214 protein-coding genes, 1 tRNA gene and 3 pseudogenes (2 of these 218 only partly in view) are annotated in these 226,963 nt (G+C 62.5%); 108 read left to right on the forward strand and 110 right to left on the reverse strand.

Annotation, left to right across the window (positions count from 1 at the left end):
• Both rpoH and JQ553_RS19225 read right to left on the reverse strand, forming a co-directional pair.
• Positions 1-102: the start of an RNA polymerase sigma factor RpoH gene (gene rpoH, locus JQ553_RS19220; protein ID WP_212501581.1), read on the reverse strand. Its footprint begins 831 nt before the window's first position; 102 of the gene's 933 nt are visible here — the first part of the coding sequence; its start codon is at positions 100-102; the stop codon falls past the left edge of the window.
• Positions 103-324: 222 nt separating this feature from the next.
• A complete protein-coding gene (locus tag JQ553_RS19225) occupies positions 325-1,158 on the reverse strand; it encodes an NADH dehydrogenase ubiquinone Fe-S protein 4 (protein ID WP_249144423.1) in 834 nt (277 codons plus the stop codon).
• Between the two features lie 629 nt (positions 1,159-1,787).
• Between JQ553_RS19225 and JQ553_RS19230 the strand changes: the two genes are divergently transcribed.
• From JQ553_RS19230 to JQ553_RS35290, 8 genes and pseudogenes are all read left to right on the forward strand, one after another.
• On the forward strand, positions 1,788-2,240 hold the full coding sequence (locus JQ553_RS19230; RefSeq protein WP_212501582.1) for an Hsp20 family protein: 453 nt from the start codon (positions 1,788-1,790) through the stop codon (positions 2,238-2,240).
• Between the two features lie 98 nt (positions 2,241-2,338).
• Positions 2,339-2,824 carry an Hsp20/alpha crystallin family protein gene (locus tag JQ553_RS19235; RefSeq protein WP_212501583.1) on the forward strand — a complete coding sequence of 162 codons (486 nt, stop codon included), beginning with the start codon at positions 2,339-2,341 and terminating at the stop codon, positions 2,822-2,824.
• A gap of 135 nt (positions 2,825-2,959) precedes the next feature.
• A complete protein-coding gene (locus JQ553_RS19240; RefSeq protein ID WP_212501584.1) occupies positions 2,960-3,322 on the forward strand; it encodes an SPW repeat protein in 363 nt (120 codons plus the stop codon).
• A gap of 119 nt (positions 3,323-3,441) precedes the next feature.
• On the forward strand, positions 3,442-4,080 hold the full coding sequence (locus JQ553_RS19245; RefSeq protein ID WP_212501585.1) for a MarC family protein: 639 nt from the start codon (positions 3,442-3,444) through the stop codon (positions 4,078-4,080).
• A 1,053-nt stretch (positions 4,081-5,133) separates the two neighbouring features.
• On the forward strand, positions 5,134-5,589 hold the full coding sequence (gene hspD / locus JQ553_RS19250) for a small heat shock protein HspD (RefSeq protein WP_212501586.1): 456 nt from the start codon (positions 5,134-5,136) through the stop codon (positions 5,587-5,589).
• A 74-nt stretch (positions 5,590-5,663) separates the two neighbouring features.
• On the forward strand, positions 5,664-5,984 hold the full coding sequence (locus tag JQ553_RS19255; protein ID WP_212501962.1) for a hypothetical protein: 321 nt from the start codon (positions 5,664-5,666) through the stop codon (positions 5,982-5,984).
• Between the two features lie 234 nt (positions 5,985-6,218).
• A complete protein-coding gene (locus JQ553_RS19260; RefSeq protein WP_200875137.1) occupies positions 6,219-6,371 on the forward strand; it encodes a hypothetical protein in 153 nt (50 codons plus the stop codon).
• A gap of 77 nt (positions 6,372-6,448) precedes the next feature.
• A pseudogene (locus tag JQ553_RS35290) lies at positions 6,449-6,529 on the forward strand (DUF3606 domain-containing protein); the annotation flags it as partial.
• Between the two features lie 33 nt (positions 6,530-6,562).
• Here JQ553_RS35290 and JQ553_RS19265 read toward each other — a convergent pair.
• Positions 6,563-7,450 (reverse strand): 3'-5' exonuclease, encoded by an 888-nt coding sequence (locus JQ553_RS19265; RefSeq protein WP_409363084.1) that lies wholly within the window; start codon positions 7,448-7,450, stop codon positions 6,563-6,565.
• Positions 7,451-7,708: 258 nt separating this feature from the next.
• Between JQ553_RS19265 and JQ553_RS19270 the strand changes: the two genes are divergently transcribed.
• Genes JQ553_RS19270 through JQ553_RS19280 form a run of 3 tightly spaced genes read left to right on the forward strand, consistent with a single transcriptional unit; the run spans position 7,709 to position 9,495 of the window.
• Positions 7,709-8,641 carry a Ku protein gene (locus JQ553_RS19270; protein ID WP_212501587.1) on the forward strand — a complete coding sequence of 311 codons (933 nt, stop codon included), beginning with the start codon at positions 7,709-7,711 and terminating at the stop codon, positions 8,639-8,641.
• 20 nt (positions 8,642-8,661) lie between these two features.
• Positions 8,662-8,865: a hypothetical protein gene (locus tag JQ553_RS19275; protein ID WP_039146918.1), complete on the forward strand. Its 204-nt coding sequence runs from the start codon at positions 8,662-8,664 to the stop codon at positions 8,863-8,865.
• A 24-nt stretch (positions 8,866-8,889) separates the two neighbouring features.
• Positions 8,890-9,495: a cell envelope biogenesis protein TolA gene (locus tag JQ553_RS19280; protein WP_212501588.1), complete on the forward strand. Its 606-nt coding sequence runs from the start codon at positions 8,890-8,892 to the stop codon at positions 9,493-9,495.
• A 63-nt stretch (positions 9,496-9,558) separates the two neighbouring features.
• Here the strand turns inward: JQ553_RS19280 and JQ553_RS19285 are convergent, their stop codons facing one another.
• The 4 genes and pseudogenes from JQ553_RS19285 to JQ553_RS19300 form a co-directional block, all read right to left on the reverse strand.
• On the reverse strand, positions 9,559-9,828 hold the full coding sequence (locus tag JQ553_RS19285) for a hypothetical protein (protein ID WP_212501589.1): 270 nt from the start codon (positions 9,826-9,828) through the stop codon (positions 9,559-9,561).
• 128 nt (positions 9,829-9,956) lie between these two features.
• Positions 9,957-10,685 (reverse strand): SOS response-associated peptidase, encoded by a 729-nt coding sequence (locus JQ553_RS19290; RefSeq protein ID WP_212501590.1) that lies wholly within the window; start codon positions 10,683-10,685, stop codon positions 9,957-9,959.
• Between the two features lie 3 nt (positions 10,686-10,688).
• Positions 10,689-11,136, reverse strand: a pseudogene (locus tag JQ553_RS19295) (hypothetical protein).
• Positions 11,137-11,167: 31 nt separating this feature from the next.
• Positions 11,168-11,536 (reverse strand): hypothetical protein, encoded by a 369-nt coding sequence (locus JQ553_RS19300; protein WP_312015169.1) that lies wholly within the window; start codon positions 11,534-11,536, stop codon positions 11,168-11,170.
• Between the two features lie 307 nt (positions 11,537-11,843).
• On the opposite strand from JQ553_RS19300, the gene JQ553_RS19305 reads away from it, so the two are divergent.
• Entirely contained in the window at positions 11,844-12,311 is a 468-nt protein-coding gene (locus tag JQ553_RS19305; protein ID WP_212501592.1) for a metallophosphoesterase family protein, read from the forward strand.
• A 70-nt stretch (positions 12,312-12,381) separates the two neighbouring features.
• Here JQ553_RS19305 and dinB read toward each other — a convergent pair whose 3' ends face one another.
• Positions 12,382-13,491 carry a DNA polymerase IV gene (gene dinB, locus JQ553_RS19310; protein ID WP_212501593.1) on the reverse strand — a complete coding sequence of 370 codons (1,110 nt, stop codon included), beginning with the start codon at positions 13,489-13,491 and terminating at the stop codon, positions 12,382-12,384.
• A 51-nt stretch (positions 13,492-13,542) separates the two neighbouring features.
• Positions 13,543-13,803, reverse strand: coding sequence for a hypothetical protein (locus tag JQ553_RS19315; RefSeq protein ID WP_212501594.1), 261 nt, complete (start codon positions 13,801-13,803; stop codon positions 13,543-13,545).
• Positions 13,804-14,650: 847 nt separating this feature from the next.
• Here JQ553_RS19315 and JQ553_RS19320 point away from each other — a divergent pair.
• Positions 14,651-15,865, forward strand: a complete 1,215-nt coding sequence (locus tag JQ553_RS19320) for a Fic family protein (RefSeq protein WP_212501595.1) — start codon at positions 14,651-14,653, stop codon at positions 15,863-15,865.
• A 193-nt stretch (positions 15,866-16,058) separates the two neighbouring features.
• Here the strand turns inward: JQ553_RS19320 and JQ553_RS19325 are convergent, their stop codons facing one another.
• The 5 genes from JQ553_RS19325 to JQ553_RS19345 form a co-directional block, all read right to left on the reverse strand.
• Positions 16,059-16,844 carry a succinate dehydrogenase iron-sulfur subunit gene (locus JQ553_RS19325; protein WP_212501596.1) on the reverse strand — a complete coding sequence of 262 codons (786 nt, stop codon included), beginning with the start codon at positions 16,842-16,844 and terminating at the stop codon, positions 16,059-16,061.
• 19 nt (positions 16,845-16,863) lie between these two features.
• A complete protein-coding gene (gene sdhA / locus JQ553_RS19330; protein ID WP_212501597.1) occupies positions 16,864-18,705 on the reverse strand; it encodes a succinate dehydrogenase flavoprotein subunit in 1,842 nt (613 codons plus the stop codon).
• A gap of 3 nt (positions 18,706-18,708) precedes the next feature.
• Positions 18,709-19,083: a succinate dehydrogenase, hydrophobic membrane anchor protein gene (gene sdhD / locus JQ553_RS19335; protein ID WP_212501964.1), complete on the reverse strand. Its 375-nt coding sequence runs from the start codon at positions 19,081-19,083 to the stop codon at positions 18,709-18,711.
• A gap of 14 nt (positions 19,084-19,097) precedes the next feature.
• Positions 19,098-19,496, reverse strand: a complete 399-nt coding sequence (gene sdhC / locus JQ553_RS19340; RefSeq protein WP_212501598.1) for a succinate dehydrogenase, cytochrome b556 subunit — start codon at positions 19,494-19,496, stop codon at positions 19,098-19,100.
• Between the two features lie 223 nt (positions 19,497-19,719).
• A complete protein-coding gene (locus JQ553_RS19345) occupies positions 19,720-20,652 on the reverse strand; it encodes a LysR substrate-binding domain-containing protein (protein WP_212501599.1) in 933 nt (310 codons plus the stop codon).
• Positions 20,653-20,787: 135 nt separating this feature from the next.
• Here JQ553_RS19345 and JQ553_RS19350 point away from each other — a divergent pair, with 135 nt between their 5' ends.
• Positions 20,788-21,648 (forward strand): sulfite exporter TauE/SafE family protein, encoded by an 861-nt coding sequence (locus JQ553_RS19350; protein WP_212501600.1) that lies wholly within the window; start codon positions 20,788-20,790, stop codon positions 21,646-21,648.
• 39 nt (positions 21,649-21,687) lie between these two features.
• Here the strand turns inward: JQ553_RS19350 and JQ553_RS19355 are convergent, their stop codons facing one another.
• Positions 21,688-22,098, reverse strand: a complete 411-nt coding sequence (locus JQ553_RS19355; RefSeq protein ID WP_212501601.1) for a DUF3658 domain-containing protein — start codon at positions 22,096-22,098, stop codon at positions 21,688-21,690.
• Between the two features lie 111 nt (positions 22,099-22,209).
• On the reverse strand, positions 22,210-23,739 hold the full coding sequence (locus JQ553_RS19360; RefSeq protein WP_212501602.1) for a malonyl-CoA synthase: 1,530 nt from the start codon (positions 23,737-23,739) through the stop codon (positions 22,210-22,212).
• Positions 23,740-23,989: 250 nt separating this feature from the next.
• On the opposite strand from JQ553_RS19360, the gene JQ553_RS19365 reads away from it, so the two are divergent.
• From JQ553_RS19365 to JQ553_RS19380, 4 genes are all read left to right on the forward strand, one after another.
• Positions 23,990-24,751: an SDR family oxidoreductase gene (locus JQ553_RS19365; RefSeq protein ID WP_212501603.1), complete on the forward strand. Its 762-nt coding sequence runs from the start codon at positions 23,990-23,992 to the stop codon at positions 24,749-24,751.
• A 298-nt stretch (positions 24,752-25,049) separates the two neighbouring features.
• Positions 25,050-25,604 (forward strand): fasciclin domain-containing protein, encoded by a 555-nt coding sequence (locus JQ553_RS19370; protein WP_212501604.1) that lies wholly within the window; start codon positions 25,050-25,052, stop codon positions 25,602-25,604.
• 176 nt (positions 25,605-25,780) lie between these two features.
• The gene (locus JQ553_RS19375) at positions 25,781-26,431 is read left to right on the forward strand and encodes a cytochrome b/b6 domain-containing protein (protein WP_212501605.1); all 651 of its coding nucleotides are present in this window, start codon (positions 25,781-25,783) and stop codon (positions 26,429-26,431) included.
• Positions 26,432-26,443: 12 nt separating this feature from the next.
• Entirely contained in the window at positions 26,444-27,229 is a 786-nt protein-coding gene (locus tag JQ553_RS19380; RefSeq protein WP_212501606.1) for a molybdopterin-dependent oxidoreductase, read from the forward strand.
• Positions 27,230-27,294: 65 nt separating this feature from the next.
• Here the strand turns inward: JQ553_RS19380 and JQ553_RS19385 are convergent, their stop codons facing one another.
• The gene (locus tag JQ553_RS19385; protein WP_212501607.1) at positions 27,295-28,488 is read right to left on the reverse strand and encodes a YbfB/YjiJ family MFS transporter; all 1,194 of its coding nucleotides are present in this window, start codon (positions 28,486-28,488) and stop codon (positions 27,295-27,297) included.
• A 273-nt stretch (positions 28,489-28,761) separates the two neighbouring features.
• Between JQ553_RS19385 and leuB the strand changes: the two genes are divergently transcribed.
• Positions 28,762-29,874, forward strand: coding sequence for a 3-isopropylmalate dehydrogenase (gene leuB, locus JQ553_RS19390; RefSeq protein ID WP_212501965.1), 1,113 nt, complete (start codon positions 28,762-28,764; stop codon positions 29,872-29,874).
• Positions 29,875-29,988: 114 nt separating this feature from the next.
• Here leuB and JQ553_RS19395 read toward each other — a convergent pair whose 3' ends face one another.
• On the reverse strand, positions 29,989-30,408 hold the full coding sequence (locus JQ553_RS19395) for a hypothetical protein (protein WP_212501608.1): 420 nt from the start codon (positions 30,406-30,408) through the stop codon (positions 29,989-29,991).
• Positions 30,409-31,102: 694 nt separating this feature from the next.
• Between JQ553_RS19395 and JQ553_RS19400 the strand changes: the two genes are divergently transcribed.
• On the forward strand, positions 31,103-32,137 hold the full coding sequence (locus JQ553_RS19400) for an aspartate-semialdehyde dehydrogenase (protein WP_212501609.1): 1,035 nt from the start codon (positions 31,103-31,105) through the stop codon (positions 32,135-32,137).
• Positions 32,138-32,177: 40 nt separating this feature from the next.
• Complete coding sequence (locus JQ553_RS19405) at positions 32,178-32,732, forward strand: TIGR00645 family protein (protein ID WP_212501610.1); 555 nt, start codon at positions 32,178-32,180, stop codon at positions 32,730-32,732.
• 30 nt (positions 32,733-32,762) lie between these two features.
• Here JQ553_RS19405 and JQ553_RS19410 read toward each other — a convergent pair whose 3' ends face one another.
• Positions 32,763-33,419: a carbonic anhydrase gene (locus JQ553_RS19410; protein ID WP_212501611.1), complete on the reverse strand. Its 657-nt coding sequence runs from the start codon at positions 33,417-33,419 to the stop codon at positions 32,763-32,765.
• 138 nt (positions 33,420-33,557) lie between these two features.
• On the opposite strand from JQ553_RS19410, the gene JQ553_RS19415 reads away from it, so the two are divergent.
• Positions 33,558-34,439 carry a CoA ester lyase gene (locus JQ553_RS19415; RefSeq protein ID WP_212501612.1) on the forward strand — a complete coding sequence of 294 codons (882 nt, stop codon included), beginning with the start codon at positions 33,558-33,560 and terminating at the stop codon, positions 34,437-34,439.
• A gap of 32 nt (positions 34,440-34,471) precedes the next feature.
• Here the strand turns inward: JQ553_RS19415 and JQ553_RS19420 are convergent, their stop codons facing one another.
• The 4 genes from JQ553_RS19420 to JQ553_RS19435 form a co-directional block, all read right to left on the reverse strand.
• Positions 34,472-34,885, reverse strand: a complete 414-nt coding sequence (locus tag JQ553_RS19420) for a helix-turn-helix transcriptional regulator (protein ID WP_212501613.1) — start codon at positions 34,883-34,885, stop codon at positions 34,472-34,474.
• A gap of 75 nt (positions 34,886-34,960) precedes the next feature.
• On the reverse strand, positions 34,961-35,752 hold the full coding sequence (locus JQ553_RS19425) for a hypothetical protein (RefSeq protein WP_212501614.1): 792 nt from the start codon (positions 35,750-35,752) through the stop codon (positions 34,961-34,963).
• A gap of 92 nt (positions 35,753-35,844) precedes the next feature.
• Complete coding sequence (gene leuD, locus JQ553_RS19430) at positions 35,845-36,447, reverse strand: 3-isopropylmalate dehydratase small subunit (protein ID WP_212501615.1); 603 nt, start codon at positions 36,445-36,447, stop codon at positions 35,845-35,847.
• Between the two features lie 181 nt (positions 36,448-36,628).
• Positions 36,629-37,027 (reverse strand): metallopeptidase family protein, encoded by a 399-nt coding sequence (locus tag JQ553_RS19435; RefSeq protein ID WP_212501616.1) that lies wholly within the window; start codon positions 37,025-37,027, stop codon positions 36,629-36,631.
• Between the two features lie 124 nt (positions 37,028-37,151).
• On the opposite strand from JQ553_RS19435, the gene JQ553_RS19440 reads away from it, so the two are divergent.
• From JQ553_RS19440 to JQ553_RS19450, 3 genes are all read left to right on the forward strand, one after another.
• Positions 37,152-37,472 carry a hypothetical protein gene (locus JQ553_RS19440; protein WP_212501617.1) on the forward strand — a complete coding sequence of 107 codons (321 nt, stop codon included), beginning with the start codon at positions 37,152-37,154 and terminating at the stop codon, positions 37,470-37,472.
• A gap of 387 nt (positions 37,473-37,859) precedes the next feature.
• Positions 37,860-38,072: a hypothetical protein gene (locus JQ553_RS19445; RefSeq protein ID WP_212501618.1), complete on the forward strand. Its 213-nt coding sequence runs from the start codon at positions 37,860-37,862 to the stop codon at positions 38,070-38,072.
• 139 nt (positions 38,073-38,211) lie between these two features.
• Positions 38,212-38,466 (forward strand): hypothetical protein, encoded by a 255-nt coding sequence (locus JQ553_RS19450; RefSeq protein ID WP_212501619.1) that lies wholly within the window; start codon positions 38,212-38,214, stop codon positions 38,464-38,466.
• Between the two features lie 24 nt (positions 38,467-38,490).
• Here the strand turns inward: JQ553_RS19450 and JQ553_RS19455 are convergent, their stop codons facing one another.
• From JQ553_RS19455 to ffh, 8 genes are all read right to left on the reverse strand, one after another.
• Entirely contained in the window at positions 38,491-40,167 is a 1,677-nt protein-coding gene (locus tag JQ553_RS19455) for a methyl-accepting chemotaxis protein (RefSeq protein WP_212501620.1), read from the reverse strand.
• A gap of 365 nt (positions 40,168-40,532) precedes the next feature.
• Complete coding sequence (locus JQ553_RS19460; protein WP_212501621.1) at positions 40,533-40,742, reverse strand: hypothetical protein; 210 nt, start codon at positions 40,740-40,742, stop codon at positions 40,533-40,535.
• Positions 40,743-40,946: 204 nt separating this feature from the next.
• A complete protein-coding gene (gene leuC / locus JQ553_RS19465) occupies positions 40,947-42,353 on the reverse strand; it encodes a 3-isopropylmalate dehydratase large subunit (protein ID WP_212501622.1) in 1,407 nt (468 codons plus the stop codon).
• A 343-nt stretch (positions 42,354-42,696) separates the two neighbouring features.
• Positions 42,697-43,077: a 50S ribosomal protein L19 gene (gene rplS, locus JQ553_RS19470; RefSeq protein ID WP_212501623.1), complete on the reverse strand. Its 381-nt coding sequence runs from the start codon at positions 43,075-43,077 to the stop codon at positions 42,697-42,699.
• Between the two features lie 108 nt (positions 43,078-43,185).
• Positions 43,186-43,914: a tRNA (guanosine(37)-N1)-methyltransferase TrmD gene (gene trmD / locus JQ553_RS19475; RefSeq protein ID WP_212501624.1), complete on the reverse strand. Its 729-nt coding sequence runs from the start codon at positions 43,912-43,914 to the stop codon at positions 43,186-43,188.
• A gap of 48 nt (positions 43,915-43,962) precedes the next feature.
• Positions 43,963-44,484: a ribosome maturation factor RimM gene (rimM, locus tag JQ553_RS19480; protein ID WP_212501625.1), complete on the reverse strand. Its 522-nt coding sequence runs from the start codon at positions 44,482-44,484 to the stop codon at positions 43,963-43,965.
• A gap of 17 nt (positions 44,485-44,501) precedes the next feature.
• Positions 44,502-44,834: a 30S ribosomal protein S16 gene (rpsP, locus tag JQ553_RS19485; RefSeq protein ID WP_212501626.1), complete on the reverse strand. Its 333-nt coding sequence runs from the start codon at positions 44,832-44,834 to the stop codon at positions 44,502-44,504.
• Positions 44,835-44,918: 84 nt separating this feature from the next.
• Positions 44,919-46,466 (reverse strand): signal recognition particle protein, encoded by a 1,548-nt coding sequence (gene ffh, locus JQ553_RS19490; protein ID WP_212501627.1) that lies wholly within the window; start codon positions 46,464-46,466, stop codon positions 44,919-44,921.
• A gap of 432 nt (positions 46,467-46,898) precedes the next feature.
• Between ffh and JQ553_RS19495 the strand changes: the two genes are divergently transcribed.
• Entirely contained in the window at positions 46,899-47,966 is a 1,068-nt protein-coding gene (locus JQ553_RS19495; protein ID WP_212501628.1) for an MBL fold metallo-hydrolase, read from the forward strand.
• A 159-nt stretch (positions 47,967-48,125) separates the two neighbouring features.
• On the opposite strand, the gene JQ553_RS19500 is transcribed toward JQ553_RS19495, so the two are convergent.
• Together JQ553_RS19500 and JQ553_RS19505 are read right to left on the reverse strand one after the other, a co-directional pair.
• Complete coding sequence (locus JQ553_RS19500) at positions 48,126-48,827, reverse strand: SIMPL domain-containing protein (protein ID WP_212501629.1); 702 nt, start codon at positions 48,825-48,827, stop codon at positions 48,126-48,128.
• Positions 48,828-48,832: 5 nt separating this feature from the next.
• Complete coding sequence (locus JQ553_RS19505) at positions 48,833-49,537, reverse strand: GyrI-like domain-containing protein (protein ID WP_212501630.1); 705 nt, start codon at positions 49,535-49,537, stop codon at positions 48,833-48,835.
• Positions 49,538-49,738: 201 nt separating this feature from the next.
• On the opposite strand from JQ553_RS19505, the gene dapF reads away from it, so the two are divergent.
• Both dapF and mtaB read left to right on the forward strand, forming a co-directional pair.
• Positions 49,739-50,611, forward strand: a complete 873-nt coding sequence (dapF, locus tag JQ553_RS19510) for a diaminopimelate epimerase (RefSeq protein ID WP_212501631.1) — start codon at positions 49,739-49,741, stop codon at positions 50,609-50,611.
• A gap of 5 nt (positions 50,612-50,616) precedes the next feature.
• A complete protein-coding gene (gene mtaB / locus JQ553_RS19515) occupies positions 50,617-51,882 on the forward strand; it encodes a tRNA (N(6)-L-threonylcarbamoyladenosine(37)-C(2))-methylthiotransferase MtaB (RefSeq protein ID WP_212501632.1) in 1,266 nt (421 codons plus the stop codon).
• A gap of 113 nt (positions 51,883-51,995) precedes the next feature.
• Here the strand turns inward: mtaB and JQ553_RS19520 are convergent, their stop codons facing one another.
• Both JQ553_RS19520 and JQ553_RS19525 read right to left on the reverse strand, forming a co-directional pair.
• A complete protein-coding gene (locus JQ553_RS19520) occupies positions 51,996-53,132 on the reverse strand; it encodes a DUF2336 domain-containing protein (protein ID WP_409363080.1) in 1,137 nt (378 codons plus the stop codon).
• A gap of 126 nt (positions 53,133-53,258) precedes the next feature.
• Positions 53,259-53,960 carry an RluA family pseudouridine synthase gene (locus JQ553_RS19525; RefSeq protein WP_212501633.1) on the reverse strand — a complete coding sequence of 234 codons (702 nt, stop codon included), beginning with the start codon at positions 53,958-53,960 and terminating at the stop codon, positions 53,259-53,261.
• Between the two features lie 49 nt (positions 53,961-54,009).
• Between JQ553_RS19525 and ftsY the strand changes: the two genes are divergently transcribed.
• Both ftsY and JQ553_RS19535 read left to right on the forward strand, forming a co-directional pair.
• Positions 54,010-54,954, forward strand: a complete 945-nt coding sequence (ftsY, locus tag JQ553_RS19530) for a signal recognition particle-docking protein FtsY (RefSeq protein WP_212501634.1) — start codon at positions 54,010-54,012, stop codon at positions 54,952-54,954.
• 132 nt (positions 54,955-55,086) lie between these two features.
• Positions 55,087-55,689: a septation protein A gene (locus tag JQ553_RS19535; protein WP_212501635.1), complete on the forward strand. Its 603-nt coding sequence runs from the start codon at positions 55,087-55,089 to the stop codon at positions 55,687-55,689.
• A 645-nt stretch (positions 55,690-56,334) separates the two neighbouring features.
• On the opposite strand, the gene JQ553_RS19540 is transcribed toward JQ553_RS19535, so the two are convergent.
• From JQ553_RS19540 to ccmA, 5 genes are all read right to left on the reverse strand, one after another.
• Positions 56,335-56,928, reverse strand: a complete 594-nt coding sequence (locus JQ553_RS19540) for a DsbE family thiol:disulfide interchange protein (protein ID WP_212501636.1) — start codon at positions 56,926-56,928, stop codon at positions 56,335-56,337.
• Positions 56,925-57,104, reverse strand: coding sequence for a heme exporter protein CcmD (gene ccmD, locus JQ553_RS19545; RefSeq protein WP_212501637.1), 180 nt, complete (start codon positions 57,102-57,104; stop codon positions 56,925-56,927). Before ccmD ends, JQ553_RS19540 begins: the two co-directional genes overlap by 4 nt.
• A gap of 4 nt (positions 57,105-57,108) precedes the next feature.
• Positions 57,109-57,900, reverse strand: a complete 792-nt coding sequence (locus JQ553_RS19550; protein WP_212501967.1) for a heme ABC transporter permease — start codon at positions 57,898-57,900, stop codon at positions 57,109-57,111.
• Between the two features lie 75 nt (positions 57,901-57,975).
• Positions 57,976-58,644: a heme exporter protein CcmB gene (gene ccmB, locus JQ553_RS19555; RefSeq protein WP_212501638.1), complete on the reverse strand. Its 669-nt coding sequence runs from the start codon at positions 58,642-58,644 to the stop codon at positions 57,976-57,978.
• Positions 58,641-59,243: a heme ABC exporter ATP-binding protein CcmA gene (gene ccmA / locus JQ553_RS19560; protein ID WP_212501639.1), complete on the reverse strand. Its 603-nt coding sequence runs from the start codon at positions 59,241-59,243 to the stop codon at positions 58,641-58,643. The genes ccmB and ccmA overlap by 4 nt, the downstream gene beginning before the upstream one ends.
• A gap of 218 nt (positions 59,244-59,461) precedes the next feature.
• Between ccmA and acnA the strand changes: the two genes are divergently transcribed.
• The 3 genes from acnA (at position 59,462) to JQ553_RS19575 (ending at position 64,001) form a co-directional block, all read left to right on the forward strand.
• Positions 59,462-62,182: an aconitate hydratase AcnA gene (acnA, locus tag JQ553_RS19565; protein WP_212501640.1), complete on the forward strand. Its 2,721-nt coding sequence runs from the start codon at positions 59,462-59,464 to the stop codon at positions 62,180-62,182.
• Between the two features lie 159 nt (positions 62,183-62,341).
• Positions 62,342-63,103 (forward strand): thioredoxin family protein, encoded by a 762-nt coding sequence (locus JQ553_RS19570; protein ID WP_212501641.1) that lies wholly within the window; start codon positions 62,342-62,344, stop codon positions 63,101-63,103.
• A gap of 526 nt (positions 63,104-63,629) precedes the next feature.
• On the forward strand, positions 63,630-64,001 hold the full coding sequence (locus tag JQ553_RS19575; RefSeq protein ID WP_212501642.1) for a DUF2794 domain-containing protein: 372 nt from the start codon (positions 63,630-63,632) through the stop codon (positions 63,999-64,001).
• Between the two features lie 44 nt (positions 64,002-64,045).
• Here the strand turns inward: JQ553_RS19575 and JQ553_RS19580 are convergent, their stop codons facing one another.
• The 4 genes from JQ553_RS19580 to JQ553_RS19595 all read right to left on the reverse strand — a co-directional run bounded on the left by JQ553_RS19580 (position 64,046) and on the right by JQ553_RS19595 (position 68,971).
• Positions 64,046-64,576, reverse strand: a complete 531-nt coding sequence (locus JQ553_RS19580; RefSeq protein WP_212501643.1) for a GNAT family N-acetyltransferase — start codon at positions 64,574-64,576, stop codon at positions 64,046-64,048.
• An 82-nt stretch (positions 64,577-64,658) separates the two neighbouring features.
• Positions 64,659-65,450: a Bax inhibitor-1/YccA family protein gene (locus tag JQ553_RS19585; RefSeq protein ID WP_212501644.1), complete on the reverse strand. Its 792-nt coding sequence runs from the start codon at positions 65,448-65,450 to the stop codon at positions 64,659-64,661.
• Between the two features lie 234 nt (positions 65,451-65,684).
• Positions 65,685-68,255 (reverse strand): ABC transporter permease, encoded by a 2,571-nt coding sequence (locus JQ553_RS19590; RefSeq protein ID WP_212501645.1) that lies wholly within the window; start codon positions 68,253-68,255, stop codon positions 65,685-65,687.
• Entirely contained in the window at positions 68,252-68,971 is a 720-nt protein-coding gene (locus JQ553_RS19595; protein WP_212501646.1) for an ABC transporter ATP-binding protein, read from the reverse strand. The genes JQ553_RS19590 and JQ553_RS19595 overlap by 4 nt, the downstream gene beginning before the upstream one ends.
• A gap of 55 nt (positions 68,972-69,026) precedes the next feature.
• On the opposite strand from JQ553_RS19595, the gene JQ553_RS19600 reads away from it, so the two are divergent.
• From JQ553_RS19600 to JQ553_RS19655, 12 genes are all read left to right on the forward strand, one after another.
• Complete coding sequence (locus tag JQ553_RS19600; protein WP_212501968.1) at positions 69,027-69,671, forward strand: arylesterase; 645 nt, start codon at positions 69,027-69,029, stop codon at positions 69,669-69,671.
• Positions 69,672-69,828: 157 nt separating this feature from the next.
• The gene (gene thpR / locus JQ553_RS19605; protein WP_212501647.1) at positions 69,829-70,365 is read left to right on the forward strand and encodes an RNA 2',3'-cyclic phosphodiesterase; all 537 of its coding nucleotides are present in this window, start codon (positions 69,829-69,831) and stop codon (positions 70,363-70,365) included.
• A 133-nt stretch (positions 70,366-70,498) separates the two neighbouring features.
• Positions 70,499-71,683, forward strand: coding sequence for a cell division protein ZapE (gene zapE / locus JQ553_RS19610; protein ID WP_212501648.1), 1,185 nt, complete (start codon positions 70,499-70,501; stop codon positions 71,681-71,683).
• A 191-nt stretch (positions 71,684-71,874) separates the two neighbouring features.
• Positions 71,875-72,843 (forward strand): malate dehydrogenase, encoded by a 969-nt coding sequence (gene mdh, locus JQ553_RS19615; RefSeq protein ID WP_212501649.1) that lies wholly within the window; start codon positions 71,875-71,877, stop codon positions 72,841-72,843.
• A gap of 167 nt (positions 72,844-73,010) precedes the next feature.
• Positions 73,011-74,207, forward strand: a complete 1,197-nt coding sequence (gene sucC / locus JQ553_RS19620) for an ADP-forming succinate--CoA ligase subunit beta (protein ID WP_212501650.1) — start codon at positions 73,011-73,013, stop codon at positions 74,205-74,207.
• 2 nt (positions 74,208-74,209) lie between these two features.
• A complete protein-coding gene (locus JQ553_RS19625; RefSeq protein WP_212501651.1) occupies positions 74,210-74,686 on the forward strand; it encodes a DUF1579 family protein in 477 nt (158 codons plus the stop codon).
• Between the two features lie 99 nt (positions 74,687-74,785).
• Positions 74,786-75,670: a succinate--CoA ligase subunit alpha gene (sucD, locus tag JQ553_RS19630; protein ID WP_212501652.1), complete on the forward strand. Its 885-nt coding sequence runs from the start codon at positions 74,786-74,788 to the stop codon at positions 75,668-75,670.
• A 135-nt stretch (positions 75,671-75,805) separates the two neighbouring features.
• Positions 75,806-78,766, forward strand: coding sequence for a 2-oxoglutarate dehydrogenase E1 component (locus JQ553_RS19635; protein ID WP_212501653.1), 2,961 nt, complete (start codon positions 75,806-75,808; stop codon positions 78,764-78,766).
• Positions 78,767-78,921: 155 nt separating this feature from the next.
• The gene (gene odhB, locus JQ553_RS19640; RefSeq protein ID WP_212501654.1) at positions 78,922-80,157 is read left to right on the forward strand and encodes a 2-oxoglutarate dehydrogenase complex dihydrolipoyllysine-residue succinyltransferase; all 1,236 of its coding nucleotides are present in this window, start codon (positions 78,922-78,924) and stop codon (positions 80,155-80,157) included.
• 106 nt (positions 80,158-80,263) lie between these two features.
• The gene (locus tag JQ553_RS19645) at positions 80,264-81,010 is read left to right on the forward strand and encodes an SDR family oxidoreductase (RefSeq protein WP_212501655.1); all 747 of its coding nucleotides are present in this window, start codon (positions 80,264-80,266) and stop codon (positions 81,008-81,010) included.
• Positions 81,011-81,096: 86 nt separating this feature from the next.
• Positions 81,097-82,497, forward strand: coding sequence for a dihydrolipoyl dehydrogenase (gene lpdA, locus JQ553_RS19650; RefSeq protein WP_212501656.1), 1,401 nt, complete (start codon positions 81,097-81,099; stop codon positions 82,495-82,497).
• Between the two features lie 36 nt (positions 82,498-82,533).
• A complete protein-coding gene (locus JQ553_RS19655) occupies positions 82,534-83,064 on the forward strand; it encodes a hypothetical protein (protein WP_212501657.1) in 531 nt (176 codons plus the stop codon).
• A 10-nt stretch (positions 83,065-83,074) separates the two neighbouring features.
• Here the strand turns inward: JQ553_RS19655 and JQ553_RS19660 are convergent, their stop codons facing one another.
• From JQ553_RS19660 to JQ553_RS19680, 5 genes are all read right to left on the reverse strand, one after another.
• Positions 83,075-83,665: a DUF4337 domain-containing protein gene (locus tag JQ553_RS19660; RefSeq protein ID WP_212501658.1), complete on the reverse strand. Its 591-nt coding sequence runs from the start codon at positions 83,663-83,665 to the stop codon at positions 83,075-83,077.
• A gap of 123 nt (positions 83,666-83,788) precedes the next feature.
• Entirely contained in the window at positions 83,789-85,111 is a 1,323-nt protein-coding gene (locus tag JQ553_RS19665) for a sulfatase-like hydrolase/transferase (RefSeq protein ID WP_249144426.1), read from the reverse strand.
• Positions 85,112-85,356: 245 nt separating this feature from the next.
• Positions 85,357-86,739 (reverse strand): class I SAM-dependent methyltransferase, encoded by a 1,383-nt coding sequence (locus JQ553_RS19670; protein WP_249144427.1) that lies wholly within the window; start codon positions 86,737-86,739, stop codon positions 85,357-85,359.
• Complete coding sequence (locus tag JQ553_RS19675) at positions 86,732-86,980, reverse strand: hypothetical protein (RefSeq protein WP_212501661.1); 249 nt, start codon at positions 86,978-86,980, stop codon at positions 86,732-86,734. Before JQ553_RS19675 ends, JQ553_RS19670 begins: the two co-directional genes overlap by 8 nt.
• A 199-nt stretch (positions 86,981-87,179) precedes the next feature.
• A complete protein-coding gene (locus JQ553_RS19680; protein WP_212501662.1) occupies positions 87,180-88,166 on the reverse strand; it encodes a tyrosine recombinase XerC in 987 nt (328 codons plus the stop codon).
• 107 nt (positions 88,167-88,273) lie between these two features.
• Between JQ553_RS19680 and JQ553_RS19685 the strand changes: the two genes are divergently transcribed.
• The gene (locus JQ553_RS19685) at positions 88,274-90,484 is read left to right on the forward strand and encodes a primosomal protein N' (protein WP_212501663.1); all 2,211 of its coding nucleotides are present in this window, start codon (positions 88,274-88,276) and stop codon (positions 90,482-90,484) included.
• Between the two features lie 124 nt (positions 90,485-90,608).
• Here the strand turns inward: JQ553_RS19685 and JQ553_RS19690 are convergent, their stop codons facing one another.
• On the reverse strand, positions 90,609-91,106 hold the full coding sequence (locus JQ553_RS19690) for a septal ring lytic transglycosylase RlpA family protein (protein ID WP_212501664.1): 498 nt from the start codon (positions 91,104-91,106) through the stop codon (positions 90,609-90,611).
• Positions 91,107-91,722: 616 nt separating this feature from the next.
• Between JQ553_RS19690 and JQ553_RS19695 the strand changes: the two genes are divergently transcribed.
• The 7 genes from JQ553_RS19695 to JQ553_RS19725 all read left to right on the forward strand — a co-directional run bounded on the left by JQ553_RS19695 (position 91,723) and on the right by JQ553_RS19725 (position 98,941).
• Positions 91,723-92,283 carry a F0F1 ATP synthase subunit delta gene (locus JQ553_RS19695; protein WP_212501665.1) on the forward strand — a complete coding sequence of 187 codons (561 nt, stop codon included), beginning with the start codon at positions 91,723-91,725 and terminating at the stop codon, positions 92,281-92,283.
• Complete coding sequence (gene atpA, locus JQ553_RS19700; RefSeq protein WP_212501666.1) at positions 92,283-93,812, forward strand: F0F1 ATP synthase subunit alpha; 1,530 nt, start codon at positions 92,283-92,285, stop codon at positions 93,810-93,812. The genes JQ553_RS19695 and atpA overlap by 1 nt, the downstream gene beginning before the upstream one ends.
• 93 nt (positions 93,813-93,905) lie before the next feature.
• Positions 93,906-94,784, forward strand: coding sequence for a F0F1 ATP synthase subunit gamma (locus JQ553_RS19705; RefSeq protein ID WP_212501667.1), 879 nt, complete (start codon positions 93,906-93,908; stop codon positions 94,782-94,784).
• 16 nt (positions 94,785-94,800) lie between these two features.
• On the forward strand, positions 94,801-95,202 hold the full coding sequence (locus JQ553_RS19710; RefSeq protein ID WP_212501668.1) for an organic hydroperoxide resistance protein: 402 nt from the start codon (positions 94,801-94,803) through the stop codon (positions 95,200-95,202).
• A gap of 28 nt (positions 95,203-95,230) precedes the next feature.
• Entirely contained in the window at positions 95,231-96,673 is a 1,443-nt protein-coding gene (gene atpD, locus JQ553_RS19715; RefSeq protein ID WP_212501669.1) for a F0F1 ATP synthase subunit beta, read from the forward strand.
• A gap of 93 nt (positions 96,674-96,766) precedes the next feature.
• The gene (locus JQ553_RS19720; protein WP_212501670.1) at positions 96,767-97,174 is read left to right on the forward strand and encodes a F0F1 ATP synthase subunit epsilon; all 408 of its coding nucleotides are present in this window, start codon (positions 96,767-96,769) and stop codon (positions 97,172-97,174) included.
• A 132-nt stretch (positions 97,175-97,306) separates the two neighbouring features.
• A complete protein-coding gene (locus JQ553_RS19725; protein WP_212501671.1) occupies positions 97,307-98,941 on the forward strand; it encodes an adenylate/guanylate cyclase domain-containing protein in 1,635 nt (544 codons plus the stop codon).
• Between the two features lie 74 nt (positions 98,942-99,015).
• Here JQ553_RS19725 and JQ553_RS19730 read toward each other — a convergent pair whose 3' ends face one another.
• The 3 genes from JQ553_RS19730 to JQ553_RS19740 form a co-directional block, all read right to left on the reverse strand.
• Complete coding sequence (locus JQ553_RS19730) at positions 99,016-99,717, reverse strand: hypothetical protein (protein ID WP_212501672.1); 702 nt, start codon at positions 99,715-99,717, stop codon at positions 99,016-99,018.
• A 499-nt stretch (positions 99,718-100,216) separates the two neighbouring features.
• Positions 100,217-100,801, reverse strand: coding sequence for a protein-S-isoprenylcysteine O-methyltransferase (locus tag JQ553_RS19735; protein WP_212501673.1), 585 nt, complete (start codon positions 100,799-100,801; stop codon positions 100,217-100,219).
• On the reverse strand, positions 100,798-102,204 hold the full coding sequence (locus JQ553_RS19740) for a hypothetical protein (protein ID WP_212501674.1): 1,407 nt from the start codon (positions 102,202-102,204) through the stop codon (positions 100,798-100,800). Before JQ553_RS19740 ends, JQ553_RS19735 begins: the two co-directional genes overlap by 4 nt.
• Here JQ553_RS19740 and JQ553_RS19745 point away from each other — a divergent pair.
• A complete protein-coding gene (locus tag JQ553_RS19745; RefSeq protein ID WP_249144430.1) occupies positions 102,191-103,000 on the forward strand; it encodes an SGNH/GDSL hydrolase family protein in 810 nt (269 codons plus the stop codon). The genes JQ553_RS19740 and JQ553_RS19745 overlap by 14 nt on opposite strands.
• A gap of 70 nt (positions 103,001-103,070) precedes the next feature.
• Here JQ553_RS19745 and JQ553_RS19750 read toward each other — a convergent pair whose 3' ends face one another.
• The 12 genes from JQ553_RS19750 to JQ553_RS19805 all read right to left on the reverse strand — a co-directional run bounded on the left by JQ553_RS19750 (position 103,071) and on the right by JQ553_RS19805 (position 114,308).
• Positions 103,071-103,571: an RNA pyrophosphohydrolase gene (locus JQ553_RS19750; RefSeq protein WP_212501675.1), complete on the reverse strand. Its 501-nt coding sequence runs from the start codon at positions 103,569-103,571 to the stop codon at positions 103,071-103,073.
• A gap of 20 nt (positions 103,572-103,591) precedes the next feature.
• Positions 103,592-104,095: an RNA pyrophosphohydrolase gene (locus JQ553_RS19755; protein WP_212501676.1), complete on the reverse strand. Its 504-nt coding sequence runs from the start codon at positions 104,093-104,095 to the stop codon at positions 103,592-103,594.
• A gap of 73 nt (positions 104,096-104,168) precedes the next feature.
• Positions 104,169-105,374 carry a divergent polysaccharide deacetylase family protein gene (locus JQ553_RS19760; RefSeq protein WP_212501677.1) on the reverse strand — a complete coding sequence of 402 codons (1,206 nt, stop codon included), beginning with the start codon at positions 105,372-105,374 and terminating at the stop codon, positions 104,169-104,171.
• Positions 105,375-105,531: 157 nt separating this feature from the next.
• A complete protein-coding gene (locus tag JQ553_RS19765) occupies positions 105,532-106,899 on the reverse strand; it encodes a S41 family peptidase (protein ID WP_212501678.1) in 1,368 nt (455 codons plus the stop codon).
• The gene (locus JQ553_RS19770; RefSeq protein WP_212501679.1) at positions 106,896-108,251 is read right to left on the reverse strand and encodes a murein hydrolase activator EnvC; all 1,356 of its coding nucleotides are present in this window, start codon (positions 108,249-108,251) and stop codon (positions 106,896-106,898) included. Before JQ553_RS19770 ends, JQ553_RS19765 begins: the two co-directional genes overlap by 4 nt.
• Before the next feature lie 52 nt (positions 108,252-108,303).
• The gene (gene rlmH, locus JQ553_RS19775; RefSeq protein WP_212501680.1) at positions 108,304-108,786 is read right to left on the reverse strand and encodes a 23S rRNA (pseudouridine(1915)-N(3))-methyltransferase RlmH; all 483 of its coding nucleotides are present in this window, start codon (positions 108,784-108,786) and stop codon (positions 108,304-108,306) included.
• 50 nt (positions 108,787-108,836) lie between these two features.
• On the reverse strand, positions 108,837-109,190 hold the full coding sequence (gene rsfS / locus JQ553_RS19780; RefSeq protein WP_212501681.1) for a ribosome silencing factor: 354 nt from the start codon (positions 109,188-109,190) through the stop codon (positions 108,837-108,839).
• A 187-nt stretch (positions 109,191-109,377) separates the two neighbouring features.
• The gene (locus JQ553_RS19785) at positions 109,378-110,040 is read right to left on the reverse strand and encodes a nicotinate-nucleotide adenylyltransferase (protein WP_283817268.1); all 663 of its coding nucleotides are present in this window, start codon (positions 110,038-110,040) and stop codon (positions 109,378-109,380) included.
• Between the two features lie 7 nt (positions 110,041-110,047).
• Positions 110,048-111,340, reverse strand: a complete 1,293-nt coding sequence (locus JQ553_RS19790) for a glutamate-5-semialdehyde dehydrogenase (RefSeq protein ID WP_212501682.1) — start codon at positions 111,338-111,340, stop codon at positions 110,048-110,050.
• Positions 111,341-111,454: 114 nt separating this feature from the next.
• Positions 111,455-112,597 (reverse strand): glutamate 5-kinase, encoded by a 1,143-nt coding sequence (gene proB, locus JQ553_RS19795; protein ID WP_212501683.1) that lies wholly within the window; start codon positions 112,595-112,597, stop codon positions 111,455-111,457.
• 79 nt (positions 112,598-112,676) lie between these two features.
• Positions 112,677-113,726 carry a GTPase ObgE gene (gene obgE, locus JQ553_RS19800; protein WP_212501684.1) on the reverse strand — a complete coding sequence of 350 codons (1,050 nt, stop codon included), beginning with the start codon at positions 113,724-113,726 and terminating at the stop codon, positions 112,677-112,679.
• Between the two features lie 102 nt (positions 113,727-113,828).
• Entirely contained in the window at positions 113,829-114,308 is a 480-nt protein-coding gene (locus JQ553_RS19805; RefSeq protein WP_212501685.1) for a MaoC family dehydratase, read from the reverse strand.
• A 187-nt stretch (positions 114,309-114,495) separates the two neighbouring features.
• On the opposite strand from JQ553_RS19805, the gene JQ553_RS19810 reads away from it, so the two are divergent.
• The gene (locus tag JQ553_RS19810) at positions 114,496-115,410 is read left to right on the forward strand and encodes a DMT family transporter (RefSeq protein WP_212501686.1); all 915 of its coding nucleotides are present in this window, start codon (positions 114,496-114,498) and stop codon (positions 115,408-115,410) included.
• Positions 115,411-115,569: 159 nt separating this feature from the next.
• On the opposite strand, the gene JQ553_RS19815 is transcribed toward JQ553_RS19810, so the two are convergent.
• From JQ553_RS19815 to rplU, 3 genes are all read right to left on the reverse strand, one after another.
• Positions 115,570-116,166, reverse strand: coding sequence for a GNAT family N-acetyltransferase (locus JQ553_RS19815; protein ID WP_212501687.1), 597 nt, complete (start codon positions 116,164-116,166; stop codon positions 115,570-115,572).
• 170 nt (positions 116,167-116,336) lie between these two features.
• Complete coding sequence (gene rpmA / locus JQ553_RS19820; RefSeq protein ID WP_212501688.1) at positions 116,337-116,606, reverse strand: 50S ribosomal protein L27; 270 nt, start codon at positions 116,604-116,606, stop codon at positions 116,337-116,339.
• A 106-nt stretch (positions 116,607-116,712) separates the two neighbouring features.
• The gene (gene rplU / locus JQ553_RS19825; protein ID WP_212501689.1) at positions 116,713-117,093 is read right to left on the reverse strand and encodes a 50S ribosomal protein L21; all 381 of its coding nucleotides are present in this window, start codon (positions 117,091-117,093) and stop codon (positions 116,713-116,715) included.
• Between the two features lie 337 nt (positions 117,094-117,430).
• On the opposite strand from rplU, the gene JQ553_RS19830 reads away from it, so the two are divergent.
• On the forward strand, positions 117,431-118,561 hold the full coding sequence (locus tag JQ553_RS19830; protein WP_212501690.1) for an ROK family protein: 1,131 nt from the start codon (positions 117,431-117,433) through the stop codon (positions 118,559-118,561).
• A gap of 212 nt (positions 118,562-118,773) precedes the next feature.
• Here JQ553_RS19830 and JQ553_RS19835 read toward each other — a convergent pair whose 3' ends face one another.
• The gene (locus JQ553_RS19835; RefSeq protein WP_212501691.1) at positions 118,774-119,637 is read right to left on the reverse strand and encodes an alpha/beta fold hydrolase; all 864 of its coding nucleotides are present in this window, start codon (positions 119,635-119,637) and stop codon (positions 118,774-118,776) included.
• A gap of 214 nt (positions 119,638-119,851) precedes the next feature.
• Between JQ553_RS19835 and JQ553_RS19840 the strand changes: the two genes are divergently transcribed.
• Positions 119,852-119,941 (forward strand) — tRNA-Ser (locus JQ553_RS19840).
• A 374-nt stretch (positions 119,942-120,315) separates the two neighbouring features.
• Here the strand turns inward: JQ553_RS19840 and JQ553_RS19845 are convergent.
• On the reverse strand, positions 120,316-120,579 hold the full coding sequence (locus tag JQ553_RS19845) for a hypothetical protein (RefSeq protein ID WP_212501692.1): 264 nt from the start codon (positions 120,577-120,579) through the stop codon (positions 120,316-120,318).
• A gap of 172 nt (positions 120,580-120,751) precedes the next feature.
• Between JQ553_RS19845 and JQ553_RS19850 the strand changes: the two genes are divergently transcribed.
• Both JQ553_RS19850 and JQ553_RS19855 read left to right on the forward strand, forming a co-directional pair.
• A complete protein-coding gene (locus tag JQ553_RS19850; protein WP_249144431.1) occupies positions 120,752-121,036 on the forward strand; it encodes an HdeA/HdeB family chaperone in 285 nt (94 codons plus the stop codon).
• Between the two features lie 25 nt (positions 121,037-121,061).
• Positions 121,062-121,352: an HdeA/HdeB family chaperone gene (locus JQ553_RS19855; protein WP_249144432.1), complete on the forward strand. Its 291-nt coding sequence runs from the start codon at positions 121,062-121,064 to the stop codon at positions 121,350-121,352.
• 221 nt (positions 121,353-121,573) lie between these two features.
• Here the strand turns inward: JQ553_RS19855 and JQ553_RS19860 are convergent, their stop codons facing one another.
• Entirely contained in the window at positions 121,574-123,316 is a 1,743-nt protein-coding gene (locus JQ553_RS19860) for an acyl CoA:acetate/3-ketoacid CoA transferase (RefSeq protein WP_249144433.1), read from the reverse strand.
• Here JQ553_RS19860 and JQ553_RS19865 point away from each other — a divergent pair.
• The 3 genes from JQ553_RS19865 (at position 123,299) to JQ553_RS19875 (ending at position 126,077) form a co-directional block, all read left to right on the forward strand.
• Positions 123,299-124,021 carry a DUF4286 family protein gene (locus tag JQ553_RS19865; RefSeq protein ID WP_212501695.1) on the forward strand — a complete coding sequence of 241 codons (723 nt, stop codon included), beginning with the start codon at positions 123,299-123,301 and terminating at the stop codon, positions 124,019-124,021. The two genes, JQ553_RS19860 and JQ553_RS19865, sit on opposite strands and share 18 nt — an antisense overlap.
• Positions 124,022-124,113: 92 nt before the next feature.
• Complete coding sequence (locus JQ553_RS19870) at positions 124,114-125,229, forward strand: LacI family DNA-binding transcriptional regulator (RefSeq protein ID WP_249144434.1); 1,116 nt, start codon at positions 124,114-124,116, stop codon at positions 125,227-125,229.
• On the forward strand, positions 125,226-126,077 hold the full coding sequence (locus tag JQ553_RS19875) for a shikimate dehydrogenase (RefSeq protein ID WP_212501696.1): 852 nt from the start codon (positions 125,226-125,228) through the stop codon (positions 126,075-126,077). The genes JQ553_RS19870 and JQ553_RS19875 overlap by 4 nt, the downstream gene beginning before the upstream one ends.
• A 5-nt stretch (positions 126,078-126,082) precedes the next feature.
• Here the strand turns inward: JQ553_RS19875 and JQ553_RS19880 are convergent, their stop codons facing one another.
• The 10 genes from JQ553_RS19880 to JQ553_RS19925 all read right to left on the reverse strand — a co-directional run bounded on the left by JQ553_RS19880 (position 126,083) and on the right by JQ553_RS19925 (position 137,492).
• Positions 126,083-126,928: a fumarylacetoacetate hydrolase family protein gene (locus JQ553_RS19880; protein ID WP_212501697.1), complete on the reverse strand. Its 846-nt coding sequence runs from the start codon at positions 126,926-126,928 to the stop codon at positions 126,083-126,085.
• A gap of 63 nt (positions 126,929-126,991) precedes the next feature.
• Positions 126,992-127,765, reverse strand: coding sequence for an IclR family transcriptional regulator (locus JQ553_RS19885; protein WP_212501698.1), 774 nt, complete (start codon positions 127,763-127,765; stop codon positions 126,992-126,994).
• A 289-nt stretch (positions 127,766-128,054) separates the two neighbouring features.
• Positions 128,055-128,891, reverse strand: a complete 837-nt coding sequence (locus JQ553_RS19890) for an ABC transporter ATP-binding protein (protein WP_212501699.1) — start codon at positions 128,889-128,891, stop codon at positions 128,055-128,057.
• Between the two features lie 12 nt (positions 128,892-128,903).
• Positions 128,904-129,416 (reverse strand): MaoC/PaaZ C-terminal domain-containing protein, encoded by a 513-nt coding sequence (locus JQ553_RS19895; RefSeq protein ID WP_249144436.1) that lies wholly within the window; start codon positions 129,414-129,416, stop codon positions 128,904-128,906.
• Between the two features lie 38 nt (positions 129,417-129,454).
• A complete protein-coding gene (locus tag JQ553_RS19900) occupies positions 129,455-130,453 on the reverse strand; it encodes an ABC transporter substrate-binding protein (RefSeq protein ID WP_212501700.1) in 999 nt (332 codons plus the stop codon).
• Positions 130,454-130,517: 64 nt separating this feature from the next.
• Complete coding sequence (locus JQ553_RS19905) at positions 130,518-131,105, reverse strand: ABC transporter permease subunit (RefSeq protein WP_212501701.1); 588 nt, start codon at positions 131,103-131,105, stop codon at positions 130,518-130,520.
• Between the two features lie 404 nt (positions 131,106-131,509).
• Complete coding sequence (locus JQ553_RS19910) at positions 131,510-132,802, reverse strand: HlyD family secretion protein (RefSeq protein ID WP_249144437.1); 1,293 nt, start codon at positions 132,800-132,802, stop codon at positions 131,510-131,512.
• Positions 132,789-135,119, reverse strand: coding sequence for an ABC transporter permease (locus JQ553_RS19915; RefSeq protein WP_212501702.1), 2,331 nt, complete (start codon positions 135,117-135,119; stop codon positions 132,789-132,791). The genes JQ553_RS19910 and JQ553_RS19915 overlap by 14 nt, the downstream gene beginning before the upstream one ends.
• Positions 135,116-136,177: an HlyD family secretion protein gene (locus tag JQ553_RS19920; RefSeq protein ID WP_212501703.1), complete on the reverse strand. Its 1,062-nt coding sequence runs from the start codon at positions 136,175-136,177 to the stop codon at positions 135,116-135,118. The genes JQ553_RS19915 and JQ553_RS19920 overlap by 4 nt, the downstream gene beginning before the upstream one ends.
• A 202-nt stretch (positions 136,178-136,379) precedes the next feature.
• A complete protein-coding gene (locus JQ553_RS19925; RefSeq protein ID WP_312015170.1) occupies positions 136,380-137,492 on the reverse strand; it encodes an AraC family transcriptional regulator in 1,113 nt (370 codons plus the stop codon).
• 304 nt (positions 137,493-137,796) lie between these two features.
• On the opposite strand from JQ553_RS19925, the gene JQ553_RS19930 reads away from it, so the two are divergent.
• From JQ553_RS19930 to JQ553_RS19955, 6 genes are all read left to right on the forward strand, one after another.
• The gene (locus JQ553_RS19930) at positions 137,797-139,449 is read left to right on the forward strand and encodes a fatty acid--CoA ligase (protein WP_212501705.1); all 1,653 of its coding nucleotides are present in this window, start codon (positions 137,797-137,799) and stop codon (positions 139,447-139,449) included.
• A 34-nt stretch (positions 139,450-139,483) separates the two neighbouring features.
• Entirely contained in the window at positions 139,484-139,954 is a 471-nt protein-coding gene (locus tag JQ553_RS19935) for a MaoC family dehydratase (RefSeq protein WP_312015171.1), read from the forward strand.
• Positions 139,955-139,959: 5 nt separating this feature from the next.
• Positions 139,960-141,657, forward strand: a complete 1,698-nt coding sequence (locus tag JQ553_RS19940; RefSeq protein ID WP_212501707.1) for an alpha/beta fold hydrolase — start codon at positions 139,960-139,962, stop codon at positions 141,655-141,657.
• Positions 141,650-142,621 (forward strand): poly(3-hydroxyalkanoate) depolymerase, encoded by a 972-nt coding sequence (gene phaZ, locus JQ553_RS19945; RefSeq protein ID WP_249144438.1) that lies wholly within the window; start codon positions 141,650-141,652, stop codon positions 142,619-142,621. The genes JQ553_RS19940 and phaZ overlap by 8 nt, the downstream gene beginning before the upstream one ends.
• A complete protein-coding gene (locus JQ553_RS19950; protein WP_212501709.1) occupies positions 142,621-143,838 on the forward strand; it encodes an acyl-CoA dehydrogenase family protein in 1,218 nt (405 codons plus the stop codon). Before phaZ ends, JQ553_RS19950 begins: the two co-directional genes overlap by 1 nt.
• A gap of 1,246 nt (positions 143,839-145,084) precedes the next feature.
• Positions 145,085-145,558 (forward strand): nucleoside deaminase, encoded by a 474-nt coding sequence (locus JQ553_RS19955; RefSeq protein ID WP_212501710.1) that lies wholly within the window; start codon positions 145,085-145,087, stop codon positions 145,556-145,558.
• 623 nt (positions 145,559-146,181) lie between these two features.
• On the opposite strand, the gene JQ553_RS19960 is transcribed toward JQ553_RS19955, so the two are convergent.
• From JQ553_RS19960 to JQ553_RS19980, 5 genes are all read right to left on the reverse strand, one after another.
• A complete protein-coding gene (locus JQ553_RS19960; protein WP_212501711.1) occupies positions 146,182-146,877 on the reverse strand; it encodes an ABC transporter ATP-binding protein in 696 nt (231 codons plus the stop codon).
• The gene (locus JQ553_RS19965; protein WP_212501712.1) at positions 146,877-147,629 is read right to left on the reverse strand and encodes an ABC transporter ATP-binding protein; all 753 of its coding nucleotides are present in this window, start codon (positions 147,627-147,629) and stop codon (positions 146,877-146,879) included. The genes JQ553_RS19960 and JQ553_RS19965 overlap by 1 nt, the downstream gene beginning before the upstream one ends.
• The gene (locus JQ553_RS19970) at positions 147,626-148,927 is read right to left on the reverse strand and encodes a branched-chain amino acid ABC transporter permease (protein WP_212501713.1); all 1,302 of its coding nucleotides are present in this window, start codon (positions 148,925-148,927) and stop codon (positions 147,626-147,628) included. Before JQ553_RS19970 ends, JQ553_RS19965 begins: the two co-directional genes overlap by 4 nt.
• Complete coding sequence (locus tag JQ553_RS19975; RefSeq protein ID WP_212501714.1) at positions 148,924-149,871, reverse strand: branched-chain amino acid ABC transporter permease; 948 nt, start codon at positions 149,869-149,871, stop codon at positions 148,924-148,926. Before JQ553_RS19975 ends, JQ553_RS19970 begins: the two co-directional genes overlap by 4 nt.
• A gap of 79 nt (positions 149,872-149,950) precedes the next feature.
• Positions 149,951-151,183 (reverse strand): branched-chain amino acid ABC transporter substrate-binding protein, encoded by a 1,233-nt coding sequence (locus JQ553_RS19980; RefSeq protein WP_212501715.1) that lies wholly within the window; start codon positions 151,181-151,183, stop codon positions 149,951-149,953.
• A 619-nt stretch (positions 151,184-151,802) separates the two neighbouring features.
• On the opposite strand from JQ553_RS19980, the gene JQ553_RS19985 reads away from it, so the two are divergent.
• The 19 genes and pseudogenes from JQ553_RS19985 to JQ553_RS20075 all read left to right on the forward strand — a co-directional run bounded on the left by JQ553_RS19985 (position 151,803) and on the right by JQ553_RS20075 (position 171,075).
• Positions 151,803-153,470, forward strand: a complete 1,668-nt coding sequence (locus tag JQ553_RS19985) for an alpha/beta hydrolase (protein ID WP_212501716.1) — start codon at positions 151,803-151,805, stop codon at positions 153,468-153,470.
• A 139-nt stretch (positions 153,471-153,609) separates the two neighbouring features.
• A complete protein-coding gene (locus JQ553_RS19990; protein ID WP_212501717.1) occupies positions 153,610-156,324 on the forward strand; it encodes an ATP-binding protein in 2,715 nt (904 codons plus the stop codon).
• Positions 156,321-156,610 (forward strand): annotated as a pseudogene (locus JQ553_RS19995) (response regulator); the annotation flags it as partial. The gene JQ553_RS19990 and the pseudogene JQ553_RS19995, both read left to right, overlap by 4 nt.
• An 88-nt stretch (positions 156,611-156,698) precedes the next feature.
• A complete protein-coding gene (locus JQ553_RS20000; protein WP_212501718.1) occupies positions 156,699-157,679 on the forward strand; it encodes an ABC transporter substrate-binding protein in 981 nt (326 codons plus the stop codon).
• A gap of 363 nt (positions 157,680-158,042) precedes the next feature.
• The gene (locus tag JQ553_RS20005) at positions 158,043-159,347 is read left to right on the forward strand and encodes an ABC transporter substrate-binding protein (protein WP_212501719.1); all 1,305 of its coding nucleotides are present in this window, start codon (positions 158,043-158,045) and stop codon (positions 159,345-159,347) included.
• 58 nt (positions 159,348-159,405) lie between these two features.
• Complete coding sequence (locus JQ553_RS20010; protein ID WP_212501720.1) at positions 159,406-160,305, forward strand: branched-chain amino acid ABC transporter permease; 900 nt, start codon at positions 159,406-159,408, stop codon at positions 160,303-160,305.
• The gene (locus JQ553_RS20015) at positions 160,305-161,261 is read left to right on the forward strand and encodes a branched-chain amino acid ABC transporter permease (RefSeq protein ID WP_212501721.1); all 957 of its coding nucleotides are present in this window, start codon (positions 160,305-160,307) and stop codon (positions 161,259-161,261) included. The genes JQ553_RS20010 and JQ553_RS20015 overlap by 1 nt, the downstream gene beginning before the upstream one ends.
• Entirely contained in the window at positions 161,261-162,004 is a 744-nt protein-coding gene (locus tag JQ553_RS20020) for an ABC transporter ATP-binding protein (protein ID WP_212501722.1), read from the forward strand. The genes JQ553_RS20015 and JQ553_RS20020 overlap by 1 nt, the downstream gene beginning before the upstream one ends.
• 5 nt (positions 162,005-162,009) lie before the next feature.
• On the forward strand, positions 162,010-162,672 hold the full coding sequence (locus JQ553_RS20025) for an ABC transporter ATP-binding protein (protein ID WP_249144439.1): 663 nt from the start codon (positions 162,010-162,012) through the stop codon (positions 162,670-162,672).
• 76 nt (positions 162,673-162,748) lie between these two features.
• Positions 162,749-163,711: a dihydrodipicolinate synthase family protein gene (locus tag JQ553_RS20030; RefSeq protein WP_212501724.1), complete on the forward strand. Its 963-nt coding sequence runs from the start codon at positions 162,749-162,751 to the stop codon at positions 163,709-163,711.
• Positions 163,712-163,920: 209 nt separating this feature from the next.
• Complete coding sequence (locus JQ553_RS20035) at positions 163,921-164,160, forward strand: hypothetical protein (RefSeq protein ID WP_212501725.1); 240 nt, start codon at positions 163,921-163,923, stop codon at positions 164,158-164,160.
• Positions 164,161-164,526: 366 nt separating this feature from the next.
• Positions 164,527-165,378 carry an amino acid ABC transporter substrate-binding protein gene (locus JQ553_RS20040; RefSeq protein WP_212501726.1) on the forward strand — a complete coding sequence of 284 codons (852 nt, stop codon included), beginning with the start codon at positions 164,527-164,529 and terminating at the stop codon, positions 165,376-165,378.
• A 202-nt stretch (positions 165,379-165,580) separates the two neighbouring features.
• Positions 165,581-166,120: a Na+/H+ antiporter subunit E gene (locus tag JQ553_RS20045; RefSeq protein WP_212501727.1), complete on the forward strand. Its 540-nt coding sequence runs from the start codon at positions 165,581-165,583 to the stop codon at positions 166,118-166,120.
• Entirely contained in the window at positions 166,113-166,385 is a 273-nt protein-coding gene (locus JQ553_RS20050; protein WP_212501728.1) for a monovalent cation/H+ antiporter complex subunit F, read from the forward strand. Before JQ553_RS20045 ends, JQ553_RS20050 begins: the two co-directional genes overlap by 8 nt.
• Positions 166,382-166,669: a monovalent cation/H(+) antiporter subunit G gene (locus JQ553_RS20055; RefSeq protein WP_212501729.1), complete on the forward strand. Its 288-nt coding sequence runs from the start codon at positions 166,382-166,384 to the stop codon at positions 166,667-166,669. Before JQ553_RS20050 ends, JQ553_RS20055 begins: the two co-directional genes overlap by 4 nt.
• A 35-nt stretch (positions 166,670-166,704) precedes the next feature.
• Positions 166,705-167,619 carry a hydrogenase subunit MbhD domain-containing protein gene (locus JQ553_RS20060; RefSeq protein ID WP_249144440.1) on the forward strand — a complete coding sequence of 305 codons (915 nt, stop codon included), beginning with the start codon at positions 166,705-166,707 and terminating at the stop codon, positions 167,617-167,619.
• A 20-nt stretch (positions 167,620-167,639) separates the two neighbouring features.
• Entirely contained in the window at positions 167,640-167,954 is a 315-nt protein-coding gene (locus JQ553_RS20065; protein ID WP_249144441.1) for an NADH-quinone oxidoreductase subunit K, read from the forward strand.
• A 212-nt stretch (positions 167,955-168,166) separates the two neighbouring features.
• On the forward strand, positions 168,167-169,456 hold the full coding sequence (locus JQ553_RS20070) for a complex I subunit 5 family protein (protein ID WP_249144442.1): 1,290 nt from the start codon (positions 168,167-168,169) through the stop codon (positions 169,454-169,456).
• Positions 169,453-171,075 carry a complex I subunit 5 family protein gene (locus JQ553_RS20075; RefSeq protein ID WP_212501732.1) on the forward strand — a complete coding sequence of 541 codons (1,623 nt, stop codon included), beginning with the start codon at positions 169,453-169,455 and terminating at the stop codon, positions 171,073-171,075. The genes JQ553_RS20070 and JQ553_RS20075 overlap by 4 nt, the downstream gene beginning before the upstream one ends.
• Here the strand turns inward: JQ553_RS20075 and JQ553_RS20080 are convergent.
• The 4 genes from JQ553_RS20080 to JQ553_RS20095 all read right to left on the reverse strand — a co-directional run bounded on the left by JQ553_RS20080 (position 171,064) and on the right by JQ553_RS20095 (position 177,896).
• Entirely contained in the window at positions 171,064-174,117 is a 3,054-nt protein-coding gene (locus JQ553_RS20080; RefSeq protein ID WP_212501733.1) for an efflux RND transporter permease subunit, read from the reverse strand. The genes JQ553_RS20075 and JQ553_RS20080 overlap by 12 nt on opposite strands.
• Entirely contained in the window at positions 174,114-175,223 is a 1,110-nt protein-coding gene (locus JQ553_RS20085; RefSeq protein ID WP_212501734.1) for an efflux RND transporter periplasmic adaptor subunit, read from the reverse strand. The genes JQ553_RS20080 and JQ553_RS20085 overlap by 4 nt, the downstream gene beginning before the upstream one ends.
• A 2-nt stretch (positions 175,224-175,225) precedes the next feature.
• Entirely contained in the window at positions 175,226-176,263 is a 1,038-nt protein-coding gene (locus tag JQ553_RS20090; protein ID WP_212501975.1) for a patatin-like phospholipase family protein, read from the reverse strand.
• Positions 176,264-176,510: 247 nt separating this feature from the next.
• Positions 176,511-177,896: a M20/M25/M40 family metallo-hydrolase gene (locus JQ553_RS20095; protein WP_212501735.1), complete on the reverse strand. Its 1,386-nt coding sequence runs from the start codon at positions 177,894-177,896 to the stop codon at positions 176,511-176,513.
• Positions 177,897-178,330: 434 nt separating this feature from the next.
• Between JQ553_RS20095 and JQ553_RS20100 the strand changes: the two genes are divergently transcribed.
• From JQ553_RS20100 to JQ553_RS20145, 10 genes are all read left to right on the forward strand, one after another.
• Complete coding sequence (locus JQ553_RS20100) at positions 178,331-179,191, forward strand: transglutaminase family protein (protein WP_212501736.1); 861 nt, start codon at positions 178,331-178,333, stop codon at positions 179,189-179,191.
• A 352-nt stretch (positions 179,192-179,543) separates the two neighbouring features.
• Positions 179,544-181,367 (forward strand): SLC13 family permease, encoded by a 1,824-nt coding sequence (locus JQ553_RS20105; protein ID WP_212501737.1) that lies wholly within the window; start codon positions 179,544-179,546, stop codon positions 181,365-181,367.
• Positions 181,368-181,406: 39 nt separating this feature from the next.
• Complete coding sequence (locus JQ553_RS20110) at positions 181,407-182,972, forward strand: AbgT family transporter (RefSeq protein WP_249144443.1); 1,566 nt, start codon at positions 181,407-181,409, stop codon at positions 182,970-182,972.
• Positions 182,973-183,079: 107 nt separating this feature from the next.
• On the forward strand, positions 183,080-184,642 hold the full coding sequence (locus JQ553_RS20115; RefSeq protein WP_212501738.1) for a carboxylesterase: 1,563 nt from the start codon (positions 183,080-183,082) through the stop codon (positions 184,640-184,642).
• A gap of 306 nt (positions 184,643-184,948) precedes the next feature.
• Complete coding sequence (locus JQ553_RS20120; protein WP_212501739.1) at positions 184,949-186,535, forward strand: DcaP family trimeric outer membrane transporter; 1,587 nt, start codon at positions 184,949-184,951, stop codon at positions 186,533-186,535.
• A gap of 157 nt (positions 186,536-186,692) precedes the next feature.
• Positions 186,693-187,355 (forward strand): MarC family protein, encoded by a 663-nt coding sequence (locus JQ553_RS20125; protein WP_212501740.1) that lies wholly within the window; start codon positions 186,693-186,695, stop codon positions 187,353-187,355.
• Positions 187,356-187,465: 110 nt separating this feature from the next.
• Complete coding sequence (locus JQ553_RS20130; RefSeq protein WP_212501741.1) at positions 187,466-187,621, forward strand: hypothetical protein; 156 nt, start codon at positions 187,466-187,468, stop codon at positions 187,619-187,621.
• Positions 187,618-187,872, forward strand: coding sequence for a hypothetical protein (locus JQ553_RS20135; protein WP_212501742.1), 255 nt, complete (start codon positions 187,618-187,620; stop codon positions 187,870-187,872). The genes JQ553_RS20130 and JQ553_RS20135 overlap by 4 nt, the downstream gene beginning before the upstream one ends.
• Complete coding sequence (locus JQ553_RS20140) at positions 187,872-188,906, forward strand: AI-2E family transporter (RefSeq protein WP_212501743.1); 1,035 nt, start codon at positions 187,872-187,874, stop codon at positions 188,904-188,906. The genes JQ553_RS20135 and JQ553_RS20140 overlap by 1 nt, the downstream gene beginning before the upstream one ends.
• Before the next feature lie 196 nt (positions 188,907-189,102).
• Positions 189,103-189,558, forward strand: a complete 456-nt coding sequence (locus JQ553_RS20145) for a VOC family protein (protein WP_212501744.1) — start codon at positions 189,103-189,105, stop codon at positions 189,556-189,558.
• A gap of 52 nt (positions 189,559-189,610) precedes the next feature.
• Here the strand turns inward: JQ553_RS20145 and JQ553_RS20150 are convergent, their stop codons facing one another.
• On the reverse strand, positions 189,611-190,741 hold the full coding sequence (locus tag JQ553_RS20150; RefSeq protein WP_212501745.1) for a threonine synthase: 1,131 nt from the start codon (positions 190,739-190,741) through the stop codon (positions 189,611-189,613).
• Between the two features lie 43 nt (positions 190,742-190,784).
• The gene (locus tag JQ553_RS20155; RefSeq protein ID WP_212501746.1) at positions 190,785-192,833 is read right to left on the reverse strand and encodes an acetoacetate--CoA ligase; all 2,049 of its coding nucleotides are present in this window, start codon (positions 192,831-192,833) and stop codon (positions 190,785-190,787) included.
• A gap of 335 nt (positions 192,834-193,168) precedes the next feature.
• Between JQ553_RS20155 and JQ553_RS20160 the strand changes: the two genes are divergently transcribed.
• A complete protein-coding gene (locus tag JQ553_RS20160; RefSeq protein WP_212501747.1) occupies positions 193,169-193,351 on the forward strand; it encodes a hypothetical protein in 183 nt (60 codons plus the stop codon).
• Positions 193,352-193,454: 103 nt separating this feature from the next.
• Here the strand turns inward: JQ553_RS20160 and JQ553_RS20165 are convergent, their stop codons facing one another.
• Positions 193,455-193,877: a hypothetical protein gene (locus tag JQ553_RS20165; protein ID WP_212501748.1), complete on the reverse strand. Its 423-nt coding sequence runs from the start codon at positions 193,875-193,877 to the stop codon at positions 193,455-193,457.
• 542 nt (positions 193,878-194,419) lie between these two features.
• Here JQ553_RS20165 and JQ553_RS20170 point away from each other — a divergent pair.
• Positions 194,420-195,016, forward strand: a complete 597-nt coding sequence (locus JQ553_RS20170) for a helix-turn-helix transcriptional regulator (protein WP_212501749.1) — start codon at positions 194,420-194,422, stop codon at positions 195,014-195,016.
• Positions 195,017-195,075: 59 nt separating this feature from the next.
• Here the strand turns inward: JQ553_RS20170 and JQ553_RS20175 are convergent, their stop codons facing one another.
• From JQ553_RS20175 to JQ553_RS20185, 3 genes are all read right to left on the reverse strand, one after another.
• On the reverse strand, positions 195,076-195,321 hold the full coding sequence (locus JQ553_RS20175; protein WP_212501750.1) for a hypothetical protein: 246 nt from the start codon (positions 195,319-195,321) through the stop codon (positions 195,076-195,078).
• A gap of 120 nt (positions 195,322-195,441) precedes the next feature.
• A complete protein-coding gene (locus JQ553_RS20180; RefSeq protein WP_212501751.1) occupies positions 195,442-196,230 on the reverse strand; it encodes a Crp/Fnr family transcriptional regulator in 789 nt (262 codons plus the stop codon).
• Between the two features lie 99 nt (positions 196,231-196,329).
• Complete coding sequence (locus JQ553_RS20185) at positions 196,330-197,040, reverse strand: Crp/Fnr family transcriptional regulator (protein ID WP_212501752.1); 711 nt, start codon at positions 197,038-197,040, stop codon at positions 196,330-196,332.
• A gap of 701 nt (positions 197,041-197,741) precedes the next feature.
• On the opposite strand from JQ553_RS20185, the gene JQ553_RS20190 reads away from it, so the two are divergent.
• The 3 genes from JQ553_RS20190 (at position 197,742) to JQ553_RS20200 (ending at position 201,393) form a co-directional block, all read left to right on the forward strand.
• Entirely contained in the window at positions 197,742-199,451 is a 1,710-nt protein-coding gene (locus JQ553_RS20190; RefSeq protein WP_212501753.1) for a DUF1522 domain-containing protein, read from the forward strand.
• A gap of 745 nt (positions 199,452-200,196) precedes the next feature.
• Positions 200,197-201,069, forward strand: a complete 873-nt coding sequence (locus tag JQ553_RS20195; protein ID WP_212501754.1) for a protein-glutamate O-methyltransferase CheR — start codon at positions 200,197-200,199, stop codon at positions 201,067-201,069.
• 3 nt (positions 201,070-201,072) lie between these two features.
• A complete protein-coding gene (locus tag JQ553_RS20200; protein WP_212501755.1) occupies positions 201,073-201,393 on the forward strand; it encodes a PilZ domain-containing protein in 321 nt (106 codons plus the stop codon).
• A gap of 107 nt (positions 201,394-201,500) precedes the next feature.
• Here JQ553_RS20200 and JQ553_RS20205 read toward each other — a convergent pair whose 3' ends face one another.
• Positions 201,501-201,806 (reverse strand): hypothetical protein, encoded by a 306-nt coding sequence (locus JQ553_RS20205; RefSeq protein ID WP_212501756.1) that lies wholly within the window; start codon positions 201,804-201,806, stop codon positions 201,501-201,503.
• A 167-nt stretch (positions 201,807-201,973) separates the two neighbouring features.
• Here JQ553_RS20205 and JQ553_RS20210 point away from each other — a divergent pair, with 167 nt between their 5' ends.
• Both JQ553_RS20210 and JQ553_RS20215 read left to right on the forward strand, forming a co-directional pair.
• Positions 201,974-202,609 (forward strand): response regulator transcription factor, encoded by a 636-nt coding sequence (locus JQ553_RS20210; RefSeq protein ID WP_212501757.1) that lies wholly within the window; start codon positions 201,974-201,976, stop codon positions 202,607-202,609.
• 67 nt (positions 202,610-202,676) lie between these two features.
• Positions 202,677-203,570, forward strand: coding sequence for a LysR family transcriptional regulator (locus tag JQ553_RS20215; RefSeq protein WP_212501758.1), 894 nt, complete (start codon positions 202,677-202,679; stop codon positions 203,568-203,570).
• Between the two features lie 42 nt (positions 203,571-203,612).
• Here the strand turns inward: JQ553_RS20215 and JQ553_RS35105 are convergent, their stop codons facing one another.
• Positions 203,613-204,962, reverse strand: a complete 1,350-nt coding sequence (locus JQ553_RS35105; RefSeq protein WP_312015175.1) for an FAD-binding protein — start codon at positions 204,960-204,962, stop codon at positions 203,613-203,615.
• On the opposite strand from JQ553_RS35105, the gene JQ553_RS34530 reads away from it, so the two are divergent.
• Positions 204,922-205,077: a hypothetical protein gene (locus tag JQ553_RS34530; RefSeq protein ID WP_249144498.1), complete on the forward strand. Its 156-nt coding sequence runs from the start codon at positions 204,922-204,924 to the stop codon at positions 205,075-205,077. The genes JQ553_RS35105 and JQ553_RS34530 overlap by 41 nt on opposite strands.
• Positions 205,078-205,298: 221 nt before the next feature.
• Here the strand turns inward: JQ553_RS34530 and JQ553_RS20225 are convergent, their stop codons facing one another.
• On the reverse strand, positions 205,299-208,802 hold the full coding sequence (locus JQ553_RS20225) for a PAS domain S-box protein (RefSeq protein WP_212501760.1): 3,504 nt from the start codon (positions 208,800-208,802) through the stop codon (positions 205,299-205,301).
• Between the two features lie 294 nt (positions 208,803-209,096).
• Here JQ553_RS20225 and araD point away from each other — a divergent pair, with 294 nt between their 5' ends.
• Both araD and JQ553_RS20235 read left to right on the forward strand, forming a co-directional pair.
• Positions 209,097-210,836 (forward strand): L-arabinonate dehydratase, encoded by a 1,740-nt coding sequence (araD, locus tag JQ553_RS20230; RefSeq protein ID WP_212501761.1) that lies wholly within the window; start codon positions 209,097-209,099, stop codon positions 210,834-210,836.
• A 59-nt stretch (positions 210,837-210,895) separates the two neighbouring features.
• Positions 210,896-211,615: a ribonuclease activity regulator RraA gene (locus JQ553_RS20235; RefSeq protein ID WP_212501762.1), complete on the forward strand. Its 720-nt coding sequence runs from the start codon at positions 210,896-210,898 to the stop codon at positions 211,613-211,615.
• Between the two features lie 40 nt (positions 211,616-211,655).
• Here JQ553_RS20235 and JQ553_RS20240 read toward each other — a convergent pair whose 3' ends face one another.
• The 9 genes from JQ553_RS20240 to JQ553_RS20280 form a co-directional block, all read right to left on the reverse strand.
• Entirely contained in the window at positions 211,656-213,764 is a 2,109-nt protein-coding gene (locus JQ553_RS20240) for a S9 family peptidase (RefSeq protein WP_212501763.1), read from the reverse strand.
• Positions 213,765-213,980: 216 nt separating this feature from the next.
• Positions 213,981-215,699, reverse strand: coding sequence for an iron ABC transporter permease (locus tag JQ553_RS20245; RefSeq protein ID WP_212501764.1), 1,719 nt, complete (start codon positions 215,697-215,699; stop codon positions 213,981-213,983).
• Between the two features lie 186 nt (positions 215,700-215,885).
• Complete coding sequence (locus tag JQ553_RS20250; RefSeq protein ID WP_212501765.1) at positions 215,886-216,950, reverse strand: ABC transporter substrate-binding protein; 1,065 nt, start codon at positions 216,948-216,950, stop codon at positions 215,886-215,888.
• 23 nt (positions 216,951-216,973) lie between these two features.
• Positions 216,974-218,035, reverse strand: a complete 1,062-nt coding sequence (locus tag JQ553_RS20255) for an ABC transporter ATP-binding protein (RefSeq protein WP_212501766.1) — start codon at positions 218,033-218,035, stop codon at positions 216,974-216,976.
• Positions 218,036-218,319: 284 nt separating this feature from the next.
• On the reverse strand, positions 218,320-218,616 hold the full coding sequence (locus JQ553_RS20260) for a GIY-YIG nuclease family protein (RefSeq protein ID WP_212501767.1): 297 nt from the start codon (positions 218,614-218,616) through the stop codon (positions 218,320-218,322).
• A 274-nt stretch (positions 218,617-218,890) separates the two neighbouring features.
• Complete coding sequence (locus JQ553_RS20265; protein ID WP_212501768.1) at positions 218,891-220,075, reverse strand: alanine--glyoxylate aminotransferase family protein; 1,185 nt, start codon at positions 220,073-220,075, stop codon at positions 218,891-218,893.
• A 151-nt stretch (positions 220,076-220,226) separates the two neighbouring features.
• Positions 220,227-221,060, reverse strand: a complete 834-nt coding sequence (locus JQ553_RS20270; protein WP_409363081.1) for an LssY C-terminal domain-containing protein — start codon at positions 221,058-221,060, stop codon at positions 220,227-220,229.
• 194 nt (positions 221,061-221,254) lie between these two features.
• Positions 221,255-221,983 (reverse strand): thermonuclease family protein, encoded by a 729-nt coding sequence (locus JQ553_RS20275; RefSeq protein WP_212501769.1) that lies wholly within the window; start codon positions 221,981-221,983, stop codon positions 221,255-221,257.
• Between the two features lie 163 nt (positions 221,984-222,146).
• Positions 222,147-223,886, reverse strand: coding sequence for a hypothetical protein (locus JQ553_RS20280; protein ID WP_212501770.1), 1,740 nt, complete (start codon positions 223,884-223,886; stop codon positions 222,147-222,149).
• Between the two features lie 365 nt (positions 223,887-224,251).
• Here JQ553_RS20280 and JQ553_RS20285 point away from each other — a divergent pair, with 365 nt between their 5' ends.
• Positions 224,252-225,091: a caspase family protein gene (locus JQ553_RS20285; protein WP_212501771.1), complete on the forward strand. Its 840-nt coding sequence runs from the start codon at positions 224,252-224,254 to the stop codon at positions 225,089-225,091.
• Positions 225,092-225,212: 121 nt separating this feature from the next.
• On the opposite strand, the gene JQ553_RS20290 is transcribed toward JQ553_RS20285, so the two are convergent.
• Positions 225,213-226,088, reverse strand: coding sequence for an efflux RND transporter periplasmic adaptor subunit (locus tag JQ553_RS20290; RefSeq protein WP_212501772.1), 876 nt, complete (start codon positions 226,086-226,088; stop codon positions 225,213-225,215).
• Between the two features lie 293 nt (positions 226,089-226,381).
• Positions 226,382-226,963, reverse strand: partial view of a class I SAM-dependent methyltransferase gene (locus JQ553_RS20295; protein WP_212501773.1) — the 3' portion only. The gene runs 270 nt beyond the window's last position; the window shows 582 of its 852 coding nt (coding positions 271-852); the start codon falls outside the window, past its right edge — the gene reads right to left on this strand; it ends in the stop codon at positions 226,382-226,384.

The following is a 226,963-nucleotide window of genomic DNA, read 5'->3' on the forward strand; positions in this document are numbered from 1 at the left end:
CGCACTCAGCAGCGGAAATTTGCGAATGGTGGTCAGGTAGCGGGAGAGCCCGCCGTCCGAGCGGATCGCGGGCAGGTTCGATAGAACTGACAGGGTGCTCATATCCAATTCCTCCTCAGAGCAAAGTGGGTTTGAGCTACCGAGCATGCGCCTGGGCCCGGAAACGGCGCCCATGCGCGTCATGCCGGCGGCGCCCACAAAATGTCTAAGCCGGCGAATTGTTCCTTCGAGATTTGAAAGCCGTCGAACCAGATGACCGGGAGCACGGCCCCTGAGAAAACCCGTCGGGGTCAATAGCCCGGCCGATATCGAGCGGAGTTCGGCCTAGGCCCTCCAAGGCCGCGCGTCAGAGCGGCATCGGGGCAGGACGTCGGAAGCGCTCACGCCGCGACGACTTGAAGTCTGTAATGGCGCAGCGTGTGGCTCCCCGCCGGAGCGTTGCCACGTTCGAGAGCCCGCAGGGCAAGTTCGACCTCCTGAAGGCGCGAACCCCGGCCAATCTCCGGGCTTTCTTCGCTGATTGCCTGATCGATCAGATACCGTCCAGGCCCAGTCGATCAGGATCGCGCGCTTCGCATCCAGCGACAGGCTCCCTTTGCGCACCACCGCCATAAGTCCAACCTTCCTCGCCCCGGCGATCGTGCGGGCTTCCGCACCGGCAACGGCCTTGTCATAGCTCTCCTGAAGGGGACCAAGTCCAAGGCGTTCGAGGGTCTCGTCGGAGAAGGCGCGGGTCATCCTACGGGGCGTCGCCTGTAGCTGGCTTGCGTTCGGTTCCCGACCGGCCTGAACAACGTACGGAAGTCCCTGCCGCTCGGCGTAATCGACCGCCGCCCCCAGCGTCGGAAAGCTGAGCTCGATCGTAGCGAGCGGATCATCGTCGCCGGTCCATCCCATCAGCGGCTCGACATACGGTGCGCTTCGCCGTTCGAAGATGAGCCGCCAATCCTTGCCGCCGGCCTTTCCCGAGGTCATGGCTGATCGTCCCGCCCGGAAGATGCGGGCTACCGCATCCGTTGGGAAGGGGGAGGGGGTCAAGCGCCGGTCCGGCCGATGAGCGTCGCTCGCGGAGAATGCCGCCTCCGGTGGCGTCGATGTCCTTTCGCCGATTGTGACCATATCCATCTTGTCCTTCCCGTTCTGGCGAAGGAGGACCATGCGCGCTCGTCAAGCCGCGCCCGTGTGATTCATCCGTATCTGCGACCAGGCCGCGCCCGGTCAGGAAGAGCACCCGTTGCAGATATCCGGGACAATGTCATCGGTGCGGAAAGTCGGGTCCGTCCTGGTAGCGGGATTGGACCTCTTACCCCGACCGGGCACCATCTGCTTCGGTGCTGCCGTCTGAACGGCCGCGTTCGCACTGCCATGCCGCTTCGGTTTGAGGCGCTCAGCACCGGTCGCTTCCCACGCACCGAGGAGCACGGCGAACACGACCAAAGCTGCGAGTAAGGCACGCATCGCTCTTGACCGTTAGGAGAAAGCCTGTCGGACTCTCAATCGCCTTCGCCTTCCGGATCCCGGGCGAATCCTACGAAGGCTTTGGCAGCGGTCGATCTAGGGAAGCCCCGCGCCGGGTCAAGAGGTGGTGCGCGACGGCGCGCACGGGGAGTGGTTGCGCATGGGAAAATGTGATTCTGATGCGGGTGGCACTCTTGAAAGCGTGCCGGACCCTTCTAGTTCTTGTGGTGCCACCGTGCGTGGCGCCGGACGCCATCCGGGTCCGGCCAAGGCCGCCGGCAATCTCCCGGCGTTGCTCCTATCCATGTTGCTCAAGGGAGGATGTGGTTATGAGAAACTACGAAATGTCACCGTTTTGGCGTTCGAGCGTCGGCTTCGATCGCCTGTTCGACCTCGCCGACGGCACGATGAACGACATCGATAGTTATCCGCCGTACGACATCGCGCGCACCGGCGAGAACCGGTACCAGATCACACTGGCGCTGGCCGGCTTCAGCCCCGAGGAGATCACCATCACCGCGGAGCAATCGATGCTGACCGTCCAGGGCCGCGAGGGCAACAAGGGTGATCTCGACTACCTGTACCAGGGAATCTCCCTGCGGCCGTTCCGCCGCGTTTTCAACCTGGCGGACTATGTCCAGGTCAAGGATGCGACTTTCGAAAACGGCATGCTGAAGATCGCTCTGGTTCGGGAACTGCCGGAGGCGATGAAGCCGCGTCGCATCGCGATCGAAACCGCCGGCAACGACAACCAGCAAATCGAACGGAAACAGACGGCCTGACGGAGCTTCGTCGAGCCGTCGGACCGCTCCCGTGCGCGGCTTGGCCGCGCGCGAGGAGTCCTGTCCAGTGAACATGAAGAACAGAAAGGAGAATAGTCATGGCACTACGCGATCTCATTCCGTGGAACAACGGCTCTCGCGACGTGAGCCTGCACCGCAATCAACCCAGTCCGTTCCTGGCCCTTCATCGCGAGATGAATCGGCTGTTCGACGATGCGTTCCGCTCGTTCGATATCGCCCCGTTCAGCTCCCAGGCGATGGGCTGGCCGAACGTCGAGGTCAACGAGACCGCGAGCGAAGTCAAGGTCATCGCTGAACTCCCCGGTCTCGAAGAAAAGGACGTCCAACTCGAACTGAGAGACGGCTGGTTGACCATCAGCGGGGAGAAGAGGAGCGAGACCGAAGACAAGGAGCGCCGCTTCAGCGATCGCTACTATGGGCGCTTCGAGCGAGCGGTCCCGGTCGAGGATGTCGATCAGGACACGGTCGAGGCGTCGTTCAAGAATGGCGTTCTCACCGTGACGCTGCCGAAGTTACCCGCCGCGCAGCATAAGGTGAAACGGATCGCCATCAACGGCAAGTAACCACGGGGCGGGCGGGAGCCTTGCTCCCGCCTGCGCCGGAGGCGGTGCCGATCAACCGTCGAGGGGTCGATCGACCTGGGGCGGACCGTTTGTGCAGCGAGTGAATGAAAGGAGTCAATGTGAGGAGTTGAAACCATGAACACCGACTGGAAAAAGGACATGATCGCCGATGCGGTCAACCTTGTGATCGGCCTGGGCTTGTTCGCGTCGCCATGGGCCTTCGGGTTCGCCGCCGAAAGCCCCACAAACTGGAATGCCTGGTTGACTGGCATCCTGATCGCTGCGCTTGCGGTAGCAGCGCTGGCGATTTTCGCCGAATGGCATGAATGGATGGCTCTTGCCGCTGGCGTTTGGGTGGCGCTGTCACCGTGGGTGCTGCATTTCTCGGCTACGAGAACCGTTGCATCGCTTCACGTCATCGCCGGAATCCTGGTGGCGGCTGTTGCGGCTTGGCGACTCTGGTATCTGCACCGGAGCTATCCCCGCGTGACGGCCTGATACTCGGCAAGGGAGGCTCCGCTGGCCTCCCTTGTCCCTTGATCCGCTGGACTGCGCTCTCTTTCTCCGCAAGCCCGCTCAATGGCCCGATTCTCCGCAAAAATCGCGGTACGCCCGTCATGCTCTCTGATTTTACCATCACCGCCTTTGCAACTCTATTCGTGGCGATAGGACCAATCGATACGGCAATCGTGTTCGGTGGCCTGACGGCGGGTGTTCACCGGCCGGAGCGGTTTCGGCTGGCCTGGCAGGCCGTGCTGATCGCCGGGATCGTCCTGTTGGGTTTTGCCCTCTTCGGCAACCGGCTGCTGGCCGCGCTTCGGGTTTCTCTGGACGCCTTTCGAGTTGCGGGCGGCATCTTGCTGTTGTTGCAGGCCATCCAGATGATCTTCGCCCATCCCTCGGGCCTATCCTCGCTTACTGCCCTGGAACGGCGCGAGGCCATGGGGCCGGGCGACATCGCGATTTTCCCTCTGGCGTTTCCGGTTATCGCCGGGCCCGCCGGCCTCACGGCGGTTGTTCTACTGATGGGGCAAGCCGCCGGTGATCCGATCGGCTCGACGATAGTGTTGGCAGCTATGCTGTTGTGCCTTTTGCTAACGTATTTCGGGATGATCTTCACCGACGTCTTGCACCAAGTGCTGAAGGCCACCGGCTCCAATGTGCTGGCGAGACTTGCCGGCGTTATCCTGGCGACCCTCGCGGTCCAATTTATCTTTGACGGGATTAGAGGCGCTCGGCTTGTCGCAGGCGATTGAAGACCCCACACCCATCTCGTTGCGGAGATGTGCGGCTCTCCCGCGACTTCACCATGATACGCGCCGAGCGACGGTTGCCGGATTCCGCTGTGCCCCGATAGCCGACGCATCGTTGTAGCCGCAAAACGATGCGATAGGCCGAATGGCTCATGAGAGTTGGCGTTAAAGGAAAAGCGGGATCAATCGGGCTTCGCCCGGTTGCAACTTGAGACCGCTCGGTATTACTTTATGAGCGTCTGTGTCTGATAGGCTGACAGCCCACCCCTCCGGCACGGCCGCGAGCACCAACATTAATGCTTGCTCGGGCGCAGCGGCAGCGACCCAATACTCTCGCCTCGCGATGCCTCGAAAATCGAGGTCGTCGGTTCGCACCTCAACAATCTGAACGTCAGATTTGAACGCTTGACCCATCCGGTGAGCATATCCCAAATCAGGCAACTAGGAAATCCAATTAGGCCACTGCGCGTGAGAAACAGGCCATTGGCGCTATAGGAACAGACCGAAATTTAGAATATTTCCTTTTCCGGAGCGCGTCACGCGGTGTAGCAGCGGCGGCGGTCCGGCCTTGATAAAGGCGGAGAAGAGTTTCTGGGCATCTTCCGTACCGAGCGGCCAAAGTCACTTGTCGTCGAGCGTTCTCCGGCCTCATCCAGAATGAGGATGGGACTGAGAATTAGGGATCGCCGCACTGATCGACATAACCGACAGGGCCCGTGCGGCAGGAGTCACGGCCGTCTCGATAAGGGCGTGCAGCTGATCGTCAAGCCGTCCCGAGAACGGCCGTCGTGCGCTCGCCGCTCCGAAAGCGGACCTCGCCCTGGTCTGGCCGATCTCCGATCTGCGCCTGCGAGGCCGCGCCTGCGAGAGCGGCCGAGCCGATCTGGCCGGCCCGAAATTTTTTCGGCCGGCCCTTGAAACCAAATCCGGCTTTTCTAATTTTCCAATCGCCACCGGAGGGTGGCTTCCGGGCGCCTCATGGGCCCGGGACCAGAGACGGGCACCGGTCGTGTCCGGTGCCGCTCGTAACCATTTTGCTCTTTGGAGGATCTGGCTATGCGCAGTTACGACTTTTCACCGCTTTGGCGTTCGACCATCGGCTTCGACCGCCTTTTCGACCTCGCGGAATCCGCCCAGCGGGCGAGCGAGGACCACTATCCCCCCTACAACATCGAACGGCTCGGCGACGATCGCTACCAGATCTCGCTCGCGGTGGCCGGTTTCTCGCCCGACGAGATCTCGGTGACGGCCGAGCAGAACGTCGTGACGATCGAAGGCAACAAGGCCGAAAAGACCGAACGCGAATACCTCTACCGCGGCATCTCGACCCGAGGGTTCAAGCGTCAGTTCAACCTGGCCGACTACGTCCAGGTCAAGACCGCGTCCTTCGACAACGGACTGCTCAAGATAGAACTGGTCCGCGAGATTCCCGAGGCCATGAAGCCGCGGCGGATCGCGATCAACGGCATCGCGCCGGACAACCTGCACCAGCTCGAAGCCAAGGCGGCTTGAGCGAATACGCCTGCGGCAGCCCGGCCCCCGTTGTGACGGGCTGCCGCTTCACCCGTCTTCGAATGGAGGAAAACATGCGGCCGACGACCGCGACCGACAACGTCTTCGATTTTCAAGCGCTCCTGCATCCTGGCACCGTCTTCGAGCATCCCAAGGACGTGGTGACGCACCCGTCACTTACCCTTGCCGAGAAACGGGCGATCCTCGCCTCCTGGGCATCCGATGCTTCGGCGATCGCTTCATGTCCGGCACTGCGGGCCCCGGAAGGACTAAAGGGACCCGTCAGCATCGACGCCATCCTGGAAGCCTTGTGCGAGCTCGACGGCGGCCCCCGACATCCGCCGGGCGGCAAGCCGAAGCGCCGCTTTTCCGTATCGCGAGCGCTGGCAGCTTGAGGAGGGACGAATGGACGACATCCGTTTACCTCGCCACGTGATCGATCGTTTAGAGCATCGCTGGGCGAACCGACTGCAACAGGACGCTAAAGCATGGACCGGCGAGAAGGGTAGATCTGTCAGCCGGCGCCCTGTACAGTTCTCCGGTCAGAGAGACATACCTGTGATTATCAGACGCGCGCGTCGCACTGCGGATGCCTTTAGGTTCGAATAGAACCTTTCGGATCGAGAGCGATGGATGATCCACACGATCTGGTGCTGGGCATGTTTGCGGCGGCGATCGCTGCTGTCATGCTGGTGGCGGGCGAACTCTATCTTGTGACGCGGCCCGATCCACCGGAAACGTACACGCCTCCGCCCGCGGTTGTAACATCATCCATCAACTAGCGGGGTTCGCATAGGTCTGGAGCTGAAGCGATTGTTGGTCGAGACTTGGAAACAAGATTAGGTGAAAGCCGGCGCCCGGCCACTCGGCGTCGGCCGTGAAGAAGGCCGTCAAGAAGGTCGGCAACGCGCGCAAGCGCGTGGAGAAGCGGCTCGCCCGCGAGGTCGCGGGCCAAGGGCGTCGGCCGACCGCTTCAGGCCCGGACGGAAAAGCGGGTGAAAGCGGTCAAGGTCTGAAGCCGGGGTTCGACGTCTCGAAGATAGATCTCGGTCTTGAGGAACGCGATCTCATCCGCCAGCGCGCTCTCCTCGACGTCGACGTACCAAGACCGGGGTCGGCCGTCGCTTCCGTCCGACCAACGGTAGCCGCGACGCTTCAAAGCGTCCTTCAGATCGAATGGCGATTGCTCCGCCCACACCCTCATCGTCTTTTTCCGCGCTTGCTCAAGCAGCGCGCCGAGCGCCGGCGCCCCCGTCGCCGGTAGGTCTAGCGCCAGTATCTCGAGCAGTGCGTGGCAATCGTCGACGGCCCTGTGGGCCTGGTGGAAGAAGCCGGCACCGTGCAGCAGATAGCCGAGACGCGAGCCCTCGAAGCCGTGCTGGCGCCATTGAACCTCGGTCGCAGAACACCCCCAAGCCTTCCGTTCGAAAATCGGCCAGTACCGTTCCGCGAACTTCCGGTCGAATCCGCTATTGTGCGCGATGATGATCACCGCATCGTCGACGAACGCGCTGACGGCCGCATCGTCGATCCTGTGACCGGCCACCAGGTCGTCGGTGATGCCGGTGAGCGCGGTGATCTCGACCGGGATCGATGGCTCGTTGAAGGCGGAGAACGTGTCCCTGACGCCGGCGATCCGGCCGTCCGGCAGATAATCGAACTTGACCATCCCCAACTCGATGATCTCGTCCTTGCTGTAATCGAGACCGGTCGTCTCGGTGTCAAGCAGGACCCCGGTCTTGGTTGTCTGCCCATTGGTCACGGCGAACTCGGTTCGCGGTACCAGGCGCCGCAGAACTCGGTAGTCTGCCGACCGTCCCAGCGTTTCCGCCATCGCCGCCAGATTCGCCGCGTCCTGAATAATCTGGTCTCGGTGGGGTTGGGGCGCTGAGGTCACGGCGGGACACAGTACCGGCAGTGCTGGCCACGAGGTACTCGAAAAATGAGCGATTCACGGCCTTTTCGGGAAAGTTCGTTCGATTTCGGTCGTGCTGCGATTAGACGCCGCTCCGGGGGCGGCGGCCGGGCCAACTTTTTTGCGGGCGGCGCCCGGCGCCTGTCGGAACTGAGGGGCGTCGTTCGTCTTGAATCCGCATCAACGTTTCGGAGTTCCGCGTACATGGCCCCACGCGCCAATTGGAAAGGCTTCCTTCGGCTGTCCCTCGTCACCTGTCCGGTGGCCTTATACCCGGCGACGTCCGACTCAGAGAAGATCAGCTTCAACCAGCTGAACCGGGCGACTGGCCACCGGATCAAGTATCTGAAGGTCGACGCGGACACTGGCGAGGAGGTGGCCAACGAGGACATCGTCAAGGGCTACAAGGTCGACACGGACACTTTCATAGAGGTCACCAAGGAAGAGCTCGAGAATGTCGCCCTGGAATCCACCCGGACGATCGAGATCGACGAGTTCGTCGACCGCAGCGAGATCGATCCGCGGTACCTTATCCGCCCCTACTATCTGCGTCCGGATGGCAAGGTCGGCCACGACGCCTTCGCGGTGATCCGCGAGACCATCCGCGAGATGGACAAGGTCGCGATCGGGCGCGTCGTGCTGACGAACCGCGAGCACATCATCGCGCTGGAGCCCTTGGATAAGGGGCTGATGGGCACGCTGCTGCGCTATCCGTATGAAGTCCGCGACCCGGCCGAGTACTTCGACGAGATCCAGGACGTAAAGGTCACGAAGGATATGCTGGACCTCGCCCGGCATATCGTCGATCAGAAATCCGGCAACTTCGAGCCCGACAAGTTCGAGGACCAGTACGAAACCGCTCTCGTCGATCTCATCAACCAGAAGCGGGCCGGCAAGCCGATCGTGCCGAAGGAACGCCCGCGCGGCGAGAACGTCGTCGATCTGATGGAAGCGCTGCGCCGCAGTGTCGGCGGCGCGAAGTCCACGGAGGCGTCGTCTGCACCGAAGAAGCCCACGAAAAAGGTGAAGAAGGCCTCCGCCGGTCAGAAGGAGATGCTGATGCCTATCGCGGGCAAGAAACAGGCGAAGGAAACGTCGGCGAAGAAGCCCACGGCCAGGCAGCGGAAGTCGGCCTGACGCGAGAACAGGAGAGCCAGATGGATATGAAAGAAGCCTCAGCGATGACGGAGGCATCCGGACTAATCAGCGAGCAAGCCTCCGATGCGCGACCGATCGAGTCCGCTTCGCAGGACTTCGCGATCCGCTGCGCCGAGCGGCTGCGCAAGGTAACCATTGAGGCGCCGCTGCAGTCGCTCTTCGTCGCCTTCCTGCTCGGCATCTGGGTCGCGCGACGAGGCTAGGAGATCCGCGAGCCGGCGCGCGACATGGCCAGAAAGCTCAAGACCTTTCAGACCTCGCTCGGTTTCTACGATCTCGCGATTGCGGCGCCGTCGATGAAGGCGGCGCTGGAGGCATGGGGTGCCGGCAGCAACCTTTTCCACCAGGGCGCCGCCAGGGAGACCGACGATCCCGAGGTGGTTGCCGCGACCATGTCGAAGCCGGGCATGGTTCTCAAGCGGCCGGCGGGATCGAACGGACGCTTCGCCGAACAGGCCGAGTTGCCGGATCTGAAGGACGAAGCGGGCGGGCGGAAGAAGAGCCGTCGTCCTGAGCCCAAGGTGCACGCCACCCCCAAGATCAGCGACAAGGATGCACGCAAGGCCGCTGCGGAGTTCGAGCGCGAGCAGAAGCGGCGGGAGGCCGAGCGTCGTAGGGAAGAGGCGGCGAGGGAGAAGGAGCGGGCCAAGCGCGCGAAGCTGGTCGCGAAAGCGCAGGCGACGCTGGACGCGGCGCAGCGGGAGCACGAAGAACGGTCGGAGACCCTCCACGCCGAACGGGCCGCGATCGAGAAGCGGGTCCAGGCCGAAGACGAGCGGTGGGAGAAGGAAAGGGAAAGGCTGACGGCCGCGCTGCGCCGCGCTCGGGCCTAAAGCATCCGCGTCTGGCGAAGACGCGTCTCGGCGCAAGAGCGAGTTGCTGGTGAAAGAAGCGACCTAGCGTTCGTCTGGCCGGCACTCCGGGCAGGTGTCGCCGATCGAATCAAGGACGTCGCGGACCTCCGCCACGGCTCCTTCCGCGGAGATGCCGGTCGGCGGGTCCTGCCGGGCGAGATCGATGGCGCGATCGCGGGCGTGCGGGTCGGCCCGGTCCTGCGCCCAACCGTGCTCCTCGCATTCTCGGATGGCGCCGGCCTCGTTCAACACCGAGATGGCCCAGCCGCGCAGCGTGCGGATCGCCGGCCGTCGTTCCTTCGTCATCAGCATCGAGATTACTCCTGCCAAGACGAATCCCTCCGACCGCCGGCGCGTTCCTTGGCGGTTAGCACGGGTCAGGGATTCCGAAATGCCGAGGCTCCGGCTAGTCCACGTGTTCCATCGGGCTGTGCAGAACCCTATGTGGCCGACGCCGGGTCTTCCTTCTCACCGGTCGCGACGATTTGCAGCGCGCCGTCCGGAAGCGGTCGCTGCAGCGTCTTGGCCTCGTCCCAAGGGGCGCGCATCCAGATGTCGCGCTCCTCGGCTGTCGTCAGAATAACGGGCATCGCCTTGGGATGCACGCGCTTCACCTCGGCGTTCGGCTCGGTGGTCAGGAACGCGTAGATGTCGGCGGTGACTTCGCCTTCCTTGGCTTTCCTGACGCTGGTCCAGTTGGTCCAGAGGCCGGCGAACGCGAGCAGCGGCCGGGTCTCACTCGGAGCGAACCACACCGGTGTCTTTTTGCCGTCGATGGTGTCGTATTCGCTGAACGACGTGAACGGCACCAGGCAGCGGTTCTCCGGATCAAGCCAACGCTTCCAATGCGCACTGGACACGTTGCGAATGTTGGTGGTTCCGGAATCCGGCTCCATCCGGAGGAGCTCCTTGAAGTCGATGGTCTTGCCCTTGGCCTGCAGCTTTTCCGCCCGCTTCTTCGTCGCGTCCATCAGCGCGCGCTGCGAGCCCGGCATGCCCCATCGCGCCATCGCGATCTCGCGTCCCTCCGCCGCGTTGCGTACGATCGGCGCCGGATAGTCGGGATAGATGCCGGGCATCGACGGGAGGTTGCCGACGCGGCTGTTGAGCGCACCGAACAAGCGCCGGATCGCATCGACGTTCTTCGTCATCGAGTAGAGATTGCACACAGGTCAAGTCTCCGGAGCGGCCTGGCGGGGTAGGGGCGTCAGTTGCAGGAGCGTGGCGGGCGGCCGGCGTCCGGCCTTAGCACATTTGCTGCAGCGAAGCCGGCTCGCTAGGTCGTGGACGGCAGTCGTCGGCGGGTGGCGCAGCGCTGTGAGATCGACCTCTCGCTTCGTCCGGCAGCGCGAGCATTCGATCTGGAGCCAACGGTGGCCTCCGTTCACGGCCTGATCGACCGTCGGCGAAGGATCGATCGGGCCACCGTTGGCCCACATCTTCTCGTTCCATGACTCGCAGAGCAGCGCGTCGGCTTGGCGGATCAGCGCCTCGCCTTTGGCCCGGGCATCCGCCGCCTGTCCGGCGAGCATCGTCGTCATCGCGCGGGCTTTGCCCAACTCTTTCGAGGGCCTTTCGATCTCCTCCGGAGAGGGGCGTGGGGTGGTAGCGAGGAGCCATCCGAGCCTAGCGTGGTGTGCCGCTCGGCGCGCTATTCGAACGACGGCCAGCAACCGTCTTCCTCATGCCGTCCGGTGCGCTGCGTGCAGGTGTTGTTTAGTAGTTTTTGACCAACGTCCTTCCAGACGACGTGGGGGCCGTAGAGGCGGACGGCGTCGGCCTTCTGAATCTCAACGATCCTGGCGCAGCGGCTGCAGGAGACCCGCAGCACGTGGCGGCCGATCTCGGACAGGCTGCATTCCTGGACCAGTCTTTTGGCGCAAGCGGCGTCGGCGCGGGGGTCCTTGAAGAGCGCTTGCCAGTATGCGGAGGGCAAGTCGTCGGCTGGACCGACGGCCGGCGCCGGCGAGGCGTTTTTGCCGACGACAGGGGCGTTGGCCAGCTTCTGGATCTGTTTCATGGTCGGAAAGCGCCAACTAGCAGGCCGATCGGTCATGACCACGATTATAGAACATAACAAGAACAAGTCGAGCCCGCCCGTTCGAAAATGTCGCCTGTGGGAGGGTGGATGAATCGGTCGTCCTGTTCGCCTCGAGGCCGAGTGCCGAGTATGGATCAGGCCGCCGCGAAGCCATCCGCGGGGGTCCGGAGAACGTCGGCTTAGGTGGACTGATGTCCGGGGGATCGGTGGTGCTTCAAGAAAACGCGAATTTTGCAGATCGCCTTGCTGTGGCTCAACGCGTGATAGAGTACTGGGGGACGCTTCGATGACCTTCACGATCGGCATCATCTCGAATACGCACGGCGTGCTTAGGCCGGAGGCTCTTCGCATGCTGGCTCATGTCGATCACATCATTCACGGCGGCGACATCGGCGATCCCGAGATCATTACCGCGCTACGGAGGATTGCCCCCGTCACGGCGATCAGAGGGAACGTGGACACGGGCGCGTGGGCCACTGCCTTTGCCGATACCGAGTTCGTGCAGCTCGCTGGACGTCTGATCTATGTTCTGCATGACCTGAACACCCTGCAGATCGATCCTGTAGCTGAGGGGATCGATGTCATTGTTTCCGGGCACTCCCACGTGCCGAGGATCAATACCGAAAACGGCTTGCTCTACGTGAATCCCGGAAGCGCCGGGCGCCGACGCTTCAATCTGCCGATCACCCTTGCAAACCTCGAAGTCACGCCCGACGGACTGAACCCGATCATCCACGATCTTGAAGTCGGATAGGTCGAGCGCGTCACAGCCAGGTGGAAATTCCAACGTCTCGCGAAGGAGTGCACGCGCATCATGTGCTGCGTCAGATGGGCAGATCGAGCTGAGGTACGGCTTCGTCGTCAACCTGCGTTTGCAGCGAGGACAGGGACACGCCTAGCAGGCGGACTGACTTGGGGAAGGGCATGTCTGCCTGCAGCAGGGCGACCGCCAAGCTCTCCAAGTCGTGCCGGCTCGACACGATCGTCGGGACTGAGCGGCTCCGCGTGATGATCTCAAAATCGAAGAATTTGATCTTGAGCGTCACGGTCCTACCCCGGTTGCCGGTGCTCTCACAGTGGCGCCAAATTTTGTCGATCAGCGGCCGAAGCTCGGCGACCATGGCGTCGAAAGTCGTGAGGTCGGCCGAGAACGTGTTCTCCGCGCCGATGGACTTGCGAATACGATTGGCGCGGACGGGCCGGTCGTCGACCCCGCGCGAAATCCAGTAGTAGTAGGTGCCCGACTTGCCGAAATTGGCGTTCATGAACTCCAGCGTCTGATTGCGAATGTCCATTCCGGTGAAGATGCCGAGGCCGTTCATCTTCGCGCTCGTGGCTGGACCGATGCCGTGAAATTTGCCGACCGGCAACGCTTCGACGAAGCTCGGTCCCATCTCTGGAGAGATCACGTATTGCCCGTTTGGCTTGCGGTGATCGGAGGCCAGCTTAGCCAGGAATTTGTTGTAGCTGATCCCCGCAGAAGCGTTGAGGCCGGTCTCGGCCTTGATCTTTTCGCGGATCCGCAGCGCAACGTCGCGAGCGAGGGGAATGCCTTGCAGGTTCTCGGTCACATCGAGATAGGCTTCGTCCAGCGACAGCGGCTCGATGATGAGGGTGTGCTCGGCGAAAATCTCGCGGATTTGCCGGCTGATGGCCTTGTAGACTTCGAAACGCGGCTTCACAAAGATCAGGTCTGGACACTGCCGTTTCGCAGTAACCGAAGGCATCGCAGACCGCACGCCGAACTTCCGGGCTTCGTAGCTCGCAGCGGCGACGACGCCGCGCTGCTCAGAGCCGCCGACCGCAACGGGTCTGCCGCGCAGGTCCGGATTGTCCCGCTGCTCGACCGACGCATAGAAGGCGTCCATGTCGATGTGGATGATCTTGCGATGCGGCGCCGTCGAAATGCCTCGCTCTGGACCGGGTGAAGCCATGCGACCATTGTACAGGGAGCCAACTGCCAAGTCGCGGCGGCGTACTGGTCCTCAATCCGAAGGCCGGCACTCCGGGCATGTGTCGCCGATGGAGTCCAGCACCCCGGCGATCTCGATGGCAGCCGCCTCCGGAGAAACCCCGGCCGGCGGATCCCGGCGGGCGATATCGAAGGCGCGGTCGCGAGCGTGCGGGTCGGCTCGATCCTGCTTCCAGCCGTGCTCCTCGCATTCATGGATGGCGCCGGCTTCATCGAGCACCGAGATGGCCCAGCCCCGCAGCGTTCGGATAGCGGGCCGTCTAAACATCAACATTGATAGCTCCTTGCCGGTAGGGAATCCGCCGCGTCCGGCCATCGTTCCGGCCGGTTAGCGCAGGGCAGGGATTCGCAACTGAGGCAGCTGCAGATTGTCCACGTGTTGCGCCTTCCCGTGCACCAATCTAGGCGGCCAGCGCGAGGTCTTCCTTCTTGCTGGTCGCCAAGGCCGGAATGGAAACGGCTACAAGACGAGACGACCGCCTCCTTGGTGGCTATCGAGACAGCGGCGCGGAGTAGTTGGAACGGCGCAGATCGCGCTCCACATCCAAAAGCTAGTCGAAGCCGCACCTGCATTTCGGTTGCGCGCCAAAACCGCGCTCATGCGCCGGCGCGCGCTGGTCGCTCGGATTAGAACCTGCTTATAGGCATGCACTGCCTTCGGCAGGTGTCGACATGTCGACCGCGGTGATGATCATCATCATCGGCAGCACCAGCATCAGCACCACGATCGAGATGATCATGATCAGCATGCCGATAATGATGATCTCATCGACGCCGAAACCGCTGCTGCTGGGGATAGCCGCTCCCGACGGGACGCGCGGCCGATCTCGCAGATCAAGGTGCCGATCGACGATTGTCGATGTCGCCGACAGAGAGGTGCAGAAGCCACTATGGGGTGCTTCAGGGCACTTACGGTTGCCAGAAAGGCCGTCGTACGAGGATTCTTGATCGGGTGCTATATTACCACAAATACTGCCAAGTGGGCAGTTGAAAAGCGGGTGATCTGGCCAAGCTGCGATCTCATGGAACCCTAAGGAGGCCTCCAAAACAGGGTCTGTGTTATGGCTTTATTCAATAAACCTAATTATAAATAGCAAAACAGGCATCAAATTAGGTTTGCCATGAAGCGCAGCGATCTCAGTCACGCGATCCGGGAGACCCTGAAGCGGCTTCCTGCGCCCTATGCCTCCCATTATGGGATCATTCCGCCGCCACCTCCAGAGGATGGCGTCCCGATTGCCCAGGCAGCGAAGGCACTCGACGATGCCCGAGGGGCGCTGGGAAAGATTGACACCATCGCAGCGCAGATGAAGGACCCCTATATCGTCAGTCGGATCCTGACCCGTCGAGAGGCGGTGAGTTCGTCGTCGATCGAGGGCACCCAAAGCACGCTCGACGAGATCCTGTCGGTCGAGGAGACGGGCGGCGACGATGCCGAGGACGCCGCGCGCCAAGTGCGCAATTACGCCGTCGCGCTCGACGATTTCATCCCGATGGCGGCGAAAGACGGAGACCGCATCTTCACGATCGAGCTGGTGAAGGATCTGCATCGCGCGGTCATGAAGGACGATCCCGACTACCAGGACGTTCCGGGCGAATTCCGCACGCGCGTCGTGTGGATCGGTGGAGGCGGCAACATCGCATATTCGAGTATGAATCCGCCACCGCCCGACGACGTGCCGGGCTGTCTCGCCCAGACGGTCGACTACCTCCGTAACGAGGGAATGCAGCAGATGACCCAGGGCCTCATCACCCGGATGGCCATCGCCCATACTCATTTCGAGGCGGTCCACCCGTTTCGCGACGGCAACGGTCGCGTCGGTCGCCTGCTTCTTCCGCTGATGATGGCGGCGGAGAAGCACGTGCCTCTCTACCTGTCGCCGTATATCGAGGCGAAGAAGGGCGCCTACTACTCATCGTTGAAGGACGCGCAGCAGCGGCTCGACTGGCAGCCGATCATTGCCTTCATGGCGGACGCCGTGACCGGAACGGTCGATGAGCTCATGAAGACGCGCACGGCACTGACCGAGCTTTCCGATCGGTGGAGCGATCGTCGCAAGTTCAGAAAGGGGTCGGCCGCCGCGCGTGCGCTCGAAGAACTGCCCCACTATCCGGTCGTTACCGCCAAAAGGCTCGGCGAACTCCTCGGAATAAGTCCTCCTCAGGCGCACCAGGCTATCGCGCAGTTGGAGGAGGCGGGTATCCTCGCGGAGCGCACAGGCTACTCACGCAACCGCATCTACGCTGCAAGCGAGGCGCTGAACATCATCAACCGCCCGTTCGGCGAAGAGCCCATCTTGCCCGCCGAAGGGGCGCCGGACGCGACCGCGGAATGAGTTCCCTGCTGGGTTGGCGCGCACGCAGCCTATCGCGTTGCCAACCTGGTATCTTGGGCGAAAGAGAAAGGCATCGACCTCTCCTAGATCACGCCACCGCTTTGCCAAGACTTAATTGTCGAGCCAAAACTTAATTGTCTAGCCAAGACTTAATTGTCGCCAGACACCTGACGCCCGGCAAGCGAACACCCGCTCAGACCTGGCGTTCGACCAGCTTGAACTTCAGCTCGGCAATCGCCTCGGAGGGGTTGAGGCCCTTCGGGCATGCCTTGGCGCAGTTCATGATCGTGTGACACCGATAGAGGCGGAACGGATCCTCGAGATTGTCGAGCCGCTCGCCGGTCGCCTCGTCGCGCGAGTCGGTGACCCAGCGCGTCGCCTGCAACAGCGCGGCGGGGCCGAGGAAGCGGTCGCTGTTCCACCAGTAGCTCGGGCAGGAGGTCGAGCAGCAGGCGCAGAGGATGCATTCATAGAGGCCGTCGAGCTTCTCGCGGTCCTCGTGACTCTGCCTCCATTCCTTCTGCGGCGTCGGCGTGGTGGTCTTCAGCCACGGCTCGATCGAGGCGTATTGGGCGTAGAAGTTGGTGAGGTCGGGGACGAGGTCCTTCACGACCGGCTGGTGCGGCAGCGGATTGATCTTCACCGCGCCGCCCGAGGCCACGTCGTGCATCGACTTGGTGCAGGCAAGCGTGTTCTGGCCGTCGATGTTCATCGCGCAGGAGCCGCACACCCCCTCGCGGCAGGAGCGGCGGAACGTCAGCGTCGGATCGATGTGGTTCTTGATCCAGATCAGTCCATCGAGCACCATCGGGCCGCAATCATGAACATCGACATAGTAGGTATCGACGCTCGGGTTCTTGCCGTCGTCTGGATTCCAGCGATACACCCTGAATTCGCGGGTTTCCGTCGCGCCTGCCGGCTTCGGCCAGGTCTTGCCGCCGCTGATCCTGGAATTCTTCGGAAGTGCGAATTCAACCATGCCTGCCTAGCTTTCGTTCTCAGTAGACCCGCGCCTTCGGCGGGATGTACTGCACGTCATTGGTCATCGTGTAGCTGTGCACCGGACGGTAGTCGATCGCGGTCTTTCCACTCGGATCGATCCATGCCAGCGTGTGCTTCATCCAGTTCTTGTCGTCGCGCGCGGCGAAATCCTCGCGGGCATGCGCGCCGCGGCTTTCGGTGCGGTTTGCGGCCGAATCCATCGTCACGACCGCCTGCACGATCAGATTGTCGAATTCGAGCGTCTCGATGAGATCGGAGTTCCACACCAGCGAGCGATCCGAGACAGAGACGTCGGTGACGCCGCCATACACCTTGTGGATCAGGTTCTGCCCTTCCTGCAGCAGGTCGCCGGTGCGGAATACCGCGCAATTGTTTTGCATCACATGCTGCATGCTGTCGCGAAGCTTCGCGGTCGGCGTGCCGCCGGATGCATGGCGGAAGTGATCTAGCCGTTCGAGCGCGCGGTCGGCCGAATCCTTCGGCAGTTCCGGCTGCTTGGCGTTCGCGGTCAGCTTCTCGGCGCAGCGCAGCGCCGCCGCGCGGCCGAACACCACGAGATCGATCAGCGAGTTGGAGCCGAGACGGTTGGCGCCGTGCACGGACACGCAGGCCGCTTCGCCGATTGCCATCAGGCCCGGCACCACCGAATTGTCGTCGCCGTTGCGCTTGGTCAATACCTCCGCGTGGTAGTTCGTGGCGATGCCGCCCATGTTGTAGTGCACGGTCGGCAGGATCGGGATCGGCTCGCGGGTGACGTCGACATTGGCGAAGATCTTCGCCGATTCGGAAATGCCGGGCAGCCGCTCGTGCAGCACCTTCGGATCGAGGTGATCGAGGTGCAGGAAGATGTGATCCTTCTTCTTGCCGACGCCGCGGCCTTCGCGGATCTCGATCGTCATCGCGCGCGAAACGACGTCGCGTGAAGCGAGGTCCTTGGCCGAGGGCGCGTAGCGCTCCATGAAGCGCTCGCCCTCGGAATTGACGAGATAACCGCCTTCGCCGCGCGCGCCTTCGGTGACGAGGCAGCCCGACCCGTATATGCCGGTCGGATGGAACTGCACGAACTCCATGTCCTGGAGCGGCAGGCCGGCGCGCAGCACCATGCCGCCACCGTCACCGGTGCAGGTGTGCGCCGAAGTGCAGGAGGCATAGGCGCGGCCATAGCCGCCGGTCGCCAGAATCGTGGTCTGCGCGCGGAAACGATGCAGCGTTCCGTCATCGAGCCTGAGCGCGACCACGCCACGGCAGACACCCTGATCGTCCATGATCAGGTCGATGGCGAAGAACTCGATGAAGAATTCCGCGGCATGGCGCAGCGACTGGCCGTACATCGTGTGCAGCATGGCATGGCCGGTGCGATCGGCGGCGGCGCAGGTGCGCTGCGCCTGGCTCTTGCCGTAGTCGATCGTCATGCCGCCGAACGGGCGCTGATAGATCTTGCCGTCCTCGGTGCGCGAGAACGGCACGCCCCAATGCTCGAGCTCGTAGACCGCATCGGGCGCATTGCGCACCATGTATTCGATCGCGTCCTGATCGCCGAGCCAGTCCGACCCTTTCACGGTGTCGTACATATGCCAGCGCCAGTCGTCCGGATGCATGTTGCCGAGCGAGGCCGAGATGCCGCCCTGCGCCGCGACGGTGTGCGAGCGGGTCGGAAACACCTTGGTGATGCAGGCGGTGCGCAGGCCGGCCTCCGAGCAGCCGACCACCGCGCGCAGGCCCGCGCCGCCGGCGCCGACCACGACGACATCAAAGGTGTGGTCCTGGATTGGGTATGCCTTGCCGTTCGTGGACGGGCCACCGCCGTTTGTGGCCTTGCCGTTACCTTCACCGGCCATGGGTCATACTCCCGACGACAATTTAAGGATTGCGTAGATCGAGGCCGTCGCCACCGCAAAACAGAAGAAATTGTTGGCCATGATGCTGGCGAGTTTCAGCTTCTCATGATGCACATAGTCTTCAATCACGACCTGCATGCCGATCTTCATGTGCCAGGTGCTGGCGACGATGAAAAGCAGGAGAATGATGGCGATCGGCAGTGAGCCGAGGATCTGCGCCGCACCGGCCTGGTTGCGGCCGAGCAGCATGATCACGACGACGATCACAGGCACGATCAGCAGCACCATGGCAGCCGCGGTGAGGCGCTGGCGCCAGAAGTCGGACGTGCCGCTATGCGAGGCGCCGAGACTGCGGACGCGCGCCAGCGGCGTGCGCATCGACGAAGGACCGCTCATCGTCCACCCCCGACCGCGTAGGCGATGATCCAGACCAGCACGGTCAGCGAGATGCCCGCAACCAGCGCACCCCAACTCAACGCTTCGCGCTCGTTGGCCTTGAAGCCGTAGCCGAGGTCCCAGACGAGATGCCTGATCCCGCTGAACAGATGATGCATGAGGGACCATGTGTAGCCGAACACGATCAGCTTGCCGATGAAGCTGCCGGTGAAGGCCTGGACGTTGGCGTAGGCGGTGGGGCCGGATGCGGCCGCGATCAACCACCAGGCGAGCAGAAGCGTACCAAAATAGAGGGCTATCCCTGTGGCGCGGTGGACGATCGACAGCGCCATCGTCAAGGTCCAGCGATAGGTTTGTATATGGGGCGAAAGCGGTCGTTCGATCCTGGCGGTCATTCGGCGGCTTTATGTTGTGTGGGACCGCGGCTGGGCCCATTGGGAACGCGGTAGATTGATTCTATTTACGTAGTCGAATCACTCCGCGCAACGGCCAAATCACGGTCAACCGAACTTGAATTCATTGCTACAACGCTGTGAAGCGCAATCGATCAATAGGTTGGTATACCACAGAGACGCGAGAGGCGCGATGTGCCGAAGAAATGAATAATAAATATTTGCTTTAGGAATCGGTGTCTGATCCGGACGATTGCGCACCGAACGGATTGATGACGCGCCACCGCTCGACGAGATAATCGACAAAAGCCCTGATCTTTGGCGATGCCAGCCGGGAGGGCTGGAAGATCAGATTGAGCGGTGTCGGTGATGGCTCGTAATCCGCGAGGAGACATCGCAGACGTCCAGTGGCGAGATCTCCCTCAACCTGCCATGACGGCACGCGGACGATGCCCGCGCCTTCCTTCGCCGCTCCCACCAGCGCATCGAGGCTATTCATCCAGAGCCGACCGGTTATGCGGATTTTGCGGCCCGCCTTCGTGTCGTCGGCGAAGCGCCATTCGGCGCGGCCGGGCGTGTCCGAGAATACCAAGCAGTCGTGCGCGGCGAGATCATGCGGCGTATCTGGCACGCCGCGACGTGCCAGATAGTCGGGCGATGCACAGACGATCATGCGCAGATCGGCGAGCCTGCGTGCGACCAATTGCGAATCGCGTAAGCGGCCAACGCGAAGCGCCAGATGGATGTCTTCCTCGACCATGTCGACGGGCCGGTCGACCAGCAGCAGTTCGACTGAAAGCGCCGGATAGCGGCGCAGAAATTCGGCGAGCAATGGTGCGATCACGAGCCGTCCCATCAGGCTTGGTGAACTGACCCGGATCCGTCCCGATGGCTGGTGTCGGTCGCGCGACAGTGCTGCTTCGACTTCCTTGACCTCGCCGAGGATCAATTTTGCACGCTCATAGAGCAGCCGGCCGTCGTCGGTCAGCGCAAGCTGACGCGTGGTGCGCAACAGCAGGCGCGTTCCGAAGTGCTCCTCCAGCGCCGAGATCTGGCGGCTGACCGAGGTCAGCGAACTCGAGAGCGATCGTGCCGCCGCCGACAGGCTGCCGGTATCCACCGCCCGGACAAAGGTCGCCATCGCCGCAAGCTGGTCCAAGTTTCATCCTTCCGCGTTTCGCAAGAGAGCCTGCCGAGCAGGCTGGATACTCCCGGATTTCAGGAAGGGCTAGGTTAGCGGCCGTTGGGCTTGCTTTGCGGTGGTTGCAGGCCGTAAACGCTGACACGCAAGGACATGATGGCCGGCCTCGACCCCAAAGAACTTCTTGAACTCGCGCTATTGCTGATCGCGGTCGGCGGCCTGTCCGGATTTCTCGCCGGACTGTTCGGCATTGGCGGCGGTGCGATCCTGGTGCCGGTGTTTTACGAATGCTTCCGTCTCGCCGGCGTGCCGCTCGAGGTGCGGATGCCGCTCTGCATCGGGACCTCGCTCGCCATCATCATCCCGACCTCGTTGAGCTCGTTCCGCGCTCACTATCTGAGGGGCGCAGTCGACATGACCATCCTCAGGCGGTGGTGGCTACCGATCCTGATTGGTGTCGTGGCCGGCAGCGTCACCGCGCGTTTCGCGCCGGAACGGCTGTTCAAGATCGTGTTCGTGATGGTGGCGTGGTCGGCCGCGGCGCGGCTGCTGCTGGCGCGGGACACCTGGAAGCTCGGCGACGACGTGCCGAAAGGCTTCCTGATGCGGATCTACGGCTTCTTCGTCGGCCTCCTGTCGACACTGATGGGGATCGGCGGCGGCCTGTTTGCAAACCTCCTGATGACGTTCTACGGCCGGCCGATCCACCAGGCGGTCGCAACCTCGTCGGCGCTTGCGGTGCTGATCTCGATCCCCGGCGCGCTCGGATATGTCTATGCCGGCTGGCCCGCCGCCGCGCGCTTCCCCGAAGTCGCCGCTCTCCAATTGCCGTTTGCGCTCGGCTACGTCTCGTTGATCGGCGCGCTCCTGGTGATGCCGACGACGCTGGTCACGGCGCCGCTCGGGGTGAGGGTAGCACACGCGCTCTCAAAACGGGCCCTGGAGATGGCGTTCGGCGCCTACCTCTTCATCGTCGGCGGCCGGTTCGTCATAAGTCTGCTTGGCGGACATTAACGGACCCGGAGCCGGGAGACCGACGTGAGAGCCTCGAACCTAGTGCATGGCCTGGATCTTCAATCTGACCTCGCTGTGGCGCCACTTGCGGAGGTCGCCTTGACCTTCGAGTCGGTCGGCTTCAACCAAGGCTTGAATGCGTGCGGCGAAGATTTCGTCAGGATTCTTCAGGCCGAGCTCTTCGCCCCGCTCGATCGCCCCTGAGATGATGAGAGCCATCTTGCGCCATCCAGGCAACATGACCGACAAGATGATCTCATCGATCTGAGCCTCCGATACCGACGGCGGAAGCTGAACCTGATCCCACCGGAGCGAGCTGCTGATTTCCGGAAACTCCTCGAAGGGGACAAGATCGGGAAACCGGTCAAAGATCGTTCGGAGCAGTTTGGAGTTGAGCTTGATGATCATCGCCTTGAGAGAGGCGGCGTCCTTGTCCTGATCCGCAAGCAAATCCAGTGCCGCTCGCGCTTCGTCAAGTTCGACGGCTGCCTCGAGCAGATACTCGAGAATTTCTTCCGATTGGTCTTGGTCCACACATTCCCCCGGACGGCTACGCGCTTGCTACCCCTTCGTGTAAGTATCCCTATACGTATCCCGCAAGATGTTCTTCTGAACCTTGCCCATGGCGTTGCGCGGCAGTTCATCGACAACGAAGACACGCTTGGGCATCTTGAATTTCGCGAGCCGCCCGTCGAGCGCCTTCAGCACCGAAGCCTCGCTGACCTCAGCGCCCTTGTTGCAGACCAGCACGGCAGTGACGCCCTCGCCGAAATCGGCATGCGGCACACCGATCACGGCGGATTCGATCACGCCCGGCATGGCGTCGATCTCGCTTTCGATCTCTTTCGGGTAGACGTTGAAGCCGCCCGAGATCACAAGGTCCTTGCCGCGGCCGAGGATGTGGACGTAGCCCTTGCTGTCGATCTTGCCGAGATCGCCGGTGACGAAGAAGCCGTCACCGCGGAATTCGGCTTTTGTCTTTTCAGGCATCCGCCAATAGCCCTTGAACACGTTGGGGCCCTTCACCTCGATCATGCCGATCGTCTCGGGCGCAAGCTGCTTGCCGGTTTCAGGGTCGGTGACGCGCACTGAGACGCCGGGCAGGGGAAAGCCGACCGCGCCGGGCACCCGTTCGCCGTCGTATGGATTGGAGGTGTTCATGTTGGTTTCGGTCATGCCGTAGCGCTCGAGCACGGCGTGGCCGGTACGCGCCGACCATTCGCGATGGGTGTCGGCGAGTAGCGGCGCCGAGCCCGATATGAACAGTCGCATATGCTTCGTCGCTTCCTTGTTCAGCCCGGGATTCTGCAAGAGGCGCGTGTAGAAGGTCGGCACGCCCATCATCACGGTTGCCCGCGCCATCAGCTTCAGGATCAGATCCGGATCGAATTTCGGCAGGAAGATCATCGAGGCGCGCGCGAACAGCGTGACGTTGCTCGCCACGAACAGGCCATGGGTATGGTAGATCGGCAGCGCGTGGATCAGCACGTCCCTGTCGGTGAAGCGCCAGTATCCGACGAGCGAGAGCGAGTTCGACGCGAGATTGTCATGGGAGAGCATCGCGCCCTTGGAGCGGCCGGTGGTGCCTGATGTGTAGAGGATCGCGGCGAGGTCGTCATTGCCGCGCGGAACCGTCGCGAACTCCTTGCTCGCCTTGCCGGCTGCTTCCGTCAAAGAGCCCCTGCCGCTGGCGTCGAGTGTTGCGACCTTTGCGTTCACCTTGGCGGCGATCGCCTTGATGCCTTCCAGCTTTGAGGGATCGCAGACCACCAGCGACGGCTCTGCGTCGGTGATGAAGTAGTCGAGCTCATTGAGCGTGTAGGCGGTGTTGAGCGGCAGATAGACGGCGCCCGCGCGCACGGTCGCAAGATAGAGCACCAGGCCCTCGACCGATTTCTCCGTCTGCGCCGCGACGCGGTCGCCCGGCTTGACGCCGCGCTCGACCAGCACATTCGCTATCTGTCCGGCACGCGCGATCAGGTCGCCATAGGTAATGCGGCTGCCGTCGGGCTGCTCGATCGCAAGCCGCGAAGGGTCGTCGAGGGCGTCGAACAGGCGGGAAAACAGGTTGGCGTTGGCAGTCGTGTTCATGCAACATCCCCTAAGGGGCGGAAAAGCCGGGAAACACTAGTGCCGCCGATTTGAAGTTCCTAGACCGGGCGCCGCGAGTCCTAGTAGGAACTTCAAATCGATAAGCGGCACTAGAATGATTGAGCTTGCTGGCGCCCCGTAAGCTTCCGAAGTTCGTGTCGGTGTCTGCCGCGGCGGAGCACGAACTTCGGAAGGGCACCAGCTCTGGATTAGCAAAAACGCCCTTCGGAAAGCAACGGAGACAGTTTGCATGACAAATCACGGGAAACGCGTGGCCTGGGTGACCGGCGGGGGCAGCGGAATTGGCGAGTCCGGGGCGGAATTTCTGGCGGCGGACGGCTGGACGGTGGTGGTCTCCGGCCGCCGCAAGGAAGAACTCGATCGCGTGGTGGCCAACATCACGAAGAAGGGCGGCAAGGCGGAAGCGAGGGCGCTCGACGTTAGCAACAAGGTCGATGTCGGCAAGGCCGCCGATGGGATCGTCGCCGGGCACGGCCGGATCGACCTTCTGGTCAACAGCGCCGGCATCAACGTGCCGAAGCGAAGCTGGGCCGACATGGAACTGGAGGGCTGGGACAAGCTCGTCGAGGTCAATCTCAACGGAGTGCTCTATTGCATTCGCGCGGTGCTGCCGACCATGCGCAAGCAGAAGGATGGCTGCATCATCAATGTGGCCTCCTGGGCCGGACGTCATGTGTCGAAAATGCCGGGACCGGCCTACACCACGACCAAGCATGCGGTGCTGGCGCTGACCCATTCCTTCAACATGGATGAATGCGTCAATGGCTTGCGCGCCTGCTGCCTGTCGCCAGGCGAGGTCGCAACGCCGATCCTGAAGCTGCGGCCGGTGGTGCCAAGCGCGGAGGAGCAGGCCAAGATGCTGCAGCCCGAGGATTGCGGTCGCACCATCGCTTTCGTCGCCAGCATGCCGTCGCGGGTCTGCATCAACGAGATCCTGATCAGCCCGACGCACAACCGCGGCTTCATCCAGACACCGGCGAGCCGCGATTAGTTGAAGGCCCTCAAACGGCGGTCCCTGCGAAAGCAGGGGCCGCTCGTCGTTGCCGGGGCTTGGGCCGAGCTTGCTTCAAAACCCATATCGGTGGTCATCGGGTCTCTGCTTTCGCAGGCACGCACGGCCAATTCCAAAAATAGTTTCGCGCATCACGATAAATTATCCGGCGAAACCGCCCGGAAGACCTCCCGTAGTTCGGCCAACGACGACGCACCACCCGCAAATCCGCGCCGTTGTTGCCCCTTCACGACAGGCGAAGTTCCGCCCGTCAACTCACTCATCGGGAGATGAAACCATGTCGAAGCGTATTGCCTATCTCGCCGCCGCTGCGCTCAGCGCGCTTGCCGTCACCGCCACGATTGCCGCGCCTGCCCGCGCCGCAGAGAAGACCGTGATGGTCGGCGGCGCCGCGATGTTCCCGTCCAAGAACATCATTCAGAACGCCGTCAATTCGAAGGATCACACCACCCTGGTTGCCGCGGTGAAGGCCGCGGGTCTGGTCAACACGCTGGAAAGCAAGGGGCCGTTCACGGTGTTCGCGCCGACCAACACCGCGTTCGGCAAGCTGCCGGCCGGAACCGTCGACAGTCTCGTGAAGCCCGAGAACAAGGCGACGCTGACCAAGATCCTCACCTACCATGTGGTGCCCGGCAAGCTGGAGGCATCCGACCTTGCCGACGGCAAGAAACTGAGGACGGTCGAAGGCGAGGAACTTACCGTGAAGAAGCAGGACGGCAAGGTCTGGATCGTCGATGCCAAGGGCGGCGCCTCCATGGTGACGATCTCGAACGTCAACCAATCCAACGGCGTCATCCATGTGATCGATACCGTGCTGATGCCGGCGACGTAACACCGCACCTCCCTGTTTAGTCCCCGACAGGACGTGCAAAACAGCGAGCCGGGGGCTGCCCGGCTCGCATTTTTGTGACCGCAACGGTAATGCAATCGACTGATAGCGTGCCATGCAGTAACGCTTCCGCAGTTCCCCGCGTATATGTCACTAACGACCTAGATGAGAGAAATCCTATGTCGAGCCTTGCCGTCAGCGACGACCGTGCGGACACCAATGACCGTGCCGACACCAAAGTCCCGGCAAAGGTAATCCAGCCGGCCTGGGTGCGCCTGTTGCACTGGATCAATGCAGCCGCCATGATCGTGATGATCATGTCGGGCTGGCAGATCTACAACGCCTCGCCGCTGTTTAATTTCACCTTCTCGCGTAGCATCACACTGGGCGGCTGGCTCGGTGGCGCGCTGCTATGGCACTTCGCGGCGATGTGGTTGTTGATGGTCAACGGCCTGATCTATCTCATTCTCGGGTTTGTCACCGGCCGTTTCCGCAGAAAACTTTTGCCGATTTCTCCTGGCGGCGTGATCTCGGATACCAAGGCGGCGCTGACCTTCAAGCTGTCGCATGACGATCTCAGCAGGTACAATTACGTGCAGAAGCTGCTCTACGCCGGCATCATCATCGTCGGCGTGGTGATCGTGCTATCGGGTCTGTCGATCTGGAAGCCCGTGCAGCTGCAATGGCTGACCGCGCTGTTCGGCGGCTACGACATCGCCCGTTATGTTCACTTCATTTGCATGGCGCTGATCGTCGCTTTCCTGGTGATCCATGTCGCGCTCGCGCTGCTGGTGCCGAAAAGCCTGCGCGCCATGATCATTGGGCGCTAGGAGGAGGTTGTTATGAGTCGCATTCGCAAGCTCCTGATCCCCGGCGTCGACAAGAAGCTGCTGGTGCGGGATGCTACCAAAGTGATGCCTGATCTCACGCGGCGGCGCTTCATCACGACGGGCGCGAGCCTCGGTGCGCTGACGCTCCTGACCGGCTGCGACGTGGTCGACAGTTCGTCTGCGGAGGAGATGCTCAAGAAGGTCTCGAAGTTCAACGACGCGGTACAGGCCTGGATGTTCAATCCCGACGCGCTGGCGCCGACCTTCCCCGAGAGCATGATCACCAAGCCATTCCCGTTCAACGGCTATTACGACGTCGACGACGCGCCCGAGATCGACGGCAAGGATTGGAAACTCGAAGTGCGTGGGCTGGTCGAGAACAAAAAGTCCTGGACGCTGGACGAACTCTATCAGTTGCCGCAGGTCAAACAGGTCACGCGCCACATCTGTGTCGAGGGCTGGAGCGCGATCGGAAGCTGGACCGGCACGCCGCTGCGCGATTTCCTCAAGCTCATCGGTGCCGATACCCGAGCCAACTATGTCTGGTTCCAGTGCGCCGACAGGGACGGCTACAATTCGCCGCTGGACATGCGCACCGCGCTGCATCCGCAAACCCAGATGACATTCAAATTTGCCGACGAGATCCTGCCGCGCGCCTACGGCTACCCGATGAAGATCCGGGTGCCGACCAAGCTCGGCTTCAAGAACCCGAAATACGTGATCTCGATGGAAGTCACCAACGACTACAAAGGCGGGTACTGGGAAGACCAGGGGTATAATTCGTTCAGCGGGAGCTGAGGAAGCGAATAGCGAATGGGGTGTAGCGAGTAGGACAGCCGATCGTGCTCGCGACTCACAATCCGCTACTCGCCATTCGCGGCTTTCGGCCCCACCTTCCTCTGAAACGCCGACAGCGCCGCGCCAAGCGCGAGCATCGCGGCCGAGATGTTCAGCGCGAATGACAGGCTGCCGACCGCATCGGTGATGGCGCCGACCACGATCGGCCCCAGGGTCTGGCCGATGCCGAAGGCGATTGTCATCGCGGCGATCGCGGTCGGCCAGGATGCGGGCGGGTAATTGAAGCGCACGAAGGCAGTGGTCGAGCCGACCACCGCGAAGAAGGCGACGCCAAACACCAGCGCCGAGATCGCGAGCAGGAGCGGAGAGTGCCCGAAGATCGGCAGGCTCGCGCCGAGCGCGTTGACGCCGAGGATAATCGTGGTGGCAAGCCCGCCGCGGTCGAGCTCCAGCACGCGCCGCCAGACCCAGGGGGTTGCGAAGGCGCTGATGCCGATCAGGCTCCAGAACGCGCTCTGCGCCGCGGCACCGCCGCCGCCATCCCGGATATAGGCAATCATGAAGGTCATGTAGGCGATGTAGCCGGCACCGAACAGAAAATAGCCGGTGAGGTAGATCAGCACCGGCATCACCGCGAACTTCGTCCTGATGACGCCAGCCGCGGCGGCGTCGGCATGGAACGGCGCAAACCAAAGCGGCACGGTCATGATCACCGATAGCAGTGTCATTGCCCACCACACGATCCACCACGAGCCTGCGCCAAAGCCCTGCAGCACGAACGGTGCGACCAGGCCCGATGCCAGGATGCCGACCCCCGGCCCGGCATAGAACAGGCTGAGCAGGAAATTTGCGCGCTCGGGCCATGACTGCGCGATGGTTGCCGCAAGCGCCCCGCCGCCGACGAAGCCGACCGCTGCGGCAAGGCCGATCAGCAGGCGGGCGAAGCTCAACACGACAAAATTGCCCGAGACGGCGGAAAGCGCCAGCGAAGCGACGCAGGCCAGCGTCGACCAGCGCACCGACGTCGCGAGCCCAAAACGCTGGATCACCCGAGAGGCGAACAGGGCGCCGACAAGATAGCCGGCGGCGTTGATCGTGTTCATGAAACCGGCCGCCGAGTAGGACCAGGCGAGCGAGTCGCGCATGTCGGGCAGCACCAGTGCATAGGCAAAGCGGCCGATGCCGAGGCCGACGGTCGGCGCCAGTGACAAGATAAGGATCAGCCGCGCGGGATGCGCGTCAGGCGAGGGGGCTCTCACGGGGGACTCCGGCAGTCCCGCATTGTGACAGGCCGCCGCCGTCCTGGACAGCGGTCTGGCGGCAAGGCTGCAAGAACAAGAGCGTGAACGAGGGCATTCCGGGTTCTGACCGCGGCGCCTTGCCAATCCGCCCGCAGCGTTTTAGCACTCCGCCCGCAACGAAATTGGCCGTCATGGCCGGGCTTGTCCGGCCGCCCACGCAGCCTCCATCGAACGTGAGGCATGGAGGCACGGCACAAGGCCGAGCATGACGGATTGGACGAGGTGACGACCATGGCGACCCATAAACTGCTGCTTCTCCCCGGCGACGGCATCGGCCCCGAAGTGATGGCCGAGGTGCAGAGCCTGATCGACTGGCTGAACGCGCAGGGAATCGCGAAATTCGAGACCGAGCAGGGGCTGGTCGGCGGCGCGGCTTATGACGCGCACAAGGTGTCGATCTCGGAAGGCGACATGGCCAAGGCCACGGCGGCCGACGCCATCATCTTCGGCGCGGTCGGCGGTCCCAAATGGGACAGCGTGCCGTACGAGGTGCGCCCGGAAGCCGGCTTGTTGCGGCTGCGCAAGGATCTCGGCCTGTTCGCCAATCTGCGTCCGGCGGTGTGCTATCCGGCGCTGGCCGATGCCTCCAGCCTGAAGCGCGAAGCGGTCGAGGGCCTCGACATCATGATCGTGCGCGAGCTCACCGGCGGCGTCTATTTCGGCGAGCCGAAGACCATTACCGATCTCGGCAACGGCCAGAAGCGGGCGATCGACACCCAGGTCTACGACACCTACGAGATCGAGCGCATCGGCCGCGTCGCCTTCGACCTCGCACGCAAGCGCCGCAACAAGGTGACGTCGATGGAAAAGCGCAACGTCATGAAGTCGGGCGTGCTCTGGAACGAGGTCATGACCCAGGTTCACGCGCGCGAGTACAAGGATGTCACGCTGGAGCATCAACTGGCCGATTCCGGCGGCATGAACCTGGTGAAGGCGCCGAAGCAGTTCGACGTCATCGTGACGGACAATCTGTTCGGCGACATGCTGTCCGACATCGCGGCGATGCTGACCGGCTCGCTCGGCATGCTGCCGTCGGCCTCGCTGGGCGAGATCGATGCCAAGACCAGAAAGCGCCGCTCGCTGTTCGAGCCGGTGCATGGCTCGGCGCCCGACATTGCCGGCAAGGGACTCGCCAACCCGATCGCGATGATCTCGTCGTTCGGCATGGCGCTGCGCTATTCCTTCGACATGGGCGATCTCGCCGACAGGGTCGATGCGGCAATCGCCGCGGTGCTCGCCGGCGGACTCCGCACCGCCGACATCAAGTCGGAAGGCGCGACCGCGACCAGCACACGGCAAATGGGCCAGGCGATCCTGAAGGAATTGCAGAAGCTGCACGCATAAGGGGTCTCGCCGTCATTCCGAGGTGATGCGCCAAGCATCAGCGCGGAATGAAAGCACCAAAAAAATGGCCGGGACGAGCCCGGCCATTTTCGCGTCAGTTGATCGCTGAAAATCTCAATACAGCGGGAACTTGGTCGGCGAGCCGCCAACATCCGCTGGCGTGCTGAGCGGCTGACGGTCGATCGGCCGGTTGTTGTTCTCGCGCGCGAACGTCGGATAGCCGACCGGAGCCGGGAAGGCGTAGTCTTGGAACTTGCGGTCGCCCGGCAGCACCTCGGTCCCGGCATCAAGCCACGAGCGCGTGGTGACGTAGACGCGCGTACGCGGTCCCTGCTGGTAGACGCGGTTCGGCCCCTGCGTGCCGTAATAGACGCGGCCATCCCGGTCATATTGCACTTGTTGCACTTGCGGACGTTGCGCTTGCTTGCGCTTGGTCTGCGCGCTGGCCGAGGTTATGCCGGATGCTGTTGCGACGACGGCGGCCGCGGCAAGCAACACCACGAGCTTGTTCGCGGCAGGGAGTTTCACTGTCATCGCATCCTCGTCCTTGCGGCCCTCAAGCGGGGGGCGCTCGCATTGCCATATAGCCTGGAACCCATTCTAGCCGCCGAAAGCAGGCCATCGCTAGGTCAATTGCGCCACACCACTACACAATAACGTTGGGCATAGCGAAAAAGTTTCTTGAAAACCAGTGTCTTGCCATGACGCTGTGATCACAGCGCGCTGCGCGGCCGAAGGTTTTCACTGCTCATGACCAGGTCGGACGACAGCGCCGGCGGACCATCGCTGGGACTCGGTGCCTTTCACCGCGGCGGGCGAACAGTTCGGCCGTTGCCGACGGGGAGCAGCGTCGGCCGGTCCAGCCGCTCGCGCGGCCGATGCCGCCGTCCAGAGCCATCCGCGCCGCGAGGCCTGTTGGTCCGGCAGGAGACATCCTTGCGGCGACCCTGCAGCTGCCAGAATATCCCGTAAGCCTCTGTTTTTCCGTGCGGATCAACCGCAAGAATACCGAGCAGCGCGAGCGCTGTGGCGTAGGCGAACGGCCCCGACAAGACGGCGCCGGAAATCTCGTATCATGGAGAGGGGCCGGGATCGGCCGAAACAGACGCATCCAAACGCTTGAGGATGACGCCAACGTTGTGTTGACGGCGTTTCTCGCATAGAAGCGCTGCCTCCTCCCTTTCCGCCCGCGGCGCGGCAACGGGGGTTTTTGTTCGGAGAGTGAACGATGGGTTATAAAGTCGCAGTGGTGGGAGCGACCGGCAATGTCGGGCGCGAAATGCTCAACATTCTCGACGAGCGCAAATTCCCCGCCGACGAGGTTGTCGCGCTGGCCTCGCGCCGCAGCGTCGGCGTCGAGGTGTCCTATGGCGACCGCACCCTGAAGGTCAAGGCGCTCGAGCACTACGATTTCGCCGACGTCGACATCTGCCTGATGTCGGCGGGCGGCTCGGTATCGAAGGAATGGTCGCCCAAGATCGGCGCCGCCGGTGCGGTCGTGATCGACAATTCCTCGGCCTGGCGCATGGACCCGGACGTGCCGCTGATCGTCCCCGAAGTGAACGCAAACGCCGCTGCGGGCTTCGCCAAGAAGAACATCATCGCCAATCCGAACTGCTCGACCGCGCAGCTCGTGGTGGCGTTGAAGCCGCTGCACGACAAGGCGACCATCAAGCGCGTCGTGGTCGCGACATATCAATCGGTGTCGGGCGCCGGCAAGGATGCGATGGACGAGTTGTTCTCGCAGACCAAGGCGGTCTACACCAACGACGAACTGGTCAACAAGAAATTCCCCAAGCGCATCGCGTTCAACGTCATCCCCCACATCGACGTCTTCATGGAAGACGGCTACACGAAGGAAGAGTGGAAGATGATGGCGGAGACCAAGAAGATGCTTGATCCCAAGATCAAGCTCACCGCGACCTGCGTGCGCGTGCCGGTCTTTGTCGGCCACTCCGAGGCGGTCAACATCGAATTCGAGAACCCGATCACGCCGGATGAGGCGCGCGACATCCTGCGCAACGCGCCGGGCTGCCTGGTGATCGACAAGCAGGAGCCGGGCGGCTACGTGACGCCGTATGAGGCGGCGGGCGAGGACGCGACCTATATCAGCCGCATCCGCGAGGACGCGACGGTGGAAAACGGGCTTGCCTTCTGGTGCGTGTCGGACAATCTGCGCAAGGGCGCGGCCCTCAACGCCGTCCAGATCGCGGAGGTCCTGATCAATCGCAAGCTGATCAGCGCGAAGAAGAAGGCGGCGTAAGGCGGAGCGCAGTTCAAGACGTCAGGAAGTGGTCGATGCGATGACGGACGAGCCGGCAACCTATCGACCCAACCCGACGCTGAAGCGTGTCGAAGTCGGCCTTGAGAGCTTGATCTTCAACAGCCGCTGGCTGATGGCGCCGTTCTATTTCGGTCTCGTCGTCAGCCTCGCGGTGCTGCTCTACAAGTTCGTCGAGATGCTGTGGGAGTTCATCCTGCATGCGCCGCACGCCAAGGAAGCCGACATCATCCTCGGCGTACTCTCCCTGATCGACGTGTCGCTGACCGGAAATTTGATCCTGATCGTGGTGTTCTCGGGCTACGAGAACTTCGTCTCCAAGATCGATCCCGGCGGCCATCCGGACTGGCCGGACTGGATGACCAAGATCCAATTCGGAGGGCTCAAGCAAAAACTGCTGGCCTCGATCGTCGCGATCTCGGCGATCCAGGTGCTCAAGGCGTTCATGTCGCTCGACACCGTTTTCGATCCGAGCAAGCTTGCCTGGCTGGTCGGCGTGCACCTGGTGTTCGTGGTTTCGGCCTTCATGCTCGCAATCTCCGATCGCTGGAGCGGCGGCGACCACGGCGGAGAGTGATAGCCGATAGCGGGTAGCGAATGGAAAGGGCTACGCGTTATTCGTCAACATCTCGCGGACACTGAGGAATTCCTTCGCGACCTTGTCGAGTACGAACAGCGAACCTTCCGCGACGCCGAAATACGCGCCGTGCAACTGCAGTTCGCCCTCGTGCACGCGCTCGCGCACGAACGGGAATGTCATCAGGTTCTCGAGCGAGCGGAACACTGCGGCCTTTTCGACGCGGACGACGAAGTCCTGCATGCTCTCATGGTCGCGCTGCTCGACCACCTCACCCGGCTTGATGAACATCTGCATCCATTTGCCGATGAAATCGCCCGGCGACAGCGGCTTGATCTTGTCGACGAAGGCGCGGATGCCGCCGCACTGGGCATGCCCCAGCACCACGATGTGCTTCACCCGCAGTACGTTGACGGCATATTCCAGCGCGGCCGAGACGCCGTGGGTTCCGCTGTCCGGTTGATAGACCGGAACCAGATTGGCGACGTTGCGGACGACGAACAATTGCCCGGGCCCGGCGTCGAAGATCACTTCGGGCGATACCCGGGAGTCGCAGCAGCCGATCACCATCGTTTCCGGAGACTGGCCGCGCTCCGACAGCTCGCGGTAGCGTGACTGTTCCGTCGGCAGGCGCAGGGTCGTGAACGTCCGGTAGCCTTCGATCAATTGCTTCGGAAAGGTGTCCATGAGTTCTGCCTAACCATATGCCGGTGACCGGAACAAGGCTTTCGAAGCACGGAGTGAAATGATAGGGGCTTGGGCCTGAAAGGGCACCGGGGCGGTGCCCAAACAATAGCCATGCCGTACCACGCTCAAGGAGGCCCCATGACCCGTCCGCGCCGCAGCCTGTTGTTCATGCCAGGGTCCAACGCACGAGCACTGGAGAAGGCCCGCGCGCTGCCTGCCGACGGAATCATCCTGGATCTCGAGGATTCCGTTGCGCCCGATGCCAAGGCAATGGCGCGCGACCAGATTGCGGCGGCGGTCGCCGCGAAGGGCTTTGGCAAGCGCGAGGTGCTGATCCGCATCAACGCACTCGACACGTCATGGTGGGTTGATGACATCGGCATGGCCGGCAAGGCCCAGCCCGACGGCATCCTGGTTCCCAAAATCTCCACGGTCGACGATCTCAACGCGGTTGGCGATCGCCTGAGCGACATCAATGCTCCTACCTCGATCCGGGTCTGGGCCATGATCGAAACCGCACGCGCGGTACTCGACGCGGACCGACTCGCGGCGGCTTCGAGGGACTCCGAAACGCGGCTCGCCGGTTTCGTATTCGGCCCCAACGACATTGCGCGCGAGACGCGGATCCGGATGAAGCCGGGCCGCGCGGCGATGATCCCGATGATCACGCATTGCATCCTGGCGACGCGCGCGCACGGGCTGGAGATCCTTGACGGCCCCTACAGCGACATCGGCAACATCGACGGCTTCGCCGAGGAATGCGCACAGGGCCGCGATCTTGGCTTTGACGGCAAGACGCTCATCCATCCGAGCCATATCGACGCCTGCAACGCGATCTTCACCCCGCCGGAGGCCGAGGTTGCAGAGGCGCGAAAGATTATCTCGGCGTTCGAGAGGCCGGAGAATGCATCGCGCGGTGCAATCCAGCTCGACGGCCGCATGGTGGAACGCCTGCATGCCGACATGGCGCGCCGGACGATCGCGATCGCAGATGCGATCGCCGCGACGAAGCAGCCTTAGGCCACGTTACCTCGCAAGCTGCCCAACCCTGGTTAGCGCCCGGTCGGTTCGCCGAGACCTTCGATCGTCGGCGCGTTGGGGCAGTATTGAGGATAGCGCGCAGGGGAGGTCCCGTCAGCCAGGTCATGGTCGCACCGGCGCTTGTGGCTGCACAAGGAGCAGACCCGCTCCATGTCGCGCAGCACGAGTGGTTCGGTACGCGCCAGCTTTTCCCCATCGATCCCGAGCGCCTTGAGCAGTCTTGGCAGCTCATCGGCGCTGTGGGGACCCTGGCGCACCAATTGGTTGAGGGCGCCGGGGCTGATCCGCAGGTCGCCTGCGATCTGGTTCAAGCTCGCATCGTCCAACCGGCGCAGTTCGCCGAGTTCGCGCCGATGCTTCAACCATTCGCCGAACACATTGAGCCAATAGGCGACGACGGGGTACGTCCTGGCTTTGGCCGACATGGGACACCTCCGATCGTGAGAGCCTGTCCCATATGAAAGCATCCGCGCAATCCGTCCTTGCGCCAGATCAAATCGTCAAGACTTTCCAAATCGCTCCGTCGCCCACGCATAGAGGCTGCCCGGAATCGGCCGCTCCTTGCCGCGTCCCTTCGGCGAGATGTGCAGCCCGACGATCTCAGGGTCGTTCAGATACTTGGAAAAATCCGAAGGCTCGAAGAACAATTTCGGATGGGCGTGCACGGCATAAAACGACTGCTTCGGCAGCGCGTACTGCAATTCGCCTTCGCGGCGCGCGAGCACGGTGAGGGCGGCCGGGCCGTAGATCGCGACGCGGATGTCGGACAGACGGTTCGAGCCGCCGCGCAGCCGGCGCAGCGCGAAGGTCAGGCGATGGCGCAAGGCGAGCCAGTTCGGCGTGAGCTCGTCCTGCCGCATCAGTTCCTGGAACGCGCGCACGATCGGATCGTCTGGCGGCAAATACAGCACCGAGTTGCCAAGCTGTCGTGGGCGCTCCCAGGCAAAATAGGGTTTTGCCGGATTGATCTCGACGGGCTTCAACAGCAGCACGTCGGCGTCGAGCCAGAGGCCGGCGCGCCGTGCCATCAGCTTCATGCGGAAGAAGTCGCTGAACTGCAGGATGGTCCAGTCGCGCCATGAGCCGTCGGGCTGCGGCGGACGCAGCTTCTCTGAGAAGGAATGCGGCAGCACGGCTTCGGCCTCGGCGTTGCCGACGCCGTCGGGCAGGCCGGGAATTGGATCAAAACTGTAGACCGTGACCTTATGTCCAGCGGACAGCTGCGAGCGCAGGCAGGTCTGGCGCAACGCGTCCATCGGCCCATGCCAGAACGTAACGATGTCGGGCAACATGCGCGTCAGCTATGAGCGGTTTGCAGCGGAGACGAATCGGCAAAGAAAATGCCCCGGCGCGACAGGCACCGGGGCTCGATGAAAAGCCTCTATCAAGCCCAGGCGCGTTCCTTGAGCTTGGACTCATAGGTATCGATCGAGTCCTTCTTCTCCATCGTGAGCCCGATGTCGTCGAGGCCGTTGATCAGGCAATGCTTGCGGAACGGATCGACCTCGAACTTCACCTTGCCGCCGTCGGGACCGCGGATCTCCTGGTTGGGAAGGTCGATGGTGAGCGTCGCGTTGGCGCCTCGCTCGGCGTCATCGAACAGCTTGTCGAGGTCCTCGTGGCTGACACGGATCGGCAGGATGCCGTTCTTGAAGCAGTTGTTATAGAAGATGTCGCCGAACGAGGTCGAGATCACGCAGCGGATGCCGAAGTCGAGCAGCGCCCAGGGTGCATGCTCGCGGCTCGAGCCGCAGCCGAAATTGTCGCCGGCGACCAACACCCTGGCGTTGCGATAAGCGGGCTGGTTGAGGACGAAGTCAGGGTTTTCGCTGCCGTCATCCTTGTAGCGTTGCTCGGAGAAAAGCCCCCTGCCAAGGCCGGTGCGCTTGATGGTCTTGAGGTACTGCTTCGGAATGATCATGTCGGTGTCGACATTGATGATCTTCAACGGCGCCGCGACGCCTTCCAGCGTGGTGAACTTGTCCATCGATGCACTTCCCGGTCGAGTGAGGGATAGGGTTGGCAGCTTTATCGCGAATGCCGCCCCGGCAAAAGTCCAAATTCCGCAATGCTGCCTGTTTCGGACCTGATTGAACCGAAACAGGGTCCGGACTGACGTCTTCGCGCTTTACCCCGGCGAACCGGTCCTCGCTGCGCTGGATAGCGCCTTAGTCCGTGGCGGCCTCGATCTCCCCCATATCCGCGTCCGACAACCCGAAATGGTGGCCGATCTCGTGGATCAGCACGTGGCGGACGACATGGCCGAGGGTCTCGTCGTGCTCGGCCCAATAGTCGAGGATCGGCCGCCGATAGAGCCAGATCAGGTTGGGGAGTCGGGCGACATCGTCCTGGCTCTGCTGTGGCAGGCCGATGCCGTGGAACAGGCCGAGCAGGTCGAATTCGCTTTGCGCCTGCATGTCATCGATCACTTCGTCGGTCGGGAAGTCGTCGACACGGATGATCAGGCCCTCGCAGAGAGCCCGGAACGTCTTAGGCAGGCGCCCGAAAATATCGTGCGCCATGGCCTCCATCTCGGCGAGCGAGGGGGCTTTGGCTGTGGTCCACATGACACGCATTTTGCGCGAGTTCGGCCGGACATGCCAGCGTAGTTGACCTTGGCGGCGCAATGGGTGACCGTGCGGCCGATCATGATGCGATTGCATCGTGATTGGCGGGATTCGGGTGCAGGCAATGAAACGGATCATGGCAGTGGCGCTGATGGCGGGATCGGTCGTTTTCTCGCTGCCAAGCGCGGAGGCGCAGCCGGCGCAAGCAGGCGTGCGCATGGCACAGGCGACGTCACCCGCGCCGAGCGCCGACGCGTCCAGTCAGCGCCGGCGGCCGCGGCGCGTTCCGATCTACCGGACTGATCATTGGGACCCGGACGTCATTCCGCGCTACGACCCCGGTCCCAACGCGGTGCGTGACTGCACGGCGACCTATGTGCAGGAATACCGGCCGAGCGGCACCGTCATCACCCCGCGTCTGAACTGCTACTGGCGGCCGGGCTAGCGCATCGCACCGATCGATCCCGACGCGACGACAATTTCAGACGTTGCCTGACCAAGGAGCGCCATCAGCGCACGGCATTGTGAACCGCGCCATGGCGGAAGGCGCTGTGCGCGTCAGGCCGTCGCAGACGTTCGATCGCGTTACAACGATCGCCTGCAACAAGACATGTCGTGACATTCGACGGTCGTCGACGCATCGGGCGCGCCGAAGTGAAATCTCGCGCTAAGCCGGAACTTCGTTGCGCCTGCGGCATTCATCATCGTGGCGCAGTGGTTCACTCCCCATTCACGTCGACCGCATTCTGCTTGCGATCTGCGTCGCGGCAACGGCCTCGATTCGAGCCCTCGTTGCAAGACGTGACATCAAGGGGAATCAAGGAGACTACAGATGAAGGTGACGAAGGTTCTTGGGCTTGCTGCCGTCGGTGCGATGCTGGCGATGACTGCACCAGCCGAGCGGGCGCTGGCGCTCTCGCTAGCGACGCCAGGCGCGACCGCGACGGTTCAGGACAAATCGATGACCACGCAAGTTCACTGGCAGGATCATCGCGGATGGCCTCGCGGCCGGCATCATCACCACCATCACCATCACCGCTACTGACGCGGATAGACATTGCGCCTATCAAGGCAAACGCGATATGGCAGGCCCGCGAGCAAGCGGGCCTGTTGTCGTTTTGAGTTATGACACCGGCGGATCGGGATAGATGCTATCCTCCTGTTGTCACCTGCGGGAGTTGATCATGACGAGATGGATCGGTGTTGCTGCTGTTGCATCGGCGATTGCGTCGGCAATGCCAGCGCCGGCGTGCTCAGCGACGCCAGCAAGGCCGCAGGCGGCCATGCAGCAAAGGCATGCACACAAGATAAGTGCGGCGTATCACTATCGCCGCTACGAAGAGCCCTATTATTACGCGCGTCCCACCTACTACCGACCGTATCCCTATGCTTCGCCGGCGCCCTTCACCTTCGGCTTCGGGTTCGGCCCGTTCTGGTGAAGTGCGCGTTTCCGCGCGCCGCGATCAGGCGGCGCGGATTTTCTCCAGGAACGTGTTGACGTCGGTGCGCAGCTTGGTCGACTGGTGGCTGAGATCGTCGGCCGCGGTCAGTACCTGCATTGCCGCCGATCCGGTTTCGGTGGCAGCTTCGTTGACGCTGCCGACATTGGCCGACACCTCGCTGGTGCCGCGCGAGACCTCCTGGATGTTCTTGGAGATATCGCGGGTCGCGGCGCTCTGCTGCTCGACGGCGGCGGAGATCGCCGCGGCAATTTCGCTCATTCGTCCGATGGTGCCGCCGATCGTCCTGATCGCAGTAACGGCATCGCCGGTCTCCTGCTGGATTGCCGCGATCTGCGAGGAGATTTCCTCGGTCGCCTTGGCGGTCTGGGTGGCAAGCGCCTTCACCTCGTTGGCGACGACCGCAAAACCCCTGCCGGACTCACCGGCGCGGGCCGCCTCGATCGTTGCGTTCAATGCCAGCAGGTTGGTCTGCGACGCGATGTTCTGGATCAACGACACCACTTCGCCGATCCGCTGCGCCGCCCCGGCGAGGTGTTCCACCTTGGTGTTGGTGCGGCCGGTCTCGTCTACGGCGGCCTTCGCGGTCTCAGCCGCCTGCGTCACCTGGCGGGTAATCTCGCTGATCGAGGCGTGCAGTTCCTCGGTCGCGACCGCGACCGTCTGAACGTTTGCCGACGCCTCGTTGGAGGCGCTCGCGACGCAGGTCGCCTGCCGGCTGGTTTCCTCGGCGATTGCCGACATGCTGCCCGCGGTGGCGTGCATCTCGGTCGACGCTGCGGTCAGGGCGTTCAAGGCCTCGGTAACCTGGCTGTCGAAGATCGCGATGTGCTTCTCGATGACATGCTGGCGCGCCTCCTTGCGCGATTGCCCCTCGCGCTGCTCGGCTTCGAGACGACGCGCGGTGATCGCGTTCTCCTTGAATACAAGCAGCGACTTGGCGAGGCCGCCGACTTCGTCAGTGCGATCGTCGCCGACGATGGCGATGTCGAGATTACCCTCGGCGAGTTTGGCCATCTCCTGCGTCATGCGCGACAGCGGTCGTGCGATCTGGCTGAATGCGATCCAGGCCAGGATATTGAAAGCGCAAAGCAGGCCGGCGGCGGCGCCAAACAGCAGCACCAGGCGGGTCTTGTTTGCGGTCGCGACGCCCTGGTCGCGCGCGGTCTGCATGCCCATTACATTGGCGGCAATCAGGTTGGAGGCCGCTGCTATCGCGATCTGACGGTACTTGGCCGCGACATTGCGCGAATAGGCGAAGGCGTCCTCGAACTTGCCCGCTGTCACCAACTCGAACACTTTCGCGCTGGCCACGCGGCGGTCCTTCACCGCGTTACGTAGCGTATCGATGAGGTGAAGCTGTCCGGCATCGGTGGTGACGGCTGCCAGGCGGTCCACCGCCGCAAGCGTCGCATCGGTCGCCTTGTCGTAGTTCTCGATATTGGAGGCGATTGCCTTGGCATCGGAACCGCTGAGAATGACATTCTTTTCGCTGACCGCCGCGCTGTTGAAATAGCTCTCGGCTTCGAGGCTGTACTGGACACGACGGGCGTTGCCGTCCACGAGGTCCGAGGCCGTCGCGGACAGACGGCTCAACGCGAGCGATGCCTGGACAACGATTGCGATCGCGACCAGGGCGACAATCCCCGCCGGCACCGCGATCTTGGCGAGAATGGGCAAGTTCCGAAATCCGACAGCCATTGTGAGGATTACCATGGGGTTCGCGTTGTGACCGGCTCCGTCGCTTGGCCAGCAGGCAACCTGTGCGGACGCAGCATCGCGACTCAGGCCCGGAGAAATGCTTCACCACGAGGTCTGAAGCAGTCCTGAATTTCTGCGTGATTGTCGGTTGACTCTAGGCAGCAACCCTTAGCAAAGCGTTCATGTTGGAGCTGGCCGCGATCACGTCACGGTGTGAAACCCTCGGCCAGCAACACGACGCCTTCGGCATGTAGGATCTGCCGCCACCGGTACAGCCATCGAGGCGTGATACGACAAACCGACGCCGAATAGCGCCCATTTTCGTTTGCGCCGGCAATGCGGGTCTATTCCCAGTTCCTGAACTTCCAGGATTTCATTTTCCACGGCGTCAGATTTTCGATCCGCCATTGCGTCCAGCGCTCCGGTGGCCAATGGCTGAGGCGTGAAGTCTCCTTCACCTCGGGAAGCGGATCGACGATGCGCGGCACGGCACGGCGACGCTTTTGCTGTGTCGCGTCGCTGATCATATCGACGAATTCGGATTTGTCGGCCACGTCCGGCTCCTCGCGAGGCTGGGTTTCGCAAGGAGCCAGTGTGCGGATCGGCCGTTAACGAGCCGTTTCCGGAACGTGTCGAGCTTGAGACAAGAGCCACAGCGTTTTCGAGCGAAGCGGATCCCCGGTCCGCGTAAAGAAAACGCGTCAAAACAAGGATCTAGAGCTTCGGTTCTGATTCAATCAGAACCGAAGCTCTGGCGCCTATCGCCAGTCGCGAACGTCGACGAAGTGTCCTGCGATTGCGGCTGCGGCCGCCATCGCGGGCGACACCAGATGGGTGCGGCCCTTGAAGCCCTGGCGGCCCTCGAAATTGCGGTTCGAGGTCGAGGCGCAGCGCTCCTCCGGCTTCAGCTTGTCCGGATTCATGGCGAGGCACATCGAGCAGCCCGGTTCACGCCATTCGAAGCCGGCCTTGATGAAGATCTTGTCGAGGCCTTCGGCCTCCGCCTGCTCTTTCACGATGCCCGAGCCCGGCACGATCATCGCATTGACGTTGGCGTTGACGGTCTTGCCTTCGGCGATCTTGGCCGCGGCGCGCAGATCCTCGATGCGGCCGTTGGTGCAGGAGCCGATGAAGACGCGATCGAGCTTGATGTCCGTGATCTTCGTGCCCGCCGTCAGGCCCATGTATTTCAGCGCGCGATGTTTGGAGATGCGCTTGGCCTCGTCCTCGATCTTGTCCGGATCGGGCACATAGCCGTTGATCGAGACTACATCCTCCGGCGAGGTGCCCCAGGTGACGATCGGCGGCAGTTTTGCCGCGTCCAGCCGGATTTCGTGGTCGAAATGCGCGTTGTCGTCGGAACGCAGCGTCTCCCAATAGCGCATCGCGGCGTCCCAGGCAGCGCCCTTCGGAGCCTTCGGCCGGTCGCGCAGGAAGTCGAACGCCTTCTGGTCGGGCGCAACGAGGCCGGCACGCGCCCCACCCTCGATCGACATGTTGCAGACCGTCATGCGGCCTTCCATGCTGAGCGCGCGGATCGCCTCGCCGGCATATTCCAGCACGTAGCCGGTGCCGCCGGCCGTGCCGATCTCGCCGATGATCGCGAGAATGATGTCCTTGCCGGTTACGCCCTCCGGCAGCCTGCCGTCGACGATCGCGCGCATGTTCTTGGCTTTCTTCTGGATCAGCGTCTGCGTCGCCAGCACGTGCTCGACCTCGGAGGTGCCGATGCCGTGCGCGAGCGCGCCGAACGCACCATGCGTCGAAGTGTGGCTGTCGCCGCAGACGACGGTGGTGCCGGGCAGCGTAAAGCCCTGCTCCGGGCCGATGACGTGCACGATGCCCTGACGCTTGTCGAACTCGTTGTAATACTCGATGCCGAATTCCTTGGCGTTCTCCGCCATCACCCGCATCTGCTCGATGCTCTCAGGATCGGGGTTCGGCTTCGAGCGGTCGGTAGTCGGGATATTGTGATCGACGACGGCGAGCGTCTTCTCGGGCGCGCGAACCTTGCGGCCGGCGGCGCGCAAGCCTTCGAATGCCTGCGGCGACGTCACCTCATGCACCAGATGGCGGTCGATGTAGATGAGGCAGGTGCCGTCCTCGGCTTCGTGCACCAGATGGTCATTCCAGATCTTGTCGTACAACGTGGTCGGTTTGGACATGAGCTTGAGCTCCAGAAAAAATTTGGTGGCGAGCGGCTCGAGAGCGGTGACGCGCGAGCAGGCGAAAGCATCGGCGCAGCGTTACGCTGCTCGCGTAAGCTCTGACATCGCCGAAGTCGCAAAGCGTCCGAAGAAGCGGCCCGGCAGCCGCGAGCGATCGTCGATCACGACGCGTCGGCAGGGTTGGCTTGCTTGATCCGGAACCATTCTAAATTTCTATCACAGGGGTTGCGCCCACGACAATCAATCGATGCGCGCGCAATCCAATAGATAAGCATGCTGCAACGAAAAAGCGCGGGGTAAGTAAGCCCCGCGCTTTTGATCACACCCCGAGCAGAATGAATTATTCGCCGACGGCGGCCGCGCGGTCCTGCTTCTCGACGATGCGGGCCGACTTGCCGCGCAGGTTGCGCAGGTAATAGAGCTTGGCGCGACGGACCTTGCCGCGGCGCACCACCTTGATCGAGTCGATCATCGGCGACATCACCGGGAAGACGCGCTCAACGCCCTCGCCATAGGAGATCTTGCGGACCGTGAAGCTCTCGTTGAGGCCATGGCCGGAGCGGCCGATGCAGACGCCTTCATAGGCCTGCACGCGGGTCCGGTCGCCTTCGACCACCTTCACGTTGACAATCATGGTGTCGCCGGGCGCGAACTCCGGAATGTCCTTGGTGGCGGCGAGCTTGTCGAACTGCTCTTTTTCGAGCTGCTGAATAAGGTTCATTCAAATCTCCATCGGCGGCGCGCCCAGCGTGCGCGGGCTGCGCGAACGTCCATCTATCCTGCGCGTGTGCGGATTTGGCGCCCCTAATAAGGCAAAGCGCGGGGTTTGTCACCCGTCTGTCGTGTTTTTTGTCTGACGGGTCCTGATCGCCCAGAGATCGGGCCGCCGGGCCCGCGTTAAGGCCTCGGACTGGGCGAGGCGCCAGGCCGCCACCTTGGCATGGTCGCCGGAAACGAGGATTTCCGGGATTTGGCGGCCTTCGAACTCCTGCGGACGGGTGTATTGGGGGTATTCCAGTAGTCCTGCGGAAAAACTCTCGTCGGTCGCCGAGGCCTGCTTGCCCATCACTCCCGGCAACAGTCGCACGCAGGCGTCCAGCAACGCCATGGCGGCGATCTCGCCGCCGGACAGCACGTAGTCGCCGATCGAGACTTCCTCGAGGCCGCGGGCGTCGATCACCCGCTGGTCCACCCCCTCAAACCTGCCGCAGACGATCATGGGGCCGGGCCCCTCCGCGAGCTCCGTCACCCGCGATTGGGTCAATGGCTGACCTCGCGGGCTCATCAGGAGCCGCGGGCGGCCAGGGGCGATATCAGCGGCGTCGATCGCCGCGGCCAGGATATCGGCCCGCAGCACCATGCCGGGGCCGCCGCCGGCCGGGGTGTCATCGACGCTGCGGTGCTTGTCGGTGGCTGACGCACGGATGTCGCGCGCCTCCAGCGTCCAGAGGCCGGCCGCGAGCGCCTTGCCGGCGAGGCTCACGCCGAGCGGTCCCGGAAACATGTCCGGAAACAAGGTCAGGACGCTGGCGCGCCAGATGGCCGGCTGGGTTGTCATGGCTTCTGGTTACGGCACCACGGCCGCGAGGTCGAGGCTCTGCACTCGTCAGGCCGCTGACGGATCGTCGCCCTCGATCTGGTCCGGAAGATCGATCACCACCCGTCCGCCGGCGATATCGACCTCCGGCACCACGGCGTTGGAGAACGGCAGCAGCATCGTCGCGCCTGCGGGAGGCGCGATCTCGATGATGTCGCCAGCGCCGAAATTATGGATTGCAAGCACGCGTCCGAGCGGCTCGCCGGCCGCGGTGACGGCCGCAAGCCCGATCAGGTCGGCATGGTAATATTCGTCGTCCTCGGTGTCCGGCAGCCTGTCGCGCGGAACATAAAGCTCGATGCCGTTGAGCCGCTCGGCCTCATCGCGGGTGGCGATCCCCTTCAGGGTCGCGACCAGATGGTCCTTGGCTTCGCGCACATGCGTCACCTCGAATTGACGGGAGCCGTCCCTGGTCATCAGCGGGCCGTAGTCCTTTACGGCCCACGGGTCTTCGGTGAACGTCCACAGCCTGACGGCGCCGCGCACGCCATGCGCTGCGCCAATGCGGGCGATACAGACCGGTGCGGCCACTGCGGTCGCCGTTCGGCTTACGCCTTGGCGGCGGCTTCGGCCTGCGCCTTGCGCTCCTTGCGCGGCACGGCCTTCATCGGGTTGTTGCGCGGCGTGCGCTTCATCACACCGGCGTCGTCGAGGAAGCGGGTCACGCGATCCGACGGCTGCGCGCCCTTGGCAAGCCAGGCCTTCACCTTGTCCATGTCGAGCTTCAGGCGCGCCTCGCTGTCCTTCGGCAGCAGCGGGTTGAAGTGGCCGAGACGCTCGATGAAGCGGCCATCCCGCGGGAACCGCGAGTCGGCGACGACGACGTGATAGACCGGCCGCTTCTTGGTGCCTGCACGAGCGAGACGGATAACGACGGACATTTGGTTCTCCTTAAGTGTTGGTTTGACGTCTGTGTTGGTCAGTTACGCCGTCATTGCTTCGCTGCGCTCGCAATGACGAATTCCTCATTTCTTCTTGCCCGGGAGGCCGCCCAGACCGGGCAGCGTCGGCTTGCCGCTGAGGCCGGTCAGTCCGGGCAAATTCGGCAGGCCGCCGCGCAGGCCGACGGGAAGATCCTTCGGCAGGTTGGGCAGGCCGCCGCCGGCGCCGCCCTGCATCTTCTCGGCAAGCGCCTTCATCTCTTCCGCCGAGGGTGGCTTCATGCCGCCGCCGAAACCCATCGCCTGCGCGATGCCGGCGAGCGGGCCACGCTTTCCCGAACCCATGGCCTTCATCATATCCGCCATGTTCCGATGCATCTTCAGGAGCTTGTTGACCTGCTCGACGCTCTGGCCGGAGCCGGCCGCGATGCGCTTCTTGCGGCTCGCTTTCAGGATGTCCGGGTTCTTGCGCTCCTGCCGCGTCATCGAATCGATGACCGCGACCTGGCGCTTGATGATCTTGTCGTCAATGCCGGCCGCCGCGATCTGGTTCTTCATCTTGGCGATGCCGGGCATCATGCCCATCAGTCCGCCGATGCCGCCCATGTTCGCCATCTGCTGCAACTGTTCGCGCATGTCGTTGAGGTCGAACTGACCCTTGCGCATGCGCTCGGCGGTGCGTGCAGCCTTTTCGGCGTCGATATTGGCGGCGGCCTTCTCGACCAGCGAGACAACGTCGCCCATGCCCAGGATGCGACCGGCGATCCGGCTCGGGTGGAAATCTTCCAGCGCATCGGTCTTTTCGCCGGTGCCGATCAGCTTGATCGGCTTGCCGGTGACCGCACGCATCGAGAGTGCGGCGCCGCCGCGGCCATCGCCGTCGACGCGGGTCAGCACGATGCCTGTGAGGCCGACGCGCTGGTCGAATGAGCGCGCGAGGTTGACCGCGTCCTGGCCGGTAAGGGAGTCGGCGACCAGCAGGACCTCATGCGGATTGGCGGCCGATTTTATTTCGGCCGCTTCCTTCATCATCTCTTCGTCGAGTGTGGTGCGGCCGGCGGTATCGAGCAGCACCACGTCGTAGCCGCCGAGCTTGCCTGCCTCGAGCGCGCGCTTTGCGATCTGCGGCGGCATCTGGCCGGCAACGATCGGCAGGGTCGGAATGTCGAGGTCGCGGCCGAGCACCGCGAGTTGCTCCATCGCCGCCGGGCGATAGACGTCGAGGGAAGCCATCAGCACCTTGCGCTTGTCGCGCTGAACCATCCGCCGCGCGAGCTTGGCGGTGGTGGTGGTCTTGCCTGAGCCCTGCAGGCCGACCATCATGATCGGAACTGGCGGGACTGCATTGATGTCGATGGTCTGGCCGTCGGAGCCGAGCGTGGCGACGAGTTCGTCATGGACGATCTTCACCACCATCTGGCCGGGCGTGACCGATTTGACGACAGTGGCTCCGATGGCCTGCTCGCGAACTTTCTCGATGAAGCTGCGCACGACTTCGAGCGCGACGTCGGCTTCGAGCAGCGCCCGGCGCACCTCGCGCATCGCGGCATCGACGTCCTTTTCGGTCAGCGCACCGCGTCCCGTCAGACGATCGAGAATGCCGCCAAGCCTTTCCGACAGATTGTCGAACAATGCCGTTGTCCTTTTTTCACCTCTCCCCGCCTGCGGGGAGAGGTCGGATCGCCCTTGCGATCCGGGTGAGGGGGTACGGGACTATCCACGCGCATCACGCGCGGAGAGAGCCCTCACCCCAGCCCTCTCCCCGCTAGAGCGGGCGAGGGAGGAGTAATCCAAACACTTTCGCGCCCGAGGGCGCATCGCGCTGTCGGGCGTTGGCCTCCGGCCTCCAGGGCCGGTCGGCGGGTCGAAAAGACGGATCTTTCCGAGAAAGTGCGGGGGTTAAACGCCGACTGTGCCGGAAAGTCAAGGAAAGTTTGGCCGGGCCGGCGCGGGTCGGCCATACAAGTATTTGAAAAAGCTGATTTTTTCATTGTCGATTTTGAATCGGGCTGTTCACCCATATAGATGGATGTGTTCCACCTCATCGTTTCGTGGCCGAGCCTCGTGCCTATCGTTACCCGCCGCCGCATTCTCGCATTGCTGACCGGAGCCGCCGCCGCCATCGGCGTTCCGTCGATCTGGATGTCCCTCATGAAGACTTATGACGGCCCCACCTCCGATCATTTCGACGGGCTGCGCTTCTTCGATCCCGACGGCGTGCCGCCGAAATCACTCGCCGAAGTGTTGCGCTGGCAGTATGGCGGCGAGCGGCACAGAGCGAAGTGGCCGGAATGGGCTCCGAGCCCCCACTCCGATATACCGCCGCCGCGCGTCAATGGAGCCGGGGTGCGGCTGTCGTTCGTCGGCCACGCGAGCTGGCTGGTCCAGACCGGCGGGCTCAACATCCTCGTCGATCCCGTGTGGTCGATGCGCGCCTCGCCGTTCAGCTTTGCCGGGCCGAAGCGGCACAACGATCCCGGCATTGCCTTCGAGAAGCTGCCCGGGATTGACGCCGTGCTGGTGTCGCATGGCCACTACGATCATCTTGACCTCGCAACGCTGTCAAAGCTCGCCGCGACATGCGCGCCGCGCGTGATCACGCCACTTGGCAACGACGTCACCATGCGCGATGCGGATGCCGCGATCAGGGCCGAGGCATTCGACTGGCATCACCGCGTCGAACTCGGCAACGGCATTGCCGTGACACTGGTGCCGACCCGGCACTGGTCGGCGCGCGGCCTGTTCGACCGCAACAAGACGCTGTGGGCAAGCTTCGTGCTGGAGACGCCGGCCGGCAAGCTCTACATTGTCTGCGATTCCGGCTATGGCGACGGCCGGCATTTCCGCCGCGTCGCCGACGCGCATGGTCCGCTGCGGCTCGCGATCCTGCCGATTGGCGCCTATGAGCCGCGCTGGTTCATGCGCGACCAGCACATGAACCCGGAAGACGCCGTGAAGGCGCTGGCCGATTGCGGCGCCGCGCAGGCGCTCGCGCATCATCACGGCACGTTCCAACTGACCGACGAAGCGATAGACGCACCCGCGATCGCGCTCGGCGAGGCGCTCGACGCGGCAAACGTGCCGCGTGAAAAGTTCGCCACGTTGAAGCCTGGACAGGTGTTTGAGATTTGACCGTCATGGCGAGGAGCGAATTATGAACACAAACCCTCATGGTGAGGAGGCGCGCGAGCGCCGTCTCGAACCATGAGGCCCGGTCGTACACGCGGCGATCCTTCGAGACGCCGCTTCGCGGCTCCTCGGGATGAGGTCTGTGTATGGGGTTTGAGAGAATTACTGCTCTTTCGCCTTGATTGCCCAGGACACGCGCACGGTCACTGACAACGTCTCCTCGCCCTGCGCAACGGGCGCGCCGGCGGCGGCCATCGGCGCCGCCAGCTTGCTGCGGAAGACCGGCGCGGGCGAACCGCCTTCCTCGGAAATGCTGAGCGGCTCGCCGAGCGTCACGCCGGCCGCCTTGGCATAGATCTCCGCCTTGCGGCGTGCATCGGCGATCGCCTTGTCGCGCGCCTCGTCCAGAACCTTCGATGCCTGCGACACCACGAAATTGATGCCGCCGATCTCGTTCGCGCCCGCACCCACCAGCACGTCGATCACACTGGCGACCTTGGCGACGTCGCGGACCTTGATAGTGACGCGGTTGCTCGCGCGGTAGCCGATCACGGTGGTCGGGCCCGATCGGTCGGGCGCATATTTCGGCTGCAGCGACAGCCGCGAGGTCTGGTAGTCTTTCTCATCGAGGCCGGCGCCCTTCAGCGCCAACAGGACCTTGCCCATGGCCGCGTTGTTGGCGTCAGCCGCTTCGCGCGCGGTCTTGGCGTCCGTGGTCACGCCGCCGTCGACCTGCGCCTGATCAGGCGCGACCGATGTGGTGGCCTCACCGGTGACGGAAACGGCCGGCGGCGGGACCTGCGCGAGGGCCGGCGCCGCGAGCAGCGTCAGGGCCACGGTGGCGACGGGGAGGGCAAGCTTCATGGGCCTCACTTCAGCGGCACGTAGACATTGATCACCAGCTTGTCTTCAGCGGTCTTGAGCGGATCGGTGATGTATTCCTCGATGAACGTGTCCTTGGCTTCCAGCTTCTTGTCGTCGAGATGGTTGGTGATCGCCTCGTAGGTGTTGTCCATATTGTCGTAGGAGCCCCGATGGACGAATTTCAGCGCATTTCCGTCCGGTGAATTTCCCATGCTCATGTTCTTGCCGAGGCCCTTCACATCCTGATCGACCGGGATTTCGGCGACGAAGGTGAAGCCGGTATCGTCGGTCGAGGTGTAGACGATCATCGGATTGCCTGACGCCTTGACACCCTGCTTGTCGAGCAGCGCGGTCAGGGTCTTGAAGGCCTCGATCAAGGTATCGAATGCCGAGTCCCAATTGGCGTTGCCCTTCAGCATGACGACTTTCTTCGGTTCCAGCGTGAAGGGTTCGCCGAAGGGATCGGCGGTCTGCACCGGAGCGGTCGGCGGCGGTGCGGGCGTTTGGGCGGCGGCGGGGCTATCGGCCGGCGACTTGGTTTCGGCCGGCGGCGGGACCGGGGTCGCCGATGGTGCGGGACTGGGCGACGGACTTGCCGCCGGCGCGGGCGAGGCAGCCGGCGACTGGGCATGCGAGGGGCTGGCCAGCGCGATCGCGGCCAAAGGGAGCAGCGCGACCAGGGCCGCGCGGAAAGTGCTGATACGATTCATTCGGTAATCTCCATCCGCGCCCCGAGCCGCTGCGCGATCGTCCCGGCGCACGCCTGCAAGGTGCGATATTTCCTAACACGCAAGTTCCACATTCGTCCCATGATAGATACGTCATGGCCGCCTGCAGACCGGATAGACGTCAGCAGGCTGGCCAATGTGCGGCCACTCGCCATATAAGACGGGCATAAATTGGGAAATTCCATGAGCACGCTCGCCAACCACGCCTTCGCCAAGATGAACGGCATCGGCAACGAGATCGTCGTCGTCGATTTGCGCGATTCCAAGGCGCAGGTCTCGGCGGAGGAGGCGCGCGCGGTGGCCTCGCCCGGAGGCGTCCTCTATGACCAGCTGATGGTATTGCAGCCGCCGCGGCTCGCGGGCACCGAAGCCTTTATCAGGATCTACAACAATGACGGTTCGGAGGCCGGTGCCTGCGGCAACGGCATGCGTTGCGTGGTGCGGCGCATCTTCGAGCGGACCGGGCAGACCAATGCGACTTTCGAGACCCGCGCCGGCCTGCTCAATTGCTGGCAGGGCCCGGCGCCCGATCTCTACACGGTCGACATGGGCGCGCCGAAATTCGGCTGGCGGGACATCCCGCTCGCCGAGGAATTCCGCGACACCCGCTACATCGAGCTGCAGGTCGGGCCGATCGACAATCCGCTGCTGCACTCGCCGTCGGTGGTCAGCATGGGCAATCCGCACGCGATCTTCTGGGTGGAGGATGTCGAGGCCTACGATCTCGGGCGTTTCGGGCCGCTCCTGGAAAATCATCCGATCTTCCCTGAGCGCGCCAACATCACGCTCGCCCACATCGTCGATCGCGACCACATCACGATCCGGACCTGGGAGCGCGGCGCCGGTCTGACCAGGGCCTGCGGCTCGGCGGCCTGCGCGACCGCGGTCGCCGCAGCGCGGCTGAAGCGCGCCAACCGCACGGTCGAGATCGCGCTGCCGGGCGGCAAGCTGATGATCGAGTGGCGCGAGCGCGACGATCATGTGCTGATGACCGGCCCCGCCGAGTTCGAATATGAAGGTCGCTTCGATCCGGCGCTGTTCGCAAGCGTCGTCTGAAGGCCATGGGCGTCGACGTCATCACCTTTGGCTGCCGGCTCAATGCCTTCGAGTCCGAAGTGATCCGTCGTGAGGCAGAGCAGGCGGGTCTCGCCGACACCATCGTGATCAATAGTTGCGCCGTCACCAACGAGGCGGTGGCGCAGGCGCGGCAGGCGATCCGCAGGCTGAAGCGGGATCGTCCCGACGCGCGCATCGTCGTCACCGGTTGCGCAGCGCAGACGCAAGCGGGCGTCTTCGCCGGGATGGCCGAGGTCGATCGCGTCGTCGGCAACGACGAGAAGATGCGCGGCGACGCCTGGCGCGAGGCGCGCGCGGCATTCGATGCGCCCTTTGGCGTCGACAGCAGCGAGAAGGTCGCGGTAGCCGACATCATGGCGGTGACGGAAATGGCGCCGCATCTGCTCGACGGATTCGAGCGTGGCCTGCCGCGGGTGTTCGTGCAGGTGCAGAACGGCTGCGACCATCGCTGCACCTTCTGCATCATCCCCTACGGCCGCGGCAATTCGCGCTCGGTGCCGATGGGGGCGGTGGTCGATCAGGTCCGTGCACTGGTCGAGCGCGGTCACGCAGAGATCGTGCTGACCGGGGTCGATCTCACGAGCTATGGCGCCGACCTGCCGGGCGCGCCGAAGCTCGGCCAGTTGACCCGGCAGATCCTGCGGCATGTGCCCGAATTGAAGCGGCTGCGCATCTCGTCAATCGATTCGATCGAGGCCGACCGCGATCTGCTCGACGTGATCGCCGACGATGCGCGCTTGATGCCGCATCTGCACCTGTCGCTGCAATCCGGCGACGACATGATACTCAAGCGCATGAAACGCCGGCATTCGCGGAAGGACGCGATCGATTTCTGCGTGCAGGTGCGGCGGCTGCGGCCGGATATCGCCTTCGGCGCCGACATCATCGCGGGCTTCCCCACGGAGACCGAGGACATGTTTGCGCGGTCGCTGGATCTGGTCGACGAATGCGATCTCACCTTCCTGCACGTGTTTCCCTACTCGAAGCGGCCGGGAACGCCGGCCGCGCGAATGCCGCAGGTCGCGGGCGGCGCGATCAGGGATCGCGCGAGACGCCTGCGTGCGGCGGGCGTCGTGGCGCTGCAGCGGCGGCTCGCTATGGAGCGCGGCGCAACGCGTAAGGTGCTGATCGAGAGCGGCGCACAGGGGCGCACCGAGCACTTCCTGCCCGTCGCGATCGACGGTGGCGTGCCTGGCGCCGTGCAGGCGCTGACAGTCAGAGGTCACGACGGCGCGCGGTTGACTATCTGAGACCGGCAACGGACCGCTTCACGCGCCCTAGCGGTTTTGAGCGGAGTGGATACCGGTTCGCGTGACGTGAACGCGTCGGTTCTGATTCAATCAGAACCGACGATGCTGTGGATCTAGTGATAGGCGGCCTGCGGCGAATGCGAAGAGCGAACCTGCCAGAACCGCAGCAGGCGATCGGCATTTTCGCGCGTCATCTTGGTGAACTGGCTCCTGGCCTTGGCCAGTTCGGCCGGTCCCATCGCGCCGGTGGAATATCGGCACTCCATCACGGCAGCCGTCGTTTCCCAGCTCAGTCCGGCCGCGCGGCAGGGCACGAGCAGGCCTTCGCTGCGAAGGCTCTGCATCAACGGCCGAATCACATCGACGCTCGACTGCGCGAGATGCGCCAGCGCCACGACGGTCTCTTCGTATTTCCGCTTGCTGGCAAAGCCGAACAGGACGGCTTCGTTCAGCTCGCCACCCTCCTTGAGCTTCGCGATATGACGCTTGGCCGCCGTAAAGTCGCGCACCCGCGACATTTCACGGTCCACGCCCGCAGCGACGGTGGCGACGGCGTGGCGGACCTCCTCGAACAGATGCGGTGGTGCGCGTTCCAGCAGCCGGCCGCGAACCGCCTCCGTGGCTTCATGCACGAGCTTGAGGCGGAGCTCGGAGGGCAGGTCGGCGCGAACACCGGTCTCGACTGCAAGATCGGGATCCGTTTCTGCCTGCGCGAGAATGATGGCGAAGCCGTCTGTCGAAACCCGCGCGCCGGGATTGCTGACGAGCCGGCGGCTGACGCTCGGGAAACGCCGCGCCAGCAGCGCGTCGGTGACCGCTTCCTTCAGCCACCAGCGACCGGAGACGGCGAGCAGATGCTGCTCGCTCTTGGTTTGCGCGATCTCGACGAGGTCATCCGCGCTCAAGCGTGAGGATTCCTGCAGAATCGGCCGCGCGACGCGGATTTCGTCATTCCTGGCAAGGCGGCGCACGATTACCGGCGGGGCTTGCGCGACCGGCGCGAGTTGTTCGCTGATTTCCGTTAGCGCCATCCGGGCGCTGATATCGGCCAGGGCGCGTAGCTCGATGGTCTTGATCAACCTTCCGAGCACGTTGTCGAACAGCTCGACCTGTTCGCTGTTGAAATTGCCGGCGGAAGCGAGAAAGAGGCGGGTGACGCGCTTGGCCGTCGCCAGGCATTTTTCGGCCGAGCCGAGCCGTATCGTCGCCTCGACTTCGTCGATAATGGATTGCTGCCCAGCATTCAGCATGCTCGTCCTGAGCCTTGTCTCGCGTGCGCTTTTTCTAAGCTGGCTTTCAGGTCTACTGGAGTGGACTAAACGTTCAGTAAAGGATAACGGTCCAATTCGGGCCGATTGCGCCGGGGCACGGGGGCCCTACTGACCGTTCCAGCCGCAGGCCCGCAGCCGCTCCCGCATGTGCTCGGGCGCAGGCGCGATGACATGCACCGGCTCCTTGTTCTTCGAGATCGGAATACCGATCGCGCGTGAGTGCAGGTGCAGGCTCGGTTCGCCGAAGCGCGGGCCGTTGCCGTAGATATTGTCGCCGACGATCGGCCAGCCCGCGGTCGCCGAATGCACGCGAAGTTGATGGGTGCGGCCGGTGACCGGCTCCATCGCGAGCCAGGTAAGGCCCGGGCCCCTGCCCAATACCTTCCAGTTGGTGACCGCCCTCTGCCCCTCCGGATCCGGCTTTTGCCACCAGCCGCGCTCTGCGTTGAGACGCCCGAGCGGCAGGTCGATGGTGCCTTCGTCGTCGGCAGGGCCGCCCTCGACCACCGTCCAATAAGTCTTCGAGACCTTGCCGTGCTTGAACAGCAGGCCGAGCGAGGCGGTCGCCTTGCGGTGGCGGCCGAGCACCAGGCAGCCGGAGGTGTCCTTGTCCAGCCGATGCGCAAGCACCGGCGGCCGCGGCAGGCCGAATCGCAGCGCATCGAACGATGCTTCGAGATTGGGACCGCCCTTGGGGCCGCGATGGACCGGCAGTCCGGCCGGCTTATCGATCACCAGCATCAACCCGTCGCGGTGAAGCACCCGCGCCTGGATTTCTTCCGCGGTCAATTGGGGAACATCGATCAATCGGTCGAGACTTTCGTTTGCGCGGCGAAACGGCTAACACACCCGCGCTATGAACGATACCACTGCGGGAACTCCCAAACAGAGCTGGTGGCAGCGGCTGAAGGGCGGCCTGAAGCGCACCTCCGGCGCGCTCGGGACGGCGGTCGCCGATCTCGTCACCAAGCGCAAGCTCGATCGCGCCATGCTCGACGAGATCGAGGATGTGCTGCTGCGCGCCGATCTCGGCACCGGGGTCGCGGTGCGCATCGCGGACGCCGTCGGCCAGGGCCGCTACGACAAGGCGATCTCGGCCGATGAAGTCAAGGCCGTGGTCGCGACCGAGGTCGAGAAGGTGCTGGCGCCGGTGGCGCAGCCGCTTCAGATCGATGCGTCGAAGGCGCCATTCGTCATCCTCGTGGTCGGCGTCAACGGCTCCGGCAAGACCACGACGATCGGCAAGCTCGCCGCCAAGTTTTCCGCCGAGGGCCGCAAGGTCATGCTCGCGGCCGGCGACACCTTTCGCGCGGCGGCGATCGAGCAGCTGAAAGTATGGGGCGAGCGGACCAAATCGCCGGTCATTTCGGGCGCGCAGGGTTCCGATTCCGCAAGCCTAGCCTTCAATGCGCTGACCTCGGCAAAGGTGCAGCAACGCGATGTGCTGCTGATCGATACCGCGGGCCGCCTGCAGAACAAGTCGGAGCTGATGAACGAGCTCGAAAAGATCGTGCGCGTCATCAGGAAGGTCGATGCGTCGGCGCCGCATGCCGTGCTGCTGGTGCTCGACGCCACGGTGGGACAAAACGCGCTGTCGCAGGTCGAGGCGTTTCATCGCACCGCCGGCGTCACCGGCCTCGTGATGACCAAGCTCGACGGCACCGCGCGCGGCGGCATCCTGGTGGCGCTGTCCGAGAAGCACAGGCTGCCGGTGCATTTCATCGGCGTCGGCGAAGGTGTCGAGGATCTCGCACCCTTCACTGCAAAGGATTTTGCCAAGGCGATTGCCGGGATCGAGTAGGCCTCATCCCGAGGAGGCAAGCGCTGGCGCGCCACCCGGGATGAGGAGAGACGGACGGGAAGCGTCATCCTGAGGAGGCGCGAAGCGCCGTCTCGAAGGATGGGAACGACACGAGCTTGATGGACTGAACTGATGGACAAGACCCAGCCGCATCCGCTGTTCAAGCTCGCGACCGAACTCGGGCCGTTGCTCGTGTTCTTCGTCGCCAATGCGAAGTACCACCTGTTCGTCGCGACCGGCGCGTTCATGGTCGCGATCGTCGCGGCGATGATCGCGTCCTATGTTGTGACCAGGCACGTGCCGGTCATGGCGCTGGTGACCGGCGCGATCGTGCTGGTGTTCGGCACGCTGACGCTGGTGCTGCATGACGAGACCTTCATCAAGGTCAAGCCGACCATCATCTACAGCCTGTTCGCGGCCGTGCTCGGCGGCGGGCTGCTGTTCGGCCGCTCCTTCATCGCCATCATGTTCGACCAGATGTTCAATCTGACCGCGCAGGGCTGGCGCATCCTCACCTTGCGCTGGGCGCTGTTCTTTGCCGGCATGGCGGTCCTGAACGAGATCGTGTGGCGGACCCAGTCCACGGATTTCTGGGTAAACTTCAAGGTGTTCGGCGTCACCCCGCTCACCATGGTGTTCGCCATCGCCCAGATGCCGCTCACAAAGCGCTATCACCTCGAACCGGTTTCGCTGGAGACCAGCGAAGCGGAAGCCGGCGACGTGCGGAAGGGGTGAAGGGCTCTCTCCACGAAGAGGCTCTGCGTCTTGCGGGGATTTTTTACGGTGACAGTGCTGGACTTCACCCCCGGGTCGCTGCTCTCGCTGGAATCCTCAATCACTGATTTGCCCGACGCGGCAAGCCTTCGGACGAAAAATATTCCGCTTCCAGATTGACCCAAATCAGCAGTCTAATCCGCCCGTCTCACCCGAATGAGGGGCGCTTCGCCATCGTCACGAGTGTTGGGTTGAGATGCGGTGGACGCTGCGGCACACGAGGCGAACGTGCCAGGGCGGACGGCGAAGTCGTGTGGTTCTGACGCCCCGATGCAGGTGTTAAGTCCGCGAGCAGCACACTGCTCACTGACGACGGTGACAACAAAGCTGGTCTCACCGGGAAGATCACGAGATAAGCCGTAAAACCATCGCGCAGGGAAGCCGGGTTGTTTCCGGTTACACCTGTGGTCCTACCCCCGGTGCTTTTTGTTGCACCGGGCCCATGGGTGCGATCGGCACCCGGCTTTCCCTGCGCCCTCTCTCTGAGGAGAGGGCGCAATGTAGAGCAAAGCTCGGACGCAACGCGCCGCGAGAATGCGAGTTCACATCCTCATCGCTGTCTGACAATTGAATCCAGCTCTCACCCCCTCATTGCGAAGGGGAAGTCTACGTTCCTGCCTTCAATGCCTTCTCGATCTCGGCCTTGAGGACGGAGTTGACGTTATCAGGCGTCACCGGCCCGACCAGCTTGTAGGCGATCTTGCCGTCGCGTCCGACCACGAAGGTCTCCGGCACGCCATAGACGCCCCATTCGATCGAGGCGCGGCCGTTGCCGTCGACGCCGACGATGCCGAACGGATTACCGTAACGGCCGAGGAAGCGGCGCGCATTGTCGGGCGCGTCCTTGTAGTTGATGCCGATGATCTGGAAACGCTTGTCGTGGCCGAGCTCCGTCAGCAGCGGCGCCTCGTCGTGGCACGGCACGCACCAGGACGCCCAAACATTGACGACACTGACCTTGCCCTTGAACACGGCCGGGTCGAGTCCCGGAACGGGTGCGCCGTCCTGCATCAGGCCTTCGAGCGCCGGCAGCGCCGTTTGCGGCGCCGGACGGCCGATCAGCGCCGACGGAATCCTCGAGGGATCACCGCCATAGAGCCGCAGCAGGAACAGGCCCGCGAGCCCGGCGAAGATGATCAGCGGCAGCGCCACCAGCCAGCGTCGTCCTCGCGGCGGAGAACTCATCGCCTGTTCGCTCATCGGATATCCGTTGCGCCACGGCCGGAGCGGCGGGTGACGCCGCTGGCCTCGAGGTCGAGCAGCCGCGCCTGTTGCCGGCGATAATCTGCGATGATCCAGATGATCAACAGCAGCACCACCACGGTGACCAGTGCATAGGACGTCACGATGAAGGAGGCGTAGGGACCGAACGACATGGCGTTACGCCGCCCCAATTGTTTTTGACGCCTTTTCTTCGCGCGAACCGGTGCCCACTTCGCTCGAAAAGGCGATGCGGCTGGCCTGCATCATCTGCAGGCTGCGCACGCGGCGGCGCAGGATTTCGTTGCGCATCGCGGCCAGATGCAGTGTGACGAACAGCAGGGAAAACGCGACCGCCATCACCAGCAGCGGCCACAGGAATGCCTTGTCGAGCGTCGACCCGCCCATCCGGATCACCGAGGCCGGCTGGTGCAGCGTGTTCCACCAGTCGACCGAGAATTTGATGATCGGGATATTGATGGCGCCGACCAGAGTGAGGATCGCCGCCGCCCGCGCCGCGCGCGAGGGATCCTCCACCGCGCGCCACAGCGCCATCAGGCCGAGATACATCAGGAACAGGATCAGAACCGAGGTCAGCCGCGCGTCCCATTCCCAATAGGTTCCCCACATCGGCCGGCCCCACAGCGAGCCGGTGACGAGGGCGAGGAAGGTGAAGGCGGCGCCGATCGGCGCGGCGGCTTTCGCGGCGACGTCGGCAAGCGGATGCCGCCATACCAGCGTGCCGAGCGCGGCCACGCTCATCACGCCCCAGACGAACATCGACAGCCATGCGTTCGGCACGTGGATGAACATGATCTTGACCGTGGCGCCCTGCTGGTAGTCGTCGGGCGCCATCGCCGACTGATAGAGGCCGATCGCGAGCAGAATCGCGGTCGCGCCCGCCAGCCACGGCAGGATACGCGCGGTCAGGGCCAGGAACCTGGTCGGATTGGCGAGGTCGATCAGCGTCATGGCACCCTGATAGTCGTCTGATGCGTCACAGGCAATTGTCCGAGGTCCCATCGTCAAGAATTGATCCGGCACATCTCAGTCGAGCCCATGCCGCAGGCTCGCGGCCGCGGCAAATGGCCCGAGCACGAAGCTGACCAGCGACAGCGCGCAGAGGATCGAGAATGGTGTTCCAAATGACAGCGGGCCGGATATCGCCGCCTGCGATGCCGCGACGCCGAAGATCAGCACCGGGATCGACAGCGGCAGCACCAGCACCGCGAGCAACAGCCCGCCGCGATGCAGAGTCACCGCCAAGGCGGCGCCTATCATCCCGGTGAAGGTCAGCGCCGGGGTTCCCGCGAGCAGGGTCAGCGCCACCGCGAGCGTCGCGGTGCCGTCGAGATTGAGCAGCAGGCCGAGCGCCGGCGTCGCGATGATCAACGGCAGCCCCGCGGCGAGCCAATGTGCCAGCGCCTTGGCCGCGCAGGCCAGTTCCAGCGGCGTCCGGCTCATCACGACCAGGTCGAGCGAGCCGTCGTCATGGTCGGCCGTGAACAGCCGGTCCAGTGTGAGCAGGCTCGCCAGCAGCGCGCCGAGCCAGAGGATGGCGGGCCCGAGCCGTGACAGCAGCGCGAGATCCGGCCCGACCGCGAACGGCATCAGCACGGTGACGGTCAGAAAGAACAGCACGCCGATCAGCGCGCCGCCGCCGACCCGCAGCGCGATGCGGATGTCTCGCCGGATCAATGCGGCGAGCGCGCTCATGCCGGGCCTCGCATCCGCAATTCGCCCGCTTCGATCCCGAGCGGCAGGTGGGTCGCGGCGATGATGATGCCGCCGCGGCCGAGGTGTTGGCGCATCAGGCCGACAAACAGCTCCTGTCCGGCGGCGTCGAGCGCCGAGGTTGGTTCATCCAGGAGCCAGACTGGCCGTCGCACCGCCAGCAGGCGCGCAATCGAAAGGCGCCGGCGCTGGCCGGCCGAGAGATAGGCGGCGGGAAGGTCCGTGGCGTGGTCGAGCGCTACGGCAGCGAGGCATTGCCTTGCGTCCTGCATCTCGCCGCCGAGAAAATCGCGCCAGAAAGACAGGTTCTCAAGGACGCTCAGCGCCGGCTTCAGCGCGTCGCGGTGGCCGAGATAGTGGGCCTGCTCGGACACGCTCAGCTCGGCCTCGCCGCCGTTGAGCGCAATCGCTCCATCCGCAGGCACCAGCAGCCCTGCGATGAGGCGCAACAGCGACGTCTTGCCGGATCCGTTGGGGCCGAGAACCGTCAGCGCCTCGCCGGATGAGACCGAGAAGTCGAGGGCGGAAAACACTTCGCGGCCGCCGCGAACGCATCGCAAGTTTCGTCCCGAGAGCCGCATTTTCGCCTTGTCACAGCCCTCTGAAATCTTTGGCTACCGCGTGAGAATTTTTGGGTCGCGCAACGCTGGCGCACGCTTGTCGCTGTGGCGGTGCTTCTGGAAAGATTCTATAAGCCCGGAACTTGATGCAGCACATGATCGGCGGCCGCAAGCCACCAGGCCAATTCAGCCAACCGACGGTGTCCAAATACCCTCCACTAAGAATTGGGATTCCTCGCATGACCTCGCTCGACAGCTTCAAATGCCGCAAGACCCTGAAAGTCGGTGGCAAGACCTACGTCTATTACAGTCTGCCGCAGGCAGAGAAGAACGGGCTGAAGGGCATTTCGAAGCTGCCATACTCGATGAAGGTCCTGCTGGAGAACCTGTTGCGCAATGAAGACGGCCGCACCGTCAAGAAGGACGATATCCTTGCGGTGTCGAAGTGGCTGAAGAAGCGTCAGCTCGAACACGAGATCGCCTTCCGCCCGGCGCGCGTGCTGATGCAGGATTTCACCGGCGTTCCGGCCGTGGTCGACCTCGCGGCAATGCGCAACGCGATGCAGAGTCTCGGCGGCGATGCCGAGAAGATCAATCCTCTGGTGCCGGTCGATCTCGTCATCGACCATTCGGTGATCGTCAACTTCTTCGGTGACAACAGGGCCTTCGCGAAGAACGTCGTCGAGGAATACAAGCAGAACCAGGAGCGCTACGAGTTCCTGAAGTGGGGCCAGAAGGCATTCTCGAACTTCTCCGTGGTGCCGCCTGGCACCGGCATCTGCCATCAGGTCAACCTCGAATATCTCGCGCAGACGGTTTGGACCAAGAAGGAGAAGATGACGGTCGGCAAGAAGGCCGGCACCTTCGAGGTCGCCTATCCGGACTCCCTGGTCGGCACCGATTCGCACACGACCATGGTCAACGGTCTCGCCGTTCTCGGCTGGGGCGTGGGCGGCATCGAGGCGGAAGCCTGCATGCTCGGCCAGCCGCTGTCGATGCTGCTGCCGGAAGTGGTCGGCTTCAAGCTCAAGGGCCAGCTCAAGGAAGGCGTCACCGCGACCGACCTCGTGCTCACCGTCACGCAGATGCTGCGCAAGCTGGGTGTGGTCGGCAAATTCGTCGAATTCTTCGGGCCCGGCCTCGACTATCTCTCGGTTGCGGACAAGGCGACCATCGGCAACATGGCGCCCGAATATGGTGCGACCTGCGGGTTCTTCCCGGTCGATGCCGCGACCATCGATTACCTGAAGACTTCGGGCCGCAAGGCCGACCGGGTCAAGCTCGTTTCGGCCTACGCCAAGGCGCAAGGCCTGTTCCGTACCGCCAAGTCGGCCGATCCGGTCTTCACCACCACATTGACGCTCGACCTCGGCGACGTCGTGCCGTCAATGGCCGGGCCGAAGCGCCCCGAAGGCCGCGTCGCCCTGCCTGCGGTGTCCTCCGGCTTCGCGACAGCGCTGACCAGTGAATACAAGAAGGTCGATGGCGCGTCGGAGCGTTACGCGGTCGAGGGCCGCGATTTCGATCTCGGCCATGGCGACGTCGTGATCGCCGCGATTACCTCTTGTACCAATACCTCGAACCCGAGCGTGCTGATCGGGGCCGGCCTGCTGGCGCGCAATGCGGCTGCCAAGGGTCTGAAGGCGAAGCCGTGGGTCAAGACCTCGCTCGCGCCCGGCAGCCAGGTGGTGGCGGAATATCTCGCCAATTCCGGCCTGCAGGCCGATCTCGACAAGGTCGGCTTCAATCTGGTCGGCTTCGGCTGCACGACGTGCATCGGCAACTCCGGCCCGCTGCCGGAGGCGATTTCGAAGTCGATCAACGAAAACGGCATCGTTGCCGCTGCCGTGTTGTCGGGCAACCGCAACTTCGAGGGCCGCGTCAGCCCCGACGTGCAGGCGAACTATCTCGCCTCGCCGCCGCTGGTCGTGGCGCATGCGCTCGCCGGTACCGTGACGAAGGACCTCGCGGTCGAGCCGATCGGCACCGGCAAGGACGGCAAGCCGGTGTTCCTGAAGGACATCTGGCCGACCGCGAAGGAGATCAACGCCTTCATGAAGAAGTACGTCACCGCGACGATCTTCAAGAAGAAGTATGCCGACGTGTTCAAGGGCGACACCAACTGGCGCAAGATCAAGACCACCGAGAGCGAGACCTATCGCTGGAACATGAGCTCGACCTATGTGCAGAATCCGCCGTACTTCGATGGCATGAAGAAGCAGCCTGATCCGATCAACGACGTCGTCGATGCGCGGATACTGGCGATGTTCGGGGACAAGATCACCACCGACCACATCTCTCCGGCCGGTTCGATCAAGCTGACCTCGCCCGCCGGCAAATTCCTAAGCGAGCATCAGGTGCGTCCGGCCGACTTCAACCAGTACGGCACGCGGCGCGGTAACCATGAAGTGATGATGCGCGGCACCTTCGCCAACATCCGTATCAAGAACTTCATGTTGAAGGGTGCCGACGGCAACATTCCGGAGGGCGGCTTGACCAGGCATTGGCCCGATGGCGAGCAGATGTCGATCTACGATGCGGCGATGAGGTACCAGCAGGAGGGTGTGCCGCTGGTGGTCTTCGCGGGCGCCGAATACGGCAATGGCTCGTCACGCGATTGGGCCGCGAAAGGCACACGGCTACTCGGCGTGCGCGCGGTGATCTGTCAGAGCTTCGAGCGCATCCACCGCTCCAACCTGGTCGGCATGGGTGTGCTTCCGCTCACCTTCGAGGCAGGCACGTCCTGGTCTTCTCTCGGGCTGAAGGGCGACGAGAAAGTCACGATCCGCGGCCTGCAGGGCGACCTGAAGCCGCGCCAGACCCTGACCGCCGAGATCGTCTCCGGTGATGGGTCGACACAGCGCGTCCCGCTGCTGTGCCGCATCGACACGCTGGACGAGCTCGACTACTACCGCAATGGCGGCATCCTGCATTACGTGCTGCGCAGACTGGCCGCCTGACGCCGACTTGTGATCGGCGCCTCACCGCTTAGTGAATGGCGGCAAAATAGAAGGCGGCCTATGAAAAGGCCGCTTTCTTGCGTTTCGGGGCACGCTGTTAGGGACAAATTTCATGCCCCGTACAAATACGGATGGAAATCATCACGACTGGTTCACACTATGACAGCGATGATGGCCTATAATCGAATATCGCGATGGTCCGGTGCGATCGGCATCTGCGCAATCGTCGCAATCATTCGGCCCGCCTACGCCGAGCCGCGCGCAGTCGTCGAACTCTTCACCTCCCAGGGCTGCTCGTCCTGTCCGCCGGCTGACAAGGTCATCGGAGAACTCGCGAAAGATCCCGAAGTCATCGCGCTGAGCATGCCGATCGACTATTGGGACTATCTCGGCTGGAAGGACACGTTGGCCGACTCGCGCTTCAGTGCGCGTCAGAAGGCCTATTCCCAGATGCGCGGCGACCGCGACGTCTACACACCGCAGGTCGTGGTGAACGGTTCGACGCATCTGATCGGCAGCGACCGTGCCGGCATCGAGAATGCGATCAGAACCACCGAGCGGTCCGGCGATGTGATGTCCGTCCCGGTGACGCTGTCATTGTCCGGCAAGCAGATCAACGTCTCCGTGGCCGCAGCCAAGGCGCCGACTGCGGCGCGTGGCGAAGTCTGGATTTGCTCGATCTCAAAGGCCGTGCCGATCTCGATTGGGCGCGGTGAAAATCGCGGCCGGGAGATCACCTACCACAATGTTGTGCGCAATCTTCTGAAGGTTGGTGACTGGACCGGTTCATCCGGCAGTTGGACCGTGCCGCTTGAGAACATCACGCGCGACGGTGTCGACGCTGCGGTGGTCTATGTCCAGGACGGCAATCGCGAGAAGCCCGGTCCGATGCTGGGCGCGGCGTTCACGTCGCTGCACTAGGTCTAGATTCTCGTTTGACGTGTTTGGTTTACGTGACCCGGCTCCGCTCGAAATGCCATAGCTCGTTGGGTTGCGCCGTGCGCAACGGCGACCGCATCCAGACATGCTTTGAAGCGCGTGCGATCGGGTTTGGGCGTGAGCGTCTGGCTCGCTCGTTGCGGCACGGACTCCAAATGCAAAGCCGATGCCCGCAAAACAAAAAGGACCAACTTTCGTTGGCCCAGTGTTGGGGATCAACTCCCCTGCGCACAGACCCGATCCCAACGGCCCCGGGGGGCTGGGGGCTGAGGAATCCGGAACCGAAAGGACCGGGCCAACGCAGGATTTCCTTCTCGCAGGGCAGCGGGGCGGTCGATTGGCGGAAGTGGGGCAGCAATAAGATTCTACTAACGTTCCCGTGACCCTTTTGCGGCGCCCGGCTGTGTCTCACGGACGTCCCCAAAGCGGCTCACGGCACAACGAATGGACGCTTGCAGCGTCCCTAACTTAGCGCAATCATGTCAGGCGGATGACAGGAGGCTGCTCGATGAGCTTGATCTCGGAGGACACTGATCCAAGCGGGCTTCGCGCCGTGGCGCGCCCCGCCGCCGCGGCCTCCCAACCCAATCGCGTGACGTTCAATCGTCTTGAGCTAAACCGAATTCTCAATCTCTATGGCCGCATGGTCGCCGAAGGCGAATGGCGCGACTATGCGATCGATTTCCTCAAGGACCGCGCAGTGTTCTCGGTGTTTCGCCGCGCCTCCGAGGTGCCGATCTACCGCATCGAGAAAGATCCGCGGCTGGCGCGCAAGCAGGGCATGTACAGCGTCATCTCGGCGACCGGGCTGATTCTGCGCCGCGGCCACGAGCTTGAGCGTGTGCTGCTTGTGATCGATCGTAAGCTGATGCTGGTCTAGGCCGGCGGCTCGACGCGATCTATCCGGGCTACGGGTATTGCCGCTCAATCCGCCGGCACCGTCGTCGCGCCCTCGCCAAGTGCGCGCTGCATCATCACGGTGTCGAGCCAGCGGCCGAACTTCAGGCCGACGCTGGGATGGGTCCCGATCATCTGGAAGCCGGTCTTGCTGTGGACGCCGATCGAACCCGCATTCTCGGAATCGCCGATTACCGCGATCATCTGCCGAAAGCCGCTCGCCTCGCATTCGACGATCAGGCGCTGCATCAGCCGCAAGCCGATGCCGCGGCGATGGATCGCAGGATCCAGATAGATCGAGTTCTCCACGGTGAAGCGATAGGCCGGTCGCGGCCGGTACGGACCGGCATAGGCGTAGCCGACCACGCGGCCATCCAGCACGGCGACCAAATAGGGGAAACCGCCATCCACCAACGCCCGGTAGCGGCGCGTCATTTCGGCGAGGTCGGGCGGCATCAACTCGAAGGTCGCGGTGCCAAAGCGCACTGCGTGCTCATAGATTGCCGTGATCGAAGGGAGGTCGGCCTCGGCGGCTATTCTGATTTCCGGATTTGACATGAAGCGAGAATATTTTTGCTTCGCGCAAAAGAAAAGCCCCGGCCGGAAGGCCGGGGCTTGGATCGATCCGCTGGCTTAGCGCTTAGTCGCGCTGGCCGAGCAGCTGCAACAGCAGCGTGAACAAGTTGATGAAGTTCAGGTAGAGCGAGAGTGCGCCGGTGATCGCCGCACGCTCGGCCATCGCGCCACCTTGCGAGGCGTAGCCGTAGATGTAGTCGTTCTTCAGCCGCTGGGTGTCCCAGGCAGTCAGGCCCGCGAACACTAGCACGCCGACCACCGACACGATGAACTGCAGCGCCGAACTCGCCAGGAACAGATTGACCAGGCTCGCGATGATGATGCCAATCAGGCCCATGAACAGGAACGAGCCCATGCCGCTCATGTCACGCTTTGTGGTGTAGCCGTAGAGGCTCAGCGCGCCGAAGGTCGCCGCGGTGATGAAGAACACCCGCACGATCGAGGTATGCGTGTACACGAGGAAGATCGACGACAGCGATAGGCCCATCAGCGCCGAGAACACCCAGAACAGCAACTGGGCGGTCGCGGGTTGCAGACGGTTGATGCCGGCGGAAATGACGAACACCATCACCAGGGGCGCGAGGATGAACAGCCACTTCAGCGGACTGACGTACATCGCATAACCGAACTGCGTCAGGTAGGCATTGCCAAACCTGGCGACGGCGGCGGACGAATCGCCTGTCACCGCAGCCATGTAGACACCAAGCGCGGCAAAGCCGGTAATGGCCAGGCCGATGCTCATGTAGTTGTAGATGCGCAGCATGTAGGCGCGCAGACCGGCGTCGACGGTCGCAGCGTCAATGCGCCCGGCGGCCCGGCCGAAGGGAGAGGCATAGTTGCGGTCTAGGTCCGACATGGTCGAATTCCCGTGGTTGTCCCGGTGGAGCGCAAGGGATTTGCGGCGCCGGTCGTAAATCTATCTCAGACAGCGCGATTTGCGGAATACAAATTCCGTATATCAAACCGCCCATCTGACCCGCTTGGTATGTGGGAAATTAGCACATTCGACGCAAGCCTCCACGCGCGGCCGAATGTCGCTCTAACGGCTTCTTAATATAGAGAAAGGTGGCGTTAACGCCGCTACAAATTGTCACAAATTCCGTAACACCGAGGCGGGCTTCTGGTTCAGCGCGAGCAGCGTTCCCGCAAGCCCAAGCCCCACGGTGACGACCAGGGCGGTGACCACGACCAGCGCGGCGCTGCCGGCCTGCCAGGAGAAGCTGAGCGTCATCAATCGCGTAACGATCAGCCAGGCGGCGATCGAGCCGGCGACGACGCCGAATACCGCGGTGGCAAAGCCGATCATCAGATATTCGAGAGCGTAGGCCCCGAGGAGCCGCGCCCGCGTCGCGCCAAGCGTCTTGAGGATGACGGCGTCGTAGACGCGGTGGCGGTGGCCCGCCGCAAGCGCGCCGCCCAGCACCAGGATGGCCGAAATCAGCGTCACCGCGCTGGCGCCGCGGATTGCCAGTACGAGATTGCTGACGACGCTGCCGACGGTCTCCAGCGCCTCCCGGACGCGCACGCTCGTCACCATCGGAAAGGCGTCGGCCACCTGCTTGATGATGCGGGCGTCGTCCGTGGAATCCGGTTGGGCCTCGGTCAGGGTCGCGACATGGCTGTGCGGCGCGCCCTTGAAGGCATTCGGCGAGAACACCAGCACGAAGTTGATGCCGAGCCCCTGCCAGTCGATGTTGCGCAAATTGGCGATCCTGGCGGGAATGTCGCGGCCGAGCACGTTGACCGTAATCTCGTCACCGATCTTCAGCCCGAGGCCGTCGGCGATCTTCTTTTCCATCGAGACCAGCGGCGGGCCGCTGTAACCGGGTCCCCACCATTTGCCCTCGACGATCTTTGAGCCCTTGGGGATCTCGCCGGTATAGGTCAGGCCACGGTCGCTCTGTAGCACCCATTCCGAGTCGACGGTCGGGTTGAGCTGGTCGGCTTTCACGCCACGGGCGGCGACGATGCGCCCGCGCAGCATGGGCACGTCCTCGATGGTGGCGCCAGGCGCGGTTTGCTTCAGGAAAGCACCGAAGCGATCGGCTTCGGTGGAGGGGATGTCGATGAAAAAGAACGACGGCGCGTGTTCCGGCAACGCTGCCAGGAATTGCTGTCGCAGATTGCCATCGATCTGGGTGATGGTGACGAGAACGGCGAGTCCGAGGCCCAGGGAAAGCACCACCGAGGGCGTCAGGGCACCCGGCCGGTGGATGTTGGCGATCGCAAGCCGGAGCATGGTCATGCGGCTTCGTGGCAGCCGGCGCGCAGTCGCCATCAGGATTGCAGCGATCCCGCGCAGCAGCAGGAACACCGCGATCGAGGAGACGACGAACACCGAGGCGACGCGCTTGTCGTAGGCCAGCCCGATCGCAACCGCGATCAGGAGCGTGATGACCACACCCATCAGCGCGAGATAGCTCCAGCGCGGGCGGTGCCATTCGCTTGTGACGGTCTCCCGAAACAGGGTAGCCACGGGCACGTCGTGCACCCGACCGAGCGGCCATAGTCCAAAGGCGAGCGCGGTGAGTTGGCCGTAGATGAAGGACAGCGCGAGTTCGTCGGGATGCAGCGCCGGCACCACCGGCAGCGGCAAGAGCTTGCCGAACAGGCCGACAATGGCGAACGGTAGCGCCGCACCGAGCGCGAGCCCGATCACCGAGCCGATGCCGGCCAACACGACGACCTGGGTGAGGTAGATCGTGAAGACGTCGCGGCCGGTGGCGCCAAGCGCTTTAAAGGAGGCGATGACATCGCGGCGGCGGTCGATATGGCTTTTCACGGCATTGGCCACGCCGACGCCGCCAACGAGCAGCGCCGCGAGGCCGACCAGGGTCAGGAACTGCGTGAAACGGTTGATGGTGCGCTCAAGTTGCGGCGAGGCGTTGCTGCGGCTGCGGACTTCCCAGCCCGCTTCCGGTGCCGCGCTGCGTATGCCGTCGATCAACGCCGTCATGGCGCGATCGTCGTTGGCGCCGGCGGGCAATCTCACCCGATAGATCCAGCGCACCAGGCTCCCCGGCTGCAACAGCTCGGTGGCGCGCAGGCCGGCTTCGCTGATCAGGAAGCGCGGGCCGAGGCCGACGCCCCCCGCCAGCTTGTCAGGTTCGGTCGCCACGACGCTGCGAATTTGAAATGTCGCACTGCCGATGCTGACGCGATCGCCCGGCTTCAGGTCGAGCCGCGCCAGCAAGGTTGAATCCGCCGCCGCTCCGTAAGCGCCGTCGCGCTCGGCCAGGAGGTCGGCGAGCGGCATCTTGGGCTCGAGTGCCAATTCGCCTAGCAGCGGGTATTTGTTATCGACCGCCTTGAGCTCAACGAGAGCCAGCCTGCCATCGCCGCTGCGGGCCATGGCGCGAAGCGTCGCTGCGACCGATACGTCGCCGCGGGCGCGCAGCAACGCGACTTCGTCCGGCTTTGCTTCGCGCTGGATCAGCGAGAAGGCAGCGTCGCCGCCGAGCAGCGTGCGTCCCTCGCGCGACAGGCCATCGCCGAGGCTCGCGGCGACCGAACCGACGCCCGCGATTGCCATGACGCCGAGCGCGATGCAGGCGATGAAAACGTAGAAGCCGCGCAGACCGCCACGCAATTCGCGCAGCGCGTAACGAAAGGCGAGCGACGACGTCCGGCCCTGACCCGCGACCTCGGAGGCGATGTTCATGTCGTTGACGGTCCGTCGATCCGACCGGAGCGCAGCCGCACCACGCGGTCGCAACGCTGCGCGAGCGAGGTGTCGTGCGTCACCAGCACGAGTGTCATGCCGCGTTCGGCGTGCTTGGTGAAAAGCAGATCGACGATCTGCTTTCCGGTTGCCTCATCGAGATTGCCGGTCGGCTCATCGGCAACTAGGATGGCCGGATCAGGCGCCAGTGCGCGCGCGAGCGCAACGCGCTGCTGCTCGCCGCCGGAGAGTTGCGTCGGGTAGTGATGCAGACGTTCGCCGAGCCCGACCGATCGCAGTTCCTGCGCGGCACGCGTCGCCGCGTCGGATGCGCCGGCGAGTTCGAGCGGCACCGCGACATTCTCCAGCGCGGTCATCGTCGGGATCAGATGGAACGACTGGAAGACGATGCCGACCTGCCGCCCGCGGAAACGCGCGAGCGCATCCTCGTCGAGGGCATTGAACGAGGTGCCGTTGACAACCACCTCTCCGCCGTCAGGACGTTCCAGCCCCGCCATCACCATCAGCAGGGTCGACTTCCCCGAGCCCGACGGTCCGATCAGACCAATGGCCTCGCCCGCCGCCACACGAAGGCTGATATCCTTGAGGATATGAACCCGTGCCGCGCCGGTGCCGAGCGAAAGATTGACGTCCCTGACAGAAATGGCGTCCGGCTCGACGCCGGTCAGTGAAGAGGATTCGATGAGGCTGTCCATGGTTCGGTCATATGGCACTTCGGCTGCGGCAGTCGAGGGCTGGTTGGAATGGTTCCTGCACATACTCTTATTGACCGTGAGCTTGATGACGGCTGCGAGCGCCTCGGCCCAGACACCGGCAGGTCTGGAGAAGCCGATCAAGATGGTGGTTCTTGGCGACTCCCTGAGCGCCGGGTATGGCCTCCCGGCCGACGCGGCATTCCCGCTCCGTCTGCAAAAAGCCTTGGACGCCAAAGGGATAAGGGTCGATATGATCAATGCGGGAGTCTCCGGCGACACCACCTCGGGCGGCCGTGAGCGGCTCGACTGGTCGGTGCCCGAGGGAACCGACGCAGTCATTCTCGAGCTTGGAGCCAACGATGCCTTGCGCGGCATCGATCCCGCGGTCAGTCGCGTCGCGCTTTCCGACATCATCACAAAGTTGCAGGCGCGCAAGATCGCAGTGCTCTTGTGCGGCATGCTCGCGCCGCCAAATTATGGCAGCGACTATGCTGCGAAATTCAACGCGATCTATCCGGATCTCGCGAAATCCTTCGGTGTGCAGCTCTATCCCTTTTTTCTCGACGGCGTTGCCGCTGATGCCAGGCTCAATCAGGCCGACGGCATGCATCCGACGGCCGCAGGTGTGGATGTCGTCGTGAAGAACATCCTGCCCACGGTGGAGGCATTTCTGGGCTCGATTTCCGGGCAGCGGAGTTGAGCGGACAGTCGGAACGTCCGTAGCTTTACGAGCTGTTAACGCCGTATGCTTCGCAGAGTCACATAACTCGGGTAAAAAGAAGCATCGGTGATTCGTCACCGGGTCGTTAAAGGCGCAGGCTCCCAAACCCCGCGCCTCCGCATCGAGGATTTTAGCGATGCCGCGTTTGTTCACTGGACTGGAAATCCCGGCCGACATCGGCCAAACCCTCTCCAGCTTGCGCGGCGGCCTTCCCGGCGCACGCTGGATCGATCCCGAAAACTATCACGTCACCTTGCGCTTCATCGGCGATATCGACGGCGTCTCCGCCAACGAGATCGCCTCGATGCTGTTTCGGGTGAACCGCAAGCCGTTCGAGGTCAAGCTTCGCGGCCTGTCGAGCTTCGGCGGCCGCAAGCCCCGTGCGGTGGTTGCTTCGGTCGAGCCGAGCCGGCCACTGATCGAGCTGCAGGCTGAGCTCGAGCGGATGATGCAGCGGATCGGTCTCGATCCAGAGGGGCGGAAATTCACGCCGCATGTGACGCTCGCGCGATTGTACGATGCCTCGAGCCGGGACGTTGCGGACTATCTGTCCGTGCGCGGCTACTTCCCGAGCCGCTCCTTCATGGCCTCGCGCTTCGTGCTGTTCTCCTCGCGCGCCTCTACCGGCGGCGGCCCCTACGTGGTCGAGGATTCCTACGCGCTGTGCGCGTGAGGCAACCGGGGCGGCCAGGCGCATGGCATGCCAGGGCTCTTGCCGCTGTGCGAGCACATGCGCGGGGCTGCATACCCCTCGTACCAATTCACGGCTTGCAATTTGTCGCGTACTAGGGCCGTAAGGTGGGCTCATGCTTTCCGCCTCGCCCAGTTCCTTCCTCGCCCATTACAAAGCCCTGGTCGCCTCCGGTGCGATCGAGGCCGATCCCGCGCAGGCGGGCGCAGCCGATGCGTTTGGCTCGCTGGAGGAGCGGCTCGCGAGCTACAAACCGCAGCGCAAGCAAAGCCTGTTGGGGCTGCTGTTCGGCGACAAGGCCGAGGAGCCCCCGCGCGGGCTCTACGTCCATGGCGAGGTCGGTCGCGGCAAGACGATGCTGATGGACCTGTTCTTTCAGCAGAGCCCGGTCGAACACAAACGACGTGCGCATTTCCACGAGTTCATGGCCGAAGCGCACGAACGCATCTACGGCTACCGCCAGCAGATTGCGCGCGGCGAGATCGCGGATGGTGACGTGATCACCCTCACGGCGCAGGCGATCTTCGACGAGGCGTGGCTGCTGTGCTTCGACGAATTCCACGTCACCGACATCGCGGATGCGATGATCCTGGGCCGGCTGTTCGCAAGATTGTTCGAACTCGGCACCGTGGTGGTCGCGACATCGAACGTCGCGCCGGAGGACCTCTACAAGGGCGGCCTCAACCGCGCGTTGTTCCTGCCATTCATTGCACAGATTTCCGATCACATGGATGTGTTGCGCCTCGATGCGCGCACCGACTTCCGGCTGGAAAAGCTGGTCGGCGTGAAGATGTGGCTGGTGCCGGCGGACGCGACTGCCACCGCCGCGCTGGACACAGCCTGGCGAAAGCTGACCGGCAATGCGCCCTGCAAGTCCCGCGATATCGCGATCAAGGGACGCGTGTTGCACGTGCCGTGCTCGTCGCACGGCGTCGCGCGCTTCGGCTTCACGGATATTTGCGAGAAGCCGCTCGCTGCCTCCGACTATCTGCGGCTCGCGCGTGACTACCACACGATTCTGGTCGACCACATTCCGGTGATGGACTACGCCGAGCGCAATGCCGCCAAGCGTTTCATCTCGCTGATCGACACGCTCTATGACAATGGCGTGAAGCTGATGGCGTCGGCTGAAGCCGATCCGGTGTCGCTCTATCTCGCGACCGAGGGCAACGAAGCGATGGAGTTCAAGCGGACCTCGTCGCGCCTGATCGAGATGAGTTCGGAATCCTACCTCGCCCTGCCGCATGGCCGCAAAGACTCGGCAGCAAGCGGCTCGAGCGCGGGCCTTGTCGAAACCTGAGCCTTCAACGACCTCCGCAATCTCGGTCCGGGATTTGCCTCGACACGTCCTGCTGGCATGCCTGATCGAATTGAAGGCAAGCCAGAGCAATTGGACAGGGCCCGCGACTTGAACGGATCATTTGAAAGAGTTAACCACCCCTGCCACCAACCACTCATCATCCCGCTACCAGTTCAAAGGACTGATTTCCCATGGCACGCGACAAGATTGCTTTGATTGGCTCCGGTCAGATCGGCGGAACGCTGGCGCACCTCGTCGGCCTCAAGGAACTCGGCGACGTCGTGCTGTTCGACATCGCCGAGGGCGTGCCGCAGGGCAAAGCACTCGACATCGCGCAGTCGTCGCCGGTCGATGGCTTCGACTCCAATCTCGCGGGCGCCAATTCCTATGAGGCGCTCGACGGCGCCAAGGTCTGCATCGTCACCGCCGGCGTGCCGCGCAAGCCCGGCATGAGCCGCGACGATCTGCTCAGCATCAATCTCAAGGTCATGGAGCAGGTCGGAGCCGGCATCAAGAAGTATGCGCCCGACGCGTTCGTCATCTGCATCACGAATCCGCTCGATGCGATGGTGTGGGCGTTGCAGAAGGCTTCGGGACTGCCGCACAAGAAGGTCGTCGGCATGGCCGGCGTGCTCGACTCCGCGCGCTTCCGCTATTTCCTCGCTGACGAATTCAACGTGTCGGTCGAAGACGTCACTGCCTTCGTGCTGGGCGGCCATGGCGACACCATGGTGCCGTTGACCCGCTACTCCACCGTCGCCGGCATTCCGCTGCCCGACCTGGTCAAGATGGGCTGGACCTCGCAGGCCCGGATCGACGAGATCGTTGATCGCACCCGCAATGGCGGCGCCGAGATCGTCAACCTGCTCAAGACAGGCTCCGCCTTCTACGCGCCGGCCGCGTCCGCGATCATGATGGCCGAGAGCTATCTCAAGGACAAGAAACGTGTGCTCCCCTGCGCGGCCTATCTCAACGGAGAGTACAACGTAAAGGACATGTATGTCGGCGTCCCGGTCGTGATCGGATCAAAGGGTGTCGAGCGCATCGTCGAAATCGAACTGTCGGGAAAGGACCGCGAGGCTTTCGACAAGTCGGTCGGCGCGGTGCAAGGGCTTGTCGACGCCTGCAAGAAGATCGCTCCGGACCTGCTCGGCAAGTAATTTGCTCTAGCAATCGCCCGATAGTTCGATCCAATCGGCTATCGGGCGCAAAGTTTTGAAATTTCCTTGAGTTTTGTGGTTGCGTGCACTTTGGTATATGGTATGCCAGTCACAAAGCTGAAATAGGTCGGCAGAATTCGCCGCGCGAGGGTTTGGAGCGTCCGTTCATGAATATCCACGAATACCAGGCCAAGGCCCTGCTGCATGAATTCGGCGTGCCGATCTCCCGCGGTGTGCCGGTACTGTCGCCGGCCGAGTCCGAGGCGGCAGCCAAGCAGCTTCCCGGCCCGATCTGGGTCGTGAAAAGTCAGATTCACGCCGGCGGCCGTGGCAAGGGCAAGTTCAAGGAAGCCTCCGCCGGTGACAAGGGCGGCGTGCGCATCGCCAAATCGGTCGCCGAGGTCAATGAATTCGCCAAGCAGATGCTCGGCGCGACTCTGGTCACGGTGCAGACCGGTCCGCACGGAAAGCAGGTCAACCGCCTTTACATCGAGGAAGGCTCCGAGATCGACAAGGAGTTCTATCTGTCGATCCTGGTCAACCGTGAGACCAGCGAAGTCTCCTTCGTGGTCTCGACCGAAGGCGGCGTGAACATCGAGGATGTCGCCCACTCGACGCCCAAAAAGATCGTTTCCTTCTCTGTCGACCCGGCGACCGGCATCATGGCCCATCACGGCCGCACCGTCGCCAAGGCGTTGAAGCTCACCGGCGATCTCGCCAAACAGGCCGAAAGGCTGACCGGCCAGCTCTATGCAGCCTTTGTCGCCAAGGACATGGCGATGCTCGAAATCAATCCGCTCGTCGTCACCAAGCAGGGTCAGCTCCGTGTGCTCGATGCCAAGGTATCATTCGACGGCAACGCACTCTACCGCCACCCCGACGTGATGGCGCTGCGAGATGAGACCGAGGAAGATGCCAAGGAGATCGAGGCGTCGAAATTCGACCTCAACTACGTCGCGCTCGACGGCAATATCGGCTGCATGGTCAATGGCGCCGGCCTCGCCATGGCAACCATGGACATCATCAAGCTCTACGGCATGTCGCCAGCGAACTTTCTCGACGTCGGCGGCGGCGCCAGCGTGGAGAAGGTCGCGGCCGCCTTCAAGATCATTACCGCCGATCCCAACGTGAAGGGCATCCTGGTCAACATCTTCGGCGGCATCATGAAGTGCGACGTGATCGCAGAGGGCGTGGTCGCCGCTGTGAAGCAGGTCGGCCTCAAGGTGCCGCTGGTCGTGCGTCTCGAAGGCACCAATGTCGAGCAGGGCAAGAAGATCATCCGCGAAAGCGGTCTCAACGTCGTGCCCGCCGACAATCTCGATGACGCCGCACAGAAGATCGTGAACGCCGTCAAGGGAGGCTAACGATGGCCGATCATCTCGACGCTCCGACGCCGCTGGAAGAACACCGCAAGCTCGCGGTTTTCGCGGGCGAGTGGAGCGGCGAAGAGATGGTCCATCCGTCGCGCTGGACCGCTGGCGGTCCCGCCACAGTTCATGTCGTCGCACGCATCGCGCTCAACGGCTTCTACCTGATCCAGGACAGCGTGCAAATGCGCGACGGGAAGGAGAGCTTCGCCACCCACGGCGTTTTCACCTACGACCGCGAGGACAGGACCTACAAATTGTTCTGGCACGACTCGCTCGGCTATTACCCGCCGTCGCCAGCCTCCGGCGGCTGGGCCAACAAGTCGTTGATCCTGGTGCGCGGTTCGCTGCGCGGCAACGCGCGCCATGTCTACGAGGTCGTCGACGACAACACCTACAACATGAAGATCCAATTCTCGCCTGACGCGGAAGGGTGGGCCGACGTGCTCACCGGCGTGTACCGGCGTATCCACTAGAGCATGATCCGGAAAAGCGGGTCCCCGATTTTCCAAGAAGATCATGCTCAGCCAGCAATAGAGTCCTTCACCGCTCGTCTCGCGAAAGCATCACCAGCCATGTCCATCCTGATCGACAAGAACACCAAAGTCATCTGCCAGGGCTTCACCGGCAAGAACGGTACGTTCCATTCGGAAGCGGCGATCGCCTACGGCACCAAGATGGTCGGCGGCGTGGCGCCGGGCAAAGGCGGCTCGACGCATCTCGATCTGCCAGTGTTCGACACAGTTGCCGAAGCGCGCGACCAGACGGGGGCCGACGCAAGCGTGGTCTATGTGCCGCCGCCCGGGGCCGCGGATGCGATCTGCGAGGCGATCGACGCGGAGATCCCGCTGATCGTCTGCATCACTGAAGGTATCCCGGTGCTCGACATGGTCCGCGTCAAGCGCTCGCTGTCGGGGTCGAAGTCGCGGCTGATTGGGCCGAACTGCCCGGGCGTCATGACTGCCGGCGAGTGCAAGATCGGCATCATGCCCGCCAACATCTTCAAGCCCGGCAGCGTCGGCATCGTTTCCCGCTCCGGCACGCTCACCTATGAAGCGGTGTTCCAGACCACGCAGGAAGGCCTCGGCCAGACCACCGCGGTCGGCATCGGCGGCGACCCGGTCAAGGGTACCGAATTCATCGACGTGCTTGAAATGTTCCTGGCCGACGAGAAGACCAAGTCGATCGTGATGATCGGCGAGATCGGAGGTTCGGCCGAAGAAGATGCCGCCCAATTCCTCAAGGACGAGGCCAAGCGTGGCCGCAAGAAGCCTATGGTCGGTTTCATTGCCGGCGTCACCGCGCCTCCCGGTCGCCGCATGGGACACGCCGGCGCGATCATCTCCGGCGGCAAGGGCGATGCCGGCTCCAAGACCGCGGCGATGGAATCGGCCGGAATTACAGTCTCTCCGTCGCCTGCGCGGCTTGGACACACCCTTGTCGAGAAATTGAAAGGCTAATTCAGTCCTTGGTTCTTTTCGGGGCGAAGTTTCGGACTAGATAGGGTAAAGGACTCCCTGTTCCACCGGCCCGTTTCCGGGCCGGTGCCAGCGCCGTCTCCCGCGCGCGAACCGAAAAATCACCAGGACTGCCCCATGTCTCGCCAGGATGCGAACGCCGCTTTTGCCCTCTCATCATTCCTGCAGGGCACCAACGCCGACTACATCGACGACCTCTATTCTCGTTACGAGCAGGACCCGGGCTCGGTCGATTCCGAGTGGCAGGAGTTCTTCAAGAGCCTGAAGGACACCCCGGCCGACGTTCAGAAGAACGCGCAGGGCGCCTCGTGGGGCCGCGACAACTGGCCCGTCACGCCGCAGGACGAATTGACCTCGGCGCTCGACGGCAACTGGGCCCAGGTCGAAAAGGCTGTCGGCAGCAAGCTCGCCGCCAAAACCCAGGCCAGGGGCGCCGAATTGTCGGCCGCCGAAGTCCATCACGCCACCCGCGACTCCGTCCGCGCGCTGATGCTGATCCGCGCCTACCGCATGCGCGGACATTTCCACGCCAAGCTCGATCCGCTCGGCATCGAGGCGCCGCGCGACCGCGAGGAACTCGATCCGCGCTCCTACGGTTTCAGCGAGGCCGACTTTGACCGAAAGATCTTCCTCGATCACGTGCTCGCCCTCGAATACGGCACCTTGCGCGAAATCGTGCAGATCTGCGAGCGTACCTATTGCCAGACGCTCGGCGTCGAGTTCATGCACATCTCCAACGCCGCGCAGAAGGCGTGGATCCAGGAGCGCATCGAAGGCCCGGATAAGGAAATCAGCTTCACCCGCGAAGGGCGCCGTGCGATCCTCAACAAGCTGATCGAGGCCGAGGGCTTCGAAAAATTCTGCGACATCAAGTTCACCGGCACCAAGCGCTTCGGTCTCGATGGCGCTGAATCTCTGATCCCGGCGCTCGAGCAGATCATCAAGCGCGGCGGCAATCTCGGCGTGAAGGAAATCGTGGTCGGCATGCCGCATCGAGGCCGCCTCAACGTCCTGACCCAGGTCATGGGCAAGCCGCACCGCGCGCTGTTCCACGAATTCAAGGGCGGCTCAGCCAACCCTGACGCGGTCGAAGGCTCCGGCGACGTCAAGTATCACCTCGGCGCTTCCTCCGACCGCGAGTTCGACGGCAACAGGATCCATTTGTCGCTGACCGCCAACCCGTCGCATCTGGAGATCGTCGACCCCGTCGTGATGGGCAAGGTGCGCGCCAAGCAGGACCAGCATGGCGATCCGCCCGACATGCGCATCTCGGTGCTGCCGCTCCTGATGCATGGCGACGCCGCGTTCGCAGGCCAGGGCGTGGTCGCGGAATGCTTCAGCCTCTCGGACCTGAAGGGTTATCGCACCGGCGGTTCGTTGCACTTCATCGTCAACAACCAGATCGGCTTCACCACCTATCCGCGCTACTCGCGCTCCTCGCCCTATCCGTCCGATGTGGCGAAAATGATCGACGCGCCGATCTTCCACGTGAACGGCGACGATCCCGAGGCCGTGGTGTTCGCGGCCAAAGTCGCGATCGAGTTCCGGCAGAAATTCCACAAGCCGGTCGTCATCGACATGTTCTGCTATCGCCGCCACGGTCACAACGAGGGCGATGAGCCGGCGTTCACCCAGCCGGTCATGTACAAGCGCATCGCCTCGCACCCGTCCACGCTGGAAATCTACGCCAAGCGGCTGATCGCGGAGCGCGTGATCACCGATGGTGAGGTCGAGAAGGCCAAGGCCGATTGGCGCGCGCGCCTCGATGCGGAATTCGAGGCCGGCGCCGGCTACAAGCCGAACAAGGCTGACTGGCTCGACGGCAAATGGGCGGGCTTCAAGATCGCCGACCAGGAGGAAGACGCCCGCCGCGGCGTCACCGGCGTCGACGTGGCCGCGCTGAAGGATATCGGCCGCAAGATCACCAAGGTGCCGGATGGCTTCCGCGTCCACCGCACCATCCAGCGATTCCTCGACAATCGTGCCAAGGCGATCGACACCGGCGTCGGCATCGATTGGGCGACCGGTGAGGCGCTGGCGTTCTGCACTCTGCTGCAGGAGGGCCATCATGTCCGCCTGTCCGGCCAGGACTCCGAGCGCGGCACCTTCTCCCAGCGCCATTCGGTGCTGATCGATCAGGAGGACGAGAGCCGCTACACGCCCTACAACCATCTCGGCGGCGACAACACCGGCCACTACGAGGTCATCAACTCGCTGCTGTCGGAAGAGGCGGTGCTCGGCTTCGAATACGGCTACTCGCTCGCCGAACCCAATGCGCTCGCAATGTGGGAGGCGCAGTTCGGCGACTTCGCCAACGGCGCGCAGGTGCTGTTCGACCAGTTCATCTCCTCGGGCGAGCGCAAATGGCTGCGCATGTCGGGCCTCGTCTGCTTGCTTCCGCACGGCTATGAAGGGCAGGGCCCGGAGCACTCCTCGGCGCGACTGGAGCGCTATCTGCAGCTCTGCGCCGAAGACAACATGCAGGTGGTCTACCCGACCACTCCGGCGAACTACTTCCATGTGTTGCGGCGCCAGTTGCACCGCGAGATCCGCAAACCCCTGATCCTGATGACGCCGAAGTCGCTGCTGCGCCACAAGCGCTGCGTGTCGCGGCTCGATGAGCTCGGCAGGGACACCACGTTCCACCGCATCTTGTACGATGACGCGCAGATGCTGCCGGACGAGAAGATCGCACTGAAGCCGGACGACAAGATCCGTCGCGTCGTACTGTGCTCCGGCAAGGTCTATTATGATCTTTACGAAGAGCGCGAGAAGCGCGGCATCGACGACATCTACCTGATGCGCGTCGAGCAGCTCTATCCTGTACCGTTGAAGGCGCTGGTTCAGGAGCTCGGCCGCTTCAAGGGCGCCGAGATGGTCTGGTGCCAGGAAGAGCCGCGCAACATGGGCGCATGGCACTTCATCGAGCCCTACCTCGAATGGGTGCTGAACCAGATCAGCGCCCCGAACAGGCGTCCGCGTTACGCCGGCCGTCCGGCGGCAGCGGCCACTGCGTCCGGTTTGATGTCGAAGCATCTCGCGCAGCTCAAGGCGCTGCTCGACGAAGCGTTGAACTAACGACCTTCACTTGAATCATGCCCCGCGAAAGCGGGGCATCCAGTACTCCCCGTGACATCCAGCCCCATCGTGCCGCCACGGAGTACTGGACCGTCTGCCTTGGTGGACGATGGCCACACAAGTTTTATGACCGCAGGATTACCGAGGAAAAGACCATGACTGAAATTCGCGTTCCGACACTTGGCGAATCCGTGACCGAGGCCACTATTGGTCGCTGGTTCAAGAAGGCCGGCGATGCCGTCGCGGTGGACGAGCCCCTGGTGGAGCTCGAGACCGACAAGGTCACGATCGAGGTGCCGGCGCCATCCGCCGGGACGCTCGGCGAGATCATCGCCAAGGACGGCGAAACCGTCGCCGTCGGCGCGCTGCTCGGCCAGATCAATGACGGTGCCGCCGGTGCCAAGCCGGCGGCCGCCGCTGCTGCGCCCGCCAAGGCTGCCGCTCCTGCCGCTGCGCCCGCTCCTGCCGCTCCAAAGGCACCATCGGCTGATGCGCCGCTTGCGCCGTCGGTCCGCAGGCTCTCTGCCGAAAGCGGCGTCGATGCCACCACCGTTCCGGGCTCGGGCAAGGACGGTCGCGTGACCAAGGGCGACATGCTGGCCGCGATCGAGAAGGCGGCATCCGCTCCGACCCCGGTCAGCCAGCCAGCTGCCGCCGTGCAGGTGCGCGCGCCGTCGCCGGCCGATGACGCCGCGCGCGAGGAGCGCGTGAAGATGACGCGGCTGCGCCAGACCATTGCCCGGCGCCTGAAGGATGTGCAGAACACGGCCGCGATGCTGACGACCTTCAACGAGGTCGACATGACCAACGTCATGGCGCTGCGCGCGCATTACAAGGACGCGTTCGAGAAGAAGCACGGCTCGAAGCTCGGCTTCATGGGCTTCTTCACCAAAGCCTGCGTGCAGGCGCTAAAGGACATCCCGGCCGTCAACGCCGAGATCGACGGCGGCGATCTCATCTACAAGAATTACTATCACATCGGCGTTGCGGTCGGCACCGACCGTGGCCTTGTGGTGCCCGTGGTGCGCGACTGCGATCAAAAATCGATTGCCGAGATCGAAAAGTCGATCGCCGACTACGGCCGCCGCGCCCGCGACGGGCAGCTCAAGATCGACGAAATGCAGGGCGGTACCTTCACCATTACCAATGGTGGCATTTACGGCTCGCTGATGTCGACGCCGATCCTCAACGCACCACAGTCGGGCATCCTCGGAATGCACAAGATCCAGGAGCGGCCGATGGTGGTCGGCGGCAAGATCGAGGTCCGCCCGATGATGTATCTGGCGCTGTCCTACGATCACCGCGTCATCGACGGCAAAGAAGCGGTCACCTTCCTGGTGCGCGTCAAGGAGAGCCTGGAGGATCCGGCGCGGCTGGTGCTGGACCTCTGATCGCGGCATGCCCGACAAGCCATTGGCGACGTGGTCGGTCGTCGAGCGCTCGACGTCCTGATAGGGGTGGGCATTCGCCGTGACGGAGTGGAAGGGTAGAGGAAAGATGGATCAGGTTGTCATTATTACCGGCGGCAGCCGCGGCATCGGCCGGGCCACCGCCATCGCCGCTGCGGCGCGCGGCTATCGCGTTGTGGTGGGTTACGCCAGCAATCAAGCCGCCGCGAACGAGGTCGTCGCCGCGATCGAGGCCAAGAACGGCAAGGCGATCGCAGTGAAATGCGACGTCGGCAGTGAGCAGGACATTCTGGCTCTGTTCGCGGCCGCCGACAAGTTCGGCACGCTCGGCGCGCTGGTCAACAATGGCGGCATTGTCGGCAAGAGCGGAGTGCGGGTCGACGAGATGTCGGCCGAGCGCATCCAGCGTGTGATGGCGGTCAATGTCACCGGCAGCATTTTATGCGCGCGTGAGGCGGTGAAGCGCATGTCGACCAAGAACGGCGGCAAGGGTGGCGTCATCGTCAATCTATCCTCGGTCGCGGCTCGTCTTGGTGCGCCCAATACCTATGTCGACTATGCTGCCTCGAAGGGAGCGATCGATTCCTTCACGGTTGGCCTTGGCTACGAGGTCGCAGGCGAAGGTATCCGCGTTGCCGGCATCCGTCCCGGACTGATCGATACCGAAATCCACGCTGCTGGCGGCGAGCCCGATCGCGCGCACCGGCTCGCCCATATGGTGCCGATGAAGCGCGTCGGCACCGCCGAGGAGATCGCCAACGCCATCGTCTGGCTGATGTCGGACGAGGCATCCTATGTCACGAGCGCGATTCTCGACGTGTCGGGCGGCCGCTAACGCATGATCCGGCGAAGCGGAAACCGGTTCTCCGAAAAGATCATGCTCTCCTAATTGTCACAGAGTTTATCTACAGGACCCCAATCATGGCTTCTTACGATCTCGTCATCATCGGCACCGGTCCCGGCGGATATGTCTGCGCGGTGCGTGCGGCGCAGCTTGGCATGAAGGTGGCGGTCGTTGAGAAAAACCCGGCGCTCGGCGGCACTTGCCTCAATATCGGCTGCATGCCGTCGAAGGCGCTCTTGCATGCTTCCGAAATGTTCGAGGAAGCCGCGCACTCCTTCGCGAAAATGGGCGTCAGCGTCCCGGCGCCGAAGCTCGATCTGCCGGCGATGATGAACTTCAAGCAGCAGGGCATCGACGGCAACGTCAAGGGCGTCGAATTCCTGATGAAGAAGAACAAGATCGACGTGCTCAAGGGTACCGGCAAGATCATCGGCGCCGGCAAGGTCGAGATCACTGGCGCCGGCAAGACCGAGACGGTGGAGACGAAGAACATCGTGATCGCCACCGGCTCCGACATCGCACGGCTGAAGGGCGTCGAGATCGACGAGAAACGCATCGTATCCTCGACCGGCGCGCTGTCGCTGGAGAAGGTGCCGGAGAAATTGTTGATCATCGGCGCCGGCGTGATCGGACTCGAACTCGGTTCGGTCTGGCGTCGCCTCGGTGCGGAGGTCATGGTCGTGGAATTCCTCGACCGCATCCTGCCCGGTATGGACGGTGAGGTCGCAAAGCAATTCCAGCGCATGCTGGAGAAGCAGGGGTTCGTCTTCAAGCTCGGCACCAAGGTCACCTCCGTTGACACGTCGGGCAAGGTGCTGCTCGCCAAGGTCGAGCCTGCTGCCGGCGGCGCAGCGGAGACGATCGAGGCCGACGTCGTGCTGGTTTGCATCGGCCGTGTGCCCTACACCGAGGGGCTCGGACTGAAAGAAGCCGGCGTCGCCGTCGACAATCGCGGCCGCGTCGAGATCGATTCGCATTTCTCGACCAATGTGAAAGGCATCTACGCGATCGGCGACGTCGTCGCGGGGCCGATGCTCGCGCACAAGGCGGAGGACGAAGGCGTTGCCTGCGCGGAGATCATCGCGGGCCAGGCGGGCCATGTGAATTACGATGTTATCCCAGGCGTCGTGTATACCACGCCGGAAGTATCCGCCGTGGGCAAGACCGAGGAAGAACTCAAGCAGGCAGGTACCGGCTATACCGTCGGTAAATTCCCGTTCACTGCGAATGGCCGCTCAAAGGTCAATCAAACCACTGAAGGCTTTGTGAAAATACTGGCTGACGCCAAGACGGACCGGGTGCTTGGCGTGCATATCGTCGGCCGGGAAGCGGGCGAAATGATCCACGAAGCCTGTGTCTTGATGGAATTCGGTGGTTCCGCAGAAGATCTGGCGCGCACCTGCCACGCCCACCCGACCCGTTCGGAGGCCATCAAGGAAGCCGCGCTTGCGGTGGGCAAGCGGGCCATCCATATGTGATCGACATCCGGCGCCAGCCGGGTAGAGTTGGCCACCATGCTACGCCGCCTGCTACAGCCCTTCTGGGTCCTGCTTGCGATCATCTTCCTGATCGAGGCATGGCTGTGGGACCACCTCGAGCCGATCGTCGCGCGCGTGGTGGCGTTGATCCCGCTGCGAGCGTTCAAGCAGTGGCTTGCGGATCGCGTCGATGCGCTGTCGCCGGCGATGACGCTGATTGTGTTCGCCGTTCCGGTCATCCCCTTGTTTCCGCTCAAGCTGATCGGGCTCTGGCTGCTGGCCCACCAATATTGGCTGAGCGCGATCTCAACCATCCTGTTTGCAAAGCTTCTAGGCGTCGGCGTCACCGCTTTCATCTTCGACGTGACGCGTCCGAAGCTGTTGGAGATGCGCTGGTTCGAGGCGCTGTACGATTTCGTGATCGCAATGCGCGCCAAGGCAGCCGAGTTGGTCGCGCCGGTCAAGCAGCGCATCCTCGAACTGGTGCGCGGCGACGGCGGCGGCTGGTCGGCACGCATGCTGCGCCTGATCGCGCGCTTCCGCAAAAGCGTCCACGAGGCGCGCTAGTTTCACTCGCTCAGTGCAGATGCAGCATGTGCGGCTGGAAGAGGCCGAGTGCCGTCATCGCGATGCCGGCAAGTGTCACGACGCCGGACACCCAGGCGAGCGCGAGGATGCCGGTGATGATGGTCGCGGACGCCAGCACGATGGCGATCTGGAAAGCCGCGGAGGCGAGTTCGAAGTGATGGTATTTCGCCGTGGCCTCGTCACGCTCGTGCTCTGCGTGCTTGGCTCGTTCGGCAAGTTGCTCCGAGCCCTCGCCGGTGTCCGGCTCCGAGCGGTAACGCGCCGCGGTCTTCAGCCAGTCGTCGATCTGCTTCTGCAGGGCTGCCTTGGCGGCCGCGTCAGTCGTGGTGGCGAGGCTCAGCTTGCCCTGTTCGGCCGCGGTCTGCACGGTGGTGCGCCGGATACTCTTCGCCTGGAAAAACGCCCACAGGTTGGAAGCTTCGACATTCTTGCTGATCGCTTCGGTTTGCGCGCCCTTGCCCAGCGTCTCCGATAGCGCGAGGCACAGCGCGATCACGGCGATCAGCAACGCGATCTTCCTGTTTTCGCCGGAAGCATGCTCGGCATGCTCCGCGTGCTCCATACTCTCATGTGCGCTCATGATTCCCCCCTCCGGATGAGACGCGACACGATTGCCGAATGTGGACATCGGCGCAAGGGCCGAGCGGTTCGCCACAGCCGCATCAGCATGAACAGCGTCGCTGTTCGATGCGCCGCAGCCCGGCTATCGAATCCGGTCCGCCGCGTATTCGTACGCGTGGCCGTAGGCTTCGCTGTTGTCGTAGGGGGTTACGAAGAATCGCGGCGTGTGGCGCTTGAACTCATCGCCGGTCAGGCAGGACAGGATCAGCGGGAACGTGTCGACAAGGGTGAGGTCCGCTGCCGCGCTGGCGCGGCACGGCGCGGGGAGGCGCAATGCGTTCAGCGCGCCGAATCGTTCATGCAGGTCGTCGTCGGACCAATCCGCCGGCGGTTTGTTGAACTGGCCGTTGAATGCCGTGCCGTGGTCGGATTGCAGGGCGACCAGCGCGCCGGGGTCCGATTGCAATAGCCGGCCCAGCATCGTCAGCGTCTGCGTGTTGACGCAGTTGAGTTGCTCGATGAACGCCGGCCGCGCCGCAGCGTTCCAGCCCTGCAGATCCGGGTCGGTGAACCTGAAGCTGCAATCGGCATGGAATCGCATCGGCGGATGGGGCGCCATGATGTGGGCATAGAGGAAAAATGGTGCCCGCGTCCGGCGGATCTCGTCGAGCTTCGACGTCAGGTCGGCAACGCCGCCCCATGCGAAGGTGGCGGCCTCCAGTCTGCCCTCTGGATTATCCCAGTGCAGGATCAGATCGATGATCGGGGTGTTGGACAGGATCGCGGTGTCCAGCTCGTCGAGGCCGGTGTTGCCGTGCACGCATTTTGCTTCTTCGGCGCCGCATCCGGTCAGGTAGTCGTAGCCGTTCTCGAAATGGACGTAACTGTACCCCAGCGCCTTCAGGCGCGCGACGGCGCGGCTCTTCCCCTTGATGATCGAATACAGCTCCGCCTCGGGGAACGGCTTCAGACCGGCGCCGTCGCCCTGGATTGTGTAGTCCATGTTGAGCGTGCTTGAGATCGAATTGATCGTGATCGGAAAATTGGCTCGGCTCTTGCCGAGGACGATGAAATCCAGCGCCGTCAGCGACCGGATGAAGCTGCTGTCGTCGAAGGCGAAGACATCCTGAAGCACGTCCTGTCTCGGATATCCGTCGAGCACGATCCAGTAGATGTCGGGCGACAGCCGCCTCCTGCTCGGTCCGTCGGCGCCGTCAACGACGGCCTGTGCGCGATGCTCGCCGGCGAACGCCGTGGCGATCCGGACAACCGGGGGCGCGGCGAACGCCGCGGACGCCACCAGCAGCACGGAAACGGCAGCGGGGCGGCGCAGGCAGATCAGCGCGAGGATGCCGATGGCGATCGCCAGCGCGATCCATGACAGCGGCAGCCATGCGTCCGGACGGGTGCCCGGAACCCGGTGCGGCGCCACCAAGGCGCCATAGGAGCAGAACACGAAGACCATCAGTCCGCTCGCAAGCACGGCGCGCCAGAGCGGATAGTTCCGCCGCAGCCGCCGCAGGACCAGCGCGCAAAGTGCGGTGGCCGCGAGCACGATCGCACCGTAGCGGATGACGCGCGTCGTGTCGGTGAGCTCGCGCGCATTCGCCGCAAGGAAGTCGAGCAGGGCGATTGTCGACAGCACGATTGCCGTGATTGCCGCCTGGACGAGAGTGAGAATGTCCCGGGTGCGCGGTTGCATGGCCGGTCCTATGTCGCACGCCGCTCGAACTCGTAAAGCGTTCGGCCGCCCGGCGACAGTTCGAGAGTTCGCGCGATCCGGCAGTGCCGGCCAAGCGCCTGTTCGAAGTGATCCTTGTCGTAGTCGGCGAAGATGTCCTTCCTGAGCTGCAGCATGCGCGCGATCATCGGATCGGATTTCGGGACGAACTCGATCACCCCACGCGGCGCCAATCCCGTGAGCCATCCGACGACCGAAGCCAGCGGCACGTTCTTGCCGATCGCCAGATGATGCACGATCGCGAGCGCGATCACGGCGTCCGCGCCGGCGCGCGAATGCAGGCCGAGCCGCTCGACCTCCGCCCAGCCCTGCCTCGGACTTGGATTCGCCGCGTCGGAGTAGAGCGGCAGGAACTGCAGGCGCCCCGTCGAGGCGCGACCGACCGCGGCCTCGAGCGCATTGTGGTCGAGATCGAAGCCGATCGCGGATTTCGCATTGTTTCGCAGCAGCACCTCGCAATACTCGCCGGTGTTGCAGCCGAGGTCCCAGGCGCAGGACGGCGCGGCCGCGCGCGAGAATTCGGCGACGAAGGCGCGTTTGCGGCTCTCCTCGTCACCGGCGTAGGAGACGTTGCTGTCACCATAGTCCTGCCATTCCGTCGGCCCGACATCCCTGGGCTGGAGCCGGGAAATCCAGCGCTGCAGCCGCCGCAGCATGAACAGCAGAGCCTTCTTCGGCAACGGTCGCGGCTTGCCCTGCACGGGAGCGGTCGCCTGCTGTGCCTTCCTCTGCAGCAGGTCGGGCAGCGCGATGTTGGTGAGCAGGTTCGGTGCGAGCCAGCGCTTGAGGGGACCTATCAGGTGGGCAATGTCGCGGGTCGGAACGCCCTCCAGTGCGCCGCGATACCAGGCGTTGTGCGCGATGCCGAACAGCGAGCGCAGCAGCAGCGGATTGACGAACTGCTCGATGAACTGCCGCTGGCCGGCCCAATAGTCCCCTTCGCGATAGGGAATGAACGACGGCGTGTCGATGAAGATCGGCGCCGTCCCAATGAACTGCACATTGTAGGCGCTCGCGTCGGACAGCGTGAATTCGAAGTCGAGCGCGCGCAGGTGAATCTCCAGATGCCTCAGCGCGGCGCGCTTGAGCAGCGTGAACGGCCACTCGTAGGGATAGGATATGAAGCGAAGCTTCGGATGCTCCAGCGTGTGCGGGCCTGCACGATCGGACGCGGCCGCATCGACCTCGTCGGCGGCGATGATCCACCCCTTGCTTCTCAAATCCTCATAGGCGCCCGACGATCTGAAGCGCGCGAAGTTGCAATGGGCCTGATCGTTGATCGCGCGAAAGATCCGGTCACCTGAGGAGAATACGTAGCCGGAGGGATCGCGGAAGGACGCAGGATCACGCATCGCCATCGGGCAGGGACCGCTCGGCGCCAGTCTCGGTCGATGGCTTGGATCGTCCGAACAGGTCTCCAATCCGTTGCCAGCAGGCACGAAGGGCGACCATGCCGCCGGCAACGGCGGCGATCAATCCTTGCACCGCGAAGGTCCCGGCGCCTGGGTCGAGATACGCATGCGCGCTGGTCGGCATCAGCACGGCGATGCCAAGCAGGATCCCAGGAGCGAATACGAGGAAGTTCTTCTGCATTTGCCCGCACCATTGGCGACGCAGCAACAAATCGAAACATAGCGCACTGAAAAATACGGTAGCACTGCGTCGCGGTTGCATAATCGTAGCATCGCACCGGCGGCGCTAAACTTAATTATTTGTCATCAAGCCAGATCGCCAGCTGGCAGTGACTTTTTTGCACGTCCCGAAGTGCGGCACCGTCGACGCCGGCAAGCGCTTAGCCGCGCGGATGCGCGGAGCGGTAAACCTCGAGCAGTCGCTCGCTGTCGATGCCGGTGTAGATCTGCGTCGTCGACAATGAGGCGTGCCCGAGCAGTTCCTGAATCGCGCGCAGGTCGCCCCCGCGGCTAAGCAGGTGCGTGGCAAAGGAGTGCCGCAGCGCGTGTGGCGTTGCGCTGTCCGGCAGGCCGAGCGCGCCGCGCAACCGTTCCATTGCAAGCTGGATGATTCGCGGGCTCAGCGGTCCGCCGCGCGCGCCGACGAACATCGGTCCGGTCGGTGGCAGCGCATGTGGACAGATCGCGGCGTAGTCGGCGATCAATTGCAGCACGTTTTGCAGCACCGGCACCATTCGCGTCTTGTTGCCCTTGCCGGTGACAACAACTACGTCGCCTTGGCCGGGCTTCGGCACTTCGCGCCGCTTCAGTCCAAGCGCCTCCGAGATGCGCAGGCCCGAACCGTAGAGCAGCGCCATCACGGCTGCGTCGCGTGCGAGAATCCAGGTCTCGCGGGTTTCGCCGGCGCGCTCGTCGGCGTCGGCAAGGCGCTTTGCCGCCGCCATGTGGATCGGTTTCGGCAGGCTTTTCGCGATCTTCGGCGCACGAATCGCAGACAATGCGCCGACCTTGCCTTTGCCTTCGCGTTCCAGAAAGCGCCCGAACGAGCGTAGGCCCGCCAGCGCACGCATCAGCGACCGTCCGCCAATTTCGTCGGCGCGCCGCATCGCCATGAAGGCGCGCACATCGCTTGCTTCCAGCGCGGCGAAGCCTGCCAGCGTCACCTGCGTGCCCCAATGGCCGGCCAGGAAGATGAGGCACTGGCGGACGTCGCGGGCATAGGCCTCGAGCGTCTTCGGCGACAGCCGCCGTTCGGCGCGCAGATGCGACAGCCAGCGGGCCATTTCCTGCGTGACGGTCGCATCGGCACAATCGAGCTCGAGCGGTCGAATTGGCTGATCCGTGCTTGCCTGATTTGTCTTGGCCATGGGGCTGTTGGCGCTGCGATTCTCCTGATTATATCGCACTTCCTTCCTTTACCGTTCGCTAAGGCGGCGAAGCGGTGCTAGGCCGAACGGCGGCAAAGCTAGTTCCAATGGACCATGTCACACGCAGCAATACGGCTTCCGCATCGGCGACCCGTGTCGTCGATGTGCTGGTGCCCGTCGCGCTGGACCAGACCTATTCCTACCGCGTTCCGCGCGACATGGAACTCGCGCCCGGCGACGTCATCTGCGTTCCGCTTGGCCCGCGGGAGGTTGTCGCGGTGGTCTGGGCGGAAAATCCAAAACCCGATCCACGGCTGCACAATCGGCTCAAGGACGTCAGCGAGAAGCTTGATGTGCCGCCGCTGAGGGCGGAACTGCGCCAACTCGTCGATTGGGTATCCAATTACACGCTGTCGGCCCGCGGCATGGTGCTGCGGATGACGCTGCGCATGGGGGAGCATCTCGGGCCCGAGCGCACCCGGATGGGTGTGCGCCTGGTCGGCGAACCGCCGCGACGCCTGACGCCGGCGCGGCGGCGGATGATCGATCTCTTGTCCGACGGACTGCTGCACGGCAAATCGGAGGCGGCAAGGGAGGCCGGCGTCAGCTCTGGAGTGATCGACGGCCTGGTCGACGAGGGCACGCTTACAGTCGAGGCGATGCCGCCTCCATCAGCGCCACCGCCGCCGGATCCATCCTACGCGCAGCCGGATTTTTCGCGCGAGCAACGCGGCGCGGTCGACGTGATGCGAACACTGGCCGCAAGCGGCAGCTTTCATGTCGCGCTGCTCGACGGCGTCACCGGCTCGGGCAAGACCGAAGTCTATTTCGAAGCAATTGCCGAGAATATCCGGCGCGGCAAGCAGTCGCTGATCCTGATGCCGGAAATCGCGTTGACCGGCCAGTTCCTCGATCGCTTCGCCCGGCGTTTCGGCGTGCGTCCGCTCGAATGGCATTCGGAGCTAACGCCGCGCACGCGTGCGCGAAACTGGGCAGCAATCTCGGAAGGCAAGGCGCCGGTCGTGGTCGGCGCCCGCTCGGCGCTGTTTCTGCCCTATGCCAGCCTCGGGCTCATCGTCGTCGATGAGGAGCACGACCAAGCCTACAAGCAGGACGACGGCGCGCATTATCATGCGCGTGACATGGCCGTGGTCCGGGCGCATATCGCAAAGATCCCGATCGTGCTGGCCTCGGCCACGCCATCGGTCGAAAGCGAGGTCAATGCGCGCAAGGGGCGCTATCAGCGCGTGGCGCTGCCGTCGCGCTTCGGCGGCCAACACATGCCACATATCGAGGCGATCGATTTGCGCCGCGCGCCGCCGCCACGCGGCCGTTTCATCTCGCCGCCGCTCGCCGAACAGATCCGCCATGCGATCGGGCGGCGCGAGCAGGCGCTGCTGTTTCTCAATCGGCGCGGCTATGCGCCGCTGACGCTGTGCCGCGCCTGCGGCCATCGCTTTGCCTGCACGATCTGCGATGCCTGGCTGGTCGATCACCGCTTTCGCCAGCGGCTGGTTTGCCATCACTGCGGGTTCTCGATGCCGCGGCCGAATATCTGCCCGCATTGCGCGGCCGAGGAATCGCTCGTCGCCGTCGGTCCCGGCGTCGAGCGCCTGCAGGAGGAAGCGGCAAACATCTTCCCCGAGGCACGCATCATGGTGCTGTCGAGCGATCTCATCACCTCGATCGAAACCATGCGGAGCGAGTTGAATGAGATTTCCGAGGGGCGGGTCGACATCATTGTCGGCACGCAGCTCGTCGCCAAGGGGCACAATTTCCCGCGGCTCAATCTGGTCGGCGTCATCGATGCCGATCTTGGCCTGAGTAACGGCGATCCGCGCGCTGCCGAACGAACGTTCCAGCTGCTGAACCAGGTGGTCGGCCGCGCCGGCCGCGACCAGGGGCGCGGCGTCGGCTATCTGCAGACGCACCAGCCGGAGCACCCCGTCATCAAGGCCTTGGTCGCGAATGACCGCGAGGCGTTCTACGCGAGCGAGATCGAAATCCGCGAGCGCACCGGCTATCCGCCGTTCGGCCGCCTGGCGAGCCTGATCATTTCGGCCGGGGACCGCCCCGCGGCCGAGGGTTTTGCGCGCAAGCTCGCGTCGGCGGCGCCGCTCGATGATCGTATCCAGGTGCTCGGCCCCGCCGAGGCGCCGCTTGCCGTGATCAAGGGCCGCTACCGCTTCCGCCTGCTGGTGAAGTCGCTGCGCAATGTCGACTTGTCGCAATATCTGCGCGAATGGCTGGCGGCGGGTCCGAAGACCAAGGGCAATCTGAAGCTCGAGGTGGACGTCGATCCGCAAAGCTTCCTGTGAAATGAAGAAGGCCTGCCGTCATTCGCGACGGCAGGCCCTTTTCGGCGCACGGATGCAAATCCGCGACCATTACTCTACGCTACGCTTACCGAACTCCGGGAACGGAACGGCGTCAGGAGCGCCTTCAGATGACCTCCGCTGTGACCCGGCCGACGCCGGCGCCGGTCAGGCCGATGGCGCGCGCGGCGCCGGTGGAGAGGTCGAGCACGCGGCCACGGACGAATGGGCCACGATCATTGATGGTGACAACGACGCTGCGGCCACCATGGCTGACACGGAGCTTGGTGCCGAAAGGCAGACTACGGTGGGCCGCGGTCATTGCGTTCTGGTTGAAGCGCTGGCCGGACGCGGTGCGGCTGCCCGACTCGTTGCCGTAAAAGGAAGCCATTCCCGAGAAGGCGTGGCCACCGGTCGACGGAGCGATCGAGGCATTGGCGTCACGCCACGACGAACTCTCGGCCCGGGCATGATGGTGGTGGTGATGGTGACGGTGATGATGGTGCCTGGATTTCGCAGAAGCTTCGGTGACACTCCCACCGACCAGGAGAGTTGCGGCGACAAAAGTGAGCGCCGCGCGCGACCGGGTTGCATTCCCCAGCGTCGACTTCTTTGTATTTTGCATTGATTAAGACCCTCAGACAGTATTGCCACTATTGTGGCAAGTGGAACCCCCGTCCCTTGCCGACTGAAAGCCGTTTGATTTTGCAATAAGGCGCGAATTGGGCAGTAAATTCGAATTATTTCCGTCTGAAACATCTTGTTACCGCTGTAACGCAATTGAGCGAAATTTGATAATCTTTGCTGTTAACTATCTTTTAATCCATCTATACATGCGAATACTGATTAACAGGCCGCCAGTAAGGTTTGCGTAAGTAATCGCCAAATGGAACAAGTTCCATCCGCCGGTTCCACCTAGCGATGTAGGTTCCCACCGCAACCTGCCTCGATGAAGAGCCGTCGCGGGGAGGAACGGCCGATTTCGGCGCCTGGATTTTCCCGCTATGCCGTTGGTGCCGGTCAGCAAAAACCGCGTGCGACAAGGCGGCGGCGATTGTGCCGTCATGTTGCACCTGCGCGGCTGCTATGTTAGCAAAGCCGCGATTTTAACGATCCCGGCATCTCCTGTGCCGGTCGAAAATCGAAGTCCCGCTTGAATTCCAAGGGCTTGGATCGCTAGGCGCTGCTTTGGTGGCGACGGTTTTTCCCTTGCGAGTTTGACAGCAATAAAGAGCGAGCACGTGGCTGCTGAAGATCCGTCGGTTTCGGGAGTGTCCGGTCGTTACGCAACGGCCTTGTTTGAGTTGGCGCGCGACGAAAAATCCGTCGATCAAGTCAGGGCCGATCTCGATAGATTCGATGACATGCTCAACGAGAGTGCCGATCTGAAGCGTCTCGTGCGCAGCCCGGTGTTCTCGGCGGACGCCCAGTTGAAGGCGTTGACCGCGGTGCTGGACAAGGCCGGAATCTCCGGCACCTCCGCGAAGTTCCTGAAAGTGCTGACCGCCAATCGCCGGCTGTTTGCCGTGGCCGATGTGATTCGCGCCTACCGCGCGCTGGTGGCGAAGTTCAAGGGCGAGGCGACCGCGGAAGTCACCGTCGCCGAGGGGCTCAACGACAAGAATCTCGACGCGCTGAAGGCCGCACTGAAGTCGGTGACGGGCAAGGACGTCGCGCTCAACGTGAAGGTCGATCCCTCCATTATTGGTGGCCTGGTGGTCAAGCTCGGCAGCCGCATGGTGGATAGTTCGCTTCGCACCAAACTCAATTCGATCAAGAACGCGATGAAAGAGGCAGGCTGATGGACATCCGCGCCGCGGAAATTTCCGCGATCCTCAAGGACCAAATCAAGAATTTCGGCCAGGAGGCCGAGGTCACCGAAGTCGGACAGGTGCTGTCGGTCGGTGACGGTATTGCCCGCGTTTACGGCCTCGACAACGTCCAGGCCGGTGAAATGGTCGAGTTCGAGAACGGCACCCGCGGCATGGCGCTGAACCTTGAAACCGACAACGTTGGTATCGTGATCTTCGGTGCGGACCGTGAGATCAAGGAGGGCCAGACCGTCAAGCGCACCCGCTCCATCGTGGACGCGCCGGTCGGCAAGGGCCTGCTCGGCCGAGTTGTCGATGCGCTCGGCAATCCGATCGACGGCAAGGGTCCGATCCAGGCCACTGAGCGCAAGCGCGTCGACGTCAAGGCGCCCGGCATCATTCCGCGCAAGTCGGTGAGCGAGCCGATGGCGACCGGCCTGAAGGCGATCGATGCGCTGATTCCGATCGGTCGCGGTCAGCGCGAGCTGATCATTGGCGATCGCCAGACCGGCAAGACCGCGATCGCGCTCGACACCATCCTGAACCAGAAGCCGCTCAACGCGCAGCCCGACGAGAACATCAAGCTGTACTGCGTCTATGTCGCAGTCGGCCAGAAGCGTTCGACCGTCGCGCAGTTCGTGAAGGTGCTCGAAGAGCAGGGTGCGCTGGAGTATTCGATCGTGGTCGCTGCTACCGCCTCCGACCCGGCGCCGATGCAGTACATCGCGCCGTTTACCGGCTGCACCATGGGCGAGTACTTCCGCGACAATGGCATGCACGCAGTGATCATCTATGACGACTTGTCCAAGCAGGCGGTCGCCTACCGCCAGATGTCGCTGCTGCTGCGCCGCCCGCCGGGCCGTGAAGCCTATCCGGGCGACGTGTTCTACTTGCACTCCCGCCTGCTCGAGCGTGCGGCGAAGCTCAACAAGGATCACGGCTCGGGCTCGCTGACGGCTTTGCCGGTCATCGAGACCCAGGCCAACGACGTGTCGGCCTACATCCCGACCAACGTGATTTCGATCACCGACGGCCAGATCTTCCTGGAAACCGACCTGTTCTTCCAGGGCATCCGTCCCGCGGTGAACGTCGGCCTATCGGTGTCGCGCGTCGGTTCGTCGGCGCAGACCAAGGCGACCAAGAAGGTCGCCGGCAAGATCAAGGGCGAGCTCGCGCAGTACCGCGAGATGGCGGCGTTCGCGCAGTTCGGCTCCGACCTCGACGCTTCGACGCAGCGCCTGCTGAACCGTGGCTCGCGTCTGACCGAGCTGCTGAAGCAGCCGCAGTTCTCGCCGCTGAAGATGGAAGAGCAGGTCTGCGTGATCTGGGCCGGCACCAACGGCTATCTCGATCCGCTCCCGCTCAACAAGGTGAAGGCGTTCGAGGAGGGCCTGCTGTCGCTGTTGCGCGGCAAGAATGCCGACATCCTGAACACGATTCGCGACAGCCGCGACCTCTCCGACGACACCGCTGCCAAGCTGAAGTCGGTGGTCGAAGGCTTCGCCAATACGTTCGCGTAAATCGGGGCATCGCCCGGCCGGCGGCCGGGCGCTTCACGAACAGAGAGGCTTGCGATCTGACCCTTGCGGTCGGATCGCCGGGGTGAACTAAGAATGGCTTCACTGAAAGACATGCGGGTCCGCATCGCCTCGACCAAGGCGACGCAGAAGATCACGAAGGCCATGCAGATGGTCGCAGCCTCGAAGCTGCGCCGTGCGCAGAGCGCCGCCGAAGCAGCGCGTCCCTATGCCGACAAGATGGACGCAGTGATCTCCAACATTGCTGCCGCCGCCAGCGGCTCGCCTGGCGCGCCGGCGCTGCTGACTGGTACCGGCAAGGACCAGGTGCATTTGCTGCTGGTCTGCACCGGCGAGCGCGGCCTGTCGGGTGCGTTCAATTCGTCCATCGTCCGCCTGGCGCGCGAGCGGGCGCAGGGGCTGATCGCGCAGGGCAAGGAAGTCAAGTTCTTCTGCGTCGGCCGCAAGGGCTATGAGCAGCTTCGCCGTACCTACGAGAAGCAAATCGTCGAGCATGTCGAGCTGCGCTCGGTGCGCCAGCTCGGCTTCGTCAACGCCGAGGATATCGCCAAGAAGGTGCTGGCACGGTTCGAAGCGGGTGAATTCGACGTCTGCACGCTGTTCTACTCCCGCTTCAAGTCGGTGATTGCCCAGATCCCGACCGCGCAGCAGATCATCCCGCTTGAGGTGGCTGAGCCCACCGCCAATGCCGCGGCCGCCACGTCCTACGAATACGAGCCGGAGGAGGATGAGATACTCACCGGCCTGCTGCCGCGCAATCTCGCGGTGCAGATCTTCCGCGCCCTCCTGGAGAACAACGCATCGTTCTACGGCGCGCAGATGAGTGCGATGGACAACGCCACCCGCAACGCCGGCGAAATGATCCGCAAGCAGACGCTGATCTACAACCGTACCCGCCAGGCCATGATCACGAAGGAGCTGATCGAAATCATCTCCGGCGCCGAGGCGGTCTAACCGAAGGGAGCGCGACATGGCTTACGTCACATCGGCTACCACCAAGGGCGGACGCAACGGTCGCGCCATGCTCGACAATGGCGGCCTCGCGCTTGCCATGGCGCTGCCGAAGGAATTGGGCGGCGTCGGCGACGGCCACAATCCCGAGCAGCTGTTCGCGCTCGGCTATTCGGCCTGCTTCGGCCAGGCAATCCTCGTCGTCGCCAAGAAGCACGGTATCGACGGCCAGGCTGCAAAGGTGACGGCGGACGTCACGCTCAACACCGAGGGCGGCTTCTCGCTCGCCGTCGAATTGAAGGTTTCGGTTCCCGGCGCCGACAAGGCCAAAGTGCAGGCGCTGGTCGAAGAAGCTCACACGGTGTGCCCGTATTCCAAGGCCACCAAAGGCAACATCCCGGTCAAGCTGACCGTGGTCTAAGATATTCGGATCGAAGGAGATAGAGTCCATGGCTACAGCAGCCAATCAGATCGGTCGCGTCACCCAGGTCACGGGCGCCGTGGTCGACGTGCAGTTCGAAGGCCACCTGCCGGCGATCCTCAATTCGCTCGAGACCAAGAACGGCGGCAACCGTCTTGTGCTCGAAGTTGCGCAGCATCTCGGCGAATCCACGGTGCGCACCATCGCGATGGATACCACCGAGGGTCTGGTCCGCGGTCAGGAAGTGACCGACACCGGCGCGCCGATCCGGGTGCCGGTTGGTGAGGGGACGCTTGGCCGCATCATCAACGTCATCGGCGAGCCGATCGACGAAGCCGGCCCGATCAAGTCCGAGGGCCTGCGCGCCATCCACCAGGAAGCACCGACCTATACCGACCAGTCGACAGAAGCGGAAATTCTCGTCACCGGCATCAAGGTCGTTGACCTGCTCGCGCCCTACGCCAAGGGCGGCAAGATCGGCCTGTTCGGCGGCGCCGGCGTCGGCAAGACCGTGCTCATCCAGGAACTGATCAACAACGTCGCGAAGGCGCACGGCGGCTACTCCGTGTTCGCCGGCGTCGGCGAGCGCACCCGTGAAGGCAATGACCTCTATCACGAGTTCATCGAATCGAACGTCAACGCCGATCCGCACAATCCGGATCCGAACGTGAAGTCAAAATGCGCGCTGGTGTTCGGCCAGATGAACGAGCCGCCGGGCGCTCGCGCCCGCGTCGGGCTGACCGGGCTGACGGTCGCCGAGCACTTCCGTGACCAAGGTCAGGACGTGCTGTTCTTCGTGGACAACATCTTCCGCTTCACCCAGGCCGGCTCGGAAGTGTCGGCGCTGCTGGGCCGTATCCCGAGCGCCGTGGGTTATCAGCCGACTCTCGCGACCGACATGGGCGCGCTGCAGGAGCGCATCACCACCACGCAGAAGGGTTCGATCACCTCCGTGCAGGCGATCTACGTGCCGGCCGACGACTTGACCGACCCGGCGCCCGCAACCTCGTTCGCGCATTTGGACGCCACCACCGTGCTGTCGCGCGCGATCTCCGAAAAGGGCATCTATCCCGCGGTCGACCCGCTCGATTCGACCTCGCGCATGCTGTCGCCGCTGGTGGTCGGCCAAGAGCACTACGAGACCGCGCGCCTGGTTCAGCAGATTCTGCAGCGTTACAAGTCCCTGCAGGACATCATTGCCATTCTCGGCATGGACGAATTGTCGGAAGAGGACAAGCTGACGGTGGCGCGCGCCCGCAAGGTCGAGCGCTTCCTGTCGCAGCCGTTCCACGTCGCCGAAGTCTTCACCGGCTCGCCCGGCAAGTTCGTCGACCTCGCCGACACCATCAAGGGCTTCCGCGATCTCTGCCAGGGCAAGTACGATCATCTGCCGGAAGCGGCCTTCTACATGGTCGGCACCATCGAAGAAGCCGTCGAGAAGGGCAAGAAGCTCGCCGCCGAGGCGGCCTAAGGCGCGACCGACGAATAGGGAGCAGCGATTAGCGACACCTCGCTTCTTCCTCCGCCGGCAGTTGCTATTCGCTACAATACTCGCAGGGTCACCATGGCTACCTTTCACTTCGATCTCGTCTCTCCCGAAAGGCTCACCTTCTCCGGTGAAGTTGATCAGGTTGACGTTCCCGGCGCGGAAGGCGATTTCGGCGTGCTGGCCGGCCACGCGCCGATCGTCGCCTCCGTTCGTCCGGGCATCCTGACGATCATTGCCGCGGGCAAGCGCGAGAGGGTGATCGTGCTCGGCGGCCTCGCCGAGATGAGCGAGAAAGGCCTGACGGTTCTGGCCGACGTCGCGACCGCGATCGAGGACCTTGATCGGATGAGATTCGCGGACACGATCAAGGAGATGGAGGACAAGCTCGCCGACAAGGAGGGCTTCGAACTCGACGGTGCCATCGAGCGGCTCGATCACTTCAAGAGCATCCAGCACGAGCTCAACGCGACGGCGATGCACTAGGCCATCGCTACCCAACGACGAAAAACCTGACTGAGTGAAGTGCTCGCCAGATGCTGGCGGGCGCTTTGCTTATTGCGCCTTGGAACTTCTGACGGCATTGTGCAGCGGCTAATCGGCTTCGGGGCTGCGTGCATGAAACGCAAGATCGCGGCGATTTTCGCGGCCGATATTGCCGGCTACAGCCGACTGGTCGCGGAGGACGAGGAGGAGACGCTGCGGCGGCTCGCCTCATACCGTCAGGTCACCGACGACTTTATCGCGAAATACGGCGGGCGCATCTTCAATACCGCTGGCGATGCCGTGCTCGCCGAATTTCCGAGCGCCGTCGAAGCGGTGCGCTGCGCGATCGACATCCAGGAGAGCCTGCGTACGCGCAACTTGGCCTATCCGCCGAGCAGGCAGATGGCATTCCGCATTGGCATCACGATCGGCGATGTGGTCGAGCGTGACGGCGATCTGCTCGGCGATGGTGTCAACAGCGCCGCGCGGCTCGAGGGCCTCGCCGAGGTCGGCGGCATTTGCGTCTCGCGCGCGGTGCACGAGCAGGTCGTCAATAAACTGTCGGTGCAGTTCGCCGAAATCGGTGCGCAGGAGGTGAAGAACATTCCGACGCCCGTGCACGCCTTCATGGTGACGATGCGGCGTGAGGACGGCACTTACGCGACTCCGCGGGTCAAGAAGCCCCTCAAGCCGGCAGCTGGCGGATCGTCGCGCTGGATGTGGCCTATCACCGCAAGTCTCTTGTTGCTGGCTCTGATTGGCGTCGGCGGCTATCTCTATTACGGCAGGCTGGAGACGCCGGCGGTCAAGCCCGTCGCCGTCGAGAGCCACGCAGCGGACTCGGCGACGCCGTCGACGATGTCGCAGCCTGCGTCAGAACCAACCGCAGCCGCAACTGCGCTGCCGTCGCCTCCGCCGCCCGGACCGCCATCGATTTCACCCGGCGAGAAATTCGCCGCGGGGAGTGTGCCTTTTGTCAGCGATCGTTCCCGTGCGATTCTTGCCAACGAATATGCCGGTGCGAGCGATTCGAAGGCCGTGGCCATCAACATCAACGGCTTCGTGGGCTGGATTGCGGGGCAGTCGAGTGAGGATGCGGCCAAGACGACGGCGCTCGAGCAGTGCCAGAAGCGCGCCGACAGTTCGAGCACACCGCGCAAATGCGAACTTTACGCTGTCGGCAACACCATCGTGTATGCGCATGGCAATCCGCCGCTGCCGCCGTTGCCCTGGATCAGGTACGACTCGCTGATTGAAAAGCCGTTCGCGGCAAAGGACGTACCGCTGGTGCGCGACCAGAGCAGGACCCGGTTGGAGAGCCAGTTCACCGCGGCCCGCAAAACCAAATCGATTGCCCTCGGTCCGGGTGGCCAGCTCTTCTTCAATTCCGGCATAGGAACGCTCGAGGAATCGGCGCGACGGAACCTGCAGAGCTGCGGCGCCGTCGCCGGTGTTCCTTGCATGATCGTGGCGGTCGACGACGTCTTCGTCGTGCCGATTCCGGCCACGCTGCGCGCGACCGGATTCTTCAGAGCCTCGGACAGCTCGGTGATCACGCCAGGCGAGCGGAGTCACGTTGCGCAGAAGCTTGCCGACGCCGAGATGGGCTGGAACGCCGTTGCCGTCGGTACGCGAGGGCGGCCGGGGCTCGGTTTGCGTGCGGCCAACGAAGAGACTGCGGTCAACGCGGCCCTGACCGATTGCGTCATGCACGACAGCGATTGCCGTGTAATCGCAATCGGCCCGTTCACGGTCGGGCCGAACTAAACTAAAGCGCGGTGATATTCATCTGATCACATCGCGCTTTAGAGTCTGGCTAAAGCGCGATGACGACGCAAAACCTAGTTGTCGGAAGCCAGCTGAGCCGTTTGACGTCCACCATTTAGCGCTCTGAGTTGATTTACGTATTCTTCAGGCTTCATCAAATGGAAGGGAGTCTTCAGCCCCATGAAACTGGCTATGCGGCCAATGAAGGCAGTGCAGTTGGTGGTCTCCGCATTCCACACCGGCGAGGTCGCCTGAAGATGCTTGATATGGGCAAACACCTTCTTGGCGTCAGCTTCACTCAAATAGACTCGATAGCTGGCCGTGAGATATTGGACATCAAGGTCACCATAGCTCGCTCCAGTCTCCGAAGGCACAAACATAAGGTGTCCCAGCACATAGGGCACCGTATCGCCTGCGGGGTGAAGGCCGGCAACTTCGACCTGCCTCTCGCTCGTCTTGCCGTACCACACAAACGCATGACCGTATGATGCTGCTGTGCGGGCACGAAAATCCACGTAGTAAGGTCCCTTTACCGAAGCGGACCTTCGAACCGGCTTCACCTCTGTCGAGGATGGTGAGTCGCTCGGCGCAGCATTGGCCGTTGTCGAGAGCCTCACCGCTGGCTTGCGCGGAGTGTCCCGCTGTTGCAGGGGATCCGGGTTCGCCGCCATCTGCTGGGCGCTGCTGCTTTCACTTCCCAAGCCTACACAGGCGACGAAGAAGCTTGCTCCAACCAAAAACGCCAGACCGGGCGGTCTCCGATTCGCTCGCGCCACCTTAAACTCCCATAGTCCCAACACACACAGTTGTTGTCTGTGCAACCAAACAGTCGTGTTTTCGGCCTCGTCGAGGGCCGAAAACACATGATTGTCGAATGCCCCTAGGGTTAACCCTTGGGATTAACCTTTGGTTACGACCGGGGCCGCTGCGGTCGGGTACTTGCCAACGGGGGTTTTGCCGACGGGGTACTTGCCGACCGGGTACTTGCCAATTGGCGCCGATTGGACGACCGGTTGAGGACGCGGAAGGTCCGCGGCAACGGCAGTCCCAATAAACGCGAAGAGGGCAGTCCCAGCGATTGCGAATTTCAACATCGAAGTCTCCTGCTGTCATCTGACCGACGCGAAAGTAACCCGACGTTTGCTACAGACCAATAAACAGTGTCCCAAACCACCCACCGAGCGGCCCTTTTTTTGCCAGGAGTTGCAAAAAGGGCACGAAATCAGACGGATGGATGCTCGCGTTCCTCGACTCGCTATTGCAGGGGACCCCGCTTCAAAAGATTGAGGGGAAAATGCGGCCGGTCCGCGCCATGTAAACGCGGTAGCTGTCGCCGAAAGTCTCCAGCATCATTCGCTCTTCCCTCGCGACGCGGCCAAAAAACAAGATTCCAAAGCCGATCAGGCCGGAGAAGCCAGCAACCCAATTCGGCAGCAGCAATGCCTGAGCAATGGCCCAGAGCCAGAATGCCGAATACATGGGGTGTCGGACTCGCTGATAGATGCCGTCCGTGACGAGTTGGTGGTGTTCCCTCACGTCGAGACTGATCGACCAATTCCGGCCCAGTGCTCGATGCGTCAGGTGAAATATGATCAACGCAGCAATCGCGGCGAAAAGACCCAGCCAGGCCTGGATGGGATGGAAGTCGTAGGCTGCGAAATGAGGAATGCCCGTCGCAACGTAGACAAGCGGCAGGATACCAAGTCCGGTAAGGGATATGAGCAGCAACGCGGTTTCCCGGGGACCCCGGTCGCTCCGTCGAATCTTTTCGCGACGGGAACGGCGCGCGTGTTCGTAGCGAATGAGGTACCATCCGATCGCCAGCATAACAAACACGAACTTTGAGAGCGTCGGCGTCATCTTGGACCGGTCCGCCACGCCGGCTCAGCTAACGGCTCGCCCGAGGAAGCCGGCGAACCGACAAGCGCTCCGTCCTCCCCGATCATCGAAACGGCGCCGTCTGGAGCAAGCGTCTGCGATCTGGCCGACACCGGTCCGCATGTCAGCATGAAGTAATCGTACGATGCGCGCTTGTCATTTCCGCTAACGAATTGGCAGTGCAATCGGTAGAACCTCAAGCGAATACGCCGATACGTGGCATGCTCCAGCATTCGACCAATTTCGACAAGCCTGATAACGGGGCCGTTTTCCGGGGGCAACGCCATCCAAGCCATAGGATCGATGTTGTAAAAGTTCATTATGTCAACGCGAGCCTGATAGTCCCCCCAGAAGATGCCACGCGACCGCGCGACACGCGCTACCGCCGCGCGAAAGCGGCCTGCTCCATTGTGCACCCCGATCTTGAGTACGGACGATCCGATCGTGAGAAACGTGACCGCCGTCTGGCGCGTACCGAGAGCCGGGTCCAGCGTCAATGCCCGATCAAGGAGATCAACTGCCAGTACAGCGCCAAGACTATGACCGATGACCAGGACTTCGTCCGCGTCGCAGTCACTCGCCGCTGCGACGATCTCCGCGGCCAGTCTGTCCAGTCTTTGCTCGAGGATCGAATTACCCCCTCGAACGTATTCGCGAGAAAAAATCCAATCGTCGAATAGTGCGCCCAGGTGCAACCAGCGCCAGGGTCCAAGCAGAAGTGCCGCGAGCACCAGGACGGTTGCGATCATGCCGACAAGAATCGAACCGCTGGTCTTTACGGCAAACATGCCGACGAGAAATGAGACCAGTGCCAGGATTCCGAACATGACGAATGGATAGAGAAAGAAACCTGCGTAGTGCCAATTGGTCCGCAAATAAGCCCAGAGAGCGCCGGACACGACGAAATCCAGAAAGGCAATGATGCCGAGCGGAATGCGCCAGAAAATCGTTCGACGGCTAAAGGTCTCGATTACATCGTCCCAGCGAACCAGCCGGTAATCGACTTCGACCTGCCAATCTGGGCCAGACGTCGTCACGCTCCATTTCGTCTGGTCGGCGCCATCGTGCAGACCGCCGATTGAAGCCTTCACTGACCAGGCAGTCTGAAATCTCGCGATTTCGCGTATAAAGCGACGTTGCGCCCCAGCATACGGCGTGATTGGATCATAGCCGCCTACATGGAACACCAGCCTCTTGGAGACGGCGGTTCTTGTCATTAATTCCACCTGCGCACTCTTCGAATTTTCCGCAACCTGTTGAGTTCGGACCGCGCAGCTTTCGCTCGATTTATAATTGCAATCATCAACCAGCGAACGTCTAGCAGCGATGGCTGTCAATAGGAATTCGGCCAAATCACCAAGGGAATGCGGATTGAGTCGTTTCACCCTCCTTCCGCGGGCCATTACCGGTATCTTGTATCATACTGCCAGGGCTGCCAAAGTGGCTTCGGTCGGTGCCGTCATGCTTGCCGGAACGTCCGGCGAGGTGCGTCCGCAGGCACGAGAAGCGTCTCCCGCCGAGAGATGCCTTACGGCCAATCCCGGTCTCTCGCTGGGTGTACGGTTGCCCCGCACCGCAGAGCGTTTGAAGTCCAATGAGCCGTTGAAGATTGTGGCCATCGGCTCATCCTCGACCGTGGGGCTCTGGGTGCTTGCGTCGGCAGCGACCTATCCCGAGGTGATGCGCCGAGAACTCTTGAGACTTAGATCAAACGCGACCATCAGTGTCGTCAACAGCGGTCGAATCGGCGACACAATCCAGTCCAGCATCGCACGGTTCGAACGCGACGTTCTCGCTCACAGGCCCGATCTCGTCGTATGGCAGTTGGGCACCAATGACGTGGTCTGGGGTGATCGGCCGGACCAACTCCTCAAGAACAGGGTTGTTGAAGGCGTAAGGGCGCTCAAGGCAGCATCTACCGACGTAGTGCTCATGGACCTGCAATATGCACCAATGGTACTTGCGTCGGCCCACCACTCGACGGCCGAGGCCATCATCGCCGATGTCACAAAGCAGGAACGTGTCGGACTGTTTTCTCGCTTCGCGCTGATGCGAAATTCGATCGACGCTGGCGTTGCTCAAGGCGCGCTTGTGTCCTGGGACGGACTACATAATACGGCCGAAGGTTATGATTGCATCGGCCGAGCCCTTGCCCGGGCGATATCAAACAGTTCTCGTTAACCCACTATCCTGGATGCCGGATTGACCGGCTTGTCTGCGCGACGATGGTCCATCCTGATCTCTTCGCGCTTCAGTTCGCGAATGCCGCAAAGCGTGCTGCGACCGCGAGATAGACGTCGCGGCGGAACGGGACCACGAGATCGGCGACACGGTCGAGGCGCTCCCAGCGCCATTGATCGAATTCAGCGGGCTGATCGTTTCGCGAGGTCAGCGGGTCGATTTCCTCATCCGATCCGATGAAGCGAAGCGCGAACCATTTCTGCCGCTGCCCGCGGAATTTCGCGAGCCGGTGCGACGAGGGTCCATCATAGAGCGGGAATTCGTAAGTCATCCAGTCGGTCTCGCCGAGATACTCGGCGCTGACCACGCCGGTCTCTTCCCAGAGCTCGCGCATCACCGCCTGGCGCGGATCCTCGCCCTCGTCGATGCCGCCCTGCGGCATCTGCCATTCGAGACCGGGCAGGACGATCTCCGGTCCATCATCCTTGAAGCGATGGCCGATCAGCACGCGTCCCTCGGCGTTGAACAGCGCGATGCCCACATTGGGGCGATAGGGTTTGCTGAAGAACATGGCGGTGCGTGCGCGGCAGGTTATTTGGCCGCGAGCGTGGCGAACTCCTGCACGACACGCTCATAGACCGGTCGCTTGAACGGTACGATCAAGTCGGGGAGATTCCTCATCGGCTCCCAGCGCCAGGAGATGAATTCCGCCTTGTGCCCGCCTCCAGGGTTCGCCACATTGATCTCGTTGTCCTTGCCGGTGAAGCGCAGCGCGAACCACTTTTGGCGCTGGCCGCGATAGCGCCCTTTCCAGGCGCGGCCGGCGATGGTGCGCGGGATGTCGTAGATCAGCCAATCGGCGATCTCGCCGAGCTTCTCCACGGAGCGGATGCTGGTCTCTTCGTAGAGCTCGCGCTTGGCGGCTTGAAACGTGTCCTCGCCGGGATCGACCCCGCCCTGGGGCATCTGCCAGACATGAGCCTCGTCGACATGCTCTATTCCACCGGCGCGCCGTCCAATGAAGACCAGACCGGCCGCGTTGAGTAACATGATGCCGACGCAGGTCCGATAGGGCAGCTCCTCATAACGTGCCATGCCGTCCTTACCTCGCACGCTCCTAAGCTACCCGACTCGGCCCCGCAGGCTTACGTTGCGCCAACAGATTGATCTAGTTCGATTTTGATTTCAGCATCGCCGTTGTCAATGGCACAAGCATGATGCCGCGGGAGTCCAGCGTCTTGATCCAGGCCGATAGCCGTTCGATTGAAACCGGCAAGGCGGAGGCGACGCCCACGGCCGTGCCGCGTTCCTTGGCGAGCGTCTCCAGCTTGACCAGCGTCCGGTCGATTTCGGCCGAAGTCGGCACCGCGTCGATGGTGAAATCGGCCTTGGCAAACGGGATAGCCTGGCCTGCGGCCAGCGAGGGGGCGACGCTCCTGGGCGTGGAACCGTCGTCGAAATAGCCGAGGCCGCGCTTGGCGGCCTCGCGGATGATCGGCTGCATGACCGGATCGGTGGCCACGAAGCGGGCCCCCATGAAATTGGCGATTCCGGCGTAGCCCTGGAGGCGGCTGAGGTGCCAATAGAAGCGGTCGAGATTCTGCTCGCCGTTGAGCGTCGTCAGCAGCGTCTGTGGTCCCGGATCATTGTCGGGATAGTCGAATGGTTCCATCGGGATCTGCAGCAGGATCTCATGCCGCTGCGTCCGCGCGCGCTCCGCCAGCTTTCCGGGGTCGGCGCCATAGGGCGTGAACGCCAGGGTCACCGCCGGCGGCAGTTTCATAATGGCCTCGGTGGTCTTGGCTGCGCCGACGCCGAGGCCGGCGACCACGATTGCGACCACGGGCATCTTGGCGGCCCTGGTGCGGTCGGCATCAGCCGCGTAGACGGTGAAGGGTTTCAGCCCGTCGGCGACCACCGGAATCATGCCGTAGCGCGATTTTTCCAGCAGGCGCTGGTCTATTCCGGTCATCATGGGGGCGGGTGCATCCCCGTCCAGCTTGTCGGCGGCGTCGCCAGCGCCAATCATCACGTCCTGGCGCTTGCCGCTGGAGCCATCGATGATGGTGACGGTCCTCGCTTCTCCGGCCGCGGCTGGCGGTTTGGAGACGGATTTGGCCGCATGCTCGGAATGTCCGGCTTGAGGCTTGTCGTCCGTCCCGGGGGACGAAGCCTTGCGGATCGCGATATGGGCGACCGGTTCGCCGCCGAGCGGATTGTCGTTGAACAAGGCGACGCCGGCGAAAGCGACCAGCACCAGGCCGAGGAGCACGGCAAACGCCTGGATCGCGGTGAAAGGCAGCCGCATCCGGCGCGTCTTGCCCGCCGTCTTCTGCCCGAGCGGCGTGCTCAGTTCGTCGGCCGCCTCTGCCATGCCCCTCCCCGAATCAGCAGAGCGAAGATAGCACGCCGCGGCGCGTTCCCATGCGCGCTGCCAACCCGTCAAAGCACGGTCTCGATGCCGGAGGCCGCCGGCCCACAAGCAAAAAGGGCAGCCCGAGGGCTGCCCTTCCGCTAGCGGGTTCTGGCGATCAGTTCGCGGCCTTGTTGCCCGGCTTGTCGGCGGCGGCCTTGTCGCCCGCCGCGCCGGGGGGCGGCGCGGAACTGGCGGTCGACTTGATGCCGTGCAGGAGGTCATCGGCCATCTTCAGTGCCTTGTCATCCTTTGCGTCCGGCGGCACGTAGGATTGCGAGCCGGTCTTCTCGTCGCCGTCGTTCTTCAGATGGCCGCGCAGCGAGGCTTCGCCCTTGGTGTCGGTACGCGCCTTCAACTCGTCCGGCACGTCCTGCAGCACCTCGATGTCAGGCACGATGCCCTTGGCCTGGATCGACTTGCCCGACGGCGTGTAGTAGCGCGCGGTGGTAAGACGCAGCGCGCCGTTGCCGGAGCCGAGCGGAATGATGGTCTGCACCGAGCCCTTTCCGAACGAGCGAGTGCCGACCAGCGTCGCACGCTTGTGGTCCTGCAGCGCGCCGGCGACGATTTCGGAGGCCGACGCCGAGCCGCCATTGATCAGCACGATGACCGGCTTGCCCTTGGTCATGTCGCCCGCATGCGCGGCACGGCGCTGAGTTTCATCGGCGTTGCGGCCGCGGGTCGAGACGATCTCGCCGCGCTCAAGGAACGCGTCGGAAACGGTGACCGCCTCCTCGAGCAGACCGCCCGGATTGTTGCGGAGGTCGATGATGTAGCCCTTCAGCTTGTCGCCGATCTGGCTCGAGAGATTGGCGATTTCCTTCTTCAGGCCTTCGGTGGTCTGCTCGTTGAAAGTGGTGATGCGGATATAGGCGATGTCGTCGGCCTCGACGCGCGCGCGCACCGAGCGGACGCGGATGTTGTCGCGCACCAGCGTGACGTCGATCGGATTGTCCTGGCCCTTGCGGATGATCTTCAGCCGGATCTTGGTATTGACCGGGCCGCGCATCTTCTCGACCGCCTGGTTCAGGGTGAGCCCCTGCACCGCCTCGTCGTCAAGCGTGGTGATGATGTCGTTGGCCATGATGCCAGCCTTTGAGGCCGGGGTGTCGTCGATTGGCGAGACGACCTTGATCAGGCCGTCTTCCATCGTGACTTCGATGCCGAGCCCACCAAACTCGCCGCGGGTCTGCACCTGCATGTCGCGGAAGCTCTTGGCGTCCATGTAGCTCGAGTGCGGATCGAGGCCGGACAGCATGCCGGAGATCGCGGATTCGACGAGCTTGCTGTCGTCGGGCTTCTCGACATAGTCGCTGCGCACGCGCTCGAACACGTCGCCGAACAGGTTGAGCTGGCGATAGGTGTCTGACGTCGCGGCACGCGCGCTCGATCCCATCAGCACCGCGCGGGGCTGGGTGATGAAGAGCGTCAGTGCCGCGCCGCAAGCGGCGCTGAGGAGAATTACAGAAGTCTTGCGCATCATCCGCGAACCTTTTCGCCTTCATTTGCGGCCCACCATGGGCCTGGATCGATTGGAGTGCCGTCCTTACGGAACTCGACATAGAGCACTGGCTGGCTCGCATTTGTCGCGAGAATGGACGCGACCAGGGATGTCGACCCCATGGTCGCGACCGGCTCCCCCGTAAGTACAAACTGGCCGATATTTACCGAAATGCGCTCCATACCGGCGATCAGGACATGATACCCGCCCCCGGCGTTGAGGATCAAGAGTTGTCCGTAGCTGCGGAAGGGACCAGCGTAAACAACCCAGCCGTCACACGGGGTTGTGACCTGCGAACCGGCCATGGTTGCCAAAGAAATGCCTTTTTGTGCGCCACCCGCACCGTCGGAACCGCCGAAATCGCGAATCTTGGTGCCGTTCACGGGATAGGCGAACAGGCCCTTGGCCGAGGCGAAGGCCACCGCCGGGCTGAGTCGGGCCGGATCCTTGAATCCCCCAAGATTCGGCTTGCCGTTAACCGTGGCGGGCGTGCCCTGGAGGTTGGCCGTCGCCGCCGCCTTGGCCGCGCTCTTGAGGTCCTGCTCCATTTTGGCGATCAGGCCCTGCAGGCTGTCCACCTGCTTCGACAGCGCAATGGCGCGCGTGCCTTCCGCCTCCATATCCTTTTCGACGGCGCTCTGCTGCCGCTGCCGTTCGTCGACCAGCGCCGCGAGCCGGGTCTGGTCATCCCTGAGCTTGTCGCGATCGCGCGCCAGCGCATCGCGCTCGGTCGAAATGGTCTTGCGCAGCGCGACCAGTTCGCCGAGATCGGCCGCGAGCTTCTCCGCACGGACCCGCAATTCCGGGACCACCGAGCCGAGCAGCATCGCGGTGCGCAGCGACTGCAGTGCGTCCTCAGGTCGCACCAGCAGCGCCGGGGGCGTACGTCTTCCTGCGCGCTGGAGCGCGGCGAGCACCTCGATGACGTCGGCTCGGCGCGAGTCGAGCGATGATCTGATTTCGCGCTCGCGGCCACCGAGCGGCTGCAGGCGCGCTTCGGCGTCGCCGATTCGCGTTTCGACGCTGCGCACCTGGCCTGCGATGTCGATGAGCTGCTGATTGAGTTTGCTGCGGTCCTGGCCGATCGCTGCGATGTCGGCCTTCAGCTTCTCCTGCAACTCGCTCGCCTTGCGCTGCTGTTCGCGCGCGGCCTCCAGCTCCTGTTCGCGCTGCTTGATGGAGTCGGGGGATGTCGTCGCAGCCTCAGCCTGCTGCTCCGGCGGCGCGGCTTGCGCGCGCGCCGATGTCGGCGATATCGCGAGGAGCAGCGCGATTGCGAACGGAAGCGAGGCAGGAGGCCGACCGCGACGAAAAGCGTCGGATCGAAAAGGCATGTCCCGATTGTGCTGCATCCGATCTATTCAGCGCTCGTCAATCCGCCGCGACTCAGGCGCGGTGATATGGGTGGCCCGCCAGAATGGTGGCGGCCCGGTATATCTGTTCCAGAAGCATGACGCGGACCATCTGATGCGGCCAGGTCGCCGAGCCGAACGCAATGCGCAAGTTAGCGTTGCGCTGCAATTCAGGCGAAAGTCCGTCCGCGCCGCCGATCGTGAAGACAGTATTTGCGATTCCCTCGTCGCGCCAGCGGCCAAGCTGCTGAGCGAAGCTTGCGCTATCAAGGCTCTTGCCGCGCTCGTCGAGTGCCACAAACACATGTTTCTCCGGGAACAGCGCCGCGATCGAAGCAGCCTCTTCGGCCATCCGCGTGTGCGCGTCGCGCGCGCGGCTTTCCGCGATTTCATGAACGTCGAGGCCGCGAAAGCCGAGCTTACGGCCGATATCATCGAAGCGCTCGCGGTAGCGCTCGGCGAGCTCCCGTTCCGGGCCCTGCTTCAGGCGGCCGATGCAGATCACAACAAGATGCATCAGCGCAATTTAGCTGCGCCGCAGCCGATTCGCATCGGCTTCGATCCGCCTTAGACCGCCGCGACCGCCGGGTTCTGAGTCCACAATCGCTCGAGATTGTAGAACTCCCGCACCTCGGGTCTGAATACGTGCACGATCACGTCGCCGGAATCGATCAGCACCCAGTCGCAATTGGGCAAACCCTCGACGTGGATGCTCTTGACCCCGTTTTCCTTCAGGCCCTTCGTCACATTTTCCGCGATCGCGCCCACGTGCCGGTTGGCCCGGCCCGAGGTGATGATCATGTAGTCGGAATATGCAGATTTGCCGCGAAGGTCGATGGTGACCGTCTCTTCCGCCTTCATATCGTCAAGGCGGGAGAGGATCAGATTCAGCGTCTTGTCGGCGTCGGGTTGCGCCTTCAAGGCCGCGGCTTTTGTCGATGTTTTACGCGCAGTCTTGGGAACCTTGGGTAAAACAGACTTAGACAATACAGATGTGGCCAGGGACCATTCCTTTCACTGTATCGTGGATGCCGAATCCTCAGCGTCCACACACCATACTACGCATGTGGGGTTAACGGTTTCAATATTCCAGTAATCCTCATGCATCTCACGCCGTCCTCCAGCTCCCGTCCGGGTTCCGAAGGCCGGTCGAAGACAGTGTGGATTTCATGCCGGTCAGGAAAACCCATGCCGGCGCACGCTGATCGGCGAGGCGAGCCGCCTGATTTTCGGGCATGCGGTAACGGGCGAGCGCCTGCGCCGCAGGCGCGGCAAGGGCGCGGAAGCTTTGCGGCGGTCGGTCGATCACGGCAATCGGCACATCCGCGGCGATGCGCCGCCAGTCTTTCCAGCGATGGAACTGCGCGAGGTTATCGGCGCCCATGATCCAGACGAAGTGCACGCCGGAGACGCGGCGGCGCAAGTGGATGATCGTCTCTACAGTGTATTTGACGCCGATGACAGCTTCGAGACAGCTAATGTCGATGCGCGGATCATCTGCCATCTGCCGTGCGGCGGCGGCTCGCTCGGCGAGCGCATGCAGGCCGTCGTGGCTCTTCAGCGGATTGCCCGGCGTCAACAGCCACCAGACCCGGTCGAGCCGCAGCCGCTTGATTGCGAACAGGCTGATGGCCCGATGCGCGGCGTGCGGCGGATTGAAGGAGCCGCCGAGCAACCCGATTCGCATGCCGTTGGTGTAAAACGGCAACGCAGGGGCCGCGGATTGCCGCGCGGTCGAAGTCTGCTGCAATGGCTCCACCGCGCGCGTCAAGGGATGATCACGGCCGCGTCTGTCCCGTGCCGCGGACGCGATATTTGAAGCTCGTCAACTGCTCGGCGCCGACTGGACCGCGGGCGTGGAATTTGCCGGTTGCGATTCCGATCTCGGCGCCGAAGCCGAACTCGCCGCCATCGGCGAATTGCGTCGATGCATTGTGCAGCACGATTGCGGAGTCGACCTCGTTGAGGAATTTCTCCGCGGTGTTGGAATTCTCGGCCACGATCGAATCGGTATGACGCGAACCGTGATCGTGGATATGGGCAATTGCGTCCTCGACGCCGTCGACGACGCGCGCGGCGATCACCGCATCGAGATATTCAGTATCCCAATCGTCGGCGGTCGCCGGCGTGACGCGCGGATCGACCTTTTGCACGGCATCGTCGCCGCGCACCTGGCAGCCGGCGTCGATGAGCATCTCGACCAGCGGCTTCAGGCTCGTCGCCGCGCCGGCGCGATCGACGAGCAGGGTCTCAGCCGCGCCACAGACGCCGGTGCGGCGCATCTTCGCGTTCAGCACGATCGACTTCGCCATTTCGAGATTGGCGCTGGCGTCGACATAGACGTGATTGACGCCTTCGAGATGCGCGAAGACGGGCACCCGTGCCTCCGCTTCGACCCGCGCGACGAGGCTCTTGCCTCCACGCGGCACGATCACGTCGATGCCGCCGCTCAATCCGGACAGCATCAGACCGACCGCTGCACGATCGCGCGTCGGCACCAGGGTGATCGCAGCCTCTGGCAAGCCGGCCGCGCGCAGGCCTAGCACCAGGCAATCATGGATCGCGCGGCAGGAGCGGAAACTGTCCGAACCGCCGCGCAGGATCACGGAGTTGCCCGACTTCAGGCAAAGCACGCCGGCGTCGGCCGCGACATTGGGGCGGCTTTCGAAGATCACGCCGATCACGCCGAGCGGCACGCGCACGCGCTCGATCGTCATGCCGTTCGGCCGCTGCCAGCTTTCAGTGACAGCACCGACCGGATCGGGAATCTCGCGCACGGCTAGTACGCCGTCGGCCATGCTATCAACGCGCGCCCGCGTCAGCGTCAGGCGGTCAAGGAAGGCGGGGGCGATGCCGCCGGCACGCGCCTCCGCGACATCCTCGGCATTGGCAGCCAGGATCGCGGGCGCATGGTCGCGGATCGCGCGCTCGATCGCCTGGAGCGCCCGGTTCTTCTGCTCCGGCGGCGCCAGCGCCAGCACGCGCGCTGCGGCACGCGCTTTGGCGGCGAGGTCGGTCATCAGGATGGTGAGATCGGCGTTACCGTCGATCGCCTTCAGCGGCGCGGTCATGTGCAATTCCGGCTTTTCGATTAAGGCCATGTTCTAGCATGGCAATTGAGGGCTGGCGAGGCGCGGAACCGGCATGGCAGGTGAACGCCGCGCCGTGTGGCGATCGGTCAAGGCTTATTTGGGCGGAATTGCGCCGGCAGGACCCACCACGAGGTCGTCGCGATGGATCATTTCGGCCCGGCCGGTGATGCCCAGAATCGCCATGACGTCAGGCGAGGAGCGGCCCTTGATCTTCTCGGCATCCTCGGCGTCGTAGGCAACGAGGCCACGGCCGATCTCATGGGTGTCGGGGCCGCGCACCACCACTGCATCGCCGCGAGTGAAGTGGCCGTCGACCCTGATCACGCCGGCCGGCAGCAGGCTCTTGCCGGCACGCAGCGCCACCACCGCGCCGGCGTCGATCGTCAGCGTCCCCTTGGGCTCCAGCGATCCCGCGATCCAGCGTTTGCGCGCGGTTACCGGGTTGGCCGGTGTCAGAAACCAGGTGCAGCGGCCGCCATCGGCGATCGCCTGCAACGGATGCTCGATCTTGCCCGAGGCGATCAGCATATGGGTCCCCGATGTGGTCGCAATCTTCGCAGCCTCGATCTTGGTGGCCATGCCGCCGCGCGACAGCTCGGATTCGGCGGCGCCCGCCATTGCCTCGATTTCCGAGGTAACGCTCTCGACGACCGGAATCAGCGTCGCGCCGGGATTGGCCGACGGCGGCGCGGTATAGAGCCCGTCGATGTCGGACAGCAGGATCAAGAGATCGGCGCTCGCCATGGTGGCGACGCGGGCGGCGAGGCGATCATTGTCGCCGTAGCGAATCTCGTTGGTGGCGACCGTGTCGTTCTCGTTGATGATGGGGACCGCGCGCCATTCCAGGAGCTTTGCGATCGTCGAACGTGCGTTGAGATAGCGGCGGCGTTCCTCGGTGTCCTGCAGCGTTACAAGGATCTGGCCTGCGCCGATGCCCTGACGGCCCAGCACCTCCGACCAGATCCGTGCCAGCGCGATCTGTCCGACCGCCGCGGCGGCCTGGCTCTCTTCAAGTTTCAGCGGGCCGCGCGGCAGTTTGAGGCGGCTGCGGCCGAGCGCGATCGAGCCCGACGACACCACCATCACCTCGCGGCCTTCCTTGTGCAGCTTCGCGATGTCGTCGACCAGCGCGGCGAGCCAGGAGGCGCGCAGCTCGCCGGCCTGCGAGTCGACCAATAGCGATGAGCCGACCTTGACGACGATCCGGCGAAAGTTTTTGAGCGCGGGGCGTTTCATGGGGCTGGTTGGAGCAGAAAGAAAATCGGTGGAAGCAATACGCGGCGCAACGTGGCTTGGGAAGTGGCGTGGGCGCCGATCAACCCTGCGGTGCCGGCGTCGCCCACGGCGCCGCGTCGCCCTTGGCCTTGCTGGAGACCGGCGCTTCGCCGATCACCTCGACCAGGGCGCGAAGAGCTTCCTGCACGCCTTCGCCGGTCACGCCGGAGAGCAACAGCGGCGTCTTCCTCGCCGCTCGTTTCAAGCGGTCCTTCTGCTTCTTCAAATCCTCTGAGGTGACCGCGTCGATCTTGTTCAATGCGACGATCTCGACCTTGTCGGCGAGATGGCCCTCGTAGGCTTCGAGTTCGGCGCGCACGGTCTTGTAGGCCTTGCCGGCGTGCTCGCAGGTTGCATCAACCAGATGCAGCAGCACGCGGCAGCGCTCGACATGGCCGAGGAAGCGGTCGCCGAGCCCGGCGCCCTCATGCGCGCCTTCGATGAGGCCGGGAATATCGGCAAGCACGAATTCGCGGCCACCGAAGCTCACCACGCCGAGCTGCGGATGCAGCGTGGTGAAGGGATAGTCGGCGATCTTCGGCCTCGCCGCGCTGACGACCGACAGGAAGGTCGACTTGCCGGCGTTGGGCAGGCCGACGAGGCCGGCATCGGCGATCAGCTTCATGCGCAGCCAGATCCAGCGCTCCTCGCCCGGCTGTCCGGGATTGGCATTGCGCGGCGCGCGATTGGTTGAAGACTTGAAATGCGCATTGCCGAAACCGCCATTGCCACCTTCGGCGAGCACGAACTTTTCGCCGAGCGTGGTGAAGTCGTGGATCAGCGTTTCACGATCCTCGTCGAACACCTGGGTGCCAACGGGGACTTTCAGCACGATCGACTTGCCGTTGGCGCCATGGCGGTCCTTGCCCATGCCATTGCCGCCCTTCTGCGCCTTGAAATGCTGCTGATAGCGATAGTCGATCAGCGTATTGAGTGCGTCGACGGCCTCAATGATGACATCGCCGCCACGGCCGCCATTGCCGCCGGAAGGGCCGCCGAATTCGATGAACTTCTCGCGCCGGAACGCGACGCAGCCATTGCCGCCGTCGCCGGAGCGAATATAGACCTTTGCTTCATCGAGGAATTTCATGATCGTGAATAGTTAGGGCAGGGGGGCCGATGCGGCAACCCTGAAGCAGCCGGATATTGCCGAAAAGCCTCGATTTTCGAGCCTTTTTTGACATCTGCGGAGCTAGACCGGCCGGCGTCGCACCAAGAATTTCTGCATTCCCTCAAGCACCAGCTCGCGGCGCTGGTTGTGCACCGTCGAACGCAGCGTCACCACGCCGGTGGCGCGGCCGGGGGCGAGTTCGATCACCTCCAGTGCGGGGTAGATGGTGTCGCCGGCGTAGACCGGCTTAAGGAACTTGCTAGATTGCTCGAGGAAGCCGACCAGCGACGCCTCGACCAGGTAGGGAAACAGCCCCGCGCCGGGTGCGGTGTGCACCAATGTCTGGAATCCATGCGCGAGCAGGTCAGGCATGCCGCGCGCGCGACAATATTCGATGTCGTAATGGATCGGGTGGGTGTCGCCGCTTGCAGTCTGGAATGCGGCGAACACAGCCGCCGTCTGGGTCCGGCTCGGAATCACGAAGCGCTCGCCGAGCACGAAATCCTCAAACCAGCGCTGCTCGCTCACCATGCGGTGATGGGCGGGGTCAAATTCGGTCATGCTGCGTTTCCTGCGTTATTTTGTTACCGGACCGCGGTACCGGTATCGCAGCGATGCGGGTGCGGCAATCGGCTCAATTCGTCGTGCCCGGGCTTGTCCCGGGCATCCACGTCTTTAAAAGCGGGCGCAGCAAGAGCCGGTATCAAACCCGGCCATGACGAAACGACGCAGACGCGCAAATCCATCCATGAGCCTGTTCGCAAAGCTGTCCTCCTATGACGACCGGTCCGCGCGGCTTGCCGGCATCGGGCTGATGCTGCTGTCGATCTTCATGTTCTCGTTCGGCGACGCGATGGGCAAATACATCGTTGCGACCTATTCGGTCGGGCAGTTGCTGTGGCTGCGCGCCTGCGCGGCACTGCTCGTGCTGCTGCCGATCGTGTGGAAGCAGCGCGCGGAATTCTTCCACCTCGAGCGGCCATGGCTGCAATTGCTGCGGGTCACGCTGTCGACGCTGGAGGTCGCGGCATTCTTCCTTGCGACCGTCTATCTGCCGCTTGCGGACGTCATCACCTACTATCTCGCGTGCCCGATCTTCGTCACCGCGCTGTCCGGTATCGTCCTCGGCGAACATGTCGGATGGCGGCGCTGGACCGCGATCCTGGTCGGCTTCTGCGGTGTCTTGATCGCGCTCAGGCCGTCGTCGCAGACGGTGAGCTGGCCGGCGATGATCGCGCTCGGCGGCAGCATGTCGTTTGCGCTTCTGATGCTGATCACCCGCTCGTTGCGAGCGACGCCGGACATCGTGCTTGCGGCGTCGCAATTCGGCGGCACGTTCCTGCTGGGGGCGGTGCTATCGCCGTTCGGCTGGGTTACGCCGAGCGCCGGCAGTCTGGTGCTCTTCGCCGCCGCCGGCATCATTTCGGTCGCCGCGCTGCTGTGTGTGAACCGCTCGCTGAAGCTCGCGCCAGCAAGCGTAGTCGTGCCCTATCAGTATTCGATGATCGTCTGGGCGGTCATCTTCGGCTTTGTGGTGTTCGGCGACGTGCCGTCCTGGGCCACGATCCTTGGCGCCGCGATCATCATCGCTGCCGGGCTCTACATCTTTCTGCGCGAGCAGAAGCTTGGGCGCGAGGAGCAGGTGGTGAGCCCGCCAGTGTAACTGCGTGGCTGTCCCAGCCCTGTGGGTTTTCGAGCGAAGTGGCCACGGGGTTCGTGCGGAGGAGACGCGCCAAAGAAAGAATCGGTGCTTCGATTCTGATTCCATCAGAATCGAAGCACCGGCCGGGACGAGGATGCGGTGTCGCGGGGCGATCGAGCCCTACCCCTCACGCCGCGTTGAATTGTTCCAGTTCTTTAGCGACGACCAGACGCTGCGAGAGAGCCGGAAGCAGTCGACCGGGGTCGACGAGCCCAGCGCCTCGAATCGGTGCAACTCGACCCCGCTCCACTGGAAGCCGCATTTCTCGAGGATATTGCGCGACGATGGGTTTGCGACGCGGGCGCCGGAGATCAGGTAGTCGAGGTCGAACTCCTCGAAGAAATAATCGATCAGCGCGCGCGCAGCTTCGGTGCCGAAACCCTGGCCCCAATGGTCGACGCCTAGCCAATAGCCGAGCTCCGGCGTGGCCTCGTCGCGCCAGTCGATGCCGACCATGCCGATTGGTGCGTAATTGTTCTCGATCAGGAACACCGTCTCGCGGCCACCTGCAGCCAATGCACGCACGAAGGCGATAGCATCGTCCTGGCTGTAGGGATGCGGCAGGCGGCGGGTATTCTCCGCGATGCGGCGATTATTGGCCAGCCGCGCAATTGCTTTTACGTCCGCGAGCGTCGGCTTGCGCAATGTCAGCCGTTCGGTCTCGAGGACGCAAGCTCTTGCCTCGCGCAAGGTCGGAGTCGGGATGTCCTGCAGCATGTCGGGCTCCTGTGATGCGAAAAAAACGATACGCAACGCTTGGAACGTTGTGCGTGGTCGAAGCTGAACACGCGCAACAAAATGGGGAGGCCGGTTGTCCTGCCTCCCCTGGAGCCCTTTTCGACTCCGCCGGTTCAACAGGACCCGGCGGACTCGTGTATGTCCACCGTCTATTCGGCCGCTTCAGCCACCGGGATAACCGATACGAATGTGCGGCCATTGGCCTTGGCACGGAACTCGACGTGACCCTCTACTTTGGCGAAGAGAGTATGGTCAGTGCCGATGCCGACATTAAGGCCTGGATGCCAAGTGGTGCCGCGCTGACGCGCGATGATGTTGCCGGGAATCACACGCTCGCCGCCGAACGCCTTGATTCCAAGGCGCTTGCCCTTGGAATCGCGTCCGTTGCGCGATGAACCGCCTGCCTTTTTGTGAGCCATGGCTCGCCTCCGACTTCTCTAATCCCTAGATCAATTCCTTGACGGAATCATTTCCATTCTGGTCACGCAAAATTTTGTCGTGACGATCACTTCTTGTGCGCGCCAGCTATGCGGCCTTCTCGACCGATGCTGCCGGTTTTTCCCTCTTCGGCCGCGGGCCGATGGTCGGCTTCGCGTTGTCGGCGAGGATCTCGGTGATGCGAAGCACCGTGAGCTCATCGCGATAGCCGCGCTTGCGGCGTGAATTCTTGCGGCGACGCTTCTTGAACGCGATCACCTTGGGGCCGCGCTTGTGCTGCAGCACTTCGGCCGCAACCGAGGCGCCTGCCACGGTGGGCGTTCCCAGCACCGGCGTGTCACCGCCGAGCACCAGAACCTCGCCAAGCTGCACGATCGTACCGACATCGCCGGCGATCTTGCCTATCTCGAGTACATCATTCGGGACGACCCGGTACTGCCGGCCGCCGGTCTTGATGACTGCGAACATCGTTTGATTCCTTCGTGTTCGATCCCGGCCTCGGACGGCTCGCCCGGGTCGGCTTTTTGTTCAGTCGCTACGGGTTACGATATTTTGCGCGAAGGAAAACGAATTCCCTTGGTTAGTCACGCAAAAAACAAGCGGCGCGAAAATCCTCGCGCCGGATGGGCGGACTTATAGCCGCAAACCGCAGCGAGTCAAGGCAAACGAGGGCAAAACCGGCCAAAAATGAAGGATTTGGCGTCGCTTTTGGCGCCGCCGGGAACCGCGCTCGTTCTGCCCTGATCTTTGAAACCAACGGGTTCCCCGCCCGTTGTCTCCGCGACTCCCATCGGGCAGAGGGCACATGGCCGAAGATATTCTAACAACCACGGGCATCGCGCGCCACGGCGCCGCAAGGCTGCCGTCGGTAGACGTCGACAGCTTCAACATCGAGCTGAAGGACGAGGATGGCTTCCTCGGCGACCGCGCGTCCAAGGGCGCATTCCGCAGGATCTTCGACCGTTGGCGCAAGCCACTGCGCAAGTCGGACGAGGACCCCTTCGGCGACGAGCCGTCGGACAAGATCAGCAAGAAGACCCTGGATGCCATTCTGGTCGGCGAAGATACCGAGGCGTCCGCCGTCGTACACAGCGCGATCGAGGAGTTCGCGCAGGAGCTCGCTTATGTGACGCGGCGGTTCCTGAAGACCAAGGCCTGGGCGAAAACCGAGCGCATCGTGGTCGGCGGCGGCTTTCGCGAGAGCCGGCTCGGCGAACTCGCGATCGCGCGTACGCAGATCATCCTCAAGTCGGAGGATTTCAAGGTCGACATGGTGCCGATCCGCTTTCACCCCGATGACGCCGGCCTGATCGGCGCGCTGCATCTTGCGCCGTCATGGATCTTCGAGGCTCACGACAGCATTTTGGCGGTCGATATCGGCGGCACCAATATCCGCTGCGGCGTCGTGGAGACGCGCTGGAAGAGGGCGCGTGACCTGTCGAAGGCGGCGGTCTGGAAGTCGGAGCTGTGGCGCCACGCCGATGACGAGCCCACGCGCGACGGCGCGGTGAAGCGGCTGGTCAAAATGCTAAAGGATCTGATTGCCGCCGCCGAAGCCGACGGGCTGAAGCTCGCGCCGTTCATCGGCATCGCTTGCCCCGGCGTCATCGACGAGGATGGATCGATCGAGAAAGGCGCGCAGAACCTGCCGGGCAATTGGGAGAGCAGCAAATTCAACCTGCCGGGGAGCCTGGTCGAGGCCATTCCCGAGATCGGCGGCCATGACACCGCGATCGTGATGCACAATGACGGGGTTGTGCAGGGGCTCGCCGAAGTTCCCTTCATGCAGGACGTCGGGCGCTGGGGCGTGCTGACGATTGGGACCGGGCTCGGCAATGCCCGCTACACCAATCGCAAGAAGGACAACGGCAAGGACGAAAAGAAGCCGAAGGACGACGAAGAGGCTGAGAAGAAGGCCAAGAAGGCCAAGGCCTGACGTGTGACTTGGCGTTTCGCCCGGTGTTCCGCTGCCGGTTAAGGTTGACCGGTTAGGTTAAGACGCGGTTCGCGTTGCCGTTTCCCTTGAGCTCTCTAGCGTGATCTGGTCGCTCGCAGCTGGCGGACGAAGCCGTACTTCGCCGCCGGCATTTTGATGAAGCGGCACGGGACCGCCAGTTATTTTTGTCGCGTCTGGCGGTCCCACCCATTCTACGTCCAATTGATTCGCTCGAAAAACCCCGCGATCTCGGAGGCCGCGTGGTCGGGATCCTCGCGGTGCGGAAAGTGACCGACATCGGGAAACATCTTCAGATCCAGATTGCTGAAGGTCTGGCCGAGCCGGTCGGTCCAGGCATAGGGAAACAGCGGATCGTGCTCGGTCCAGCGGATGCAGGTCGGCAGCGCGATCGTCGGCAGCACTGGCGCTTCGCCGAGCATCATCTTCACGCGCGCGGCGTGCGCTGCGCGATAATGCGCGAAACCGCCGGCGAGATTGCCTTGCTTCATGAAATTGTCGGTGAAGGCATCGAGTGCGTCATCGAACGCCGCCTTGCGATGCGACCAGCCGCGCAGGAAGTGGCCGATATAGGTCCGGCAGCTCTCGCTGTTAGCGCCGACCAGCGCCGGCGCCATCTCCATCTGGTGGAACGACTGGTACCAGATGTGGTTCAGCCGGTCGGGCGCGGCCATGCGCGGCCCGATGCCGGGATAGACGAAGTTGAAAAAGAACAGCCCGGCGACTCGTTCCGGCGCCTCGCGGGCAAACGGCTGCATGACCGCGCCGCCGACGTCGTGGCCGACGACGCCGGCCTTCTCGAGGCCGAGTGCATCCATGAGTGCCAGCATGTCCGAGGCGTGCTGTTCCGGGCCGTAAGGTCCGTTCGGCTTGTCGCTGTCGCCGAAGCCGCGCAGGTCGGGCGCGACCAGCGCGAACCGGCCGGCAAGGCGCGTCATCACCGGCTCCCAGGTCAACCAGAATTCCGGCCATCCGTGCAGGAGAAGCAGCGGCTTGCCGCTGCCGATCCGCGCAACGTGGAACGTCGCGCCATTGGCTCGCACCGTCCTATGCTCCATGATTCGCTTCCTTTCTGCCCGGCTCGACGCGAGGCACAATCGGATCGAAGCCACGCCGCCAACGCATTGTTTCCATGCGCATTCTCGGTGACCTCTGTGCCCCAATTGCTCGCCTTCGGCATGATGGAAATATTATTGCAGTGCCTTGTCTGGCTCGCCATCCTCGCCTAGAACACGCGCCGACCGCGGGTGGCGCAAATCACCCGGACCCACTGGAGAGGTGGCAGAGTGGTTGAATGCACCGCACTCGAAATGCGGCATAGGTGCAAGCCTATCGGGGGTTCGAATCCCTCCCTCTCCGCCATACAGGTCGAAAAGTCCTTATATTTCAGTGCTTCCTGAACCAGGCTAATTGTTAGCCCATACCTCGGCCCATACCTTGTGATGGACGGCAAGGTGTCGATCGCACTGGTCCGATTGGACTTGTGCCGGCTTGCACGAGCCTGCGCTTCTTAAGGTCGACTTCAACGTCGCGGCGCAGATCATGTGTCCCAATCCGATCGCAGCAACCAGATCGTCGAGAACGGATAGGGCACCCTCGCGCCTTTCGCGCAGGTGCTCTATCCACCCACGATGATCTGGAGGGAGCCGTCGTCGCGCGCCAAGTGAGGGCAGTGGCATTTCAAGTCGGTTGGGCGCTCGCTTGGTCGCGACTCGCCGGCTGATGAGGTCCCTATCTCAAATCTTGTCCTTGATCGCGTCGGGATCTTTATCGAGCGTGGGTTTGAAGTTCTTGTATCTCTTCTCGTTCTTGGCAACGCATTCGACGAGTGCGTCGATCATAGACGATCCCTTGCGTTCGAAGCTGACGGAGAGATTCTGGAGATTGATCGCCCGAGTCGCCTGTAACGACGTGCGCGGGCCGGTAACCGTGTCCGCGCCCGAATTGCTTCGCAACATTTCCCTGGCACAAACTGCACTAGCGGTGCCGAGTTTTCCCAACGTAGATTTGTCGCCGCACGTGAGGTGGTGTCATGGGCAGTGACATATTCTTCCGGGTTTATGTTGTTGCGCCGGGGCTGTGTTTGGCTTTCTGACAAAAACCGATTGTGGCTGCAGCCGTTTTCAAATCAGGGTGGACCCAGCAACGAGGACGACCTCAATGAGATGTGGATTGATCAGTCTGACGTTTGCCATCTCGATTGCTCCAATCGTTGCGAATGCGCAGCTAACCATCGATATGGCGAAGATCACGTGTGAGCAATATCTGGCTATGCCGTCGTCACAGTCGGATAAATTCTCTGCCTGGATGAGCGGGTGGTTCAGTTATCAGAACGACAGGCCCTTTGTGGACCTTGCTTTGCATCAAAGAAACATCGCAAGCGTGAAGGCGTGGTGCCAATACCATCCAGCGGAAAGCGTCATGTATGGCTTGCAAAAAGCGGTAGGCACCAATTGACGGCTCGCAACGTTGGAGGATGATCATGAGATGCACGGCCCTTATTGTTGTGATTTTGATAGGCGCGGCCTCATCGCCAGCTACGGCTCAGATCAAGCTGGATATGAACAAGGTCACTTGCGGGGATTGGCTGGGATACTCTCCAGCGGACCGGGACTTCGTAAGGTATTTCATGAGCGGCTATTACAACGCAGCCGCAAAGAACAATGTTTTGGACTACAACCGCCTGGAAAAGAATTCTGCAAAGGTTATGGCCTATTGCAAGAAGCGCAAAAACGACACGCTGCCAACCGCCATTCAAAAGAGCGTCAGCTAGGTTGTACTGAGGTCGTCTCCTAATTATTCGAGGCCCGCAGAACTTATCGGCCTTTTCGCAGTCCCGATCCGCCTCCTGGCAACCGTTTGGGGAGGTCCGAGGCGTCCGGTCTACGAGCGGATGCCGATCAGGGCGGGTTCGCGTCGGATTGATGAACTTCAGGGGCCGCCTCGGGCGGCCTCGAAGTCGGCGCACTTCAACAGAGTTGATGCCCTCATCGCTTATCGAGATCGCTTCACTCGCTCGCGGCTTGCAGTATCGGCGGCCATGCCCATCAACTGCGGGAGAAAGAGCCGCGCATCCATTGTCTTGACTGCACCCGAAATCGTCGGCCGAAAATCCATATTGGCCAGAATGTCGCGTTCGATATCGATGCCGGGCGCGATCTCGACCAATTGAAGACCTTCGGGTGCGGCTCGAAATACGGCTCGTTCAGTCACGAACAACGCGGCGCGGCCTTCTCTCACCGCGAAATCGGCATTGTAGCAAACCTGTTCAATCGACTTGATGAACTTGCGGTGTCGACCTTCCTTGACGATGCGAAGCTTGCCATCCTCAAAATGAATCTCCAGCCCGCCGGCTGTGAAAGTACCGCTGAAGACAACCTTGCGTGCGTTCTGGCTGATGTTGATGAAGCCACCGACCCCGACGATCTTGTCGCCGAAGCGCGAGATGTTGACATTGCCTGCCGGGTCGACCTCCGCGAATGATAGGAACGCGATATCCAGGCCTCCGCCATCATAGAAGTCAAACTGGTAAGGGGCGTCGATCACGGCATCGTAGTTTTGCGCGGTTCCGGAATCCGGACCGGTCAGCGGCGCGCCACCGATGAAGCCTTGTTCGTTGGTGAGGACGATCTCGTCAAGAATGCCTTCCTCCGACGCGACCGCCGAAATGCCTGTGGAGATGCCGGCGCCAAGATTGCAGACGGCCCCCGGAAGGATTTCCATCGCGGCCCGGCGGGCGACAATCTTGCGCTCGGAAAAGGGCAGTCGCTTCAGATGTTCAAGCGGAATGCGCAGCTCGCCGGCGTAAGCGGGGTTGTAGTCTGTTGCGTATGTTTGACGTTGATCAGGGTCGACGACGATGTGGTCGACGAGAATGCCCGGAATCTTGACGTTCTTCGGTGGAAGCGTTCCGCGCTTGGTCAGACGCTTGACTTGAACGATCACCGTTCCGCCTTGCTGCCGACAGGCTTGTGCGGTGGAGATCATTTCGCCGAAGAGCGCTTCATGCTCCATGGTAACGTTGCCGTCTTCGTCTGCCGTCGTTCCTCGTAGCAGTACGACGTTGAGCGGAAGCGGTTTATAGCGAAGCCATTCCTCACCATCGATGATCATGAGTTCAACGAGATCATCCTTGGCCGTCTCGCTCTGGCGGCCGCCGCGCTGACGTGGATCGATAAAGGTGTGCAAGCCAACCTTGGTAATCAGTCCCGGGCGGCGTCCTGCCATGTCTCGGGTGAGTTGCGACAGCACGCCCTGGGGAAGGGTGTAGGATTCGATCTTGTTGTCCCGCGCCAGGGGGATCAGTGAGGGCGAGTCGATCAGCGCGCTGGTGATGCTGCGCCTGAGCATGCCCTCGTGCCGGAAGCGATCAACGCCCTGCGTGACGCGATCGCCAAGCCCGACAACGTGGATGAGACACAGATCGCGCGGTTGCCCTTCCTTCAGGAAGCGCTCCTCGATGGCGGCGATGATGGACTCGGGAATGCAGTGCCCACCGCCCGATCCGCTGATCATCACGCTGTCGCCAGGCCGGATAAGCCTCGCCGCATCCGATGCCGGAATTACCTTCACGGAATATCTCCCCAAGCGTGCAAGCCGGTTGACGCGGAATTTGTAACCGGTTACATATAGCGACTGATTCATGGTGTCAAGCGCCGCATTTGCGCCGATTTCCGCCGGCCGGTGCATTTGGCAAGCGTTACAAATGGGGTCCCCTTCATGGCTTTGCTCGGTCAAGGCGTCCTCGCCATCTGGAATGGCATCAAGCCGGAGGCGGAAGATGACTTCGTTGCCTGGCATGTTCGCGAGCACATTCCCGAGCGGGTGGGATTGCCGGGTTTTCTGCGTGGCAGGCGCTACGTCGCGATCGATGGACATCCAAAATACTTCAACTTCTATGAGACGACGAGCGCGGCCGATCTGTCTTCCGTCCCCTACCACGCGCGGCTGAACGCGCCGACTGAATGGACTCGTCGGGTCGTCGCTCATTTCGTGGATACGTCGCGGACGATCTGCGATGTGTCCTGGACCACCGGTCTCGGCGAAGGAGGCTTCATCGAGACCATCAGCTTTGCAACGACGCTTGCGTCGAATGCCCTGGCGTCCAACCTCAAGGGGCCGCTCGCTCGCGTACTCACGGCAATCCCCGGAATTGTCGGCGTCCACCTTCTGCAAGGTCAAACCCAGGCCGGACAAGGCCAGACCGCCGAAAAGGCGCTGCGAGCGGCCCCGGACAAGGTCGCGGCCTGGATCCTGCTGGTCGAGGGCAGCAGAGCCGAAGCTCTCGCAAGCTTTCGATCTGATGCAGGCGGCAATTCCGAATTGGAGCGCCATGGTGCAGCGAGCGGCATCAATCGAGGGCTGTACGCGTTGCAGTTCGCCCTCACCAAGGCGGAGATTGCGAGCACATCGGACCGCTCCGCAGCGCCGGTAACCGGCTAAAACCAGACCGGTGCGCTGGTGTCGGCGAGCATGCTACCTTGGAGGGGCCGGACCGAAGTTCAGTTATGCAACGCACCCGGCCAGGAGAGATAATGCCGACTTTCGAAGAGACCGAACAAGTCCTTCACGGGGTTGCGCCATCGCGCAGCAGCGTTGGCCTGAGGGACGTTGCGCGCGCGGCAGGCGTCTCGACGGCGACCGTCTCTCGCGTGATCAACAACCCTGCGGCCGTGTCGCCGAAGCTTCGCGCGCGGGTCGAATCCGTCGTCAAGCACCTTGGCTGGGTACCCGACGGTGCAGCGCGCGCGCTGACGACCCGAAAATCGAACGCAATCGGCGCGGTGTTCCCTACCCTGTCTCACGGCGATTTCGCGCGAGCGACCAACGCGATCCAGGAAGAGCTGCTGGCCAACGGCTACACCTTGTTGCTTGCCTGCTCGAACTACGATGCCGCTCAGGAATACGCGCAAGTCCGGAAGTTTGTCGAGCAGGGCATCGATGGCCTGATCCTGATCGGCAAGGCGCACCATCCCGATCTCGAGACCTTTCTCAGTCAGCGCGGCGTGCCCTTTGTCTACGCCTTCGTCTATGAGCCCGAGACCCACGGGACCTGCGTCGGCCCCGACAATCGCAAGGCACTGTTCCAGCTGACGAGCTATCTGATCGATCACGGCCACACGCGGTTTGGGCTGATCGCGCAGTCGACGCAGAACAATGATCGTGCCGCCGCGCGGCTGGAAGGCGTCCGTGATGCGCTGGCCGAGCGGGGCCTGGCGGTCCGTCCACAACACTTTGCCATCGGTGAGTGGACGATCGCGGAGGGTAGGTCGCTCTTTCGGCAGATCATGGCCGCGAAGCCGCAGCCGACCGCCGTCATTTGCGGCAACGCATTCCTGGCCGTGGGAGCTTTGCTCGAAAGTCAGGAGATGGGCATCAAGGTTCCGGATCAATTGTCGATCGTCGGCTATGACGATATCGAAATCATGAGCCATCTACCGATCCCGATCACGACGGTCAGAGTGCAGGGCGAGTTGGTCGGCCGCGACGCCGCTCGTTTCATCATCAGCCGTGTCGAGAATCGTCCTATCGAGATGGCATTCGAATGCAGCGCGGAGTTGCTCATCAGGAAATCATCAGGACCAGCGCCGGCGTCATTGTCCGGGTTTCCGGCAGCATCGCATCATCAAGACGTGAAAGAGTGGCCGTGAAACAGGCTGGGATAGACGGCAACACGAAGCTGTTGGCCATCATAGGGGACCCCATCACGCAGGTGCGATCGCCTGAGATTTACAATCCGCGGATCGTCAAGGCCGGGGTCAACGCGGTCTTGCAGCCCATGCAGATTCCGACAGCAACATTCGATGACGCCATCAAGGGCATCATGGCGATCGGAAATCTGTTGGGCGTCGTCGTGACCTATCCTCACAAGGAGCGTGTCCTCCGTTATGCCGATCAGATCGGGCGGATCGGGCAGGCGGTCGGTGCGATCAATGCGATGCGCCGCGAACCGGATGGCTCCTGGACAGGAGACATGTTCGACGGCGCGGGTCTGCTCGGCGCGCTTGCATCCTTGGGGCAAACCGCGACCGGCCGACGGGTCTTGATCCTCGGTGCCGGCGGAGCGGGGAGCGCCATCACGATGGCACTGGCGGCGGCAGGCGCAGCCATGATCGGCGTCTTCGATCTCGACGCCAACCGTGCGGCCGAACTTGCCGCCCGCGTTCAAACTCATTTTCCCGTCTGCTGCGCCCGCACCACCGAGCCGGACGTCACTGGCTTCGATCTGCTGATCAACGCCACGCCGGTCGGAATGGCGCCGGCATTCGCGCTCGCGCCGTTTCGCGGCGCGCTTCACGCGGGTCTGACGGTCATCGATATCGTGCCGAAGCCGGAAACGACCTCATTGCTCGCACTCGCACGCGAGAAGGGTTGTCCAACGGCGAATGGCGCGGCTGTGGTCAGCGGCCAGGCGGATGCGGTGCTTGCGTTCTTCGGGATCGGCTCTTCAGAAGCGCCGGCCCAAGCGAAGTTGCCTTCGCTTGAGACGCGTTCGTAACGCCCTTATCGGGCGGCCGTCACGATCTGACGCTGCTCGCCGAGACCGGTCACTCCGAGCGTCATGACGTCCCCGCCCTTCATGAATTTGTTTGGCTTCATGCCCAATCCGACGCCGGGCGGGGTTCCGGTCGTCACGATGTCGCCCGGCATCAGCCGCATGAAGCGGCTGAGATAGGAGACGAGCGTCTTGATCGAGAAAATCATGCGCGTCGTGGTCCCGGTCTGAACGCGAGCGCCGTTCAGATCGAGCCACAGGTCGAGCTTCTGAGGATCAGGAACTTCATCACGCGTCACGAGCCAGGGCCCGCAGGGTGCGAAGCCGGGGTAGCTCTTTCCCTTGGTCCACTGCCCCTCCCACTCGATCTGATACTCGCGTTCCGAGATGTCGTTGAGGATCATGTAGCCCGCGACGTAGTCGAGGGCGTTCTCTTCGCTGACATGCCAGCAGGTTTGGCCGATGACAAAGGCGAGCTCCACTTCCCAATCGAGCTTCTTCGATCCCGGCGGCAGCAAGACCGGATCATTCGCGCCACATAACGCTCCGGTGTGCTTGTTGAAGATGATCGGCTGTGTGGGAATCGGCGCATTGGTCTCTTCGGCATGGTCCGTGTAGTTCAGGCCGATGCAGACGAGATTGGGAACATGCGCGACGGGGACACCGTAGCGGACCGACCCTTTCACCTCGGGCAAGGCGCGCAGGTCCGCCGCCCTGAGGCGCGCCAACCCGTCCGGAGACAGGGCGCCGGCGTCAATGTCCGCGACGATCGACGACAGATCGCGTAGCTTGCCGTCAGGGTCGATCGCGCCGGGCTTTTCCTGATCAGACGGGCCGAAGCGTACCAGTTTCATCGATGCTCTCCTTTGCTGAGTCCGTTGGTGAATGCTTGGACGATGGCGGATGGGCTCATTGCGTTACCGCAAGGGCCAGACTTCAGAGAGCTCGCGCGCGGCCTGCATGACCAACGGTGCCACATCCGCAACGCGGATGTCGTTCATCCGAACGCCGGGGCCAGCGACGCTCACAGTGCCGACCGGCGAGCCGATCCCGCCGGAGAGCACCGTGGCGGCGACCGCGGTGACGCCGGACTCCGCTTCGCTGACGGCGACGCCGTACCCTCTTTCGGCCGTTCGTTTCAGCTCGGAGACGAGATCTTCGAACGTCCTGATGACGCCCGGCCCATAATTCTCGGCGTCGTTGAAATCGCCGTTGAGCGCCAGAATGTCGCGGACCGCGCCGAGATCGAGCCGCGCGAGCCAGCTCTTGCCGCTCGCCGTGGCATAAAGCGGGACGGTGTTCGACGTGAGAAGCGGCTGATACAACAGTCCACCGCGCGCGCCTTGCGCCTCGGCGACCCACACCAGTGAATGTGCATCGATCACGGCGAGTCTAACGAATTCATGCGTCTCCCGCGCGAGCCGCTCGAGCAGCGGTTGGCAGACATCGGGAATGCCTGTTGCGCGATAGAGGCGCTGCCCGAGTATGGTGAGGCGATGGGTCAGTCTGTAATGGCCGGTCGTGCCGTCCTGTTCGACCCAGCCCTGATCGATCAGCGCCGCGAGCAGGCGATGTACGCCGCTCTTTGGCAATTGCAGGCGCTCCGCGATCCCGCCCAGCGGCAGTTCGCCGGCCGCATCGACGAGCAGTTCGACGATCGACAGGCAGCGTTCAGCGGGAATATGAGCCATCGGCCAACCAAGGCTCCCTACGACCCGAGAAGACCGGCGGGCCGAGTCGAAATCGGCCCCCGCGCACTGATCGTGTCAGCCACCTTGAATGCCCTTGAGTCACCGCCATGGAGAATGACGCAGCGGAGATCCGCGTCCGTCGCCGGCCCAGCGTCGACCTGGTTGAGTTGACGCAGCATCGCGCGGGTCACCAAGTTGAGGGAGCTTGCGAGAGTGATCTCTGCGACGGCCCCGCGGCGGGCGGTCTGCACCAAGGGCGCCGCCCGGCTCTGCTGCAAGGCCGTCGTCATTACTGAATGCCGGAAGGCTGCGGCATTGCGATGCCGTGGAGAACGCCCATGCGCTCGAAATGGCGATGGATCCGGTCGACATAGGCTCCAAACTCGGGAGCGTCGCCAAGAACGATGGGACGTGGTCGAGGCAGGTCAACCCGGATGTCGTCGATGACTTCACCTGGGCTCGGGCTCATTACCAGGATGCGATCGGACAGGCCAACCGCCTCTTCCACGCTGTGAGTGATGAAGACCACCGTTGGTCGGCGACGGAGCCAAAGCGTCTCGAGGTCCGTTCGCACCTGGAGTCTGGTCAGCGCATCGAGCGCGCCGAACGGCTCGTCCATCAGGATGACCGATGGATCGTGGACGAGGGTGCGAATTAGCGAAACGCGCTGTCGCATGCCGCCGGACAACTGGCGGGGGTACTTGTTCATCGCGTGCTCGAGGCGCAGTTGCGCGAACAGCTCTCTTGCCCGCACCGCAAGCTTCTCGCGATTGATCCTCCTGATGTCGGCATGGAGCATGACGTTTTCGAACGCCGTGCGAAAGTCGAGCAGCAGATGGTCCTGGAAGGCGATGCCAACGTCGGTGACGGGCTCCCGGACCGCGCGGCCGGCGACCGTGATCTCTCCGGTCGAATGTTTGAGCAAACCCGCGACCATCAACATCAGCGTGCTCTTACCGCATCCGGACGCCCCGACAACGGAGATGAACTCGCCGGCGGGAATCGTGACGTCGATGGACTTCAAGGCCTGGAATGGCTTGCCCGACCCTTCGCCGAAGGCCTTCGACACGTTGCTGATCTTGATCGGAACGCCGGATCGGGTCACCATGTCGGATTGAGGCGTCATGTTCGTGTCCCTCTATTTCGGCGGGGTCTGGGCGGCCATCGAGGCCTTGACGGCTTCAAGCGGAACCTTCGAGACCAAAAGCGCCTTGCGGCCCTTCTGGACGATGCGGCCGTCCTGCTTGACGACCTCTACATCGAAATTGGCGATGGCCTGCGTCGGACGCGAGCGGCTGTCGCGCAGCTCGGTCAGAACGTAGTCGACGAAGATCGTGTCGCCGACAAAGATCGGCCCGACGAATCTCCAATCGCTGATGCCAAGGAACGCAATCGCCGTTTCGCGAAGTTCTCCCGTCCTCGCCCACATCAAGCCATGGGCGTAGGCGAGGCCGAGCATGCCATGAGCGACCTTCTGGCCGAACTCGCTTGCGCGCGCATAGACATCACTCGTGTGGAGCTCCGAATGATCGCCGGTCAGCCCGGCAAAGTTCATCAGATCTGCCTCGGTGATGGTGCGGCCGGGGCTTCGAAACGTCATGCCCTCACGGAGGTCTTCGAAACGATATCCCAGTCTCGGCTTGTCGCTCATGGCAATGCTCGGTATTGGCGCCGGAGGATCGGGAATCGCTATTTGCACGCCCGCATCTCACCCTCGGGCGGCAGGTATCCATTCGTGTAGTAGCTCTTCGGGTCCTGCCCCTCGGGCAGGAGCTTCACCTCGGACAACAGGGCCTGCGTCCTCGTCCAGTGGGCGTCTTCTGCCTTGCCGATGAACTTGGCGCCGCCGCTACAGAACAGGGGTGTGATGGCAGCCAGTTCAGACGTCGCGAGCTTCTCATTGAGGTCGGGGAATACGGCCTTCAGGTCCTTGATGGCCTTGTCCGGATTGTCGAGCGCAAAGCTCCAGCCCTTGAGGCTCGCAGCGATGAATTTCTTCAAGACGTCAGGGTGATCCTTGATGAAACTGTCTGAGGCGAAGATCGAGGTGCTGACGGTCGGCACGCCGTGGTCGGCAAACCGGTAATTATCGAGCGTCGCGCCCTGCTGCTCCAACTGAATCTGATAGGAGTCCATCGACCCCAGGATCGCGTCCACCTGGCCCTGGAGAAGCGATGGAACCATAGCCGGAACGGGCATGTTCATCGTGATCATATCCTGCTCCTTCAAGCCGTTGGCCTTCAGGAATAGCGGCAGCATTGTGGTCTGCGACGACCCTGCGGGGACACCGACCTTCTTGCCCTTCAGATCGCTGATCGATTTGATCCCGCTCTTGGTGAGCGCGGAGACCTCGTTGGGATTGGACTGATAGATCGTCGCAACGACCTTCATCGGTGCGCCTTTTGCGATCAGCTGGCTCACCGCGACGGCATCGGCATAGGCGAGTTGCGCGCGGCCGCTGGCGACCAATTGGGCGGTATTGCCGGAGCCGTTGCCCTGAATGATTGTCACATCGAGCCCGGCCGCCTTGTAGAAGCCCTCACCGAGCGCCGCCGCAAACCCGGCATTGGGACCTCCGGCCGTCCAATTCAGTTGAAACGTCACCGCGGTTTGAGCGGCCGCGGTCGAATTCCAAGATCCCAGCACGCCGCCTGCGACGATGAGGACCTTGGTCAGAGCGCCTTTCATGATGTGTCCCTCCCGAATATTGATTTCTGATCTCGGACGTTGCGCACGCCAGAAGCATGCTTTCCTAATTCATCGGGGCGCGTTGCCAGGGAGCCATCAGCCACTCGCTGAACTCCACGACGTAATTGATGATGATGCCGATCATCGTCAGGACGACGAGGACCGCAAAGGTGAGCTCGATGTCCATCGTGCTGGTGCCTTTCAGCAGCACGTAGCCAAGCCCCTGGTTGGCGCCGACGAACTCGGCGACGATGGCGGCTGTTGCAGCGATGGTCGCCGACGCCTTGATGCCGGAGAATATGACGGGCAACGCAGCAGGCACGCGCAGGAAGCGGAAAGTTTGCCAGGTCGATGCGCCCATGGATTTGGTCAGATACAGCAGCCGGTTGTCGAGGATCTGGAATCCGCTGATGCTCGCCAGCAGCAGCGGAAAGAAGGTCATCAGGACCGTCAGCAAGACCTTCGATTCAATTCCGAAGCCCAGCCAGACGAGAAACAGGGGCGCCACCGCAATCTTCGGAACGAGCTGCAGCAGCATGATAGGCGGATAGAGAATTTGCCTTGCAATCGGCGAAAGGGCGATCAGCAGGCCGAGCGGGATCGCTGTCACCAGGGTGAGCCCGAACCCGAGAACGATCTCGGTCAGCGTCACAATCGAGTTGCTCCACAGCATGCCTGCGTCCGTGATGATCCGTTCAAACACAGGGCCTGGCGCAGGCAAAAGGTAAGCCGGAATTTTGAACATTCTGACGAGAAGCGCCCAGGCGCCAACGATGACGACGAACGTCAGCGGCGGCAGGAGATTCCAGCCGATCTTCATCAAGCCGCGCAGAAGCGGCATGCGATCGCGTGCGCTTTCCGATTCCAGGTTGCTCGGAGTCGAGCCGATCAACCCGGATGGTGACGGCGAAACCATCCCTGGCTCCCATGTCTGTTCTTGGCGCGAACGTGGAGGGCGCGCTCCATCGCGGCGGCAATCCCTTCAGGGGTGGCCCCAGCCGCTAGTTGGAACGCTATTCCAACTTCACGGCCTCGGCAATGAAAAAATGTAGCCGGTTACAAATCGCCGCGGGAGCTGCTTTTCTGTTGCTCCGTCCGGCCATTGCGCCTGAAATTGACGTAACTTTGGCCAGGAGCCGGGCGCCCGCAGCAACACTGCCTTTGTAACCGTTTGCAGATTGCGCTTGCGGTCGGCGCTACTGACGGTCCTGTTGTGACTGTTTCTTCGCTGGCGGCGCCAGACGGGAGAACCCGACCGATGAGGGACGTAGCGAGGCTACGAGCACGCCAAACGTCGATTCTGTGTGCTTGAGGCCAACGCGTGAAAGACGCCTTCGCCTCATGCGCAATTTGGGGAGGAATAGTCAGTCGTTTGCCGTTAGCGCTCGATCCAGCGGTCATGCCGGGCTCGAGACCTGCCGGCACCTGCTGCGCGTCGAGTCGCAGGCGCAGCGTGTTGCGGTCATGATCGCCGATGACCCGTTCGGCCTGCCATGTGGCGAATACGCCGAGCGGCCGCAGCTCGGTGATGACGGATTTGATCGTGCCGTCGGCACCGTTCCGCTTCACGTTCACCGTATCTCCCATCGCGAGACCCCCGAGATGGTCTTCGCGCACGTTGAAGGAGAGCCATTGCTTACCCGCCGCCTCGACCATCAGGATCGGCTGGCCCGCGCGAACGTTCTCGCCAACCTCCGCGGCGATGACGCTGACCACACCGTCGGCCGGAGCGCGCAGGATCATCTTGTCGAGGCGGCGCTCGAGCACGGCGACCGCGGCGGCAGCGGCCTGCACCTGCGCGTCGGCGATTGCGCGCTCCTCCTTGGTCGGGCCCGCCACGGCGGCATCATAGTTCGCCTGGGCCCCCGCCACATCGGCGCGCGCACCGGCGACGTCGTTTTCGGCTTGGTCCAGCGCCTGCTGGGACTCGAAGTTCTGACGTGCCAGCGTGCTGGTCCTGGTGAGCTGGGCCTGCACGTAGTTGAGACGCGAGCTTGCCTTGGCGATCGCGGCCTTCAGGGAATCGACCTGTTCACGGCGAACGCCGGCATAGACGTTGTTGCGGCTCGCGACCGCCGAGGCCAGTGCGGCGTGCGCCTGGTCGAGCTGCGCCGTCAGTTCCACCGCGGAGAGCCGTGCCAGGACATCGCCGGCGCGCACATGGGCGCCTTTCCGGACCGCAATCGACACGAGTTGGCCGTTCACCTCCGGCTCGACGCGAACTTCGGTTGCCCGCACGACGCCAACGAGGGCCGCCGGCGATCCGGAACGGTCGGTGGAGTAGATCACGGCGCTCGCGAGCAGCACGAGCGCGATCGCAACCATGGCTGCAATCCTAGCCTTGCGCATGTGCCCGTCCTCTCTTGACCGCAAATGCCGAGATCACGGCGAGCGCGAAATAGGCCAGCGCCAGGCACCACAATACGCGCCAGTCATGCGCGACCTCCCAGATGCCGGCGCCCAGCTGGTTGATGCGTACGAGGCCATCGATCGCGGAGTCGGCAGGGAAGAGGCGCCCGAACGCCAGGGCCACCTCTGGGATGGCTTCGCGTGGCCAGGCGAAGCCGGCCATGAAGAACTGCGGCAGGCTGGTTGCGAGGAGGAGGATGGTTGCGTTCTCGGGTCGCGTGAACCAGGCGCCGACAGCCTGTCCCATGAAGCTCGTCGCCAGCAGAAAAACACTCGCAAGCGCGAGGAGTTGTGGAAGATGGCCGAGCGTCGAAAAGCCGTAGATGCGGGGCAGGACGATGACATAAAGCGCGAGCGCTGGAAGGTAGATGGTGAGATGAGCGACGCCGCGGCCGAGCACGCCGGCGAGCGCGCCGCCCCCTGCCGCCAGCGCAGTGCCGGTCAACATCGCTGCGCCGATCAGGAGGGTTTGCTGCAGGATCAGCACGAATGCCGCCGGCACGACGTAGCTCGCATAGCCGCCCACCGGGTTGAAGATCGGCTGCAGCAGAACGTTGGCCGGGCTCGACGTCGCCAGCTTCGCCTTGACAACGCTGCCATCCGAGCGCGCGCCTCGCGAGACGAACTCGGACGTCAACGCTCCGATCGCCGTGGCGACTCCGCTGGCGCTCGATCTGAATATGAAGAGGTAGGTGGCATCCGCGTAGATCGGAATGTGTGCGGTGATGCCTTTGAGCACGTCGCGCTCGGTGTTGGGCGGAATTTCGACGGCGGCAAAGGCCTGCCCGCGATCGATTGCGGCGCGCGCTTCGGCAAGCGTCCGGGCACGAACCACGACGCTCAATGCGCCACTGGCGTCCAGTGTCTCGACGATCTGGCGGCTGAGGTCGCTCAGATCATTGTCGACCACCGCGATCGGGAGCTTGCGAAGGATCTGGTTCAGATAGGGTTGCGGATAATAAATGCCATAGACCAGCGGAGCCAGGAACAGCAGGGTGAAGGCGCTCCGCGTTCCGAGCACGCGCCGCCACTCCGCCATGAATGCACCGCCGATGCCGCGCGGCGTTTGCTCTGTTTCGGGCGGCTCGGCGGGTCGCGCCATTGCAAACCAGCCCTTGCGCGTGAGGCTCGCCATGCGCAGCAACGCGAGTCCGGCAAACAGCACGGTCAGGCCGGCAAGCGCCGCGAAGGGAGCGGCGGAATCGGACACGGGCAATCCCCGGGCCGCCTGTCCGAGCAAGACGGCCATGTACCAGCGCAGCGGCAGGATCGCGCTCCAGGTTTGCGCAAAGGCATTCATGCCGATCGTGGGAAAGCCGACGCCGGCATAGCCGAATGCGGGCGAGGCAATCAGGCCCGCAAGCCCAAGTCCCGTCGCCAGGTCGCGCGCCAGGAGCTGCAGCAGGGCGCCCACCGACAGGTAGGCAATGATCAGGAGCGAAGCCGCGGCGACCATCAACGGCAAGTCTCCCTTGAAGGGAATTTGCAGCACGCCCTCCAGGAACAGCGGCTCGGCCAGCATGATCAGGAAGAAGATGCAAAACAGCGGCGCGAGCTTGCCGGCAAGGGCCGCGACCGGATCGCCGCCGGCGCTTTCCAGCCATTCTCGCGCGTTGCGACGGCGGAATTCGGAGCCGACGGAATAGCCGGCAGTCAGCGTGATCACCACATGGATGATCGTCGGCAGCAGCGCGCGCAGCAGAAACTGCGCATAGTTCTTTTGCGGATTGACCAGCGCGATGGTCTCCGCGGTCAGCGTTCCTAGGGAGGCTGGCGCGGGCGTGGCCCGCCGGGCTGGGGCGGCCACGGCCGCCACGGCAGAAAGCGAATCGTTCAGTCCGGAGGACGCAATGCCGGACGGGGTCAGGAACTGCTGGTTATAGAAGCCGACGACCTGCGGGCGGCGCTGGGCCTTCAGGTCGCGCTCGAAATTCGGCGGGATGTAGATGGCGGAAATCGACTTGCCGGAGCGGATATCTTGCACGGCCGTGGACAGCGTGCCGGAGCGATCGACGATTTTCAGGCTCGGAGAGGCCGCAACATATTCGACCAGGGCACGCGAAGCGTCCGACTTGTCCTCGTCGACGACCGTCACCCCGAGCCCCCGGATGACCGGATGGCTGAACACCGTCGTCAGCACCACGAAGGCGAAGAGCGGCACGCCGAAGATCAGGAGCAGCGCGACACGATCGTGAAGCAGCCACCGACATTCGCGCCGTACGACCAGCCAAAACCCGGGTTTTGCGCCCAGACTCATTGCCGCGACCGCCAGTCGAGATAGGCGCTCATGCCCGGTCGCAACTCGGGCACCGGCTGCACCGGATAGGCGCGGATCGAGAACGTTCTCAGATCGAAATCGCCCGAAGCGCGCGTGGCCCGCCAGCTCGCATATTCGCCCTTGGTCGCAATGAGCTTGACTTCGACCGGCACGACTCGGTCACCGAGCGCCGGAATACGGACATCGAACCGATCGCCGACCTTCAGTCCTTTGACGAGATCCTCGCGTAGATCGAAGTGGATCCAGACGTCGGCCAGGTCGATCAGGGTGACGAGCGGCACGCCCGGCGAGACATATTCGCCCGGCTCCACATTGCGCTGATAGACCTGTGAGGCGACGGGGGCATAGACCGCGAGTTGATCGATGATCGATTGAACGCTCTGGATATCGGCGTTGGCCTTTTCGACATTGGTCCTGGCGATGGCCCGCTCTTCCTTCGTGTAGCCATTGACGGCCTGCTCGTAGGCCGACCGGGCCTGATCGACCGCCCGTTCGGTCTCGTGCAGCGTATCGGTCACCTGGTCGAGACGGGCCTGCGGCGCATTGCCCTGTTCGGTCAGGGTGCGAGTGCGGTCGAATGTCTTCTGCGCCAGCACTTGGGCCGCCTGGGCACGCTCCATTTCCGCTTTCCGCGCGGCGACGACTTCCACCCGGGTACCGACCAGCACGTTGGAAAGCTGTGCCTCGGCAACGGCCATCGCTGCCTTCATCTGTTCGAGCTTGGCGACGGTCTCCGGATTATCGATCTTGACGAGAACGGCGTTGGCAGGAACGTTCTGGCCGCGCTCGACGGGTATTTCCTTGACCCTTCCGTCGACGCGCGCGGCGATATCGAGTCGCGTCGCATCCGCCTCGCCTTGCACGAGCAGTGGTTCGGGGCGCAAGAGATAGAAAGCGGAAAGTGCCGCGACAACAACGGCAACGAGACCGACGATGATGGAAGGAATGCGCGTCGCCGTGTGCGTTTCCTTCTCTTGTTCCTCAACTGGAGCGGCAGGCGTGGTCTCGGTTTCTTTGCCAGAGATCGGCATCTCCATGCCTAACTCCCTTTACTTATGACTGGGAGGTTCCTGGGCGCAATCCGAACATCGACGCGCTGCGCCGCTCGATCAGGAATATCCAACAGAATGCGCACCGACCGCCGCAGTTATCAGATAACCTCTGCTCATCAATGGAAATAGTCAATCTCGTCCTGGCAGCTTCTCTCGTTGTCGGCGGGCGTCTACTGTCGGAAACAATCTACTCGCCTCTGATCTCACTGGGGGTCTTGTGCGTCCAACGGTGAAATGCGCGCCGGAAATTCGCTGCGTCGCTGAAGCCTAGGGCAAGTGCGATTTCCTCGTTCGCAAGCTTTGTCGTCCGGAGATATTTCAGGGCCATTTGGGTACGAAGCTCATCCAGCAGGCTGCGGAAGGAAAGGCCCTGCTGCTGGAGCTGGCGCCGCAAGGAGCGTTCGTTCGTGCCCAGAGAGCTTGCCACGTCGGCAAAGGTCGGAGGATTGGTGATATCGTGCAGCAGGAGCTCGCGAACCTTTCCTGCCGTGCCGACGCGCAATTTCAAATCGTCAAGCAAGTCATCGCAAAGGGCAACGATGGCCGGATAGGTCGTCTTATTGCCAAGACTTGCGGCTTCGTCGAGCCACGACGACCGGAATAGGATTTGATTGGTCGGGCTGGCGAAGCGTATGTCGCATCCGACCTGATCTCTCGGCAGACCAAAATCTTCCGCTTCCGGATAGGACAGACGGATTTCATCGGGAGCGAATCTTGAGCCCATGATGTCGCGCATCAACGAGATATGAATGCCAATCTGCATCTCGGTGATGAAGCGATAGAGCTGCGGATCGATCGCGGCGGGAGCGGTCGGCTCGATGAACCAGCTCGCCAATCCATCCTCCTCGGTGAACTCGATTGCCGCCAGCGGTGCGGCGAGCGCGTGATATTGTTCGGCAAAGGTCATCGCCTTGCGGAAATCGGGACAGCAAAGAATGGCAAATCCGTACATGCCATAGGCGGAAATGTGGATCGATGAACCGACGCGATACGGCAGATGCGGCTCGCGCGAGAGCCGAATTGCGTTCCTGTAGGCCGCCATCAATTCGGCGAGCGAAATCCTCGCCTTCGGAGAGTGCAGTTCTTCCGGGGTAAGGCTGACGCTTTTCAGTATTTCGGCGGCCGGGTAACGCTGGCCGAGGAGCACGTCGAATAGCGCCGCGAGTTTGGTCGTTTCGTAAACACGTTCACTCAATCCAACGATCGGCTTTTCCTTCGCGGTATTCGAAACGGAGCGCAAAGCGGAAGACCTGACGGGTTGATCGGACTTGCGCAACTGAACCTGCCTCTGGGCATCCACACGGGTTCGACACGTCTGTCGCCGGTCGTTGGTACAAGATAGCAGTTTTCCAGCCGCCCGAGGGCACAGCCGGTCACACTCCCGCTCCTTGCAGCAGTTTTATTCAAGACACCGGCCCCTCACGGCCGGCAACCTGTCCAGCTCGGACCCATCTGCCGTCCGTTTCGGACCTTTACAAGCGCCAGCCCGCGCGCGAGGCTACCGCTGTCGCGGTCTGGCGCGAACAGACCAGACCCAAGCGATCCGCTCGCCCAACAATGGCGGACGCCGATAGGGACGGAAGGACAGATCAAGGGAGGCCGCCATGGTCGGAAGGCTGATCCAGGTCGCCAAGTCAGCTTACCGATATCCGTTAATCTTCAAGCAATTGTGGCATACGCCGCAGGTGCAGGCGCCGAACCAGGAGATCGTCTACCGCGATCTTAAGCGCTTCACCTATCTCGAGATCAGGGAGCGGATCGGCCGTCTTGCGTCGGCGCTGAGCAAGGCGGGTGTCGAGCCCGGCGACACAGTGGGCGTGCTTGACTGGGACAGCCACCGGTTTTTCGAAGCCTTCTTCGCGATCCCGATGATGGGGGCGGTGCTGCAGACGGTGAACGTTCGGCTGTCACCGGAACAGGTCGCCTATACCATCGACCACGCCGGCGCCTCGACGCTTCTCGTCAACGATGAGTTCGTCGGATTGCTGGAAGGGCTGAAGGTCCAACTGCCGAAGGTCAAACGGCTGATCGTGATGTCGGACCAGCCTGTGCCGCAGACCGGCAGCCTGTCCTTCATCGGTGAATATGAGAGCCTGCTTGCCGCGGCCTCGCCCGACTACGACTTTCCGGATTTCGACGAGAATACCCAGGCGACTACATTCTACACGACCGGCACGACCGGCCTACCCAAAGGGGTCTATTACAGCCACCGCCAACTCGTGTTGCACACAATCTGCGGCCTGGCGCTGTTCGGCATGGCGGGACTGCACGGGCGTTTTTCGCGTGACGACGTCTACATGCCGATTACGCCGATGTTTCACGTCCATGCTTGGGGGTTCCCCTGGTCGGCGACGCTCGCGGGCGTCAAGCAGGTCTATCCCGGGCGCTACGATCCGGCGATGTTGGTCAAGCTGATCAAGAATGAAGGCGTTACATTCACCCATGGCGTGCCGACCATCCTGCAGATGCTGCTGAACGCGGCGGCCGCGGAGAATGTCGACCTGAAAGGTCTCAAGATGGTGATCGGCGGGTCGGCCTTGCCGAAGGCCCTGGCCAAGCGCGCGCTTGAGGCAGGCATCGATATCTTCGCAGGGTACGGAATGTCGGAAACCGGCCCGTTGGCCGCAGTGTCCCATGTCAGGTCCAAAGATCTCACCGGCGATCCCGACGGCGAGGTCGAGTTCCGCGCCAAGGCCGGGATCGCCGGGCCACTGGTCGATCTGCGCATCGTCGATCCCGACATGAAGAACGTCGTCCATGACGGCAAGTCCGCCGGCGAGATCGTACTGCGTGCACCATGGCTTACCCAAGGGTATTTCAACAATCCCGAAGGCTCGGAGCAACTTTGGGCGGGCGGCTACCTGCACACCAGCGATATCGCCGTAGTCGACCCGAATGGCTATGTGCACATCACCGACCGGATCAAGGATGTGATCAAGACCGGCGGCGAGTGGGTCTCATCGCTTCAGATTGAGGACCTGATCTCGCAATGCACCGGCGTCGCGGAAGCCGCCGTCATTGGCGTCAAGGACGACAAATGGGGTGAGCGACCGCTCGCGCTCGTTGTCAAGCGAGCTTCCGATGCGAATGACGTCAGCGAAGCGGCCATCAAGGATCATCTCAAGACGTTCGCCGACCAGGGCGTCATCTCGAAATACGGAATCCCGGAGAAGATCCTGTTCATCGACAGCATTCCCAAGACGAGCGTCGGCAAGATCAACAAGAAGGATCTGCGCGAACGCTACACTGACATGTAGCTTTCACCGCCAGGAAAAGATGGAGGAGGACAACGTGAGCAACCTCACCCTTGCCGGTTTGGGCGACAGCGTTGGGCGCGAGCTTGGAGTTTCCGATTGGGTCACGATCGACCAGCCACGTATCGACGAATTCGCCTCCTGCACCGGCGATCGTCAATGGATCCATGTCGACGTTGAAAGAGCGAAACGGGAAAGTCCGTTCCGCGGCCCGATCGCGCATGGCTATCTGACTCTGGCGATGGTGGCCCCGCTTGCGATGCAGATCGGAGTCATCCCGAGCGACGCCGCTGCCGGACTGAACTATGGAATCGACAAGGCCCGCTTTCTGGCGCCCGTGCCGGCTGGTGCGCGCGTGAGATTGCGTGTGGTGCTTTCCGGCATAGAGCCAAGGGAAGGCGGGCAGGTGATCATGAAGACGCAGAACACGCTGGAGGTGGAGGGATCGGAGAAGCCCGCGCTGATTGCCGAAACGCTGGCGCTTCTGATCCCCGCCAAGGGAGCATGACGGCAATGAGCATGGAAAATCGTGATCCGTCCGCGTCGGACATGTCCGAGGCGGCATCCAGAAACACGCTGGCGCTCAATCCGCTGGTTGGCATTCGGGGCGAGGACCTGGTCGAAAGCGCCGGAATCCTATTCAAGGCGGCCACCAACGAGCCGCGAGTCGCGACCGAACAATGGCTCGCTTTCATCGGCGAGCTTGGCTCGATCGCCGCCGGCAAATCCGAGCGTGCGCCGAACGCGGGCGACAGGCGATTTTCAGACCCGGTCTGGAAAGACAGTTCGCTGCACAGCAGCTTGCTGAAAGCCTATCTCGCCTGGGGCGAGGCGGTGAACGGCTTCGTCGACAAGACCAGCCTCAGCGACATCGACAAAGCGCGCGCGCACCTGATTACAGAAATCCTGATTGACGCCGTCGCGCCGACGAATGCGATGCTCACGAATCCGGCTGCGGTGAGGAAGTTCATCGACACCGGCGGACAGAGCCTGTGGGACGGATTGAAGAACTACTTCAACGATCTTACTAAAAATCGTGGCATGCCGTCGATGGTAGACACGAGCGCATTCAAGGTTGGGGAGAACCTCGCGGTCACCCCTGGTGCCGTCGTGCTGCGCAATGACCTGCTGGAGGTGATCCAATATACGCCGACGACGGCAACCGTCTGGAAGCGGCCGCTGCTGGTGACGCCCCCGCAGATCAACAAGTACTACGCGCTCGACCTCTCCCCGGACAAGAGCATGGTCCGCTTCCTGGTCGAGAGCGGAATCCAGTCCTTCGCCGTTAGCTGGCGGAACCCGACCGCGGCCCATCGCGACTGGGGACTGGAGACCTACGTTGCGGCGCTCGACGAAGCCGTCGACGCGGTGCGCGAGATATCCGGCACCGAGGACATCTCGATGATGGGCTCGTGCTCCGGCGGCATTACGTCGACGGCCTACTTTGCCACCCTCGGAAGCGCTGCGGAGAAGAAAATCAGGAACATGGTGCTGGCAGTCTGCTTGCTTGATCCCAACTCGGCCGAGGAGAGCGCTTTCGGCTGTCTGATAACGCCGGAGACCATGCGCGCGGCCAAGGAGAGCTCGCGGCTGAAGGGTATTGTCGATGGCCATGATCTGGCGCGGATGTTCGCCTGGATGCGGCCCAACGACCTGATCTGGAATTACTGGGTGAATAACTACCTGCTCGGCAACCAGCCGCCGGCTTTCGATATCCTTTACTGGAACGCCGATACGACCCGCCTTCCGGCGGCTCTGCATGGCGACTATCTCGACCTCTATTTCACCAACCCATTCATGAACGCCGGCAAGCTCACACTCAACGGCAAGATCGTCGACATGGGCAAGGTCGAAGCCGATAGCTATGTAATCGCCGGTGTTACCGACCACATCACGCCGTGGAAAGGCGTCTACAAGACTGCGCAGATCATGGGCGAAGGCACCACCTTCGTGCTATCAAACAGCGGGCACCTGCAGAGCCTTCTTAATCCTCCAAGCAATCCGAAAGCGTCGTTCATGATCGGGTCGGTCCGTGCGGATTCACCTGATGGGTTCCTGGCCGCCGCGGAGAAGCGGAAGGGAAGTTGGTGGCTTGATTGGCGCGACTGGCTGCATGCGCGCTCGGGAGAAGAGGTGGCGGCGCCAGTTTCGCTCGGCAGCGCGCGTCATCCGATACTTGGTGCGGCCCCTGGGACCTACGTCTTTGACTGACAATCTAGCCAACCCGGACCAGGCGAAACGGGCTGTCGCGGCGACGCCGGGTGCGATCGAGGCCCGGCAGGTCATGATCGGCGGTCAGTTGCTTCAGGTCGCGGTCAGGCATGGTGGCGGCAGCGGTCCGCCGCTGTTGCTGTTCAATGGAATCGGGGCCAATTGGGAGTTGGCGAAGCCGTTCCTCGAAGCACTCACGGGCACGACGGCAATCATCTTTGACGTGCCCGGCGTTGGCGGTTCGCCCAGGCCGCTCCTGCCGTATCGCCCATCGACACTGGCTCGGCTTGCTGCCGGTCTCGTCGCCGAGTTCGGCTACAAAGAGATCGACGTCGCCGGCGTGTCCTGGGGCGGCGGAATCGCACAGCAGTTCGCACATCAATATCCAACTCTATGCCGGCGGCTGGTCCTCGCAGCGACGGCCCCCGGCTTCACGATGGTGCCGGCAAGCCCTGCGGTGCTGTGGAAAATGGCGACCCCGCGCCGCTACACCGACAAGGAGTACATGAACAGGATCGCGGCGGATATCTATGGAGGCGCCTTTCGCCACGACCCGTCCCTGATCGGCCGGCATGCGAACGCGATGCATGGGGCGCGCAACCTCGGCTACCTTTACCAGCTTCTTGCGATGAGCGGCTGGACCAGCCTGCCGTGGCTGTGGTCATTGCCGCAGCCGACGCTCGTGCTGATGGGCCGGGACGATCCACTCGTGCCTTCGATCAATGGTCACATCCTGGCGAGCCTGATTCCGAAGGCCGAGCTCCGGATGATCGAGGACGGGCACTTGTTCATCGTGACGCGGCCGGCGGAAACCGCCGCCGTAATCGAGGCATTTTTGGTCGACGCGAACAAGCATGTCGAACCGTCGTCTCCGCTCGCACGAATGGCCGATGGGGTCAGAGATATCATTTCGACGGCCGGAGGACGGAGCGATATCCGAACGCAGAGCGAGGGGAGGAAATAATGACAACTCAGCAGGCAAAACCAATCGGGAAAGCTGACTACGCGCCTCCTCCAATCGAAGGCGACTTCTACCGGATAGCCGCCGTGCTGAGCGACAGCGAGCGCGCCCTTCTCAAACGTGTTCGGGAATTCACGGAAGGCGTCGTGGCGCCGGTGATCGAGGATTATTGGGGCCGCGATGCATTTCCCTTCGAGATCATCCCGAAGATGGCTGAGGTTGGTATCGGCGGGGTGGGCTATCAGGGGTATGGCGCTGCCGGCGGCAACTGGCTGCTGAACGGTTTTGTCGCGATGGAGTTGGCGCGTATCGATGCGTCGGTCGCGACGTTCTGGGGTGTGCACACCGGCCTTTCTGCCGGATCGATCTATCTGTGCGGGGACGAGGAACAGAAGCAGCGATGGCTTCCACCCATGATGCGTTTCGAGAAGATCGGCTCGTTCGGCCTGACGGAGCCGCTGGTAGGGTCGGCGACATCAGGCGGAATGATGACGACCTGTCGGCGAGATGGCGACTCCTGGATACTCAACGGACAGAAAAAGTGGATCGGGAACGCCACATTTGCCGACGTCAATGTGATCTGGGCACGAGAGGAGGGCTCAAACCAGGTCAAGGGTTTCGTGGTGGGAAAGGACAATCCAGGCTTCTCGGTCGAAAAGATCAAAACCAAGATGGCGCTGCGCGTTGTTCAGAACGGGCTGATCACGTTGAAGGATTGCCGTGTTCCCGAGACGGATCGCCTGCAGAACGCCAACAGCTTCAAGGATACCGCCAAGGTGCTGAAGATGACCCGCACCGGAGTGGCATGGTTTGCCGTTGGCTGCCAGATGGGCGCCTACGAGAATGCCTTGCGTTACGCGACCGAACGGACGCAGTTCGGCAAGCCGATCGGCGGCTTCCAACTCGTGCAGGATCTGCTGGTAAGGATGCTCGGCAACGTGACCTCGACCCAGGCGATGATGTTGCGTCTCGCCCAGCTTCAGGACGAAGGCGTGATGCGCGACGAGCATGCGTCACTGGCGAAGGCGTTCTGCACGGTCAAATGTCGCGAAACTGTCGGCTATGCGCGTGAGCTGCTCGGCGGCAATGGCATCCTGCTCGAGAATCACATCGGGCGCTTCGTTGCCGATGCGGAAGCGATCTACTCCTATGAGGGTACAAGGGAGATGAACACGCTGATCGTCGGCAAGTCCATTACTGGATTGAGTGCCTTCATATAGCGCCAGGCATCGGCCCGGCCCCACTATTTTTTGACCCTCTCCCTGCGGATCGGCATGATAGTTGCTCGAACAGCGGGTTTGGCATTTCTCTGATCCGCCGTAGGTGAACCGTGGATAGGAATGCATGCCATGGAGCAGGAGCGGCCTGTGCCGGGTTACCCGAGCGTGGATGACGTGACGTGAGAGGTGAAACCTTTTCGCGAGGCACGCAATGATCGCGAACCTCCCAAGCAAGACGAAATGGATTGTTGGCGTTGTCATCCTGGTCACTGCAACGGCGACCGCAGCCCTAATCGGCGCTTGGCTCCCTGCGTGGATGCTCGTGTTGCTGGGTTCGATGGGATTGGCACTGCTATACATCGTTGCGAGGCTACGGTCCCGATACGATCCGCTAGACCCGCGCTTTGGCAGTTGCATCCCGCCAATCAACATGCCGAGAGCTGACAGCAATTCTCTGGCCCGGCCCGACGCTGGCGAGCGGCGATCTGGAGGCTGACAGGAATTCTTAAGCCAAGTGATCGGTTCTCTTCGGAACAGCATCGCCTGCTGTGATCGCGACTGAGGTATCAGCAGCCCCCGCAGATTTAAATACGGCCACGAGCGATGACCTTTGCTTGTGAGAACGACCTCAGCAGCGGGGGCGCGTGCTGAGGCCGTTCGGGGCGCTGAGTGCCGGTAAGAGGGACGACACCCACCCTGAAATAGCGCGTGGATCGCGGTCGTGAAATCTACCTTTTCCGGTACAGCCGAATTGGTGGGCTGTTGTTGGGCGGCCTAAAGCGCGATGAGATCAGGATGAAGCATCATCTCGCTTTAGCTTGTTGTTTGCGCATGATCTCTGCGAAAACGCTACGCGTTTGTCGCGAGGGCAAACCGCTACACACTTGTCCGGATCATGCTCTAGTCCTGCGGCGTTACCGGATTTGTGAGCTTGTTCCGAATTGGCACGATCGCTCGCGATGCCATTTCAGCAAGGCTCGGAAGGAGTGAGGGGTGTTTTCGTGATCCGACGACCGAAAATTCCTGTCTGGGGAAAAAGGGCCGCTCGTCGGGCAAGCGACCCAAGTTCTGGGAGGAAATGCCCAAGGTGGGCAGCGATAGCGAGGCGCTCGGGATGGAGCCGAAGAGCATAGCCCATGCGCCACCAGACGAATTCGGGGTAAGGTAGGGTTCCAACCGATCCTGGATCGATACCGATCGAAGCTGGGTGCGATGCTCGCTCACTGGCGTACCGAAGGAGATTACGATGAGCGATACCGAATGGTTTCTTCGCCAGGCAATCGAGCTCGCACATGCCAATGTGGAAAACGGCGGCCGTCCTTTCGGGGCGGTCGTGGTAAAAGACGGCAATGTCATCGCGACTGGCGTGAACGAGATACTCAGCACCAACGATCCGACTGCGCATGCTGAATTGACGGCGATCCGAACAGCGAGCCAAAAGCTCGGCTCGCCGAACTTGGAGGGTTGCGCCATCTACGCGAGCGGCCACCCCTGTCCGATGTGTATGGCCGCAATGCGCTTGGCCGGCGTCAGCGAAGTCTATTATAGCTATTCCAACGACGATGGCGCGCCTTATGGCCTCTCCACGGCGAGCGTCTACGCCGAGCTGGCCAAGCCCTTTTCCGAACAGTCGATGAAGATCGGCTATGTACCAGTCCGCCTGGAGTCTCGGCCCGATCTTTATGCCGAGTGGAAGAGGAGACATTCTGGACAGATATAGGGGCGGAGATCGAACACTTTGCTTGCGGGTATTCTGGGTTCGGCGCCGCCTCCGGATTGGGCCGGGGAAGATGCAGCGGGGCCTCACGTGGCCCTGAATTTGATTGTGGCAGGAACTCTGACTGGCATGCGGACGGTCGGCGTCGCATAATGGCATCATGGAGCACGTTCATAAATGCACTTCCGTTCTGCGTCATCTCATTGCTGCGGGCGAGGAAAACTGCGTCCCCACGGCCCAAAAGGCCATTGGCGACATGCTGGCGGTGACGCCGGCTGACCAACATAAGGCTTCGCTAGATCGCGTCCGAGCAGTCGTCGAGGTCCATCGCGCTGTAGCTTCCGGTCCACAGCTGAGCCTTGCGGACACCATCAACGACTACATCGAGAAGCTGATGAGGGCGCTAGAATGACTTCAACGCGCCCCGGCTGGCATGTTCCATACTATAGCGTTTTCGAGCGAAGTGGACGCCGGTTCGCGTGAAGAAAACGCGTCAAAACAGGAATCGAGAGCTTCGGTTCTGATTCAATCAGAATCGAAAATGCTCTAGCGTCGTGCGCGGACGTTTCATGGTTTGCTTTTGCAGCAGTTGAGTCGCGCGGACGTCGGACGGCCTGGCGTCCCGCTCAAACCTCCAGCCATTCCTTTCGGACCGACGCGTTGTTGGTCAGGTCTGAAGGCGTGCCCTCGAAGACGATACGACCATGACCCATGACGTAGACGCGGTGCGATATTCGCATGGCGATCGAGAGCTTCTGTTCCACAAGCAGGATGGCCACTCCGCGTCGCGCGATTTCTGCGATCAGGTCGCCTACCTGATGGACAATGAGGGGCGCCAACCCCTCGGTCGGCTCATCGATCATGATCAGTTCGGGGTTGCCCATCAGCGTGCGGCACATCGTCAGCATCTGCTTCTCGCCACCGGACATCACCCCCGCCGCGGTATCCGCACGCGCTGCAAGGTTGGGAAACATCTGCAGCATGTCGTCCATTTGCCACTTGCCGGGTTTGCGCGGGTCCTTGATGCCGAGCATCAGATTCTGGCGCACAGTGAGGCCCGGAAAGATGTCGCGGTTCTCCGGAACATAGCCAAGGCCGAGGCGCGCGATCCGGTAGCTCGGCAGGCCTGCGATGTCGGCTCCCTTGAATCGAATGATGCCTTGCGGCGGCACTTCCCCCATGATGGCCTTGACGGTAGTGGAACGGCCCACACCGTTTCTGCCCAGCAGGCTCACGACCTCGCCAGCCGCAATCCGCAGATCGACGCCCTGGAGAATGTGGCTCTTGCCGTAGTAGGCGTGGAGATTTTCGACTTCGAGCATCAGGCGGCCTCTTCGCCGAGATAGGCTTCCCTCACCTTGGGATCGGAGCGGATCTGGTCCGGCGTTCCTGTCGCAATCACGTGGCCGTAGACAAGAACCGAAATGCGGTCGGCCAACCCGAACACGACGCTCATGTCGTGCTCCACGATCATCAAGGTTCGACCTTCGGTGAGGCGGCGGATCAGCGTAACCGCGCGCTCGGTTTCCGCGTGACTCATTCCCGCGGTCGGCTCGTCGAGCAGGATAACGTCGGCACCGCCGGCAACCGTGATGCCGATTTCGAGCGCGCGCTGCTCGGCATAGGTGAGGAGCCCGGCGGGAACGTCGCGTCGCGTCGCGAGGCCGATGTCGGCGAGGATTTCCGCGGTCCGATCGCGGACTTCAGGAAGATGGTCGATATTCTTCCAGAACGAATAGCGGTGGCCGGCAGTCCAGAGCACGGCGCATCGCAGGTTCTCCCACACACTCATGTTGGCGAACACGTTCGTGACCTGGAAGCTGCGAGACAGTCCGCGCCGATTGATCTGATATGGCCGCAAGCCGGAAATCACCTCGCCGCGGAGTTTCACCGTTCCCGACGTCGGTGCGATATAGCCGGTAATCAGATTGAAAGTGGTGGACTTTCCGGCACCGTTGGGGCCGATCAGTGCATGCCGCTCGCCTTGCGTCACGCTCAAATTCAAGTCGCGGATGATCGAGATGTTACCAAAACTCTTTTGAACATCCTTGATCTCGATAGCGGGTGCGGTCATGTGGAGTGTCCCTTCTCGCGCGCCGCCGTGAGCGCTTCGTCCCAGGCTTGCGCGAGCCGGATCCAGGTTTTTCGCGCGACGAAGAAGCCGCCGACGATCAGCACGAGCGCGGCGAGCCAGGTGAGCGGACTCGATACATTGAAGTTGATGCCAAACGCCCTGATATTCGGATCTTCGCCGGGGTTCACGGTGTGATGCACCAGAGTCTCGATGCCAAGAACGAGACCTGCGATCATCGCCAGCGTCGGAACAAGCGAGATCAAGTAGTAGGGCAGCACCGTTCCCAGTGCGCCGCCCTTGATCAGCGGGCGATGCATCATCAGAAGTCCTGTGATGCCGCCTGGCGCAAACGTCACAACCGCAATGAAAAACAGTCCGAAGTAGAGTTGCCAGACCGACGTCAGATCGCTCAGGCTGAGTGACAGCACGGTCACGAATATCGCTCCGACGATCGGCCCGATGAAATAGCCGACGCCGCCGATATAGGTCGAGAACAGCACTGTCCCGGACTGGGCCGCGCCGAGATAGGCGGCGTTGGCGATTTCAAAGTTGATCGCGGCAAGCGCGCCGGCGATGCCGGCAAAGAAGCCGGCAAAGCAGAACGCCAGATAGCGAATGACGTGGGGGTCGTAGCCGACAAACTGAACGCGCTCGGGGTTGTCACGCACCGCATTGCACATGCGGCCGAAGGGCGTGCGCGTCAGCGCATACATTGCGACGATAGCGATCAGGGTCCACGCCGCCACCAGATAGTAGATTTGGATCTGGGGACCGAAATTCCAGTCGAAAAGCCGGATCAGTTTGGTGCGGTTCGCCGATATGCCGGCTTCCCCGCCGAAGAACGTGCGCAGGATAAGGGCTGAGGATGCGATCAGTTCCGCGACGCCCAGCGAGATCATCGCGAAGGCCGTTCCGCTGCGCTGGGTCGAAACCCAGCCGAGCAGCACGGCGAAGAATAGGCCGGTCATGCCTCCGATCAGGGGAACGAACGGTAGGGGGATCGGCAGCTTGTTGGCGCCGATCATATTGATGGCATGTATGGCCAGAAATCCACCGAGGCCGTAGTAGACCGCGTGCCCGAAGGACAGCAGTCCGGTCTGGCCGAGCAGGATGTTGTATGACAACGAAAAGATGATCGAGATGCCAATCAGGCTGAACGTCGTCAGCGCGCTGCCCGAGCTGAACAGCCTGGGCAGCACCAGCAGCAGCAGCACTGCGCCAGCCCAGAGGCCATAGAACTTTATCCTCTCGCTGAGCGGAGGGTAGGGTGGTGCGACGCGTGAGGCCAGTTCGGTCATGTTTCGCGCGTTCCCAACAGGCCCATCGGGCGAAAGATCAAAATGAGCACCAGCAGCACATACGGCATGATCGGCGCGATCTGGGCGACGGTGACGCCCCAGATGTCCGAAAGCCAGCTTTGCGCGTAGTCCGGACTTAACGGACCGAATGCGCCGGCAAGCGAGCCATTCATCGAAACCGCAAAGGTCTGGACAAGACCGATCAGCAGTGAAGCCACGAATGCGCCCGGCAGCGAGCCGAGCCCGCCGACGACCACCACCACGAACAGGATCGGTCCGAGGAGGGCCGCCATGTTCGACTGCGTCACCAGGGCGGGACCGGCGATTACGCCGGCCACTGCGGCGAGCGCCGTGCCGACGCCGAACACCAGCATGAAGACGCGTTCAACGTTGTGGCCGAGATGCGCAACCATGTGAGGATGAGTGAGGGCCGCCTGAACGATCAGGCCGACGCGCGACTTCTTGAGGACGATCAGCAGGCCGACAAAGATGGCGATCGATACCAGAAGCATGAACATCTTGTAGGCGGGATAGTTGGTCGAGAAGATCCTGAAGGCCGGAAAATCCAGCGACGGCGGGATGCGGAAGTCGACCGGGCTCTTGCCCCAGATCATTTGCACCACTTCCTCGATCGCAAAGGCGAGGCCGAAGGTGAACAGGAGCTCGGCGACGTGACCGTTGCGGTGGACCCGGCGCAGGCCGAACCGCTCGACTGCGGCTCCGAGCGCACCGGCCAGCAGTGGGGCGATGAAGAGGGCCGGCCAGAAGCCGACCCAGCGGCTGATCTGGAAGCCGAAGAACGCGCCCAGCATGTAAAAGCTCGCATGCGCGAAATTGAGCACGCCAAGCATGCTGAAGATGACCGTGAGGCCGCTCGCCATCAGAAACAGCAGCATTCCGAACAGGATGCCGTTGAGCGTGGAAATGACGACAAGTTCAAGCACGACACACCACCCCCTGGGCGATGAACCGACTTCGCACCGGCGATCGCCGGAGCGAAGTCACTCTGCGCGGTAGCGCCGGTTAGTTCGGGCGTTCCATCTTGCAGGTGGTGGGAAGCACGGTCTGGTCCGTGTCGATCTTCGCGGCCAGCCTCCAACCCCAACCCGTCTTCTCTTCGTCGAACGGCTCCTTCTCGGTGCGCTCACCGAAGGAGGCGATGTACATCGGTTGGAAGAATTGATGATCGTCCTTCCGCATCATGCCCTTGCCGCCGCTGTAGACCTCGAATTCCATGCCTTCGAGCGCGGCTGCGACCTTGACCGGATCGAGCGATTTGGCCTTGTCCGCCGCGGCGGCAAACATCCGCATCTCGTTGACGGCACGGGGGTAGAACAGGCTGAAATCGTATTTCGCCCGCAGGGCCTTTTCAAAAGCGTCTGCGGGGGGATGGCCGAGATTAGGAATTCCCTCCGCGATCTGGAAGACCTGATGATTGAGGTTCGCCTGCTTGATCGCGGTGGGACCACCGGTCCCGCCGGCATAATAGGTGTACCAGTTCACCTTCAGCCCCGCATCGGCCGCCGCCTTGAGGAGTAGCGCGAAATCTTGCCCCCAGTTGCCGGTGATGACGGTGTCGGCGTCGGACGCCTTGATCTTCGCAATATAGGGCGCGAAGTCGGTGATCTTCAGCAGGGGATGCAGTTCGTCACCGACGACCTGGATGTCAGGTCGTTTCGCCTTCAGCATGGTCTTGGCCGCCGAGCGAACCGACTCGCCGAACGAATAGTCCTGATTGATCAGGTAGATCTTCTTGATCGACGGAACGCTCTTCATATAGTTCGTCAGCGCTTCCATCTTGATGTCGGAATTGGCATCCCAGCGGAAATGCCAGAAGCTGCATTTTGCGTTGGTGAGGACCGGATCGACCGCGGCGTAGTTGAAATACAGAACCTCTTTGCCGGGGTTGCGATCGTTGTACTTGGTTATGAAGTCAGTGAGCGCACCTGCGACCGATGATCCATTGCCCTGGGTGATGTAACGCACGCCGGCGTCGATCGCCTTCTGCGCCTGGATCAGGCTCTCCTGCGGATTGGTCTTGTTGTCGAAGGGAACGATCTCGACTTTCTTGCCGAGAATGCCGCCTTTGGCGTTCAGCTCCTCGGCGAGGAATTGAAAGGTCTTGAGGCCAACTTCCCCGACGCTGGCTCCGCCGCCCGAGAGCGGGTCGATGTAGCCGATCTTGACCGTATCTTGCGCAAAAGCGGTTCCGCCGAGCATTGGCAGCAAGGCCGCAACCATCATCCAACGGCGCATGGCAACTCCTCCCTCCTGGTCGATCTTTTTTCGAAGGCTTATGGGAATCGCCAACCGCAAAAAAACAGACCGGAAGACGAGCGCCTTCTCTCTTCCAAGTGTTGTCCAATCGTTCTGAAGCCGCAAGCGAATAAATGAAACCGGCGTTTAAACGCCGAGGGATTTTGAGTCGCGGCAAGGAGCCGCGGCGGCTGCAACTGGTATCCCAGCCGGCCCGACGTCGTCCGCGGCGGAGCCGACGGGAGGCCGATTGACGGTGTGAGGTGGCTGACGCCGGGGAACGCGACTGCTCGCGATGCCGGCGGTCCGCTGGGTGAGAGGCCGTCGTCTGGTATCTCAGTATTCGCGGCGATATCGGCGATCCTGGTTCGCTCCTGCCGCCGCGAGCGAGGCGTATGGGCGACGGACAGCTTGAACGCGACAGTACCCGAACGGCACTGGAACGGTGGCGCTGCCGCGTGGGGTTTTCTGTTGTGGAACGCGCGCGCTCGTATCAAGAATGATGTCGGCTCAAAGCAGCGTGGCTTTTCGACCGTTGGAGGCTCAAATGGTAGCTAGCCCCTCGCCGAACGATCCGTCCGCCCATCTCGCAAACCTGATGGATGCGGGCCAGCAATCAATGAAGCAGTTCGAGGACGCGCTCGCGGCAGCCATGGGAGTGCCGGCCAAGCGTTCAATGCCCATGGGGCAGGTTTTTTCGCCTGTTGCGTTCATCGCGGACATGCATCACCAGTACTTCACGCAATTCTGGCGCGCATGGAATGCTGCGCTCGTAAGGACGTTCACCTTCGGCACGCACGCAGCAATCCAGCCGGCCGGCAGCGACAAGCGTTTCAAGGACGAGGCATGGCAGGAGACGCCCTACTACGATCTTCTCAAGCAATCTTATCTTCTCCTCTCGAAGCAACTGCACGAAATGGTCGATGGCGCGCAGGTCGATGACAGAACGCGGCTTCAGCTTCGCTTTTTCGCGCGTCAGTACATCGATGCGATAAGTCCCACCAATTTCGCGGCCACCAACCCTGAAGTGATACGTACGGCCATCGAGACCCGCGCGGCGAGCCTTGCCACCGGAATCCAGAATTTGATCGAAGACATCCAGAAGGGACGCATCACAAGGGTCGACGAAAAAGCGTTTGAAGTGGGCCGCAACCTTGCGGTTACGCCTGGATCGGTCGTCTTCGAGAACGACCTGATTCAGTTGATCCAGTACGCGCCCCAGACGGCACAGGTAGAGAAGACACCTTTGCTTATCGTGCCGCCGTGCATCAACAAGTACTATCTACTGGACCTTGGCGCCGGCAATTCGTTTGTTGAATATGCCGTGGCCCAGGGCCACCAGGTTTTTTTGATCTCCTGGCGGAGCGCCGTTCCCGAGATCGAACGTCTCACCTGGGATGATTATCTGACAAAAGGTCCGCTGAAGGCGATCGATGCAGTATGCGACATTACCAACGTGAATCGAGTTCACGCGCTCGGTTTCTGCGTTGGAGGCACGATCATGAGTTGTGCCGCGGGAGTACTGGCCGCGCGCGGCGAGGACAGGCTCGAGACCCTCACGCTCCTGACGACAATGCTCGATTTTTCCGATACCGGCGATATCGGACTGTTGATCGACGAGGGCTCGATCGCCTTGCGAGAGGCGTTGATCGGAAATGGCGGCATCCTTCCGGGGAAGGAATTGGCCTTTACGTTCGGAACACTGCGCGCCAACGATCTGATCTGGCGCTATGTCGTCGACAGCTATCTCAAGGGTGCGACGCCCGAAGCGTTTGACCTGTTGTACTGGGATTCCGACAGTGTGAGCCTTCCGGGACCGATGTATTGTTGGTACACGCGCAATACGTATCTCGAAAACAAGATCAGGGAGCCGGGCAGAACGACGCAATGTGGTGTCCCGATCGACTTGTCGAAGGTAAATGCGCCGCTCTATGTGCTGGCCTCCCGTGACGACCACATCGTGCCATGGCGAAGCGCCTACCTGTCGAAAGACATCATCGGCAAGGATCAGCGCTTCGTGCTCGCGGCAAGCGGTCATGTTGCCGGCGTGATCAATCCACCAGCCCGCAACAAGCGCAGCCATTGGCTGAACGATAATCTGAACTGCGGGGCGAACGACTGGCTGGAGAAGGCCGAGGAGAAACCGGGCAGTTGGTGGCCGGATTGGGATGCCTGGATGAAGGGCCGTTCCACCGGGATTATTCCCGCGCCGACTCTTGCCGGCAATTCGCGTTACCCCATCGTTGAGCCGGCGCCGGGCCGGTACGTGAAGCAAAAATCGAATTAGGGGTGCCGAGGACGGAGGAGCGGCCCGAAGGCGCACAGCCGCCGCTGCGCCCCGCCGCCGCCGCGGCTGAAGCGGCCCCCCGCCACACTGCGCCACCGCAGCCAGAGACAGGTTCCGCTTTTCTTGCTAGCCTTGAGGGATGAGCATTTCTGTTCATCCTGACCAGTCAGAGCAGGGGACGCTGGCCGGGCCGGCGATTGCTGCGCCGGCGGCGGAGTCGGGATCGACTGGCACGACAATCCGCAGCCGGCTCTTTACCAAATACGTTGCGCTGTTCGTCGCCGTGGTTGCCATCGCGCTGTTATCGAACGGGATTTTCGAGGTTTTTTTCTATTATCGCGAGCACAAGGCTTCGTTGATCCGAATTCAGCATGAACAGGCTGAGGCGGCAGCGGCAAAGATCAGTCAATTCATCAAGGAGATCGAAAGCCAGCTCGGTTGGACCACGCAATTGCCCTGGTCGACCAGCACGCTTGAAAGCCGCCGCTTCGACGCGCTGCGGCTGCTCCGCCAGGTGCCAGCGATCACCGAATTGGCGCAGATCGACTCCAGCGGGAAAGAGCGGTTGCGGGTATCCCGGCTGGACATAAACGTGGTCGATAGTGGTCTCGATTTCTCAAGGGATCCAAAGTTCACGGAAGCCGTCGCCAACAAGGTCTACTATGGCCCGGTATATTTCCGCGGGGGATCCGAGCCCTATATGACCCTGTCCCTGGCAGGCTCGCGCAAGGACTCAGGCGTCAGCATTGCGGAAGTGAATCTGAAACTGATCTGGGACGTCGTCTCGCAAATCAAGGTCGGCGAGCACGGCCACGCCTATGTCGTGGGCTCGCAGGGCCGGCTGATCGCGCACCCTGACATCAGCCTCGTGCTGCGGAACACGGACATGTCCGGGCTTGTGCAGGTGCGTGCAGCTCTGGAGGAGCAGGCGGCGATCACGAAGCAGCGGGAGGAGGCCGCCGCGATGCTGCAGGCGGCGCGACCCGCATCCGCCGCGCGTGCGCCCTCGCAACCGGTCCCACCACCACCACCTCGGCCGTCAAGTCCCGGCGCGAATTCCCTTCAGGGCGAGCTCAATATCCAGGGGCAGGAGGTGCTGACGGCATCGGCACCGATCTGGCCGTTGCGCTGGATCATGTTCGTCGAGCTACCGGTTCAGGAGGCCTATGCCTCGCTCTATGCGGCGTTGCAACGGCTCGCGGTCGTTCTGCTGGCTGCGTCGATCTTAGCGGTGCTCGCCGGAATCTTCCTGGCGCGACGAATGGTCGGTCCGATTCAGGCGTTGCGCGCCGGCGCCGAGCGCATCGGGGGCGGCGACTTTGCCCAGCGGATCTCCATCAAGACCGGGGATGAACTGGAAGGCCTTGCCCATCAGTTCAACGATATGGGCGCACGGCTCCAGGAATCCTACGCGGACCTGGAAAACAAGGTCGAGCAGCGCACCGCTGAGCTCACAGAGTCTCTGCAGCAGCAAACCGCGACTTCCGAAGTACTCGAAACCATCAGCTCGTCGCCAGGCGAACTGAATCCTGTGTTCGCGAAGCTGCTCGAGAACGCTACCCGCGTCTGCGGAGCCAATTTCGGCGTCATGCATCTATTGGAAGGGGATAACTGCATCGTCGCGGCGGATTACAACTTGCCGCCGGCGTACCGGGCTTCGCGAGAAGGTCTGCAAGTCAATCCGCATCCGGAAAGCGGGCTTGCCACGGCAATCAGGACGCATGAAGTCTCGCATTTGGCCGATTTGCGAGAAGGTGCCGCCTATCGTGCCGGTGCTCCGCACGCGCGTAAGCTCGCCGATGTCGCAGGCGCTCGGACCCTTGTTGTTGTGCCGATGTTGAAGGAGAACGAGTTGATCGGCACGATCACGATCTTTCGTCAGGAGGTCCGCCCGTTCACCGACAAGCAGATCGCGCTGGTCGAGAACTTCACCAAGCAGGCAGTCATCGCCATAGAGAATACGCGCCTGCTTCGCGAGTTGCGCGAGCGCACCGAGGCCCTGTCGCAGTCGCTGGACGAACTGCGCACGGCGCAGGATCGCCTGGTACAGACCGAGAAGCTTGCCTCGCTCGGCCAGCTTACCGCCGGCATCGCGCATGAAATCAAGAACCCGCTCAATTTCGTCAATAATTTCTCCTCGCTCTCGACGGAACTGATCGATGAACTGAACGATGTGCTGAAATCCGCCTCCATCGACGACAAGATTCGCGACGACATCGACGAGCTCACGCGCACGCTGAAGAGCAACCTCGAGAAAGTGGTCCAGCACGGCAAGCGCGCCGATTCCATTGTCAAGAACATGCTGCAGCATTCGCGCGAGGGCTCCGGCGAGCACCGCCCGGCGGACATCAACGCCATTGTCGAGGAAAGCCTGAATCTCGCCTATCACGGCGCGCGGGCGGAAAAATCCGGCTTCAACATCACGCTCAAGCGCGATCTGGATCCCTCGGCCGGCATGATCGACGTTTATCCGCAGGAAATCACCCGCGTATTCCTCAATTTGATTTCCAATGGCTTCTATGCTGCGACCAGGCGCAAGGAGTCGGCCGCCGACGGTTTCGAGCCGACGCTGATGGCGACAACGAAGAACCTCGGCAGCAAAGTGGAAATTCGTATTCGGGACAATGGCACTGGTATTTCGCCCGAAGTGAAGGAGAAGATGTTCAATCCCTTCTTCACGACCAAGCCGGCCGGCGAAGGCACCGGGCTCGGCCTTTCGATGAGCCACGACATCGTCGTGAAACAACATGGCGGCAAGATCGACGTGGCGACCGAGCCGGGCTCATTTACGGAATTCATCGTCACGCTGCCGCGAAGCGGTGCAGCTCGGGCAAATGCCGGGGACCGAATTTGAGCGTTTGCATACCTGTCGTGGATGACGAGCACCTGACGTCGAAGCGTTATTCCGACAGCAGTTTCGCCGCGATCTACGCAGTGGCCGGTTTCTGATGGAATTTGCTGTTTCGGAGCCGGCCGCGCTGCGGCGCGTAGTGGACCTGCGCGACCGCACATTGTTGTTGATCCTTTCGGACATCAACACGCCCGGAATGAGCGGGCTGGACATATTGCCGAACATGCGCACCGCGCGGCCGGACGTGCCGATCATCATGATCACCGCCTATGGCGATCCGGAGACCCGAGGCGCGCACGTGGCCGCTGAAATCCGCTAGGCGAATAGTTGCTGCTATGCTCAAATCGCTCCCCAAAGCAACGCCTGTCAGGTGCTCAATGAAGCGGCGGGACTTTATTGCCGGCTTGGGAGTGACGGCCATTGGGCCGCGCGCTGCTTTGGCGCAGCGTGCAGGCTCCCCTGTGATCGGGTTCATCAGCACAAGGTCACCCGAGGAAGCCACTGTTCACACCAATGCTTTTCGCCGCGGGCTCGAAGAGATGGGTTATCCCGAGGGACGAGGTGTCGCAGTGGAGTATCGCTGGGCGAATGGCGACTACGGCCGCTTGCCATCACTTGCCACGGATCTGCTCAACCGGCCGCTTTCGCTTGTGGTGGGCGCCGGCGATCCTGCGGCACAGGCAGCCAAGGCGGCGGGAGTGGCAGTGCCGCTCATTTTCGTCGTCGGTCAGGACCCGGTTCAGTCGGGGCTAGTCGTTAGCCTGAACCGGCCGGGCAAGGCCACCGGCGTCAATTTCTTTACCGGCGAATTGGGCGGCAAGCGGCTGGAGCTTCTCTGCGCCATGGTGCCCGCCACGGGATCCGTGGGACTTCTGCTCAATTTGCGCTTCGGGCTCGAAGTCGCTGACCAGCACCGAAAGGCGGTAGCGGCTGCGGCGAAGACTCTCGGCCGCGACCTCGTCGTGCAGAACGCTGCCACGGATGCAGAGATAACGGCCAGCTTCGCTGCCCTGGTGAAGAGTGGCGTAGGTGCGCTGGTCGTGCAGAACGATCCGTTCTTCGACAGTCGACGTAACCAGATCATCGATCTTTCCTCGCGCAATCGGATGCCCGTCATTGCGCACATTCGCGAGTACCCGGCGGACGGAGCGTTAATGAGTTATGGCGCCAGCTTGTCCGATACCTACCGGCAGGTTGGAATTTATGCCGGAAAGGTTCTGCGCGGCGCACAGCCCGACGACCTTCCGGTTCTGCGGCCCACAAGGTTCGAACTGGTTGTCAACATCCGGGCTGCGAAGGCTCTCGGCCTTTCGGTGCCGCAATCCATTCTCGTGGCGTCCGACGAGCTGATTGAATGATTCCAGCACACTCGACCCTTATCAGCTTGGACGTTGCGCGAGGTGGGCGTCGATCTCGCCGCGGGTCCCTCCATGTTGCTTGTGATCCAAACGCGTACGTGTGACCTGCGTCGGCCTTTGACGCAGAAGTACTTAAGACGGTATCGAAAACCGGCAACTGTGCTTGGGAGGCAACCCTCAACATCGTAGCGAGCGTCAAGTCCCGGGCGGGTGCGCATCCAATTGACGCATTCAGAACTCTTTGCGAGTCGACAATTGCGGCTAGTATATGCTGGCAAGGCTCAAAAATTATAGTAGCGTTGCTGCAAGAAAGAGCGCAACGGCGACAAAGTCGAGCGCAAATTTGAAAATGGGAGGGCTTCCATGCATTTTTTGAGGACCGCACGCGCGGCCGCGACGGTGGTCGCAATCTTCACGAGCACTGCATTCGCCCAAAACAAGCCGCCGGAGATCAAGATCGGTATCGCGACATTTTTGTCGGGGCCGGCTTCGGTCTTCGGCGTGCCGGCAAAAGCGGCCGCCGAGATGATCGCGGACGATCTCAACAAGAAGGGAGGAATCGGTGGCGTCCCTGTAAAGCTCTCCTTCATAGATGAAGGCGCCGGCGGCGAGGCGCTGGTCTCGAACTACCGGCGCATGGTGCAAGATGAAAAAGTCGACGCCACATTCGCCGCCATCTCTTCCGGCAGTTGCAACCAACTCGTCCCGGTCGCCGAAGACCTCAAGGTGATGAACTTCATGTGGGATTGCGGCGCGGCTTCCATTCTCGAGACGAGGAAGTATCGCTACAATTTCCGGACCCAGGCGAACGGAACGCCGGAGATGCTCGCCGTTCTGATCTATCTGCTCAAGACCAAGCCCGACTTCAAAACGATCGCAGTCGTCAATCAGGACTATGCGTGGGGCCGCGAGAGCTGGGAGATCTTCTCCACCGCGTTGAAGGCGATGAAGCCGGACGTTCAGGTCGTGGCCGAGCTCTTTCCGAAATTCGGCGCACCCGATTATTCCACGGAAATTTCCCGCCTGCTCGCATTGCGGCCCGATGTCGTTCTCACCACCGCCTGGGGCGGCGACCTTGACACGCTGGTCCGGCAGGCGGGTCAGCGCGGCCTGTTGCAGCAATCAACATTCGTGCTGGGTATCGGTGAATCGTCGATCCAGCGATTGGGCAAGGACCTGCCCGAGGGCCTCATTGTCGGCGCGCGAGGCGATCACTGGTTCCTGCACCCTGAAAAGCGAAATGACGCAGCCTTCAAGGCCTTTAACGAGGAGTTCAAGGCAAAGACCGGCGCCTGGCCGATCTACCCGGTCTATCACATGGCACAGGCGTTCAAGGCGCTGCAGACGACCTATGACAAGGCGATCAAAGCCAATGGCGGCAATTGGCCCACGCGAGAGCAGGTCGTCGACGCAGCGGTCGGCACCCAGTTCGCGACCGGCTTCGGTCGGCCGGTCACGCTGAGGTCCGAGGACAATCAGGGCCTGGAAGCTCAGCTTGTCGGCGTCACCAAGTCGTTTCCGGGCTATGAGTTCAAATTGCTCGATAACATGATGATCTTCGATCCGAAGGTGATCACCAACCCGGCAGGCATACGCTCGGTGGAGTGGCTCAAGACGCTCAAGCCGGAATTCGCCAAGATGGACGTGCCGACCTTCAAGCAGCAATAGCGCTTCGATCCCCGTCCTCCAGCTTTGTTCCGGAGGACGGGATTTTCTGAAAGCCCCCATGAACTCGACTCTTGCCATACTGGCCGTCCTTGACGGGATCAGTTACGCCGCCTTGGTGTTCCTGGTTTCAGTTGGGCTCAGTTTGATCTTCGGCGTATTGCGGGTCGTGAATGTCGCGCACGGCTCGCTGTATGCCTTCGGCGCCTATCTCGCGGCGACGCTCAGCCTCAGGGTAGCGCCGGTGTCGCCGTGGCTCACCTATCCCGCGCTGCTGTTGGCTTCCATTGTGATCGGCGCCGTTTGCGGGGGTGTCATCGAGCGCTTTCTCCTGCGTCCGCTCTACGGCCGAGACGATGTCTTGCAACTCCTGATTACGTTCGCCGCCTTCATGATCATGGACAATCTGCAGCGGATGATCTGGGGCGTGCAACCAATTTTCGCCGCTGACCCTCTGAAGCTGTTGCCGAATGTCACTGTGTTCGGGGTCACCTACACGTCTTATCAGGTCATTCTGCTGCCGGCCGTAGCGCTGGCGACGCTGTTCGGGCTGCGCTACTTTCTGCGGCGAACGCTTTCAGGGGCGGTGATCCTCGCGGTCACGGAAGATCGAGAGGCGGCGACGGCTATCGGCATCGACGCACGGCGCGTCTATTTCGTGACGTTTATTATCGGCGCGAGCCTCGCGGCGCTTGGAGGCGCACTCGCCTCGCCCACCACATCACTCGTGCCCGGGATGGGCGCCGACATGATCGTGCTCTCCTTTGCGGTCGCGGCCACCGCAGGTCTCGGCCAGATCGAGGGCACCGCGCTTACCGCACTCCTGATCGGTCTGACGCGTGCCTTCGTCATCTATCTCCATCCCGAGTTCGAGGTTCTCGTTCCCTATCTGCTGATGGTGCTGGTACTTCTTGTGCGTCCGCTCGGATTGTTCGGCGCAGTGCAGGTGAGGAAGATTTGATGGCGGGGCGCATCAAGCCGATCACAGCGGCCGCAGCAATCTTCTTTCTGGTCAGCGCCGTGGCGCCGCTCTTCGTATCGAGCTGGGCGACGCTGTTCGCGCTAATTCTTGCCAAGGGCGTCGTTGTGCTCGGCATCGTGCTGTTGTTGCAGGCGGGGCAGGTATCGTTCGGACATGCGATGTTCTTTGCTGTCGGCGCCTACACCGCCGCTTTCTGGGGCAGGTACGTTGGTGGCGGCGATATAGTGCTCTTTCTCGTGCTTGGAGCCATATCGTCGACTGTCTCCGGATTGATCGTTGGTCTGTTCGTGGTTCGCTACCGCGACATATTTTTTGGAATGCTGAACTTGGCATTCTCGATGGTGCTGTGGTCGCTGCTCGAGAAGATGTACCCCTACACCAACGGAGCGGACGGTATCCGTGTGGCACGTCCGAGCCTGCTCGGATTCTCGTTTACGCCCGAAACGTTCCAATACCTCATTCTCTATATAAGTCTCTTGACGGCGATCGCCGCGTTCTATGGCGTGCAACGCTATCTCGAGAGCCCGCTCGGGCACATGTTACGGGCGATCAAGTCGAATGAAACCCGGCTCGAATATCTGGGGACATCGGCGCGGCGCGTTCTGCTCGTGGGCTACGTCATCTCCGCTTTTCTGGGCGGCATCGGCGGCACGCTGGTCGCGATGATCCAGCAGATCGCGACACCCGAGTTCGGCTACTGGACCAAGTCGGGCGAATTCGTGTTTATCGCAATTCTTGGCGGCGGGGCGCATGCGTTCGGTGCCTTTGCGGGCGCCGCGATGTTTGAGTGCGTACGCTTCTACGCGGCCGCCCATCTGGCGGACTCCTGGCAGCTCATTCTCGGCGTCGTCCTGATCGTCATCATCCTCTATGCGCCGAACGGCCTGATCGGGCTCAGGCAGCGCTACCGTCAATCAGGTCTGGGAGGGAGTTGATGGCCGGCGTATTGCTCTCCGCCAAGGGTATCAAGATTCGCTTCGGCGGCGTTGTCGCCGCGGATGGCATAGACCTGGACGTTCTCGAAGGCGAGAACCTCGCCATCATCGGGCCGAACGGCGCCGGCAAGACGACATTCCTGAATATTTCCACCGGCTATCTTCGGCCGCAGGCGGGCACCATCAACTTCCTCGGTCAGAACATCACGGCGCAGCTGCCGCGCACGATCACAAAACTCGGCATCGCTCGCGCCTTCCAGATACCCCAGCTGTTCCTCGATCAGACCGTGATGGAGAACATGCTCATCTCGGCGGCCTCGCGCCAGGGCCGCCCCTCGGGTTTCCAGGCTCTCTCACGCCTGCCGGACGTGCCGGAGATGGAACGGCTGCTCGATCTTGTAGGTGTAAGTTCCTATGCGCAACGAAAGGCGCGAGAACTGCCGGAAGGACAACGCAAGCTCGTCGATATCTCCCTGGCGCTGGCCTTGAAGCCCAGACTCCTGCTGATGGACGAACCGACCTCGGGCGTCGCGTCATCCGAGAAGCTCGAGATCATGGACATTCTCACCACCGCGCTCGCAAAGGAGAAGGTCACATCGGTCTTCGTCGAGCACGACATGGATATGGTGGAGCGCTATGCCAACCGCGTCGCGGTGTGGAATGTTGGAAAGATCCAGAAAGTGGGGACACCGGCTGAGGTTCTGGCCGATCCAAAGGTTCGAGAGCAGGTGATCGGAATATGACACCGATGCTGAGGTTTGAGAACGTCAACGTTGCGATCGCGGACGCGCCCGTGTTGCGCAACGTCAGCTTCTCGTTGGCGCCGGGCGTGAGTGCCGCGCTTGTCGGGCGAAACGGCGCCGGCAAGACCACAACCGCGCGCACCATTATGGGCTTCACGAAAGCGATCGGCACTGTGCGCTTGGGCGGTGAAGATCTGGGACGAGTGGCGCCGCACCGCCGGCCGTCGCTTGGTCTCGGCTATGCGCCGGAGGATCGCCGGCTGTTTTCAGCTTTCAGCGTTGAGGAGAATATCCTCCTTCCAGGACGCGTCGCGAAGCTCCGTCCGGAAGAGATGCGACGACGGCTGGAGCGGGCCTATTCGGTGCTGCCCGAACTCAAGGAGTTGGCCAAGCGACCAGCGGGATCGGTCTCGGGAGGGCAAGGCAAGATGGTCGCGCTGGGCCGCGCGCTGATGCTCGGAACAAAACTTCTCATCCTGGATGAACCGTTCCAGGGACTGGCGCCTGTCCTGGCGCAGCGCTACGCGGAAGCCCTGCGTCGGCTTCGTTCGCAGGACAGCGAGATTACTCTGCTGATTACGGAATCGAACCCGAAACTGCTCGAGACGTTCGTTGACGTAACGCTCACGATTGAAAGAGGCGAAATAGAGGACACGTCGAGCCACTAGAGCTGCAAACGAGCCGTTCGCTGTTCGGCCGAGGAATGATAGTATTTTGCCGGTGGACTTTTGAAGGAGACGACATATGGGCCGCCATCCCGATTTCGTGCCTAAAGGCGTAATTCCCGCAGTACTGCTGCCATTCCATGACGACCTGTCGATCGACGAGAAGAGCTTCAGGGTTCACTTGCGGGATGTCGCGACGGTAGACGGGCTCTCGGCGATCACGGTCAACGCTCATTCCACCGAGGTCGCCTCCTGCACGAGGGAGGAGCAGCGTCGTATCATGGAGATCGCCGGCGAGGAAGTCGGCAACTCCTTGCCGATCGTGCACGGCGTGTGGGCCGACGGCAGCCTGGAGGCGGCACGAATCGCGCGGGAAGCCCAGGCCGGCGGAGCCTCGGCGCTGCTGGTGTTTCCGCCGGCTCCGTTTGCGCTTGGCCAGTCGCTTCAAATGGTGCTGGCCCATTTCAAGACCATCAGCGATGCGTCCGACTTGCCGCTGATCGTTTTTCAGTATCCGTTGGCTACGGGACAAGGCTATTCGGCGGCGACGCTGGAGCGATTATTTGACGAGGTGCCCACGATCCGCGCGATCAAGGATTGGACTCCGCTGGTGCCTCAGCATGAGAGTCAGATCAGAGCACTGCAAAGCCGCAAGCGTCCTGTCCACGTACTGTCTACCAACAGTGCGTGGCTCCTAAGTTCGCTGGTTCTTGGATGCGATGGCTTGCTGTCCGGTAGCGGCAGCGTCATTGCCAACCTTCAGGCGGCGCTCTTTCACGCAGTGCAGGCCAACGATCTTGCGGAAGCTCGCCGGATCAATGACCGGATTTATCCAATCGCACGGGTATTCTATGCCGATCCATTCGTCGACATGCACAACCGCATGAAAGAGGCGCTGGTGCTGCTCGGCAAGTTGCCACGTGCCGTCGTTCGCCCGCCTTTGGTCAAGATTACAGCCGCGGAAATTGCACGAATCCGGGATGCGCTCGTGGAAGCGGGCCTGCTCGACACCGGCGCGGCACTGGGACGAAGCGCTGCGTAGGGGCGACGGGTAGCCAAGCGGCCCAAGGAGCGTTGGGTGCAGGCGCTGTATTTTGGAACACCAGTTCCCTGTTCGCTCAGCGCAAAGACAAGGAAAGCACTTTCCAGGCGGAACTTACTGAACATCCGTTCAAGAAAGTTTCTTTGCTGTTCCTGCAACGTGAGCCGCCAGCGGGTGTTGGTCTCCTGTAAATAGCGAAGGAGGAACACATGCGAAAGCTCACTTGCGCACTCGCGGCGGCAGCGACGCTTGCGATCGGGGCTCCGACCCTCGCTAACGCTGCGGGCATCGGCGTCTACATTGGCGGCGAACGCGGCTACTATGGCGACCGGTACGATGGACCGCGTGCGCGGTTCTACGAGCATGATCGCGGGTGGCACCGTGGATGGTATCATCACGGCTATGGTGATCGCGGCGTCGTAATACGTCGCCATCATTGGGACGATTAACTTCTCGCGATCGAACGACACTCGCTGGGAAAATGGGAGGCCCCGCTCCGGTGGGGCCTCCCTTCCAATTTAGATAGTCTGCGTCGCTGCGCTTTCGCAGCCTCAGTGCGGGCTAGGTCAGACTGTAGGGCGGACGCTACGGATCGCGGCCGATCCCGCCCCTTCCACCTCATTGGGCGTTGATGTAGCCTCATTGACGAGCGCAGCAGGGTGTCGGAGTTCGATTTCATTAGCAGGCCGTCGCCTCGGCAGGTTTGCCTCTGCAATGATTTGACTCGTGCCTGTGACCGCGGCCAGTGGTGCAGCAATCTGTATGGAGCCGCTTTCCGCCCAGTGACACAAAGGCGTTCTCTTGGGAGTATTGTGATGCGTCGCCTTCTTCTGTTTGTGGTCGCCATGGCCTGCTTCGGCGACGTCGCTTCGGCCCAAAGTCTGGAAGGGCGGCTCAAGCAGATCAGCGAAACCAAGGTCGTAAAGCTCGCGCACCGATCTGACGCAAAGCCGTTTTCCTTTGTGAACGCCCAGGGACAGCCAGACGGCTATACCGTCGATCTCTGCAAATCTGTCGTCCATTCCCTCGAGCTGCAACTCGGTACCAAGCTTGCGATCACGTGGGTGCCTGTCGACACCCAAAGCCGGTTTGATGCAATTGCCGCCGGGTTGGCCGACATGGAGTGCGGCTCATCTACGGTTTCGTTTGAGCGGATGAAAAAGGTTGATTTTTCGAGCTTCACTTTCATGGAGAATACCGGTGCGCTGGTTCGAACAACTTCCGGAATTGTCAGCGTTGCGGGCCTGGGCAGCAAGAAGATTGCCGTAATTGCCGGAACGACAAACGAAATCGCGATCAATAAGGAATTGCAGCGACGGCAGCTTCAGGCTTCGCTGGTGCTGGTCAAGGACCGGCAGGAGGGGATGGCATCGCTGGACAGCGGTGCGGTCGATGCATTTGTCAGCGATAAGCTCTTGCTGGTCGGCGCCAGGAATGCCGATGAGTCGACCTATGAGCTGCTTCCGGAGAATTTGTCTTATGAACCCTATGCCATAGCCTTACCACGCGGCGAATCGGCCTTTCGAGTTGCCGTCAACAAGGGCCTCTCCCAACTCTACACCAGTCCCGAAATTCTCGACATTTATCTGAAATGGTTCTCCGCGATAGGTCCGCGTCCCGATCTTCTGCGTGCGGCAGTCTATATTTTCGGCACTTTTCCCGAGTAAGCCCATCTATCTCGTTTATTGATGTCTTGAACAAAGAGGGGAGTCTGCGTCACGCAGTACACATGCGAGGTTGCCTGCGAAGTCGCTGCTGTCGGTAACGAAAACCGCCATCGCATCCAAGAAGTGGGGTGGATCGTTCGGTCGGTAGTGATGTCGCAGCGACTTGTTACGCGCACGATAGTTACAAAAGGCGTTGCTGGCGATGCGGGACGATGTTAACTTTTCTTTAGCATCGCAAGAGGCGGTCCGTTCGATGACCCTTCGCGCACCTTCGATAGTTGCAGTCTTGTCGGCTCGTTTCGCGATCTTTTGGAGCGTTTGGCTCATGATCGCAGGTTGGAAGAAGGAAGATCTTCCAGTGGGCTTGGCGAGTGCTGCGCTCGCGCTGTGGATCAGCGTGTCGCTTTTGCCGCCAACTGTGATGCATCCACGGTTTGCCCCGCTTGCCAGGCTCGTCCTTCGCTTCCTGACCAATTCGGTCCTTGCGGGCTGGGATGTCGCGCGGCGTGCGCTCAGGCCGCGTCTTGATTTGCGTCCAGGCTTTGTCGCCGTTCCCTTTGGCTTGCCGGCTGGCACCGTGCGCGATGCGTTTCTCGTTTATCAGAGCCTGCAACCGGGAACGTCGCCGACAAGCGCGGAAGGCGAAACGCTTCAACTGCATTGCCTTGATGTTTCGCAACCGATCGAGGCCTCCATGGCCGAGGATGACGCCCTGTTCAAGAGGGCGATCGGCCATGAATGAATTGCTTCTCGTAGCGGCGTTCTTTGTCGTTTTTACGGTGACGGTCGGGCTCGCCCGCGTCCTGCCCGGAGCGGACGATGTGGAAAGACTGATGGCGGTTCAGTTGCTGGGTACAGGCGGGATCGCCGCGCTGCTCATGATAGCCTACGCAACGGATGTGCCCGGCATCGAGGATGTCGCGCTCGGTCTTGCCTTGCTGGCCGCTCTCGCAGCCATCGCGTTCGTCAATTTGCTCGACGCAGACCAGGGAGACGCTGGGGCGTGACCGGGCTTCTTCACCTCCTTAGCGTCGCCGCCATCGGTGCCGGCACGTTTTTCTTCTTCACCGGGACGGTTGCTCTGTTGCGTTTTCCTGACTCGCTCACCCGCCTTCATGCCTTGACCAAGGCCGACAATCTCGGCCTCGGCCTCGTCGTCTTCGGCCTGATACTACGGGCCGAGACCGCGCTGTCGGCGCTGAAGCTGATCGTCATTTGGGCTTTGGTGCTGCTTTCCGGCGCATCGACCGCGCAATTGATAGGTCGCGCGCTGAGGCGAGTTCGCGAATGAGCGTGCTGCCGTATCTAGATGTGGGTCTTGCGCTCTTGGTCGTCGCCGTCGCGGCGTGGACCGTTGCTGCACGGGCCTTGTTTGCCTCGGTGGTCAGTTACGTCGCCTATGGGTTGCTGCTCGCCTTCGTCTGGATCCGTCTTTATGCCCCGGACGTTGCCTTGACCGAAGCGGCGGTCGGTGGCGGGGTCACCGGGGTCTTGCTGATTACTGCGGGCAAGAGGCTTGGTGCGCTGCACGACATCGGGCCAGACGTACGACCCGGAGTTGGGCTCAAATTGCTCACAGGCGTGCTCGCCGCGCTCGTCGCTGGCGCTCTGGCCAGCGTCATCCTGCTGCTGCCCGATCCGCCGCCGTCATTGGCGCCGGAAGCATCTGCCGCCATCGACAGCGCCGGCGCGGGACTTGGCAACCCGATCACGGCGGTGCTGATGTCTTATCGCTCGTTCGATACGATGCTCGAAAAGATCGTGCTGGTTCTGGCGGTGGCCGGTGTCTGGTCTATGACCGCCGATGAGGCATGGGGCAGGGCGCCATCGCCGTTTCGCCGATCCAGACCTTATGCTCCGACGATCTTTCTCGCCCAGATGTTGGCGCCGATCGGTACGCTCATCGGGATTCACGTTTTCTGGACCGGTGCAAATGCGCCAGGCGGGGCGTTTCAGGGTGGCGCGCTGCTTGCGGCCATCTGGATCATCACCATGATGGCGCGGCTCGCGGAACCCCCCCGCGTTGACGCACGATGGCTCCGCATGGCCCTGGTCGCCGGACCCGCCGTGTTTCTCGTTAACGGGCTCACGGGCGAGTTTGTGGCGGGCAGCTTTTTTGCTTACCCGCCCAGCGTCGCCAAGCCGATCATCCTGTTCATCGAAGCATTCATGGTGTTGTCCATTGCCGTCGCCTTGCCGATGCTCGTCGCGGGTCCATCGAGCGAAGGGTCCGATCAATGAATCCCTCCGTCATCGCGGGATTGACCGGCGCGACCCTGGTTGGTCTGGGCCTCTATGGCTTCATTCTCCATCCCCATCCGCTGCGCAAGTTGCTTGCCTTCAACCTGATTGGAAGCGGAGTTTTTCTTGTTTTCGGCATCGTGGCGCGGCGCGGCGCGGCTGCCGGCTTTCGCTTCGACCCCGTACCGCAAGCCATGGTCATCACCGGAATTGTCGTCGCCTTCGCCGCTAGCGCGGTCGCGGTTGCGCTTATCCTGCGCTTGTCCGCTGCAAACAGCGACCTCTCCTTGGACCCGGACGCACGAGCCGAGCCCAGTGACGGGGAAGGACCGTAATCGTGGAGTTGGGGACGAGTACGCCGGGCGGCTACCTTCTCGTTCTCGCGATCCTGCTGCCGCTCGCCGGAATTATGCTCTCATTCACACTAGGAGGCCGCAATGCCGAGCGCGTCGCCCTCGGGTCGACGCCATTCGGAATTGTGTTGGCCTGCGCTATCGCATTCGAAGTTGGTCAAGCCGGCAAGCCGATCGTTTATACGATCGGAGGATTGCCGCCGCCGCTCGGCATTGCGTTACGCGCTGACGGTATTTCGGCGGTCATGCTGGTCGCGGCTGCGGTGATTCTGGCAGCTGCAGCATTCTACGCACGGTCGAAATTCGCCACACCCGACGGCGTCCGCGAAAGCCGGAGCGCACTGACCTTCTGGATCATGCTTCAGGCCATCTGGGCCGCGCTGATCATCATTTTCGTGGGCGGCGATCTCTTCAATCTCTACGTTGCTCTGGAGTTACTCACGTTTGCAGCGGTCCCTCTGGTTTGTATCGATGGCCGGCCGGAGACACTTGTCGCGGCACTGCGTTATCTGCTCTTCGCGCTGTTCGGTTCGATTTGCTATCTGCTTGGCGTCGCCTTGTTTTACGGCGCGCATGGCACGATCGATATTTCCCTCCTGGCACAAAGGGTCCAGCCTACGCCTGTGGTGTGGATGGCGGCTGCCCTGATGACCGCCGGCCTGCTCGCAAAGACGGCCCTGTTCCCGGTGCACCTCTGGTTGCCTCCCGCGCACGCCAACGCGCCGGCGGCCGCGAGCGCAGTCCTTTCCGGACTGGTGGTCAAAGGCTCATTCTTTCTTACGCTTCGGCTGTGGTTTTTTGTTCTTCCGGCCCTTCACACCGAAACGGCGGCGGTCATTCTTGGTGGGCTCGGTTCGGCGGCGGTGATCGTGGGGAGCGTCATGGCCTTGGGTCAGGCGCGTTTGAAATTGTTGGTCGCCTATTCGACCGTTGCTCAGATCGGTTATCTTTTTCTGGTATTTCCGCTCGCATCGGGCGGCGCGCAGACATGGAGCGCGGCCGGGTGGAGCGCCGGCCTCATGCAGGTTCTCGCCCATGCATTCGCCAAGGCCGGGATGTTTCTTTCTGCTGGCGTGCTCGCCGAAGCGCTAGGGCATGACCGGATCGGAAACCTTCGCGGCGCGGCACGGGTGCTTCCCTTGACCTTCCTGACCATCGCTCTCGGTGGCTTGTCGCTGATGGGTCTGCCGCCGAGCGGCGGTTTCAACGCCAAATGGCTGATGCTGCAGGCTGCCGTTGCATCCGGCCAGTGGTTCTGGACGCTTCCGATCCTCGTCGGCGGCCTGCTCGCAGCGGGCTATGTCTATCGCATTCTCGCGCCGGCCTTGTCCGACGGCCAGGTCTCGTTGAAAGTCACGCCCATGCGCAGTCAGGAGGTGATCGCGCTTGCGCTGACAATGGCTGCCATTGTGCTCGGATTCGCGCCGCAGGCATTTCTTGATTTCCTTGAAATCGGCCGTCCGGTGACGGCCAGTTCGCCATGAACGATCTTCTATCCATCTTGCTTGTCGCCAGTCTGGCAGCACCGTTGGCGCTGCTCGGAGCTTGTTTCGTCAAGCGCTGGCGGCAGCGCGCCCTGGCGTTGCAGTGGCTCGCACCGATACCCAGTCTTGCCGCCGGCCTGATCGGTATGACGGGCGCGCCGCTCAGCCGCGATCTGCCTGTCCTGGGCTTTACTCTGTATCTCGATCCGCCCGGCGCCCTATTGCTCGCGGTGGCAGCCGCGCTGTGGATCGTGGTCAGTGCCGCCCTTTGGCGCGCGCGCCGGCCGGACGGCCGGTTCGGCGTGTCCTGGCTTCTGACCATGACCGGCAACATAGGTGTCTTCATCGCGGGTGATCTTGTCTCCTTTTATCTCGTCTATGCGCTGGTGAGCATTCCCGCCTACGGCCTGTTCGCCTTTTCCAATGATTCCGAACAGAAACGTGCAGGCGCGGTCTATCTGGCCTTTGCGATTCTCGGCGAGGCAGTTCTGCTGCTCGCCTTTGTCATGCTGCAGGCCGGCGAGCCGCATGCGAGTGCCCGCATTGTGGATGTGATGGGAGCCCTGCCTGCTTCACCGTGGAGGGATGCAGCACTTGGCCTCATCATTGCGGGATTCGGCATGAAGATCGGCATGGTTCCGTTCAATGGCTGGATGCCGTTAAATTATAAGGCCGCGCCGATCCCTGTCGCCGCGTTGTTGAGCGGCGCCGGCGTCAAGGCCGGCGTCATTGGGCTGATCCGCTTCCTTCCGCACGGTGTTACGCTCGAGGGCTGGGGAGTGGCCCTGGCAGCGATCGGATTCCTTTCCGCGTACTACGGAGTCGTCTTCGGCCTCACCCAACGAAACCCCAAGGTCATTCTGGCCTATTCGAGCATTAGCCAGATGGGAGTGATTACAGCCGCGCTTGGCACGGCGCTTCTCGCGGGACACGCCGATGCTTCGTTCAATGTTGCGTTCTATTCCGCGAACCATCTGCTGGTCAAAGCCGCTCTTTTCTTGACGATCGGCGCATTCGCAACACGAGGCACACGGCTTTCGCCCGTGTGGTTTGCTCTTGCCGTCGCGCTTGCCCTGAGCCTGGCGGGCCTGCCCTTGACTGGCGGCGCGCTGGCCAAGCTCGCGATGAAGCCGCAATTCGACGGCGGAACCGTGGGTTTACTCGCCACCCTTTCGTCAATCGGTACGGCGCTGCTGATGACACATTTCCTTGGCTGCCTCGCGGAGCCACCGTCGGGCGCCGCTGAGGAGTGTCCGAGCGGACTCGTTCGTTCCTGGCCCGCCGTTGCGCTCGCAGCTCTTCTCGTGCCATGGGCTTTCTATGAGGGCGTCGGCGGTGATGCGTCGAAAGCGCTGCATTTCGGCGAGATTCTGGATGGCCTCTGGCCGGTGGTGATCGGCGTTGTTCTTGCCCTGGCGTTGAGGCGGATGGCGTGGTCGCCGCCCGACGTGCCCGTCGGCGACAGCATCGTATTTGCGGAGCGCGCGTATCTCCGTCTCTTGAACGTTGGCCCGGTTTTCGAAGGGCTCGATGCCCGTCTCCGACAATGGCCGGCAGCGGGTCTGTCCCTGCTCTTGATTATCTTATCGTTACTGACGGCGGGCGTCTCAGGACGCTAACTGCTTTACGGGCTCCTCGACGCGGAAGAATATCACATAGAGCGCCGGCAAGACGATCAGCGTGAGCAGGGTCGCGACGAACAGGCCGCCCATGATGGCGAATGCCATCGGCCCCCAGAACACTGTCGGCGCAATCGGAATGAAGCCCAGAACAGTCGAGATCGCCGTAAGCATGATCGGCCGAAATCGCGAAACCGCGCCCTCCACGACCGCATTCCAGAGATCACGTCCTTGCGCGCGCTCGGCTTCGATCTGCTCGATGAGAATGACCGCATTGCGCGCGATCATGCCCATCAGCGCCAGGATTCCGAGAATTGCGACGAAGCCGAGAGGTTGGCGAGAAATCAGCAACGCCATGACGACGCCGATCAATCCCATCGGCACGAGGCATAGCACCATGGCGAGGCGGCTGAAGCTGTGCAGCTGCGCCATCAGAAACAGCAGCATCAGGAACAGCATCGCGGGGACCATGGCATACACCGAGGCCTGCGAGTTGGCGCTTTCCTCAACTGTGCCGCCCACAGCGATGCGATAGCCTCCCGGCAAGCTCGCCTGCAGCCTTGCCACCTCCGGAGCCAGAGCAGCGACCGCCGCCTCCGGGGTCGAGCCGGAAACGACATCGGCCTGGACCGTGAGGGTTGGTACCCGGTCGCGTCGCCAAACCAGCGGATATTCCTGATCGTATTCAAAGCGCGCAATCTGGCTCAATGGGACGGTGCGACCGCTCGGTAACGGCACCTGCAGGGATTGCAAGGTATCGAGCGAGACTCTTTGTTCGTCCTGGGCGCGCACGATGATGTCTACGAGATAGATGTCGTCACGCAATTGGGTGATCGAGGCTCCGGTCATGACGGCGTTCAGGTTGGCCGATAGCATGGTCGAATTTAGTCCGAGAAGCCGCGCCTGATCCTGGTCGATCACGACCCGCACTTTCCGCGCCGGTTCCATCCAGTCGAAATTCACGCGCCGCAGTGCGGGGTCGGCGCCTAGAATCTTGCCGAGTTGCAGGGCAGTCGTCCGTACCTGGGTCAGGTCCGGACCACTGACGCGATATTGCACCGGCCATCCCACCGGCGGCCCAAGCTCGAGGGGCGAAATACGGGAGACTACGTTGGGCAATTCCTCCGCCAATTGTTTTTCAAGCGTGGCGTGCAGCCGTTCGCGCGCTGCGACGTCCTTGGCGATGACCACGGCCTGCGCGAAGAAGTCGTTGGCGAGCTGCACGTTCAGTGGAAGGTAGAAGCGGATCGCGCCGCGCCCGACATAGGTGCTCCAGCTCGCGACGTCGGGATTGTCCTTCAGCATGGCGTCGAGCTTTGCCGCGACACGGTCGCTGGCAAAGATCGACGAATTTTGGGGCGAGGTCAGATCAACCACCAGCTCCGGCCGGTCGGAGGCGGGAAAGAACTGCCGTGGCACCAGCGGCAGGGCCAAAAGCGATATGACGAAACATGCAAGAGTAATCGCGACGGTCATCCAGCGGCGCCGCATGGCCGTCAGCAGCAGCGAGCGGAACGTGGTCATGATGCGGCTCGGCTTCTCATTCATCCTCTGCTCCGGCGCCTTGAGCAGCCAGACCCCGAGAAGGGGCGCGAACAGCACCGCAACGAACCAGGAAACGATCAGGGCAATCGAGACCACGGCGAAGATCGAGAACGTATATTCACCGGCGGAAGACCGGGCAAAGCCGATAGGCACGAAGCCCGCTGCCGTCACGAACGAGCCCGTGAGCATCGGAAATGCCAGCGTGTCATAGGCGTAGGTCGCCGCTTTCTCCTTGCTGTCCCCGGCGGCCATGCGTGAGGTCATTACGTCGACAGTCGTCATTGCGTCGTCGACCAGCAGCCCAAGGGCGATGATGAGCGCGCCGAGCGAAATGCGCTGCAGATCGATGCCGATAAATTCCATGATCGGAAAGATGATCGCCACAGTCAGTGGGATGGACAGAGCAACGACTGCTCCGGGCCGGAAGCCGAGACTGACGATGCTGCAGGCCATGATGATCGCAATCGCCTGCCAGAGCGATTCCATGAACTCGCCAATGGCGTTTTTCACCACTACCGGCTGGTTAGACACCAAACTCACGTCGATGCCGATGGGCACATCGGCCATTGCAGAGTCAATCGCCCTTCGTGCGTTCTCACCCAATGTCAGGATGTCGCCGCCATCGCGCATGGCGATGGCAAGGCCGATCGCGGGTTTGCCGTTGACGCGGAACATCGGCTGCGGCGGATCAGACAGCGAGCGGCGAACTTCGGCGATGTCCCGCAAGCGGATCAGGCGTCCGTTCGAGACGAAATTGACATCAAGCAGGTCGTTCTCGGATTTGAATGCACCGGTGACGCGGATCGACAATCGCTCGTCGCCGGTCTGAAGCGATCCTGCCGGGATCACGGCGTTCTGCGCCTGAAGTGCCGCGATCAACGCGCCGCGGTCGACCCCGAGACCCGCAAGTTGGCGGGTCGAGAATTCAACATAGATCTGCTCGTCCTGAGCGCCCAGAATTTCGATCTTGGAAACATCCGGGACTTGCAGAAGTTTCGAACGTATGTCCTCGACATAATCGCGCAGTTCGCGATGGCCAAAGCCGTCGGCGGTGAACCCGTAAATCAGGCCGAAGGTATCGCCGAAATCGTCGTTGAACCCGGGGCCGATCACGCCTTGGGGCAAGGTCCGGCGGATATCGCCGATGTTCTTGCGCACCTGATACCAGATGTCCGGCACCTGCCGCGCGGAGGTCGAGCCCTTCAGGTTCACGAAAATCGTGGTCTGGCCCGGCGTGGTATAGGAGCGCAGGAAGTCCAGGCCCTTCGTTTCCTGCAACTTGCGCTCAAGACGTTCGGTGACCTGCGTCAGGGTCTCGTCGAGCGTCGCTCCGGGCCAGGCCGCCTGCACGACCATGGCGCGGAAGGTAAAGGCCGGGTCCTCGCTGCGTCCGAGACGATAATAGGACGACAAGCCGGCGATCACGATGGAGATCATCGCAAAAACGATAAAGGATCGATGCTTCAGCGCCCAGTCGGAGAGATTGGGGCCAGTCATGACCTCACTCCCAGCGGCCTGACCTTTTGGCCGGGGTGCAGGGCCTGAACTCCCGCGGTAACGACCATCTCGCCGCCGGTGAGGCCTCCGGACAGCACTACTGTTCCGGGATCGAAGCGCAGGACATCGACCGGCTTGAGGTTGACGGTCAGGCTGTTCGGATCGACCACCCAAACTGCCGGGCTCTTGTCCGCGGCCGTCAAGGCGCTCGCAGGAAGGGAGATCCCGCTGCTATGACTAACCTCCATGCGGCCTGATACGGTCGCACCGAGCCGCATCGCCGGGGGCGGATCATTCACCGCCACACGGACCTTGAATGTGCGCGTGATGGGATCGGCCTGCGGATCGACCTGCCGTACGCGGCCCTTTGCCGTGACGTTCGGATCGTCGGTCAGAGAGATGATCACTTCGGCATCTCCCGGCGCAGTCCGCAACACCTGAGCCGAAACGTCGAAGACGGCATCCCAGCCGGAATTGCGCGCGACCATGAACACCATTTGTCCGGCTTGCACCACCTCGCCGGATTCTGCCGCGCGGCGGGTAATGGTGCCGGCCAAACCAGCTCTCAGTTGGGTATAGCCGACCCGGTCCTCCGCGATTTCGCTCTGGGCCTTGGCATCGTCTACCGTCGCCTGAGCGGTCCGCAACGCCTGCTGGGCCTGATCGAAATTGGCGCGGGTTGTCCAGCCTTGTCGCAGCAGCGTTTCCTGCCGCTCGAAGTGATTTGACTCTTGCTCCAGCCGAGCATTGGCCGCGGAAAGCGCCGCCCGCGCGGAGCGAAGCGAGTTCAATTCGTTTTGGGGATCGAGCTTGGCCACCAGTTGGTCCGGCTTGACCTGATCACCGGTATCCACGAGCCGCTCGATGATGCGTCCGCCGATACGGAAGGCGAGGGCGACTTCCTTTTCGGCTTGTATCTGTCCGGTTAGAACGACCGTCTCGCCCAGACCACTCTTTTGAACGGTCACCGTGCGGACAGGACGCGGCGGCGGTGTTTCCTGGGCCACTTCCCGCTTGCACCCGGAGAGCAGAAGAACAAGCGCCGGCGCAACCGTCAATGTGAAGCGGAGCAAACGTCGGGAGGGATGGCAACCGGGCTCGCCCATGATCAACACTCCTCCACCAGAACGTCGATATCTGCCGTGGAGCGTCTCCCGATGTCCTCAGCATGGGACTTGAGAAATTCCTCCGTCGTTCTCCGGCCTTCATCTTTGAGCAACTGCAGGAAAGCCGCCTCCGCGTTGAGCTTGGAGGAGGAGCCAAACTCCGCCAGTTTATCCGTAAGGATGCGATGTGTGCGCATCTTTGCCCAACGGCTTCCCTCGCCACTCCCGGGATCGGCAGCCTGGCGCAGCAATGCAATCATGCGCAACTCCTTCATCAGGGGCGCGTTGAAAGAAATCTCATTGAGGCGGTTCAGAATTTCCGCGGCCGTGCGGGGCGTTTCGCGGCGTTCGCGCGGATTGATCTGTACAAGAATGACGTCAGTGGCGTTGCTTTCGCGGACCAAGGGAGAGATGGTCGGATTGCCGACGTAACCGCCGTCCCAATATGGCTCGCCATCGATCTCGATGGCCTGAAACATGGTTGGCAGGCAGGCAGACGCGAGCAGCACCTCCGGTGTAATCTCCGGATTGCGGAAGATCTTGCCGCGTCCGGTATGGACATTGGTTGCGGTGATAAACAGCCTGATCGGCGCTTCCTTCAGACGGTCGAAATCAATGCTGTCCTCTAGAATTGACCGGATTGGATTGTGGTCGAATGGATTGAGATTGTAGGGTGAAACGAGCCGGCTCATGAGGTCCATCATCAGATAGCCGGGGGAAGTATCGAGCGACCAGCGGTTCATCATGCGGTCGAACGGTGACCGTTGGATGGGACTAAATCGCGCAGACGCGGCGACCCGGTCCCAATAGGCGTCCAGTGCCTTGCGCGCGCCTCGCGCGCCGTCTTGAATGAAACCGCTGACCAGAATGGCGGCGTTCATGGCGCCCGCCGACGTGCCGGAAATGGCGTCGATCTTGAGCCAGGGTTCTTCGAGCAAACGGTCGAGCACACCCCAAGTGAATGCACCATGGGAGCCGCCGCCTTGCAGGGCGAGATCGATCAGAACCGTTTCTCGCACTTCCTCTGATTGCACTGTCATGTCACCCCTTCTTCCATCGAAGACCTCACCTATCCCGGGCTCTCCTGTCGCGGCCAAATCGTCTGGTCGCTTGCGCAGGCATATGCTTCCCGACCCTGCGTCAAACCTCTTTCAGTTGCGGCGAGCGACAATCGACACGCTGGAGGCGGATGGCTCCGCTCCAATTGGTCGGCCGATTGGTATGATCGACTTCCTGTCCGACGGTTCTTGCTGCGAACGATGATGCCTATGTTGTGCCAGCGGGATGCTAGTGCTGTCCCAATTCCTGCAGGACCCTTGCCCAGGAGCGAACGCCGCGTCGGAAGCTTTCCAGTTCATATTTCTCGTTCGGACTGTGGATACGGTCATCGTCCAGCGCGAAGCCCGCCAGGACGACATCCATGCCAAGCTTCTGTTTCAATTCCGCCGTTACGGGGATCGATCCGCCACCGCCGATGAAAACGGCCGGTCGTCCCCACTCGGCGCTGAGCGCATCGCGCGTCTTCGCAAACGCGTCCGCTTCGATCGGGAAACGAATGGCGCGGCCGGCGCCGTGCTCGGCGAATTCCACCTTGCAGTCAGACGGAACGCGCTTTCTTGCGAACTCGCGGAAGGCCTTGCGGATAGCATGAGGATCCTGATCGAACACGAGCCGGAAAGAGACTTTCGCCGAGGCGACAGACGGAATGACGGTTTTGAAGCCCGCTCCCTGATAGCCTCCGCCCATGCCGTTGATCTCGCAGGTCGGGCGAGACCAGACCATCTCCAGAACCGAGCGCCCTCTTTCTCCGGCAGGCACTGAGAGTCCGACCGCCCCCAGGAAGGCCGCGGCATCGAAGTTCAAGGTGTCCCACTGCGCCCGTAATGCATCCGGCAATTCGGGAACCCCGTCATAGAAACCTGGAATGGTGACGCGGCCATCCGCGTCGTGCAAATCAGACAGAATGCGCGCGAGGATGCGGTTGGGATTCGCCGCCGCCGATCCATAGAAGCCCGAGTGCAGATCGCGGTCGGCTGCATGAATCGTTATTTCCTCACCGCACAGGCCGCGCAACATGGTTTGAATCGCCGGCGTCTTGGCGTCCCACATATTGGTATCACAGATGAGACCGATATCGGCGCGTAATTCGTCCGCATGCGTCTCGAGGAAGCCGGGCAGGCTGGCGCCTCCCGATTCTTCTTCGCCCTCAAGCAGGATCGTGGTCGCTACAGGAAGTTTGCCCGTGACGGCCTTCCAGGCCCGGCAGGCCTCGATGAACGTCATGACCTGCCCCTTGTCGTCGGAGGCGCCACGCGCACGAATTGCGCGCGATCCATCGGGTCGTGTCTCGATGAACGGCTCGAACGGATCATGATCCCAAAGGCCAAGCGGATCGACCGGCTGCACATCGTAATGTCCGTAGAACAGAACTGATCGTCCTGTTGAACTGCGGTCGTGGCCGACGACGATAGGGTGCCCCTGCGTCTCGCGCGCCTCAGCCTCGAAGCCAATCTCGCGAAGATCCTTGACGTGCCAATCGGCACACGCGCGACACTCCTGAGCATAAGCCGGGTCGGTCGAAATGGAACGAATGCGCAAAAGCGCAAACAGCCGTTCATACGCAGCGTCCAAATTTGACTCAATATTGGCGAGAACGGCCTCGAGCTCTGGCATCACAACGCTCCAAGACGCAACTATGAAACGCGAGTGTCGTCCATCGCTCCGGCGATCAATGCGACGGCACATCTCATCATCATATCGTCCGGCCAAATAATCTCAAGCCAACGAGTTGCAACGTGGCATCACTCGGTACCTGTATGCGAGGTGATGCGCTCCATGAGATTTATCTACCCAGGATTGTGATGGTGACATGTTTACTCCGCTGCGTTGGAATGTTGAAAAGGCAACGCGGCCAAGCCGAACCATATCATCGAAACACGTCAGCAACATTGACCATCCGCAAAGTGAGCAACGCGGAGCCGGTGCGCGCACCGATCTGAGTAGTTAGCTTTCTTTTCAGAATTTCCGCACCCCCATGCCGGTTGCTTTGTAGGATCGCGCGAGCCGAATAAGCTTTGTCATAACGGTGTATTGAAGGGCCCGGCACAATGAAGCGTATCCGGATACTGCACGAAACCGAGTATCTGTATCGACAGCCGGTCAAATTCGGTCCGCACCGGGCGCTGATGCGACCTCGCGAGGGGCATGATCTCCACATTGCGAGAGCGCGCGTCAGTGTTGTACCGCGGGCGACCGTGCGCTGGCTGCGCGACGCATATGACAACTGCATCGCGACTATCAGCTTTGAAGAGCCGGGTAACAGGCTTCTGATATCGAGCGAAGTCGACGTCGATCTATACTATGACGATCCCGTCGAATGGCCCATTGCGCCATTCGCCCGCTATTTTCCTTTTCAATACCCTCCGGAAGAGCACATCGATCTGATGGCTCACCGTCTGCCCAGCTATCCTTATGACGGACAGATATTGCTGAATTGGCTCCGTGATCTGTACGAGCCTGGCCAGGTGATAGGAACGCTGGATCTGCTGGGTAACTTGAACACTCATATTTTTCAGTCGCTCAAATATCTACATCGTGAAGAGGCGGGCGTGCAGTTGCCCGACGAGACTCTGCGGCGTGGCAGCGGCTCTTGCCGCGACTTTGCCGTCCTTATGATGGAGGCCGCGCGCTATTGGGGACTGGGAGCGCGATTTGTCACCGGCTATATCCAGATGGCCGAAGGACAGCATGGCGCGACGCACGCCTGGACAGAGATTTACCTCCCGGGCGCGGGTTGGCGCGGCTTCGATCCGACAAACAACAAGCTCGTTGGCCCCGAGCATATCTCGGTCGCTGTCGCACGCGAACAGGAAAAGGCCTCTCCGCTCTCCGGTCATTGGGAGGGACCGGCAGACGCGTTCAGCCGGATGAACGTTTCCGTACAAGTGGTGCCGATCTCCGGAGATTGAACGGGATAAGTCAAACCAGCTGCGTTCGAGTGTCAAACCGGGCAGATGCGCGTGGTCGAGCGCTGCGGTGCTGAGATGTTGTCGGGGAAGGGCGGCACTGCACGGCGCCTCCGCTTGTGCAGTGCGTACAGGATGCGTTGCTTGCAAACGAATCTAGGGCGGTGGTAGCTTTTGACAATGCTCGTCGCGTACCGCCTTTGGCACGCAAGCAAGGAGCGAGCGCCTGTCAGTATTTCAAGCCAAACAACGACGAAATGAATTTGCAGGTCTGTCCTGCGCCGGCGCGCGGGCCGACTGGAGTTCGGCGGGGGGCATGGAGTGTCACATCAATATGTAACCGGACGAAATTGAAATGAGCGGGAGTCTGGGGATTGTCCTGGCGCTGCTTGCTTCGGCAATCGTAATGTTTGCGATCAACAAGCCGCGATTGGATGCCGTGGCCCTGATCATGCTGGTTGTGTTGCCTTTCACCGGTACGGTCACCGTGGGCGAAGCGCTGTCCGGCTTCAGCGATCCGAACATCGTTTTGATCGCCGCACTGTTCGTCATCGGCGATGGTCTGGTGCGGACCGGCGTCGCGCAGCGGCTCGGCGACTGGTTGATTGCCAAGGCCGGAAACAACGAGGTTCGCCTCATCGTCTTGCTCATGCTGGTCGTCTGTGGTCTCGGAGCCACCATGAGTTCGACGGCTGTCACTGCGATCTTCATTCCGGTCGCTCTGCGCATTGCAAAAAGCACCGGCATCAGCCCCAGCAGGCTGATGATGCCGCTGAGTTCTGCAGCGCTGATAAGTGGCATGATGACGCTCGTGGCGACCGCTCCGAACCTGGTCGTCAATAGTGAACTTGAGCGTCACGGCGTGGCGGGCTTTCGGTTCTTCAGCTTCACGCCGTTCGGCTTGCCGGTTCTCTTCCTCGGGATCATCTACATGTGCCTGACGCGCCGCTGGCTTCCGGTGTCGCACGATCCAAAGACGTCGGGTCGCGTCAGTTTTGCTAACTGGATCGACCAATACAACCTCGCTGACCGCGAGAGTCGACTCCGGATCATGGAGGGGTCGCCGCTTGCGAAGAAATGTCTGGAGGATGTGAATCTGCGCGGCGCGTCCGGCGTCAACATCCTTGCGATTGAGCGGAACGGTAAATTCGCCAACCAAGTTCTCAAGCCCACTGCCAAAACGGAATTGCAGGTTGGTGACATATTGTTAATCGATCGGTCAGCATCGATCGCCGGCGGCGATGCTATTCGAAAGCAGTATCATCTCGAACAGCTGCCGCTTACCGGCGCGTACTTTTCAGATCGCTCGCAAGAGATTGGGATGGTCGAGGTGCTTCTGCCGCCGACCTCTGAATTCATCGATAACACGCTCATCGAGTCCGAATTCCGCAGCCGGTCGGGACTGACCGCAATCGGCATGCGGCGCAGCGGCGGCGCCTACACGGGGGACATGTTGAAGGAAAAGCTCGATGTAGGAGATATCTTGCTGCTCGTCGGATCGTGGAAGGACATTGAAAGGCTGCGTGGCGAGACTTCGAACATGGTCATAATCGGCTTGCCGGTCGAGATGGACGAGCGGCTTCCAGCTCCCGGGCGGGCATTGCAGGCGCTCTTCTGTCTGGCTGTTGTCATCGGGCTGATGGTCGGTGGCATCGTCCCGAACGTGCAGGCAGCCCTGATCGGCTGTCTGCTGATGGGGGTATTCGGCTGCGTCGATTTTGCGAGCGCCTATCGTTCGATCGACTGGAAGACGATCGTATTGATCGTCGGAATGCTGCCGTTTTCCATTGCGCTGGAGCGTACCGGCGGAGTCGAGTTGGCTGCTGCCGCCCTGAAGAGCCTCACTGTCGGCGCCGATGTGCGCCTTGTCCTGGCTACGTTGTTTGTCATTACGGCACTCCTTGGAATGTTCATCTCCAATACCGCGACGGCGATTTTGATGGCGCCGGTTGCACTCGCCATTGCGCACGATTTGAAGCTCTCGCCGTATCCGTTCGCAATGATCGTCGCGCTGGCCGCTTCAACGGCGTTCATGACTCCCGTGTCGTCGCCTGTGAATACCCTCGTGGTCGCGCCCGGCCGCTACACGTTCGGAGATTTTGTGCGTGTCGGGGTGCCGTTTTCCGTCGTTGTTCTGATCGTCTGCGTCATTCTGGCGCCGTGGTTGCTGCCGCCATGAGCATCAGTCGGTGACGACGACTAGCAAAGGACCACAGCCATGACCGAGTCGAGCAAGGTCCCGAACACGGCGTCGTCCAAATCGACGATGCAAAAGATCCTCGATACGATCGAGCGCGTAGGCAACAGCGTACCCCACCCGGTCGTGATATTCCTGATCCTCATCGCGATTGTGCTGGTGCTTTCTCATCTCCTGTACATGTTCGGGGCAAGTGTTACTTACCAGGTCATCAATCCGGATACGCACAAGCTCGAGACCGCGACCACCGCCGCCAACAGCCTGCTGACCGTGGACGGAATTCGCCACATCTACACGAGGCTGGTGCCGAACTTCATGGGATTCAGTGCGGTGGGCCTGCTGGTCGTCGCCATGATGGGCGTCGGCGTCGCGGAGGAAGCCGGCCTCGTCAACGCCCTGATCAGAAAGCTGGTGACTGTCTCCCCGAGCTGGGCACTGGTCTATATCATCGCGTTCGTCGGCATCATATCGAGCATTGCGGCCGATGCCGGCTACGTGGTGTTGATCCCGTTGGCGGGCGTTGCCTTCCTGAGCGTTGGCCGGCATCCTCTCGCCGGGCTGGCGGTTGGGTTTGCCGGCGTCGCTGGCGCATTCACCGTGAACATGATCATCAAGCCGCTCGACGCCGTCCTCACGGAGCTGACGAACGACGCCATACGCATGGTCAATCCTAACGTCTCGCTGGATCTGACGGCCAATGTCTCGTTTTCGATTGCTTCCGTTGTGGTTCTGACGGCCGTCATTGGGCTGATCAACAATCGAATCATCGAACCGCGGTTGGGCATTTACGAAGGTGGGCAGGGCGGCGCGGCTCAGCCTGCCCAGGATGGCGGGCAGCTTTCAGCAGATGAGTCACGAGGCCTCAGATACGCGGCGATCGCTCTGCTGGGCGTCGTGATCCTGTTCCTTTTGTTGACGCTGCCGTCGGGCGCGCCTTTGCGGAATCCGGAGACAGGAATCCTCATCGGAAATTCGCCGTTCATGAACGGCCTGATCGGGGTCATCATGGTGCTGTTCCTCGCGACCGGGATCGCATACGGCATGGGTGCCAAAACGATGACCAGTTCGTCGGCCGTCATCGCTGCCATGACGAAGGCCGTGTCCTCATTGGGCGGCACAATCCTCCTGTTCGTGGTCATTAGTCAGTTCGTGGACTACTTCAACTACAGCAACATCCCGACGCTCATGGCCTTGACGATGGCAGATGCACTGAAGAGCGCGAATATCGGTGCGCTGTGGCTGCTGGTGGGCTTCATCGTCGTGGTCATGATCCTGGACCTGGTCTTCACCCCGGCGATCGCCAAATGGGCCATCTTTGCGCCGGTGTTCGTGCCGGTGTTCATACAGCTTTCTGTCGATCCCGCAGCGGTCTTGGCGGCCTACCGGATTGCCGATTCGCCGGTTAACGCGATCACGCCGCTCAATGCCTACTTTGCAATGGTGGTCGGGTTTGCGCAGAACTACGACAAGAACGCCGGGGTCGGGACAGTCGTCGCGCTGATGTTGCCCTACACGCTCTGGATGGCGATCATCTGGACGGCGCTGTTCGTTGTCTGGTACCTGCTCGGTCTTCCCTGGGGCCTTTAGGCGCCGCAAGACGGTCATCGCCGGACAATGGGATTTCTGATGCGACGGTCGTGGACATCGCGTAGAGGAGATGCCGGATGAATTCTTGGCGGTGACAAGCGAGCCTTATGGTGCGTACGAAGGTTCTTAACTGGCTGAAATGGACGGCGATCGTCCTGGTCGTCGCGGCGCTGACGCTTTTCGCAGTCCGCGTGTATGACGTGCAACGCGGTCCGTCGCTGGAAGTCTGGCACACATATTTGCCGCGAGAGTTGACCGTAGAAGCGCTCGATCGGGCAGATTGGCGCGGATATCTCGAGAACGAGGCGCGGATCTTTGAAGACGTTCGCGCCGAAGTCTCGCAAAAGCTGACACCCGATGAACGTGTTCCCATCAACCGGTATTTTGAGGGGAGCCCGGTCTATCCGCCGCACTTTTCCCAGGACTTCAATCGTTCTTTCATACTCGAGCCGGATGGCCCTCCTCGCGGGGTCGTCGTTTTGCTGCACGGACTGACGGATTCTCCTTACAGCCAACGCCATATCGCCAGGGTGTATCGCGACAAAGGGTTCGTCGCGCTCGTGATCAGATTGCCCGGTCATGGCACGGTACCGGCGGGATTGACGGCGGTCACGTGGGAAGACTGGATGGCTGCGACGCGTCTTGCGGTACGCGAGGCCCGCCGGCGTGTACCCGCGCCCGCGCCGCTTCATCTCGTTGGTTTTTCGAACGGGGGCGCGCTGGCCGTCAAATATGCGCTCGATGCGATTGAGAACCCGGACTTGGCTCGACCTGATCGCATTGTCCTGATCTCGCCGATGATCGGCATTACGCGCTTCGCACGCTTTGCCGGGTTGGCCGGTCTTCCTGCGATCTTCCCGGCCTTCTCCAAGGCCGCATGGCTTGCTGTCCTGCCGGAATTCAATCCGTTCAAGTACAATTCATTTCCGGTCAATGGCGCGCGCGAATCATATCGTCTGACGCAGATCCTTCAGCAGCAGATATCGGACCTTCGCAGCAAGGGGCGTCTCGGCGAATTGGCGCCGCTGTTGACGTTCCAATCAGTGATGGACTTCACGGTCAGCACCCCGGCCATCATTTCCGGGCTGTATGCCCAATTACCTTCAAACGGAAGTGAACTGGTGCTGTTCGACGTCAATCGAACGATCAAGTTCGGTCCGCTTTTGCGCCCGTCGGCCGACACCGCGCTCAATCGGCTCCTTCCTCAAGCGGTGCGGCCATACCGAATCACGGTCATTGCGAACGAAGCGGAGGCCAGCACCGAGGTCGAAGAGCGTTCGATCGATGCTGGAGGTACAAGCGAGCAGCACCGCCCGTTGGGACTGAGCTATCCGCCCGGCGTTTTTTCGCTGTCGCATGTAGCGCTTCCGTTTCCGATGAACGACGCCCTGTACGGCATGGCGCCTGACGGGACGGAAAACTTCGGGCCAAACCTCGGAGCTCTGGCGCCGCGTGGTGAACGCAATGTGCTGATCACGAGCCTCGACGCTTTGCTTCGCGTGGCTTCAAACCCGTTCCACTCATATATGCTGGAGCGCATTCGAGAGGGGATCGATCATCCTGCATCGCCGCACCCGGCTTTTGGAGCGTCGCCGCCATCGGGAGATGCGGTCCCGGCCCCGCCATTGACGCCCGGTCCGATGTACGATCAATCCGATCTGCCTCCGTAGGAGGACGCTGCCTGCCGTGTGCCAGCAAGCGTGCGACAGTCGAATGGTTGAGGCGCCTGGCCAACCACTGGTGTCGCGGCCAAAATGATACACTCGGAACGGAAGTGTGACTGCGCCTGTTGAGCGATCTTGCGCTCGCTACAATCAAATAGTCTTATCTGCGGGCGTTTACTGGTTTGCACGCGGCTAGCCTGCGGGAGCGAGCAAATGCTTGCGTTCCGAATTCTTTGTGGTGTTGTGCTCGTCGCATTGCCGGCGAGTTCGGCTCTTGCCCAGGCGCCGGCGGCTTCGGAGCAGAAGCCTTCAATGGACGAGCTGTTGCAGCGGCTAGATGCGCTGCAACGTCGCGCCGCAGAAGGCGACAAGCTGATCAGCGCACTGCAACATCGCGTCGATGAACTTGAGTCGCGTGAAAAGCGCGCGAAGTCACAGGCTGCGACCGCGCGTCGTGAGCCGGCAGCGCCGCAGAAGCCACCGCGGACCACGGTTGCCTCGACACCGCCGGTGTTGACAGCCGCCGTCCCGCCAAGTCCCGTTGTCGCGGATACCATCCCGGGCCTGCGTCCACCCGAGCCGATGGGAAATCAGTACGAGGGAGAAGGCGAGGATGCGTTGCGGTCCGATCTTCCGGGCCTTTCGTTGCGAATCCCCGGCAGTCAATCCGAGGTGCGTTTTTACGGCTTCGCCAACGTCAACGGGTACCACGATTTCAACGGCCGCAATCAGTCCGATGCGCCGACGGTGCAAACGATCCCGCTCACGGGAAGTCCTGCCGACCTGCAAGGCGGCGATACCGGACTGTCCGCCCGGTTTAGCCGCATAGGCATGGACACGCGCACGGCAACGGCCTGGGGCACTCTCGAAACCCGTTTCGAGGGTGACTTCGGCGGGGGCACGGCCGCTTCGCCTAATGCGGTTTTCCGCCTCCGTCAGGCCTGGGGCGAAATCGGGACAGAGCAATTCCGCGTGCTGGTCGGGCAAGCGAATAGTCTCTGGAACGAAGGCGTCTACGAGACCGTGAACTTCTCCACCAACCTCAACCAGTCCTTCGTGCGCCAGCCGCAAATTCGCGCGACCGCAGCGTTAGCGCCGGGGTTGACCGGACATCTCTCTCTCGAAATGCCGGATACGCAGTATACGTCCGTCGCCGGCGTATTCACGCAGATCAGCACCCCCAGCGGCTTCCCGGGCCTCAGTCCGGCATTTGCATCGCTGCCCGATCTGCTCGGACGGCTTGAATACCGGTACGACGGCTCGATCCTCGACTTGCGTGGTCTGTTGCGCGATCTCACCATCCGGACGGATGGTACGGCGGCTGCGCCCCCGGCGGTGAAGCGCGATACGGTCGGCTGGGGTGTCGCAGGCAATGGCCGTCTCCCGATGCGGTGGTTGTCACCCTCGTTCGGTCCGGACGAGCTGGTTGGCATGGCCTATTATGGCCAAGGCATCGGGCGCTATTTCGGCGGCAATACTTTCGGCCAGGATGCGCTGTCGAATGTCGGCTTGCCGGGCATTGTGGATGTCACGCTCGACGCTTTGCCTACATATGGCGCAAGCGTAGGCTATCGCCGCTTCTGGATGCCGCAATTGCGCAGCAATTTCGTCTACTCCTACGCATGGCAGCAATATCCATCCTATGCGTTGTTCTTCGTGCCTGGATCTGCCTCGGCCACGTTGTTGAACAGCACCATGCAGCAGGGGATCGTCAATTTGATCTGGAGCCCGTTCGCAGAGGTTCGTGGCAATAACGTTGGGACTGGATGGCTCGATGTCGGCCTCGAATATGTCTACTCGCATCGGGACGTGTTTGGTGGCACGCCAGCAACACTCCCGGCTGGCGCCGGCTTTGCTACCGCCAACCGTGTTCTCGGCTCGGTCACTGTACGGTTCTGAAACCAGTGCCGGCGTAGCGGCCAGAAGCAACGACCATTGATCGCAGTGGTTGAGGGCATTGTGGCGGTAGTGAGGGTTCCAACCACAATCCGCTTTGTGTCCGGCAGGCCGTGATGACATATCGGAGACCGGGTTCGGGGTGGATTGACGACGAATTATGGAAACGTTCCTGCTCGTCCTTGCGGCGTTGTTTTCGGTGATCAATCCACCAGGAGCGGCGCTCGTGTTTCTCAGCATGACGAAATATGCCAATAGCGCCACGCGCAAATCGCTGGCGCGACGAGTTGCCATGAATTCATTTTTCGTGATGACGGGATCGCTGTTGATCGGGGCGCTCGTCCTGAAGCTCTATGGCATATCGGTGCCAGTGCTTCGGGTCGCTGGCGGCCTTATCGTGGCCGCGTCCGGCTGGAAATTGCTGAACGAGGGCACGCGGAGCGGCGCCGACCCGGCTGCCGCGGGCCAGCGAACCGACTATAGCGGTCTGGCCTTTTATCCCCTGACGCTGCCGCTGACCACCGGACCGGGCACGATCGCGGTCATGATCAGTCTCGGGCTTTCACGATCGGCGTATTCCGACTACACGGCGGATCTCGGGTTTTTTCTGGCGAGCATGCTCGCAACAATGGTGATAGCGGCGGCAATTTATACCTGCTTTGCGTATTCGGATCGAGTTGAACGACTGTTGGGAGGCAGCGGGACTGACATCGCTGTCCGGCTCTCTGCATTCATCCTCTTTTGTCTCGGTATTCAAATCCTTTGGACCGGAGCCAGCGATCTTCTTGGAAGCGTCCAATGGCATGGGAAACCTGCAACGTGATCGGCCCTCGGAGGGGAACGGCTGGCGTCGTCATGAAGGACGCCCGAAAGCTGCGGTGGAAGGCCAACTGAGAAGTGGAGCGATCGCAGGTTTGATTTCGGGGGGCGGCGATGAGTGGCATCGTTATTGTGCTCCTCCTGATCCTTGTAGCGCTCATTCTGTTCGTTTTAGGGGCGTGTCCCTCCGGCGCGCGCTGGCACGAATGGCCACCTCGCGGTGATCAACCCTTGAAACTGGGTTACGGCTTTGCCAACCTGACGAAATGAAAAACCTTGCCAAAAGTCCGGCAGCTCGCGCCCTCGTGCTGTTGCTGTTGGTTGTCCCTCTCAGCGCCTATCTCGGCACAAGCACGGTGCGACGTGGCATTTTGTATTACTTGGATGTATTCGCTCCCGCCGCCGTCGCCGCAATCGCAATCGGCCTTTGGACCTGGAGCTGGCGGTGGTTTTGCTATGCGCTTGCGATCAGCGTGGTTCTGACCGTTCTGACCCAGTCGATAGCGCGCCTGGTCTGGTGATGACCCAAGATCGGACGATCAAGATCCTCCTTCTTTTCTGTGCAACGATCTTGATCCTTGGCGCTGCCTACCTGGCGCAACCGATCGTTGCTCCGGTGGCTTTCTCCCTGTTCATTATTGCCATCGTGTGGCCGATCCAGCAGGCGCTTCAGGCGAGGCTTCCGAAACTGCTCGCGCTCACCATAACGGTTCTTGGCGTCGTGGTCGTTCTTTCGGTTCTCGGGCTTTTGCTGATCTGGGGATTCAGCAGGGTCGTTCAGTGGCTCACGAGCAATGCCGATCGTTTGCAGGTTTTGTACGGACGGGGAGTCGACTGGCTCGACGGACACGGAGTGTCGGTGGCCAGTGTGGTCAATCCGGGCAAGGGCAACACCAACTGGATTCTGCCGGCTGTCAGGGACATCGGCGGACGTGGCTACCGATTGATATCCTTTATCGTGATCGCCTTTGCTTTCACCGTGCTCGGACTTCTGGAAGTGGATGTCGTTCGAAAAAACATCGAACGTCTTGAGAGCGCGGCGACCAGGCAGATGCTTTTGGTCGCCGGCGCCGACATCGCGGCCAAGCTGCAGAAGTATATGGTGGTTCGCAGCGTCATGAGCGTGCTGACGGGCGTCGTCGTCTGGAGTTTTGCGCTGCTCGCGGGAATCGAATTGGCAACTGCTTGGGGCGTCATCGCATTCGTACTGAATTACATTCCCTTCGTCGGTCCGTTGTTCGCAACGGTCTTTCCGACCTTGTTTGCTCTGGTTCAATTTGAATCCTGGCAGCTGGCGGTTGCAATTTTTGCGTGTCTGAACCTGGTTCAGTTTCTCATTGGAAGCTATCTCGAGCCAAGAATGGCCGGCGCCGCTTTGTCCATTTCGCCGTTCATCGTGCTGTCGGCGGTATTCCTGGGGAGTTTTCTCTGGGGCGTCGCGGGAGCCTTCATGGGCGTGCCGATTGTCATCGCGTTGCTCGCCGTCTGCGACGAATACGAGTCGACACGATGGATAGCGCAGCTCCTGTCGGGACGCGAACGCAAGCGGGCGTAGGCAACGACGTTGCGGCGGCCTGCACGCATGATCACGCCGTTCGAATCTAGCTCACGTCTCGGTCACAGACCTTTGTGAATGTCGCACTTGTCCCAATCGCTGCCTCAGAACAACATGTGGACGTTCGCTTGGGCCAAAAAGCCCGCGAGTTAAGCATGTGCTGCAGTAGTCGGACTACTGCAAGCGGGGAGACATCATGATCAGGAGCATCGATCACACCGGTCTCACGGTCTCCTCGTTGGAGGACTCGCTAAAGTTCTGGGTCGATGTGATGGGCTTCCGGCATCTGTACACCTGGACCTTCGAAAATGCGCCGTTCGTCGAGCAGGTGATCGGTGTGCCCGGGGCGGCCATGCGGCTCGCGATGGTCGAGGGGCCCGGCCATAAGATCGAGCTGCACGAATATACTTCACCTGATGATCGACAGATCTATAAGCCGCGACCGTCAGATGTTGGTTCGGTCCACCTCGCCTTCTATGTCGAAAATATAGATGCTCTGCTTGCGCGTTCCGCAAGCATCGGGTGGCTGCCGGTCGGTAAGGTTCAGACGGTTGAATCCGGCGATCTCAAGGGGCTCCGCATGATTTACGTAAGGGCCCCCGACGGGGTCACGCTTGAATTTCTCCAGCTTCCCGAGGGGGCGCCGAAATAGGCCACTCCGCCGATGCGGAAACCCGGAATGCCGGGTTGCCGAACTCACGAAACTAATCCGCGCTTAGAATATCCGTGATGGTAGCGGCCGCCTTGATCCCCGTGCCGGTGATGATGACGACGGTGCGCTCGGCCGGACGAATCGCGCCACGCCGGCTGAGCTCGTCAAGCGCGGCGGCAGCCGACGCAGAGGTCGGTTCGACAAAGAGGCCGGTGCGCGCGAGCTTCTTCAGCGCAGCAATGATTTGATCCTCCGGGATCGCAACAGTGCCGCCGCCGGTCTCCTTGAGCGCCGTGACAATCTGCTTCAATCGCAACGGATGCCGGATGGCGGTGCCCTCGGCAATGGTCTTCTTGACCTCGCGATTGACAGGGGTATCGACGCCTGCGGCAAAACTGGCATCGACCGGCGAGCAATTCAGCGGCTGGGCGGCGAACAGGCGCGGCAGCCGCGTGATCTGCCCGGCGGCCAATAGCTCCTTGAATCCGAGATAACAGCCAAGCAGGCTGCTGCCGGCGCCGACCGGCATGACAACATTGTCCGGCGCGGCAAAGTTGAAGTCCTCCCACATCTCGTAGGCCAGCGATTTCGTTCCTTGAAGGAAGAACGGCTGCCAATTGTGGCTGGAATAGAATGTCTGCCTCGATTGCCGGATCGCTTCCGCTTCCGATTCCTCGCGCGGGCCTTCCACCAACTGGACCTCGGCGCCGAAGGCGTGCATCTGCGCAACTTTCATTGGCGATGTCGTGGCCGGCGCGAGGATCTTGACCCGCATGCCGCCGGCGGCGCCATAAGCCGCCACCGAAGCGCCGCCATTGCCGGAGCTGTCTTCCAGCACGGCGTCAACGCCAAGCCCGCGCAGGAACGAGAGCATCACGCTCGTGCCGCGATCCTTGAAGCTCGACGTCGGATTGAACCATTCGAGCTTGAAATAGGGCTGAAGGCCGCCCCATTCCTTTTGCACGACAGGCGTGCAGCCCTCACCCATGGTGATCGGCCTGTCGATTTCAACCGGAAGTGAAGCGCGATAGCGCCAGAGCGAACGCGTGGTTCGGTCGATGTCGTCCCGACAGATGCCGGACAGCGGCGTCACCAGCAGCGGCTTGCCCTCGTCCGAGCACCAGCGCGGAACTTCCAGCGGGTATAGCCTGCCGCTGAGCGGGTCGATGTAGCTTGGCTGCATGTCGCTGGATCCTCAATCCTGTCGAGCCGATCGCGCGGGAGCATCACGCCACGCCCGCATTCCTGCTCGAATGATTCTTCGCAAAGTCGAGATACCAGTCCAGGCATCCGGGATTGGCCATCGCGTCCTTGTTGATGACCTTCTCCAGAGGTTGGCCGAGCAGCAGTTTCTTGATCGGCAGCTCCTGCTTCTTGCCGGACAGGGTGCGTGGAATTTCCGTCACCGCGAAGATGTCGTTGGGCAGGAAGCGTCGCGACAGCCCGGCCTCGATCGCCTTGTTGATCTTCGCCTTCATCACAGCATCGAGCGCGATCCCGTCGCGCAGCACCACGAACAGCGGCATGTAGCTGTCGCGGCCGAGGTATTCGAGATCGACGACCATGGAGTCGAGCACCTCCGGCAACGCCTCGATCGCCGAATAGAGCTCGCTCGTGCCCATGCGCAGGCCGTGGCGGTTGATCGTCGCGTCGCTGCGGCCATAGATCACGCAGGAGCCGTCCGGGTTGATCTTGAGCCAGTCGCCATGCCGCCACACCGGGCCGCGGCCGCTGGCGTCGAAATTGTCGGGATAGGTCTCGAAATAGCTGGCGCGATAGCGCGCATCGCCGGGATCGTTCCAGAAGCGCAGCGGCATCGACGGCAGCGGCTCGGTGCAGACGAGCTCGCCGACCTCGTCGATCACGGCGCGGCCCTGCTCGTTGAAGGCGTCCACAGCGCAGCCGAGCAGGCGGCATTGCATGCTGCCCGGCGTCTGCGGCAGCTCGCGATTTCCCCCGATGAAGGCGCCGGCGAAATCGGTGCCGCCAGAGATATTCGCCCACCACATCTCCGCCTGCGCGGCGCTGCCATTGGTCTTCGAGAGCGCCGCGAAGCGGTCGTTGAACCAGGCCTGTGTGTCGCCGCTGAGCGGCGACCCGGTCGAGCCGAGCGTGCGCAGGCGCGACAGGTCGCCAGCGTTAGCGAGATCGATTTCCGCCTTGGCGCAGCTCGCAAAGAACGCCGCGCCGGCACCGAAGAACGTCGCTCCCGCATTGGAGACGAAGCGCCACAGCGTGGTCCAGTCCGGCTTGTCCTTGGAGCCGCCCGGGCTGCCGTCGAAGATGCAGCAGGTGGTTCCGTTGAGCAGGCCATTGGCCTGGCAGTTCCACATGATCCAGCCGGTCGAGCTGTACCAGTGAAAGCGTTCGCCGAACGAATTCTTCTGGTAGCTGCAGCCGATGTCATTGTGCAGCGTCGAGAGCGGCAGCGAAACGACGATTACGCCGCCATGGCCGTGCACGATCGGCTTCGGCAGTCCGGTGGTGCCAGACGAATAGACGACCCAGAGCGGATGGTCGAACGGCAGCCATTCCGGCTCGAAGGCGTCGATCTCGTGTCCATTGGCGGACAGGATGTTTGAGAGCAGCGGATCGGATGGGCTCGCCGTGTCGGCATGCAGGATGACATGTTTGACCGTCGGCAGCGCGCGCCGCAATTCGTCGATCACGGGGCGCCGGTCATGCCGCCGGCCGGCATAGGTGACGGCATCGCTGGCGATCAGGATTTTCGGCTCGATCTGCTTGAAGCGGTCGATCACGGCGGGCGCCGCCATGTCGGGCGCGCAAAGACTCCAGACTGCGCCGATACTGGCGGTCGCGAGAAGCGCGATGATCGCCTCCGGGATGTTCGGCAAATAGGCGGCGACGCGATCGCCGGATCGCACGCCCTGTGCTCGCAGATGCAACGCAAGCGCGGCGACCTTGCGCCGCAGTTCCGGCCAACTCGTTTCCGAAAGCCTGCCGTCTTCGCCGCTTGAGACGATGGCCGGCAGGCCGGCGGCATGCGCCGGCTCGACATGGCGCAGGACCTGACGCGCGTAGTTCACCGAGGCGCCCGGAAACCATACCGCACCGGGCATTTTGCGGTCTGCCAGCACGGCCGAGTGCGGCGTCGGCGACCGGAGATCAAAATAGTCCCAGATGCTCTGCCAGAAGCTGTCGATGTCGGTGACCGACCACCGTCGCATCTCGTCGAAGTTCGCGAAGCTCAGGCTGCGGGTTTCGTTCAGCCATTGGCGGTAAAGGGCCATCTGCGGGATGTAAGGGACTGTCATGGTCTGTTCCGGCTCGTGTCTGGATCACGATGCGGTTTTGTCGAATTGCATCGTGATCTCAGCTCTTTGTTTGAGCATGATCTTTTCGGAAAATCGCGACACAGTTCCGGATCATGCGCTGGCGGCAACGGCCGCGCGCGTCATATCTAACATAGAGGTGTGAAGCCGGGGGAGCGCGGTCCAGCCGCACGGGATGTCAGGATATCGTTACGCAGTCCTCCCGTACTGAGCCGGGTCGGTCCCGCTTCAAAAATTCAGCGCGAGGCCGCAACGACGGAGGGAACCAACGATCGCTTCCGCGATTTATTGCAGACGCCTATCGGGGCCCAACAACCATGAAGATGCTCAAGCGTCTCTTCCAATTGATCTGGCTGCGCCGTGTCGCGCCCAAGCCAGCCGATTTTCCGCCTGCTTCCATCGATCCCGACGAATTCACGCGCCTTCTGTGCAGTGGGCGCAGCGAGGATCTGCGGATCCTGGCCGAGAGGCTGAGCCAGCGGCCGAAAGCTCACGCATAGCAGATGGCGCAGCGTCCGCCGAGGTACCGGCTCTGACCATCCGGAACCGGCAGCGGCCCGCGCGCGGCCGCAATCCTCATAGCCTGAGCTTCCAGGATGTTGGCTACTTCGCCTTCTCGTGGTTTGCGATGCCGATCGCCTTGTAGTCGTAGGTCGGATAGAATTCGGTCCGATAGGCGCCCCAGGCATTGTTCTCGATGATGCGATTGACCTCGCGCAACCGCGACGCCGGCAGCCGCAGCGTCACCACCTGGCCGATTCCCATCATCACGTACCAGCTCACAACCTCGATGCCGTCGGGGGGGAAGGCCTTGTAGAAACCTTGCCGCTCAAGCTGCGCGTTGAGTTCGGTCAGGGGACGCGACTGGTCGTGCTTGAGCAGGATCGTGATCATGACCGCGTTGTCGGGTGTCGGCGATGCATTCTCCGTTTGCGCGAATGCGGGGGATCCAAAAATCAGAGCCATCGCCAGGCCACCGGCCAATGCTGTGATCGCCATCCATGATCCGTTCAATCCTCGCGCCATTGCGGTCTCCTTGCTGGGGTGTTCTTCGGGCTATCCGCCGTGGCGATCATCGCGGTGCCCGCGAGGGCTGTAAATCGCGATTCAACCGTCCCCGATGCCACAAGCTTGTGACATGTGAACCGTCTCACAGGTGTGCGTCGCAGCATGCGCTATGGAGGGATCGCTGGGCCATTTCGATGTCGAGGACATGACGCATGTCGACGCGACGACTGGCGTATTGGTGGTTCAGGTTCGTCGTCTCCGGACGGTTCCTGCAAAAGTTCCTTCGGCTGCGCAGACCCTGAGCCCGCACGAATTGCGGCGTTCGCCTTCCGCGCCGTTGTGCCCCCAGGGTAAACATGACCCCGTGAAATTACTGGGGCGGAGCGGCGGGGCGACCCCGTAGCAATGGGAGATTAACTCCTCCTTTCCGGGATTCATTGCAGAATTGGCGGCAATCCACCTTGTTCGCGCGTCCGATCTCCGAATCACAGTTCCGTTACACGTCGTTGCCGATTCCCGCGTTAACCAAGACGCAGTTCAGCTGCGGTAAAGCCATACATATGACGCAGCACGACAATCGAGCCGAGGCCGCCCAACTCCCGACCTGGATCGTGGAGGTTCCGCCGCCCGATACCCATCGCGAGATTGCCCGGCCGGCCACGCGCGTGCAGGCGGTGGAGGAGGCAGGCGCGGCGATCGCCCGCCAGTTCAACGGACCCATGACCGCGCTGCTGCTCTACATGAACGAGATCAGGCAGCACAGCCATCAGCTCGCGCAGAACGGCATCTATTTGCAGCAGGTCATCGAGAACGCATTCGAGCAGACCGAACGCATCTGCACGATGCTGAGGCAGATTTCCGATCTGCATCCGAATGTCGTCCCCACCATCGATCTCAAGCCGGCCCCGGACAACAAGCTTGTCCGCCCGCCTTCGCCCGAGGTGATCTTCGCGCCGGAAGCGGGGCAAAAGCCGCTGACCAAGCGCGAGCGTGAGGTGTTGAGCCTGATCAGCGACGGCTATTCCAACAAGCAGGGTGCGCTGCGCATGAAAATCAGCCCGCGGACCTTCGAGAGCCATCGCGCGGAGGCCATGCGCAAGCTCGGTGCGCGCAACACCGCGGATCTCGTCCGCAAAGCCCTGCTACATCCGGTTTGATCGGTGGCCGCCAGGCGCCGGCCCGCGCGTATTCGTCGTCCCGACCTGTCGGTATCACCTCAGAGGTAATCGTCCGCGAACGCCCGCATGCGCGGCGCCGGCCTCAGCCTGGATGCGACCGGCTTCGGCTCTTCAGGGATGATCGTTATGACCCATGCCGCCGGACTGGTCTTGCTTTCGACGATCGAGCGGACGCGGCCGGTGATCGTGGCGCCGCCCGAACGGACGGTGGTGGTTCTGCCGTTGAACTGAGCGATGCGAAAGCGCCTCGCTTCCTTCCGGTCCGTGGTCTCGTATGTGAGCATCGGCGGCCCCCGCGTATTCGCCCGACCATGACAATTTAACGTTATCCGACGGTGAAAATCACAAGCCGTAGAAGTACGGCCGCGGCCGGGCGCGCATCGATGGCGGGCGGCGACTACGGGCTAAAGGACTCCCGGATGGGGATGGAGCAGTCTCGTGTACTGCGCCTTGACCGTGGCGTAGCATTCGCACGAGGTCCTCATCAGGCCGTCCAGGTAGGTGATCTCGATGTGGCCGCGGCTGTAGTGAATGAAGTTCGCCTGCTGCAAAGTGTGGGCGACCAGCGATACGCTGTTGCGCCGCGCGCCGATCATCTGCGCCATCGCCTCCTGCGTCAGAACGATCTTGTCGCTGCCGGAGAGGTCGCGCATCTGCAGCAGGCATCGCGCCAGCCGAGATTCTACCGTGTGCGACGCATTGCAGCCGGCGGTCTGCTGGATCTGCGCATAGATGGCGAGCCCGTGCCGTGCCAGCAACGTGCGAAACGTCGGGCTCTGGTCGCAGGCCGCCCGCAAGGCGTCGAGCTCGATCGTTGAGGCAACGCCGGGCACCAGCACCACGGCAGTGTCCAGGGCCGTCGCATCGCCGAGCGCCGAGAACGCGCCAAAGATGCTGTCACGGCCGACCATCGCGACCTGTACGTGCTCGCCCCGGGCGAGCTTGACTACCAGTGAAATCACGCCCTTGTGCGGCATGTAAGCACGTCGGAGCGCCTCGTCGACCTCCACCAGCACCATGTCCGAGGTGAGGTCGACCGTGCGCAGGTGTTGGCGGATCAGCTCGAAATCGCTCGGCGAGAGCGACGACAGGAAACCGTTCGGTGATCGCGAAACCGAATCCAAAGCAGCCTCCTGCCTTACGGGCAAGCTTGTCTCTGGGCGCGCGCGCAACTCGACGTCCTTCAGCTCCATATTGGCATGTCTTCATCGCGAGCAAAACGGGTAATCCGGACGCGCCAATATGCAGTTTGTGCCATGGACCGGCGGTAGCGCGATCGCGCGCTCTCTGCGTCAATCGACAGAGGCGGTCAATTGCTCCTCATGGGCCTTCACAGTTGCGTAGCACTCGCAGGCCGCTTTCCGCAGGCCGTCGATGTCGGTGATGTCGATGCGCCCGCGGCTGTAGCGGAGAATGCCGGCCTGCTGAAATGCGTGCGCCACGATCGATATCGCGTTGCGTCGTACTCCGATCATCTGCGCCAGCATTTCCTGGGTCAGAGGCAATCGTTCGCTGCCGCACAAGTCCCGCGCACGCAACAGCCAGCGCGACAGCCGTGCCTCGACGGGGTGCGAAATGCCGCAGGCAACGGCTTGCTGGGTTTGCGCCAACAGCGTCTGCTCATGCAGGGCGGCCAAGGTTCGAAACGTGCTGCTGCGATCCGCCGCCGCGCGAAAATCCTCCGCCGGGAGCATCGAAGCAGTCCCCGGCACGACGACGATCGCGTGGGTCAGCAGCGGGCCGCCGTATAACGCGGCGGATCCGCCGACTATGCTGTCGTGCCCGATCGTTGCGACCTCGACCGACTGCCCGTCAGACAGACTGATCATCATCGAAACGATGCCGCTATGCGGCAGGTAGACACGCTGCACCGGAGAGCCGGCGTCGGCCAGGGTCGCGTCCTTGGTCAGCTCAACGGTTTCAAGACGCGCCTGGATTAGTCCGAGTTCCGCCGCCGGCAGAGCTCGCAACAGACGATTGAGCGGAGGCGATACCGCGGACATTGGGTCTCCTGCCGAAGGCGGGAGCACTAGGGTCTCGCATCACCTACTCTTGGCGTGTGGGATGGCAGCGAACATAGCTTCCCCGTCTAATTGCACAAGAGTTGCGGTTTCCACGGTGTACCCTTTACCGGGCAGACAGCCGACTGGCGGAGGCGATCGGGGTCGATTTGTGCCGAACAGCGGCGCCGGGCCATCGATCAAGCGCAGATTTTGCGTTACGACCGTAACGACGGGGCAATGCGCATGCGCCAAATCGTGGCGGTCGCCGACGTTGCGCAGCCCCGCGAGCTGCGAGGGATCGCCTGCGCACGAGGGGCCGATCCTCGGCCGCGATGCGGCTGAAGAAGGTTTCGCCCTTGCGGCGCATTTGTTGTTTTTCATTAACGCTAATGCGTGCGCGATCCCTGCTGTTTCGTGATCGACGCCGATCTCGCTGCAAATCGAACCTCCGGCCGCGACGTTGCGCGAGAGCCTGTAAACAGGGCGCGAGCGCGACTTGCGGCGCTTGTCCGACCTGCATCTTCATCAATGTCCAGTCCGCGCGGCGGCCCTTCGGTAGAGTTACCGGGACGGGCCCTTCTTGGTATTTGTACGGAGCAGCTCTTTAACGAACGGGTAGCGCGGACGGCCCAGTGTGGCGCCAGTCGCCGTGGGAAAGTTACGGCGTCGCGTCAACGTGTTCATCCAGAAGGGTACCCAGTATGTCCGGCATCGTTCTTTCGGCATCGGTCCGTCAAAACCTGCTTTCGCTGCAGTCGACGGCCGATCTGCTCGCCACCACGCAGAATCGCCTTGCCACCGGCAAGAAGGTCAACACCGCACTCGACAATCCGACCAACTTCTTCACGGCCCAGTCGCTCGACAACCGTGCCAGCGACATCAACAATCTGCTGGACGGCATCAGCAACGGCGTGCAGATCCTGCAGGCTGCGAACACCGGCATTACCTCACTGCAGAAGCTGGTCGACAGCGCCAAGTCGGTCGCCAACCAGGCCCTGCAGACCCAGGTCGGCTATTCCGCGAAGTCGAGCTTCTCGGTCTCGCTCGGCGCCGGCGCAACCGCCTCGAATCTGTTCGGCGGCAACTCCTACACCGCCGCGACCCTGACCGGTGTCGCCGCGGGCAACGCCAACACCACGGCGACCACCACGTCGGCCGCCACGTCGCTGACGACCTCGACCGCCGCCGACTCGATCACCGCGACCATCGCCGACGGCGATACGCTGACCGTCGACGGTCACACCATCACCTTCAAGACCGGTGCGCCGCCGGCGGCCGGCTCAGTGACGCCCGGTTCCGGCGTCAGCGGCAACATCGTCACCGACGGCGCAGGCAACTCGCAGGTCTACCTCAACGCCGGTGGCGGCACCGTCGGCGACCTCCTGTCCGCGATCGACCTTGCGACCGGCGTCAAGACCGCCTCGGTCACGGCTGGCGCAGCCACCGTCACGACTGTCAACGGCGCCACCGCCGCCTCGGTCAACGGCTCCGGCCAGCTCGTCATCTCGACCGGCACCACCGCCGATCTCTCGATCAGCTCGAGCAACGCGTCCCTGCTGTCCTCGCTCGGCATCGGCACCGGCGGCGCGACCACCACGCTCGCCCGCAACCCATCAAGCGGGTCCAACCTCACCATCGGCACTGTCCTGCAGATCGCGGCGGTCGGTACCGGAACGGCGACCAACATCACCTTCGGCACCGGCCCCGGCCAGGTCCACGATCTCAATGGGCTGAACGCGGCACTGGCGGGCAACAACCTGCAGGCCACGCTGGATTCGGCGGGTACGCTGACGATCCAAGCCAACAACGACAATGCCTCGCAGCAGATCGGTGCGCTCACCGGTTCCACCGGCCTGTTCGCAGGCAAGTCGGCCTCGGCTCCGGTTGTCGATCCCGTCGCTCAGGAGAAACGCGCCGGACTGGTCGCGCAGTACAACAACATCCTGTCGCAGATCGATACCACCGCGCAGGATTCCTCGTTCAACGGTGTCAACCTGCTGAACGGCGACTCGCTGAAGCTGGTGTTCAACGAGACCGGCAAGTCGACGCTGAACATCGCGGGCACGACTTTCAGCGCGGCCGGCCTTGGCCTTTCCAACCTGATCGTAGGCGTCGACTTCATCGACAACACCGCCACCAACAAGGTGTTGACCTCGGTTTCCAATGCCTCCGACGCGTTGCGTTCGACGGCATCTTCGCTGGGTTCGAACCTCTCAATCGTGCAGATTCGTCAGGACTTTTCCAAGAACCTGATCAACGTGCTGCAGACTGGCTCGTCCAATCTGACGCTCGCCGACACCAACGAGGAAGCGGCCAACAGCCAGGCGCTGTCGACCCGCCAGTCGATCGCGGTGTCCGCGCTGGCGCTCGCCAACCAGAGCCAGCAGAGCGTGCTCCAGCTGCTCCGCTAGAGCCCTTTTCGTTCCGACGGAATCGGAACGGGGCTCTAGATTCTTGTTTTGACGCGTTTTCTTCACGCGAACCGGTTTCCACTTCGCTCGAAAACGCTCTAAATGGAGCCTGACAGGCAGCAAACGCCGAGGCGGCGGAGGAAACTCCGCCGCCTTCTTTGCCCGACGCTGCGGTGTCGCAACCATCGCGCTTGAGCGCGACGCCTCGCGGTTGTGTCCCGATGCGGGTACCCCATGCTGAGCTCGATGCCGCCTCGCGCGCCGTTAAACTTAACGTTGTGGCCGATTTGATTTGATTCAAATCGCGATCTTCCTCCACGCCGCCCGTTGCGCCGCCGCAGATAAGTGCTTGTGCTTGCAAGGGCCGAGCGGCGCATCGCCGCACGACGCTCAAACATTTGACGGTCTCATCATCCGTATTTGCACGGGGCAGCAAAATTAACGCCGCCGTGTAGCGATACCATATACGAGTGAAATGTGGTAGTGACACTTCTAGGTTGATTTCGATGGATGGGTATAGCGGACGCTCGCCGCAGCTGCAGCCGCGCAGCAGAAGCAGACGAATACACATGGCCGACACTTGAGAACATGCCTGGTCGTCGACGATTCAGCGTGGTGGGAAGATAGGTGTCGATTCCCGGACCGTGGAGGCCGAGGACGGCGAGAATGCACTCGAAGTCTGCGAGCGCGCGATGCAGACGGGTCGGCCGAAGCAGCTCCAACTTACTGCCCATGAGAGGCGCCAGTGACGGTCCCTGACTACGAGTATCTGCGTAAAATCCTGAAGGATCATTCCGGTCTGGATCTGTCCGTCGACAAGCAATATTTGATCGAGAGCCGCCTGCTTCCGCTGGCGCGCAACTACGGTCTTTCAGGCATTTCCGACCTCGTGCAGAAGATGAAAGATGGCTCGTCCTCGTGCATCACCCGTGTGGTGGAGGCGATGACCACCAACGAAACCTTCTTCTTTCGTGACAAGATCCCGTTCGATCATTTCCGCGACACGATCATGCCGGAGCTGCTGAAAGCGCGCGTCGGGCGCAAAGCCGTACGGATCTGGTGCGCTGCCAGTTCGACTGGCCAGGAGCCCTATTCGCTCGCAATGTGCCTGAAGGAAATGGGCGCAGCACTGGCCGACTGGCGGGTTGAGATCATCGCCACCGACCTATCCCAGGAAGTGCTGGAGAAGTCGAGGGCCGGAATCTACAGCCAGTTCGAGGTGCAGCGCGGCCTGCCGATCCAGATGCTCGTCAAGTACTTCACGCAGTCGGGCCAGTTTTGGCAGATCCGCCCGGAGTTGCGCGCCATGGTGCAGCACCGCCAGCTCAATCTGCTGCACGATTACTCGCAGCTCGGCGTCTTCGACATCATCTTCTGCCGCAACGTGCTGATCTATTTCGACCAGGATACCAAGATCAGCATCTTCGACCGACTTGCCAGATCGATGGAAGCCGACGGCTTCCTGGTGCTCGGGGCGGCGGAAACGGTGGTCGGCCTGACCGGCATCTTCAAGCCGACCCCCGAGCGGCGGGGCCTCTATCGGCCAAGCGGGCCACGGGTTCTTGCGGCCGCCACGATCGCGCCGCCAAGGATTGCCGCCATGGCGGCCGGACATTGAGCGATGACAGACGAGGGCAAAGTTGTTGAACGCGTGACCTTCAGCCGGGGAGTTGACGTCTGCATCATGGCGATCGACGGCACTTGGCGGCGGGATTGCGTGCTCAACGCGATCTCCGACAACGACGCATCCCTCACGGTAGAAGGTTCCATCCAAGGGCTTAATCTGAAGGAGTTCTTCCTCCTGCTCTCATCGACCGGCCTTGCCTATCGCCGCTGCGAGCTGGTCCGCGTCAACGGCACCAAGGTGGACATCAGCTTTCTCAAGGGAAAGCAGGGCAAAAAGCGGCCGGCCTCCGGGGAAGCGGAACGGATCGAGGCCTGAGCTGCCGCGCTATCCGGCAATACGCGGAACGGACCGTTATCTGGAACGTTGGGGCATTTGTGCGGTGCCAATCAACGGCGGATCAGGTGGCTTCCGAGTGCTGTGGGTCAGTTCAGGCTGCTCGCCGGCGTCCTGGAATCGCGCAACATATCGAGGGTTACACCGAGGCCGGCCTCACAAGCCTTCAACACAACGGATGCCTTCAAGTAGCGTGGTGTGACGTTGTCCAGCACGATGAGGCTGGCGGCATTGTGACCGGCAACCAAGTCCTCGCGCGCAATCGCGGCCTCGATCAACTGCGGGCTCGCCCGGACACGCCCGATCAACGCAACGAGGCCGCTCACGATCAGGTTGTGGGGAGTATGCCCCTCGCCTGGCCATGTCGCGGCGTCGTCGGCCGCCGCATTTGTCACGCAGGTTTCTCCACTGCCCGCCACTTTTGGGGAGTGCGGTGCTACTTGTGCGTTAAGCCGTCGTCCCGTACAAATACGGGTCCATTGATCGGTATCATCGCGAGGGACGATCGAGATGCTTGTTTTGCGGGTTAGCGCCACGCTTCACCAATGATGGACGATGACATATGGCTGAGAATGGCTCTCTCCGCGGGGAGATTTTTGTAGTCGACGATGATCCTGCCGTTCGCGACACGCTTTCCATGGTGTTGTCGGCGGCCGGCTATAGGGTCATTTGTTTCGCTGATGGCGCCGCGCTGCTGTCGGTCGCGCGAAGCAGGACGCCGGCCTGTATCCTGCTCGACGTGCACATCCCCGGCAAATCCGGTCTTGATATTCTGAAGGAACTCCATGGCGAGGACTACCCGGCGCCGATCTTTATGATCTCCGGGCAGGGCGACATCGCGATGGCCGTGAGTGCCATCAAGAACGGGGCACTCGATTTCATCGAGAAGCCGTTCCGCGGCAGCGAGATCGTCAGTCGATTGAACGAGGCCATCGACGCTTACACCCGCCGGCAGGCGGAGAACTCGGCCTCGCGGATCGCGTCACTGCATTTCCCGGGGCGCGAACCGCTGACGCGGCGCGAACGCGAGGTGCTCGAGCAATTCACATCCGGGGCCTCCAACAAGGAAGCCGGGCGCCATCTCGGGATCAGCCCGCGCACCATCGAGGATCACCGCGCCAACATCATGAAAAAGCTTGGGGCTCGCAACGCTGCCGATCTGGTCCGCATCGTGATGACAGCGCAACGGCAGGCCTGATCTTCAAGTTCGGCGCTTGGATTCGAGCCATGCCGCTCGCGGGTATGTGGAGGAGAGGAATGCCCGCGTGGAACGGCTGGATGACCTCGAAGCGTTCGTGGCGGTTATCGAGCAGGGCAGTCAAGCCGCCGCGGCGCGCCACCTTCGGCGTCCGCTGCAATCTCTGAACCGGTCGCTGATTGCCCTGGAACGGGCGGTCGGTGTGGAACTCGTGAAGCGCACGACCCGGCGATCCGAGCCCACGGAAGCCGGACGCGCGTTCTACGAGCGCGTCAAGCCGGCCGTCGCCGAGATCATCGAAGCGCGGAATGAAGCGGCCAATATGCGCGGCGAGGTATCCGGTGCGCTAAAAATTGGAGCGCCTGTGTTGTTCGCATCGAGCTTTGTCGCGCCGGCCGTTGGCCGCTTTCTGAAGCTTTATCCGAATGTCGAGATCGAACTGAGGGCATCTGACGAGCAGGCCGACCTCCTCGCCGAAGGCCTCGACGTCGCCGTGCGGATCGGCGAATCCGTCGACGAATCCCTGATAGCACGCAGGCTGCATGCGCTGCGCGTGGTAACCTGCGGCGCTCCCGGCTATTTCGCCGAGCACGGCCGCCCGAAGCATCCCCACGATCTGGAGCACCATCACTGTGTCGTACGTGCGGCGAGGGACGTCGTTGACAAATGGCCGTTTCGGATCGGAGGCAAGTTGCAGACGATGAAGGTGCGGGGTCGCTTCCGCACCAATAGCGCCGCGGCTATCCGCGCGGCAGCGAGCGGCGCGCTGGGCCTCGCTCAACTGCCGCTATGGCAAATCAGGGAGCTTGTCGATCGGGGTAAACTCGAGATCGTTCTGTCGGAATTCGAGGCCGACGGGATGCCGATCCAGCTCGTCTGGCCGCCGACCAGAGCGCCGCTCGAACGGTTGCGACGCTTCGTGGACTTTCTGGCAAGCGATCTCGAGACCGATTTGCTCTGAAGCGCGATGACGATGCACACCCTTTCGGATCTGTTCTGGCGATCAGAACAGATTGTAGCCGGGCGTGAGCATGTTGGCCGGATCGTGACGCTGCTTCGTCTCGCGAAATCCCGACCAGTGCGAGCCGAAATGATCCTTCCAATCCTCCGATGCCATGGGAAATGCGCTGACCGGATACAGCACCCCGCCAGCGCGGCGAATGCGCTGGTAAAGCATGCGGTTCTGCCCGACCATTCGTTCCATCGTTGCGGCATCATTCGTCGGCGGAAGGCGGATGATGTTGAACACGAAGATTACGTCCTCTTCCGGCAGGCGAACCAGCGGAGTGCGACATGCACTCCTCGACATCGGATAAAAGGTGATCCGTCCGAACAGACCGACATCCTCGCTCGTCAATCCGGCGATGATATCGCGTGCGAGCTGTTCGGCGACGTTTCCGGGCAGAAACGTCAGGAGCCAGGGCTTTGGACTGCGCCATTGGTCTTTCGACCGAAGCAGGTTTTCGAATTTTTCAAATGCGAGGGCGTCTTCGCGATAGGTCAAACCGGCGATCGCGGCTGCGCTGCGTTCATCCGATAGTCGGGCAAGCACGGAATTTCCATCGGGGGCGGCATCGTTGTCATGGTAGACGGCTCCTTCGAGCTGATATCGCCAGCCGCCTGCGCCATCGGGCAGAACAGCCCCCTGCAACTGATCGAAACGCAGCTCGGTCAAGACCCGGCGCTGGTCTGCGGTTAATGAAGCCAGATCACGGTAGAAGAGCTGAAAGCGGCGGACGCGCTGGGGAGCGCGCAGGAGGCGGACGGTGGCGCGCGTGATGATCCCGCACTGACCGAGTCCCGCCCGGACGCGGTCAAAGAGATCGGGGTTCGATGTTGCCGAACATGTCAGTTCGCGTCCATCTCCTGTGACCACGTCAAGCTCGAGGACGTTGTCCGTTTGCATGCCTTCTCGGGACGACGTCCCGCCGATGCCGCCCACTGCAATCGTGCCGCCCACCGACAGGCCGAGATAATTGGTAAGCACCGGCGGCATCAGCCCCCGTGGCAATGTCGCATCGAGCACGCGCTTCCATGTCGCTCCCGCGTCAACCGTGATGCGATCGGGCTGGATGTGGTGGATCGCGCTGATCTTGCTCATGTCGATCACCACGCCATCGTCGCTCAGCGCCCGGCCGAAGATCGAGTGGCCCTGGCCGCGCGCCGCAACCTTCAGACCCTGAAGCTTCGCCCATCGGACCAGAACCGCGATATCGGCTGCTGAAGCCGGTCTCGCGACCGCGCGCGGTTGCTTGTGAATGAGGCCGCCAAAATCAACGGCTGCCGCGGCACGCTCGGCTGGATCGTAGCTGATGTCGGCGCTCGGCGACGGCTCGTCAACGGAACCGATGATTGCCGGTGTCGACCGGCCGGTCGTGCCCGAAGCAATGGCGGTGGCGACGCCGAGGGTCGCGCTCAAGAAACTGCGCCTGTCCGAAGTCATGAGATGTCCTTCGTCACGCGGCTGACAACAACGTTCAGCCTGTTGATTCGGACAAGGTGGCTTCGGTCATTTTCAGAGACAATCGCCGCCGGGCGGATGGAGCTTCCCGCAAGGCGAGACAATGGCCGCGCGGCGCCGCGTTATGGTTCGGGGTCCAAAATTAAAGCAAGCGATATTTCGCGAACGAGCCGGCGAAAGCACCCAACGGCTTGTTGATGTACTGAGGTCACCGTCTCGCTCCATCCTTCAGTCCGCGAGCGCCTTGCGGATCATGGCCGCCAATTCCGATTTGCGATAGGGCTTGGGCAGCAACAGGACACCTTCGTCCAGCCTGCCGTGATGCATGATCGCGTCCTCGGTGTAGCCTGAGGTGAACAGCACTTTCACGTCCGGCTTGATCTTGAAGATTTCCTCGGCGAGCTGGCGGCCGTTCAGGCCGGGCATGATTACGTCGGTGAACAGCAGGTCGAACGGCTGGCCCGTTCGGACGATCGCGAGCGCTTCCCCGGCATTGGCCGCCTGCAGCGTGACGTAGCCGAGCCCGTGCAGTTGCGTCAGCACGTAGTCGCGGACCAGTTTGTCGTCTTCGACGACGAGGATCGTTTCGTTGCCGCCCTCGAGGTCCGACGTCTCGGCTGCATCCGTGGTGGAGGCCGCGTCAATGGCGGGCGGCAGATACATCCTGATCGTCGTGCCGTGGCCCTCCTCGCTGTAGATCTTGATGTGCCCCGATGATTGCTTGACGAAGCCGTAGACCATGCTCAAGCCGAGCCCGGTGCCCTTGCCGGGCCCCTTCGAGGTGACGAAGGGATCGAACACCTTGTCGAGCATGTCGGGCGGGATTCCGGTCCCGGTGTCGCTCACCGCGATCATGGCATAGCGGCCGGGCCATACGTCGCCGTGCAGGCCGGCATAGCTCTCGTCGAGCACGACCGACGCCGTCTCGATGAACAGCTTGCCGCCTTGCGGCATCGCGTCCCGCGCATTGAGCGCGAGATTGAGCAGGGCGTTGGCGAGCCGGTTGGGATCGACGACCGCGAGGCACGTCTCGTTGTCGAACGCCGTATGGATCTCGACCTGTTCGCCGAGCGTTCGCCGCAGCAGCTTGGTCGTATCGACGATCAGTGCATTGATATCGATATCGCGCGGCTCGAGCGGCTGCTTGCGCGCGAAGGCCAGCAGATGCTGGGTCAGATCGGCGCCGCGCGTGGCCGCCTCGTCGATCATCCGCGTGATTGCCGCAAGCTGCGGGTCCGTCTTGACGCCATCGGCCAGGATCTCGATCGTTCCGGTGATGACGGTCAGGATGTTGTTGAAGTCGTGGGCGATACCGCCCGTGAGTTGTCCGACGGCTTCCATCTTCTCGGCCTGCCGGATGCGCTCCTCTGTCGCGAGCTTGTCGGTGAGGTCGCGAATGAAGCCGTTGAACACGAAGCCGTCGCGGGTCCTGAGCGCGGTGACGCTCAGCTCGGCGGTGAGGAGCTTGCCGTCGCGCCGCCGGATCGTGATCTCGCGACGGGGGCCGGCGACCTGGTCCAGGCTGGACTTCAGGAAACCCTCCATCGCGGACCTCAACGGCCCCTGCTTGGGGTCGGGCGCCAGCAACTCGAACACGTTCTTCCCGACGGCTTGCGAACGCTCCCAGCCGAACAACGTCTCCGCCTGCGCGTTCCAGTCCTGCACGATGCCCCTTTCGTTGACCTGCACGAAGGCATCGAGCGCGGTATCGATGATGCCGCGGGCGAGTTGCGCACTTTCGCGCAGTATGTCCTGCGCTGCGTGACTCTCCGTCATGTCGCGGCCGACGTAGAAGAACCGCTTTACCGGTTCGGACCAGACACCGAGCCAGGACAGCCACACCTCGCGTCCATCCTTATGGAGGCCCCGGGTATCGGCGATCTTCGGAAGTTGCCCCTGCCGCAGGGCGCGCATTTCGGTACGCGCATTCCCGAGGTGATCGGGATGGATGAAGTCGGCGGCGCTGCGGCCGACCATCTCGACCGGCCGGTAGCCGAGGATGGTCTGGCAGCTTGGGCTGACCTGAACCACGTCTCCGCGGGAATTCAGCACCATGATCAGGTCCTGCGACGTCTCGAAGATGCGCCGCCGCTCTTCGGCCTGCTGCCAGAGCACCTGTTCGGTGCGGTTGCGCTCGCCGATGTCGCGCGCCGACTGGGAGACGCCGATGATTGCGCCGGATAACGTCTTGATCGGTGCGATCGAGAGTGAGACCTCGACCGGCGCGCCGCCCTTGCGCACGCGCACGGTCTCGTTCTGCTCGATCCGTTCGCCCCAGCCGATGCGGCGGACGATGTCATCGATCTCGGCACGCCGGTTCGCCGGTACGATCAGCGAGATATGCTTGCCGACCGCTTCCTCGGCAGAGAAGCCGTACAGCCGCTCCGCGGCCAGGTTCCAGCCGGTGATGGTGCCATCCAGCGATTCCGTGATGATGGCGTCGTTGGAGGACTCGACGGCCGCGGCAAACAGGTGTTCGCGCTCGGCATGGTGGTCGCGTGCCGCTTCGGTGCGTCGATGCTCGACGACCTCGCGTTCGAGCGCGACCGTCTTGGCGTTGGCCTCCTCCATCACGCGCGCGAAGGCGCGGGCCAGCACGCCGGTCTCGCCGGCGGCATTGACGGGAATGGCGGCGGTTCCCTTCTCGGTCACGCGCTCGACTGCTGATGTCAGTTGCGTGATCGGCCGGGTGAGCGACCGCGCGATTAGCGCGGCCAGCGCCCCGGCGCCGATCACCGCCAGCAGGCCGACCAGGATCGAGCTGTTGCGGACCGCCATGGCCGGCGCCATGAACACATTGCTGGGGACGGTCTCGATGACGGCGACCCATTGGCGTCCGGCCAGGAGTGCCGGCGCGAGCGCTATTCCAGTCGGCCCTCCGGCTTGATCCGTGATCATGGTCGACACGCTCTTCGCGGTGCCGAGCGATGCCGACAGGTAGGGCAGGTCGTGCGGCCAGTTCGTCGGCTTGCCGAGTTGCGAGCCAAATTCGCGCGTAGCGTCGGGATGGACGAGATAGTTGCCGCTGCCATCGACCAGATAGATGAGCTCGCCGGGCCGGCCCGACTGGCGCACGCTCTCGAGCGCGGGCCGCATGTCGGCAGTGATGAGGACAATTCCGAACGGCTTGCCGTCGGAAGCCCTGACCGGCTTGGCGATCCTCATCGTCGCGACATGCGGCGACTCGATGACGCCATTCTCCGCGTTCAGGCTGACCGGCGAGACGTAGATGTCGTCGCCCGCGAGATTGATCGTGTCGCGAAAATAGGGAGCGTCGCCGATCTGCTTCAGCTCCGCTTCCGGCACGATCCGCACCGCGCCGTTCGGGCCGGAACGGTCGACCCGGACAAGCTCGCGATGGCCGTCGGCAAGGCCGATAAAGCTCAGCGAGTAGGCCGGCTTGAACGGCATCTGGGCGGCCAGCCGGCCTTCCAGCTGTTCCCGCCAGGCGGCCTCCGTGGTGCCGTCGGTTGGGTCGATCCCGCCGTTGAGCCGTGCGCGCATCAGCCCACCGACCGGAGCCAGGCCATGGAAGGTCGCAATGTCGCCGGGGGCGTTGCGGACGCGGGATTCGAGGCTGGAGACGGCGAAGCGCGCCTGGGTCTCGATCCGGTCGAGCACGCGCGGCGCGATCGTCTGTTCGAGGCTGCGATAGCTCAGCCATCCGACCGCGGTGACCGCGACCGCAACCAGCGCAATCATGGCGACGGCAAGCCTGGTTGTCAGCGTCATCGGCGTCTGCGCAGCCTTCCCACGCCTGGATAGAGAGGCGCGCCGACGATCAGGATGTTTGCCAAATCAACGGCCTCCGCGCTGAATTCGCTCCACGGCTTGTCCTGCGGGTTTCTGAATCAACCTTCTCGTGCAACAAGTTCCGGCCACGCTGCATTCCCACCTCGAGCGACCGGGACGCGCCGTTGAAACTAGGTTATATGCCCGCCTGCAAGCATAGGACAATGTGCCTGCAGCGGAAATCCGGACTTTCCCGCGCACCCGCGCAACGCCTTGAAGGATGGGGCAGCCGCCATGACCAACAAGAACAAAACACCCGATCAACTGCGCAGCGCACGCTGGTTCGCGCCCGACGATCTCAGAGCCTTCGGCCACCGCTCGCGCGCCATGCAGATGGGCTACGCGCCCGAGGAATGGAAGGACCGGCCGGTGATCGCCATCGTCAATACCTGGTCCGATGCGCAGCCCTGCCACATGCACTTCAAGAGCCGCGTCGACGACGTCAAGCGCGGCGTGCTGATGGGTGGCGGCTTCCCGATCGAATTGCCGGCGTTGTCGCTGTCGGAATCGTTCTTGAAGCCGACCACCATGCTCTACCGCAACATGCTGGCGATGGAGACGGAGGAGCTGTTGCGCGGCCACCCGGTCGACGGCGTGGTGCTGATGGGCGGCTGCGACAAGACCACGCCGGCGCTGCTGCTGGGCGCGACCAGCATGAACCTGCCCGCGATCTATCTGCCAGCCGGCCCCATGCTGCGCGGCAACTGGAAGGGCCGGACGCTCGGTTCGGGGTCGGACGCCTGGAAATACTGGGACGAGCGGCGTGCCGGGAAGATTTCCGACAAGGACTGGCTCGACATGGAGGCCGGCATCGCCCGCAGCTATGGCACCTGCATGACCATGGGCACGGCGTCGACCATGACCGCGATCGCGGAAGCGCTTGGCATGACCCTGCCGGGCGCCTCCTCGATTCCTGCGGCCGACGCCAACCACATCCGCATGAGCGCGGAGGCCGGCCGCCGCATCGTCGAGATGGTCTGGGAGGACCTCACCCCGCAGAAGATCCAGAGCCGCAAGGCCTTCGAGAACGCCATCACGGTCGCGATGGCGATGGGCTGCTCGACCAACGCGATCATCCATCTGATCGCGCAGGCACGCCGCGCCGGGCAGGACATCGGGCTCGATGACTTCGAAAAGGCCAGCCGCAAGGTGCCCGTGATCGCCAATGTGCGGCCGAGCGGCGACCTCTATTTGATGGAGGATTTCTTCTATGCGGGCGGGCTGCCCGGCCTGATGAGCCGGATCAGGGACCATCTGCATCTTGATTGCATGACGGTCACCGGCGGGACGCTCGGCGACAACATCGCAGGCGCCGAGGTCTACAATGACGATGTCATCCGCACGGTCGAAAATCCGATCTACAGCGAGGGCGCGCTCGCGGTGCTGAAGGGCAACCTCGCGCCCCATGGTTGCGTCATAAAGCCCTCTGCCTGCGACCCGCGCTTCCTCAAGCATACCGGACCGGCGCTCGTGTTCGACGATTATCCCGCGATGAAGCAGGCGGTCGACGATCCCGAGCTCGACGTCACGGCCGATCACGTGTTGATCCTGCGCAACGCCGGGCCGCAGGGCGGACCGGGCATGCCGGAATGGGGCATGCTGCCGATCCCGACCAGGCTCGTGAAGCAGGGCGTGCGCGACATGGTGCGGCTCTCGGATGCGCGGATGAGCGGCACCAGCTACGGCGCCTGCATCCTGCACGTCTCTCCGGAGTCCTACATCGGCGGTCCGCTGGCGCTGGTGAGGAACGGTGATCTCATCACGCTCGACGTCGCCGCGCGCACCATCAATCTCGACGTGCCGGAGGCGGAACTGGCCAAACGACGCGCCGAATGGCGACAGCCCGAGCGTCGCTTCGAGCGCGGCTACGGCTGGATGTTCTCGCGTCACATCAAGCAGGCCAATGAGGGCTGCGATTTCGATTTCCTGGAAACCGGCTTTGGCAGGCCGGTCGCAGAACCGTCGATCTATTGATCAGCTCATTCCGGGTTTACGCTTCGCGTGCCCCGGAACGACAACTGGGACGAAGCACCATGTCAAAACTCAGCGAAGCCACCCGCAACAAGCTCAAGACCGTCTCGACCGCCACCGTCGCCACCGCGCTGTTCAAGCGTGGCTTCCGCATCCAGATGATCCAGGATGTGCATCCGCTCAGCGCCGACCAGCCGACGCTGGTCGGCGAGGCCTTCACGCTGCGCTACATGCCGGCGCGCGAGGACCTCAACAAGATCGAGGTGTTCCGCGACCGCTCGCACCCGCAGCGCAAGGCGGTGGAGGATTGCCCGCCCGGCGCGGTCCTGGTGATGGACAGCCGCAAGGATGCGCGCGCAGCCTCCGCCGGCGCAATCCTGGTGACGCGGCTGATGAAGCGCGGCTGCGCCGGCGTCGTCACCGACGGCGGCTTCCGCGACGCGGCCGAAATCGCCCGGCTCGGCTTCCCCGCCTTCCATCACCGGCCGAGCGCGCCGACCAATCTGACGCTGCATCAGGCGATCGAGATCAATGTGCCGATCGGCTGCGGCGACGCGCCAGTGTTTCCCGGCGACGTCATCCTCGGCGACAGCGATGGCGTCATCGTCATCCCCGCCCATCTCGCCAACGAGATCGCGGACGAGACCTTCGAGATGACCGCATTCGAGGATTTCGTGACCGAGGAGGTGCACAAGGGCCGTGGCATCTTCGGGCTCTATCCGGCAACCGACGAGCAGACCCTGAAGGATTTTGCGGCGTGGCGGAAAGCGAAGGGGCGATAGCCTTCTCGTTGCTCTCCCCGCGAAGAACGCAGAGAGGAACTCACACCTCCGCCTTCTCGGCCATCCCGACCGCCCACAGCGCGAACGCGTAGACGATCGCGACTTCGTCCAGCCGGTCGAACCGGCCGGAGGCGCCGCCATGACCTGCGCCCATGTTGGTGCGAAGCAGGACCGGCCCCCCGCCTTTCATGGTGGCGCGCAGCCGCGCGATCCATTTTGCCGGCTCCCAGTACGTGACGCGCGGATCGGTCAGGCCGCCCATCGCCAGGATCGCCGGATAGTCCTTGGCCGCGAGATTGTCGTAGGGCGAGTAGGACAGGATGGTGCGGAAATCCTTTTCGCTCTCGATCGGGTTGCCCCATTCCGGCCACTCCGGTGGCGTCAGCGGCAGCGTGTCGTCGAGCATGGTGTTGAGCACGTCGACGAACGGAACTTCGGCGACAATGCCGGCGAACAATTCGCCCGCGCGGTTGGCGACCGCGCCCATCAGCATGCCGCCGGCCGAGCCGCCGTGACCGACGATGCGTTTCGCACTGGTGTACTTTGCCTCATACAGCGCGCGGGCGGCAGCCGCGAAATCGTCGAAGCTGTTGGTCTTCTTCTCGCGCTTGCCGTCGAGATACCAGCCCCAGCCCTTGTCGGCGCCGCCGCGGATATGCGCGATGGCGTAGACGAAGCCGCGGTCGACCAGCGACAGCCGGTTGGCGGCAAATGAGGCCGGCATCGCCATGCCGTAGGAGCCGTAGCCATAGAGCAGCAGCGGCGCCTTGCCGTCGCGGACCAAATCCTTGCGGTGCAGGATCGAGACCGGCACCTGCGCGCCGTCATGCGAGGTCGCCATGATCCGCGTAGTGACGTAATCGGCCGGATCATGGCCCGACGGAATCTCCTGGCGCTTGCGCAAGACGCGTGTCCGCTTCGCCATGTCGTAGTCGTAGACTTCGGATGGCGTCGTCATCGACGAATAGGAGAAGCGCAGGTTCGTGGTCTCGAATTCGTAGCTGCCCATGGTGTCGAGTGAATAGGCGGCTTCGTCGAAGGCAATTGCATGCTCTTCGCCTGTCGTGAGATCGCGGATGATGATCGCTGGCAGCGCGTTGGCCCGCTCCAGCCGCACCATGTGGCCGGCATAGAGTTCGAGGTCGAGCACGTAGATGCCCTCGCGATAGGGGATCAGGTCGCGCCAGTTGGCACGCTCCGGCGCCCTGATCGGTGCGGTCATCACCTTGAAATCGATCGCGTCGTCGGCATTGGTGAGGATGAACAGCTCGTCGCCGCGGTCGGCGATCGAATATTGCACGCCTTCCTCGCGCGCCGCGACCATGCGGGGCGGCGCGTCGGGATCGTCGAGGTCGATCAGCCGCTGCTCCGACGTCTCGTGGTCGCCACCCGCGATCACGCAGAAGCGGCCGCTCGAGCTCTCGTGCAGGTGGGTGAACCAGCCGGGATCCTTCTCTTCATAGACCAGGACGTCGTCCGCCTGTCCGGTGCCGAGCTTGTGCCGCCACACCTGCATCGGTCGGTGATTGTCGTCGAGCTTGACATAGAAGAAGCTCTTCGAGTCCTTGCTCCAGACCACGCCGCCGTCGGTCTCCTCGACGAGATCGTCGAGATCTCGGCCGGAGGCCCAGTCGCGCACCCGGATCGAGAAATATTCCGAACCCTTGGTGTCCGCGCTCCAGGCCTGCAGCCGGTGGTCGAGCGAATGCCGGCTGCCGCCGAACCTGAAGTAATCGTGGTCTTTCGCCAGCGCATCGCCATCAAGCACGAAGTGCGCGTCGCCGCCGTCGCGCGGCATGCGGCCGAACAGTTCATGCTGGCCGCCTTCGCGGAACTTGCTGAAATAGGCGAATGGGCCGTCCGGCGACGGCACGCTGGAATCGTCCTCCTTGATCCGCCCGCGCATCTCCTTGACGAGCTGCTTCTGCAGCGTGTCGGTGTGGCCGAGCAGGCTCTCGGTATAGTCATTCTCGGCTTCGAGATATTGGCGAATATCCGGATCGAGGATCGCGGGATCGCGCAGCACCTCCTGCCACTTCGGGTCCTTGATCCATGCATAGTCGTCCGTCACCGTGACGCCATGGACTGTGAAGGAATGCGGCCGGCGCGGCGCGACGGGGGGCAACGTCTTGGTGGCGGATTTGGTCACGCGATCCTCATGGGGCGGGCTCCGCCTTATATCGGGATGAATGTGGCGATTGCCAGATGGTTGATGCCGCGGTTTCCGCCGTCATTGCGAGGAGCGAAGCGACGAAGCAATTCATTGCTATCCCCGCGGGGAACGATGGATTGCTTCGCGGAGCCTGTCATCGGGTGCGCGTTCGCGCGACCCGTTGGCTCGCAATGACGGTGCGGATAGGGCGCGTTACCCGTTCCGCAGCCTCGCCCCGGCGTTGCCGCCGAACATCGGGATCTGGTTCACCGTGAGCACAACGCCGAAGGTGATCATCAGCATCGCGATGCCCAGCACGGCGATCGCGGCGAGGTCGCCGCTTTCATTGAGGTCGTAGATCAGGACCGACAGCACCTTGGTCTGCGAGGTAAACAATATGATCGCCGCGGAGAGCTCCCGCATCACGCCGATGAAGATGAAGCACCAGGTCGCGATCACGCCGGTGCGCAGCAACGGCGCGGTGATCTGGCGCAGCGCCTGCAGCCGCGTCGCGCCGAGGATGCGGCTCGCCTCCTCGAGCTCGGGATGAATGGTCGCGAACGCCGCCTGCAATTGCTGATAGGCCGAGGGCAAATTGATGGTGAGGAAGGCGAGTAGCAGGATCCACAGCGTGCCGTAGAGCACGAAGGGCGGCCTGGTGTAGCTCAGGAACAGCCCGACGCCGAGCACGATGCCAGGCACCGCGACCGGCGCGGTGGCGAGGAAGGCGAGCACGCGGTGGCCCGCGATCACGCGCCGCGTCGTCACATAGGCGATCACCAGTGCGAGGATGGTGCCTACAGTCGCGGTCGCGGTCCCCAGGATCACCGTGTTCTCCAGCGCGAGCCGGGTCGACGACAGTTCGGTGAATACGAAGACGATGTTGTGCAGCGTAAAGGTCGAGGGCGTCACCAGCGTGGTCGCGTTCGGCGAAAACGCTGCATTGAGCAGTGCGAGATAAGGCAGGAATACCGGGTTGAGCAGCACGACGAGACAGAACGCCGACGCCGCCCAGCGCCAGCCCTTCAATTCGACGCGGCGCGGCGCGCCATATTTGCCGCCGACCACTGAATAGCCGCGGCGCCCGAGCAGGAACTTCTGGCCCTGCAGCAGAAGCATCGTGAGCAGCAGCAGCGGCACTGCGGCAGCCGCCGCCAGCTCCAGCTTCGGCGGATACTGGAACAGGCTCCAGATCTTCGTCGTCATGGTGTGGAAGCCGGCCGGCAGCGCCAGGATCGCAGGCGAGCCGAACAAGGTCATGGCCTGCAAGAACGCAATCAGTGCGCCGGCAACCAGCGCCGGCAGCGCCAGCGGAATCGTCACCCGCCGCGCCGTGGTCCAGGCATTGCCGCCGAGGATTGCCGAGGCATCTTCGAGTTCGCCCGGCATGGTGTCGAGCGCGTTCGCCACCAGCACGAACACGAACGGGAAAGTGTAGCAGGAGATCACGAAGATGATCCCGGTCATCGAATAGATGTCAAATAGCGCGTCGGCGTCGGCGCCCGCGAACTGCCGGTAGAGCTGGTTCAAGAGCCCTGAGTTCGGTGCGGCCAGCAGTTCCCAGGCGATCGCTCCGAGGAAGGGCGGCGTCACGAACGACGCCGTCACCAGTGCGCGGATGATCTGCCGCCCCGGCATGTCCGTGCGCGAGACCAGCCAACTGATCGGAGCGGCGACGATGCAGCAGATCACCGCCGACGTGGTGGCGATGATCGCGGTCGTGAGCAGCGGATCGAGGAAATCGGGGTCGGTGAACAGCGTGACGAAATTCTGCAGCGTCGGATGCCTGTTGCGGTCGGTGAAGGCGAATATCGCAAGCCACGACAGCGGCAGCAGGATCAGGAGGATGAGCACGGTCGCGAACAGCCACAGCACCGGATGGGTCCAGTCGATGCGGGATTTGGAGGCGGGGGAGGTGTTGATTGTTGTCATCTTATCCGCAAGGCGAGTTGCATCCGCTCCCTCTCTCCGTCCTTCGCGGGGAGAGGGGTGGAGTGAGGGGCCGCTTCAACGAGCGCAGCGCGTAGAAACTCTCCCTCACCCGGATCGCATCTGCGATGCGACCCGACCTCTTCCCGCAAGCGGGGCGAGGTAAGAAAGAAGCGGCCGTCTTCACGCTCATACCCGAAACAGCCGCGCATAGCGTGTCTTGATCTCTTCGGTCATCGCTTCCACGCCCGCCGGATCTTCCTTCATCAGCTTGATGTCACTGAGCCTGCGCCGCCCGGCCTTCGACTGCACCTGCGCATGCACCGAGTATTGCGCCGTGAAATCGACGAAGAATTGCTGGGTCTCGCGGGTATGCAACCAGGCCTGGAACAGCTTTGCGGCGTTCGGATGCGGTGCGCTGGCGAAAATACCTGTCGGTCCCGAGATCGTCGGCGTGCCCTCGGTCGGGTAGACCGGCTCGACCGGCTGTCCGGCCTCCTTCAACAGAACGATGCCGTATTCGTTGCCGTCCGCCATCACCGCGCGCTCGCCGAGCGAAAGCTTCTTCGGCGGGTCGGTGGAGGACTGCACCTGCATCACCCGCTGCTTCGCCAGCTTGTCCAGATAGGGCCAGCCGAGCTCGCGCACGATCTGGAACGTCGTGGTCATGATCGTTCCGCTATAGGCCGGATGGCCCTTCACCATCTTGCCCACCCATTTCGGATCGAGCAGGTCGGCAAAACTCTTCGGCGCCTCGTCGCCTTTCACAAGATTGGTGTTGTAGGCAATCGTCGACAGCCACAGCCGCGTGGTGACGGCCATGCCGTCCGGATCGCGGTAGCCGTCCGGGAAATACCTCGCGACGTCTTCCGGCAGAAACGGCATCAACCAGCCGTTCCTTTTCCAGGGAATGAAATGCGAAGCGTCGGCACTGTTGACGATGTCGGCGGCGTGGATGTTGGATTCGAATTCCTGCGCGACGCGCTGGAACAGCCGCTCCGAGCCGGAGCGCTCGATCTGGACCGAAATCCCCGGATAGTTCGCCTCAAACGCCTTGCCAAGCTTCTCGCCGACCGGCAGGTCCATCGAGGAATAGAAGACGATCTTGCCTTCCTTTTTTGCCGCGTCGACAAGCGTGGGCGTGATTGCGATGGCTTCGGGCGCCGCGGCGCGCAGCGGCGCTGCGAACATGGTGCCAAGCGCGGCCGCGGCCGAGCCCTTCAGGACGTCGCGTCTGGATACTCGTTTTCGCATCGCGCCCCTCTGTTCCCGCTTCGCTATCGGCTGAGCGCCCGGCAGCGCTCGGGCGGCAGCGTCAGCCAGACTTCGCTGCCCCTGTCGACCGAAGTACCGGTCGGCGTGGTGACGCGCAGCGAGGTGCCGTCGGGCGTCTCCACCATGTAGTCGCGGTTCATGCCGAGATAGACCTGCCGCGTCACGACGGCCTTGAGCGTGTTCTGCTGCGAGGCCGGCGCTAGCGTCGAGAGCTCGATCTCGTGCTGGCGAATCGCGACCGGTGCGGTCTGTCCCGCCACGAGTCTGGTGCCGACCACTTGCAGCGTTGCGCCGGCAAAGGCGACGTGGTTTTCGTCGCGCGCCGTGCCCCTGATCACATTGGCCGCGCCGATAAAGCGCGCGACAAATTCCGATTCCGGCCGCGCATAGATGTCCTCGGGCGTGCCGAGCTGGTCGATCTTGCCGGCATTCATCACGGCAATGAGGTCGGCCGTGGTCATCGCCTCCGATTGATCGTGGGTGACGTAAACCGTCGTGTAGCGATATTCGTCATGCAGCCTGCGGATCTCGAACCGCATCTCTTCGCGCAGGTTGGCGTCGAGATTGGAGAGCGGCTCGTCGAGCAGCAGCGTCTCGGGCCCGACGATCAGCGCGCGCGCCAGCGCAACGCGCTGCTGCTGGCCGCCGGAGAGCTCGCCAGGATAGCGCTGCGCCAGCGCCTCGAGCCTCGTCGTCGCCAGGATCGCGGCGAGTTTCTTTGCGATCGTGTCGCGGTCCAGTTTGCGCAGGCGCAACCCGTAGACGATGTTCTCCGCGACAGTCATGTGCGGCCACAGCGCATAACTCTGAAAGATCATCGACATGTTACGCTGCTCCGGCGGCAGCGTGCGGGCCTTCGACGAAACCAGGCGATCGCCGACGCGGATTTCGCCGCCGGTGGGCTCGAGGAAGCCTGCGATCAGCCGCAGCGTCGTGGTCTTGCCGCAGCCGGAAGGGCCAAGCAGGCAGACCAACTGGCCGTGATCGATCTTGAGCGAAACGTCATCGACCGCGACGAACGAGCCAAATTTCCTGGTCAGCCCGCGCAATTCTACCGACGCCAAGCGATCCCCTCCATCTCACATTGTCGCAGGGATCAGTGCCCGGCTGTTGCGGGAAGTAAAGCGGAAAACGTGGGGGACGGAAAGTGTTGGCTTTGCTTTTGACGACGCAACGCAATCTATTCCCGTCATCCTGAGGAGGCCGTGAAGCGGCCGGCTCGAAGGATCGACGGCCCCGCTCTCACCTCGAGAGAAGCAGAAGCGTGCGGCGAAAGCCGGGCCGTCCGTCCTTCGAGGCTCGCTGCGCGAGCACCTCAGGATGACGGGGACAGGGGTTGCTATTAGGCTCACGCAGCACCACCACGACGTCGCGCCAGCCGGCTGATGGTGTCCCAGTCCGATCGTATCAGCGCTTCCTTCTTTGCACGGCTCCAGCCTTTGATCTGTCGTTCCGCGGCGATCCAATCTGCGACGCGATCGAAATACTCCGACCAGACGAGGACCACCGGTCGCCGGTTGTAGGTATAGCCCGGGAAGGCTCCTGCGTTATGCTGATCGATGCGAGGCGCAAGATCGTCACCCGTCGCGCTGCCGACATAGAAGGAGTTATCGGCGCGGCGAAGCATGTAGATGTAAACACCCATCGTGACGGTCCTGACGCACTCATGAGCCGGTTAAGGGATTGTGCAAACTTTGCTGCGGTCATTGGGGGCTGTTCGTCGGACCTTTGCTCGAGGTGCTCCGTCATCCTGAGGAGCGCGCTCTTGCGCGCGTCTCGAAGGATGCACGGCCCGGAAAACTCCGCGCGGCGGGATTTTCTCGGCGCGAGACCGTGGCCGTCGATCCTTCGAGACGGTCGCTTCGCGACCTCCTCAGGATGACGGAGTAGACATGCGAAACTGGCCTGCAAGCTCGAGCCTAGGCCCTCACGCCCTCACCCAGCCACTGTACCGCGGCCTCGAGTCCTCCCTTGCCGTGCGGAATCTTCAACGCGTTGAGCGCGACCTCGACCACGCCAAGCGTGCCCAGCACCATCGGTGCGTTGACGTAGCCCATATGCGCGATGCGAAAGGCCTGGCCGTGCAGGTCGCCGATACCGGTGCCGAGCACCACGCCGCATCTCTCCTTGCAGTAGCGCTGGATCGCGGCGGGATCGGTACCATTCACTGTCACCGTCGTCACGGTATTCGAACGCTCGGCTGGCTCGGCGATGTTGAAGCCCAGCACCTGGCCTTCGGCCCAGACGGAAACCGCGCGGCGCACGGCCTCGCCGAGCAGGCGGTGACGCTCGAACGCGTTCTCCAGCCCTTCGGCGTGCAGCATGTTGATGGCTTCGCGCAGCGCGAACAGGAGGTGCACCGGCGCGGTGCCGGCATATTTGCGATAGTGCTCCGGGCCGTCGCGCTCGGTCCAGTCCCAATAGGGCGTGCGCAGGTTGGCCGTCTTGTGCACCTCGCGGGCGCGATCATTGGCGGCGACGAAGCCGAGGCCGGGCGGCGTCATCAGGCCCTTCTGCGAACCCGACATCGCGACGTCGACGCCCCATTCGTCCATCTCGAACGGCATGCAGCCGAGCGAGGCGACGGTGTCGACCATGTAGAGCGCCGGATGGCCGCTCGCCTTGATCGCCTTGCCGATCAACTCGATGTCGTTGTAGGCGCCGGAGGCCGTGTCGACCTGCACCGCGAGCACGGCCTTGATGGTGCGTTCCCTGTCGTGGCGCAGTCGCGCCTCGACCTCGGCGGGACGGATCGCGCGGCGCCAGTCACCCTTGAGCACCTCGACCTCGACACCCATCGCGGCTGCCGCATTGCCCCAGTTGATCGCGAAGCGGCCGCTTTCCAGCACAAGGATCTTGTCGCCGCGCGACAGCACGTTGGACAGCGTCGCTTCCCAGGCGCCATGGCCGTTGGCAATGTAGATGTAGGAGTTGCCCCTGGTGGCGAACAGTTTCGAAAGGTCGCGCAGCAGGCCCGCGGTCAATTCGACCATCTCGGTGGAGTAGATGTCGAGCGCCGGGCGATGCATTGCGCGCAGCACGTCGTCAGGCATCGTGGTGGGCCCAGGGATGGCCAGAAATTCCCGGCCCGCGCGAACGGTCATCTTTTTGTTCCTTTTTGGGTAAAACGCCAATCAAGCGCTTGGCGTCAGGCCTGGAAGATATGCGATCAAGGCCGTGATTGCGAGCACGGCGAAGCAATCCAGAGCTTCAGAAAGCGCGGGTCGCGCGCGCCGTTGCGGATCATCGGCCGTATCAATGCCCGATCGCGTTCACGACCGCGTGCCAGAGCTGGTCCTTGAATTCCGTCACGGCAGGGCTCGGGATCGCCTCGACCGGGCCGTCGTGCTTCCGGCAGGCCTCGACCAGCCGCAGCACCCAGATCTCGCCATCGGTGTAATAACGATCGCCGCCGCCATTGCGGCCGGCGAGCGTCGGCCCGATGCCGGTCACCTGATATTTCGCGGTCACCATGCCGGCGGCTTCGAGATCGCCGGTGAGCCGCGCGCGCTCGGCATCGAGGTCGGCGTCGATGTGATGGGTCACTGCACCGGTGTAGTGGCTGACCCCGACGCTGCGGTCGAGCGTGGCCGAGCCGAGCCACACCGGGCGTTTCTCCTCGCCTTGGTCGAGCACCTTCCAGTAGCGGACGTGGTTGCGGCGGTCGGCGCTGGTGCCAATCGGCTTCTCGAAGGCGAGATCCTCGCGCCGTCCGAGATAGAACAGATTGCTTACCGGCGCGTCCTTGTAGGGGCGATCGAGCAGCACGCTGCCGACGATCTCGATCGATGACTTCAGTGTGATCGGATCGGCTGGATACCAGCCTGCTTCATGCATGGCGCAGATCACGTCGGCCCGGTCTCCGATCAGGCCGATGTTCATGGGATCGCCGGGAATGCCCTGCGCGGTGCGGGTCACCATCGGCAGATCGGCAAGCCACTTTTGGTGCTCGTAATGCGTCCAGAATACTGGCAGCGCCAGATAGGCCGCGAGCAGATAGATGATCAGGACAAGCAGCAGCAACAATTGGACACGCCTGAAACGCCCGTGCCTGCGCGCCGTATGCGGAATGTCCTGGATATCGGTCACGGGTTTTCCTGACGCGGCTCATCCGCGGGCACGTTTCACATCTCCCGCTTGTGGTCGTATCGTGTCGACAGATCCAATGCGGTTGGAGGCTCTCTCCTCACCAAGACTGCCGCAAGTGGTAAAACGCCCACCCACGCCCTCCCCGCAAGCGGGAGAGGGGGCAGATGCGATTGTAATTCAACCCAACCTATGTGTCAGCGCCGCGTCTCGCGGCACCCGGCGGCCTCAGCTTCCTCGACCGAGCAGAACCAGCGGGTGCCCTTGCTGATCTTCATCTCGATCTTCGCATACCAGCGGCTGGTCGGCTGGTGAAAGATGCATTCGCCGGACCGGTTGACGTTGCCCTTGATGGTGCAGTCGGGCGAGGGCGCGACAGCACCGGAGGCGGATGCGAGCAGGATCGCGTTGGCACTTTCCGGCGGCTTGACCGCGCCAAGCACCGTGGTTTTCTTGTTGCGCACGCGCCAATCCCACGGCGCGATGAAGGCGCCTTTCCACATCCCGGCTTTTGCCTCGCGCGCGGCTTTTTCATCGGCCTCATAGTCATGCGAGACTCGGGTATAGGCCAGCGCCCATCCGTTGGCGACGAGCCATTTCTGAATGTCTTCACCGTCGGCCTCGCAGCGCGCCACCGTGCGGCCGCGGCGGTCGACCGCGCGGGCATGGCAGGTCCAGCTCTTGTTGCCGGCATGCTTGATCAGTTCGTCGCGCGCGGCGACCCCGCAGGTCCAGCGCTCGCCATTGTTGTTGAGGCAGAGTTGGTCCGTCGACGGAGCGTCGATGCCGCCGAGGCGGATGCGGCTATTTCCGATCTGGACTTGATCGCCGGAGCGGACCTTCGGCACACCTGTGATGTCGGCCGCCTGCGCCAACGCCGGCACCGACAACAGCAGGGTGGCAAGAAGCAGCGTCTTCGATCGCATCGGCAATCCCGGCGAGGGTGAGCGTTCGGATGTCGGTACCCGGAATTGTGCGGGCAATTGGATGGCCGTGCCAGTGGCGCCCCGTCGCAGGCGGTTTCAACTTCGCGTCATCGGAAGGGCGAATAGCGAACCGGACGCGTTTCGAATCTCTACTCGCTACATCCTACTCGGCATTCGCGTTGCCCGCCATTCGCCTTTTCGCCAGCGCGAGGCCCATCAGCACGAAGGCCGACGTCACCTCCGGGCCGCCGACCAGGATCCGGGTCGGCGTCTTCATCTTGTTCCACTCATAAGCCTTGTACGGGCCGTGCCGGCCGCCCTCGCCGAGGCTGCGCACGATGCGGTGCAGCGGCGCCGCGAAGGTCGCGGTCTCGGCGCCGAGATGTGCCAGCGCCATCAGCGCAAGCGCGGCGTCGAACGGGTTCATCTCGCGAACGATGAGTTCGTTCCGCACGTAGCCGAGCACCCGCGCGCGGATCAGCGCGAACACGTTTTCGGGGTCGATGATACGCTGCGCCGCGAGCGGCAGCGCGACGAAGGCCGCGTAGCAGCGGCCGAAATAGGCGCAATAGAGCTCCGGCAGGTAATAGATATGCGAGCGCGGATTGCGGAACGCGCCGCTTTCGGCCAACCGCTTCTGGAAGGAGATGATGCGACGTACCGTCTCCAGCCGCTGGGGCGTCTCGATGACCCGCCAGCGCGCCAGGTTGCGGAACGAGACTTCGAGGATGTCGAGGTTCAGCGTCGGATCAAGATCATTGCCGTAGGGGCGGTCGCCGTCGAGATTGTCGATCCAGGTGACGACGCCGCCCTCGTAATCGATGGTATCGTTGATCGGCACGGTGACGCGCGGTTCGTTGGCGCCGGCGCGCACCTGGTAGCCGCGGTAGAAGTCCAGAAGCGGCTGGTTGAGGATCGGATCGTCGGATCCGGCCTGCAGAGCTGCCGAGAACGAGCACGCGGTTGTGTCGCAGTCCGGCACGTAGATGCCGAAGCCGAGATCCTGCTTGATCTGGGCGAAGAAGCGGGAAAAGCGCGGGTGCGGCGGCGGCGCCAGCGCGGTGATCACCTTCACCCTCGAGCCGTCGTGCGAGGGCACCTCCTCGGCGCTGATCTTCAGGCAGAAATCCACCATCTCGGAAATCGCACGCCGCGCCGCGCCCGCCTGCTCGGCTGACGCGAGCCCGGTCTCGATGAAGCCGAGCAGCGCCTCGGTGAAGAATGCGTCGTAATAGGCCGAGCGGTGGCGGATCTGCATCGGCTCCCACATCGGTTCGGCGATGCCCGTCCAGGGCGGGTTGATCAGCGTGCGCGCCGGCGAATGCGCGATGAAGATGCGCGCGAGGCTGAACAGCAGCGTCGAGTTCTTGTAACCGCGCGCGTTCAGGCCGGTCAGCGCCATCAGCATTTCGCGCCCGCCCATGTCGGCATCGCCAAGCAGGTTGAACGCGGCATAGGTCGGGATGAAGCCGTTCCTCGCGAACGAGCGCAACAGATGCGCCCCGCAAGTGCGGATCACCTTGTCGATCTCGGTCGCGGCGGGCGGACGCAGCGCTGATCTGGACGGCGGTGGCTGCGGGTGGCGGACGTTGATGTCACCCATCAGCTCGGCGACGGGGGCCCCGACCGCGGCCCAATCGGGGGTCCCGTCGTCGCGGGCATGGACGAGCGCCGCACGAAGCCGCGCAAGCCGCTGCGGGTCCTTCAGGGCGGGAAGGCCGGCGCGGCGGAGCAAAGGCCGCAGCGCCGGGTTGCGGAGCGCGGTCCGGTAGAATTTCCCGAGATGGGCGTCGCCGCCGCGGTATTTCAGCAGCACAGGGTCGCAGACGTCGTAGAGCGACGGGCCGTCCTTCTTGGCCGTCAGGACCCGGCAAACCGCGCCAGCGATCGTGTGAAATCCCATGAAAATCTTTCTGCAGGAAACCGGTTAACACCGCCCAAACCGGACAGCGCGCGGCCGAGAGGCGGCCGTCATCCCCCAAGTCCTTGGAACGCTACAGAAATCCCCAGGAAATACAATGTGACTTACATCACATAAAATCACGTTAGTCGGAGCCGGATCGCCGGGCGCAACCGGACCACGCGTCAAACCGGGTTGCCCCGGACGCCTCGGCAGGCTAAAGGCTTCCTTGTTGCGATGCCGCAAATTGACGTCAATTGTTCGGCATCTCCAATTTGCAACCCCGCTAAACCCTGAACGGCTTTGCCGCGACCAACGGGCGCGACCATGTAAGGCGCCGTGGGATAACGATTGGGACTAGGAACGCTATGGACCTTAGGCAGCTTTGCATTTCCCGGCGTACTATCGCCGCCGTGGTGGCGCTGACCGGTACGGTGTCGCTGGTGATCGGGGCGCACGCCGCGCTCAACAAGCGTTCGCCCGATGTCGCCAAGTCAATTGTCACCGAGCAGACGCTGGGTGCTGCCAAGGACGTCTCCCGTCTCGCGCTGGTCATCGGCAACGGCCATTACCCGGACGCCGCGGCGCCGCTCGCCCAGCCGATCAACGACGCCCGCAACCTGTCGGCCGCGCTGCGCAGCGACGGTTTCGATGTCGATGTCGTCGAGGACGCGACCAGGGACGACATGGTCCGCGCGGTTGCGCGGATGAAGGCGAAGATCAGGCCGGATACCGTCGTGATGCTGTTCTTCGGCGGCTACGGCGTACAGGTCGGCCGCGAGAGCTACATGCTTCCGGTCGACGCCACGATCTGGAAGGCGGCCGACGTGCGCCGTGACGGCATCAGCGTCGAGTCCGTGCTCGGGGCGATGCAGGAGCAGGGCGCCAAGGCCAAGCTTGTCGTGCTCGACGCCTCCAGGCGCAATCCCTATGAGCGCCGGTTCCGCGCGTTCAGCCACGGCCTCGACGCGATCAGCCCGCCGGAGAGCACGCTGGTGCTGACTTCGGCTGCGCCCGGCAAGGTCGTCGACGACTCGACGTCGCCCAACAGCGTTCTGGTGTCGGAACTGCTGAACAATCTCAATGCCCAGACCGGCGCCGAAAGCGCCTTCAACAAGACCCGTCTGGCCATCTCCCGCGACAGCGAAGGCGAGCAGGTGCCGTCGGTATCGTCGTCGCTGCTCGAGGACATCAAGCTCGGCGGCTGAGCTTTATAGGCGAATAGCGAATAGGCGAGTAGCGAATAGGGAAGGGAGCACAGCCTTTCTTCCCTATTCGCTATTGGCTATTCGCCACTCGCTACTCCCTACTCCCTACTCCCCCTATTCCCTACTCCCTATTCGCCCCTTCAACGATCGGGCGCACCGGATCGCCCTCGCGCAGCAGCGCTCCGGCGCGGGCGACGACGATGTCGCCCTCCTGGAGCCCATCGCGGATCTCGACCTGCCCGGCCGACATCAGCCCGGTCTCGACCCGCCGCGTCTCGACGCGGTCGCGGCGCACCACCTGCACCACGGTGCCGGCGGTGGAATAGAGGATCGCGGTGAGCGGCACCGAGACGCCGCAACTCTGCCCGGTCTTGATCTGCGCGCGGCCGCTGGCATTGACCAGCAGCCGCCGGCTGGTGGATATGCCGAGGAACACCTGGCCGAGCTGGCTGTTCGGCTCCACCGTCGGCGCCACGCGCCGCACCTTTCCATCGACCTCGCCGGTGCCGATGATCTTGATCCGCGCCGTCTGGTCCGGCCGCAGCTTGATGACGTCGCGGGTCGGCACCATGCCGACCAGATCATATTCGCTCTTGGCGATGATCGAGAACAGCGCCTCGCCCTTGCCGGATGCCGAGGCGCCCACGACCGCCGATGCGGCCGAGATCACGCCCGCAACCGGCGCCGTCATGTTGATCGAGTTGGTGCCGTCGGTCAGCCGCGCCAGGATCTGGCCCGCGGTGACGGTGTCGCCGGCATCGACCATCACCTCGGCAACCTTCAGCCCCGGCCGGTCGGGGCGAAGCTGCTGCTCGTCGCGCGGCAGCACGATGCCGGAAACCTCGACGATGTTGCCGAAGCAGAATTTCGAGGCCTTCAGCACCGTCACCGTCGCGCCCTTCGGCGTCTCGCTCTCGCCGGCGGCCAAAGCGGGCCGCGCCGCGGCCAGAATGAGCGCGGAGGCAAGCAGGGCGCGCGAGCACGCGACACGTGACATCATCGGCGTTCCATTCCCCGGAGAATGCCGCCCATGACTACCAGAAGCGCCGCGGCCGAGCCAGCCGGGGCGGGATGAGGTCAGGGGCCGCGATCTCGAGATCCACCTCGCCCCCGCGTGCGGGGAGAGGTCGAAATTCAAGCGCAGCTTGAATTTCGGGTGAGGGGGAGTCTCCGCGAAATCGGCTGGTTCGTCTTCATGGTGAGAGGCCCCTCTCCCCGTAAGAACGGGGAGAGGGAGCGTTGTCCCGACGCGGTTACGCTTCGATCGTGACCGCGAATGTCGGCCGCGCCTCACCGCTTGGTGATGACGACCTCGAGATATTCGCTCGGCACTACCATGCTGCCGTTGCCGGCGCGGTTCATTCGCACGATCAGCGCGTGCAGGTCGTTGTGCAGGTCGGTCTGCCGTGCCGGCTCCAGCGCCGCGAAGGCCTTCAGCACCGGGCCGTAATAGGTCTTGAAGATCTCGAGGAAGTGGTCGGCCGAGCGGTAGCGGAAGTTGAAGTGACGCGCCTCGACCTTGATACCGGCGGCACCGGCATCGAACATCTCGGCGAGCCGCGTGCGCGTGCCCCACATCGCCGGCGACTTCGCGCCCGCGGGCGGCGGCAGATATTTGCCGAGCGTCTTGAACACCTGGCCGATGAAGCCGTCCGGCGTCCAGTTGGCGAGGCCGATCTGGCCCTTCGGCTTGCAGACGCGCAAGAGCTCGCTGGCGGCGCGCTCCTGGTTCGGCGTGAACATCACGCCGAAGGTCGAGATCACCACGTCGAAGGCATTGTCGGAAAACGGCAGGTTCTCCGCGTCGGCTTCCCTGAAGGCCATCGGCAGGCCCTCGGCCTCGGCGCGCGCGGCGGCGCGGTCGAGCAGAGC

It is taken from the genome of Bradyrhizobium lablabi (assembly GCF_018131005.1).
GTDB lineage: Bacteria > Pseudomonadota > Alphaproteobacteria > Rhizobiales > Xanthobacteraceae > Bradyrhizobium > Bradyrhizobium lablabi_D.

What these genes read in the sequence shown, in the direction of transcription:
- JQ553_RS19225 (WP_249144423.1), bottom strand. Translation starts at nt 1,158, where the DNA reads ATGGTCCTCCTTCGCCAGAACGGGAAGGACAAGATGGATATGGTCACA.
- JQ553_RS19230 (WP_212501582.1), top strand. Translation starts at nt 1,788, where the DNA reads ATGAGAAACTACGAAATGTCACCGTTTTGGCGTTCGAGCGTCGGCTTC.
- JQ553_RS19235 (WP_212501583.1), top strand. Translation starts at nt 2,339, where the DNA reads ATGGCACTACGCGATCTCATTCCGTGGAACAACGGCTCTCGCGACGTG.
- JQ553_RS19240 (WP_212501584.1), top strand. Translation starts at nt 2,960, where the DNA reads ATGAACACCGACTGGAAAAAGGACATGATCGCCGATGCGGTCAACCTT.
- JQ553_RS19245 (WP_212501585.1), top strand. Translation starts at nt 3,442, where the DNA reads ATGCTCTCTGATTTTACCATCACCGCCTTTGCAACTCTATTCGTGGCG.
- hspD (WP_212501586.1), top strand. Translation starts at nt 5,134, where the DNA reads ATGCGCAGTTACGACTTTTCACCGCTTTGGCGTTCGACCATCGGCTTC.
- JQ553_RS19255 (WP_212501962.1), top strand. Translation starts at nt 5,664, where the DNA reads ATGCGGCCGACGACCGCGACCGACAACGTCTTCGATTTTCAAGCGCTC.
- JQ553_RS19260 (WP_200875137.1), top strand. Translation starts at nt 6,219, where the DNA reads ATGGATGATCCACACGATCTGGTGCTGGGCATGTTTGCGGCGGCGATC.
- JQ553_RS19270 (WP_212501587.1), top strand. Translation starts at nt 7,709, where the DNA reads ATGGCCCCACGCGCCAATTGGAAAGGCTTCCTTCGGCTGTCCCTCGTC.
- JQ553_RS19275 (WP_039146918.1), top strand. Translation starts at nt 8,662, where the DNA reads ATGGATATGAAAGAAGCCTCAGCGATGACGGAGGCATCCGGACTAATC.
- JQ553_RS19280 (WP_212501588.1), top strand. Translation starts at nt 8,890, where the DNA reads ATGGCCAGAAAGCTCAAGACCTTTCAGACCTCGCTCGGTTTCTACGAT.
- JQ553_RS19285 (WP_212501589.1), bottom strand. Translation starts at nt 9,828, where the DNA reads ATGCTGATGACGAAGGAACGACGGCCGGCGATCCGCACGCTGCGCGGC.
- JQ553_RS19300 (WP_312015169.1), bottom strand. Translation starts at nt 11,536, where the DNA reads ATGAAACAGATCCAGAAGCTGGCCAACGCCCCTGTCGTCGGCAAAAAC.
- JQ553_RS19305 (WP_212501592.1), top strand. Translation starts at nt 11,844, where the DNA reads ATGACCTTCACGATCGGCATCATCTCGAATACGCACGGCGTGCTTAGG.
- dinB (WP_212501593.1), bottom strand. Translation starts at nt 13,491, where the DNA reads ATGGCTTCACCCGGTCCAGAGCGAGGCATTTCGACGGCGCCGCATCGC.
- JQ553_RS19315 (WP_212501594.1), bottom strand. Translation starts at nt 13,803, where the DNA reads ATGTTGATGTTTAGACGGCCCGCTATCCGAACGCTGCGGGGCTGGGCC.
- JQ553_RS19320 (WP_212501595.1), top strand. Translation starts at nt 14,651, where the DNA reads ATGAAGCGCAGCGATCTCAGTCACGCGATCCGGGAGACCCTGAAGCGG.
- JQ553_RS19325 (WP_212501596.1), bottom strand. Translation starts at nt 16,844, where the DNA reads ATGGTTGAATTCGCACTTCCGAAGAATTCCAGGATCAGCGGCGGCAAG.
- sdhA (WP_212501597.1), bottom strand. Translation starts at nt 18,705, where the DNA reads ATGGCCGGTGAAGGTAACGGCAAGGCCACAAACGGCGGTGGCCCGTCC.
- sdhD (WP_212501964.1), bottom strand. Translation starts at nt 19,083, where the DNA reads ATGCGCACGCCGCTGGCGCGCGTCCGCAGTCTCGGCGCCTCGCATAGC.
- sdhC (WP_212501598.1), bottom strand. Translation starts at nt 19,496, where the DNA reads ATGACCGCCAGGATCGAACGACCGCTTTCGCCCCATATACAAACCTAT.
- JQ553_RS19350 (WP_212501600.1), top strand. Translation starts at nt 20,788, where the DNA reads ATGATGGCCGGCCTCGACCCCAAAGAACTTCTTGAACTCGCGCTATTG.
- JQ553_RS19360 (WP_212501602.1), bottom strand. Translation starts at nt 23,739, where the DNA reads ATGAACACGACTGCCAACGCCAACCTGTTTTCCCGCCTGTTCGACGCC.
- JQ553_RS19365 (WP_212501603.1), top strand. Translation starts at nt 23,990, where the DNA reads ATGACAAATCACGGGAAACGCGTGGCCTGGGTGACCGGCGGGGGCAGC.
- JQ553_RS19370 (WP_212501604.1), top strand. Translation starts at nt 25,050, where the DNA reads ATGTCGAAGCGTATTGCCTATCTCGCCGCCGCTGCGCTCAGCGCGCTT.
- JQ553_RS19375 (WP_212501605.1), top strand. Translation starts at nt 25,781, where the DNA reads ATGTCGAGCCTTGCCGTCAGCGACGACCGTGCGGACACCAATGACCGT.
- JQ553_RS19380 (WP_212501606.1), top strand. Translation starts at nt 26,444, where the DNA reads ATGAGTCGCATTCGCAAGCTCCTGATCCCCGGCGTCGACAAGAAGCTG.
- leuB (WP_212501965.1), top strand. Translation starts at nt 28,762, where the DNA reads ATGGCGACCCATAAACTGCTGCTTCTCCCCGGCGACGGCATCGGCCCC.
- JQ553_RS19395 (WP_212501608.1), bottom strand. Translation starts at nt 30,408, where the DNA reads ATGACAGTGAAACTCCCTGCCGCGAACAAGCTCGTGGTGTTGCTTGCC.
- JQ553_RS19400 (WP_212501609.1), top strand. Translation starts at nt 31,103, where the DNA reads ATGGGTTATAAAGTCGCAGTGGTGGGAGCGACCGGCAATGTCGGGCGC.
- JQ553_RS19405 (WP_212501610.1), top strand. Translation starts at nt 32,178, where the DNA reads ATGACGGACGAGCCGGCAACCTATCGACCCAACCCGACGCTGAAGCGT.
- JQ553_RS19410 (WP_212501611.1), bottom strand. Translation starts at nt 33,419, where the DNA reads ATGGACACCTTTCCGAAGCAATTGATCGAAGGCTACCGGACGTTCACG.
- JQ553_RS19415 (WP_212501612.1), top strand. Translation starts at nt 33,558, where the DNA reads ATGACCCGTCCGCGCCGCAGCCTGTTGTTCATGCCAGGGTCCAACGCA.
- JQ553_RS19420 (WP_212501613.1), bottom strand. Translation starts at nt 34,885, where the DNA reads ATGTCGGCCAAAGCCAGGACGTACCCCGTCGTCGCCTATTGGCTCAAT.
- JQ553_RS19425 (WP_212501614.1), bottom strand. Translation starts at nt 35,752, where the DNA reads ATGTTGCCCGACATCGTTACGTTCTGGCATGGGCCGATGGACGCGTTG.
- leuD (WP_212501615.1), bottom strand. Translation starts at nt 36,447, where the DNA reads ATGGACAAGTTCACCACGCTGGAAGGCGTCGCGGCGCCGTTGAAGATC.
- JQ553_RS19435 (WP_212501616.1), bottom strand. Translation starts at nt 37,027, where the DNA reads ATGTGGACCACAGCCAAAGCCCCCTCGCTCGCCGAGATGGAGGCCATG.
- JQ553_RS19440 (WP_212501617.1), top strand. Translation starts at nt 37,152, where the DNA reads ATGAAACGGATCATGGCAGTGGCGCTGATGGCGGGATCGGTCGTTTTC.
- JQ553_RS19445 (WP_212501618.1), top strand. Translation starts at nt 37,860, where the DNA reads ATGAAGGTGACGAAGGTTCTTGGGCTTGCTGCCGTCGGTGCGATGCTG.
- JQ553_RS19450 (WP_212501619.1), top strand. Translation starts at nt 38,212, where the DNA reads ATGACGAGATGGATCGGTGTTGCTGCTGTTGCATCGGCGATTGCGTCG.
- leuC (WP_212501622.1), bottom strand. Translation starts at nt 42,353, where the DNA reads ATGTCCAAACCGACCACGTTGTACGACAAGATCTGGAATGACCATCTG.
- rplS (WP_212501623.1), bottom strand. Translation starts at nt 43,077, where the DNA reads ATGAACCTTATTCAGCAGCTCGAAAAAGAGCAGTTCGACAAGCTCGCC.
- trmD (WP_212501624.1), bottom strand. Translation starts at nt 43,914, where the DNA reads ATGACAACCCAGCCGGCCATCTGGCGCGCCAGCGTCCTGACCTTGTTT.
- rpsP (WP_212501626.1), bottom strand. Translation starts at nt 44,834, where the DNA reads ATGTCCGTCGTTATCCGTCTCGCTCGTGCAGGCACCAAGAAGCGGCCG.
- JQ553_RS19500 (WP_212501629.1), bottom strand. Translation starts at nt 48,827, where the DNA reads ATGAAGCTTGCCCTCCCCGTCGCCACCGTGGCCCTGACGCTGCTCGCG.
- JQ553_RS19505 (WP_212501630.1), bottom strand. Translation starts at nt 49,537, where the DNA reads ATGAATCGTATCAGCACTTTCCGCGCGGCCCTGGTCGCGCTGCTCCCT.
- dapF (WP_212501631.1), top strand. Translation starts at nt 49,739, where the DNA reads ATGAGCACGCTCGCCAACCACGCCTTCGCCAAGATGAACGGCATCGGC.
- mtaB (WP_212501632.1), top strand. Translation starts at nt 50,617, where the DNA reads ATGGGCGTCGACGTCATCACCTTTGGCTGCCGGCTCAATGCCTTCGAG.
- JQ553_RS19520 (WP_409363080.1), bottom strand. Translation starts at nt 53,132, where the DNA reads ATGCTGAATGCTGGGCAGCAATCCATTATCGACGAAGTCGAGGCGACG.
- ftsY (WP_212501634.1), top strand. Translation starts at nt 54,010, where the DNA reads ATGAACGATACCACTGCGGGAACTCCCAAACAGAGCTGGTGGCAGCGG.
- JQ553_RS19535 (WP_212501635.1), top strand. Translation starts at nt 55,087, where the DNA reads ATGGACAAGACCCAGCCGCATCCGCTGTTCAAGCTCGCGACCGAACTC.
- JQ553_RS19540 (WP_212501636.1), bottom strand. Translation starts at nt 56,928, where the DNA reads ATGAGCGAACAGGCGATGAGTTCTCCGCCGCGAGGACGACGCTGGCTG.
- ccmD (WP_212501637.1), bottom strand. Translation starts at nt 57,104, where the DNA reads ATGTCGTTCGGTCCCTACGCCTCCTTCATCGTGACGTCCTATGCACTG.
- JQ553_RS19550 (WP_212501967.1), bottom strand. Translation starts at nt 57,900, where the DNA reads ATGACGCTGATCGACCTCGCCAATCCGACCAGGTTCCTGGCCCTGACC.
- ccmB (WP_212501638.1), bottom strand. Translation starts at nt 58,644, where the DNA reads ATGAGCGCGCTCGCCGCATTGATCCGGCGAGACATCCGCATCGCGCTG.
- ccmA (WP_212501639.1), bottom strand. Translation starts at nt 59,243, where the DNA reads ATGCGGCTCTCGGGACGAAACTTGCGATGCGTTCGCGGCGGCCGCGAA.
- acnA (WP_212501640.1), top strand. Translation starts at nt 59,462, where the DNA reads ATGACCTCGCTCGACAGCTTCAAATGCCGCAAGACCCTGAAAGTCGGT.
- JQ553_RS19570 (WP_212501641.1), top strand. Translation starts at nt 62,342, where the DNA reads ATGACAGCGATGATGGCCTATAATCGAATATCGCGATGGTCCGGTGCG.
- JQ553_RS19575 (WP_212501642.1), top strand. Translation starts at nt 63,630, where the DNA reads ATGAGCTTGATCTCGGAGGACACTGATCCAAGCGGGCTTCGCGCCGTG.
- JQ553_RS19580 (WP_212501643.1), bottom strand. Translation starts at nt 64,576, where the DNA reads ATGTCAAATCCGGAAATCAGAATAGCCGCCGAGGCCGACCTCCCTTCG.
- JQ553_RS19585 (WP_212501644.1), bottom strand. Translation starts at nt 65,450, where the DNA reads ATGTCGGACCTAGACCGCAACTATGCCTCTCCCTTCGGCCGGGCCGCC.
- JQ553_RS19590 (WP_212501645.1), bottom strand. Translation starts at nt 68,255, where the DNA reads ATGAACATCGCCTCCGAGGTCGCGGGTCAGGGCCGGACGTCGTCGCTC.
- JQ553_RS19595 (WP_212501646.1), bottom strand. Translation starts at nt 68,971, where the DNA reads ATGGACAGCCTCATCGAATCCTCTTCACTGACCGGCGTCGAGCCGGAC.
- thpR (WP_212501647.1), top strand. Translation starts at nt 69,829, where the DNA reads ATGCCGCGTTTGTTCACTGGACTGGAAATCCCGGCCGACATCGGCCAA.
- zapE (WP_212501648.1), top strand. Translation starts at nt 70,499, where the DNA reads ATGCTTTCCGCCTCGCCCAGTTCCTTCCTCGCCCATTACAAAGCCCTG.
- mdh (WP_212501649.1), top strand. Translation starts at nt 71,875, where the DNA reads ATGGCACGCGACAAGATTGCTTTGATTGGCTCCGGTCAGATCGGCGGA.
- sucC (WP_212501650.1), top strand. Translation starts at nt 73,011, where the DNA reads ATGAATATCCACGAATACCAGGCCAAGGCCCTGCTGCATGAATTCGGC.
- JQ553_RS19625 (WP_212501651.1), top strand. Translation starts at nt 74,210, where the DNA reads ATGGCCGATCATCTCGACGCTCCGACGCCGCTGGAAGAACACCGCAAG.
- sucD (WP_212501652.1), top strand. Translation starts at nt 74,786, where the DNA reads ATGTCCATCCTGATCGACAAGAACACCAAAGTCATCTGCCAGGGCTTC.
- JQ553_RS19635 (WP_212501653.1), top strand. Translation starts at nt 75,806, where the DNA reads ATGTCTCGCCAGGATGCGAACGCCGCTTTTGCCCTCTCATCATTCCTG.
- odhB (WP_212501654.1), top strand. Translation starts at nt 78,922, where the DNA reads ATGACTGAAATTCGCGTTCCGACACTTGGCGAATCCGTGACCGAGGCC.
- JQ553_RS19645 (WP_212501655.1), top strand. Translation starts at nt 80,264, where the DNA reads ATGGATCAGGTTGTCATTATTACCGGCGGCAGCCGCGGCATCGGCCGG.
- lpdA (WP_212501656.1), top strand. Translation starts at nt 81,097, where the DNA reads ATGGCTTCTTACGATCTCGTCATCATCGGCACCGGTCCCGGCGGATAT.
- JQ553_RS19655 (WP_212501657.1), top strand. Translation starts at nt 82,534, where the DNA reads ATGCTACGCCGCCTGCTACAGCCCTTCTGGGTCCTGCTTGCGATCATC.
- JQ553_RS19660 (WP_212501658.1), bottom strand. Translation starts at nt 83,665, where the DNA reads ATGAGCGCACATGAGAGTATGGAGCACGCGGAGCATGCCGAGCATGCT.
- JQ553_RS19665 (WP_249144426.1), bottom strand. Translation starts at nt 85,111, where the DNA reads ATGGTCTTCGTGTTCTGCTCCTATGGCGCCTTGGTGGCGCCGCACCGG.
- JQ553_RS19670 (WP_249144427.1), bottom strand. Translation starts at nt 86,739, where the DNA reads ATGCGTGATCCTGCGTCCTTCCGCGATCCCTCCGGCTACGTATTCTCC.
- JQ553_RS19675 (WP_212501661.1), bottom strand. Translation starts at nt 86,980, where the DNA reads ATGCAGAAGAACTTCCTCGTATTCGCTCCTGGGATCCTGCTTGGCATC.
- JQ553_RS19680 (WP_212501662.1), bottom strand. Translation starts at nt 88,166, where the DNA reads ATGGCCAAGACAAATCAGGCAAGCACGGATCAGCCAATTCGACCGCTC.
- JQ553_RS19685 (WP_212501663.1), top strand. Translation starts at nt 88,274, where the DNA reads ATGGACCATGTCACACGCAGCAATACGGCTTCCGCATCGGCGACCCGT.
- JQ553_RS19690 (WP_212501664.1), bottom strand. Translation starts at nt 91,106, where the DNA reads ATGCAAAATACAAAGAAGTCGACGCTGGGGAATGCAACCCGGTCGCGC.
- atpA (WP_212501666.1), top strand. Translation starts at nt 92,283, where the DNA reads ATGGACATCCGCGCCGCGGAAATTTCCGCGATCCTCAAGGACCAAATC.
- JQ553_RS19705 (WP_212501667.1), top strand. Translation starts at nt 93,906, where the DNA reads ATGGCTTCACTGAAAGACATGCGGGTCCGCATCGCCTCGACCAAGGCG.
- JQ553_RS19710 (WP_212501668.1), top strand. Translation starts at nt 94,801, where the DNA reads ATGGCTTACGTCACATCGGCTACCACCAAGGGCGGACGCAACGGTCGC.
- atpD (WP_212501669.1), top strand. Translation starts at nt 95,231, where the DNA reads ATGGCTACAGCAGCCAATCAGATCGGTCGCGTCACCCAGGTCACGGGC.
- JQ553_RS19720 (WP_212501670.1), top strand. Translation starts at nt 96,767, where the DNA reads ATGGCTACCTTTCACTTCGATCTCGTCTCTCCCGAAAGGCTCACCTTC.
- JQ553_RS19725 (WP_212501671.1), top strand. Translation starts at nt 97,307, where the DNA reads ATGAAACGCAAGATCGCGGCGATTTTCGCGGCCGATATTGCCGGCTAC.
- JQ553_RS19735 (WP_212501673.1), bottom strand. Translation starts at nt 100,801, where the DNA reads ATGACGCCGACGCTCTCAAAGTTCGTGTTTGTTATGCTGGCGATCGGA.
- JQ553_RS19750 (WP_212501675.1), bottom strand. Translation starts at nt 103,571, where the DNA reads ATGTTCTTCAGCAAACCCTATCGCCCCAATGTGGGCATCGCGCTGTTC.
- JQ553_RS19755 (WP_212501676.1), bottom strand. Translation starts at nt 104,095, where the DNA reads ATGGCACGTTATGAGGAGCTGCCCTATCGGACCTGCGTCGGCATCATG.
- JQ553_RS19760 (WP_212501677.1), bottom strand. Translation starts at nt 105,374, where the DNA reads ATGGCAGAGGCGGCCGACGAACTGAGCACGCCGCTCGGGCAGAAGACG.
- JQ553_RS19765 (WP_212501678.1), bottom strand. Translation starts at nt 106,899, where the DNA reads ATGATGCGCAAGACTTCTGTAATTCTCCTCAGCGCCGCTTGCGGCGCG.
- JQ553_RS19770 (WP_212501679.1), bottom strand. Translation starts at nt 108,251, where the DNA reads ATGCCTTTTCGATCCGACGCTTTTCGTCGCGGTCGGCCTCCTGCCTCG.
- rlmH (WP_212501680.1), bottom strand. Translation starts at nt 108,786, where the DNA reads ATGCATCTTGTTGTGATCTGCATCGGCCGCCTGAAGCAGGGCCCGGAA.
- JQ553_RS19790 (WP_212501682.1), bottom strand. Translation starts at nt 111,340, where the DNA reads ATGACCGCGCCGCTGAAGGCGATCGACGGTAACGCCGATCTCACCATC.
- proB (WP_212501683.1), bottom strand. Translation starts at nt 112,597, where the DNA reads ATGAAACGCCCCGCGCTCAAAAACTTTCGCCGGATCGTCGTCAAGGTC.
- obgE (WP_212501684.1), bottom strand. Translation starts at nt 113,726, where the DNA reads ATGAAATTCCTCGATGAAGCAAAGGTCTATATTCGCTCCGGCGACGGC.
- JQ553_RS19805 (WP_212501685.1), bottom strand. Translation starts at nt 114,308, where the DNA reads ATGACCGAATTTGACCCCGCCCATCACCGCATGGTGAGCGAGCAGCGC.
- JQ553_RS19810 (WP_212501686.1), top strand. Translation starts at nt 114,496, where the DNA reads ATGAGCCTGTTCGCAAAGCTGTCCTCCTATGACGACCGGTCCGCGCGG.
- JQ553_RS19815 (WP_212501687.1), bottom strand. Translation starts at nt 116,166, where the DNA reads ATGCTGCAGGACATCCCGACTCCGACCTTGCGCGAGGCAAGAGCTTGC.
- rpmA (WP_212501688.1), bottom strand. Translation starts at nt 116,606, where the DNA reads ATGGCTCACAAAAAGGCAGGCGGTTCATCGCGCAACGGACGCGATTCC.
- rplU (WP_212501689.1), bottom strand. Translation starts at nt 117,093, where the DNA reads ATGTTCGCAGTCATCAAGACCGGCGGCCGGCAGTACCGGGTCGTCCCG.
- JQ553_RS19830 (WP_212501690.1), top strand. Translation starts at nt 117,431, where the DNA reads ATGGCCGAAGATATTCTAACAACCACGGGCATCGCGCGCCACGGCGCC.
- JQ553_RS19835 (WP_212501691.1), bottom strand. Translation starts at nt 119,637, where the DNA reads ATGGAGCATAGGACGGTGCGAGCCAATGGCGCGACGTTCCACGTTGCG.
- JQ553_RS19855 (WP_249144432.1), top strand. Translation starts at nt 121,062, where the DNA reads ATGAGATGCACGGCCCTTATTGTTGTGATTTTGATAGGCGCGGCCTCA.
- JQ553_RS19865 (WP_212501695.1), top strand. Translation starts at nt 123,299, where the DNA reads ATGGCTTTGCTCGGTCAAGGCGTCCTCGCCATCTGGAATGGCATCAAG.
- JQ553_RS19870 (WP_249144434.1), top strand. Translation starts at nt 124,114, where the DNA reads ATGCCGACTTTCGAAGAGACCGAACAAGTCCTTCACGGGGTTGCGCCA.
- JQ553_RS19880 (WP_212501697.1), bottom strand. Translation starts at nt 126,928, where the DNA reads ATGAAACTGGTACGCTTCGGCCCGTCTGATCAGGAAAAGCCCGGCGCG.
- JQ553_RS19885 (WP_212501698.1), bottom strand. Translation starts at nt 127,765, where the DNA reads ATGGCTCATATTCCCGCTGAACGCTGCCTGTCGATCGTCGAACTGCTC.
- JQ553_RS19890 (WP_212501699.1), bottom strand. Translation starts at nt 128,891, where the DNA reads ATGACGCCTCAATCCGACATGGTGACCCGATCCGGCGTTCCGATCAAG.
- JQ553_RS19895 (WP_249144436.1), bottom strand. Translation starts at nt 129,416, where the DNA reads ATGAGCGACAAGCCGAGACTGGGATATCGTTTCGAAGACCTCCGTGAG.
- JQ553_RS19900 (WP_212501700.1), bottom strand. Translation starts at nt 130,453, where the DNA reads ATGAAAGGCGCTCTGACCAAGGTCCTCATCGTCGCAGGCGGCGTGCTG.
- JQ553_RS19910 (WP_249144437.1), bottom strand. Translation starts at nt 132,802, where the DNA reads ATGCGCAAGGCTAGGATTGCAGCCATGGTTGCGATCGCGCTCGTGCTG.
- JQ553_RS19915 (WP_212501702.1), bottom strand. Translation starts at nt 135,119, where the DNA reads ATGAGTCTGGGCGCAAAACCCGGGTTTTGGCTGGTCGTACGGCGCGAA.
- JQ553_RS19920 (WP_212501703.1), bottom strand. Translation starts at nt 136,177, where the DNA reads ATGGAGATGCCGATCTCTGGCAAAGAAACCGAGACCACGCCTGCCGCT.
- JQ553_RS19930 (WP_212501705.1), top strand. Translation starts at nt 137,797, where the DNA reads ATGGTCGGAAGGCTGATCCAGGTCGCCAAGTCAGCTTACCGATATCCG.
- JQ553_RS19940 (WP_212501707.1), top strand. Translation starts at nt 139,960, where the DNA reads ATGAGCATGGAAAATCGTGATCCGTCCGCGTCGGACATGTCCGAGGCG.
- JQ553_RS19950 (WP_212501709.1), top strand. Translation starts at nt 142,621, where the DNA reads ATGACAACTCAGCAGGCAAAACCAATCGGGAAAGCTGACTACGCGCCT.
- JQ553_RS19955 (WP_212501710.1), top strand. Translation starts at nt 145,085, where the DNA reads ATGAGCGATACCGAATGGTTTCTTCGCCAGGCAATCGAGCTCGCACAT.
- JQ553_RS19960 (WP_212501711.1), bottom strand. Translation starts at nt 146,877, where the DNA reads ATGCTCGAAGTCGAAAATCTCCACGCCTACTACGGCAAGAGCCACATT.
- JQ553_RS19965 (WP_212501712.1), bottom strand. Translation starts at nt 147,629, where the DNA reads ATGACCGCACCCGCTATCGAGATCAAGGATGTTCAAAAGAGTTTTGGT.
- JQ553_RS19970 (WP_212501713.1), bottom strand. Translation starts at nt 148,927, where the DNA reads ATGACCGAACTGGCCTCACGCGTCGCACCACCCTACCCTCCGCTCAGC.
- JQ553_RS19980 (WP_212501715.1), bottom strand. Translation starts at nt 151,183, where the DNA reads ATGCGCCGTTGGATGATGGTTGCGGCCTTGCTGCCAATGCTCGGCGGA.
- JQ553_RS19985 (WP_212501716.1), top strand. Translation starts at nt 151,803, where the DNA reads ATGAAGCAGTTCGAGGACGCGCTCGCGGCAGCCATGGGAGTGCCGGCC.
- JQ553_RS19990 (WP_212501717.1), top strand. Translation starts at nt 153,610, where the DNA reads ATGAGCATTTCTGTTCATCCTGACCAGTCAGAGCAGGGGACGCTGGCC.
- JQ553_RS20000 (WP_212501718.1), top strand. Translation starts at nt 156,699, where the DNA reads ATGAAGCGGCGGGACTTTATTGCCGGCTTGGGAGTGACGGCCATTGGG.
- JQ553_RS20005 (WP_212501719.1), top strand. Translation starts at nt 158,043, where the DNA reads ATGCATTTTTTGAGGACCGCACGCGCGGCCGCGACGGTGGTCGCAATC.
- JQ553_RS20010 (WP_212501720.1), top strand. Translation starts at nt 159,406, where the DNA reads ATGAACTCGACTCTTGCCATACTGGCCGTCCTTGACGGGATCAGTTAC.
- JQ553_RS20015 (WP_212501721.1), top strand. Translation starts at nt 160,305, where the DNA reads ATGGCGGGGCGCATCAAGCCGATCACAGCGGCCGCAGCAATCTTCTTT.
- JQ553_RS20020 (WP_212501722.1), top strand. Translation starts at nt 161,261, where the DNA reads ATGGCCGGCGTATTGCTCTCCGCCAAGGGTATCAAGATTCGCTTCGGC.
- JQ553_RS20025 (WP_249144439.1), top strand. Translation starts at nt 162,010, where the DNA reads ATGCTGAGGTTTGAGAACGTCAACGTTGCGATCGCGGACGCGCCCGTG.
- JQ553_RS20030 (WP_212501724.1), top strand. Translation starts at nt 162,749, where the DNA reads ATGGGCCGCCATCCCGATTTCGTGCCTAAAGGCGTAATTCCCGCAGTA.
- JQ553_RS20035 (WP_212501725.1), top strand. Translation starts at nt 163,921, where the DNA reads ATGCGAAAGCTCACTTGCGCACTCGCGGCGGCAGCGACGCTTGCGATC.
- JQ553_RS20040 (WP_212501726.1), top strand. Translation starts at nt 164,527, where the DNA reads ATGCGTCGCCTTCTTCTGTTTGTGGTCGCCATGGCCTGCTTCGGCGAC.
- JQ553_RS20045 (WP_212501727.1), top strand. Translation starts at nt 165,581, where the DNA reads ATGCGGGACGATGTTAACTTTTCTTTAGCATCGCAAGAGGCGGTCCGT.
- JQ553_RS20050 (WP_212501728.1), top strand. Translation starts at nt 166,113, where the DNA reads ATGAATGAATTGCTTCTCGTAGCGGCGTTCTTTGTCGTTTTTACGGTG.
- JQ553_RS20075 (WP_212501732.1), top strand. Translation starts at nt 169,453, where the DNA reads ATGAACGATCTTCTATCCATCTTGCTTGTCGCCAGTCTGGCAGCACCG.
- JQ553_RS20080 (WP_212501733.1), bottom strand. Translation starts at nt 174,117, where the DNA reads ATGACTGGCCCCAATCTCTCCGACTGGGCGCTGAAGCATCGATCCTTT.
- JQ553_RS20085 (WP_212501734.1), bottom strand. Translation starts at nt 175,223, where the DNA reads ATGGGCGAGCCCGGTTGCCATCCCTCCCGACGTTTGCTCCGCTTCACA.
- JQ553_RS20090 (WP_212501975.1), bottom strand. Translation starts at nt 176,263, where the DNA reads ATGACAGTGCAATCAGAGGAAGTGCGAGAAACGGTTCTGATCGATCTC.
- JQ553_RS20095 (WP_212501735.1), bottom strand. Translation starts at nt 177,896, where the DNA reads ATGCCAGAGCTCGAGGCCGTTCTCGCCAATATTGAGTCAAATTTGGAC.
- JQ553_RS20100 (WP_212501736.1), top strand. Translation starts at nt 178,331, where the DNA reads ATGAAGCGTATCCGGATACTGCACGAAACCGAGTATCTGTATCGACAG.
- JQ553_RS20105 (WP_212501737.1), top strand. Translation starts at nt 179,544, where the DNA reads ATGAGCGGGAGTCTGGGGATTGTCCTGGCGCTGCTTGCTTCGGCAATC.
- JQ553_RS20110 (WP_249144443.1), top strand. Translation starts at nt 181,407, where the DNA reads ATGACCGAGTCGAGCAAGGTCCCGAACACGGCGTCGTCCAAATCGACG.
- JQ553_RS20115 (WP_212501738.1), top strand. Translation starts at nt 183,080, where the DNA reads ATGGTGCGTACGAAGGTTCTTAACTGGCTGAAATGGACGGCGATCGTC.
- JQ553_RS20120 (WP_212501739.1), top strand. Translation starts at nt 184,949, where the DNA reads ATGGACGAGCTGTTGCAGCGGCTAGATGCGCTGCAACGTCGCGCCGCA.
- JQ553_RS20125 (WP_212501740.1), top strand. Translation starts at nt 186,693, where the DNA reads ATGGAAACGTTCCTGCTCGTCCTTGCGGCGTTGTTTTCGGTGATCAAT.
- JQ553_RS20130 (WP_212501741.1), top strand. Translation starts at nt 187,466, where the DNA reads ATGAGTGGCATCGTTATTGTGCTCCTCCTGATCCTTGTAGCGCTCATT.
- JQ553_RS20135 (WP_212501742.1), top strand. Translation starts at nt 187,618, where the DNA reads ATGAAAAACCTTGCCAAAAGTCCGGCAGCTCGCGCCCTCGTGCTGTTG.
- JQ553_RS20140 (WP_212501743.1), top strand. Translation starts at nt 187,872, where the DNA reads ATGACCCAAGATCGGACGATCAAGATCCTCCTTCTTTTCTGTGCAACG.
- JQ553_RS20145 (WP_212501744.1), top strand. Translation starts at nt 189,103, where the DNA reads ATGATCAGGAGCATCGATCACACCGGTCTCACGGTCTCCTCGTTGGAG.
- JQ553_RS20150 (WP_212501745.1), bottom strand. Translation starts at nt 190,741, where the DNA reads ATGCAGCCAAGCTACATCGACCCGCTCAGCGGCAGGCTATACCCGCTG.
- JQ553_RS20155 (WP_212501746.1), bottom strand. Translation starts at nt 192,833, where the DNA reads ATGACAGTCCCTTACATCCCGCAGATGGCCCTTTACCGCCAATGGCTG.
- JQ553_RS20160 (WP_212501747.1), top strand. Translation starts at nt 193,169, where the DNA reads ATGAAGATGCTCAAGCGTCTCTTCCAATTGATCTGGCTGCGCCGTGTC.
- JQ553_RS20165 (WP_212501748.1), bottom strand. Translation starts at nt 193,877, where the DNA reads ATGGCGCGAGGATTGAACGGATCATGGATGGCGATCACAGCATTGGCC.
- JQ553_RS20170 (WP_212501749.1), top strand. Translation starts at nt 194,420, where the DNA reads ATGACGCAGCACGACAATCGAGCCGAGGCCGCCCAACTCCCGACCTGG.
- JQ553_RS20175 (WP_212501750.1), bottom strand. Translation starts at nt 195,321, where the DNA reads ATGCTCACATACGAGACCACGGACCGGAAGGAAGCGAGGCGCTTTCGC.
- JQ553_RS20180 (WP_212501751.1), bottom strand. Translation starts at nt 196,230, where the DNA reads ATGGAGCTGAAGGACGTCGAGTTGCGCGCGCGCCCAGAGACAAGCTTG.
- JQ553_RS20185 (WP_212501752.1), bottom strand. Translation starts at nt 197,040, where the DNA reads ATGTCCGCGGTATCGCCTCCGCTCAATCGTCTGTTGCGAGCTCTGCCG.
- JQ553_RS20190 (WP_212501753.1), top strand. Translation starts at nt 197,742, where the DNA reads ATGTCCGGCATCGTTCTTTCGGCATCGGTCCGTCAAAACCTGCTTTCG.
- JQ553_RS20200 (WP_212501755.1), top strand. Translation starts at nt 201,073, where the DNA reads ATGACAGACGAGGGCAAAGTTGTTGAACGCGTGACCTTCAGCCGGGGA.
- JQ553_RS20210 (WP_212501757.1), top strand. Translation starts at nt 201,974, where the DNA reads ATGGCTGAGAATGGCTCTCTCCGCGGGGAGATTTTTGTAGTCGACGAT.
- JQ553_RS34530 (WP_249144498.1), top strand. Translation starts at nt 204,922, where the DNA reads ATGTCGGCGCTCGGCGACGGCTCGTCAACGGAACCGATGATTGCCGGT.
- JQ553_RS20225 (WP_212501760.1), bottom strand. Translation starts at nt 208,802, where the DNA reads ATGACGCTGACAACCAGGCTTGCCGTCGCCATGATTGCGCTGGTTGCG.
- araD (WP_212501761.1), top strand. Translation starts at nt 209,097, where the DNA reads ATGACCAACAAGAACAAAACACCCGATCAACTGCGCAGCGCACGCTGG.
- JQ553_RS20235 (WP_212501762.1), top strand. Translation starts at nt 210,896, where the DNA reads ATGTCAAAACTCAGCGAAGCCACCCGCAACAAGCTCAAGACCGTCTCG.
- JQ553_RS20245 (WP_212501764.1), bottom strand. Translation starts at nt 215,699, where the DNA reads ATGACAACAATCAACACCTCCCCCGCCTCCAAATCCCGCATCGACTGG.
- JQ553_RS20250 (WP_212501765.1), bottom strand. Translation starts at nt 216,950, where the DNA reads ATGCGAAAACGAGTATCCAGACGCGACGTCCTGAAGGGCTCGGCCGCG.
- JQ553_RS20260 (WP_212501767.1), bottom strand. Translation starts at nt 218,616, where the DNA reads ATGGGTGTTTACATCTACATGCTTCGCCGCGCCGATAACTCCTTCTAT.
- JQ553_RS20265 (WP_212501768.1), bottom strand. Translation starts at nt 220,075, where the DNA reads ATGACCGTTCGCGCGGGCCGGGAATTTCTGGCCATCCCTGGGCCCACC.
- JQ553_RS20275 (WP_212501769.1), bottom strand. Translation starts at nt 221,983, where the DNA reads ATGCGATCGAAGACGCTGCTTCTTGCCACCCTGCTGTTGTCGGTGCCG.
- JQ553_RS20280 (WP_212501770.1), bottom strand. Translation starts at nt 223,886, where the DNA reads ATGGGATTTCACACGATCGCTGGCGCGGTTTGCCGGGTCCTGACGGCC.
- JQ553_RS20285 (WP_212501771.1), top strand. Translation starts at nt 224,252, where the DNA reads ATGGACCTTAGGCAGCTTTGCATTTCCCGGCGTACTATCGCCGCCGTG.
- JQ553_RS20290 (WP_212501772.1), bottom strand. Translation starts at nt 226,088, where the DNA reads ATGTCACGTGTCGCGTGCTCGCGCGCCCTGCTTGCCTCCGCGCTCATT.